The organism is Pseudonocardia terrae (assembly GCF_021343995.1).
In the GTDB taxonomy this organism is placed as follows: Bacteria; Actinomycetota; Actinomycetes; order Mycobacteriales; family Pseudonocardiaceae; genus Pseudonocardia; species Pseudonocardia terrae.
Genome location: NZ_JAJTTE010000007.1, coordinates 1 through 175544 on the forward strand (window position 1 = coordinate 1; position 175544 = coordinate 175544).

Annotated in this window: 169 protein-coding genes and 3 pseudogenes; 114 read left to right on the forward strand and 58 right to left on the reverse strand. The window is 71.5% G+C overall.

What is annotated here, in order from left to right; all coding sequences use genetic code 11:
• The coding region (locus LWC33_RS06340; protein WP_504937464.1) for a 4-hydroxy-2-oxovalerate aldolase family protein at positions 1-392 on the forward strand (392 nt) is incomplete at its 5' end.
• A gap of 36 nt (positions 393-428) precedes the next feature.
• On the opposite strand, the gene LWC33_RS06345 is transcribed toward LWC33_RS06340, so the two are convergent.
• Positions 429-2237, reverse strand: a complete 1809-nt coding sequence (locus tag LWC33_RS06345) for an AMP-binding protein (RefSeq protein WP_233303284.1) — start codon at positions 2235-2237, stop codon at positions 429-431.
• Between LWC33_RS06345 and LWC33_RS06350 the strand changes: the two genes are divergently transcribed.
• The 3 genes from LWC33_RS06350 to LWC33_RS06360 all read left to right on the forward strand — a co-directional run bounded on the left by LWC33_RS06350 (position 2212) and on the right by LWC33_RS06360 (position 6952).
• Positions 2212-3702, forward strand: coding sequence for an AMP-binding protein (locus tag LWC33_RS06350; RefSeq protein ID WP_233303285.1), 1491 nt, complete (start codon positions 2212-2214; stop codon positions 3700-3702). The genes LWC33_RS06345 and LWC33_RS06350 overlap by 26 nt on opposite strands.
• Before the next feature lie 68 nt (positions 3703-3770).
• On the forward strand, positions 3771-4952 hold the full coding sequence (locus LWC33_RS06355) for an acyl-CoA dehydrogenase family protein (protein ID WP_233303286.1): 1182 nt from the start codon (positions 3771-3773) through the stop codon (positions 4950-4952).
• A gap of 2 nt (positions 4953-4954) precedes the next feature.
• Positions 4955-6952: an AMP-binding protein gene (locus LWC33_RS06360; RefSeq protein ID WP_233303287.1), complete on the forward strand. Its 1998-nt coding sequence runs from the start codon at positions 4955-4957 to the stop codon at positions 6950-6952.
• A 25-nt stretch (positions 6953-6977) separates the two neighbouring features.
• Here LWC33_RS06360 and LWC33_RS06365 read toward each other — a convergent pair whose 3' ends face one another.
• A complete protein-coding gene (locus tag LWC33_RS06365; RefSeq protein ID WP_233303288.1) occupies positions 6978-7733 on the reverse strand; it encodes a FadR/GntR family transcriptional regulator in 756 nt (251 codons plus the stop codon).
• 96 nt (positions 7734-7829) lie between these two features.
• On the opposite strand from LWC33_RS06365, the gene LWC33_RS06370 reads away from it, so the two are divergent.
• From LWC33_RS06370 to LWC33_RS06435, 14 genes are all read left to right on the forward strand, one after another.
• A complete protein-coding gene (locus tag LWC33_RS06370) occupies positions 7830-8903 on the forward strand; it encodes an acyl-CoA dehydrogenase family protein (RefSeq protein WP_233303289.1) in 1074 nt (357 codons plus the stop codon).
• Positions 8904-8974: 71 nt separating this feature from the next.
• Complete coding sequence (locus LWC33_RS06375; protein ID WP_233303290.1) at positions 8975-10141, forward strand: acyl-CoA dehydrogenase family protein; 1167 nt, start codon at positions 8975-8977, stop codon at positions 10139-10141.
• 16 nt (positions 10142-10157) lie between these two features.
• Positions 10158-10922 (forward strand): SDR family NAD(P)-dependent oxidoreductase, encoded by a 765-nt coding sequence (locus tag LWC33_RS06380; protein ID WP_233303291.1) that lies wholly within the window; start codon positions 10158-10160, stop codon positions 10920-10922.
• Positions 10923-12095: a thiolase family protein gene (locus LWC33_RS06385; protein ID WP_233303292.1), complete on the forward strand. Its 1173-nt coding sequence runs from the start codon at positions 10923-10925 to the stop codon at positions 12093-12095.
• A gap of 2 nt (positions 12096-12097) precedes the next feature.
• Complete coding sequence (locus LWC33_RS06390) at positions 12098-13312, forward strand: acetyl-CoA hydrolase/transferase family protein (RefSeq protein WP_233303293.1); 1215 nt, start codon at positions 12098-12100, stop codon at positions 13310-13312.
• The gene (locus tag LWC33_RS06395; RefSeq protein WP_233303294.1) at positions 13309-14232 is read left to right on the forward strand and encodes a hydroxymethylglutaryl-CoA lyase; all 924 of its coding nucleotides are present in this window, start codon (positions 13309-13311) and stop codon (positions 14230-14232) included. Before LWC33_RS06390 ends, LWC33_RS06395 begins: the two co-directional genes overlap by 4 nt.
• A gap of 51 nt (positions 14233-14283) precedes the next feature.
• Positions 14284-15042: an SDR family NAD(P)-dependent oxidoreductase gene (locus LWC33_RS06400; protein WP_233303295.1), complete on the forward strand. Its 759-nt coding sequence runs from the start codon at positions 14284-14286 to the stop codon at positions 15040-15042.
• Positions 15039-15893, forward strand: a complete 855-nt coding sequence (gene menB, locus LWC33_RS06405) for a 1,4-dihydroxy-2-naphthoyl-CoA synthase (protein WP_233303296.1) — start codon at positions 15039-15041, stop codon at positions 15891-15893. The genes LWC33_RS06400 and menB (LWC33_RS06405) overlap by 4 nt, the downstream gene beginning before the upstream one ends.
• 15 nt (positions 15894-15908) lie before the next feature.
• Positions 15909-16685 carry an enoyl-CoA hydratase/isomerase family protein gene (locus tag LWC33_RS06410; protein WP_233303297.1) on the forward strand — a complete coding sequence of 259 codons (777 nt, stop codon included), beginning with the start codon at positions 15909-15911 and terminating at the stop codon, positions 16683-16685.
• A gap of 23 nt (positions 16686-16708) precedes the next feature.
• On the forward strand, positions 16709-17515 hold the full coding sequence (locus LWC33_RS06415; protein ID WP_233303298.1) for an enoyl-CoA hydratase/isomerase family protein: 807 nt from the start codon (positions 16709-16711) through the stop codon (positions 17513-17515).
• The gene (locus tag LWC33_RS06420) at positions 17515-18363 is read left to right on the forward strand and encodes an enoyl-CoA hydratase/isomerase family protein (protein ID WP_233303299.1); all 849 of its coding nucleotides are present in this window, start codon (positions 17515-17517) and stop codon (positions 18361-18363) included. Before LWC33_RS06415 ends, LWC33_RS06420 begins: the two co-directional genes overlap by 1 nt.
• 2 nt (positions 18364-18365) lie before the next feature.
• On the forward strand, positions 18366-19322 hold the full coding sequence (locus LWC33_RS06425; protein WP_233303300.1) for a DUF7064 domain-containing protein: 957 nt from the start codon (positions 18366-18368) through the stop codon (positions 19320-19322).
• Positions 19319-20344 carry a phosphotransferase family protein gene (locus LWC33_RS06430; RefSeq protein WP_233303301.1) on the forward strand — a complete coding sequence of 342 codons (1026 nt, stop codon included), beginning with the start codon at positions 19319-19321 and terminating at the stop codon, positions 20342-20344. Before LWC33_RS06425 ends, LWC33_RS06430 begins: the two co-directional genes overlap by 4 nt.
• 28 nt (positions 20345-20372) lie before the next feature.
• The gene (locus LWC33_RS06435) at positions 20373-21581 is read left to right on the forward strand and encodes a CaiB/BaiF CoA transferase family protein (RefSeq protein WP_233303302.1); all 1209 of its coding nucleotides are present in this window, start codon (positions 20373-20375) and stop codon (positions 21579-21581) included.
• On the opposite strand, the gene LWC33_RS06440 is transcribed toward LWC33_RS06435, so the two are convergent.
• Entirely contained in the window at positions 21578-22480 is a 903-nt protein-coding gene (locus tag LWC33_RS06440) for an SDR family oxidoreductase (protein ID WP_233303303.1), read from the reverse strand. The genes LWC33_RS06435 and LWC33_RS06440 overlap by 4 nt on opposite strands.
• Before the next feature lie 51 nt (positions 22481-22531).
• Positions 22532-23332 (reverse strand): enoyl-CoA hydratase-related protein, encoded by an 801-nt coding sequence (locus LWC33_RS06445; protein WP_233303304.1) that lies wholly within the window; start codon positions 23330-23332, stop codon positions 22532-22534.
• A 146-nt stretch (positions 23333-23478) separates the two neighbouring features.
• On the opposite strand from LWC33_RS06445, the gene LWC33_RS06450 reads away from it, so the two are divergent.
• A complete protein-coding gene (locus LWC33_RS06450) occupies positions 23479-24138 on the forward strand; it encodes a TetR/AcrR family transcriptional regulator (RefSeq protein ID WP_233303305.1) in 660 nt (219 codons plus the stop codon).
• Between the two features lie 16 nt (positions 24139-24154).
• On the opposite strand, the gene LWC33_RS06455 is transcribed toward LWC33_RS06450, so the two are convergent.
• The 6 genes from LWC33_RS06455 to LWC33_RS06480 form a co-directional block, all read right to left on the reverse strand.
• Entirely contained in the window at positions 24155-25309 is a 1155-nt protein-coding gene (locus LWC33_RS06455) for an acyl-CoA dehydrogenase family protein (RefSeq protein ID WP_233303306.1), read from the reverse strand.
• A complete protein-coding gene (locus LWC33_RS06460; protein WP_233303307.1) occupies positions 25309-26304 on the reverse strand; it encodes an NAD(P)H-dependent flavin oxidoreductase in 996 nt (331 codons plus the stop codon). Before LWC33_RS06460 ends, LWC33_RS06455 begins: the two co-directional genes overlap by 1 nt.
• A gap of 52 nt (positions 26305-26356) precedes the next feature.
• Complete coding sequence (locus tag LWC33_RS06465; RefSeq protein ID WP_233303308.1) at positions 26357-26950, reverse strand: PaaI family thioesterase; 594 nt, start codon at positions 26948-26950, stop codon at positions 26357-26359.
• A gap of 10 nt (positions 26951-26960) precedes the next feature.
• Complete coding sequence (locus LWC33_RS06470) at positions 26961-27416, reverse strand: MaoC family dehydratase (RefSeq protein ID WP_233303309.1); 456 nt, start codon at positions 27414-27416, stop codon at positions 26961-26963.
• 303 nt (positions 27417-27719) lie between these two features.
• On the reverse strand, positions 27720-28130 hold the full coding sequence (locus LWC33_RS06475) for a MaoC family dehydratase (protein WP_233303310.1): 411 nt from the start codon (positions 28128-28130) through the stop codon (positions 27720-27722).
• Between the two features lie 120 nt (positions 28131-28250).
• A complete protein-coding gene (locus tag LWC33_RS06480; RefSeq protein WP_233303311.1) occupies positions 28251-28925 on the reverse strand; it encodes a GntR family transcriptional regulator in 675 nt (224 codons plus the stop codon).
• A gap of 227 nt (positions 28926-29152) precedes the next feature.
• Here LWC33_RS06480 and LWC33_RS06485 point away from each other — a divergent pair, with 227 nt between their 5' ends.
• Together LWC33_RS06485 and LWC33_RS06490 are read left to right on the forward strand one after the other, a co-directional pair.
• A complete protein-coding gene (locus LWC33_RS06485) occupies positions 29153-30316 on the forward strand; it encodes an LLM class flavin-dependent oxidoreductase (protein WP_233303312.1) in 1164 nt (387 codons plus the stop codon).
• A complete protein-coding gene (locus LWC33_RS06490) occupies positions 30313-31578 on the forward strand; it encodes an MFS transporter (RefSeq protein ID WP_233303313.1) in 1266 nt (421 codons plus the stop codon). The genes LWC33_RS06485 and LWC33_RS06490 overlap by 4 nt, the downstream gene beginning before the upstream one ends.
• Before the next feature lie 58 nt (positions 31579-31636).
• On the opposite strand, the gene LWC33_RS06495 is transcribed toward LWC33_RS06490, so the two are convergent.
• Both LWC33_RS06495 and LWC33_RS06500 read right to left on the reverse strand, forming a co-directional pair.
• Positions 31637-32818 carry an acyl-CoA dehydrogenase family protein gene (locus LWC33_RS06495; protein WP_233303314.1) on the reverse strand — a complete coding sequence of 394 codons (1182 nt, stop codon included), beginning with the start codon at positions 32816-32818 and terminating at the stop codon, positions 31637-31639.
• A gap of 61 nt (positions 32819-32879) precedes the next feature.
• Entirely contained in the window at positions 32880-33680 is an 801-nt protein-coding gene (locus LWC33_RS06500) for an enoyl-CoA hydratase/isomerase family protein (RefSeq protein WP_233303315.1), read from the reverse strand.
• A gap of 175 nt (positions 33681-33855) precedes the next feature.
• Between LWC33_RS06500 and LWC33_RS06505 the strand changes: the two genes are divergently transcribed.
• Entirely contained in the window at positions 33856-34662 is an 807-nt protein-coding gene (locus tag LWC33_RS06505) for an SDR family NAD(P)-dependent oxidoreductase (RefSeq protein ID WP_233303316.1), read from the forward strand.
• A 278-nt stretch (positions 34663-34940) separates the two neighbouring features.
• Positions 34941-35039 (forward strand): annotated as a pseudogene (locus LWC33_RS34900) (NAD(P)(+) transhydrogenase (Re/Si-specific) subunit beta); the annotation flags it as partial.
• Positions 35040-35234: 195 nt separating this feature from the next.
• On the opposite strand, the gene LWC33_RS06515 reads toward LWC33_RS34900, so the two are convergent.
• Both LWC33_RS06515 and LWC33_RS06520 read right to left on the reverse strand, forming a co-directional pair.
• Positions 35235-36551, reverse strand: coding sequence for an MFS transporter (locus LWC33_RS06515; protein WP_233303317.1), 1317 nt, complete (start codon positions 36549-36551; stop codon positions 35235-35237).
• Positions 36552-36591: 40 nt separating this feature from the next.
• Positions 36592-37629 (reverse strand): NAD(P)H-dependent flavin oxidoreductase, encoded by a 1038-nt coding sequence (locus tag LWC33_RS06520; protein WP_233303318.1) that lies wholly within the window; start codon positions 37627-37629, stop codon positions 36592-36594.
• A gap of 131 nt (positions 37630-37760) precedes the next feature.
• Between LWC33_RS06520 and LWC33_RS06525 the strand changes: the two genes are divergently transcribed.
• The 12 genes from LWC33_RS06525 to LWC33_RS06580 all read left to right on the forward strand — a co-directional run bounded on the left by LWC33_RS06525 (position 37761) and on the right by LWC33_RS06580 (position 50837).
• Entirely contained in the window at positions 37761-39542 is a 1782-nt protein-coding gene (locus tag LWC33_RS06525) for an acyclic terpene utilization AtuA family protein (RefSeq protein WP_233303319.1), read from the forward strand.
• Positions 39539-40369 carry an SDR family NAD(P)-dependent oxidoreductase gene (locus LWC33_RS06530; RefSeq protein ID WP_233303320.1) on the forward strand — a complete coding sequence of 277 codons (831 nt, stop codon included), beginning with the start codon at positions 39539-39541 and terminating at the stop codon, positions 40367-40369. Before LWC33_RS06525 ends, LWC33_RS06530 begins: the two co-directional genes overlap by 4 nt.
• Before the next feature lie 11 nt (positions 40370-40380).
• Positions 40381-42672: a CaiB/BaiF CoA-transferase family protein gene (locus LWC33_RS06535; protein ID WP_233303321.1), complete on the forward strand. Its 2292-nt coding sequence runs from the start codon at positions 40381-40383 to the stop codon at positions 42670-42672.
• A 7-nt stretch (positions 42673-42679) separates the two neighbouring features.
• Positions 42680-43471: an alpha/beta fold hydrolase gene (locus tag LWC33_RS06540; RefSeq protein ID WP_233303322.1), complete on the forward strand. Its 792-nt coding sequence runs from the start codon at positions 42680-42682 to the stop codon at positions 43469-43471.
• Positions 43468-44448, forward strand: a complete 981-nt coding sequence (locus LWC33_RS06545; protein ID WP_233303323.1) for an LLM class flavin-dependent oxidoreductase — start codon at positions 43468-43470, stop codon at positions 44446-44448. The genes LWC33_RS06540 and LWC33_RS06545 overlap by 4 nt, the downstream gene beginning before the upstream one ends.
• 159 nt (positions 44449-44607) lie before the next feature.
• Positions 44608-45177 (forward strand): cupin domain-containing protein, encoded by a 570-nt coding sequence (locus tag LWC33_RS06550; RefSeq protein WP_233303324.1) that lies wholly within the window; start codon positions 44608-44610, stop codon positions 45175-45177.
• Between the two features lie 43 nt (positions 45178-45220).
• The gene (locus LWC33_RS06555) at positions 45221-46426 is read left to right on the forward strand and encodes an ABC transporter substrate-binding protein (RefSeq protein ID WP_233303325.1); all 1206 of its coding nucleotides are present in this window, start codon (positions 45221-45223) and stop codon (positions 46424-46426) included.
• 87 nt (positions 46427-46513) lie between these two features.
• Positions 46514-47386, forward strand: coding sequence for a branched-chain amino acid ABC transporter permease (locus tag LWC33_RS06560; RefSeq protein WP_233303326.1), 873 nt, complete (start codon positions 46514-46516; stop codon positions 47384-47386).
• Position 47387: 1 nt separating this feature from the next.
• Positions 47388-48461: a branched-chain amino acid ABC transporter permease gene (locus LWC33_RS06565; protein ID WP_233303327.1), complete on the forward strand. Its 1074-nt coding sequence runs from the start codon at positions 47388-47390 to the stop codon at positions 48459-48461.
• Positions 48458-49270 carry an ABC transporter ATP-binding protein gene (locus tag LWC33_RS06570; protein WP_233303328.1) on the forward strand — a complete coding sequence of 271 codons (813 nt, stop codon included), beginning with the start codon at positions 48458-48460 and terminating at the stop codon, positions 49268-49270. The genes LWC33_RS06565 and LWC33_RS06570 overlap by 4 nt, the downstream gene beginning before the upstream one ends.
• Positions 49270-49968 (forward strand): ABC transporter ATP-binding protein, encoded by a 699-nt coding sequence (locus LWC33_RS06575; RefSeq protein ID WP_233303329.1) that lies wholly within the window; start codon positions 49270-49272, stop codon positions 49966-49968. Before LWC33_RS06570 ends, LWC33_RS06575 begins: the two co-directional genes overlap by 1 nt.
• A gap of 53 nt (positions 49969-50021) precedes the next feature.
• Positions 50022-50837 (forward strand): mycofactocin-coupled SDR family oxidoreductase, encoded by an 816-nt coding sequence (locus tag LWC33_RS06580; protein WP_233303330.1) that lies wholly within the window; start codon positions 50022-50024, stop codon positions 50835-50837.
• Between the two features lie 45 nt (positions 50838-50882).
• Here LWC33_RS06580 and LWC33_RS06585 read toward each other — a convergent pair whose 3' ends face one another.
• Entirely contained in the window at positions 50883-51950 is a 1068-nt protein-coding gene (locus tag LWC33_RS06585) for a Vgb family protein (RefSeq protein WP_233303331.1), read from the reverse strand.
• A gap of 451 nt (positions 51951-52401) precedes the next feature.
• Here LWC33_RS06585 and LWC33_RS06590 point away from each other — a divergent pair, with 451 nt between their 5' ends.
• The 8 genes from LWC33_RS06590 to LWC33_RS06625 all read left to right on the forward strand — a co-directional run bounded on the left by LWC33_RS06590 (position 52402) and on the right by LWC33_RS06625 (position 60461).
• On the forward strand, positions 52402-53562 hold the full coding sequence (locus LWC33_RS06590) for an LLM class flavin-dependent oxidoreductase (protein ID WP_233303332.1): 1161 nt from the start codon (positions 52402-52404) through the stop codon (positions 53560-53562).
• A gap of 10 nt (positions 53563-53572) precedes the next feature.
• Positions 53573-54421, forward strand: coding sequence for a mycofactocin-coupled SDR family oxidoreductase (locus tag LWC33_RS06595; protein WP_233303333.1), 849 nt, complete (start codon positions 53573-53575; stop codon positions 54419-54421).
• Between the two features lie 111 nt (positions 54422-54532).
• Positions 54533-55708, forward strand: a complete 1176-nt coding sequence (locus LWC33_RS06600) for a thiolase family protein (RefSeq protein ID WP_233303334.1) — start codon at positions 54533-54535, stop codon at positions 55706-55708.
• Positions 55708-56451 (forward strand): SDR family oxidoreductase, encoded by a 744-nt coding sequence (locus LWC33_RS06605; RefSeq protein ID WP_233303335.1) that lies wholly within the window; start codon positions 55708-55710, stop codon positions 56449-56451. The genes LWC33_RS06600 and LWC33_RS06605 overlap by 1 nt, the downstream gene beginning before the upstream one ends.
• Entirely contained in the window at positions 56448-57572 is a 1125-nt protein-coding gene (locus LWC33_RS06610; protein ID WP_233303336.1) for a beta-ketoacyl-[acyl-carrier-protein] synthase family protein, read from the forward strand. The genes LWC33_RS06605 and LWC33_RS06610 overlap by 4 nt, the downstream gene beginning before the upstream one ends.
• The gene (locus LWC33_RS06615) at positions 57572-58741 is read left to right on the forward strand and encodes a thiolase family protein (RefSeq protein WP_233303337.1); all 1170 of its coding nucleotides are present in this window, start codon (positions 57572-57574) and stop codon (positions 58739-58741) included. The genes LWC33_RS06610 and LWC33_RS06615 overlap by 1 nt, the downstream gene beginning before the upstream one ends.
• Positions 58738-59196: a Zn-ribbon domain-containing OB-fold protein gene (locus LWC33_RS06620; RefSeq protein WP_233303338.1), complete on the forward strand. Its 459-nt coding sequence runs from the start codon at positions 58738-58740 to the stop codon at positions 59194-59196. Before LWC33_RS06615 ends, LWC33_RS06620 begins: the two co-directional genes overlap by 4 nt.
• Positions 59197-59330: 134 nt before the next feature.
• On the forward strand, positions 59331-60461 hold the full coding sequence (locus tag LWC33_RS06625) for a Vgb family protein (protein WP_233303339.1): 1131 nt from the start codon (positions 59331-59333) through the stop codon (positions 60459-60461).
• Positions 60462-60506: 45 nt separating this feature from the next.
• Here the strand turns inward: LWC33_RS06625 and LWC33_RS06630 are convergent, their stop codons facing one another.
• The 5 genes from LWC33_RS06630 to LWC33_RS06650 form a co-directional block, all read right to left on the reverse strand.
• Entirely contained in the window at positions 60507-61265 is a 759-nt protein-coding gene (locus tag LWC33_RS06630; RefSeq protein ID WP_233303340.1) for an SDR family NAD(P)-dependent oxidoreductase, read from the reverse strand.
• A 92-nt stretch (positions 61266-61357) separates the two neighbouring features.
• Positions 61358-62251 (reverse strand): alpha/beta hydrolase, encoded by an 894-nt coding sequence (locus LWC33_RS06635; protein WP_233303341.1) that lies wholly within the window; start codon positions 62249-62251, stop codon positions 61358-61360.
• 43 nt (positions 62252-62294) lie between these two features.
• Positions 62295-63362: an LLM class flavin-dependent oxidoreductase gene (locus LWC33_RS06640; RefSeq protein WP_233303342.1), complete on the reverse strand. Its 1068-nt coding sequence runs from the start codon at positions 63360-63362 to the stop codon at positions 62295-62297.
• 243 nt (positions 63363-63605) lie between these two features.
• Entirely contained in the window at positions 63606-64346 is a 741-nt protein-coding gene (locus LWC33_RS06645) for an SDR family NAD(P)-dependent oxidoreductase (RefSeq protein WP_233303343.1), read from the reverse strand.
• Positions 64347-64542: 196 nt separating this feature from the next.
• A complete protein-coding gene (locus LWC33_RS06650; protein WP_233303344.1) occupies positions 64543-65382 on the reverse strand; it encodes a mycofactocin-coupled SDR family oxidoreductase in 840 nt (279 codons plus the stop codon).
• A gap of 229 nt (positions 65383-65611) precedes the next feature.
• On the opposite strand from LWC33_RS06650, the gene LWC33_RS06655 reads away from it, so the two are divergent.
• Genes LWC33_RS06655 through LWC33_RS06685 form a run of 7 tightly spaced genes read left to right on the forward strand, consistent with a single transcriptional unit; the run spans position 65612 to position 70439 of the window.
• Positions 65612-66817, forward strand: coding sequence for an acyl-CoA dehydrogenase family protein (locus LWC33_RS06655; RefSeq protein ID WP_233303345.1), 1206 nt, complete (start codon positions 65612-65614; stop codon positions 66815-66817).
• A complete protein-coding gene (locus tag LWC33_RS06660) occupies positions 66814-67917 on the forward strand; it encodes an acyl-CoA dehydrogenase family protein (RefSeq protein WP_233303346.1) in 1104 nt (367 codons plus the stop codon). Before LWC33_RS06655 ends, LWC33_RS06660 begins: the two co-directional genes overlap by 4 nt.
• Positions 67914-68669, forward strand: a complete 756-nt coding sequence (locus LWC33_RS06665; RefSeq protein WP_233303347.1) for an SDR family NAD(P)-dependent oxidoreductase — start codon at positions 67914-67916, stop codon at positions 68667-68669. Before LWC33_RS06660 ends, LWC33_RS06665 begins: the two co-directional genes overlap by 4 nt.
• A gap of 30 nt (positions 68670-68699) precedes the next feature.
• Complete coding sequence (locus tag LWC33_RS06670; RefSeq protein ID WP_233303348.1) at positions 68700-69149, forward strand: limonene-1,2-epoxide hydrolase family protein; 450 nt, start codon at positions 68700-68702, stop codon at positions 69147-69149.
• Positions 69146-69583 carry a nuclear transport factor 2 family protein gene (locus LWC33_RS06675; protein ID WP_233303349.1) on the forward strand — a complete coding sequence of 146 codons (438 nt, stop codon included), beginning with the start codon at positions 69146-69148 and terminating at the stop codon, positions 69581-69583. Before LWC33_RS06670 ends, LWC33_RS06675 begins: the two co-directional genes overlap by 4 nt.
• Positions 69556-70017, forward strand: a complete 462-nt coding sequence (locus LWC33_RS06680; protein ID WP_233303350.1) for a hypothetical protein — start codon at positions 69556-69558, stop codon at positions 70015-70017. Before LWC33_RS06675 ends, LWC33_RS06680 begins: the two co-directional genes overlap by 28 nt.
• Positions 70017-70439, forward strand: coding sequence for a MaoC family dehydratase (locus tag LWC33_RS06685; protein ID WP_233303351.1), 423 nt, complete (start codon positions 70017-70019; stop codon positions 70437-70439). The genes LWC33_RS06680 and LWC33_RS06685 overlap by 1 nt, the downstream gene beginning before the upstream one ends.
• A gap of 70 nt (positions 70440-70509) precedes the next feature.
• Here LWC33_RS06685 and LWC33_RS06690 read toward each other — a convergent pair whose 3' ends face one another.
• Both LWC33_RS06690 and LWC33_RS06695 read right to left on the reverse strand, forming a co-directional pair.
• Positions 70510-72030, reverse strand: a complete 1521-nt coding sequence (locus LWC33_RS06690; protein ID WP_233303352.1) for a class I adenylate-forming enzyme family protein — start codon at positions 72028-72030, stop codon at positions 70510-70512.
• 34 nt (positions 72031-72064) lie between these two features.
• Positions 72065-73231: an acyl-CoA dehydrogenase family protein gene (locus LWC33_RS06695; RefSeq protein ID WP_233303353.1), complete on the reverse strand. Its 1167-nt coding sequence runs from the start codon at positions 73229-73231 to the stop codon at positions 72065-72067.
• A 92-nt stretch (positions 73232-73323) separates the two neighbouring features.
• Here LWC33_RS06695 and LWC33_RS06700 point away from each other — a divergent pair, with 92 nt between their 5' ends.
• The 3 genes from LWC33_RS06700 (at position 73324) to LWC33_RS06710 (ending at position 76360) form a co-directional block, all read left to right on the forward strand.
• Positions 73324-73929: a TetR/AcrR family transcriptional regulator gene (locus LWC33_RS06700; protein ID WP_233303354.1), complete on the forward strand. Its 606-nt coding sequence runs from the start codon at positions 73324-73326 to the stop codon at positions 73927-73929.
• A 183-nt stretch (positions 73930-74112) separates the two neighbouring features.
• Entirely contained in the window at positions 74113-75885 is a 1773-nt protein-coding gene (locus LWC33_RS06705) for a sigma-54-dependent Fis family transcriptional regulator (RefSeq protein WP_233303355.1), read from the forward strand.
• Positions 75886-75949: 64 nt separating this feature from the next.
• A complete protein-coding gene (locus LWC33_RS06710; protein WP_233303356.1) occupies positions 75950-76360 on the forward strand; it encodes a hypothetical protein in 411 nt (136 codons plus the stop codon).
• Between the two features lie 6 nt (positions 76361-76366).
• Here LWC33_RS06710 and LWC33_RS34905 read toward each other — a convergent pair whose 3' ends face one another.
• From LWC33_RS34905 to LWC33_RS06725, 3 genes are all read right to left on the reverse strand, one after another.
• Positions 76367-76780 (reverse strand): Zn-ribbon domain-containing OB-fold protein, encoded by a 414-nt coding sequence (locus LWC33_RS34905; RefSeq protein ID WP_255691105.1) that lies wholly within the window; start codon positions 76778-76780, stop codon positions 76367-76369.
• A gap of 297 nt (positions 76781-77077) precedes the next feature.
• Positions 77078-77341, reverse strand: a complete 264-nt coding sequence (locus LWC33_RS06720; protein WP_233303358.1) for a beta-ketoacyl-[acyl-carrier-protein] synthase family protein — start codon at positions 77339-77341, stop codon at positions 77078-77080.
• A gap of 582 nt (positions 77342-77923) precedes the next feature.
• Complete coding sequence (locus tag LWC33_RS06725) at positions 77924-79234, reverse strand: MFS transporter (protein ID WP_233303359.1); 1311 nt, start codon at positions 79232-79234, stop codon at positions 77924-77926.
• A 262-nt stretch (positions 79235-79496) separates the two neighbouring features.
• Between LWC33_RS06725 and LWC33_RS35845 the strand changes: the two genes are divergently transcribed.
• The 6 genes from LWC33_RS35845 to ribB (LWC33_RS06755) are packed head-to-tail and all read left to right on the forward strand — an operon-like array spanning position 79497 to position 84241.
• Entirely contained in the window at positions 79497-79823 is a 327-nt protein-coding gene (locus LWC33_RS35845; protein ID WP_233303360.1) for a putative quinol monooxygenase, read from the forward strand.
• Entirely contained in the window at positions 79820-80593 is a 774-nt protein-coding gene (locus LWC33_RS06735; protein ID WP_233303361.1) for an enoyl-CoA hydratase/isomerase family protein, read from the forward strand. The genes LWC33_RS35845 and LWC33_RS06735 overlap by 4 nt, the downstream gene beginning before the upstream one ends.
• Before the next feature lie 9 nt (positions 80594-80602).
• Positions 80603-81784 carry an acyl-CoA dehydrogenase family protein gene (locus LWC33_RS06740; protein WP_233303362.1) on the forward strand — a complete coding sequence of 394 codons (1182 nt, stop codon included), beginning with the start codon at positions 80603-80605 and terminating at the stop codon, positions 81782-81784.
• A gap of 1 nt (position 81785) precedes the next feature.
• Positions 81786-82625 carry an SDR family NAD(P)-dependent oxidoreductase gene (locus LWC33_RS06745; RefSeq protein WP_233303363.1) on the forward strand — a complete coding sequence of 280 codons (840 nt, stop codon included), beginning with the start codon at positions 81786-81788 and terminating at the stop codon, positions 82623-82625.
• Positions 82622-83119, forward strand: coding sequence for a flavin reductase family protein (locus tag LWC33_RS06750; RefSeq protein ID WP_233303364.1), 498 nt, complete (start codon positions 82622-82624; stop codon positions 83117-83119). Before LWC33_RS06745 ends, LWC33_RS06750 begins: the two co-directional genes overlap by 4 nt.
• Positions 83120-83146: 27 nt before the next feature.
• Positions 83147-84241 carry a 3,4-dihydroxy-2-butanone-4-phosphate synthase gene (gene ribB / locus LWC33_RS06755; RefSeq protein WP_308190913.1) on the forward strand — a complete coding sequence of 365 codons (1095 nt, stop codon included), beginning with the start codon at positions 83147-83149 and terminating at the stop codon, positions 84239-84241.
• A gap of 7 nt (positions 84242-84248) precedes the next feature.
• On the opposite strand, the gene LWC33_RS06760 is transcribed toward ribB (LWC33_RS06755), so the two are convergent.
• Complete coding sequence (locus LWC33_RS06760) at positions 84249-84983, reverse strand: SDR family NAD(P)-dependent oxidoreductase (RefSeq protein WP_233303365.1); 735 nt, start codon at positions 84981-84983, stop codon at positions 84249-84251.
• Positions 84980-85741 (reverse strand): SDR family NAD(P)-dependent oxidoreductase, encoded by a 762-nt coding sequence (locus LWC33_RS06765; protein WP_233303366.1) that lies wholly within the window; start codon positions 85739-85741, stop codon positions 84980-84982. Before LWC33_RS06765 ends, LWC33_RS06760 begins: the two co-directional genes overlap by 4 nt.
• Positions 85742-86182: 441 nt before the next feature.
• On the opposite strand from LWC33_RS06765, the gene LWC33_RS06770 reads away from it, so the two are divergent.
• Both LWC33_RS06770 and LWC33_RS06775 read left to right on the forward strand, forming a co-directional pair.
• Positions 86183-86845: a hypothetical protein gene (locus LWC33_RS06770; RefSeq protein WP_233303367.1), complete on the forward strand. Its 663-nt coding sequence runs from the start codon at positions 86183-86185 to the stop codon at positions 86843-86845.
• A 1577-nt stretch (positions 86846-88422) separates the two neighbouring features.
• Positions 88423-89733, forward strand: coding sequence for an MFS transporter (locus tag LWC33_RS06775; protein ID WP_233303368.1), 1311 nt, complete (start codon positions 88423-88425; stop codon positions 89731-89733).
• A 41-nt stretch (positions 89734-89774) separates the two neighbouring features.
• Here the strand turns inward: LWC33_RS06775 and LWC33_RS06780 are convergent, their stop codons facing one another.
• A complete protein-coding gene (locus tag LWC33_RS06780; protein ID WP_233303369.1) occupies positions 89775-91433 on the reverse strand; it encodes an AMP-binding protein in 1659 nt (552 codons plus the stop codon).
• 106 nt (positions 91434-91539) lie between these two features.
• Here LWC33_RS06780 and LWC33_RS06785 point away from each other — a divergent pair, with 106 nt between their 5' ends.
• On the forward strand, positions 91540-93087 hold the full coding sequence (locus tag LWC33_RS06785) for an AMP-binding protein (protein ID WP_233303370.1): 1548 nt from the start codon (positions 91540-91542) through the stop codon (positions 93085-93087).
• On the opposite strand, the gene LWC33_RS06790 is transcribed toward LWC33_RS06785, so the two are convergent.
• The 4 genes from LWC33_RS06790 to LWC33_RS06805 are packed head-to-tail and all read right to left on the reverse strand — an operon-like array spanning position 93013 to position 96201.
• Entirely contained in the window at positions 93013-93582 is a 570-nt protein-coding gene (locus LWC33_RS06790; protein ID WP_233303371.1) for a TetR/AcrR family transcriptional regulator, read from the reverse strand. The two genes, LWC33_RS06785 and LWC33_RS06790, sit on opposite strands and share 75 nt — an antisense overlap.
• 50 nt (positions 93583-93632) lie before the next feature.
• Positions 93633-94082, reverse strand: a complete 450-nt coding sequence (locus LWC33_RS06795) for a MaoC/PaaZ C-terminal domain-containing protein (RefSeq protein WP_233303372.1) — start codon at positions 94080-94082, stop codon at positions 93633-93635.
• Entirely contained in the window at positions 94079-94543 is a 465-nt protein-coding gene (locus LWC33_RS06800) for an FAS1-like dehydratase domain-containing protein (RefSeq protein ID WP_233303373.1), read from the reverse strand. The genes LWC33_RS06795 and LWC33_RS06800 overlap by 4 nt, the downstream gene beginning before the upstream one ends.
• Positions 94540-96201, reverse strand: a complete 1662-nt coding sequence (locus LWC33_RS06805; RefSeq protein WP_233303374.1) for an AMP-binding protein — start codon at positions 96199-96201, stop codon at positions 94540-94542. Before LWC33_RS06805 ends, LWC33_RS06800 begins: the two co-directional genes overlap by 4 nt.
• Positions 96202-96375: 174 nt before the next feature.
• On the opposite strand from LWC33_RS06805, the gene LWC33_RS06810 reads away from it, so the two are divergent.
• On the forward strand, positions 96376-97563 hold the full coding sequence (locus LWC33_RS06810; protein ID WP_233303375.1) for an acyl-CoA dehydrogenase family protein: 1188 nt from the start codon (positions 96376-96378) through the stop codon (positions 97561-97563).
• Positions 97560-99536 carry an AMP-binding protein gene (locus LWC33_RS06815; RefSeq protein ID WP_233303376.1) on the forward strand — a complete coding sequence of 659 codons (1977 nt, stop codon included), beginning with the start codon at positions 97560-97562 and terminating at the stop codon, positions 99534-99536. The genes LWC33_RS06810 and LWC33_RS06815 overlap by 4 nt, the downstream gene beginning before the upstream one ends.
• Before the next feature lie 31 nt (positions 99537-99567).
• Here the strand turns inward: LWC33_RS06815 and LWC33_RS06820 are convergent, their stop codons facing one another.
• Positions 99568-100326 (reverse strand): FadR/GntR family transcriptional regulator, encoded by a 759-nt coding sequence (locus LWC33_RS06820; protein WP_233303377.1) that lies wholly within the window; start codon positions 100324-100326, stop codon positions 99568-99570.
• Positions 100327-100425: 99 nt separating this feature from the next.
• Here LWC33_RS06820 and LWC33_RS06825 point away from each other — a divergent pair, with 99 nt between their 5' ends.
• The 14 genes from LWC33_RS06825 (at position 100426) to LWC33_RS06890 (ending at position 114023) form a co-directional block, all read left to right on the forward strand.
• Complete coding sequence (locus tag LWC33_RS06825) at positions 100426-101499, forward strand: acyl-CoA dehydrogenase family protein (RefSeq protein ID WP_233303378.1); 1074 nt, start codon at positions 100426-100428, stop codon at positions 101497-101499.
• A 117-nt stretch (positions 101500-101616) separates the two neighbouring features.
• Positions 101617-102783 (forward strand): acyl-CoA dehydrogenase family protein, encoded by a 1167-nt coding sequence (locus LWC33_RS35850; protein WP_233303379.1) that lies wholly within the window; start codon positions 101617-101619, stop codon positions 102781-102783.
• Positions 102783-103547: an SDR family NAD(P)-dependent oxidoreductase gene (locus LWC33_RS06835; RefSeq protein WP_233303380.1), complete on the forward strand. Its 765-nt coding sequence runs from the start codon at positions 102783-102785 to the stop codon at positions 103545-103547. Before LWC33_RS35850 ends, LWC33_RS06835 begins: the two co-directional genes overlap by 1 nt.
• A gap of 1 nt (position 103548) precedes the next feature.
• Positions 103549-104721 carry a thiolase family protein gene (locus LWC33_RS06840; RefSeq protein ID WP_233303381.1) on the forward strand — a complete coding sequence of 391 codons (1173 nt, stop codon included), beginning with the start codon at positions 103549-103551 and terminating at the stop codon, positions 104719-104721.
• Position 104722: 1 nt separating this feature from the next.
• The gene (locus LWC33_RS06845; RefSeq protein ID WP_233303382.1) at positions 104723-105949 is read left to right on the forward strand and encodes an acetyl-CoA hydrolase/transferase family protein; all 1227 of its coding nucleotides are present in this window, start codon (positions 104723-104725) and stop codon (positions 105947-105949) included.
• Positions 105946-106863 (forward strand): hydroxymethylglutaryl-CoA lyase, encoded by a 918-nt coding sequence (locus tag LWC33_RS06850; protein WP_233303383.1) that lies wholly within the window; start codon positions 105946-105948, stop codon positions 106861-106863. The genes LWC33_RS06845 and LWC33_RS06850 overlap by 4 nt, the downstream gene beginning before the upstream one ends.
• A 21-nt stretch (positions 106864-106884) precedes the next feature.
• Complete coding sequence (locus LWC33_RS06855) at positions 106885-107643, forward strand: SDR family NAD(P)-dependent oxidoreductase (protein ID WP_233303384.1); 759 nt, start codon at positions 106885-106887, stop codon at positions 107641-107643.
• A 31-nt stretch (positions 107644-107674) separates the two neighbouring features.
• Complete coding sequence (gene menB / locus LWC33_RS06860) at positions 107675-108529, forward strand: 1,4-dihydroxy-2-naphthoyl-CoA synthase (RefSeq protein ID WP_233303385.1); 855 nt, start codon at positions 107675-107677, stop codon at positions 108527-108529.
• A 16-nt stretch (positions 108530-108545) separates the two neighbouring features.
• Positions 108546-109316 carry an enoyl-CoA hydratase/isomerase family protein gene (locus tag LWC33_RS06865; RefSeq protein WP_233303386.1) on the forward strand — a complete coding sequence of 257 codons (771 nt, stop codon included), beginning with the start codon at positions 108546-108548 and terminating at the stop codon, positions 109314-109316.
• 35 nt (positions 109317-109351) lie between these two features.
• A complete protein-coding gene (locus LWC33_RS06870) occupies positions 109352-110395 on the forward strand; it encodes an LLM class flavin-dependent oxidoreductase (protein ID WP_233303387.1) in 1044 nt (347 codons plus the stop codon).
• A gap of 18 nt (positions 110396-110413) precedes the next feature.
• The gene (locus LWC33_RS06875; RefSeq protein WP_233303388.1) at positions 110414-111217 is read left to right on the forward strand and encodes an enoyl-CoA hydratase/isomerase family protein; all 804 of its coding nucleotides are present in this window, start codon (positions 110414-110416) and stop codon (positions 111215-111217) included.
• Positions 111217-112050: an enoyl-CoA hydratase/isomerase family protein gene (locus LWC33_RS06880; RefSeq protein ID WP_233303389.1), complete on the forward strand. Its 834-nt coding sequence runs from the start codon at positions 111217-111219 to the stop codon at positions 112048-112050. The genes LWC33_RS06875 and LWC33_RS06880 overlap by 1 nt, the downstream gene beginning before the upstream one ends.
• Positions 112051-112053: 3 nt before the next feature.
• Positions 112054-113001, forward strand: a complete 948-nt coding sequence (locus LWC33_RS06885; protein ID WP_233303390.1) for a DUF7064 domain-containing protein — start codon at positions 112054-112056, stop codon at positions 112999-113001.
• Positions 112998-114023 carry a phosphotransferase family protein gene (locus tag LWC33_RS06890; protein WP_233303391.1) on the forward strand — a complete coding sequence of 342 codons (1026 nt, stop codon included), beginning with the start codon at positions 112998-113000 and terminating at the stop codon, positions 114021-114023. The genes LWC33_RS06885 and LWC33_RS06890 overlap by 4 nt, the downstream gene beginning before the upstream one ends.
• Before the next feature lie 121 nt (positions 114024-114144).
• On the opposite strand, the gene LWC33_RS06895 is transcribed toward LWC33_RS06890, so the two are convergent.
• The 7 genes and pseudogenes from LWC33_RS06895 to LWC33_RS06925 all read right to left on the reverse strand — a co-directional run bounded on the left by LWC33_RS06895 (position 114145) and on the right by LWC33_RS06925 (position 120815).
• Positions 114145-115800, reverse strand: coding sequence for an AMP-binding protein (locus LWC33_RS06895; RefSeq protein ID WP_233303392.1), 1656 nt, complete (start codon positions 115798-115800; stop codon positions 114145-114147).
• Positions 115801-115828: 28 nt separating this feature from the next.
• Complete coding sequence (locus LWC33_RS06900; protein ID WP_233303393.1) at positions 115829-116095, reverse strand: hypothetical protein; 267 nt, start codon at positions 116093-116095, stop codon at positions 115829-115831.
• A gap of 39 nt (positions 116096-116134) precedes the next feature.
• A complete protein-coding gene (locus tag LWC33_RS06905) occupies positions 116135-117727 on the reverse strand; it encodes an AMP-binding protein (RefSeq protein WP_233303394.1) in 1593 nt (530 codons plus the stop codon).
• Entirely contained in the window at positions 117720-118502 is a 783-nt protein-coding gene (locus LWC33_RS06910) for an SDR family NAD(P)-dependent oxidoreductase (RefSeq protein WP_233303395.1), read from the reverse strand. The genes LWC33_RS06905 and LWC33_RS06910 overlap by 8 nt, the downstream gene beginning before the upstream one ends.
• 38 nt (positions 118503-118540) lie before the next feature.
• Positions 118541-118996, reverse strand: a pseudogene (locus tag LWC33_RS06915) (MFS transporter); the annotation flags it as partial.
• A 12-nt stretch (positions 118997-119008) separates the two neighbouring features.
• Positions 119009-119866 (reverse strand): MFS transporter, encoded by an 858-nt coding sequence (locus LWC33_RS06920; RefSeq protein WP_233303397.1) that lies wholly within the window; start codon positions 119864-119866, stop codon positions 119009-119011.
• A gap of 106 nt (positions 119867-119972) precedes the next feature.
• Positions 119973-120815 carry a PaaX family transcriptional regulator gene (locus LWC33_RS06925; RefSeq protein ID WP_233303398.1) on the reverse strand — a complete coding sequence of 281 codons (843 nt, stop codon included), beginning with the start codon at positions 120813-120815 and terminating at the stop codon, positions 119973-119975.
• A 119-nt stretch (positions 120816-120934) separates the two neighbouring features.
• On the opposite strand from LWC33_RS06925, the gene LWC33_RS06930 reads away from it, so the two are divergent.
• From LWC33_RS06930 to LWC33_RS06940, 3 genes are read left to right on the forward strand one after another with little or no spacing between them, the layout of a single operon-like run.
• Complete coding sequence (locus LWC33_RS06930; protein ID WP_233303399.1) at positions 120935-122098, forward strand: 2-hydroxyacyl-CoA dehydratase subunit D; 1164 nt, start codon at positions 120935-120937, stop codon at positions 122096-122098.
• A gap of 13 nt (positions 122099-122111) precedes the next feature.
• A complete protein-coding gene (locus LWC33_RS06935) occupies positions 122112-123503 on the forward strand; it encodes a 2-hydroxyacyl-CoA dehydratase subunit D (protein WP_233303400.1) in 1392 nt (463 codons plus the stop codon).
• A complete protein-coding gene (locus tag LWC33_RS06940; protein ID WP_233303401.1) occupies positions 123500-124426 on the forward strand; it encodes an acyl-CoA dehydratase activase in 927 nt (308 codons plus the stop codon). The genes LWC33_RS06935 and LWC33_RS06940 overlap by 4 nt, the downstream gene beginning before the upstream one ends.
• Positions 124427-124516: 90 nt before the next feature.
• Here the strand turns inward: LWC33_RS06940 and LWC33_RS06945 are convergent, their stop codons facing one another.
• Genes LWC33_RS06945 through LWC33_RS06955 form a run of 3 tightly spaced genes read right to left on the reverse strand, consistent with a single transcriptional unit; the run spans position 124517 to position 127375 of the window.
• Positions 124517-125419, reverse strand: coding sequence for an SDR family oxidoreductase (locus tag LWC33_RS06945; RefSeq protein ID WP_233303402.1), 903 nt, complete (start codon positions 125417-125419; stop codon positions 124517-124519).
• Complete coding sequence (locus tag LWC33_RS06950; protein WP_233303403.1) at positions 125416-126573, reverse strand: acyl-CoA dehydrogenase family protein; 1158 nt, start codon at positions 126571-126573, stop codon at positions 125416-125418. The genes LWC33_RS06945 and LWC33_RS06950 overlap by 4 nt, the downstream gene beginning before the upstream one ends.
• A gap of 1 nt (position 126574) precedes the next feature.
• Positions 126575-127375, reverse strand: a complete 801-nt coding sequence (locus LWC33_RS06955; RefSeq protein WP_233303404.1) for an enoyl-CoA hydratase-related protein — start codon at positions 127373-127375, stop codon at positions 126575-126577.
• Positions 127376-127576: 201 nt separating this feature from the next.
• Here LWC33_RS06955 and LWC33_RS06960 point away from each other — a divergent pair, with 201 nt between their 5' ends.
• The 18 genes and pseudogenes from LWC33_RS06960 (at position 127577) to LWC33_RS07040 (ending at position 146183) form a co-directional block, all read left to right on the forward strand.
• Positions 127577-128398 (forward strand): enoyl-CoA hydratase/isomerase family protein, encoded by an 822-nt coding sequence (locus LWC33_RS06960; protein WP_233303405.1) that lies wholly within the window; start codon positions 127577-127579, stop codon positions 128396-128398.
• A 103-nt stretch (positions 128399-128501) separates the two neighbouring features.
• Complete coding sequence (locus tag LWC33_RS34925) at positions 128502-129677, forward strand: helix-turn-helix transcriptional regulator (protein WP_233303406.1); 1176 nt, start codon at positions 128502-128504, stop codon at positions 129675-129677.
• A gap of 95 nt (positions 129678-129772) precedes the next feature.
• Entirely contained in the window at positions 129773-131047 is a 1275-nt protein-coding gene (locus LWC33_RS06970; protein ID WP_233303407.1) for an NAD(P)/FAD-dependent oxidoreductase, read from the forward strand.
• A 94-nt stretch (positions 131048-131141) separates the two neighbouring features.
• On the forward strand, positions 131142-132467 hold the full coding sequence (locus LWC33_RS06975) for a cytochrome P450 (protein ID WP_233303408.1): 1326 nt from the start codon (positions 131142-131144) through the stop codon (positions 132465-132467).
• A gap of 77 nt (positions 132468-132544) precedes the next feature.
• Positions 132545-132862, forward strand: coding sequence for a 2Fe-2S iron-sulfur cluster-binding protein (locus LWC33_RS06980; protein WP_233303409.1), 318 nt, complete (start codon positions 132545-132547; stop codon positions 132860-132862).
• A gap of 30 nt (positions 132863-132892) precedes the next feature.
• Positions 132893-133993 carry an NAD(P)-dependent alcohol dehydrogenase gene (locus LWC33_RS06985; protein ID WP_233303410.1) on the forward strand — a complete coding sequence of 367 codons (1101 nt, stop codon included), beginning with the start codon at positions 132893-132895 and terminating at the stop codon, positions 133991-133993.
• Positions 133994-134009: 16 nt separating this feature from the next.
• The gene (locus LWC33_RS34930; RefSeq protein ID WP_255691119.1) at positions 134010-134576 is read left to right on the forward strand and encodes an aldehyde dehydrogenase family protein; all 567 of its coding nucleotides are present in this window, start codon (positions 134010-134012) and stop codon (positions 134574-134576) included.
• A pseudogene (locus LWC33_RS06990) lies at positions 134462-135453 on the forward strand (aldehyde dehydrogenase family protein). Before LWC33_RS34930 ends, LWC33_RS06990 begins: the two are co-directional and overlap by 115 nt.
• A gap of 366 nt (positions 135454-135819) precedes the next feature.
• Positions 135820-136533 carry a GntR family transcriptional regulator gene (locus tag LWC33_RS06995; RefSeq protein WP_233303411.1) on the forward strand — a complete coding sequence of 238 codons (714 nt, stop codon included), beginning with the start codon at positions 135820-135822 and terminating at the stop codon, positions 136531-136533.
• 383 nt (positions 136534-136916) lie between these two features.
• A complete protein-coding gene (locus tag LWC33_RS07000) occupies positions 136917-138257 on the forward strand; it encodes an MFS transporter (protein ID WP_233303412.1) in 1341 nt (446 codons plus the stop codon).
• 27 nt (positions 138258-138284) lie between these two features.
• Positions 138285-139442, forward strand: coding sequence for an amidohydrolase family protein (locus LWC33_RS07005; protein ID WP_233303413.1), 1158 nt, complete (start codon positions 138285-138287; stop codon positions 139440-139442).
• 1 nt (position 139443) lies between these two features.
• Positions 139444-140667, forward strand: a complete 1224-nt coding sequence (locus tag LWC33_RS07010) for an alpha-hydroxy acid oxidase (RefSeq protein WP_233303414.1) — start codon at positions 139444-139446, stop codon at positions 140665-140667.
• A complete protein-coding gene (locus LWC33_RS07015) occupies positions 140664-141173 on the forward strand; it encodes a Rieske (2Fe-2S) protein (protein ID WP_233303415.1) in 510 nt (169 codons plus the stop codon). Before LWC33_RS07010 ends, LWC33_RS07015 begins: the two co-directional genes overlap by 4 nt.
• Positions 141170-142285 (forward strand): amidohydrolase family protein, encoded by a 1116-nt coding sequence (locus LWC33_RS07020; protein WP_233303416.1) that lies wholly within the window; start codon positions 141170-141172, stop codon positions 142283-142285. The genes LWC33_RS07015 and LWC33_RS07020 overlap by 4 nt, the downstream gene beginning before the upstream one ends.
• Positions 142282-143088 (forward strand): HpcH/HpaI aldolase family protein, encoded by an 807-nt coding sequence (locus tag LWC33_RS07025; RefSeq protein WP_233303417.1) that lies wholly within the window; start codon positions 142282-142284, stop codon positions 143086-143088. The genes LWC33_RS07020 and LWC33_RS07025 overlap by 4 nt, the downstream gene beginning before the upstream one ends.
• Complete coding sequence (locus LWC33_RS07030) at positions 143085-144113, forward strand: phosphotriesterase family protein (protein WP_233303418.1); 1029 nt, start codon at positions 143085-143087, stop codon at positions 144111-144113. The genes LWC33_RS07025 and LWC33_RS07030 overlap by 4 nt, the downstream gene beginning before the upstream one ends.
• Positions 144110-145054 (forward strand): PDR/VanB family oxidoreductase, encoded by a 945-nt coding sequence (locus tag LWC33_RS07035; protein ID WP_233303419.1) that lies wholly within the window; start codon positions 144110-144112, stop codon positions 145052-145054. Before LWC33_RS07030 ends, LWC33_RS07035 begins: the two co-directional genes overlap by 4 nt.
• Before the next feature lie 295 nt (positions 145055-145349).
• A complete protein-coding gene (locus LWC33_RS07040) occupies positions 145350-146183 on the forward strand; it encodes a mycofactocin-coupled SDR family oxidoreductase (protein ID WP_233303451.1) in 834 nt (277 codons plus the stop codon).
• On the opposite strand, the gene LWC33_RS07045 is transcribed toward LWC33_RS07040, so the two are convergent.
• Both LWC33_RS07045 and LWC33_RS07050 read right to left on the reverse strand, forming a co-directional pair.
• On the reverse strand, positions 146176-146904 hold the full coding sequence (locus LWC33_RS07045; protein WP_233303420.1) for a carboxymuconolactone decarboxylase family protein: 729 nt from the start codon (positions 146902-146904) through the stop codon (positions 146176-146178). The genes LWC33_RS07040 and LWC33_RS07045 overlap by 8 nt on opposite strands.
• Positions 146901-148583, reverse strand: coding sequence for a class I adenylate-forming enzyme family protein (locus LWC33_RS07050; protein WP_233303421.1), 1683 nt, complete (start codon positions 148581-148583; stop codon positions 146901-146903). The genes LWC33_RS07045 and LWC33_RS07050 overlap by 4 nt, the downstream gene beginning before the upstream one ends.
• Before the next feature lie 115 nt (positions 148584-148698).
• Here LWC33_RS07050 and LWC33_RS07055 point away from each other — a divergent pair, with 115 nt between their 5' ends.
• The gene (locus LWC33_RS07055) at positions 148699-149394 is read left to right on the forward strand and encodes a TetR/AcrR family transcriptional regulator (RefSeq protein WP_233303422.1); all 696 of its coding nucleotides are present in this window, start codon (positions 148699-148701) and stop codon (positions 149392-149394) included.
• Positions 149395-149425: 31 nt separating this feature from the next.
• Here LWC33_RS07055 and LWC33_RS07060 read toward each other — a convergent pair whose 3' ends face one another.
• From LWC33_RS07060 to LWC33_RS07070, 3 genes are read right to left on the reverse strand one after another with little or no spacing between them, the layout of a single operon-like run.
• The gene (locus tag LWC33_RS07060; RefSeq protein WP_233303423.1) at positions 149426-150193 is read right to left on the reverse strand and encodes an enoyl-CoA hydratase-related protein; all 768 of its coding nucleotides are present in this window, start codon (positions 150191-150193) and stop codon (positions 149426-149428) included.
• Positions 150190-151041: an enoyl-CoA hydratase-related protein gene (locus LWC33_RS07065; RefSeq protein WP_233303424.1), complete on the reverse strand. Its 852-nt coding sequence runs from the start codon at positions 151039-151041 to the stop codon at positions 150190-150192. Before LWC33_RS07065 ends, LWC33_RS07060 begins: the two co-directional genes overlap by 4 nt.
• Positions 151038-151514 carry a nuclear transport factor 2 family protein gene (locus LWC33_RS07070; protein ID WP_233303425.1) on the reverse strand — a complete coding sequence of 159 codons (477 nt, stop codon included), beginning with the start codon at positions 151512-151514 and terminating at the stop codon, positions 151038-151040. Before LWC33_RS07070 ends, LWC33_RS07065 begins: the two co-directional genes overlap by 4 nt.
• A 261-nt stretch (positions 151515-151775) precedes the next feature.
• On the opposite strand from LWC33_RS07070, the gene LWC33_RS07075 reads away from it, so the two are divergent.
• Genes LWC33_RS07075 through LWC33_RS07120 form a run of 10 tightly spaced genes read left to right on the forward strand, consistent with a single transcriptional unit; the run spans position 151776 to position 161379 of the window.
• Positions 151776-152273 carry a flavin reductase family protein gene (locus LWC33_RS07075; protein WP_233303426.1) on the forward strand — a complete coding sequence of 166 codons (498 nt, stop codon included), beginning with the start codon at positions 151776-151778 and terminating at the stop codon, positions 152271-152273.
• A 1-nt stretch (position 152274) separates the two neighbouring features.
• Complete coding sequence (ribB, locus tag LWC33_RS07080) at positions 152275-153387, forward strand: 3,4-dihydroxy-2-butanone-4-phosphate synthase (RefSeq protein ID WP_233303427.1); 1113 nt, start codon at positions 152275-152277, stop codon at positions 153385-153387.
• A gap of 38 nt (positions 153388-153425) precedes the next feature.
• A complete protein-coding gene (locus tag LWC33_RS07085; protein WP_233303428.1) occupies positions 153426-154580 on the forward strand; it encodes an LLM class flavin-dependent oxidoreductase in 1155 nt (384 codons plus the stop codon).
• Between the two features lie 28 nt (positions 154581-154608).
• Complete coding sequence (locus tag LWC33_RS07090; protein WP_233303429.1) at positions 154609-155013, forward strand: nuclear transport factor 2 family protein; 405 nt, start codon at positions 154609-154611, stop codon at positions 155011-155013.
• A gap of 57 nt (positions 155014-155070) precedes the next feature.
• On the forward strand, positions 155071-156177 hold the full coding sequence (locus LWC33_RS07095; RefSeq protein WP_233303430.1) for an LLM class flavin-dependent oxidoreductase: 1107 nt from the start codon (positions 155071-155073) through the stop codon (positions 156175-156177).
• A gap of 35 nt (positions 156178-156212) precedes the next feature.
• The gene (locus tag LWC33_RS07100) at positions 156213-157517 is read left to right on the forward strand and encodes a cytochrome P450 (protein WP_233303431.1); all 1305 of its coding nucleotides are present in this window, start codon (positions 156213-156215) and stop codon (positions 157515-157517) included.
• Between the two features lie 17 nt (positions 157518-157534).
• The gene (locus LWC33_RS07105; protein WP_233303432.1) at positions 157535-157726 is read left to right on the forward strand and encodes a ferredoxin; all 192 of its coding nucleotides are present in this window, start codon (positions 157535-157537) and stop codon (positions 157724-157726) included.
• 29 nt (positions 157727-157755) lie between these two features.
• Positions 157756-158496 carry an SDR family oxidoreductase gene (locus LWC33_RS07110; RefSeq protein ID WP_233303433.1) on the forward strand — a complete coding sequence of 247 codons (741 nt, stop codon included), beginning with the start codon at positions 157756-157758 and terminating at the stop codon, positions 158494-158496.
• Between the two features lie 10 nt (positions 158497-158506).
• Entirely contained in the window at positions 158507-159823 is a 1317-nt protein-coding gene (locus LWC33_RS07115; protein WP_233303434.1) for an MFS transporter, read from the forward strand.
• Positions 159824-159825: 2 nt separating this feature from the next.
• Positions 159826-161379, forward strand: coding sequence for a class I adenylate-forming enzyme family protein (locus LWC33_RS07120; RefSeq protein ID WP_233303435.1), 1554 nt, complete (start codon positions 159826-159828; stop codon positions 161377-161379).
• A 474-nt stretch (positions 161380-161853) separates the two neighbouring features.
• Here the strand turns inward: LWC33_RS07120 and LWC33_RS07125 are convergent, their stop codons facing one another.
• The 7 genes from LWC33_RS07125 to LWC33_RS07155 form a co-directional block, all read right to left on the reverse strand.
• Complete coding sequence (locus LWC33_RS07125; RefSeq protein ID WP_233303436.1) at positions 161854-163257, reverse strand: MFS transporter; 1404 nt, start codon at positions 163255-163257, stop codon at positions 161854-161856.
• 101 nt (positions 163258-163358) lie between these two features.
• On the reverse strand, positions 163359-164318 hold the full coding sequence (locus LWC33_RS07130) for a PDR/VanB family oxidoreductase (RefSeq protein WP_233303437.1): 960 nt from the start codon (positions 164316-164318) through the stop codon (positions 163359-163361).
• A gap of 51 nt (positions 164319-164369) precedes the next feature.
• A complete protein-coding gene (locus LWC33_RS07135; RefSeq protein ID WP_233303438.1) occupies positions 164370-165128 on the reverse strand; it encodes an SDR family NAD(P)-dependent oxidoreductase in 759 nt (252 codons plus the stop codon).
• Positions 165125-165658 carry an aromatic-ring-hydroxylating dioxygenase subunit beta gene (locus LWC33_RS07140; RefSeq protein ID WP_233303439.1) on the reverse strand — a complete coding sequence of 178 codons (534 nt, stop codon included), beginning with the start codon at positions 165656-165658 and terminating at the stop codon, positions 165125-165127. Before LWC33_RS07140 ends, LWC33_RS07135 begins: the two co-directional genes overlap by 4 nt.
• Positions 165651-166928 carry an aromatic ring-hydroxylating oxygenase subunit alpha gene (locus LWC33_RS07145; protein WP_233303440.1) on the reverse strand — a complete coding sequence of 426 codons (1278 nt, stop codon included), beginning with the start codon at positions 166926-166928 and terminating at the stop codon, positions 165651-165653. The genes LWC33_RS07140 and LWC33_RS07145 overlap by 8 nt, the downstream gene beginning before the upstream one ends.
• A 13-nt stretch (positions 166929-166941) precedes the next feature.
• Positions 166942-167322, reverse strand: coding sequence for a hypothetical protein (locus LWC33_RS07150; protein WP_233303441.1), 381 nt, complete (start codon positions 167320-167322; stop codon positions 166942-166944).
• 37 nt (positions 167323-167359) lie between these two features.
• Positions 167360-168535 carry an acyl-CoA dehydrogenase family protein gene (locus LWC33_RS07155; RefSeq protein WP_233303442.1) on the reverse strand — a complete coding sequence of 392 codons (1176 nt, stop codon included), beginning with the start codon at positions 168533-168535 and terminating at the stop codon, positions 167360-167362.
• A gap of 153 nt (positions 168536-168688) precedes the next feature.
• Here LWC33_RS07155 and LWC33_RS07160 point away from each other — a divergent pair, with 153 nt between their 5' ends.
• The 4 genes from LWC33_RS07160 to LWC33_RS07175 all read left to right on the forward strand — a co-directional run bounded on the left by LWC33_RS07160 (position 168689) and on the right by LWC33_RS07175 (position 172402).
• A complete protein-coding gene (locus LWC33_RS07160; RefSeq protein ID WP_233303443.1) occupies positions 168689-170200 on the forward strand; it encodes a PAS domain-containing sensor histidine kinase in 1512 nt (503 codons plus the stop codon).
• A gap of 115 nt (positions 170201-170315) precedes the next feature.
• On the forward strand, positions 170316-170828 hold the full coding sequence (locus tag LWC33_RS07165; RefSeq protein WP_233303444.1) for a flavin reductase: 513 nt from the start codon (positions 170316-170318) through the stop codon (positions 170826-170828).
• A 30-nt stretch (positions 170829-170858) separates the two neighbouring features.
• Positions 170859-171137 (forward strand): hypothetical protein, encoded by a 279-nt coding sequence (locus LWC33_RS07170; RefSeq protein ID WP_233303445.1) that lies wholly within the window; start codon positions 170859-170861, stop codon positions 171135-171137.
• Entirely contained in the window at positions 171134-172402 is a 1269-nt protein-coding gene (locus tag LWC33_RS07175; RefSeq protein ID WP_233303446.1) for an amidase, read from the forward strand. Before LWC33_RS07170 ends, LWC33_RS07175 begins: the two co-directional genes overlap by 4 nt.
• A 59-nt stretch (positions 172403-172461) precedes the next feature.
• Here LWC33_RS07175 and LWC33_RS07180 read toward each other — a convergent pair whose 3' ends face one another.
• Genes LWC33_RS07180 through LWC33_RS07190 form a run of 3 tightly spaced genes read right to left on the reverse strand, consistent with a single transcriptional unit; the run spans position 172462 to position 175117 of the window.
• Positions 172462-173094: a response regulator transcription factor gene (locus LWC33_RS07180; protein ID WP_233303447.1), complete on the reverse strand. Its 633-nt coding sequence runs from the start codon at positions 173092-173094 to the stop codon at positions 172462-172464.
• On the reverse strand, positions 173091-173651 hold the full coding sequence (locus LWC33_RS07185) for a nuclear transport factor 2 family protein (RefSeq protein ID WP_233303448.1): 561 nt from the start codon (positions 173649-173651) through the stop codon (positions 173091-173093). The genes LWC33_RS07180 and LWC33_RS07185 overlap by 4 nt, the downstream gene beginning before the upstream one ends.
• Before the next feature lie 17 nt (positions 173652-173668).
• A complete protein-coding gene (locus tag LWC33_RS07190) occupies positions 173669-175117 on the reverse strand; it encodes an aldehyde dehydrogenase family protein (RefSeq protein ID WP_233303449.1) in 1449 nt (482 codons plus the stop codon).
• Positions 175118-175544: the final 427 nt, after the last annotated feature.

The window sequence follows — 175544 nt, forward strand, 5'->3', positions numbered from 1 at the left end:
GCAAGGGAGGCGTCGACCCGCGTCACCCCCTCCTCGACGCCTCCCTTGCCGGGCACGGCGCCGGCGCCGGGAACTGTCCCATCGAGGCCTTCATCGCGGTCGCGGACCTCCACGACTGGGACCACGGCTGCAACCTGTTCGCCCTGCAGGACGCCGCGGACGACCTCGTCCGCCCGCTGCAGGACCGGGCCGTGCGCGTGGACCGGGAGACCCTCACCCTGGGTTACGCAGGGGTGTACTCCAGCTTCCTGCGCCACGCCGAGCGCGCCGCGACGCAGTACGGCCTCGACACGCGGGACGTTCTCGTCGAGGTCGGCCGCCGCGGCCTCGTCGGCGGCCAGGAGGACATGATCGTCGACATCGCCCTCGATCTCGCCGGGAACCGCTCCTGAGAGCGGTCCCCGGCGCAGCGGGCGGACCAGCGTCCGTCAGGTCCCGGTCCGCGCCAGGTCGCGGAGCAGGAACTTCTGGATCTTGCCGGTCGCGGTCATCGGCAGTTGGGCGACCAGGACCACCTTCTCCGGCAGCTTCTGCATCGAGATGTCTCGTTCCTTCAGGAACGACGCGATGTCCTCGAGCGTCGGCCGCTCGCCGGGCGTCGGCACCACCACGGCGCACGCCTTCTCGCCGAGCCGCTCGTCCGGGTAGGGCACGACTGCGACCTGGGCGACAGCGGGATGGGCCAGCACGTATCCCTCGATCTCGGCGGCACTGAGGTTCGTGCCCCCGCGGATGATGATGTCCTTGAGTCGGCCGGACACCCGCATGTAGCCGAGTTCGTCGAACTTCCCCAGGTCGCCCGTGTGGTGCCAGCCGTCGGAGTCGATGGTGGCAGCTGTGCGCTCCGGGTCGCGCCAGTACCCGAGGATGGCGCCGGGGCCGCGATAGCAGATCTCGCCCTCCTCCCCGACGGCCGCGGGATCACCGTCGGGTCCGAGTAACTGGAGCTCGACGCCCTCCAGCGCCGGCGTGCCGTCCGAGCCCGCCCGCCGCTCGAGGGGGTCCCCCGGATGACAGCAGGTGACAGCGAGCAACTCGGTGCAACCGTAGAGCGGCATGAGGACGCCACCGTCGAAGGCCTGGTCGAACTCGACGGCCAGGGCCTCGGGGATGGGCGCGCCGGCGCACAGCCAGAAGCGCATCGAGGAGAGGTCGAGTTTGGCCTCGCGCTGGGCGTCCAGTGCCATCCGCACGAAGGGCGTCGCCGTGGCCGAGGCCGTACAGCGGTACCGCTCGATGCGGCGCAGCGCCTCGGTCGGCTCCCAGACGTCGAGCAGGTGCGTCTCGGACCCTGCCGCGAGGGGCACGAGCACCCCGACCAGCAGGCCGGTGGCGTGCGCGACGGGGGACGGCATGAACATGACGTCGTCCTGTCGCGTCTGGAACACGTCCCGGGCCAGGCCGCGGGCGGAGAAGTCGATCGTGTTCCAGGTATGGACACAGCCCTTGGCGGTCGACTCGGTACCGGACGTGTACACGATGACGTGCGGGTCGTCGGGGTCCGGGTACTCGCCGAGGTCCACGGGTTCGGCGATGGCGCACGCCTCGTCGAACGCCAGCTCACCGGCGTTCGGAGTGGCGCGCGCGATGATCAGGGTCGCGAGCGCCGGGATCTCACGCTGCAGGGCGCGGAACATCCCGGCGTGGTCGAACCCGCGGAACTCGCCGGTCGTGACGGCGGCGACGGCGCCGGAGTTGCGCAGGACGTGCGCGACCTCGGTCTGTCGGTACACCGTCATGATCGGCACCGTCACCGCGCCGATGCGGTTGATCGCCAGGTACGCGACCACGAACTCCGTCCAGCTGGGCAGCTGGACGACGACCCGGTCCCCGCGCCGGACGCCGAGGCGCAGCAGGGTGGCGCCGAGGCCGTGTGCGTTTTCGCGGAGCGTGCCGTAATCCAGCTCCGTCGTCCCGTCTGACACGAATCGCCGGTCCGGGGTGGCCTCCGCCCAACGGTCGAGGAGGGCGGCAGCGGAACCGTCCTGCCACCATCGGTTCTCGCGGAAGCGTCGCTGCGTCTCCTCGTCGTACCGGTCGTGCACTGTCAGGGCGGGGGTCTCGGCAGTGACCATCGGTGTTCTCTCCGCTTCGTCGCGAACGCCCGGTTGTGATCGGGCGCACGATGCTAGCGAGAAGACGTCGGCCTTATCAATGGTCGGTCCAAAAGTTAGGCTGTCTCCCATGTATCCCGGTGTGCACTCGGCGACGATGCCGGACAGGCTCGCCCTGGTCATGGCAGGGAGCGGGGATCGAATCACCTGGGCCGAGCTCGATGCCCGTAGCGCGGCGCTGGCGACCGTCTGGCACCGCGCCGGCCTGGCGACCGGTGACGTCCTACTCCTCGTCCTGCCCAACGACGTCCGCTGGGCCGAGATCGCGTGGTCCTGCTGGCGCAGCGGCCTGGTGCTCGCCCCGGTCAACACTCATCTCGGTGCGGCCGAGCTCGCGCCCCTGGTCCAGATGGCGAGGCCGGCCGCCGTGGTGGCGGGGGCGGAGCTCGTGCCGAAGGTGCGGGCCGCTGTGGGTCTTGCGGGGATTCCGGACCCGGTGTGGTCGGTCGTCGATGAGGGCTACGACCGGATGGTCTCCGCGGCCCGCCCGGACGACGCTCCGGCGGAGACGATGGGCGGGCGGCTGCTGTTCAGCTCGGGCACGACCGGTCGACCCAAGGCGTTCCGCGAGAGCCCTTCGGGCGTACACCCTCGCGAGGTCTCGCTGCGGTACGCCCCGATGATGACCGACCTGGGCGTGGTCCCGCGCCCGGGCGAGGAGCCGCCGACGTTCCTCAGTCCCGGTCCCGCCTATCACACAGCGCCGATGGGCTTCTTCCATGCGGTGCACCAACTCGGCGGCACCGTCGTCATGGCCGAGCGCTTCGGCGCCGAGGAGTCCCTCTCCGCGATCGAGCGGCACGAGGTGACGCACAGCCTGTGGGTGCCGACGATGTTCGCCCGCATGCTGCGGCTCCCGGCGGAGGTCAGGGGACGCTACGACCTCGGCTCCCACCGTGTCGCGGTGCACGGCGCCGCTCCCTGCCCGCCGTCGGTGAAGCGCGCGATGCTCGAGTGGTGGGGCCCGATCCTCCACGAGTACTACGGCTCGTCGGAGGGCTACGGGAGGACCTCGATCGGGCCCGAGGAGTGGCTCGCGCACTCGGGCTCGGTCGGTCGGGCCAAGGGTGGTGCGATCCGCATCGCCGACGCCGACGGGCGCGACCTGCCGGTGGGGGAGACCGGGGACGTCTGGCTCGTCCGTCACGGCGCGCCGGAGCCGAGTCGTCGGGCGGACGGTGCGGCCGACCTGGCGTCGACGCCGGGTTGGGGATGTGCCGGCGATCTCGGCAGGCTCGACGACGAGGGGTACCTCTACCTGTCGGGCCGTGGCTCGGAGCTGATCATCACGGGCGGGGTCAACGTCTATCCGCCCGAGGTCGAGGACGTGCTGGCCCTGCATCCGGCGGTGGCCGACCTCGCCGTGTTCGGGGTGCCTGACGGTGACCTCGGTGAGCAGGTCTGCGCGGCGGTCCAGCCGCTGGGTCCCCCCGGCCCCGGACTCGCGGCAGAACTCGTGGAGTACTGCCGGCAACGGTTGGCGCACTTCAAGTGCCCGAGGGTCATCCATGTCGTCGAGCGGCTGCCCCGGACCGAGGCGGGCAAGGTGCGCCGGGGCGATCTGCGGACGCTGTTGCAGGACCGGTGAGTAGTCTCTCTTCCACAGGTTTGGTCTGACCGTTAGCATATTAAGCGCTACGGACCGAAGGAGCTTCGATGGATCTGGCGGACACCCCCGAAGAGGCGACGTTCCGGCGGCGGGTACGGGCCTGGCTTGCCGAGTCGCTCCCTGCGCTGCCCTGGCCCGAACCGGTCGAGCTCGTGGACAAGCTGCCGTTCTGGAGGCAGTGGCAGCGGATGCTGTTCGACGGCGGGTTCGCCGGGATGTCGTGGCCCCAGGAGTACGGCGGCCAAGGAGCCGACGCCCGGATCCGAGCGGTCTTCACGGACGAGGCGGACCGCGCCGGCGCCCCGGAGCGGCTGAACACTGTCGGCGAGGACTTCGCCGGGCCCACGATCATCGCGTTCGGAACCGACGCCCAGAAGGAACGCTTCCTGCGCCCGATCCTGGCCGGTGACGAGCTGTGGTGCCAGCTGTTCTCCGAGCCGGATTCCGGTTCCGACCTGGCCTCGCTGCGGACGAAGGCCACGAAGGTCGACGGCGGGTGGCGCATCTCCGGGCAGAAGATCTGGACCAGCCGGGCCCACCTCGCGACGAACGCGATCCTGCTGGCCCGGACGGGCGGCTCCGACCTGCCGCGGCACAAGGGGATCACCTACTTCCTCCTGCCACTGGCGAGCGAAGGCGTGACGGTCAGGCCGCTGGCCCACATGCTGGGCGAGGCGGAGTTCAACGAGGTCTTCCTCGACGACGTCTTCGTGCCGGACGACCTGGTCCTCGGCGAGGTGAACGGCGGCTGGAAGGTCGCCATGGCGACGCTCGGCTTCGAGCGGGTCGGGATCGCGACCGGCCGGGTGAACACCAAGCGCGCGGTGGACGACATCGTCTCCGAGATCCGCGGGATGACCGGCGCGGACGGCACCCCGCTCGGAGCGGACCGCGTCGTCCGGCAGAAGGTCGCCGACCTCTACGGGCGTGCCCTCGTGCACAACGCCATCGGGCAGCGGGTCCTCTCGCTCGCTGCCGACGGCGCGGCACCCGGACCGGTGACCTCGATCGGCAAGCTCTACTTCTGCCCACTGGTCGAGGACCTGGCCGACTTCCGGCAGTCGCTGTCCCCGCTCGGCGGACAACTGGCGACGACCGAGCAGGCCGACGCCGAGAGCCGCTGGCAGCGGTTGGCCTACCAGGCCCGCGGCACCGCCATCGCCGGTGGCTCGACGTTCATCCAGCGCAACATCGTCGCCGAGCGGATGCTCGGCCTGCCGAGGAGCTGATCGTGTCGACCGTCTCCGAGACGCACGAGGGACAGGACACCGCCTACGTCTGGACGCCCGGGCCGGACTACCTGGAGTCGGCCAGGGTCGCCCGCTTCGCCCGGCGACACGGGATCGAGGGGATCGCCACGCTGCGTGAGCGCTCGGTCGCCGACGTGGGGTGGTACTGGGGCGCTGTCGTCGAGGACCTCGGGCTGCCGTTCAGCTCTCCGTACACACAGGTGCTCGACGACTCGCAGGGCATCACCGACCCCGACTGGTTCGTCGGCGGTGAGCTGAACGTCGCGGACGCGTGCCTGGCTCGCTGGGCGGCCGATCCCGAGTTCCGTGACCGTCCCGCCGTCGTGCACGAGGACGAGCGCGGCGCGGTCGACGGGCTCACCTTCGCCGAGCTCGACGACCGGGTGCGACGGGTTGCGGCAGGGCTCCGCGAGCTCGGCGTCGGCCGCGGGGACGCGGTGGCGCTGTACCTGCCGATGGCCGCCGAGGCGGTGGTCGCCTTCTATGCGGCGGCCCGGCTCGGGGCGGTGCTGGTCCCGCTCTTCTCCGGGTTCGCCGCCGGTGCGGTCGCGTCGCGGCTGGACGACGCCGACGTCCGCGTGGTGATCGTCGCAGCCTCGACGGTCCGACGGAAGCGCACGGTGGCGATGCTGCCGACGGTGCGGGAGGCAGTGCGTCACTGTCCGGGCGTGCGGCATCTCGTCGTCGTCGGCGGCGAGGGGCACCCTGACGCCGCCGTGCCCGAGGTGCCGTGGCAGGACGTCCTCGCGCACGATCCGGACGCCGGTCCCGCGGTGCAACTCCCGGCGACCGAGACGCTCCTGCTGGCCTACACCTCCGGCACCACCGGCCGTCCGAAGGGTGCGGTGCACACTCACGCCGGCTTTCTCGTGAAGACGGCGTCGGAGGTCGCCTACTCGTTCGACGTCGGCCCCGGCGGCGTGTTCTGCTGGATCACCGACATGGGCTGGATCATGGGCCCGCTGTCGATCGTGGGAACTCATTCCAACGGCGGCACCCTCGTGCTGTACGAGGGTTCGCCGGACGTACCCGACCTGAACCGGCTCTGGAGCCTCGTCGAGCGACACCGGGTCACGATGCTGGGCGTCTCCCCGACGCTGATCCGCACCCTGCGGACCCGCGACACCGACCTCTCCGGCTTCGACCTGAGGTCGGTGCACACCCTCGGTTCGACCGGGGAGCCGTGGGACGCCGAGTCCTACGACTGGTTGGCGCGGACCGTGTTCGGTGGCCGGGTCCCGATCATCAACTTCTCCGGGGGCACCGAGGTCGGTGGCTCGTTCCTGGCGCCCTACCCGATCGAGCCGATCCGCAGCTGTTCCCTCGGCGGGCCCTCGCTGGGGATGGACGTCGACGTCGTCGACGCCTCGGGGAAGTCGGTACGCGGCGAGGTCGGCGAGCTGGTCTGCCGCCAGCCGTGGCCCGCGATGACCCGGGGGATCTGGCGTGACCGGGAGCGCTACCTCGAGGCCTACTGGTCCACGTTCCCCGGGATGTGGCGGCACGGGGACCACGCGGTGGTCGACGCCGACGGACAGTGGTACCTGCGCGGGCGGTCGGACGACGTCATGAACGTCGCGGGTAAGCGACTGGCGCCGGCGGAGGTCGAGGCCGTGCTGATCGCGCACCCCGACGTGGCGGAGGCCGCCGTCGTCGGAGTGCCGGACGCCAAGAAGGGCGAGGCGGTCTGGGCGTTCTGGGTGCCGCGACAGGGCGACCCGAGCGCTGCGCCGGAGGAGATCGCCGCGGAGCTGCGCGCACGGGTGGCGGACGAGCTGGGCAAGCCGTTCGCACCTTCGCTGCTCCGCCCCGTGGCACAGCTGCCCAAGACCCGCTCCGCGAAGATCATGCGGCGGGCCGTCCGGGCCGCCGCCCTCGACGAGGATCCCGGGGACCTGTCCGGGGCGGAGAATCCCGAGGCGCTCGAGGTCGTTCGTGCGGCGGCGCGGGACGCGAAGCGTGCCTCCGATGCCCGCTGACCGAGCGAGCGGTGGTCACGCCCGGTCAGTGGTCGGCGACGGAGATCTCGGTCCGGCTGTCCGCCTCCAGCGCCGCCGCGGCGTAGGAGTGGACGTGCCGGGCCATCCGCCGCACCGCGGCGTCGGGGTCGCGTTCCGCAACGGCGCGGGTCACCGACCGGTGGGCCCGCACGGCGATGGAGCGGACCTGCTCGTTGACGAAGCCCTCGTTGTTCGTCGTGGTGTAGATGGCCCGCGAGAGCGCCATCATGATTCCGGTGAGGATCTCGTTGTGGCCCGCCTCGGCCACGGCGATGTGCCAGGCGACGTTCGCCCGCAGGAAGTCATCCAGGTTCTCGGCCGCGGCGACCTCGTCGTTCGTGACGTCGAGCCGGCGCAGGTCGGTCGGCGTGTGATGCAGAGCCGCGAGCCGGGCGCAGGACGGCTCGACGGCCTCCCGGGTCTCGTGAACCGAGGCCAGCCGGAGATGTCGGCCCCGGATCAGCAGATCCAGCGAGCTGGCCACGGACTCCCCGCCGGGCTGCTGCACGAACGCGCCGCCCGAGCGACCCGCGCGAATCCGGATCAGCCCTTGCACCTCGAGGATGCGCAGCGCCTCACGCACCGTGGTGCGGCTCATCCGGGTCTGGACGACCAGTTCGCGTTCGGGGGGCAGGGGGGTGCCCTCGCTGTACTCGCCGGACAGGATGCGCTCGCGAAGCTCGTTCGCCAGGACGTCCGAGGCCTTGGGTACCTCCATCGCCGGGAGCCGGATCACCGATCGGGCGTCGTTCGAGGCCATCGCGCGCCTTCCTTGGTCTAAAGGTCTGACCCAATCTAGCATCGACAGAGGCGACGCACGGTGCGGTGCGCATCGCGGATCGACGAGGAGCAGGACATGCGTTGGGAACTCTCCGCCGAGCAGGCCGACTTCCGCTCGGTGCTCGCCGACTGGCTGACGGAGGTGTGCGCACCCGAGACGTTGCGCAGCTGGCTGGACGCCGGCGACCACGGCGCGTTCGAGGAGCGCTTCGCGGCCGACGGGTGGTTCGGTGTCGGGTCGCCGGAAGACCTCGGGGGCGAGGGCGGCGGGCTCGTGGAGCTCGCCCTCGCGGCCGAGGAGCTCGGGCGCCGTGGGGCGCCGTCGTCGGCCTGGCTGGGGTCGATGCTCGCCCTCCCGGCCCTCGCGCGGGACGCCGAAGCGGCCAAGACGCTACTGGCGGACGGGATGACGACGGTCCTTGCGGTGCCGTCAGGCGCGGCCCCGAACGGACGGCACGCCCTGGCGGGAGACGGCGGTCTGCGGGGAGCGATCTCGACGGTGCTGGCCGCGACCCGGGCTCGGCGCTTCGTCGTCCCGGTCGAGGACGGAACGCTGCAGCTGGTCGAAGCGGGCCAGGACGCCGTGCGGGTGCACGGACGGGAGCTGACCGATAGGACTCGCACCGTTGGCGACGTGGAGTTCGACGGTGTGCACGGCACGACGATCCCGGGCGACGCGGCCGAGGTGCTCGAGCAAGCGGCCCTGCGTGCCGCGGTGCTGGTGTCGGCCGACGCCCTCGGGGTGATGGAGCGAATGCTCGACGAGACGGTGGAGTACGCCGGTCAGCGCCGTCAGTTCGGCGTCCCGATCGGATCCTTCCAGGCGGTCAAGCACGCGGCGGCGGAGATGCTCGTGAAGGTGGAGTCGGCGCGGTCGATCGTCTATCTCGCAGCGGCTTCCGTGGAGGCGGGGCTGGACGACGCACCTCTGCACGCCGCGGCTGCGAAGGCGCAGGTCTGTGGCGCTGCCGCCGTGGCCGCCGACACGGCGCTCACTCTGCACGGGGCCATCGGATACACGTGGGAGCACGACCTCCAGATCTTCTACAAGCGGGCCAAGCTCGACGCCCAGTTGTTCGGCTCCGTCGCGGAGTGGAACGAACGGCTCGCGGCCAGGCTGGAGCTCCTGCCGGGAATGTCACAGGGCTGAGTGTGTACTTTGGTCAGTCCTTTGTTATGATTAGACCGGTACCAAGACGACGTGGTCCTTGGAGGGGCGCGATGGATTTCGAGCTCACGGACGATCAGGCGACGATCCGGGACGCGGTCCGGGACCTCGCAGGCAAGTTCGACGACCAGTACTGGATGGAGCACGACCGGGACAAGGAGTTCCCGACCGAGTTCTACGACGCACTGGCGTCGGGCGGCTGGCTCGGCATCACCACACCTGAGGAGTACGGCGGACACGGATTCGGGATCACCGAGGCCTCCATCCTCATCGAGGAGGTCGCCAAGTCCGGCGGTGGCATGAACGCGGCCAGCTCCATCCACCTGTCGATCTTCGGCATGCACCCGGTGATCAAGCACGGCTCGGAGGAGTTGAAGCAGCGCACGCTGCCGCGGATCGTCGACGGCTCGCTGCACGTCTGCTTCGGCGTGACCGAGCCGGGCGCGGGCCTGGACACCACCCGGATCACGACGTTCGCCAAGCGCGAGGGTGACCACTACCGCATCAACGGGCGCAAGGTGTGGATCTCCAAGGCGATGGAGTCCGAGAAGGTCCTGCTGCTCACCCGCACCCAGAAGGTCGACGAGGTCGCGAAGAAGACGGACGGCATGACGCTGTTCCTCACCGACCTGGACCGCTCCAAGATCGACATCCGGCCCATCCCGAAGATGGGGCGCAACGCGGTCACGTCCAACGAGCTGTTCATCGACGACCTGATTGTCCCAGTCGAGGACCGGGTCGGCGAGGAGGGCCAGGGCTTCAAGTACATCCTCGACGGGCTCAACCCGGAGCGGATGCTGGTCGCCGCCGAGGCTCTCGGTATCGGCAGGGTCGCGCTGGACCGCGCGGTCACCTACGGCAACCAGCGCGAGGTGTTCGGCCGTCAGATCGGCATGAACCAGGGCATCCAGTTCCCACTGGCGGACTCGCTGGCCCACCTCGACGCGGCCGAGCTCATCCTGCGCAAGGCGACCTGGCTCTACGACCAGGGCAAGCCGTGCGGCCGCGAGGCCAACACTGCGAAGTACCTGTGCGCCGAGGCGGGTTTCCAGGCCGCGGACCGCGCCCTGCAGACCCACGGCGGCATGGGGTACTCCGAGGAGTACAACGTCGCCCGGTACTTCCGCGAGGCCCGGCTGATGAGGATCGCGCCGCTGTCGCAGGAGATGGTGCTCAACTACCTGGGCTCGCACGTGCTGGGCCTGCCCCGCAGCTACTAGGAATGGGGAGCTACTGATGCCCGCACTCGACGTTTTCTCGCTCGACGGTCGCGCCGCGCTCGTCACCGGTGCCGGTGGTGGCATCGGTGCCTCGGTCGCGCACGCCTTCTCCCGTGCCGGTGCAGCCGTCCTGGTCACCGATGTGAACGAGGACGCGGCCCGTGTTGTCGCCAAACAGATCGTCGAGGCGGGGGGCGTCGCCGACAGTCAGGTGCTCGACGTCCGGGATCGCGCGGCAGCCGACGCGGCTGCGGCGAGGGCCGCCGATCTCGGCGGTGGTGTGCTGCACGTCCTCGTGAACAACGCGGGAGCGATCTCGCCGGCGATGTTCCCCAAACTCACCGAGGACGCCTTCCGGCGGATCGTGGAGATCCACCTGATGGGCTCGTTCACCGTGTCGCAGGCGGCGCTGCCGTTCCTCGCCGACGACGGGTCGGGCCGGATCCTCAACGTCACCTCGGCGGCCGGGCTGGTCGGCACGATCGGCCAGGCCAACTACGGCGCCGCCAAGGCCGGGATCGTCGGGCTCACCAAGTCCCTGGCCAAGGAGCTCGCCCGCAGGCAGATCACCGTGAACGCGCTGGCCCCGCTGGCGGCCACGGCGATGACCCAGAACATCCGGGACAACGAGAAGCTCGCGGCCAAGACCCTGGAGCGGATCCCGCTGCAGCGGTGGGCGGACCCGGACGAGATCGCGGCGAGCTTCGTCTTCCTCGCCTCGCCCGCAGCCGGATACATCACCGGCCAGGTGCTGCCGGTCGACGGCGGGACGGTGATCTGAGTGCCGCTGCAGGGCCGGGACGTCTTCGTCGTCGAAGGCGCGCGGACGCCGTTCGGCAGGTCCCACCCGGAGAAGGGGTGGTTCCGCGACACCCACCCCAACGAGCTCCTCGGCGCGGTCTACCGCGACCTGCTCGGCCGCGCCGGCATCGCGCCCACGGTGGTCGAGGACCTCGTGGTGGGCTGCACCGCCCCCTTCGGCGAGCAGTCGCGCAACATCGCCCGCAACGCCTGGCTGCAGGAGGGCTACCCGCCCGAGATCCCCGCCGTCGTGCTGGACCGGCGCTGCGGGTCCGCGCAGACGGCGAGCGAGATGGCCGCGTCGCTGGTCGCCTCCGGGGTGCACGACGTGGTGATCGCCGCCGGTGTCGAGCACATGGGCCACGTGCCCATGAACTCGCCCAGCAAGATCTCCGAGCTCTACGGCGAGCCGTGGACGGCGAAGATGTGGGAGCGGTACGACTTCGTCTCGCAGGGCGAGAGCGCCGAGCTGATCGCCGAGAGGTGGGAGCTGTCCCGCGAGGAGATGGACGAGTTCGCCGCGCGGTCGCACCGACTGGCCGCGGAGGCCATCGAGGCGGGCAAGCTCGAGGACGAGCTGATCGACTGGGAGCTCGACGGCGAGGTCCGCCGCGGTGACCAGACTGTGCGGCCGGGCACCACCACCCAGACCCTCGCGGGGCTCAAGACCGTGTTCCGCCCCGAGAACGGCCGGATCACCGCGGGGTCCTCCTCGCCGATCTGCGACGGGGCGGCGGGTGTCCTGCTCGCGTCCCGCCAGGCCGTGGACGAGCACGGGCTCACCCCGCGGGCCAAGATCCTCGACCAGACCACCGTGGGTGTCGACCCGATCATCATGCTGACCGGCCCCATCCCGGCCACGCACAAGCTGCTCGAGCGCAACGGGCTCAGCATCTCCGACATCGACCTGTTCGAGGTCAACGAGGCGTTCTCCTCGGTGGTGCTGGCCTGGCAGCGCGAGCTCAAGCCGGACATGGACCGGGTCAACGTCAACGGCGGCGCCATCGCGCTCGGCCACCCCGTCGGGGCCACCGGCGGGCGGCTGCTGGCCACGATCGTCGCCGAGATGGAGCGCAGGGACACCGAGCTGGGCCTGGTCACCATGTGCTGCGGCGGTGGGCTCGGCACGGCGACCCTGCTGCAGCGGGTCTGACCATGATCGACCTGCGGCCGCACATCCGGGAGGGCGACGGCGTCTGGTGGAGCCAGGCCGGGGCGGAGGCCACTCCACTGGTCGACGCACTGCTCGACCAGGTGGCCGACATCGGCCCGGTGCGGGCATTCTGCGGGCTGAGCTTCAACCGGCGACTGCGCGAGGTGCCCTCGCAGCTCACCCTGGCCTCGTACGGCGCGATGGGGGAGCTCAGAAGGGCCCGTGACCTGCAGGTGGTACCGGCCCACTACTCGGTGCTGCCGCGGCTCTTCGCCGAACGGGCTCTGCCCGGGGATGTCGGGCTGGTTCAGGTGTCCCCGCCGGGGCCGGACGGCGTGTGCTCGTTGGGCATCGGCGTGGACTACGCCGGGGACGCGGTGCGGCACAGCAGGCTCCTGATCGGCGAGGTCAACCACCGGATGCCCCCCAGCACCGGCACGCCCGGCATCCCGTTGGACCGCTTCGCCGCGACGATCGAGACGGACCGGCCGCTCCCGGAGGCCCCGGACCGCGCGCCGGACGCCGTGGACGAGGCCGTTGCCGCCCGCGTCGCCGAGCTGGTCGAGGACGGGGACACCGTGCAGATGGGCGTCGGCTCCCTGCCGACGGCGATCATGGACGGCCTCGTCGGGCACCGTGACCTCGGTTTCCATTCCGGCATGCTCACCGACGGGGTGCTGCGGCTGGTGGAGAAGGGCGTGCTCACCGGGCGGCGCAAGGAGATCGACGAGGGCCTGCTGGTCACCGGCACCGCGATCGGCAGCGCTGAGCTCTACGCCCGCATCGGAGAGCTGCCCGTGCTCTTCCGGCCCGCGAGCTACACCCACGACCCCGGCGTCCTCGCCCGGCTGCGCCACCTCGTCGCGATCAACTCCGCGATCGAGGTGGACCTGTCCGGGCAGGTCAACGGCGAGGCTGTTGGCGAACGCTACCTCGGCGGGATCGGCGGCCAGGCGGACTTCTCCGGCGCAGCCGCCCGCACCGGCGCCCGCTCGATCATCGCGCTGCGCTCCAGGGCCGGCGCGGCCTCGACGATCGTGCCGCGGCTGCGCGGGCCGGTGAGCACCGGCCGTGCCGACGTCGATGCCGTCGTGACCGAGCACGGGACCGCCTGGCTGCGGGGCTGTCCGCACGACGAGTACGGCGAGCGGCTCGTCGCCGTGGCCGCGCCCGAACACCGAGACGACCTGTACCGAACCCTCCGGGAGGAATCGTGACCAGACCGGACAAGGTCCACATCCGTGAGGTGGGACCGCGCGACGGCTTCCAGAACGAGCCCGAGCACATCCCCACGGACGACAAGGTCCGCCTGATCGACGCACTGGGGCGCTCCGGGTTCACCCGCATCGAGGTGGCGAGCTTCGTGCGGCCGGACGTCATCCCCCAGTTGTCCGACGGCGTCGAGGTGCTCAACCGCATCGACGTGCCGGACGACGTGCGGCTGATGGTGCTGGTCCCGAACAGCAAGGGGCTGGACAACGCCCTGAAGGTCCGGGAGAAGTTCCACGACGCGGCGATCTTCGTGAGCGCGTCGGAGACGCACAACAAGAAGAACGTCAACCGTGCGATCGCGGACACCATGGCGGACAACGACGTCATGGCCGAGCGAATCCGCAGCGAGGGCCTGGGCTGCGCGGCGGTCATCGCCACCTCGTTCGGCTGCCCCTACGAGGGAAAGGTCGAGATGGACCAGGTGCTGTCCATCGCCGAGCGCTTCGCCGAGGCGGGCGCCACCGAGGTCGGCTTCGGGGACACCACCGGCATGTGCAACCCGGCCTACGCCCGGGACTTCTTCGCCGCCGCCCTCCAGCGGCTGCCCGGCGTCGAGGTCACTGCGCACTTCCACAACACCCGCGGGCAGGGGCTGGCCAACGCCTACGCCGCGCTCGAGGCCGGCTGCACCAGCTTCGAGTCCAGCTTCGGCGAGCTGGGGGGCTGCCCGGTCCCCAAGGGCTCGACGGGCAACATCGCCACCGAGGACCTGGTGAGCATGTTCCACGAGATGAACGTCGACACCGGGATCGACCTGCCGAGTGTCATCGAGGCGGCCCGCGAGGCGCAGCACGTGCTCGGCCGCACCCTGACCAGCCACTCGCTCATCGCGGGGCCGATCGACTGGCACCTGCAGAGCGCCTGAACCCTCCCGGCCTGAACCCGACACTGCACTCCCCGACGAAGAGGACCACCCATGAGTAACCGCACCGCGTTCGTCACCGGCGGCGCCCAGGGCATCGGCAAGGGCATCACCACCACGCTGGGCGCGCACGGCTTCGCCGTCGCCGTCGTGGACCTGAACACCGAGGCCGCCCAGGCCACGGCGACCGAGATCGTCGAGGCCGGCGGTCGGGCGATCGCCGTGCAGGCCGACGTGACCGACACGGCGTCGGTGCAGGCCGCGGTCAAGACCGTCACCGAGGAGCTCGGCCCGGTCGAGGTCGCGGTGAACAACGCGGGTTGGGACGACTTCATGCCGTTCCTGAAGACCACCGAGGACTTCTGGGACCGCATCCTGGAGATCAACTTCAAGGGTATGCTCCGCGTCACCCACGCCGTCGTGCCGGGCATGGTCGAGCGCGGTTTCGGTCGCGTGATCAACATCGGCTCGGACGCCGGCCGCGTGGGCTCCTCGCTCGAAGCGGTCTACTCGGGGGCGAAGGGCGGCACCATCGCCTTCACCAAGACCCTGGCCCGTGAGGTCGCGACCAAGGGCGTCACCGCCAACACGGTCTGCCCCGGTCCGACGGACACCCCGGCGCTGCGCAAGTTCGCCGACGCGTCCGGCCAGGACGCGGACAAGGTGATCGGCGGGATGACGCGGGCGGTTCCGATGAAGCGGCTGGGGCTGCCGGAGGACGTCGCGGCCGCTGTCGCGTTCTTCGCCTCCGACACTGCCGGGTACATCACGGGCCAGACGCTGTCCGTCAGCGGTGGCCTCACGATGGCGTGAGGGTCTCCGGACCACGCGAGCCGGTGGAATGGGCGGATGTCGGCAAGGCCCATGGGTACACCGACATCCGCCTGGACCACTCCGGTGACGGCATCGCCAAGATCACGATCTGCCGGCCGGAGGTGCGCAACGCCTTCCGGCCGCAGACCCTGATCGAGGTCTCCGACGCACTGACCCGCTCGCGGGAGGACGGCACGATCGGCGTGATCGTGCTGACCGGGGAGGGGCCGGACGCGTTCTGCTCGGGCGGCGACCAACGCGTCCGCGGCGACACCGGTTACCTGGAGGAGCCCGGTGGCGTCGGCCGGTTCCACGTCACGGACCTGCACGTGCAGATACGCAGGCTGCCCAAGCCCGTCGTCGCGATGGTGGCGGGCTACGCCATCGGCGGCGGGCACGTGCTGCACCTGGTGTGCGACCTGACGATTGCGGCGGACAACGCCCGATTCGGCCAGGTCGGGCCTAAGGTCGGCTCCTTCGACGGCGGCTACGGCTCCGCGTTGCTCGCCCAGCAGGTGGGGCAGAAGCGCGCCAAGGAGTTCTGGCTCCTCTGCGAGCAGTACGACGCCGCCGAGGCGCTCGAGATGGGCCTCGTGAACACCGTCGTGCCGCTCGCCGAGCTCGAGACGGAGACCGTCGCCTGGTGTCGCCGGATGCTGCGGCTCTCCCCGATGGCGCTGCGGCTGAGCAAGGCGAGCTTCCACGCGGCGGAGGACGGTCTCGCGGGCATCCAGCAGCTGGCCCATGACACCAACCTGCTCTTCTACGCCTCGGAGGAGGCGCAGGAGGGCCGCGAGGCGTACAAGGCGAAGCGGGTCCCCGACTTCGACCGTTTCCCCCGCCGCGCCTGACCGAGAGGACCGACCATGACCGACGCATCCGTGGTGACCTGGGAGGACGCCGCCGACGGCGTCCTCGTCGCGACGATGGACCGCAAGCCCGCCAACGCCCTCGGCCCGCCGATCATCGACGGGCTCAACGCCCTGGTCGACGAGGCCGAGCAGCGCGGGACACGGGTACTCGTGCTCACCTCGGCCATCCCCGGCTTCTTCGCCGCGGGCGCCGACATCAAGCACATGGGCGGCATCGACGCGGACTCCTTCCGCGCCTACGGCGACCGGTTGCGCGGCGCGGTGGAACGGCTGGCCGGGGCCGACCTGGTGAGCATCGCGGCGGTCGAGGGCGTCGCGCTGGGCGGGGGCCTCGAGCTTGCGATGGCGTGCACGATGCGGGTCTCGGGCGCCGAGGCGAAGTACGGCCTTCCCGAGGTCCGGCTCGGTCTGATCCCGGGCGCCGCCGGTACCCAGCGTCTGCCCCGGCTGGTCGGGAGGGGCCGGGCGATCGACATCATGGCCACCGCCCGCCAGGTCCCCGCCGACGAGGCAAAGGCGATCGGCCTCGTTGACCGTCTGGTGACCGCCGGTGGTGCCCGCGAGGCCGCCTTGGAGCTCGCCGAGGAACTGGCCGCGCTGTCCCGCCCCGCGATCACCGCCGTGATCAACACCGTCGACGCGGCGTTCGATCTTCCGTTTGCCGAGGGGCAGAAGTACGAGATCGACGAGATCCAGGGCCTGTTCGAGCACGGCGAGGCGCGTGAAGGCCTCACCGCGTTCCTCGAGAAGCGGTCGCCGAAGTTCGCCTGAGCCCGATCGAGAGGACGACACCGATGTCGGACGAGGGACACACCACACTGAGGCTGGAACGGCCACGGGACGGCGTCGTCGTCCTCATCTTGGACCGTCCGGACCGGCTCAATGCCATGACCGCGACCATGTTCGGCGAGCTGGAGACGGTCGCCCGCGCTCTCGACCGTGAGGAGGGGCTCCGGGTCCTGGTATTGACCGGCGCCGGGAAGGCCTTCTGCGCCGGCTACGACCTCGCCGACGCGGAGCAGCTGCCCGGCCTCGGCGCGCTGGGCATGCTCGAGCTGCAGGAGAAGGCGGCGCGGGCACTGGCGGCACTCCGTGGTATCCGTGTCCCGGTCATCGCCGCGGTCAACGGGGCGGCGGCAGGCGGGGGGCTGTCCCTGGCGCTCGCTGCGGACATCCGGCTGGGTTCGCCACGGGCGAGGTTCAACGCGGCATTCGTGAAGATCGGGCTGTCGGCGGGTGATCTCGGCGCGTCCTGGCTGCTGCCGAGGTTGATAGGACCTGCGGCGGCCGCCGAGTTCGTCTACTCCGGCCGCATGATGGGTGCCGAGGAGGCCGAGCGCACCGGTCTGGTCAACCGCGTGGTGCCCGAGGAGGACCTGCTGGCCACCGCGCTGGAGATGGCCGAGCAGATCTGCGGCAACTCTCCGGGCGGGGTGCAGCTGTCCAAGCGGGCGTTGCAGGCGAACATGGAGGTCAACTCCTACGCCGCGGCGCTCGAACTGGAGAACCGCGGGCAGGCCCTGCTGACCCGGAGCGAGGACATGGCGGAGGCCCTGACGGCGTTCCGCGACGGCCGCGCCCCGACCTTCCGAGGCCGTTGATGACTGCCACGGACAGCCCGACCGTGCCGACCGCGCCCGCCCGCACGGTGATCGAGCTGGAGACCCTCCTCCTCGAGCTGCGGGCGGACGGAGTCGCCGGGCTGACGGTGAACCGACCGGGCCGGGCGAACTCGCAGACCGTCACGATGTTCCACGAGTTCACGGACGCAGCCCTCGCGGTGCGGGACACCGGCGCCCGGGCGCTGATCCTGCGCGGCGCGGGGGACCGGGCGTTCTGCTCCGGCTTCGACCTCGCCGAGGTCGGCGCCATCCAGCAGATGGGGGTCCGGGAGTTCCTCCGTTTCCAGGAGGCCGCGACCGGCGGCCTGGCCGCGATCAGGCAACTGCCGTTCCCCGTCATCGCCGCGATCCACGGCCCCGCGGTCGGCGGTGGGCTGGCGCTCGCGCTGGCCGCCGACATCCGTCTCGCCGCCCCCACAGCCAAGCTGTCGTGTGCGTTCGTTCGCGTGGGCTTGTCCTGCGGCGAGCTCGGCACGTCCTGGCAGCTGACCCGATTGCTCGGCTACGGGCGAGCGGCCGAGCTGGGCTTCACCGGCCGGATCGTCGGCGCCGCCGAGGCGGAGCGGATCGGCCTGGTGAACCGCGTCGTGCCGAGCGAGGACCTGTTCGCCGAGGCCGACGCCCTGGCTGCGGCGATCTCCGGCAACTCGCCGGGCGGTGTCCGGATGTCGAAGCGGGCCCTGCTGCGCAACGAGGAGATCTCCTCGTACGGGGCGGCCCTGGAGTTGGAGAACCGCGGGCAGGCGCTACTCACCTGTACCGAGGACATGCCCGAGGCCCTCGCCGCGTTCACCGAGGGCCGTGCGTCCCGTTTCACCGGGAGGTAGCGATGACCGCCACGACTCCGTCCGGGCTCCACGTCCCCGACCCCGGCTTCGGCCCTCACGACGACCTCCGCCACTGGCCGACCAGTCCCGGTGGCCGGATGCGCGACTCCCTGTTCTGGGAGATGATCATGCCTGACGAGCGGCTCGGGCTGCAGGTCTACCTGTACCTGACGGCGCACGGGAAGTGCGGGTTCAACGTGTCCGTGTGGGGCCCGGACGGCGAGCCGCTGGCCCTGGAACTCGACGGCGGCACGGTGCCGGAGGACATGGACCTCGACGACTTCCGGCTCAAGGGCCTGGCGATCCGGCAGCCGGAGCTGCGGCGCACGGCCGAGGTGACCTACGAGAGCGACAAGGTCCGTCTCGAGTACCGCTTCGAGGCGATCCAGGACGCCTTCAGCTACCGCTCCAACCCGGACGGCCTCCCCGAGTGGTTCGCCGCCAACCGCCTCGAGCAGACGGGTCGGGTGAGCGGCTTCCTCGAGGTCGCGGGGCGGCGCATCGAGTGGGACCGGCGCATGGGGCACCGCGACCACTCCTGGGGCAACCGGGACTGGGGTGTGCCGCACCACTGGAAGTGGTTCGTGGCCTACACCGACTCCGGGCGCGCGATCAACGGCTGGATCTGGATCGCGGGCGGCGAGTGGGGCTTCGCGGGCTCCGTGCTCAAGGACGGCGTCACGGTCCCGGTGTCGCACATCGAGCACCACGCCACCTACCACGACGACATGTCCCAGAAGCGGCTCGAGGCCACGCTCGTCGACACCGCGGGCGGCCGGACCGAGGTCACCTTCGACCGCTACGGCCTGGTCAAGCTGCCGACGAACGACAAGATGGCGACCGAGATCTGGGAGTCGGCCTGCGACGCCACGATTGACGGCGAGCCCGCTGCCGGGCAGTGGGAGACGCATTGGCCCCGCGAGTACCTGAACCACCTCGTCGCGAGCAGGAACCGGTGAGCCCTGCCGACGCGGAGGCCGGCTGGGGCTGGTCGGAGGCCGACCTGGCCGCGCTGGAGACGTTCCTGGTCAAGCACGGCGTGGCGGACGGCCCGCTCACCTCGCGGCGGATCGGGGACGGGCACTCCAACCTGACCTACCTGGTCTGCGGCAGCCGCGACGTCGTCGTCCGGCGGCCGCCGCCCCCGCCGCTGCCGCCGGGCGCGCACGACGTCCTGCGCGAGGCCCGCTTGCTGGCGGGGCTCGCCGGGACCGGCGTGCCCGTGCCCGAGGTGCTGGCCACGGCGGAGGTGGGGGAGGTGATGGACAGCCCGCTATATGTGATGAGCCACGTACCCGGCCCGGTCGTCACCATCCGCACGCCGCCCGAGCTGACCGAGCACCGCCGCGCGATCGGCGAGTCGATGGTCGACACCCTGGCCCGCCTGCACGCCGTCGACTGGCAGTCCGCCGGGCTGGCCGAGATGGGCAGGCCGGAGGGCTTCAACGGGCGGCACCTGCGCCGCATGCGCCGGCTCGTCGCGGACGCCGACGGGAACCCACCCCCGGCGTTCGCCGACATCGACGCCTGGCTCGAGGCCCACGTCCCGGCCGAGTCCGGCGCGACCCTGGTGCACAACGACTACCGGCTCGGCAACGTCATCCTCGGCCCGTCGGGCGCGGTGGCGGCGGTGCTGGACTGGGAGCTGGCGACGATCGGCGACCCGCTGTTCGACGTCGGCTACTTCCTCGCCTCCTGGCCGGTCGCGGGGGAGCCACTCACCCCGACCGCGGAGCTGGGCGCGGCCGTGCTCGAACCCGGATACGCGACGAGGGACGAGCTGGCCGAGCGCTACGCCGCCACGACCGGGCGGGACCTGTCCGGACTGCGCTGGTACACCGCGCTGGCCCTGTGGAAGCTCGCCGCGCTGTACGAGTACAGCCACCGCCGCACGCTCGCCGGCCACGGCGACCCCTACTACGCGGATCCGGCGCTGGTCCGCTCGTTCCTCGCTGCGGCCGAGACGGCCGCCGGGCTGTGATCCGCGAGACCGGGCAGGGGGTGCGTTGATGACGACGGACGAGCTGCGACCGGCCCACGCCCTGAGCGGTATCCTGGTCCTCGACCTCGGACAAGTCTACAGCGGACCCTACTGCACGATGCTCCTGCAGGAGCTCGGCGCAGACGTCGTCAAGATCGAGCCCTTCGAGGGCGAGCCCATACGCTGGCGAGCTGACGGCGCGGACGGGAATGCGGCCTTTCAGCTGCTGAACGCGGGCAAGCGAAGCCTGCGGCTCAACCTCAAGACCGAAACGGGCCGTGAGCTGTTCCTGCAGCTCGTGGCTCTCGCCGACGTCGTGGTGGAGAACTTCGCGCCCGGCGTACTCGACCGGCTGGGACTGTCCTATGCCGCGCTGCAGGCCGCCAACGAGCGGATCGTGCTCGCCTCGGGCAAGGGCTACGGGCTCTCCGGACCGCACCGCGATCTGCGGGGCATGGACGTCACCGTCCAGGCGATGACCGCGATCGTCGCGACGACCGGCTTCCCCGACCAGGCCCCGGTCAAGGCCGGCGCCGCGGTGGTCGACTTCTCCTCGGGCGTGCACCTCGCCGCCGCGGTACTCGCTGCGCTGTTCCAGCGCGAGCGCACCGGCCGCGGCCAGCAGGTCGAGGTGGCCATGCAGGACGCGATCCTGCCGACCCTGGCATCGAACATCGGTGGTTACCTGGAGCACGGTGAGGCGTTCCCCGACCGCACGGGCAACCGGCACGGCGGCCTGAACGTGGTGCCCTACAACGTCTACCCGGCCGCCGACGGCTGGATCGCGATTCTCTGCATCCGTCCGCGGCACTGGCAGGCGCTGTGCTCGCTGATGGAGCGCGCCGACCTCGCCGACGATCCGGAGTTGGCCACCCCCGTCGGCCGGGTACGTCGCATGGACGAGGTGGACGCGGCGGTGGCGGACTGGACCCGCACGCGGGAGAAGGACACGGTGTTCGCCCTGCTCCACAAGGCCGACGTGCCGGCCGCCCCGGTCCGCACGTTGTCGGAGGTGGTCGACGACGAGCACGTCCGACATCGCGGAATGCTGCGTGAGCTGACCGACGGCGAGCGGCGCTGCACGGTCTTCGGGAGCCCCTTACGGCTCGGCGACTCCGCGCCGACCCGTCCGTCCTACCCGCCCCGCCTGGGCGAGCACTCGGATGTGGTGCTCGAGGAGTTGCTCGAGCTCGGCCGGACCGAGCTCGAGCAGCTCCGGCGGGACGGGGTGATCTAGCTGCGCTGTGCCTTCGACGCCGCGCTGGCGGCCTTGCTCTTCTCCCGGGCCGCGGCCCAGTCGTCGGCGGTCATCGACGTGAGACCCGCGAAGGTGCCGGGGCCCGCGAGCATCTGCCCGCCGTCCATCGCGATGGTCTGGCCGGTCAGATAATCGCAGGCGTCGGACAGGAGGAAGATCGTGAGGTTGGCCAGCTCCTCGATGGTTCCGGTGCGGCCCATCGGGATCTGGTCGGCCTGGGTGGCTCCGACGGAGCTCTTGTCCGTGGGGTTGAGCATCTCCCAGGCGTAGTCCGTGGGGATGGGGCCGGGGGCCACGGCATTGAGCCGGATCCCGTATCGCGCCCACTCCACGGCCAGCGACATCGTCATCGAGTGCACGGCGGCCTTGGCCATCGCCGACGGGGTGACGAACGCGGAGCCGGTCCACACCCACGTCGTCAGGGTGGAAAGCACGCTGCCGGGCAGACCGGCGGCGATCCACCGTTTCCCGGCCGCGTGTGTCGTGTGGAACGACCCCTTCATGACGGTCCCGCTGACGGCCTCGAAAGCTCGCGGGCTCAGCGACTCGGTGGGGGCGATGAAGTTGGCTGCGGCATTGTTCACCACGCTCGTGAGCGGGCCGTGCTCCTGCCACAGTGCTTCCATCGCGGCATCGACACCGTCTCCATCACGGACGTCGACCGTCTGGATGTGGGCGGACCCCGGGCGGGACCCGGCCGCCTCGGTGGCGGCCTCCTCGAGGACGTTCGGGCGGCGACCCCAGAGATGGACCTCGGCACCGTGCTCGACCAGGTGCCGGGCGACACCTCGACCGAGGCCGGTCCCGCCACCGGTGATGAGAATGCGCTTGCCTGCCAGCAGGTTCGGCGCGAACGGGCTCTTCTTCGACTGCATCATGTCGCTCCTTCGCGAGTTCCCGTCCGGGCCGGACCGGTCGTGCCGTCGAGCTCAGTGCGAGCGGTACTTGCCGAACTCGGGCTGGCGCTTCTCGTTGAAGGCGGTGATGCCCTCGCGCGCCTCGTCCGTCTCGCCGAACAGCTTGAGCGTGGAGTAGGCCAGGTTGCCGATGCTGATCAGGTGCTCGGTGTCGGTGTTGAACGACTGCTTGAGCACCTTCAGCGCGGTGGGGGAGTAGGTCAGCATGGTGTCCGCCCACTCCCGGACCGCCGAGCGCAGCTCGGCGGCCGGGACGACCTTGTTGACCAAGCCCCACTCCTGCGCCTCCGTGGCGCTCAGCCGCCGGAGCATGAACCAGATCTCGCGGGCCCGCTTCTCGCCCACGACGCGGGCGAGGTACCCGGAGCCGAGGCCGGCGTCGAAGGAGCCGACGCGCGGGCCGTTCTGGCCGAACGTGGCAGTGTCGGCGGCGATGGTCAGGTCGGCGAGGACGTGCAGCACGTGGCCACCACCGATGGCGATGCCATTGACCGCTGCGACCACCGGCTTCGGAACGTCGCGGATCACGCGATGCAGGGCTTCGACCTCGAACAGGCCGGTCTCCGAGGGACCGTAGTCCCCGGTCTCCATCCGCTGCTTCTGGTCGCCACCGGAGCAGAACGCCTTCTCGCCGGCGCCGGTCAGGGCCAGTACACCGACCTCGTCGTCCGCCCAGGCGAGCTTGAACGCGTGGACGAGCTCGTCGACCGTGCGGGCTCGGAAGGCGTTGTAGCGGTCGGGGCGATTGATCGTGATCCAGGCGAGGCCGTTGTCGACCTCGTAGGTGATGTCGGTGAACTCCTCGGGCTTCATCGTGACCTCTCCTCAGCGGTGAGTGTGGGCGGGACCCAGCGGCCGGGCAGCCGCTATTTGGCCAGACCTTTATATCATCGGTCCGATAATGCGGGAACGGCCTGCCGTCGTGTCCTCGATCGCTCGTGTGCTCGTAGCATCACGGCGTGGCAGGCGGCACGGTGCACCACGACGGGGTCGACGAAAAGGTCGACGGCAGGGCGACGCGTGCGCGGCGCCGGGACGAGACGCGCACGAGAGTGCTCGACATCGTCGAGCGCCGCCTTCGCGACGGCGAGACGTTCGCGGACATCAAGGTCGGCGAGCTTGTGGCCGAGGCCGGGCTCTCGCGGACCACGTTCTACGTCTACTTCCCGGACAAGGCCGACCTGTTGCGGGCGTGGTACGACGAGGTCAGCGACTCGATCATGGCGGCGGCGGGGCGCTGGTGGTCCCTCGACGGGACGGCGACGGTGGACGACGTGCGTGCCGTCCTGCGGGGGATCGTCGACGCGTACCGGCCGCACCCGGAGCTGATGGCGGCCACGCACGAGGCGGTGGGCTACGACCGCGGGGTGCGCGCCGCCGTCGAGGACGCGATGAGCCGCTACATCACGGGCCTGACCGAGCACATCACGGCGGGTCAGCGCGCCGGCTTCGTCGACCCCGCGCTTCCGGCCGCCGAGACGGCCTACTGGCTGCAGTGGATGGCGGAGCGGGGACTGCACCGGATGGTGCGGGTCGAGGAGGAGCGCCGGACCGACGCCCTTCTCGACGCCTACAGCCGTATCGTGTGGAACACGCTCTACGCACCCGTGCAGCGGTGACACCTTCGCACCCCGGTCAGAACGCGACGGACTCCCGACCGAGGATCTCCCGCGAGATGATCCTCTTCTGGATCTCGGACGTGCCGTCCGCCACCAGGTAGGCCATCACGTCGCGGAACCGCTGCTGCAGGGGGAACTCCGCGGAGTAGCCGAGGTTGCCGTGGATCTTCATCGCGGCCTCGATGGCGTCCTTGGCGACGACCGGTGGCCACCACTTGCTCATCGACGCGAGCGAGGTGTGCGGCTTCCCCTCCGCGCGCAGCCAGAGCGCGCGGTAGCACAGCCACCGGGCCGCCTCGAGGTACGTCGCGTGCTCGGCGAGCGGGAAGGACACGCCCTGGTACTCACCGATCGGCCTGCCGAACGTCTCCCGCTGGTTCGCGTACGTGGCCGCCTCGTCGAGGCTGGCCCGGGCGGCACCGAGGCACATCAGGCCGAGTGCGGCCCGACTGAAGTCGAAGTGATCCATGACCGTGTGGAAGCCTCGGCCGAGCTCGCCGATGAGGTGCTCGGTGGGCACGTGCACCTCGTCCATGTGGATCGAGCCCCAGCCGAGCGGGAGGCAACCCATGCCCGGCATCGGGCTGACCGTGACCCCGGGCGCGTCGAGCGACACCAGGAAACAGCTGACCCCCTTCGACCGGCTGGAGCCGGGCTCGCGCGCGTAGACCAGGGCTGCGGAGGCGTTGCACGCCCAGGTGATCGCCGTCTTCTCGCCGCTCAGCAGCCAGCCGTCGTCGATCGGTCGGGCGACCGTCGCGAGCGCACTCGCGTCCGAGCCGGACCCGGGCTCCGTCAGGGCGATCGCGACCGTCTCCCGGCCCTCGATCATCGCCGGTAGGTAGCGCTCCCGGACCTCCTTGGTGCCGTGCACCAACTGTGACGCGATGAGGCCGATCTGCACCGGCGCCGAGGCGAGGTTGACGTCGCCGTAGGCCAGCGTCTCGGTGGCCAGACCGAGCAGGACCGGGTCCTCGTCGCCGGTGCCGCCGTACTCCTCGGGGAGCCCGATCCCGAGCACGCCCAGCTCGCCGAGCTTGCGGAAGACCTCGAACGGGAACTCCGTCGATGCCGCGCGCTCCCGGTAGTTCGGCAGGAGTTCCTTACGTGCGAAGTCGGCGAGCGTGGCTCGGAACTCCTCGTGCTCCTCGTCGAACGCGAACGAGACCATCAGGCCGTCACCTCCAGGACGCCGGCGGGCACGGGTCGGCCGCACGCCGCCTCGTACTCCGCCACGATGCGGTCCGCGACCTCGGCCACGGGTGCCGCGCTGTCGATCTCCCCGACGCCCTGACCGGCGCCGAAGATGTCCTTCCAGGGCTTGTGCTCGCCGTGGACGTCCGAGAAGTCGATGGTCCCGGCAGACGCCAGCTTCTCCTCGTCGAAGCCGACCGCCTTCAGGCTCTCGGTCAGCCAGCTGCAGAGGACGCCCGTCACCGCGGCGGTCGCGGTCACGTCGCCCACCCGCGCCCGGACCAGCATGTCCCGGTAGGCCTCGTTCACCAGCGTCTCGCGGCACGCGATGAACCGCGTGCCCATGTAGGCGTAGTCGGCGCCGAGGACTTCGACGGCGCGGACCGCCCGCCCGGTCGAGACGGCACCGCCGACCACGATCGTGCCGTCGTAGAAGCGGCGGACCTCGTCGACGAAGGCGAACGGGGACAGGCGGCCGGTGTGCCCACCCGCTCCATGGCAGACGAGGACGAGTCCGTCCGCGCCTGCGTCGGCGGCCTTGCGCGCGTGCTCGACCGACATCACGTCGGCGAAGACGGCGCCGCCGTAGCCGTGGATCTCATCGAGCACACGCTTCGGCGAGCCGAGTGCAGTGACCACGACGTCCGGGCGGTACTCCTGCATCAGCTCGAGCTCGGCTGCGAACCGGTCGTAGCTCTTGTGAACGATCATGCTCACGGCCCACGACGGGGCGGTCAGGTCCGCCACCCCGTCGCGGATCGCGTCGAGCCAGCGGACGAGATCCTCGAACGTCCGAGCGTTCTGGGTCGGGAAGGACCCGACCAGTCCGCCCCGGCACGACTCCACGACCAGGTCGGGGCCGGAGACGAGGAACATCGGGGCGACGATGACCGGCGCGCGCAGCGCCTCCTTCGTGGCCCCGTCGGTGAGTGGTCTGCGCGGGGTCGCGGCAGCGTCGACGGTCGAACCCATAGGCTGACTGTACAGCTGTCCGGACAGCTGTCCTAGTATTTTCCCGAGTGGGTTAACCCGCGGCGCGGAGTGCCACGCAGAGCGCCTTCGCCTCGACACAGAGCACCTCGCCGTCGTGCAGCGTCGCGCGCAGGAACCGCTTGCGTCCCTCCTCTCGCTCGAACCAGGCGTCGACTTGGAGATCGCGGTCGACGAGAGTGGCGCTGCGGTAGTCGAGCTGCAGGGAGGCGGTCAGCGAACGCGACCGCCCCGACACGGCGAGGTAACCCAGCACCTCCTCCAGGAAGAGGGCGATGGCGCCCCCGTGCGTGGTGCCGTCGCTTCCGTGGTGGTAGCGGCCGAACCGCACGGTGCCGCCGACCCGGTGATCGTCGGCACGGTCGACGCGGAACACCGGGACGAGCGCCTGGCCGCGGCCGGGGATCCCGACGAGCCTGCCGGTGACCTGGTCCGAGGTCGGGGCGGCCTGCTCGGCGAACCAGTCGGCGAGTGCGGACAGGTCGTCGGTGGCGGCGTCGACGAGTTCGGGATCGGGGGTCGCCGCGGCCATCGCGTCGAGGAGGCGTCGCAGCTGGACGGTCATCCGCTCGAAGCCGGCGGCGTCCTGGTCGGAGTTGACGGTGGGCGTCGCGGAGTGGTCGGTCATAGCCACGTGCTCAGACGTAGTAGCGGACGAGCCACTCGGCCACGACGGCAGGCCGTTCGGATCCCTCCAGTTCGACCACGAACGCGGTCGCGAGCTGCACGCCGCCGTCCTTGGTGTCCTCTGCGGCGACGAGTTCGGCCGACGCACGGACCCGACTGCCGACGGGGACCGGCGCGGTGAAACGCACCTTGTTCAGTCCGTAGTTGATGCCCATCCGTTTCTTCTCGATGTGGTACGTCGAAGCCGCCAGCACCGGCAGCAGGGACAGGGTGAGGAAGCCGTGCGCAATGGTGGTGCCGAAGGGGCCCTCCGCCGCGCGGTCGGCGTCCACGTGGATCCACTGGTGGTCCCCGGTGGCGTCCGCGAAGAGGTCGATGTGGCTTTGCTCGACGGTCAGCCACTCGGAGGTCCCGAGCTTCTCGCCCACCAGGGCACGGATCTCGTCGAGGTCGTTGAAGACGCGCATGGAGGCAGCCTTGTCGGTCGTCGTCGGAGGGGTTGTTGCAGTTCGCGCCATGCATGGCCACGCGCGAGAACCGGCCGCCCGCGAGGAGCGAGCGGCCGGCATTCTCGGCACGACGTGGGTGATCAGGGCTCGAGCTCGCCCACGCGGGAGCCGCCGACCTCGGTGAACCACATCGAGCCGCCGGGCTCACACGGGGCGAACTGTGGCTCGGTCGAGGGCTCCTTCTCGCTGGCGATGTCGTCCGGCGCGCTGACCAGCGACGGGATCGGGCGGGTGATCTCCTCTCCTTGTTGTCCGGGTCGATCAAGCCGTTCTCCTCGTCCCCGCGGCCGTAGAGCGTTGCGAGATCTGGATAGGACTTACCCCGGGCCATGCTGCCCCGTGTCGCTCGGTGCATGGCGGTGCCTCGGCGGCGACGAGCTCGGCCGTGGCCCGGACCCGGCTCCCGGCGGGGACGGGCGCGGTTAAGCGGATCTTGGTCGGGCCGTAGTTGATCCCCATCCGCTTCTTCCCGACCTCGTAGGTCGAGGCGGCGAGCACGGGCAGCAGCGACAGGGTCAGGAACCCGTGCACGATGGTCGTCCCAAACTGCCCCTCCGCCGCACGGGCGGGGTCGACGTTGATCCACTGGTGGTCACCGGTGGTCTCGGCGAACAGGTCGATGTGGCTCTGTTCGACGGTCAGCCACTCGGACGTGCCGAGCTTCTCGCCCACGAGGGCGCGGATCTCACCGAGGTCGGTGAGGGCGCGCTGGCCGTGAGGGATGCGCGACCCCGGGTGATCGCGGTTGTCGCACTTCGCACGAGTGCGCGGGCGCGACCGCCCGATGTCAGATCAGACGAGGCTGGACAGTCGCTTCAGCGACACCCAGCGGTGCTCGCGACAGAGCTCGACCAGGCGCTCGTTGTCGTGCTCGGCCCAGGCCTCGATCTGGTTGTCGTGCGCAGCTCCCATCATCTCCGCGCGCTCGGCCCAGATGCCGATACCCATGACCATGTAGGACATCGACATGTCCCACCACCGGTCGAGCTCGCGCACGAGGAGCTGCTGGTCGGAGGCGTTGAAGATCTGGAAGTGGAAGTCCCGGTTGAGGCGCATCGCCTCCGCCACGGACACGTCCGGGTTCTTGATCTTCTCGTTCACCGTGCGGAGGGCCCTCAGCTGCTTGGCCGTGGGCTCGGGCAGGGTCCGCAGGACCTGGCTCTCGATGAGGTCCCGCAGCGTGTACATCTGCGTCATCTCGGCGAGGTTGAAGCGGGTCACCGAGTAACCGCGGTTCGGGCTGTAGGAGATCAGCCCGTCCTGGCTGAGCGCGCGCAGCGCCTCGCGCATCGGGCCTCGGCTCAGCCCGATGCGCTCGGCCAGGTCGTCCTGGATCAGCTGCTGGCCCGGGAGCAGCACGCGGGTGAGGATCAGGTCGCGGATCGCGTCCGTCGCCCGCTCCACGGCGCCGCCGCGGCGCGCAGGGGTGCCTGCGGCGGCCTTGGTCGCGGCTCTCGCTGGTGACACGGGCGGCCAACCTCCTTGGAGACGATCCTGGCTCCGACAGTCTAGCCGCTCACGACGGTGCAGGGTCGGGTGAAGGCTATGGCGGCGGGATAATTGGAGCCAAAATAGTTGACTATCAACCGTGCGGCTGCTGAGGTGGGAGGGTCTCGACGACCGCGCCGCGGGCGTCGGGACGCGCGGGTCGCCGAGATGACCGACCCGCTCCACGACTCGCAGAGGAGACAGCAATGACCGCTGACCCCCGGCGCATGCGCTTCGGCGTGTTCCTCGGCCCCTACCACCGCATCGGGGTGAACCCCACGCTCGCGATGCAGCGGGACCTCGAGCTCGCCGCGCACCTGGACGGGCTCGGCTTCGACGAGATCTGGTTCGGCGAGCACCACTCCGGCGGGGTGGAGACCATCGCCTCCCCCGAGGTGATGATCGCCGCGGCGGCCCAGCGCACCACGTCGATCCGGCTTGGCACCGGGGTGTCGTCGCTTCCGTACCACCAGCCGTTCATCCTCGCCGACCGGATCGTGCAGCTGGACCACCTGACCCGCGGGCGGATGATGTTCGGGGTGGGGCCGGGTCAGCTGCTCGAGGACGCCACGATGATCGGCATCGAGCCCTCGACGCAGCGCGGCCGCATGGAGGAGGCGCTGGAGGTCATCCTCCGGCTCTTCCAGGGTGGGACGGTCACCGCCAAGACCGACTGGTTCACCCTGCAGGACGCGGTGCTGCAGCTCCCGCGCTACTCCGACTTCGAGATCGCTGTCACCGCCGCGGTGTCCGCGACGGGCCCGGCGCTGGCCGGGCGCTTCGGGACCAGCCTTCTGTCGCTGGCCGCGACGGACCCCGTCGGGATCGAGCGACTCGCGGGCCACTGGGAGATCGTGCAGGCCGAGGCCGCGCAACACGGGCACGTCCCCACCCGCGAGAACTGGCGGCTGCTCGGCCCGATGCACGTCGCGGAGACCCTGGAGCAGGCGAAGCGGGACGTCGCCTACGGCATGCCCTGGTTGCTGAACTATCTGGCCCACATCACGCCCACCTCCCTCGGGCGCTTCGACACCGTCGACGAGTTGGTCGACGTGCTCAACGAGTCCGGCCGCGGCGTCGTGGGCACGCCGGACATGGCCGTGGCGCAGCTCGAGCGGCTCCACGAGAAGTCCGGCGGCTTCGGCACGTACCTCTTCCAAGGCTCCGACTACGCCCGGTGGCCCGCGACGCTGCGCAGCTACGAGCTGTTCGCCGAGGAGGTCATGCCCCAGCTGAACGGTCAGCTCGAACCGCTCGAGGCCAGCGTCGGTCGGGTCCTGGCCAGCGGCACGGCCGGCGCCGACACCACGGCGCGGTCGCAGGCCGAGGCGACCGCCCGCTACCACGAGCGCCGCGGCGGGCAGCCGTGACGGGCCGACCGGGCGGGGCCGACGGGGCCGAACGCGCCGAGTGGCGGGACGGGTGGCCTGTGGTCCTCGCCGCCGCGCTCGCCTACGGCGGGGGACCGGTCCTCCTGCTCACCACGGCCAGCGTCTTCGTGCGGCCGACGGCCGAGGCCACGGGCTGGAGCACCAGCCAGGTCCTCATCTCGCCCCTGCTCACCACCCTCTTCGCCGCGCTCAGCCCGGTCGCGGGCCGGCTGGCGGACCGCTTCGGCGCCCGCCGGGTCGTGGCACCGGGCCTCGTCCTCTATGCGGCCGTCCTGGTGGTCTTCGCGGTCACCCCGGTCAACCTGGCCGCCTACTACGGCATGGCCGTGCTGATGGGCGTGTTCGGTGCCGTCGGGTACCTGGTCCCGATCAACCGCGCCGTCGCGACCTGGTTCGACAAGGGCGCGGGCAAGGCATTCGGCCTGGTCGGCGCGGGCGGCGCGGCCGCGCCGCTGCTCGGTGTGCCGCTCGTCGCCGTGGTCGTCTACACCTTCGGCTGGAAGGCGGGCTACCTGCTGCTCGCCGGGTTCGTCCTGGTCGTGGCGCTGCCCGCCGTGCTGATCGGGCTCCGGTCCCGTCCGGTGGCCGCCGACGTCGTGGCCTCCCCGGGGGCGGGTGCCCGCGGCGGCACCGGGGTGCGGGCGGTCCTGTGCTCCTACCGGTTCTGGATCTTCGCGCTCAGCTCATTGCTGGCCTACGGCACCACGCAGGGCTTCCTCGCCAACATGCAGCCGATCATGCTCGACGGCGGCTTCGACGTGGCCCTTGCGACGACGGCGACGACCTTGATCACGGTGGGCGTCATCGTCGGCAGGCTCGGCACGGGCGCCCTGCTCGACGCGGTCCTGCGCTATCCGGTCGCGATCGGCACCTTCACCCTGTCCGCTCTGGGGGCGGTGGGGCTCGCCAACGCTGCGCTCCTGCCGGCCGTGGTGGTCATCGTGGCCGCGATGCTGGTGGCCGTCAGCCAGGGTGCGGAGGGCGACATCATCGCCTACTTCATGCTCCGCGACCACGGGCGCGCGCATTTCGGCACCCTGTTCGCCGCCGTCTACGTGGTCAACGCGATCGGCGGGTTCGGCGGGCCGTACCTGTTCAGCCTCCTGCGGGACGCGAGCGGCAGCTACGTCTCCGCCGTCTCGCTCGGGGCGGTACTCTTCGCCGTCGCGGCCGGTCTCATGGGGCTGTACTGGGCGACCGCTACCCGGCGGCGAACCGCGACCCCGGCCGTGGTCGGCTGACTCCCACGACGAACGAGCCCGCACGCCCGAAGGCGTGCGGGCTCGTCGTCGTGCAGGGTCAGTAGCTCCGCGGCAGGCCGAGGTCGCGCTCGGCCACGAAGTTCAGCACCATCTGGTTGTTGATCGGGGCGATCCGCTGGAGCCGCGACTCGATCCAGTGCCGGCCGATGTTGTACTCGCGGGCGAAGGAGTAGCCGCCGAAGACCTGCATGGCGTCGTCGGACGCGGCGAAGGCGGCCTCCGTCGTCAGGTACTTCGCGGCGTTCGCCAGGCTGCCGATGGCCCCCGCGCCCTTGAGCTCGTACTCGGTGGCGGCCCGGTTGAGGACCTCGGCCGCGCCGAGCAGGTTCAGGTAGCCCCGGGCCAGCGGGTGCGCGACGGCCTGGTTCCGACCGATCTGGCGGCCGAACACCTGCCGCTCCGTGGCGTAGCGGGTCGCGTTCTCGATCGCCCACCGGCCCATCCCGAGGGCTACCGCGGACAGGATCAGCCGCTCGCCGTTGAGGCTGTGCAGGAGGTGGTAGAAGCCCTGGCCGACTTCGCCGACGACCTCGTCGTGCCGCACGTGGTGGTCGGAGATGAACAGCTCGGCCGACGGCACCGCGTTGCGACCGATCTTGGGGATCGGCTTGATGTCGATCGTCGGGACCTGCAGGTCGGTAAGGAACAGGGTCAGGCCGTCGCCCTTGCGCCCGCCGGGCTCGGGACGCGAGGTCCGGACCAGCATCATGATCTTGTGGCCCTCGAGGGCGCCGGAGTTCCAGACCTTGGTGCCGGTCACGCTCCACCCGCCGTCGACCGGGGTGGCTGTCGTCGTGATCTTCGTAGTGTCGGTGCCCGCATCGGGCTCGGTGACCCCGAAGGTCACGAACAGCTCGCCGGAGGCGATGCGCGGCAGGAACGCGCGCTTCTGCTCCTCGGTGCCGAAGGCCAGCAGGGTCGGGACGCACAGCAGCGGGATCTGCACGCTGCTGGAGGCGTTGTTGCCCCCGCCGCTCGAGGTGACCTCCTCCATGACGGCGAGCAGGTCGCCCATCGTGCCGCCCCCGCCGCCGTACTCCTCGGGGATGATGATCCCCTTGAAGCCCGCGTCCGCGAAGGCCTGCGTGAACTCGCGGGGGAACGTCGAGGTCCGGTCGTGCTCGTCCCAGTAGTCGGGGCCGAACTGGGCACACATCTTGCGGACCGCCTGCCGGAGGTCGGCGCGGTCCTGCTGGTGGGGGTAGGGGCGAATCGTCATCGTGCTTCCTTCCGAGGGGTGGCGTGGAGGGGGCGGTGTCGACCGAGGGGGACGCAGGGGCTCACTTGCCGGTCCAGACCGGTGCGCGCTTCTCGGCGAAGGCCCGCGGGCCCTCCTGCGCGTCGTTGCTCGTGTAGACCCGCTCGTAGGCGATGTCCGCGCACCGCTCGGCCTGCGTGGTGCCCATCTCCGTGCAGAGCCCGACGAGGGTCTTCGCCGCCCGGACGCTCAGCGGGGCGGCGGCCGCGATGCGTTGCGCGAGGTCGACGGCGGCCTCGAGGAGGGACTCGGCGGGCACGACGGCGTTGACCAGACCGACCTCGTACGCCCGCCGCGCACCGATCGGCTCCCCGGTCAGCAGCAGCTCCGCCATGATCCGCTTGGGCACGATGTCGATCAAGGGCGCCGCCCACGGGGCACCCCGGCCGCGCAGCACCTCGGTGATGGCGAAGCGGGCCTGCTCGGACGCCACCGCCAGGTCGCAGTCCTGCACCAGGCGGAAGCCGCCCGCCAGGGCGGGGCCGTTGACGGCGGCCACGACCGGCTTGGAGACCGAGCCCCTGCTGCTGATCATGATGTCGGAGTCCGGCGGGGGGACCCGCATAGCGGACTCGGCCATCTCCTTGAGGTCGCCCCCGGCGGAGAAGACGGGGCCGTCGCCGGTGAGAACCGCGCAGCGCAGCTCGGGGTCGGCCTCGAACTCGTCGAAGGCCTCGCGCAGGCCCTGCCGCATGACCCGGCCCAGGGCGTTGCGCCGCTCGGGGCGGTTCATCGTGACGACGAGGACGTGGCCGCGCCGCTCGGAGAGCACGATCCGCTTCTTGAGCCGTTGTTCCTCGTCGGTGAGGTCGATGTGGACCACCGGTGGATCCCTTCTCCTGGGATGCGATGTGCGTGGTGCGGGGCTCGCGGCCCCATTCCGCACAGTAACAGCTTGGCGCCAAGATTGGAGACACTTGCACCAACGACTTGACAGGTGCCACAGCGCAGCCAGAATTGGCTGCAATACTGCCGGAGCACCTCGACGAGGAGGAGATGTGGGCGCAGAGCAGGGACTCGTCGCCGTCGTCACGGGAGCGGGCGGGGGGATCGGATCCCGGACCGCCGAGCTGTTCGCGGGTCGCGGGGCGCGCGTCATCGTCGCGGACATCGCCCCGGAGGCGGGCGAGCGGACCGTCGAGGCGATCATCGCCGCCGGCGGGCAGGCCTTCTACCAGCCGCTCGACGTGCGCCGGCCGGAGTCCTTCGCAGCCCTCGCCGAGGCGGCGGTCGAGCGCTACGGACGGATCGACGTCCTGCACAACAACGCCGCGGCCACCCACCTCTACGAGGGGGACAGCCACGCGGTCGAGATCGACCCGGAGCTCTGGGACCGCATCTTCGAGATCAACCTGCGCGGGGTCATGCTCGGCTGCAAGTACGTGCTGCCGCAGATGGTGCGCCAGGGCGGCGGCTCGATCGTCAACATGTCCTCGACGCGAGCGGCGGGAGGCGCGCTGGGTCTCGCGGCCTACGGCGCGTCCAAGGCGGGGGTCGAGGCGCTGACCCGCTACGTGGCCACCGCCTACGGTCGACACGGCGTGCGGTGCAACGCGGTCCGGCCCGGCCTGATCCGTACCGCCCAATCCGCGGCCTTGCACGACGACGGCGGCGAGGGCCTGGGCCGGGTGCTCAAGCACGTCCTGCTGCCCTACGCTGGGACCCCGGACGACATCGCCGAGCTGGTGTACTTCCTCGGCACCCCGGCCTCGCGCTACATCACCGCGCAGACGATCCCGGTCGACGGCGGGATGCTCGCCCACCAGCCCTTCCACGCCGACGAGCTGGCCGCCTCACTCGGCTGACCAGGTCCGCGGCCCGGCGCCCGGTGGTGTCGTGCGTGCGCCCCGGTCCTTCGGCGGACGGGCCGGGGCGGCGGCTGGTCAGGGAGACGCCTGTGGGGTCATCGCCGCGCTCGTGGCCGGCGCCTTCCTCGGCATCCCCCGGTCGCGCAGGACCGGGTCGTGCTCGCCTCCGCCCGGGCGCACTTCAGGCACCCGCTGGCAGGGGGTCTGCGCGGGATGGAGGTGACCGTGCGGGCGATGACGACCCTCGTGCGCCGTCGGCCAGCACGTCGAGGTCGATGGACGAGATCAACGATGATCTCGCTGTCACGGACGTCGTGTTGGTCATCGGGGCGAACGACACGGTCAACCCGGCCGCCTCGGAGGACCCGGGCTCGCCGATTGCGGGGATGCAGGTGTTGCGGGTGTGGGAGGCCAAGGACGTGATCGTGTTCAGCGGTCCATGGCCACCGGGTACGCGGGGTGCAGAACCCGCTATTCTTCCGGGACAACACCCAGATGCTCTTCGGCGACGCCAAGGAACGCATCCCAGGACATCCTCGCCGCGCTCCCGGTCCGGGCCTGAGCCGGCGTCAGGCCGCGGGGGCGCCGACCCGCGGCTGGGCGCCGAGCCGGGTCAGCGCCACGGTGCACACCCCGGCCAGGAGCAGGAGCAGGCTCATCAGCACCCCGAGCCACGTGGTGCCGATGGCCTCGTAGACCAGCGCGGCGAGGAACGGGGCGAACCCCCCGACGGTGTTGCCGAGCTGGAAGCCGAGTGAGATCCCCGAGTAGCCCACCCGGCTGTCGAAGGACTCGGCGAACATCGACGGGATCGGCCCCTGCGCGATCGAGTAGCCGATGCCGTAGGGCAGGACGTATGCGAGCACGACCAGGACGGGCTCGCCGGTCGTGAGCGCGGGGAAGAACGCCAGGCTCAGGGCCGCCCAGACCACCACGCCCGTCACGACGAGCCGCCGCCGGCCGTACCGGTCGGACAACGCCCCGGACAGCGGCACCACCACGAGCTGGATGCCGTTGCTGACCAGGATCCCGGTGAGCACCAGCCAGTGGGCGACCCCGATCCGCGCGGTGAAGCTGACGCTGTAGGTCAGGTTGAGGTAGGTCGCCACCGAGATCCCCGCCATCAGGACCGTCGCGAGCAGGACCTGCCACGGGTAGCGGCGCAGGACGTCGAGGAGGGGCAGCCGGGGCAGCTCGTCGGCCTCCCGGTTCTCGACGAACTCGGGGCTCTCGGCGATCTTCCAGCGGATGACGAGGCCGACGACCACCAGCACGGCGCCGACCCAGAACGGGATCCGCCAGCCCCACGAGAGCAGTTGCTCCTCCGGCAGCAGGGCCACGAGCAGGAACGCGAGGTTGCCCAGCAGCGACCCGACGGACAGACCCGTCTGCGGCAGGCTGGAGTAGAAGCCGCGTCGCCCGGGCGGGACGTGCTCGAAGGACATGAGCACGGCCCCGCCCCACTCGCCGCCGTAGGCGAGCCCCTGCAACAGCCGGAGCACAACCAGCAGCATCGGCGCCCAGAAGCCGATGGTCGCGAACCCGGGGAGGCAGCCGATCAGGACGGTCGCCCCACCCATCAGCAGCAGGGTCGCGACGAGTACTCGCTTGCGGCCGATGCGGTCGCCCAGGTGCCCGAAGACAATGCCGCCGAGCGGGCGCGCGACGAAACCGACGCCGAAGGTCGCGAAGGACGACAGCAGGCCGATCGTCGGGCTCACGATGGGGAAGAAGACGTGGCCGAACACCAGTGCCGAGGCCAGGCCGTAGATGGTGAAGTCGTAGAACTCCATGGTCGTGCCGGCCACGCTCGCGAACGCGACGCGGCGGGCCGAGACCGTGGTGGGCGCGGCGTGTCCGCCGTGCACCGTGGGTTCACCGGTCATCGGTGCGACTCCCTCGTCGGAGGATCCGGGTTCTGGTGGGTCACCGCTGGTGGAGTCCGGCGAGGGTGTGCCTCGCCTCCCGCACCACGCGCTCGACGACGTCGGCGGCCCGCTCGCGGCGGTCGAGGAGCCCGGCGATCTGGCCCGCCGGGATGGGACCCCGGTCGACGTCGCCGTCGACCCGGACGGCCACCGCGAGGGGTTCGTTGCGCTCCCACTGCTCGGGGAACGCGCCGATCTCCTCGGGGTGCGTCCGGTAGTGCTCGGTGAAGGCGTTGCGGACCATGCGCGCGGGCTTGCCGCTGTGCGCCCGGGTCACCACGGTCGAGGTGTCGGCGGCGGCCAGGACCGCGTCCTTGTAGCGCTCGTGCGCTCGCGCCTCCGCGGAGGCGGCGAAGACCGTGCCGAGGTAGGCACCGGACGCGCCGAGCGCGAGCGCGGCGACCAGCCCGGCGCCGCCGCCGATCCCGCCCGCCGCGACGACGGGCACCCGGGCGATCCGACAGACCTGGGGGAGCAGCGCCATGCTCGCCACCCGGGAGTTGTGCCCGCCCGCCTCCCACCCCTGCGCGACGAGGACGTCGGCGCCCGCCTGCTGCGCCTTCTCCGCGTGGCGGGTCGCGCCGACCGTGCACATCGTGCGCACGCCCGCCGCCCGGCACGCGGCGAACACCTCGGGGTCGGGCACCCCGAGGCCGGCGCCGAGCACAGCCACGCCCTCGTCGATCACCACCGCGACCTTGTCCCGCAGCTCGTCGCCCAGCCGCGCCCCGGCCGCGCTGTCCGGGTCGTGCCGCGGGAAGAGCAGGTTCACCGCGAAGGGGCGCCGGGTGAGGGCCTTGACCTGCCGGATCTCCTCGCGCAGCCCCTCCGGGGACAGGTTCCCGGTGCTGCCGATCACGCCGAGCCCGCCGGCCTCGCTCACGGCCGCGGCGAGCTCCTGGCGGGCGAGGTAGCCCATGCCGGCCTGCACGACCGGGTGCCGGATCCCGAGCAGCGTGGTGAGCCGGGTGGCGAGGACGGAGTCGATCCAGTCCTCGGTGCCGACCAGGGTCGTGACGGAGACGTCGTCCGACATCGGTCACCTGCATCCATCATTGGAGCCCTTCCTGTCACCAAAACGGTTGCACGGCGTCATCGTTACTGTCAACGGCCCCGGTCCGCCGCGAGGGCTTGACGCGTCGGACCCCGCGGTGCGACCGTCTCGGCATGGGCTCCAAGATTGCAGCCAATTCACTTCGCGTCGGACAGTTCTCCGCCTACCACGGCGACCGGGCCGACGGGATGGCCGAGCTGCTCGACACCGGCGTCGACGTCCTCACCGGCGACTACCTCGCCGAGCTGACCATGCTCGTACTCCGCAAGAACCAGCTGCGCGGGGGAGTCGGCTACGCCGCCTCCTTCGTCGACCAGCTCGAGCGGTACCTGCCCCGCATCGCCGAGGGCGGGGTGAAGGTCGTGACCAACGCGGGCGGCCTGGACCCCGTTGGGTGCGCCGAGGCCGTCCGGGCCGCGTGCGCCCGGGCGGGGGTCACCCTGCGGGTCGCGGCCATCACCGGGGACGACCTCCGGGAGGACCTGGGGACGCTCCTCGGGCCGGACGCCGCGCTGCGCAACGTGGACACCGGCGAGGACCTCGTCCTCGCCGACCACGAGATCCTCACCGCCAACGCCTACCTCGGCGCCTGGCCGATCGTCGCCGCGCTGGAGGCCGGGGCCGACATCGTGGTGTGCCCGCGGATGACCGACGCCTCCCTGGTCGTGGGCCCCGCGGCCTGGCGGTTCGGCTGGGCGCGGGACGACTGGGACCGGCTCGCGGGCGCGGTCGTCGCCGGTCACCTCATCGAGTGCTGCGGGCAGGTCACGGGCGGGCAGTTCGCCCTGTTCGACGAGTACCCCGACCTCGGGCTGCCCGGCATGCCGATCGCGGAGATCGCGGCCGACGGGTCGTCGGTGATCACGAAGGCGGCGGACACCGGCGGGGTCGTCGACACCCACACCGTCACCGCCCAGCTCATCTACGAGGTCCGCGGCCGCGAGTACCTCAACCCCGACGTGACGGTCGACCTGGCGTCGGTCGCCCTCGAGCAGGCCGGCCCGGACCGGGTCCTGGTGTCCGGGACGCGGGGACGCGAGCCCGGCGGGCTCACCAAGCTCTCGCTGACCTACGAGGGCGGCTACCGCAACACCCTCACCGTCGGGGTCACGGGCCGCCACGTCGCGCAGAAGGTCGCCTGGCTCCGGCGGGCCGTCGAGCGCGCCGTCGGCGCCCCGGAGGAGTTCGACGCCTTCCGCTGGACGGTGGTCGGCCCGGTCACCGAGACCGACGGCGACCAGGCCCAGTCGACCGCGTGGGTCGTGATCACCGCGCGGGACGCCGACCGGGCCAGGGTCGGGCGAGCGGGCTTCGCGGACCGGATCGTGCAGCTCGGCACCAACAACATCCCCGGCTTCTACCTGACCACGCCGCCGCAGAAGGAGCGGCTCTTCGGGGTCCAGTGGCCCTGTCTGGTGGAGAAGAAGCACGTCCAGCCCCGGGTCCTGGTCGACGGGGCCGACGCGCTGGACGTCGCCTGGGAGTTCTGGGAGCCGGGCGCGGCGCCGGAGCCGATCGTGCCACGGCTGCCCGAGGTGCCGAGCGGCCCGACGACGCGGGTCGCGCTGGGCGACCTTGTCGGGACCCGCTCCGGGGACAAGGGCGGCATCGCGAACCTCGGCGTGTGGGCCCGCACGCCCGAGATCCACGCGTGGATCCGGCGCGAGCTGACCGCCGAGCGGCTCGTCGAGCTCGTGCCCGAGGCGACGGGACTGCGCATCGAGCGGCACGAGTTCCCGAACCTCGGCGCCCTGAACTTCATCCTGGTCGGGTACCTGGAGCAGGGGGTCTCTTCCTGCACCCGGATCGACCCGCAGGCCAAGGGCCTGGGGGAGTACCTCTCCGCCCGCACCGTCGAGGTCCCGCGGGCGCTGGTCCTGGAGCGGCGGCGGTGATCGACTTCGGGCTGGCGGGCACGGTCGTCGCGGTGACCGGCGGGGGCTCCGGCATCGGCCGCTCGATCGCCGAGTTCGCGGGCGCCCACGGCGTCCGGGTCGCGGTGATCGACCGGGACGAGAGCGCCGCGAAGTCGGTCGCTGCGGACCTCCCGGACGCCCGGGCCTACACGCTCGACGTCCGGGACCCGGAGGAGACCGACGCGGTGTTCACCGCGGTCGAGCGGGAGCTCGGTCCGCTGCACGGCGCGGTCACCTGCGCGGGCGTCTCGCTGCCGGGCGTCGCCGACCGGCTGTCGCACGAGCGGTGGAGCACCGTGCTCGACGTCAACCTCACCGGCACGTTCCTCAGCCTTCAGGCCGCGGGCCGCCGGATGCTGCCGCGCGGGGCCGGCGCGCTGGTGGCGGTCGGGTCGGTCGACTCCTTCGGCGGCCACGGCGAACGCGCGAACTACGCCGCCTCCAAGGCGGGCATCGCCGGCGTCGTGCGGAGCATGGCCATCGACTGGGGCCCGCGCGGCGTGCGGGTGAACGCCATCGCCCCCGGCGCCGTCGACACCCCGCTGCTGCGGCGCAACATCCCGGCGGACGTCATCCGCGACACCATGGTCGCCAGGACCCCGCTGGGTCGGCTCTCGACCGGCGCGGACCAGGCCGCCGCCGCGCTGTTCCTGCTCTCGGACGCCGCCGCCTACGTGACCGGCGTGCTGCTGCCCGTCGACGGCGGGACGACCGCGGGCTACTTCACCCACATCGCGCCGGCCGGGGACGGTCCGGCGCCCGACGACGGCGCGGCGCGGAGCCCCGGGCTCCCCGCCGGCCGGTGAGCGGATCCGCCATGACACCGAACGACCGGCCCGCGGGCCCCCTCGCCGGGATCGAGGTCCTCGAGATCGCGGGCCGACCGGCGGGCGCCTACTGCGGGCGGCTGCTGCACCTGTTGGGGGCCACCGTCGTCCGGCCCGCCGTGCCCCTCGTGGCCGACGTCCCGAGCCGGCTCGCCGCCGACCTCGAGGCCGTGCTGCACGAGGGGAAGCGCACCGAGGCGGACCGCGCGGAGCTCGCGGCGGTCGCACGCCGGTGTGCGCTGGTCGTCGTGGACTCCCGCGAGGAGGACGCGGTCGACGGCGCCCTGACGCGGCTGACCGCCGACCTGCTCGGGGACGTGCCCGACGCGACCCCGCTGGTCGACGTGACCGGCCTGCGCACCGGGGTGGCGGACGGGACGGTCCTGCCCTCGGCGCCGATCGTCGCCGCCGCTGCGTCGGGCATGGCCTGGGGCATCGGCGCGCCCGGCGAGCCGCCGCTGACCCTCCCCTTCGACCTGCCGGACTTCCTCACCGGGACCGAGGCCGCCGCCGCGGCGGCGCTGGCCCTGCTGCTCGCGGAGGGGAGCTCGGCGGCGGGGTCGCGCTGGGACGTCAGCACCACCGACGTCCTGTCCTACTTCGTGGGGCAGATCGGGTCCAACTTCCTGCCCTACGAGCGGCCGTGGAAGCGGGACGGCGCGCGGGCCACCATGTCCGGCGGCTCGTACCCGGGCCAGATGTTCCCCTGCCGGGACGGCTGGGTGTCGATCATGTGCCGGACCCAGCGCGAGTACCGGGCCCTGCGGGACGCGCTCGGCGACCCCGACTGGGCGAAGCGCCCGGGGTACGACGACTCACGGGTGGTCGCGCGCCTGCACGCGGACGAGGTCGACGGCTACGTCAACGCCTGGACCCGCGCCCGCACCCGGGACGAGGTGTTCGCCGCCGGTCGGGAACACGGGTTCCCGGTCGCCCCGGTGAACACCGTGGCCGAGGCGCTCGACGAGGAGCAGTTCGCCCACCGCGGCTTCTTCACGACCGACGCGCGGGGGCGTCGCCGAGCCCGCGCCCCGTTCCGCCTGTACGCGGCACCGGAGGCGGGCGGCAGGCGATCGGGCCGGCCCGCGGCCGACGCCGACACCAAGCGGCCGCTGGCCGGTCTGCGGGTGCTCGACCTGTCCTGGGTCTGGTCCGGCCCGATGGTCACCGCCGCGCTGCGCGACCTCGGCGCGGAGGTGCTCAAGATCGAGCACCGGGAGCGCGCGGACCCGGCCCGCCTGCGGGGCAGGGCGCTGCGCGACGGGCGGCCGGTCGAGGGGCCCGAGCTCGAGGTCACGCCGTACTTCAACCAGATGAACCACGGCAAGCGCAGCGTCGCCGTCGACATGGGCGCACCCGACGGCGCGGCGCTGATCGGGCGGCTCGCCGAGCACGTCGACGTCGTCGTGGAGAACATGCGGCCGGGCGCGCTGACCCGCAAGGGCCTGGACTACGCGTCCCTGCGGGCGCGCAACCCCGGGCTGGTGATGGTGTCGATGTCCCTGCTCGGGCAGACCGGTCCGCTGAGCGGGATCCGCGGCTATGCCCCGGTGATGTCCGGCCTGGCCGGGCTCGACTCGCTGGTGGGGTACGACGCCGGGCACCTGATCGGCACCTACAATCCCGCGCTGGGGGACCCCAACGGTGCGGGCCACGCGCTGGCCGCGCTGCTAGCGGCGCTGGTGGGGCGGCGGCGGACGGGCCGCGGCTGCTACGTCGACCTCTCGCAGGTCGAGGCGTTGCTGAGCATCATGGCGGAGCCGATCCTGCGTTGGGAGACCGACCACGAACTGCCCGTCCCCGCCAACGGCCACGCCCGCTTCCACCCCTATGGGACCTTCGCCTGCCGGGCGGAGGACACCTGGGTCTCGCTGGCGGTCCGGACGGACCGCGAACGCGCCGCCCTGGCCGAGCTGCTCGGGGTGCCCCCGGGCACGGCGGGCCTCGACGCGGCGGTCGCCGCCTGGGCCGCGGCACGGACGGACCACGAGGCGGCCGCGGCGCTGACCGCGGTGGGCCTCCCGGCGAGCGCGGTGGCCGGCTACGACACGGCGCTGTTCGGCCCGCGGGCCGCGGATCGCGGGGTGGCCACGCCCACCGAGCATCCGTGGCTGGGCGAGCAGGCCGTGGTGACGGTGCCGTGGAAGGTCGACGAGCACGGGTTCCCCGCGTCGGCGGCCGGGCCGCTGCTCGGGGCCGACACCGACGACGTCCTGATGGAGGTCCTGGGGCTGACCCAGGAGGAGATCGCCGACCTCCGCCGCCGCCGGGTGATCGAGTGAGGTGCACATGAGCACGGTGGCGCTGCCCGCGGGCCCGACGATCGCGTTCGACGACGTGGGGGAGGGCCACCCGGCCATCGTCTTCAGCCACGGCCTGTTCATGGACCGGGAGATGTTCGCGCCCCAGGTCGCCGCGCTGTCGGCGCGCCACCGGTGCGTCACGTGGGACGCCCGCGGACACGGGGACTCGGTGTCCTCCGGGCCGTTCACCTACTGGGAGTCCGCCCGGGACCTGCTGCGGCTCCTCGACGCGCTGGGCCTGGACCGGGTCGTGCACGTCGGGATGAGCCAGGGCGGGCTGCTCGCGCAGCGGGCGGCCCTGCTGGCCCCGGACCGGTTCGCGGGCCTGGTCCTCCTCGACACCCAGGCGGGACGTCTGGTGGGTGACGGCGCCCGGACCTTCGAGGCGCTGACCGAGCGGTGGGCGAGGTCCGGGCCGGACGAGCCGACCCTGGACTGGCTAGGGACGCTGATCCTGGGGACGGGCGTGGACGCCGAGCCGTGGAAGGCGAAGTGGCGCGCGCTGGACCGCTCCCGGCCGCGGGACGCCGTCCGCGCCCTCGTCGACCGCGAGGACCTGCACGACCGGCTCGGCGAGATCACCCCGCCGGTGCTGGTGGTGCACGGGACCGAGGACGCCTCCGCGCCGGTCGCGCGGGCCGAGGCGCTGGCCGCTGGGGTGGCCGACTGCCGCGGCCTCGTGCTCGTCGACGGCGCACCGCACGCGGCCAACCTGAGCCACCCCGCGCAGGTGACCGCCGCGATCGCGGCGTTCGTCGAGCAGGTGACGGCGCCGTGAGCGACCCCGCTGTGCGGCTCGGCGTGCTCCTGCCCACGCGGGAGCACGCCGAGGACGGCCGGGCCCGGGACGTGGTCGCCGTCGCGGCGGCCGCCGAGCGGGCCGGCGCGGACTCGGTCTGGGTCGGGGACTCGCTGTTCGCCCGGCCGCGCCTGGACCCGCTGACCCTGCTGGCGGCGGTGGCCACCGCGACCTCGACCGCGACCCTCGGCACCGCCGTGCTCGTCGCGCCCCAGTGGAACCCGCTCCTGCTCGCCCGCGCGGCCGCGACGGTGGACGTGCTCTCGGGCGGGCGGCTGGTGCTGGGCCTCGGCCCGGGGCCGGACTACGGGCCCGCACGCAAGGAGTTCGCCGCCCTCGGCGTGCCCCACCGCGACCGGATGGGCCGGCTGGCCGAGGTCGTCGAGGTCTGCCGGGCGCTGTGGGGTCGGGGCCCGGTCGGCGTCGACGGCCGCCGCTGGAGCTTCCGTAACGTCGACCTGCACCCGAAGCCTGCCGCGCCGGGCGGACCGCCGGTCTGGTGGGGGGTGCGGGGCCCGCGGGGGCTGGCGCTGGCGGGCGGGCGCGGCGACGGGTGGCTCCCCACCGGTCGCGGCCCCGACCACTACGCGGAGGGGCTCGCCGCCGTGCACGCCGCCGCCACGGGCCCGGTGGCCGCGGCGGTCTACCTGACCGTGGCGGTCGACGACGACGCCGACGCCGCAGTGGACCGGATGCGGGAGTCGCAGACGGCGTACTACCGCGCGCCGTGGCCCGCCGTGCGGGAGCTGGAGGACCACTGCGCGGGGACGGCCGAGACCGTCGCCGCGCACGTCGCGGCGTACGTACGGGCGGGCGCCGAGCACGTGGTGCTGCGCTTCGCGGGCGGCGACCCCGTGGCCCAGTTCGCCCGGTTGCGCGCCGCCGTGCGGCGGGACGCCGCACGGCGCTCGTTCCGGAGCGGACGCTTCGTCGGCGGGGTCCCGCTGGAGTCTTGACAGGGCGGGAGCGGGCTGGAATCTTTGGCTCCAATTTCGGCGCCACATACCGCTGCACCCACCCGGCCCGGCCCCCCGACGTCGAGGGGTCGAGGAGGAACGAACGGTGCGCCCTCCGTCACCAGGGCGCGACTCCCACGACAGACATCGAGGTTTGCCATGATCAAGGAGATCCGGCGCGCGATCGCGGGCCACACCGCCGAGGGCAAGTCGACCTTCGTCGACGCCGGGGTGGTGCCGCCGGTCACCGCGGACCTGTACCCGGGAGCCATGTACTGGCTGGTCTGGGGCACCGAGGACGGCGAGCTGACCGTCGGTCGCAACGACGAGCCCGTCCAGAAGCCCTTCTTCCCCGGGCCCGGCGGGACCCGGCTGATCGCGGTGCGCTTCGCCGCGCACGAGGCCGCGGGCCAGGGCGCGGGCGGCGACACGGACCCGGAGACGCTCGAGGCCATGCGCAAGGACGCCGAGGAGAAGTTCCCGGGCCTGTTCGACAAGCACGCCGCTGACCCGGAGAACGCCGCCTTCCACACGACCGACACCGTCGACTACGGCTTCGTGGTCGAGGGGGAGATCTGCCTGCAGCTCGACGACGGCGACGAGCAGGTGCTGCCCGCGGGCAGCTTCGTCATGCAGCGCGGCACGCGGCACGCCTGGATCAACCGGTCCGACGAGCCCGCGCTCGTGGTGTACGTCCTGCTCGGCGCGACCCGCGTCCCGCAGTCCTGACCGCCGCCTCCGTTCGCGACCCACGACCTCCGGGAGAACTCAGATGACTCGCTCAGGCTCACGACGACGTGGGCGCCTGTGGGGCGCGGCGGTCGGCGCCGCCGCGTCCCTCGTGCTCGCCGCCTGCGGCGGCGGCTCGGGCTCCGGCTCGGGAGACGCCACCGGTGACCTGGTCATCGGCGCGTCGCTCGCCATGACCGGGCCGAACGCCGCGGCGGGCAACGCCCGCTTCGGGATCCAGGGCCGGTTCGACCAGGTCAACGAGCAGGGTGGCATCCAGGGCCACAAGATCGTGCTGAAGATCGGCGACGACCAGCTGGACCCGGCCGTCGCGCCCGGGGTGGCGCGCACGCTCGTCGAGAACGACGAGGTGCTCGGTACCGGGTTCGCGGGCTCGGCGGTCTCGGCCTCGGTCGTCCCGTACCTCACCGCGCAGAAGGTCCTGGCCATCCCGTCCAACGGGTCCACCGACCTCATCAAGGACCCGGGTTCGACCTACCGGCTGTTCATCCCGTCTTACGGGGACCTGGCGGCCCACATCGTGGACTACGCGGTCAAGGACCTGGGCAAGACGAAGATCGCCGTCGCCTACACCCCGGACGCGGTCGGCAACCCCATGCTCGAGGGGACCCGCTCGGAGCTGGCCCGGCTGGGCATGGCGCCGGTGGCGGAGGTGTCTTTCAGCGCGAAGGCGACGAGCGCCGCGGCGCAGGCAGCTCAGCTCAAGGCGTCCGGCGCCGACTTCGTCGTGCTGAACCACGTGCCCGCCGTCGCCTCCGTGCTGATGCAGGCGAACGAGCAGATCGGGTACCAGCCGGCCTACGGCTCGACCTTCGCGCTCGCCCAGCCCGCGCTGACCAAGATCATGGGCGCTCAGCTGGACGACCGGATCTACTTCGCGACCGGCTACATCGACCCCGACTCCGACGCGGCCGCCGACTTCCGCAAGTACGTCGGGGCGGCCGGCGGCGACATCCACAACACCGACGTCATGACCGGCTGGGCAGCCGCGGACACCTACGTCGAGGTGCTGAAGAAGGCGGTGGCCGACGCCGGGGGGAACACCCCGACGCGGGCCCAGGTCCTGGCGGCCACGGACGACCTCGTGATCGACACCCCGTACGTCCGGGGGGTGCACTGGACCGCCGACAACCACGCGGGCATGAAGCAGGCGCGGATCACCAAGCTCGTCGGCGGGCAGTTCCAACAGGTCGAGGACTTCACCCCGGTCCCCGGTCCGACCTCCTGACCCGTCCCACCCGGGGGCCGGCCCCGTCGGCCCCCGGGACCCCGTCCGCCGCGGCACCGCCGCACGAGACCCGAGCGGGAGGAGAGCGTGGAGCTCTTCGAGACCAGCGTCATCCTCGGCGTGACCATCGGCCTGGTGTACGCGCTGGCCGGTGCCGGCCTGGTCGTCATCTACCGGACCTCCGGCTACGCGAGCTTCACCCAGGGCGACATCGCCGCGGTGTCGCTCTACGTCGGCCTCTTCGCCTACCAGAGCGGCCTGCCCTACCCCGTCATGGCGCTGCTCGTCGTCGCCGTCGGCGCGCTGCTCGGCGGCCTGATCGGGGGGCTGATCGTCGTCCCCCTCGAGCGGTACGGGCCGCTGACCGCGGCGCTGGCGACGATCGGCGTCGGCCTGGCCATCCAGGGCACCGAGAACATCGTGCTCAACCCCGACCCGGTGGCGTTCCCCTCGGCGGGCGACGGCCCGGCGCTCACGCTCGGCCCGGTCACGCTGTCCGTGGCCGACCTCGTCCAGGCCGCGGTGTGCATCGCGCTGTTCGTGGTGCTGGGTCTGGTCTTCCGATTCAGCCGCACCGGCATCGCGATGCGGGCGGCGAACGACAACCCGGTCGCCGCGGGCCACGTCGGGCTCTCCGGGCGGCGGCTGAAGGTCGTGAGCTGGGTGATCGCCGGCGGGCTCGCCGGGATCACCGGCCTGTTCGTGGCGCCGCTCTACTCGCTGAGCCCCAGCAGCGTGAACGCGATCCTTGTGTTCGGGTTCGCGACCGTGGTGCTGGGCGGCTTCGAGAGCATCACCGGGGCCCTCGTCGCCGGCGTCCTGATCGGCGTGGCGAGCAACCTCGTCGCCGCGTACCTCGACCCCCAGCTGGTCACCTTCGGCGTCTACGCGCTGGTGCTGTGCGTGCTGCTCTTCCGTCCCTTCGGCCTGCTCGGCCGCCGTCCGCTCGTGAGGGTGTGAGATGAGCTCGACCACCGACACCGGTCGTGTCGCCCAGGCGCCTCCGGAACCGCCCGCGACCTCGCGGTACGGCCCGCACGCGCTGCGCACCGCCGTCGCCACGGGCCGCGGCGTGCTCGCCCGCCACCGCTACGTCACGATGCTGCTCCTGGCGGTCGTCGTGCTGGTGCTGGGTCTGACCGGCAACGCGGGCTTCCGCTACAGCCTGACCCTGGCGACGGCCTACGGGATCGTCGTCCTCGGCAACAGCGCCACCGCCGCCGTGCTGGGGGAGATCAACCTCGGCGGGCTCGCCTTCATGGCGGTGGGCGCCTACACCATGGCGAACCTGCTGGAACACGACGTCGCCGCGCTGCCCGCGCTGCTCGTCTCCGGGCTCGCCGCCGCGGTCGTCGGCCTCGTCCTGGCCATCCCGACGACCCAGCTCCGCGGCATTTCGACCGCGCTCGTGACCTTCGCGCTGGCGTACTCGATCAGCGACCTCGCGACGTACCTGACGCCGGTGACCAACGGCGACGAGGGCAAGTTCCTCCCCGCCGACCTGGAGCTCGCGGGCCTGCTGGTCAGCGGGTCGAACGAGGGCCTGCTCGTCCTGGCCGTCGTCGTCATGGTGCTGGCCTGCGCCGGACACATCGCCCTGCTCAACAGCAGGCCCGGCCGGGTGGCGATCTCGGTCGGCGAGGTCGAGCGGGCGTCGGCGATCTTCGGGACGCCGATCCGCCCCGTCCAGCTCGCCGTGTGGGTCTGGGCCTCGTTCCTGGGCGGGCTCGGCGGCGCCCTCTACGGGCTCGCCGTCGGGTTCGTCAGCGCCTCGCAGTGGCAGATCATGCTGTCGATCTTCGTCTTCGTCGGCGGGCTGGTGGGCGGGACCCGCAGCGCGTCCGGTGCCTGGATCGGCGGCATGATCGTGGGCGGGCTCCCGATCTGGCTGCAGGGCGTCGTGCCGCCCACGGCCACCACCCTGGTGTACGGGGTGATCCTGGTGCTCGCCCTCCTCGCGGGCGGACGCGGCCTGGCCGAGCTGGGCGAACGCCTGGGGGTCACCGCCTGGCTGCGGCTGCGGGTGCGGTCGTGAGCGCGGCCACCGAGACCCGCCCCGGGCCGACCGAGGCGGCCGCCGGGCTGCGGGCGCGCGGGGTCGTGATGCGCTTCGGCGGCGTGACCGCGCTGGATGACGTCGCGATCGAGCTCGCCGTCGGCACGTGGACCGGGCTGATCGGCCCCAACGGCTCGGGCAAGACCACGCTGCTCAACGTGCTGTCGGGGGTCTACCGGCCGCAGGCGGGCTCCATCGAGCTCGACGGGGTCGACGTCGGCGGGGCGCGGGCCGGGCGCCTCGCCCGCGCGGGCATCGTCCGCACCTTCCAGCACCCGCAGCTGGCCGAGTCCCTGACGGTGTGGGAGAACCTGCTCCTCGGCGTGGACTTGCGGCGGAGGCGGCAGGGCCGGCGCGGGGCGGAGGCGCCCGCCGGGCCCGGGGCCGAGGAGCTGCTCGAGGTCTTCGGCTGCACCCGCTACGCCGGGCACCTGCCCGCCGAGGCGCCGTACGGCATCCGCAAGTCGGTCGAGCTGGCCCGTGCTGTGGTGGCCGAGCCGGGCGTGCTGCTGCTCGACGAACCGGCCGCGGGCCTGAGCAAGGAGGAGCGCAGCGAGCTCGTCGGGTCGCTGAGGTGGGTGCGGGAACGTCGCCCGGACCTCGCCGTCTGCCTGATCGAGCACGACGTGCGCCTGGTGGCCGCGGTGTGCCCGACGATCCAGGTGCTCAACTTCGGCCGCGTCCTCGCGGTCGGCACGGCCGCGGAGGTGCTGCGGGCTCCGGCGGTGCAGGAGGCCTACCTGGGGCGATCGGCCCGCCACCTGGACCGCGACGGAGGGGGATCCTGATGCTCGAGGTGACGGGCCTGCGCGGCGGGTACCGCGAGAACGTCCTGGTGTTCGAGGACATCTCCTTCGCGCTCGACGGCGGCGCGGTCGGGTTCATCGGGCGCAACGGCGCCGGCAAGACCTGCCTCGCGCAGACGCTGTCCGGCGCGCTCCGGGCCGGCGGCGGCGCGATCACGCTCGACGGCGTGGACGTGACCGCGGGGTCGTCGCGCGGCCGAGTCCGGTCGGGGATCTCGCTGGTCCCCGAGGGGCGGCTCGTGTTCGGGCAGCTGACCGTCCGCGAGAACCTGGTCGTGGCCGCGCACGCCGCCGGGCGGTCGTCGAGCGGGATCGGGGCGCTCGAGGAGCAGTTCCCGATCCTGGGGCAGAAGCGCGGCAGGCCCGCGGCGTCGCTGAGCGGCGGCGAGCAGCAGTTGCTGGCGATCGCGCGGGCGCTGGTCCAGGAGCCGAAGGTCGTCGTCCTCGACGAGCCCTCCCTGGGGCTCTCGCCGGTCGCCGTCGACGCCCTCACCGCGACCCTGAGGTCGGTCGTGGTCGACAGCGGCCTGTCGATGGTGCTGATGGAACAGAACGGCGAGCTGCTGAGCGGCCTTTGCGACCAGGTACTCCTGGTCGAGCAGGGCCGCGTGGTCCGCAGCCTCGACATGCACGACGAGGCGGACGAGAACACCCTCTACGAGTCCTATCTCGGCGTGTAACGCCGACGGTCTCGACGGGGTCGACCTGCACACGACGGTGGGAGAGGACAGGGATGGGACGACTCGACGGGAAGGTCGCCGTGGTCTCCGGGGCGGCCCGGGGCCAGGGGCGCGCCCACGCGGTGCGACTCGCCGCGGAGGGCGCGGACATCGTGGCGTTCGACGTGTGCGGCGGGTTCACCTACACCCGGGCGCCGGCGGCGACGGTGGCCGAGCTCGAGGACACGGCGGCCCAGGTCGAGGCCCTCGACCGGCGCTGCCTGGCGGAGAAGGTCGACGCGCGGGACCTGCCTGCCCTCACCGCCCTGGCCGACACGGCGATGGCTGAGTTCGGCCGGGTCGACGTCGTCGTGGTGAACCACGGGATCTGGACGGTGGACCGCAACAGCTGGGAGCTGCCCGAAGAGTCCTGGCAGGAGAGCATCGACGTGCTGCTGACCGGGGCCTGGAAGGTGCAGAAGGCGTTCATCCCGAAGATCATCGAGGGCGGCCGCGGGGGCTCCCTCGTGTTCACCTCGTCGGTCAACGCCGTGGTGCCCCAGCCCGGTGCCGTCGCCTACTGCGCGGCGAAGAGCGGGATGCAGATGCTGATGAAGGTCCTGGCCCACGAGCTGGGCCCGCATGAGATCCGGGTCAACACCGTCAACCCGGGCTCGGTGGACACGGACATCCGACTGGGCGGCAACATCGAGAAGTCCATCGAGTACTACCCGTACGTGTTCGGGCAGGGGAACCGGCAGCTGCTCGGCGGGACGAACGCACGCCCTCCGTCGATCATCGCCGACGCCGTGGCCTGGCTCGTGTCCGACGAGGCCCGCTTCGTGACCGGCGCCCTCATCCCCGTCGACGCGGGACGGATGGTGTGGTGAAGGCGGCGTCCCCGGAGCCGGTGGGCCCCGGGGACGCCGCTGCGGTCAGAGCTCCAGCTCGCCCACGCGGGAGCCGCCGACCTCGGTGAACCACATCGAGCCGCCGGGCTCACACGGGGCGAACTGTGGCTCGGTCGAGGGCTCCTTCTCGCAGGCGATGTCGCCTGGCGCGCTGACCAGGGACGGGATCGGGACCTCGGTGATGTCCTTGGTGTCCGGGTCGACGCGGGCGACGCGGCCGCCGGTGATCTGGGTGTAGTACATGGCGCCGTCCGCGCCCTCGGCGATCGTGAACGGCCCGGCCAGGGGGCTGGGTGTCGGGATCTCCGTCATCTGCTCGGTCTTCGGGTCGAACCAGCCGACGTTGTTGCCCGCGATCTGGGCGAACCAGACCGTGCCGTCGCCGTTCGGGCCCGGGTCGATGTCAAGGACCTGTGACGCCGGCGTCGGGTAGGGGAACGTGTCGATCTCGTGGGTGTTCACGTCGATCCGGCCGAGCTTGTTGGCGCCCTGCTCGGAGAAGTAGACGTAGGTGTCGTCGACGATGGCCAGGTCCATGGGGACGGCGGCCAGGTCGGGCAGGGGGTACTGCTCGAACTCGTGGGTCTCGGGGTCGAAGCGGCTGATCTTGTTGCCGACGGTCTCGGTGAACCAGATCCCGCCGTCGGGGCCGATCTTCAGGTCGGCCGGGTAGGCGCGCAGGCCTGGGATCCGCCAGAGCTCGATCTGCTTGGTCTGCATGTCGAGCCTGCCGATGCTGTCGCAGCCCACGGCGGAGAACCACACGGCGTCACCCGGGCCGCCGTTCACGGCGTAGGGCACGCACGCCGGCGTGGGCACCGGGTAGCGGGTGATCTCCTTGGTGTCCGGGTCGATCCGGCCGATGTGGTTGCCGGTCAGCTCCGTCCAGTACATCGCGCCGTCCGGGCCCGGCTTCATGTCGGCGGGGGAGGAGGCGGGCGGGAGGGCGTACTCGTGCACCGTCCCCTCCCCGGGCGCCGGGGTCGGGAGTGCGCTCGCCGCGCCGGCGAAGATCGCCGGCACGGCGACCACGACGGCCGCCGCAGCGACGACCGCGCGAATCGAGCGCGGTCGGAGGTTCCAACGGGTCATGTCCGTCCTTCGGTCTCGGGGGACCAGGGGCTGACCACGTTGCGACCTTCGACGGGGAGCCTGCACGGCACAGCTGCCGGCGAAGGGGCACGTCGTCGGATCGGGGCGGCGGCCACCCCGGGGAGTGGCTGTCCGAGCGGCGAGCGGGGAGCGAGCCGTCGGGGGGTGTGGATCGTTCTTCTCCGGTCCGGTGCGGGATGCACCGGACTACGCCGAACGGGTTACCGCCAGCGTGCTCGGAAGGATGGCGGTGATGCGTCGCCCCTGGTTGTCGCAAAACGCAACAGTGTGCCCCTGTTCCGCACGCGCTGTAGGCGCTCACTCGGTCCCTGTAGCGGATTGCGACACCGTGCGCGGTGATCACGTCTCTAGCTTCGGCACCGGACACGCGGAGGTGGCGCCATCGGGCCGGACGGCCTCCTCCCGAGAAGACGACCCCGGAGGCCAGCACATGGACCAGACCCCCCTTGAGTTCGGCGCCTTCCTCGCGCCGTGGCACCGGGTGGACACCGACGCCACCATCGCCATCCACCAGGACCTCGAGACCGCGGTCGCGATGGACCGGCTCGGGTACTCCGAGTTCTGGATCGGCGAGCACCACTCCGGCGGCGTCGAGATCGTGGCGGACCCCCTGCTGTTCCTCGCGAACGCGGCTGCGCGGACCGAGCGGATCAAGCTCGGCTCGGGCGTGCTGTCGCTGCCTTATCACAACCCGTTCCTGCTCGCGGACCGCATCGTGCTCCTCGACCACCTCACCCGCGGGCGGTTCCTGTTCGGTGCCGGCCCGGGCCAGCTCGTGGACGACTCGCGGTCCATCGGCATCGACCCCATCGAGAACCGACGCAAGATGGAGCAGTCCTTCGACGTCATCCACCGCCTGCTGGCGGGCGAGACGGTGACCGAGAAGACCGACTGGTACGACCTCGACGCCGCGTACCTCCAGCTCCCGCCCTACTCGGAGGAGATCCACACGGCCGTCACGGCCACGGTGTCCCCGACCGGGCCCAAGCTCGCCGGCCGCTACGGCGCCGGTCTGCTCTCACTCGCCGCCACCAGCCCCGAGGGGTCGGCCGCGCTGAAGGCGCACTGGGGCATCGTCGAGGAGCTCGCCGCGGAGCACGGCAAGACGGTGGACCGCCGCAACTGGCGCCTGACCTGCCCGATGCACATCGCCGAGACCGAGGCCAAGGCACGTGAGAACGCCCGGCACGGGCTGCTCTACCTGATGAACTACCTCGCGCACGTCAGCCCGGGAATGGCCCAGGTGGACGACGTCGATGTTCTGATCGACGGGATCAACGGCACCGGCTTCGGCGTGATCGGCACCCCGGAGATGGCCGTCGAGCAGGTCAAGCGCATGCAGGAGGCCTCCGGGGGCTTCGGCAAGTTGCTTGTCCTGCACGGCGAGTGGGCCGACCATCCGAACAGCATCCGGAGCCTGGAGTTGATCGCCGAGCAGGTCATGCCGGAGTTCAACGGCTCCAAGGCGCGCCGCCAGCGCGGTTACGACCAGACGGTGAACAGCGACGGCGCCGGGGCCAAGGCGACCAGCGCGGGTCAGGCCGAGGCCCAGGCCCGGTTCGAGGCCGAGCGCGCCGCCGCGCGGGGTTGAGGGGGAGATCATGGGACGTCTCAGCGGTAAGGTGGCGTTGGTTACAGGCGCGGCTCGCGGACAGGGGCGCTCGCACGCCTTGGCGATGGCCCGCGAGGGTGCGGACATCGTTGCGGTCGACATCTGCGAGCAGATCGAGACCGTGCCCTACGGTCTCGCCACGCCCGCCGACCTCAAAGAGACCGTCGAGCAGGTCGAGGCCCTCGACCGGCGCGTCCTCGCCCGCCAGGTGGACGCCCGCGACCAGGCGCAGTTGGACTCCGTCGTCGCGGACGCGGTCACCGAGTTCGGCGGCATCGACATCGTTGCCGTCAACCACGGGATCTGGACGCGCGGCGCCCTCTGGGACCTCTCCGAGGACACCTGGCAGGACATGGTGGACACGAACCTCACCGCGGTCTGGAAGACCGTGAAGGCCGTGTCCTGGCACCTGCGCGAACGCAGGCGCGGCTCCATCATCCTCACCTCGTCGGTCAACGGGGTGGAGGGCCAGGCCGGGTCGGCGCACTACACGGCGGCCAAGCACGGTGTGATCGGGCTGATGAAGGCCGCGGCCATGGAGTTCGCGCCCTACCGGGTGCGAGTCAACGCCATCATGCCGGGTTTCGTCGACACGAACATGACGAATTGGCAGGGCGCCTGGGACATGACCAGTGGTCACGAAGGCGGCACGCGCGCCGAGCACGAGCAGGCCGCGCGACACTGGCACGCCTTCGGCGGGCTGATGGCGCCCTCGGACATCAGCGGCGCGGTCGTGTTCCTCGCCTCGGACGACTCGGCGCGGATCACCGGCATCGAGATGCCTGTGGATAGCGGCCACCTGGTGCTCTCGACGTTCAACCCGGCCCCGCCGGAATGAGCGTGTAGCGCCTTGCGACAACCCACCGCGGCCCGGATTCCCTAGCGTCTGAAGACGATCGGGGAGCCGGGCCGCGTGTCGTCTCCCCCTTGTGAACCGATTGGGAGCCCCATGACTTCAGCAGTGATCGTCGACCTGGTGCGGACGGCGTCCGGCAAGGGCAAGCCGGGCGGTGCGCTGTCGAGCGTGCACCCCGTGACCCTCCTCGCGGACACGCTGTCGGCGGTGCTCGAGCGCACCGGCATCGACCCCGCGAGCGTCGACGACGTGATCGCCGGCTGCGTGTCGCAGGCCGGTGACCAGACCCTGAACATCGCCCGCAACGCCGTGCTCGCGGCCGGTATCCCCGAGTCCGTGCCGGGCACCACGGTGGACCGCCAGTGCGGCTCGAGCCAGCAGGCGGTGCACTTCGCCGCACAGGGCGTGCTCGCCGGCGCCTACGACATCGTGATCGCCTGTGGCGTCGAGTCGATGAGCCGGGTCCCGATGGGCTACAGCAGCGTCGACCAGCACCCGACCGCGCCGCTCAAGGCCCGCTACCCCGAGGGCCTGGTCGGCCAGGGCGTGTCGGCCGAGCTGATCGCGGCGAAGTGGAAGCTGGACCGCGACACGCTCGACGAGTACTCGGCCCGCTCGCACGCGCGCGCCGCCGCGTTCGCCGCCGAGGGTGCCTTCGCGGGCGAGATCGTGCCGATCACCGTCGACGGGCAGGTGCACGACGTCGACCAGACGATCCGCGCCTCGACGACCGCCGAGGGGCTCGCCAACCTCAAGCCCTCGTTCGCCGACGAGGAGCTGGGCAAGCGCTTCCCGGAGATCAACTGGAGCATCACGCCGGGCAACTCCTCGCCGCTGACGGACGCCGCGAGCGCCACGCTGATCATGAGCGAGGAGAAGGCGAACGCGCTGGGCCTGCGTCCGCGCGCCCGCTTCCACGAGTTCGCCGTCACCGGCAGCGATCCGCTGTTCATGCTGACCGGCGTCATTCCGGCCACCCAGAAGGTCCTCGCCCGCGCCGGCATGAGCATCGACGACATCGACGCCTACGAGGTCAACGAGGCGTTCGCGCCCGTCCCGTTGGCGTGGCAGCACGACCTGGCGGCGGACCCGGAGAAGCTCAACCCGCGCGGCGGCGCGATCGCTCTGGGCCACGCGCTCGGTGCCTCCGGTGTCCGGCTGCTGACGACAATGGTGAACCACCTCGAGGCCACCGGCGGCCGGTACGGCCTGCAGACCATGTGCGAGGGCGGCGGCATGGCCAACGCGACGATCATCGAGCGCCTCTGATGGCGGGCACCCTGACCCCCGACTTCACCGGCACGTCGGTGCTGGTCACCGGCGGGGCGCAAGGCATCGGGTTCGAGATCGTCAAGTACTTCCTGGACGCGGGGGCGAAGGTCTCCGCGGTCGACCGGGACGCCGAGGCGCTCAAGACCGCGTGGGACGGGCAGGAGAACGTCCGCCAGGTCGCGGTCGACGTGTCCGACTCGGCGGCGGTCGCCGAGGCCGTCGACGGCATCGTCGAGTGGGCCGGGAGCATCGACGTGGCGGTGAACAACGCCGGGATCACCCGCGACACGGTCGTCTGGAAGATGACGGACGAGCAGTGGAAGATCGTGCTCGACGTCCACCTGGGCGGCACGTTCGCCGTCACCCGCGCCGTCGTGCCGCACATGCGCAAGGCGGGCTCGGGCCGGATCGTCAACGTCACCAGCTTCACCGGCATGCACGGCAACGTCGGCCAGGCGAACTACGCGGCGGCCAAGGGCGGGATCATCGCCTTCACCAAGACCGTCGCGAAGGAGGTGGCGCGTTTCGGCATCACCGTGAACGCCATCTCGCCCAACGCCTCCACAGCGATGGTCGCGGCCATCCCGGCGGACCGGCTCGCGGAGATGACGGCCACGGTGCCGCTGGGCCGCTTCGCCGACCCGGCTGAGATGGCGCCCGCGGTGGGCTTCCTGGCCTCCGAGCAGGCCGCCTATGTCACCGGGGTCGTGCTCCCCGTCGACGGGGGTGTGTCGATGTGAGTGGGCTCAACCCGTCGGCCGCGGCCCAGGACCCGATCCCGGTCCTCGGCCTGGCCGCGACCCCGCTCGTGCCCGAGTCCGACGCGGTCCTCGACGAGCTGGTGTTCGACGCCGTGTCCCGCGCGCTGCGCGAGGCGGGCATCCGCAAGCAGGAGATCGGCCTGTCGGTCACGGCGTCGCTGGACATCTACGACGGCCGCAGCATCTCCTCCGGGCTGACCAACGCCGCCTCCGGTGGCTACCTCGCGCAGTCCTACCGCATCGAGGGCGACGCCGGGCAGGCCATCGTGCACGCGGCCCAGACGATCGCCGCGGGGGACGCGGACCTGACGCTGGCCGTCGGTGTCTACAACCCCGAGGTGTCGGCGCCCGACCGGCGCGCGTTCCTGCAGCAGATCTCCAACCACGGCTTCGAGCCGCACTTCGACCGCCCGGTGGGGCTGTCGGCGGAGACCGCGTTCGGGCTGCACACCGGGTACGCGGTCGACTCCGGCGCGCTGACCGAGGAGCAGCTTGCCGAGCTCGCCGCGGCCGAGATCTCCCGCGGTGCGGGCAGGCCGCGCGCCGCCCGTACCGCGGTGACCAGCGCCGACGTGGCCGCCTCCGCGCCGGTCAACGGCGTCCTGCGCGAGCTCATGCTGCCCGCCGAGGCCACCGGCGCGATCGCCGTCGTGCTGGGCTCGCTCGGCCGGTCGCGGCGGGCGCTGCACCCGCGCGCGGTGATCACCGGCTGGGGGCAGGCGACCAGCGACACCACCGCGGGCGGCCAGTGGCTGACCGACCCGGCCGCGGCCGCGCGCCGCGCGGGCCAGGAGGCGTACCGCCGGGCCGGGCTCACCGAGCCGGGCGAGCAGATCGACGCCGCCGAGCTCACGACTTCGACGCCGGCGCTGCTCGCGCCGACCGTCGACGCGCTCGGCCTCGCCAAGGGCGACACCGCGATCAACCCGTCGGGCGGGGTGGCGAGCTGTTTCCCCGGCGTCGCGAACGGGGCCCTGCGGCTGTTCGAGGCCGTGGAGTGGCTCGAGGAGAACGGCGGGCAGGCGGTCTCGCACTCGACGGACCTGCTCACCGGCCCGGTCGCGGAGACCGCGACCGTGCTCGTGGTGGAGGGAGTCTGATGGCCACCAGGGCTGTGATCGCGGGCGTCGGGATCACCCCGGCGAGCTCGCCGCGCAAGCAGACGTCGTCGTCGCTGGAGCTGGTCCAGGAGGCCGTCTGGGGTGCCCTGCAGCACTCCGGCGCCACCCCGGACTCGCTCGACGGCATCGTGATCGGCAACATCGACGGCTTCGAGGGCACCGTCCTCGGGGCCAAGCACCTGGTCCGGCGGCTGGGCCTGGGCCCGGACCTGCCGGTGTCCATCCTCAACACCGGCGGGACGACGGGCGGCAACCTCGTGCAGGTCGCCGCCCGCCAGGTGCGGGCGGGGGACCGGCGCCGCGTGCTGGTCATCGGCGGCCCCACCTTCTTCGGCGCCGAGGACCTCCAGTCGGCGATCAACACCAACTCGCCGATGATCGTCGAGCAGCCGCTCGGCATGGGCGCCTACCACATGGGCGCGTTCTACCCGAGCGCCTACACCGAGCGCTTCGGCGCGACGGTAGAGGACTTCGCCGTCTCCGCGGTGCAGGACCACGAGCACGCGTCGCGCAACCCGTACGCGCACCTGCGGAACACGATGACCGTCGAGGACGTCGTGTCGGCGAAGCCGCTGTCCTACCCACTGACCATGGCGATGGTGTGCCCGGTGTCGACCTCGGCCAACGCGCTGCTGGTGTGCGCCGAGGGCACCACCGAGGACCTGCGGCCCACCCCGGTGCTGATCAAGGCCTTCGCCACGAGCAGCGACCCCTACCTGGGCGGCGGGAAGAACGACTTCGCGGCGATGGAGAACCTGGCCATCCTCGCGCAGAAGGTCTACCAGCTCGCGGACGTGCGCAGCCCGCGCGAGGAGATCGACGTCGTCGAGGTGTTCTCGCCGTACGCCCCGATGCAGCCGATGCAGCTCGAGGCGCTCGGGTTCGCGCCGCCCGGGGGCGGCATCGACCTGATCCGTTCCGGGGCGACCCGGATCGACGGGGACGTGCCGGTCAACCTCTCCGGCGGCCCCTTGTGCACGAACGCCGGCGTGGCGGGCGAGCTCGCCCCCATCGTCTACGTGGCGCTGCAGCTGATGGGCGACGCCCCGGAGGCCATGCAGGTCCCCGGCGCCCGGCGCGGGCTCGCGCACGGTACCGGCGGCACCTTCTTCCAGTTCGAGAACCTGGCCATCCTGGAGCGCTTGTGAGCACCCCGATCACCACCCAGCGGGTCCACTGGGACCTGAACTACGACGTCCACCTGGGCGCGACCTGGGGCCGCTTCATGCAGGGCCTCACCGAGCAGAAGATCCTGGCCAACAAGTGCCCGGAGTGCTCGCGGGTGTTCGTGCCCCCGCAGGCCTACTGCGAGTCCTGCTTCGTCAAGACCGACGAGTGGCTCGAGCTGCCCCCCGAGGGTGTCGTCGAGGCGTTCACGGTGGCGTGGCTGGGCTTCCGGGGCGGGCCGAAGCCGCCCTACGCCATCGCGGGCATCCGCCTCGACGGCGCGTCCACCCTGCTCATGCACTACGTCGGCGGGCTGGACCTGGGCAACCCGAACACCATCCGCGAGCAGATCGGCCCGGGCACCCGGGTCCGCGCGGTGTGGGCCGAGGAGCGCACCGGCCAGATCCTGGACATCGCGCACTTCGAGAAGATCTGAGCGTCGCGTAACGCGACAATCTCGCCACTCCGCGTGCTCGTTGAGCGAGTGCAAGGACGCCGGCCCACCGGATCCTCCGGTGGGCCGGCGTCGTGTAGGCGCCCGTGAAGGGCTCTCGACGAGGAGTGGACCGAATGGCGTTGACGAGGCGGGCCCTGATCGGGCGCGCGGGTGTGTTCGGTGTGGGGCTGGCCGTCCTGGGCGGGACCGGGGTGGCGACCTCGGGCTTCTCCCGCGCGGCCGCCGAGGTCCTCCCGGCGGACCTGCTGACGGTGCCCAGCAAGTTCCCGTTGCCGGTCACGGCCCCGAAGGCCCTCGCGCAGCTCGGCCCGGCGGTGGCGGGACCGGGCCCGTCGGCCCGGATCGAGCTCTTCGCCGTCCCCACCCCGTCGTCCTTTCCGGCGGACATCGCCGTGGGGTCGGACGGAGGCCTCTGGTTCACCGAGATGGTGGGCGGGAAGCTCGGCCGCATCGACCCGGACACCAAGGAGATCATCGAGGTCCCCGTCCGGGACCCGCTCTCCACACCCGCGGGGATCAAGTCCGGCCCCGGCGGGCTGCTGTACATCACGATGACCGTCGGCAACCGGATCGGCGTCCTCGACCCCGCGACGCGGGTGATCGAGGAGTACGCGCTCCCGCACCCGGCGTCGGGCCCGCTGGACATCGTCCCCGGCCCGGACGGCGCCATGTGGAACACCCAGACCCTGGGCAACCGGATCGCCCGCTTCGACGTGACGGACCGGACGTTCACCGAGTACCCGATCCCCACCCCGGCCTCCGCGCCCGCCGACATCATCGCCGGGCCCGACGGCGGGCTCTGGTTCTGCGAACTTGTCGGCAACAAGATCGCTCGCTTCGACCCGGAGACCGAGCGCTTCGACGAGTACCCGGTGCCCACCCTCGCGGCGGCGCCGTTCTCCCCGAACGTCGGGCCGGACGGGAACATCTGGGTCACCTACACGGCGGGGAACAAGGTGGCGCGCATCGACGTCGTCACCCGCGAGATCACCGAGTTCGCGGTGCCCACCGTCCCGGCCGGGATGATCTGCGGCAACCCGGGCCCCGACGGCGCCTGCTACTTCGCCGAGACGGTCGGCAACAAGGTGGCGCGCCTCGACCCGGAGACGTTCGAGTTCACCGAGTACACCGTCCCGGTGCCGGGGATCGGGCCGGCGGACTTCCCGCCCACGCCCGCACCGGACGGCGCCCTGTGGTTCGTCGGCTACACGGGCAACGCCATCGGCAGGCTGACCCTCGGCTGACAGCCGGGCCGCCGGGGCGATCTCGCGGTCCCCCGGCGGGCCCGGTCACCCGACGGTGTAGCCGCCGTCGGCGAGGTAGTGGGCGCCGGTGACGAAGGAGGCGGCGGGGGAGAGCAGGAAGGCGACCACGGCGGCGATCTCGTCCGCGGTGCCCAGCCGGCCCACGGGATGGAGCGCCTGGGTGCGGGCCCGCACCTCGGGGCTCTGGTGGCTGAGCAGCGGGGTGTCGATGAAGCCGGGGCCGACCGCGTTGACCCGGATGCCGTCCGGGGCGTAGTCCAGCGCGGCGACCTTCGTGAGCCCCACGACCGCGTGCTTCGACGCCACGTAAGCCGCGGACTGGCCGGTCCCGACCGCGCCCATCACCGAGGCGATGTTCACGACGGCCCCGCCCCCGGCGCGTCGCAGCGCCGGGAGCTCGGCCTGCAGGCTGTGGAACACGCCGTCGAGGTTGATGTCCAGGACACGGCGCCACTGCGCCCGGTCCATATCGGCGATGCGCCGCTTGTCGGGCACCCCGACGCCCGCGTTGTTCACCGCCAGGTCGAGGTGCCCGAAGTGCCGCTCGGCGGTGTCGACCATCGCGGCCACCGAGGCCGGGTCGGTCACATCGACCGGCACCGCGAGCGCCCCGTCCAGCTCCGTCGCCACCCGCTCCGCGGCCGCCGGGTCGATGTCGGCCACGCAGACCGACGCCCCCCGCCGGGTGAGCAGCCGGGCGCACGCGGCCCCGATCCCCGACGCGGCCCCGGTGACCACCGCCACCCGTCCCGCCAGGTCGCGGCCCTCTGCGACCTCGTCCATGTCCGTCTCCTCTCGCCCACACCGAAGGCCCCCCAGGCTGCACGACCGGCCGGTGGCCGGTGCGCGCAGACCTGGGGGGCGGACGTCCGGTCCTACGCCTCCGCGAACCGCTTGCGGAGGAACTCGCCGAACCGCTCGGTCGATGCCTGGGCCTCCGGGAGGAAGGAGAAGATCGGCCAGATGTGCACCAGGTCCTCTCCGATCTCCAGCTCGACCTCGCCGCCCGCGGCCTTCACCTTCTCGACCAGGCGGATCGAGTCGTCGTGCAGGCCCTCGTCGGTGCCGACCAGGACTCGCAGCGGCGGCAGGCCGGACAGGTCGGCGTAGAGCGGCGAGGCCAGCGGCGTCGACTTGGGTTCGGCGCCGCCCAGGTAGGCCCCGCCCATCGCCCCGACCAGTGCCGCGGCGGGCAGCGGGTCGAGGTGGGCACGGGTCTGCAGCGACTCGCCCTCGCCCGCCAGGTCCACCAGCGGCGACAGCGTGACCGCCGCAGTGGGCGGCACCTCGCCGTCCTCGCGCAGCTTCACCAGCGCCGAGATCACCAGGCCGCCGCCCGCGGAGTCGCCGAGGAGGGCGACCCGCTTGACGCCGTCCTGCGCGCGGGCGAAGCGGTACGCGGCCACGACGTCGTCGAGCGGCGCGGGGAAGGGGTTCTCGGGGGCCAGCCGGTAGTCGACGACCAGCGCGCGGGCGTCCGCGGCCTTCGAGACGCGGTAGCCGAACTCGCTGTAGCCCTTCGCGTTCCCCATGCACCAACCGCCGCCGTGGACCACCACGACGACCTGCTCGGTGGAGGTCCCCGGGGCGCTCACCCAGATCGCGGGCACCCCTCCGGCATCGACGTGCTCGACCTCGGCGTCGGCCGGGAGCTCGAAGTTGGCCAGCACCTCGTCGTAGAGGCGCCGGTAGTCGTCCATAGTGGCCTCGGGCTCGGACACCAGGTGCGTGAGCAGGTCGCGTGCGCGCTGCACCTCGGGACTCGCCATCACACACACTCCTCGGGAATCGGTGGAATCGTCATTGATCCGGTCACATCTTCTGGAGGGTCGGCATGACCTCGCTGGTGAACAGCTCGTAGCTCGCGGCCGCCTTCTCGCCCTTCAGCCCGCCGAACTGGAACACCATGATGGGCTCGTAGTCGCCCACGATCGCCCGGCGCTCCTCGTGCTTCGCGAGCTGCTCGTCGGGGGTGCCCCAGATCTGCGCGTTGACGTAGATGTCGACGACGGTGTCCAGCCCGTACTCGTCGATGGCCGCCTTGGCCGCCGCGTACGAGGCGTACCCGCTGGTGCTCTCGAAGTGCCGACCGCCGAACTCGTAGTGCTCCACGCAGCACATGTAGTAGTTCGCGATGTGCTCGGCGGCGACCCGGCGGGCCTCGTCGCTGTCCTGGTGGCAGTAGGTCAGGTCGATCATCAGGGGCGGCGGGGCCTCCTCGCCGTGGGTCTCCTGGAACGCCTCGCGGTACTGCGTGATCATCGGCATGTGCATGGTGTCCATCGGTCCCTGGATGAACGCCATCATCTGCACACCGAGCTTGCCCGCGGCCACCGCCGAGTCGGGGCTCATCGCCACGCAGGTGGTCCGACCCTTGAACGTCCGCAGCGGCGCGGGGTGGATCGGGACCCGGGACTGCTTGTAGAACTTGCCGTCGTTCTCGACGTACCCGGCCTCGAGCCCCCGGATGATCATCTCCGCGGCCTCGTCGAACCGCTCGCGGGAGGTGCCCATGTCGAGCCCGAAGCCCTCGAACTCGCGGCGGGCGAGCCCGCGGCCCATGCCGAACAGGGCGCGGCCGTCGGACAGGTTGTCCAGTAGGGCGATCTTCTCGACCACGCGCAGCGGGTCGTTCCACGGCAGGATGACCGCGGTCGTGTGCATCTTGGCGTTGGTGGTCCGACCGGCGAGGTAGGACAGGAACTGGGTGTTGTCGGGACACATCGAGTAGCCCGGGTCGAAGTGGTGCTCGACGCACCCGATGCTCTCGTAACCGTCCTGGTCCGCCCGCAGCGACAGCGCGATCTGGTCCTTGTAGATGTCGTAGTCGCTGTCGGCGTTGTTGTAGTTCTGGATCAGGTTGGTCATGTGGACCTTCACGTGGCCTCCTCGGCACATGGGGTCGACCCGCTCTGCTGGAGTCGGAGGGGAGTGGTGGGAACGAGCCGCGAGCCCGGTTCGGATGCAGTGTCCGAGGCTCTCGCGCGGCTCCTGCGCCGACGCTGTGTGTCCTGCGTCTCGCCAAGGCTGACAGTGCGCCGAGAAGAGACGTTGTCGCATTGCGCTACAGTCCGGCGCTCCGCCCGACCGGGTGACGGGACGGCGGACCGCCGCCGGCGTCGCTCACGCGAGGCGTCCGCCGTCCACGACGAAGGTGGAGCCGGCGACGAACCCGGCCTCCGGCCCGAGCAGGAACAGCACCGCGCCTGCGATCTCGTCGACGGTGGCGTAGCGGCCGCCGTCGAGCGCGGTGGGGACGGTGCGCGAGCCGGTGCGGCCGCCGTCGATGCTGCTCATCATCCGTCCGGCCACCGGGCCGGGGCAGATCGCGACGACCCGCACGCCGCGGGCGGCGACCTCGCGGGACGCGACCCTGGTAAGCCCGACCAGCGCGTGCTTGGAGGCCACGTAGGGGCCCACGGACGGGGCGCCGGACAGGCCGGCCGTCGACCCGGACTGGACGACCACGCCGCCCGCCCCGAGCAGGGGGAGGGCGTGCTTGAGCACCGCGGCGGCGCCGACCACGTTGACCTGCAGGACGTGGGTCAGTGCGGCGAGGTCGAGCTCGTGCAGCGGGCCGATCGGCCCCTCGATGCCGGCGTTGTTGAACACCAGGTGCAGGCCCTCGCCGAACCGGGCGGCCGCGGCGACCGCGCGCTCGACGTCCGCCTCCACGGTTACGTCCGCGGGCTCCGCGTGGGCGGCCTCGCCCAGCTCGGCGGCCAACGCCGTGACGGCGGCCGCGTCCCGGTCCACCAGGGTCACCCGGGCACCCTCGGCAACGAGACCACGGGCGACCGCTGACCCGATGTCGCCCGACGCCCCGGTCACCAGTGCGCTGCGGTCGCGGAAACGCTCGACCATCGTTCGAACCCCCTTGCTCGTGGCCTCCCGTGCGGCCGGACTCCGTCGAGCCGCCGACGGTAGCCACCGGGGCGCCGGTCGGGGTGTCGCACGACGGAACGGCCGCGGGCAGGGGGAGCGGGGAGCTCTCGCTCGGGGTTCGCCGCGGCCGGGGGGCGACGGGCTCCGGACCGGACCGGTCCGGAGCCCGTCCGCGCTACTTGACCAGCAGGCCCGCGTCGATCGGGAGCGGGACGCCCGTGATCAGCCGGGCGTCGTCGGAGGCCAGGAAGACCAGGGCCTTGCTGATGTCGATCGGCTCGGCCCACGGCTCGGGCAGGGCGTGCATCGCGGTCGAGACGGCCTTGAAGTCCTCGGCAGTGGGGTGCTCGAGGTCGGGGCGGAAGATCTTGTAGGTCGCGTCGTTCTGGACCATCGGCGTGTTCACCTGCGTGGGGTGGACGCTGTTGACCCGGATGGAATGAGGCGCGAGCTCGGCCGCGAGGACCCGCATCAGCCCGACCACGCCGTGCTTGGCCGACGTGTAGGCCGCGATGCCCTGGTAGCCGCGCAGTCCGGCCATCGAGCTCGTCAGGATGATCGACCCTCCCCGGCGGCCCTCGATCAGGTGCGGCACGGCGACCTTCGCCGTCTTCCAGACGCCGGTCAGGTTGATCCCGAGCATCTGCTCCCAGGCGTCCTCGGTGATCTCATGGGCCGGGACCGCGTTGGCGGCGATGCCCGCGTTGGCCGCGACGATGTCGAGCCTGCCGAACTCGGCGACCCCGGAATCGAGGGCGGCCTTGAGGGCGGCGCCGTCCCGGACGTCGACCTCGGCGGTCACCACTCGGCGGTCCAGCTTCTCCACCAGCGCCGCCGTCTCGGCGAGCTCCTCCGCCGAACCGAGCGGGTAGCCGAGCCCCAGCTCGGGCAGATCGTGCGCCACATCCACCGCGATGATGTCGGCGCCCTCGCGGGCGAGCTCGATCGCGTGGCTCCGGCCCTGACCGCGGGCGGCGCCGGTGACGAAGGCGACCTTGCCGTCGAGACGACCCATAGTCCGTGCTCCGATCTCAAGGGGCGTCGGGGCCAGCGGCCCCGGCGAGTGCGGGCGCGACGCTAGTCAGATCTCGCGTGCGCGGGTGTCGCAATCCGCTCCACTGCCCGGCCCTGCCCGGTTGTCGCGGTTTGCGACAACCCCTGACCGCCTCCTGTTCCTAGGGTCGGGCCACGGAGTCCAGGACGGGTCTGCTCATTGGCCCGTGCGCACCAGCAGAAGGGTGATCGTGACCAGTACCGCGACCGGCGGCCCGCTCACCGCGGAAGGGCTCGGCGCCAGGGTTCAGGCGTTCCTGGCCGACCACGACCCGGCGAGCACCGACCGCCTCAAGTTCCTCCGCGCCCGCTTCGACGCAGGCCTGGCCTGGGTGCACTACCCCGAGGGCCTCGGCGGACTCGGGGCGGACCCGAGCCTGCAGCCGGGCGTGGACGCCGCCTTCGCCGCGGCCGGTGCCCCGGACAACCGCCCGCACACCAACATCATCGGCCTCGGCATGGCCGCGCCGACCATCCTGCGGTTCGGCACCCCCGAGCAGCAGCGCCGCTGGCTGCGTCCGTTGTGGACCGGCGAGGAGATCTGGTGTCAGCTCTTCAGTGAGCCGGGCGCCGGGTCGGACCTCGCGAACGTCGCCACCAGCGCCAAGCCCGCCGGCGACGAGTGGGTCGTGAACGGGCAGAAGGTGTGGACGTCGCTGGCCCACGACGCGACCTGGGCCATCCTCGTCACCCGCACCGACCCCGCGCAGCCGAAGCACCGCGGACTCACGTTCTTCGTGTGCGCCATGGACTCGCCCGGGGTCGACGTCCGGCCACTGCGCCAGATCACCGGCGAGAGCGAGTTCAACGAGGTCTACCTCGACGACGTCCGGGTCCCCGACGCCCAGCGGCTCGGCGAGGTCGGGCAGGGCTGGGCGGTCACCCAGAACACCCTCATGAACGAGCGTGTCGCGATCGGCGGAGGCACGATCCCGCGCGAGAGCGGCGCGATCGGCGAGCTCGTCAAGGTGTGGCGGGAGCGCCCCGAGCTGCGCACCCCAGGGCAGCACGACCAGGTGCTGCGGTTCTGGGTCGAGGCCGAGGCGGGCCGGCTGACCGCCGAGCGCCTCGGGCAGCAGCAGGCGGCGGGGATGCCGGGGCCGGAGGGGTCGGGCGTCAAGCTCACCCACGCCCGGCTGAACCAGCAGATCTCGAGCTTCGAGCTCGACCTGCTCGGGGACGAGGCCCTGCGCTACACCGACTACTCGGCGCGCCGCCCGGTGCTGGTGACCCACTCCGAGAGCCCCGCCAACTGGCGGTTCCTGCGCGCCAAGGGCAACTCGATCGAGGGCGGGACCTCCGAGATCATGCGCAACATCATCGCCGAGCGGGTGCTCGGCCTTCCGGCCGAGGCCCGGGCGGACAAGGACACACCGTGGAAGGACCTGCCCCGATGACCGCGACCCCGGTGACGGGTGACCTGCTCTACTCGGAGATCGAGGACGACCTGCGGGCCAGTGTCCGGTCGCTGCTGGAGAAGCAAGGCGCCTGGGACGCCGTCCTGGCCCGCACCGAGACCGATGAAACCGTGGACCGCGAGCTGTGGGCGCGGCTGGCCGAGATCGGGTGTGCGGCGCTGGCCGTGTCCGAGGAGCAGGGCGGTGCCGGAGCGAGCTGGCGGGAGGCCGCCGTCGTCGCCGAGGAGCTCGGGCGTGCCGTCGCGCCGGTGCCGTTCCTCGGCTCGGCAGGGCTCGCCGCGGCACTGTTGGTCGCGGTGGGGGAGCAGGAGATCCTTCCGCAGCTCGCGGAGGGTGGACTCGTGGCCGCGCTCGCGGTCCCGTTCGGCACCGCGCCCGGCGCCCCGACCCCGGCCGTGGAGCTGCGCGGCGAGCTCCTGCACGGCACGGTGCGCGGGGTCGCGGACGCGGTCGCCGCCGACGTCCTGCTGGTCCCGGTCGGGAACGACCTCTACGCCGTCGGCGCCGAGGCCGACGGGCTGACCCGCACCCCGATCGTCTCGCTCGACATGACGCGGCAGCTGGTGGACCTCACCCTCGACAGCGTGCGAGGCCGACTCGTCGCCTCCGACGCGGAGGGCGCCGTGACCGACGCCTTGCGGATCGGCGCCGTCCTGCTGGCGTCCGAGCAGCTGGGGCTGGCCGAGCGCTGCCTCGAGACGACCGTCGAGTACCTCGCGATCCGGCGGCAGTTCGGCCGGATCCTCGGCTCCTACCAGGCGCTCAAGCACCGGCTGGCCGACCTGTGGGTGCTGATCACCCAGGCCCGCGCCGTCGCCCGCTACGCCGCGGAGTGCGCCGCCACCGGCTCGGCGGACCTGCCGGTCGCCGCGGCGCTGGCCCAGGCCCACTGTTCCGTCGTGGCCCAGCAGGCCGCCGAGGAGTGCATCCAGCTGCACGGCGGGATCGGCTTCACCTGGGAGCACCCCGCCCACCTCTACCTCAAGCGCGCGAAGAGCAACGCGATCGCCCTCGGCACGCCCGAGCGGCACCGCGCGGCCCTGGCTGAGCTGGTCGACCTTCCCGGGGTGCCGGCATGACCAACCTGACCGGGCTCACCGCCGTCGTGACCGGCGGCAACAACGGGATCGGCCGCGCGATGGCGGTCGGCATGGCCAAGGCCGGCGCGAACATCGCCGTCTGGGCCCGCAACGCCGAACGCAGCGCCGACGCCGTCGAGGAGATCTCGACGCACGGGGTCAAGGCCATCGCGGTGAGCTGCGACGTCGCGGACGAGGACGCGGTGTCCGCGGCCATGACCCAGACCGTCGACGCCCTCGGCCCGCTCGGCTGCTTCGTGGCCAACGCCGGGATCGCCGACGCTGCACCGATCACCGAGATGAGCCTCAGCAGCTGGCACCGGGTGCTCCGGACCAACCTCGACGGGGGCTTCCTATGCACCCGCGAGGCGGCTCGCCGCTTCGTGGCGCAGGGCACGGGCGGATCCATCGTGGTGCTGTCCTCGACGATCAGCCGCTACGGCGGAGCCGGGATGGCGTCCTATGCGGCCAGCAAGACCGGGCTGCTGGGACTCGGTCGCACGCTCGCGGTCGAGCTGGCGCGATATCAGGTGCGCTGCAACATCCTCATCCCCGGCTGGACGCGCACCGGGATGAACACCGACCTCCAGGAGGACGAGCGGTTCATGAGGGCAACGATCGGGCGCACCCCGGCCCGTCGCTGGGCAGACCCGGAGGAGTTCCACGAGGTGGCCGCCTTCCTCGCCGACCCGTCGCTGACCTTCCACACCGGCAACGAGGTCGTCGTCGACGGCGGCTACACCATCTTCTGATCGACCGGCCCTGCACCGAAGGAGAGCCCGATGAGCAGCTACCGCGACGCCCACCCGTGGGCGAACGAGAAGACCGAGGCCGCCGCGGCGGTCAGCGACGACGAGCGACTGGTGCTCGCGTTCTTCGCCGACCTCTCCAGCGGCGACCCCGAGAAGCTCGCGCCGTACTTCGCCCCCGACGCGATGTACCAGAACATGCCGCTCCCGCCCGCCCACGGGGCGGAGGCCGTGCTCGCGACGCTGGGCGCGCTGTTCTCCGTGATGTCGATGGACAGCATCGAGACCCTCTACCTCGCGTCGCGCGACGGGTTCGTGTTCACCGAGCGGGTCGACTACCTGACGGCCCTGCCGACCGGCAAGTCGTTCGCCCTGCCCGTCACCGGGGTGACCCGGGTGGTCGACGGGAAGATCACGGCCTGGCGGGACTACTTCGACCTGCGGGAGTTCGAGGAAGCCGTCGATCTCCCGCTGCGGCAATGATGACACCGGCGGACCGGTCGGCCGGCGACACGGTGCGGGCCTTCCTCGCCGCCCTCGGCGAGGGCGAGCGGTCCGACCTGGCCGAGTACCTGGCAGAGGACGCTGAGTACCGCGGCACCGGCATCCAGCGCCCGACGGTCGGCGCCGAACCGATTGCTCGCCTGCTGGGCATGCTGTACGCCGGGACCGGCACCACCGCCGAGGTGGTCACCGTCGAGGCGCGGGACGGCGTCGTCTTCAGCGAGCGCCGCGACCACCTGCGCTCCGGAGAGGCCCTGAGGATCCAGGCGGTCGCGACCGTCGCCGAGCGACGGATCACGTCGTGGGCGGACGTGGACCCCGACGACCCGGTCCGGCCGGGACGCCTGCTCGGCCGCCCGGCCACGAACGACACGAGAGGACGAGGATGGCGACCGACCTCGACACTGAACTGATCGGCCTGGACGACCTGCGCAAGGCCCTGGACGGCAAGACCCTGCCTGGGGACGAGCTCACCATCGAGGGATACCAGAGCGCCCTTGCCGACCACGCCCTGCTGGCACCGGCCGAGGACTCCGACCACGCGCACCCCTTCTGGCTGATCGTGCTGGCGTTGCGCGGCATGGGCATCACGGTGGACGAGCTGTGCGCACTCGCCGGTCAGCGCGAGCAGGACACCCTCCTGTTCGGCACCTGCGGGATCGAGCAGCACAGCCCGCCGCGCGTCGGCCACACCTTCCGGACCAGCGCGACCGTCGGTCCCGTGGCGCGCAAGGAGTCCCGTGGCGGCGGCTTCCTGGACTTCGTCACCGTGCGGGTCGAGATCCGGGACGCCGGCGAGCTCGTCGGTGTTGTGAACCAAGGTTTCATCTTCAAGCGAGGTGCCTGATGACGACAACCACCCTGCCCGCTGTCGGGGACGCCGTGCCGCCGCTGCGGGTCGACTCCGTCGAGGCGGACAAGATCCGCATCATGGCCCTCGTTCTGCAGGACCCGAACCCCATCCACTTCGACCTCGCCGCTGTGCGGGCCGCCGGGCTGGGCGACCGCGAGGTCAATCAGGGGGGCGTCACGATGGCCTTCGTGATGAACATGCTGGCGGCGTGGGCGGGCTCGCGCGCGGCCGTACGGGTGGTCGACTGCCGGTTCTCGGCCAATGTCTTCGCCGGGGACGCGGTGGACCTCGGCGGGACCGTGACCGCCGTCCGCGAGGTGGACGGCGAGCACCTGGTCGATTGCGAGGTGTGGGCCGACAGTGGCGACGGCGTTCGGGCCATCGCCGGCACCGCGACGGTCGCGTTCCCAGTCTGAGCAGCCGGTTCGCGAGGAACGACGAGAGGGGCCCCGCCGGTCGGCGGGGCCCCTCTCGCGTGTGTGACCGTCAGACCGCGAAGCGCGCCTTCAGCGCGGGCTTGTCGACCTTGTTGGTCCCGGTGCGCGGGATGGCCCCGACGATCTCGATTCGGCGGGGCCGCTGGAGGCCGCGCAGGTCCGGCACCGACTCGCAGTACGCGGCGATGTCCGCCGCGGTGACGCCGGGCTGCGACGGCACGACGATGGCCGTGACCTGCTCGGAGAAGCGCTCGTGCGGCGTGCCGATGACGGTCACCTCGGCGATGAGCGGGCAGGCCTGCAGGTGCCCCTCGACCATCTGTGGATAGATGTTCTCACCGCCACTGATGATCATGTCGTCTGCGCGCTCGACGTAGTAGAGGTAGCCGTCCGGGGCCTCGCGGACGAGGTCGGTGGTGCGGAACCAACCGTCGTGGAACTTCTGCGCGTTGACCTCGGGAAGCCGCCAGTAGCCAGGTGTCACAGCGTCCCCGCGGACCCAGAGCTCGCCCACCTCGTCAGCGCCGAACGCGAGGGGGGTCTTGGAACCCGCGGGCACGATCTGCCAGCGCACGACCTGCTCGAGCGGCTTCCCGAGCGAGCCGTACCGGCGCTCCTCGTGGATCGGCTCGGTGATGGCGAGGCCGCTTTGCTCGGTCTGCCCGTAGATGTTGACCGGCACGACCCCGGTCAGCGCGGTGAACTGCTTCAGGCGGGCCTCGGGCATCGCCGAGCCGCCGACCATGCAGACCCGGACGGAGTCGAGGTCCTGGCCCTGGTCCCCGAGCAGGTTGACGATGTCGATCATCATGGCCGGGACGATCGCGAGGACCGTCGGGCGCAGGGTCAGGATGTCGTGGAGGTACTCGGCGGCCTTCCACCGGCGCAGCGTGACAGTGCCCCCGGCGAGCAGGAGCGGCAGCGTGATGAGCTGGAGGCCGCCGACGTGGAAGAGGGGGGTGCAGACCAGCGCGTGGTCCTCCGGCCCGATGTCCCAGGCGTCGAGCACGCCCTCGCACTCCGCGGCCGTGTTCCGGTGGGTCTGCCGGACGCCCTTGGGGGTGCCCGTCGAGCCGCTGGTGTACATCAGCAGCGCGTCGTCCCCGTCGAGGCGCGGGGCGGTCCGCTGCGCCGGGTCGGAGGTGATCGCCTCGGTGAAGCTGTGCTCCGCCCCCTCGGTGGGGGTCAGCGCGATCACGTGGTCGGCCAGCTCGGTGCCGGCCAGCGACTCGCGCAGCCGGGCGACGTCGGTGTCCAGCGCGAGCACCCAGCGCGCGCCCGAGTCGACCGCGGCGTGGCGCAGCGCGGCCGGGGCGAACATGTAGTTGAAGGGGACGGCGACCCCGCCCGCCTTCCAGATGCCGAGCAGGGCGGGGAGCCACTCGGGCTCGTTGTGCAGGAAGAGCCCGACGCGTTCGCCGGGCGCCAAGCCCTGGGCCTGCAGGAAGCCCGCGAATCGTGCAGCGGTGTCGAGCAGGTCGCCGTAGGTCCGGGTCACGTCGCCGCAGCGCAGCGCGACCTGGTCGGCGCGACGACGTGCCACGCGTTCGATCGAGGTGAGGACGTTCATCGTCGAGGCCTCCGGTCGGGTGGGCTGAGTCGGCTCAGTAAGAGCGCGGGAGGCCGAAGGACTCGGCGAGGTTCTGCCGGGCCATCTCGTTGCTGATGGGGGCGATGCGGAACTGCCGCAGGTCGCGCCAGAAGCGCTGGGCGTGGGTCTCGCTGGAGATGCCCATGCCACCGAGGATCTGGATGCCGCGGTCCGCGGCGGACACGGCGAGCTCGGAGAGGACCACCTTCACCATGTTCGCCTCCTGGTGGCAGTGCATGCCGGCCGCCTCGCGCCAGGCGGCGTCGAACACCATGAGCTCACCCTGCTTCTGGCCCAGCCTGGTGTCGGCGATGTAGTGCTGGATGATCTGGTGGCCGCCGATGACCTTGCCGAACGTGGTGCGGTTCTTGGCGTACTCCACCGACTCTTCGAGGATGCCGTCGAGCATTCCCAGCGCCAGGGCACCCGCCATGATCCGCTCGTTGTTGAGTGAGGCGAGCAGGACCTTGAACCCGTTGTGCTCCTCGCCGATGAGCTGCGAGTCCGGGACGAACACGTCGTCGAGGAAGATCTCGCACGAGCCCATCGCCCGCATCCCCAGCTTCGGGATGTAGCGCATGTCGATGCCGGGGGAGTCGGTCGGGACCAGCAGCAGGGTGGTCCGCGGGCGCTTGCCGGGTGCCTCGGCGTCTGCGCTGCGGGCCAGCAGCAGCAGGTACGTGGCCTCCTTGGCTCCGGTCGACCACATCTTCTGGCCGGAGACCCGCCACCCGCCGTCGACCTTCTTCGCGCGAGTGCTCATGGCGCCCAGAACGTCCGTGCCGCCGCTGGGCTCGGTCACGGCGATGGAGAAGCGGATCTCACCCTCGGCGAGCTTGGGCAGGTACTCCCGCTTCTGCTCCTCGCTGCCGCCGTGCACCAGTGCCTTGGCGCCCGCGAAGGAGGGGATTCCCCAGACCCAGGACAGGCCGCCGAGGCTGCGGGCGAGCTCGCGGGCCAGCACGGCGGTGTCGACGGCGTTGCCGCCCTGCCCGCCGTACTCCTCGGGGATGCCCATCGCGTGGAAGCCCGCCTCGGCCATGCCCTCCCACAGCTCGTAGGGGTACTGGTACTCGCGCTTCTCCAGCTCCAGCGCACGTTCGGGCGGGAAGTTCTTGTCCACCCACGACCGTACGGAGTCGCGGAAGGCGCGGCGGTCGTCGTCCAGGTCGAGCAGCATGACCACGACGGTAGGAGGGGACCCCCCGATCCGGTTGTCGCGTAACGCGACAGCCACCCGCGCGAGGGGTCTTCCCGATTATCGTGCTCGGTGTGGTGAGCCCGAGCAGCAGCGCGACTACGGCCCGTGGGGGCAAGCGGATCCGGCTGGACGCCGACGACCGGCGGGACCAGATCCTCGAGGGTGCCCGCCGGCTCTTCGCCGCGCGCCCGTACTCCAGCGTGTCCACGACCGAGCTCGCGACCGCCGCCGGCACCACGCGAACGAACCTGCACTACTACTTCGGCACCAAGCGGGAGCTCTACCTGGAGGTGTTGCGGGAGTTCGGACAGCTCCCCGCCCTCCCCGCCGAGGGCGCGGGCCGATCGACCGGGCCCGCCGAGCTGGACCGCCTGTTCGCCCGGTGGCTCGACGTCCTGGAGGAGAACCCGCAGACCATCATGTCGATGATCGGGACGGTGGCCCCTGGGGCCGACCCCGAGGTGGAGGCCGTCTTCCGAGACGGACGGCGGGCCTGGGAGGACCGCCTGATCGCGGTCCTCGAACTGCCGGACGAGACCTCGATGCGCGCCATGATCCGCAGCTTCCAAGGCATGGTTTCGACCGCCGTCGCCGAATGGCTCAACACCGGGTCACTGACGAAGGAGCAGGTCCACACGCTCCTGACCCGCACCCTGCTCGCCCTGACCCCGCGGTAGACCGGCGCGAAACGCCCCTTATTGACAGCTTGTCAGTAGTCCGCCATCATCTCGTCAACGCGATGCCGCGGCCCGTCGTGGGGTTCGGCAGTGAGTCGTCGGGAGTGAACGTGGACAACGCCGTCGTCCCAGTCGTTCGCGAACGGGTCGTGTCCCCGGAGGCCGACCACGCGGAGGCCCCCCGTGGATGAGTGGGTCCGCGCCGTCCACGGCGCGCGAGACGTCCTCGGCGAGGCCCCCGGCCGGATGCCGGAGAAGGTCGGCCCCGTGCGGTCGGTGGTCTACGAGTCCTGGAAGCGCAGCAAGCTGCAGGGCCTCGAGCCGGACGCCGTGGCACCCAGCTACTACCCCGAGGTCGAGCTCGACTCGTACCTCACCCGGATCGCCGCGCCGCTGGTGGAGAAGCGCCGTGCGGCGCTCGACGCGGCGATGTGCGCGCTGTCCCTCACTGACCAGGACGGCCGGCTGCTGCGCCGCTGGGTGCCGGACACCGCGTTCGCGGGCCGCCTGGACTCGCTCGACGTGGCCCCGCGGTTCTCGGTCGCGGAGTCGCACGTGGGCACCACGAGCGCGATCTCGCTGCTCAGCGGCAAGCCCGTGATCGTGCGGGGGCCGGAGCACTTCTCGGAGGTCTTCCACTCCCTGACCTGCGCCGGTTCCCCCATCGTGCACCCGGTGACGCGGCGGATCGTCGGAAGCATCGACCTGACCTGCAAGCTCGCCGACACGAGCCCCTTCGTGCTGTCCTGGGTGATGGAGCTGGCGGCGGACATCCAGGAGGCGCTGCGGAACGCGTCGTCCCGCCAGGAGCGCCTGCTGCTGGACTCCTACCTCGCCCACAACCGCGACGCGCGCCACCCGCTGGTCACCCTCGACCAGAACACGATCATCACCAACGCCGCGGCGGCCCGCCTGATCAGCGGGATCGACCAGGCCATGCTCTGGGAGCACGCGTCCAAGGCGATGGGGGAGAAGGCCACGGCCCCGCAGCCGATGGTGCTCACCGACGGCACGCGCGTGTCGATCGAGACCCGGCCGGTCAACGACGGGCCGGACATCGTCGGCGCCGTCCTGTCGATCAAGCAGGACGTGGTGCGCCAGCAGGTCCGCCCCGGCCACCGCGAGGTCCCGGCGCTGCCCGGCCTCGTCGGGCGGAGCCCGCGGTGGACCGCGCTCTGCGCCCAGGCGGCCCGGATCGCCCCCGTCGACCGGCTGCTCGTGGTCGGCGAGCAGGGCAGCGGCCGGGCGGCCGTGGCGGCCGCGCTGTCCCGGCCGGGGCCCGTCCGGATCATCGACGCCGCCCAGATCGGGGTGGTCGGGCTGGAGGCCTGGCTGCGCGACGTCGAGACCGAGCTCGACGGGCCGGACGAGAACCTCGTCCTCCGCCACGTCGACCTGCTGGAGCCGGGAGCAGCCCAGGCAGTCGACGCGGCCCTCGATCGCCGGACGACCAGGCGTCGGGTCATCGCGACGTCGGAGACCGGGCCGATCGGGCCCGGGCCCCGCAACCCCCTGCTTGACACCTTCGACGAGGTCCTGGAGGTCCCGCCGCTGCGCGACCGGATCGAGGACCTGCCCGCTCTGCTCGCTGCCCTCACCGCGCGCGCGGTCGGCGACGGGCCCGCTGTGCGCTGGATGCCCGACGCGGTGCAGGCGTTGACCCGGCTGGACTGGCCCGGCAACGTCGCGACCCTGGAATCGCTGGTCAGGGCCATGGTCTCGCGCTGTCGCGCCGGCTACATCGGTGCGCGCGATCTGCCAGCGGACGTCGTGGCGCGGGCGTCCCGGCGCCCGCTCGCCATGCTGGAGCAGGCCGAGGCCCAGGCGATCATGCGTGCGCTCAAGGACGCGGGCGGCAACAAGCATCGCGCCGCGGAGTCGCTGGGCATCGCCCGCTCGACGCTGTACCGGAAAGTGCGGGCGCTGGGCCTGGACCTGTCCACCGCGGCGTTCTGAGCGGGCGGCCGTGCCCGCTGTAGGCTCGGTGCGGCAGGCTGCGGGGGACGGGACGGACGACGGGATGAGCTGGGTGCAGTTGCGGCCCGCTCCTCCACAGCGCACGTTCGAGGAGATCATCGGGCAGATCCGCGCGATGATCCAGAGCGGCGAGCTGGGCAGCGGTGACCGGCTGCCGTCCGAGCGGCCCTCGCCGAGCAGTTCGAGTCAGCCGCAACACCATGCGCGAAGCGGTCACCAGGCCGGAGATTTCCAGCATCATGATGAGGTCGGTGCTGGACCTGTTGCGCGAGGTGGTCGCGGCGGTCGGCCCGTCGTCGGACCGCAGCTTCCGGAGGCGCGGGCGCGGGCTGATGCAGCGGTTTCGCGCGCGGACGCCGACGGCGCGGTGCACGAGATCGAGGTGCACCTGCCCCGCCTGCACGAGCGGTGGCTGGCGGGGTACGAGGACGGCCGGACCACGCCGCTGTCCTGAGCGCCCTCAGCCGACGGGACGCACCGCGAACAGCGTGAGGTTGCCGTAGGCGAGCGCGATGAGCTCGACCGGGCGGTCCGCGGCCGGCGCGTCGGCGAGGATCTGGGTGGCGATGCGGACACCGTCGGCGAGGTCGACGACGCCCACGGTGTAGGGCACGTCCGCGGCGAAGGCCGACGGCGCGGCGTGGACGCGGGTCCAGGAGTACAGCCTCCGTCCCGCGCCCGATGAGCTCGGCCCAGTCGACCGTCCGGTACCAGCGGTGCGGGCAGAAGGGCTTGGGCGGGAAGGAGAACTGCAGGCACACCGCGCGGGTGCTCCGCAGGACCCCCGCGCGCAGTCCGTCCCAGAAGGGCGCGACGAACGCGCTGCGCCGGGCGAGTAGGGGCAGCCGCCGGTCTCGCTCAGGACGGGGATCATCGGGCGACACCGTCCAGCACGCGGACGAGCGCGGCGTTGCAGTTGCCGAGCTCGGCGCTGGTCAGGGTTAGCCCGCCCGGGCACCTGCCGCTCGCCCGCCTGTCCGCGCAGCTGCTCCAGCACCTCGACGAACGTGTAGAGACCGTTCTCACACGGGGTGCCCGCGCGACTGCAGCCCGCCAGAGGTGCAGACGGGGATCGACCGTGCGCCCCTCGGCGGCGGCCGACGCATCCGCACCCCGCTCCACCAGGCCCAGGGCCTCGCTTGACCAGAACCTCGACGATCGCGCACGGGGCTTACACCTCGGCCAGGTCGACGTCGCCCGCGGTGATCCCCGCGGACCCCATCGCACCAGCCCCCGCGACCCCGGTGGCGACGAGCCGGGTCTTGTCGCCCGGCATCTCGCTGATCTGGTGGGCGCCCTCGTGGAAGAAGCCCCGCCCGGAGAGCCGGACGTAGGGACGCCCCGTCGCGCGGACCACCTCCCCCGCGGGCACCAGGCAGACCGCGCCGTCGCCGCGCGAGGGCACCTCGAACAGGCTCAGCGGCGCGACGATCATGGGCTGAGCGAGGACCTCCTCCAGCGTGATCGGGGTGCGGTACGACGTCGCCTCGATCGAGGAGTAGGTACCCGCACGGTGATCCCGCGAGCGCGCTTATATCCGGACGAAAAGAGAACCCTTGGTGCTGATCGGCCTCACCAGCAGCGCCGCCGCCGCCGCTCGCGATGCGCGGGCGGCGGTCGACGCCGACCGGTTGGGCGGATCGCTCGCTCGGGTCCGGGCGGCGCCGCCGAGCACGGACGGAGCCGGCCGACGTGACCGGCGGTCTCCTTGTCTGGACGCGCGCCGATTCCAACGGGGCGTGGCGAAGGAGACGGGCATCGCGACGGTCAGCCGCACCTACCGGCAGTACTCCGCGCGGATTGCCGACCATTTCCTCGCCTTGGGGACGCCCGAGGAGGTGGTCGCGACCCTTCGGAGGTACGAGGCCGCCGGCGCGGACCGGATCATCCACGCCCCGGCCTGCCCGGCGACCGACAGGGCCCGGGTCGTGAGGGTTCTGGCCGACGAGGTTCTCCCGGCGTACGTGTGTGACGGGACGACGTCGTCGGACCGGGTGAGGACCCGGCCCGACGACCGTCAGGCGCTCTCGCGGGCGGGGTTCGGCTTTGCCGCCCGGACCGGCCGGTAGCTCTCCTTGGTGGTGACGATCGAGACCAGCGTCAGCACGGCGGCGAGCGCCACGAATCCCGCGACGGCGTTGATGGTGCCGGACCAGGCCAGCAACGACGCGGCGATGAGCGGAGCGAAGCCACCCCCGATGACCGCGCCCAGCTGGTAGCCGACCGAGGCTCCCGAGTAGCGGACACCGGTGCTGAACATCTCCGTGAAGAAGGCGGCCATCGGCCCGTACAGGCCGCCGAGAACGACACCGGCGATTAAGGCCCCGACCAGCATGCCTGGCACAGTGGCGGTCTGCATGAGCCAGAAGAACGGGAAGGCCGACAACAGGGTTGCGATCGCGGCGGGCACCAGGACCTTCTTGCGGCCGATCCGGTCCGACAGGGCCGCAAATAGCGGGATCGTCAGCACGGTGGCCGCACTGGAGATGAGAATGATGGTCAGGATCGTCGAGCGGGCGACGCCGAGGGTGCCGACGTAGGACACCATGAACACGATCAGGATGTAGTAGTACACCTGGATCACGAGGATCATCCCGCCGGATTGCAGGATCTGCAGGGGGTGGGTCCGCAGGGCCTCGATGAGCGGCGAGCGCTTCCGGGTGGGCGCGGCCGCGCCGGCGGTCGGTGCGCTCTCCTGCAGCGCGCGGAAGTCCGGGGTGTCCTCGAGCTTGAGCTGGACGTAGAGGCCGAGCCCGATCACGATGACGCTGAGCAGGAACGGAACCCGCCAGCCCCACGCGGCGAAGGCCTCCGCGGGCAGCACCGCGATGAGGACGAGGAAGACGACGTTGGAGAGGATGACCGCCAGCGAGGGGCCCATCTGGGCGAAGCTTCCGTAGAAGCCACGCTTGTGGGCCGGGGCGTTCTCGGTGACCAGCAGCATGGCCCCGCCGTACTGGCCGCCGATGGCCAGGCCCTGCACACACCGCAGCAGCACCAGCAGGATCGGAGCCGCGGCCCCGATCGTCCCGTAGGTGGGCAACAACCCGATCAGCGTCGTGGCGACGCCCATCATCACCATCGCGACGACCAGCAGCTTCTTCCGACCCATCCGGTCGCCGAAGTGGCCGAAGACGATGCCGCCGACCGGCCGGAAGAGGAACCCGACCCCGAACGTGGCGAAGGCGGCGAGGGTGCCGAGCACCGGTGACACGGAGGGGAAGAAGACGGTGTTGAAGACCAGCGCCGCGGCTGTCCCGTAGATGTAGAAGTCGTACCACTCGAGCGTGCTCGCGGAGAGCGCCGCGCCCGCCACCCGGCGCAGCACTCTCTCGGGCGGTGCCTTTCGGCCTTCCGCGCCCCCACCGTGCTCATCGACCACTGTCGTCACGCCCCTCCAGACAATGTCCGGCGCCGTCGCCGGATCGGGTGACGCGAAGGGTAGGGAGCGGACGGACGGTACAGATGTCGCAGAACGGGACGGCCGGACCGGGCTGGAGCGGAATGCAACACCGTCCGGTCCGCGGTGTCACTTAGCGTCCCTCCCGGAGTGCGGCACCGCCGCTCACTCGCGAGCCGAAGGAGTCCTCGTGGCCGAATCCGTCGTCGTCGTCGCCACCGTCGTGCCGAAGCCCGGCCGCGAGGCGGAGACCGAAGCGGCCTTCCTGGCCGCGGTCGCCGCCACCCATGCCCAGGACGAGGGCTGCGAGCTGTACGCGCTGCACCGGTCGGTCCGCGGGCCGGATGGCTTCGTTGTCATCGAGAAGTGGGCCTCGACCGAGGCGCTCGCTGCGCACGGCGCCGGAGCGGCGTTCACTGCGCTCTCGGCCCGCTTCGAGGACCTGCTGGCCGAGCCGCTCGGCGTCACCGTGATGGCGCCGATCCCCGCGGGCGACGAGAAGCTCGGCCTGCTGTGACCGCGGGTGACGTCGGGTACGACGTCGTCGACGGGATAGCCACCTTGACCCTGGACCGGCCCGAGGCGCACAACGCCCTGACCGTCCATATGGTCCGGCGCTTCGCCGAGGCCAGCGCGGCAGCCCAGGCCGACGACGACGTGCGCGTCGTGGTCGTGACCGGGGCGGGGGACAAGGCGTTCTGTGCGGGCGGTGACCTCGGCGAGCTGATCCCCCGACTGACCACAGGCGAGCTGGAGATCCTCACCCCGGACCCGACCAAGCGGTTCCTGTCCGACGTGGACAAGCCGGTGGTGGCGGCGGTCAACGGGCTGTGCGTTGCGGGCGGCCTGGAGCTCCTGCTGGGGACCGACATCAGGGTCGCCGCGAACGGTGCGGTGTTCGGGCTGCCGGAGGTGCGCTGGGGTCTGGTGCCCGGCGGCGGCTCGCACGTGCGGCTGCCGCAGCAGGTGCCCTGGGCGTTCGCCATGCAGCTGCTGCTCAGTGGTGACCACGTCGGCGCGGAGCGGGCCCGCGAGGCCGGGCTGGTCAACGAGGTCCTCCCGCGCGCCGACGTCCTGCCGCGCGCCCAGGCGATCGCGGCCGGGATCGCCCGCAACGCTCCGCTGGCGGTTCGCGCGGCGAAGGAGATCGCCGTGCGTGCCCTGGCGAACGAGCCGCGGTTCGCGCTCGAGTACGCGCTCAACGCCCGCGTGGTTGCCTCCGAGGACGCGCGGGAGGGCCCGCGCGCCTTCACGGAGAAGCGCACACCGAAGTTCGTCGGACGGTAGGAGTCCTCGATGACGGTCGATCTCGTCCCCACCATCCATCCCGACCACCGTGAGCTCGTCGCGTCGGTCTTCGACGCGGTCGACGGTGTGTTGGCCGCCTGCCCGCGCACGCTCTACCTGCAGCGGTCCCGGGACCGCGAGCACGCTCCCGAGCTGTGGGAAGCGATCGTCGCGGCCGACCTGCTGGCGATCGGCGTACCCGAGGAGCTCGGCGGCGCAGGCGGCGGGCTGACCGGGTGCACCGCGGTGATGGAGGCACTCGCCCGGGCGGGTGTGCCGCCGCTGCAGTACTCGCTCACCACGTTCTCCCGCGAGGCGATCCTCCGACACGGCTCGGAGCGTCAGATCAAGGACCACGTGGTGTCCACCATCAGCGGTCAGCGGCGGTTCTGCCTCGGCGTCACCGAGCCCGAGGCGGGGACGAACTCATTTGCCGCGCGGACGATCGCCCGCCCCGTCGAGGGCGGCGGCTACCGCATCACCGGTCAGAAGGTGTTCATTTCCGCGGCGGACGAGTCCGACCACATTCTGCTGCTCGCCCGCACCGCACCTTACGGCGAGCCGGTCGGCCGCCGCTCGGGATTCGGGCTGTTCGCCGTCGATCTCGGCTCCCCGGGGATCGAATTGCGACGCCTGGACATCGAGTGGCACGCACCGGAGTACCAGTTCGAGGTCTTCCTCGACGACGTCGAGGTCCCGGCGGAGGCGTTGATCGGCGAGGAGGGCCTGGGCTTCGACCATCTCCTCGCGTGCCTCAACCAGGAGCGAGTGACGATCGCCGCCTGGGCGCTCGGGCTCGGCGAGTACGCCCTGGCCAAGGCGGTCGAGTACGCCAAGGTCCGGGCGCCGTTCGGAACCCCGATCGGCGCGCACCAGGGCGTCCAGCACCCGTTGGCGCTGGCCAAGGCGGAGATGGAGGCGGCCCGGCAGGTCATGTACTCAGCGGCCGCGGAGTACGACTCGGGGCGGGACGCCGGGGCGAAGGCGAACATGGCGAAGCTGCTGGCCAGCCGGGCCGCCCTCGCCGCGGTCGAGGCCGCGATCCAAACCCACGGCGGGTCGGCGTTCGTCTACGAGACCGACGTTGTGACGCTGTGGCCAATGATCCGCATCCTGCAGATCGCCCCGCTGAACAACGAGAGCATCCTGAACTACATCGGCGAGCGCGTGCTCGGCCTGCCAAGGAGCTGAGATGGCGGAGGAGTACTGGCGGCCGGAGGACGTGCCGGAGACCTTCTACCGGCCGGGAAGGACCGCGTTGCCCGCGCTGTTCGACCTGACCGGACGGGTCGCGGTGGTGACCGGTGCCGGCGGCGGGCTCGGCCGGGAGTTCGCTCACGCGCTGGCGGCCGCCGGCGCCCGCGTGGCCTGTACGGACCTCGACGGCACGGCCGCGAAGCAGACCGCCGACGCGCTGCGCGACCGCGGCGCAACCGCCCTGGACCTCGAGCTCGACGTGACCGAGGAGGCCGCCGTCGACGAGGCGTTCGGCCGAGTGGACCGGGAGCTCGGCGGGTTCGACGTCCTGGTGAACAACGCCGGCATCGGCGACCCGCGGTCGGTGCCCCTGCACCGGGTGCGGACCGCGGACTGGCAGCGGGTCCTGGACGTCGACCTCGGCGGGGTCTTCCTCTGCAGCCGCGCCGCTCTGCGGATCATGGCGGAGCGGCGGTCCGGGAAGATCGTCAACGTCGCGTCCATGTTCGGCCTGACAGGCGCGCGGATCTCGCCGATACCGGCCTACTCCGCCGCCAAGGGGGCGGTGGTGAACCTGACGCGCGAGCTCGGGCTGCAGTACGCGAGCTCGGGGATCCAGGTCAACGCTCTCTGCCCGGGGTTCGTCCGGACGGGGCTGTCGGGCGGCGTCTACTCCGACCCCGACTTCCTCGCGCGGCTCACCGCCCAGGTGCCGATGGGACGGATCGCCGAGCCGGCCGAGCTGGCAGGGGCGCTGCTCCTGCTCAGCGCGGCGGCCTCGGACTACATGACAGGACAGACGTTGGTGATTGACGGAGGGTGCAACGCAGGATGATCGGGATCGAGCCGGTGCCGGCTGACGGTGCGCAGCTGCGGCAGGCCTTCGGATGCTTCCCGTCCGGAGTGACCGCGGTGTGCGCGCTGATCGACGGTGTCCCGGTGGGGATGGCCGCGAGCTCGTTCACCTCGGTGTCGGTGACGCCGCCGCTCGTGTCGGTGTGCGTACAGGACACCTCGACGACCTGGCCGAAGCTGCGTGACCGCACGCGGCTCGGGGTGAGCGTCCTGGCGGAGGGGCACGACGCCGTGTGCCTGAGCCTGTCCCGCAAGACCGGCGACCGGTTCGCGGGCGTGGACTGGGTCGCTGCGCCGGACGGTGGGGTTTTCGTCCACGGGTCGAGCGTCTGGCTGGATTGCTCCCTCCACGCGGAGCTCCCGGCGGGCGACCACGCCATCGCGCTGCTCGAGATCCACGGGCTCCGGGCCGAACCGGACACCCCGCCGCTCGTGTTCCACGGCAGCCGCTTCCGGCGGCTCGCCGCAGTCTGAATCACCCCTCGCGGAAGGACGCACATCGTGGTGAGCACCGTCTCCGACCGGGTCAGCAGGGCCGTCGCGGCGATCGCGGCGGGTCGCGCGGTCGTCGTGGTGGACGACGAGGACCGTGAGGACGAGGGCGACCTGATCTTCGCGGCCGAGTGCGCGACCCCTGAGCTGATGGCCTTCACGGTCCGGCACACCTCCGGATACGTCTGCGTTGCGCTGCCGGAGGAGGAGTGCGAACGGCTGGCGCTCCCGCCCATGCACCATCGGGACGGCGATCGGTTCGGCACGGCGTACCGCGTCACGGTGGACCTCGTGGGCACGGGGACGGGCATCTCGGCGGCGGCGCGTGCCCGCACGGTCGCCGCGCTCGGTTCGGCGGACGTGACCGCACAGGACTTCGTCCGGCCCGGCCACGTCGTCCCCTTGCGGGCCCGCGACGGCGGGGTGCTCCGGCGGCCCGGGCACACCGAGGCAGCCGTCGACCTCGCGCGGCTGGCGGGGCTGCAGCCCGCGGGGGCGCTCTGCGAGATCGTCTCTCGTGAGCGCCCGGGGGAGATGGCGCGCGGCGGCGAGCTGGTCCGGTTCGCGGCCGAGCACGGGCTGGAGACCGTCTCCATCGCCGAGCTGATCGCTCACCGCCGGCGGACCGAGCCGCAGGTCGAGCGGGTCGCCGTGACCTCGCTCCCCACCAGCCGGGGCGGGCTCCGGGCAATCGGGTACCGCACGCTGCTCGACGGGGCCGAGCACGTGGCCCTCGTCGCCGGTCACGTCGGGGGGCCGGACCTCCCGGTCCACGCGCACACCGAGTGCCTGCTCGGCGACGTCTTCAGTGGGTTGGGGTGCTCCTGTCGCGCCGACCTCGACACCGCGATCGCGGACATCACCCTGGCGGGACGTGGCGTCGTCGTCTACACCCGGTCGGCGGGGGCCGCCCGTGGCTGCGGGCTGTTCGCGCCGCTCGACGAGGGCGCCCGTCGGGTGTCCGCGGAGGTGGCCGCCGCCGTCGTCCTGGACCTCGGTGTCGCCTCCGCGCGCACGATGGACGACGTCCTGCGGGACACCCTGCACAGCTACGGCCTGCGGATCGACGGCGGAACCGTCGCCCCGCAGGCCGCGGCGGGCTGACCCGCGGTCAGGCCCGCCAGAGGTGCGGGCCCGGCCGGGTCATCGGGATGCTCGGCACCACGACCGAGCGGCCGAGCCGGGTGAGGGCCACGACCAGCTCCGCGACGTCCGCCGGGTCGATCATGGCTCCCGGGTCCACCTGGTCCGCGAGCGGAGCGGTCATGTCGGTCGCGACGTAGCCGGGGCAGACCGCCGTGGCGGTCACGCCGGCCTCCGACTCCTCGGTGTTCAGCGTCTCGCACAGGGACGTCAGCGCGGCCTTGCTCGCGCCGTAGGCGGAGTTGAGCGGTTCGGCGGCGACCCCGGTCAACGAGGACACCGCGATCACCTTGGCCGTGCCGCGCTCACCGGCTGCCGTCTTGCGCAGCACCGGCAGCAGCCGCTGCGTCAGCACGTAGCCCGAGCGGACGTTGATCGCATAGAGCTTGTCGAAGCGGCGGGCCGGGAAGTCGGCGAACGGGCCGATCGAGCCCATGCCGGCGTTGAGGACCAGGGCGTCGAGCCGCCCGTACGCCTCGACGTGGACGTCGGCGAGGCGCACCACGTCCTCCTCCACACCCATGTCGGCGGGGACAGCGCGGACCGCGTGCCCGTGCGCGGACAGCAGGCCCGCACGCTCCTGCAGCGGGCCCTCCGAGCGCGCGGAGACGGTGAGGTCCCAGCCCGCAGCAGCCAGCTTGTCCGCGATCAGGGCGCCGATCCCGCGGGAGGCCCCGGTGACGAGCGCGACGGGCGCGCTCATCGGGGGGCCATCCGGATCGCTCCGTCGAGCCGGATCGTCTCGCCGTTGAGCATGGGATTGGCGACGATGTGTGCCACCAGGTCCGCGTACTCGGACGGCTCGCCGAGCCGTGACGGGTGGGGGACCTGGGACTCGAGCGAGGCGCGGGCCTCGTCGCTCAGACCCCGCAGGATGGGCGTAGCGAACATCCCCGGCGCGATGGTCATGACCCGGATCAGGTCGCGGGCCAGGTCCCGAGCGATCGGCAGCGTCATGCCGACGACGCCGCCCTTCGACGCCGAGTACGACGCCTGCCCGATCTGCCCGTCGAAGGCCGCGACCGAGGCGGTGTTCACCACGACGCCTCGCTCGCCGTCGACCGGGTCGGTCGCCCGGATCGCCTCGGCGGCCAACCTGATGACGTTGAACGTCCCGATGAGGTTGATCTCCACGACGCGAGCGAACCGCTCCAGCTCCAGCGGACCACTCCTGCCGAGCGTGCGGCCCGGATCACCGATCCCCGCACAGTTCACCGCCACCCGCAGCGGGCCGCGCTCGCCCGCCGCCGCGATCGCTGCGGCGACCTGCTCGGGGTCCCGGACGTCCGCCGCGACGAACTGTGCCGCCGGGCCCAGCTTCTCGGCCACCGCAGGCCCCGGGGACGAGGGCAGGTCGACCACCACGACGTCGGCACCCTCGTTGAGCAGCTTCTCGGTCGTCGCGAGCCCGAGCCCCGACGCCCCTCCGGTCACCAGCGCAACCACTCCGCGTATCTGCACACATCCTCCATCCGTCCGGGTTCGACCCACTGTGCGCATGCGGCGGGGTGCCGGGTTGTCGCAGTTCGCACCACCTCGCCGAGCAACGGAACGATCGGGATCAATGGCTACGTCAACGACTGCACCGCGCCCTTTGGCGGGGTCAAGGCCAGCGGCATCGGCCGCGAGCTCGGGCGGAGGGTTTGCGGGGTCATCAGAACCTGAAGACGATCTATCTCGACCCCGCGACCTGACCCGGTCTTTCGGGCGGCAATGTCGACGCCAGGTAGTCGAAGCATCGCTACTCACTCGAAGTGGGTACGACTCTCCTCCCTGAAGGGGGAGTCACGGCCGGGTCCCCTTCCTACTCTGAGTGAATGCAGCCGGGGTGCTCCGAGGAGGAGCGCTCCGGCTCGCCGCTCCGACACCGATGTACGGGCGGGTCATGAAAGGTGAGGCCGCATGCTGACAGCGACGCCAGAGCGTTACCGGACGCGTGTTCTCCGCGCGCTGTGCGTGGCCGGGTCGTTGACCGTCGAGGGCGTGGCGCGGCGGTCCGGCATCGGGGTCGGCATCGCGCACGGCGAACTGCTCGCAGCGGAGTCGGTAGGCCTCGTTGTAGACTGCGCGGCCACCGGGCGATGGTCCTCCACCGCGATCGGCAGGATCCTGCTGAGGCGGTTGGCGTCGGCCGAAACCGTCGAGGGGCACCGGACGCGACTGGCCAGCTTGAGGCCGCGACTGGCGGAACTGGACGTCGAAGTCGCGAACCTGACGTCTCGCTGGTTCTTGCGCGAGGGCGAGGCGGGCGACCGAGGAGCAGCCATGGTGATCAACGATCACCACGACCCGATCTATGATGCCGCCGTGCTGGAGGACGTCGCGCGGACACATCCCGAGCGCATCACCGCGATCTACGCCGCGGTGGTCATCGTTCCGAGGATGGAGCGCTACGCGGGTCGGCTGGCCGACGCGTGGCGCCGGGTGAGGCTCGGCGAACACGCTGCGCTCGGCGACCCCGAACAGGATGCCTACTTCGACGTCTGGGCCGAGTTCCTGCGCGACCTCGACGCTCTCGCCGGCTGGTCCGGCGTCCGACCTCACGAAGTGCGTCGTGCCGGGTGAAGGCGATACGAAGGAGCGGGCCGGGGCGCCCCGGCCCCCGCGATCGGCTAGTTCGCCTGGTAGGCGAGGTCGGCGGCGGTGAGACCCTCGAGCGCCATGCCGCGGGGGACGGCCTCGATCACTCAGCGTAGGTTCAGCGTCTGCTTGCAGGCTGCGGTAGAGCGCGGGCTTGGCCGCCAGCTTCCGCGCGATCTCCAGGCCGCGCTGGTGGGCCTGCTCGTGCAGGACGACCTCGTTGATTGGGAGGTTAACGGGAAGATCTTCAGGGATTTCTCTCATGACACCACTCATGACACGAAATGCCGGTCAAGGGGGGTGCCAGAGCGGCTGGGAGAGGTCTCGCGCGCTCGCGTCGTCGCTGGTAGGAGGCTTGAGAGGGGAGTGCTGCGCGCTTTACACCCGAGCGGTCGCAGGTTCGATCCCTGCCGCGCCCACCCAGTTCAGCACGGCAGAGCTGCTCAGTTCTGTCACGACACGCCAGTCTCATGACACCAGTTGTGACACCAACTCCTTCGGTCGCGCTCCGGTGTGTGGCGGACCCGGAGCTGAGTTGAGTCACGACACGCCGAGCACGGCGTGCCGCAGCGGGAGACTGCCGCGCATCGAACCCGCGTGGGCGTCGACGCTCCTACCTCTGCACCTGATCGGGATGGTCATCCTCGCCGAGGTCGTCCTCCTGTAGGTGCCCACAACGGCTCGCTCGGCGGCTACGGGCCGATCCTTGCGACCAATCTGACTGCTCCTCTGTCCCGCGGGCGGCGGACAGGCCAACAGCGCGACGCCATGAACGACCAGCGGATGACGATTCGACGAGCCGACTCAGTTCGACCTTTCCGCTCCACCCGAAGCGCAGCCCGACTCTGCATCGCGCACTTTCGGCGCTTTCGAAGTGGGCCCACTTCAGCTGCTCGGCGGCGTCGTCCTCGCACGCAGCCACTTGGTGGTTCCTGCGGGCAGGCCGCGCGACTTCGGCGTGTGCGGCACGACGCTGACGAGGAGCGCGGCTTCTTGCGGTAGGGACCATTTGACGGCGTGGTAGACCGCAGAGAGGGAGGCAGCGCTGTCGATCAGCAGCAGGCCCGGGCCTGCCGTCCGCGCCTCTTCCCAGGGTCCGACGAGGTCAGTGGGCTGTTGTGAGGTCCACGCGAGGTAAACGGGCACGCTCGCATGTACCCGAACCTGGGCGAGGTGATAGATCGCTCAACGGCCCCGCACACGCCTGCGTCGGCCGGATGGCCATCGAAGTGCCGGTGTTCATCGCGGTCGTCGCACTGACTCCGGTCGAGTCGATCGTCTGGCGCGGACCGGAGCGCACGCCGGTGGGCCTGTGGTCGTCGTCGACCGGACGTCACTGCACGTGCTCGGCACGGGCCGACGGGCGCCCGGTCGGCATAGTTAGCATCGACCATTTTAATGGTCTAGCCAAAGTGCTACGGTGCTGATGCCGTCGAGACGCGGCGCCACAGGAGGCGTCGTGCTCCGAACGACCGGGAGCGACGGCCGATTCCCTTCCACGCACCGACCGTCGGGGCCGCCTTCGGCGCGGAGGTGCGCGCCGACAGAGGAGTACATCGACGATGAGTGCAGGCAGTGTCGCCTCGACGCCGCCGCGGACCGGCCACCTGAATCGCTGGTGGTACGTCGCGACGGGCTTCGTGACGTTGTTGTTCGGAACCAGCACGGTCAACGTCCTGTTCAACGTACTCGGCGGGCCCATGGCCAAGGAGTTCGGCTGGGAACGCAGCGTGATCAGCAACGGTCTCTCGCTGGAGACCGTGCTGGTCGGGGTCAGCATCGTGGCGCTGGGCCTGCTGATCGACCGGTTCGGTCCGCGGGGCCCCTCCGTCCCGATGGCCCTGCTGTTCGGCGCCGGCCTGATGCTCATGGCCACCCTGCAGGGTGGGCAGACGCCATTCTACCTGCTGTGCATCGTCATGGGTGTCGGTGCCGGTGCGGTCAACCCCATCGCCCACGCAACCGTGGTCAGCGCGTGGTTCTCCGACCGCCGGGGGCTCGCGCTCGGCATTCTCATGGCCGGCCTCGGGGCCTGCGGTGTGCTGATGCCGTTCCTGGCGAACTGGCTCCTGGGCCTTGCCGGTTGGCGAATGAGCTTCGTGATCATCGGTGCGTTGTGCACGGTGATCCCGACCGCGGTCTACGCCTTCGTCACCCGGATGCCCGCGCAGGACGAGCGGGAGCGTCGGGCCGCCCGTGAGCAGGGACGGGTCGCGGGGGAGTCGCTGTGGACGCTCGCCCGCAAGTGCCGCCAGTTCTGGCTGCTCTCGTTGGCGATCTTCCTGGTGTCCTCGGCGACGTTCGGTCTCATGTCGCAGGTCGTGCCGATGAGCACCGACAAGGGGATCGGCCAGGGGACCGCCGTCTCGATCCTCTCGGTGCTCAGCCTCGCGTCCCTGGCCGCACGCCTGCTGGTCGGGTACCTGCTGGACCGCTTCTACGCACCGGCCGTCGGCGTCGTCATCTTCGCGGCGTGCGCGGTCGGGGCGGCACTCATGATCCTCTCGAGCCAGGTGGCCCTGCTGTTCCTCGCGGCGATCCTGATCGGCCTCGGTCTCGGTGCGGAGGGCGACGTCGCGGCGTACATGGCCAGCCGCTACTTCCCGAAACACTCCTACGGGCGGGCGCTCGGTTTCATCTACTTCCTCTACGCCCAGGGGTCGGCGTTCGGGATCTTCCTGCTCGGCCAGGTCTTCTCCGCCACCGGTTCCTACACGGCGGGCGCGATCCCGATCATCGTCCTCGTCGGGGTGAGCATCGTGTGCCTGCTGTTCATGGGGCCGTACCGCTTCACCCTCGACCACCGAGAGACCGGCGCCGAGACCCAGGACCGTGACGAGGACCCGAACGTCCCGTCCGGTTCCTCGGCCTGACAGCCCCCGCTCCGGCGCCCGGCCAGGCGCCGGAGCGGGCATCAGCCTCGTCGGGCGAGGTCCCGGAGCTCGAACTTCTTCACCTTCCCCGTGGCGGTCATCGGCAGCGCGTCCACGAGCAGGAGCTTCTCGGGCAACTTCTGCGTGGCGATGTGGCGGCTCCGGAGGAAGTCGGTGATCTCGCCGAGTGTCGGCTGCTCGCCCGGCCTCGGGACCACCACGGCGCACGCCTTCTCGCCCAGCCGCTCGTCCGGGTACGGCACCACCGCCACCTGGGCGACAGTCGGATGTGCGGCGACGTACCCCTCGACCTCGGCGGCACTGATGTTGGTCCCACCGCGGATGATGATGTCCTTGAGCCGGCCCGAGACCCGCAGGTAGCCCTGGTCGTCGAGACGGCCGAGGTCTCCGGTGTGGTGGCGGCCCCGATCGTCGATCGTGGCGGCCGTGCGCTCGGGGTCGCGCCAGTACCCCAGCACTGCACCGGGCCCCCAGTAGCAGATCTCGCCCTCCTCGCCGTCGGCCACGTCCTCGCCGTCGGCGCCGACGAGGTCGATCCGGATCCCCTCGAGGGCCGGGGAGCCGTCCGATCCCGCCCGGCGCTCGAGCGGGTCGCCGAGGTGGCAGCACGTGGCGGCGAGGATCTCGGTGGCGCCGTAGAGCGGCATGAGGACGCCGTCGTCGAAGGCCCGCTCGAACTCGGTCGCGAGCGCCGCCGGGATCGGCGCACCCGCGCAGAGCCAGAACCGCATCGACGAGAGGTCCCGCTGTGCCTCGCGCTGGGAGTCGAGGGCCATGCGCACGAACGGGGTCGCGGTGGCCGTGGCCGTGCACCGGTAGTCCTCGATCCGCCGCAGGCCCTCGTTCGGCTCCCACACGTCCAGCAGGTGCGTCTCCGCGCCGACGGCGAGTGGCACGAGGATCCCGACGACCAGGCCCGTCGCGTGCGCCACCGGCGAGGGCATGAACACGACGTCCTCGGGACGGGTCCGGAACACGTCGTGCGCGAGTCCGCGGGCGGAGTAGTCCGCGGTGTTCCACGTGTGCACGCAGCCCTTCGCCGTGGACTCCGTGCCCGAGGTGTAGACGATCATGTGCGGCAGGTCCGGGTCGGGATACGGACCGAGTTCGGGCTGGGCGGCCGCAGTGGTGCAGGCCTCGTCGAAGGCCAGCTCGCCCTCGTTCGCGACACCTCGGGCGACGACGAGGGTGTGGAGCGCGGGCAGCTCCTTCTGCAGCGCCCGGAACATGGCGGCATGGTCGAACCCGCGGAACTCGCCGGTGGTGATCGCCGCGACCGCTCCGGAGTTGCGCAGGACGTGCCCGACCTCGGTCTGCCGGTACACCGTCATGATCGGGACGAGGACCGCGCCGATCCGGGCGACGGCGAGGTACCCCACCACGAACTCGGCCCAGTTCGGCAGTTGCATCGCGACGCGGTCGCCTCGGCGCACGCCGGCGTGCAGCAGTGCGGCCCCGAGGCCGTTCGCGCGCTCGCGCACCGTTGCGTAGTCCAGCTCGACCGTTCCGTCGGACACGAACCGCCGGGTCGGCGTCTCCGTGGCCCATCTGTCGAGGAGTGCCGCAGCGGAGCCGTCCTGCCACCAACCGCGCTCGCGGAAGAGGCGCACGGACACCTCGTCGTACCGGCCGTGCACCGTCAGGGTGGGGCCGTCGACCGCGATATCCGGGCTGACCATCCGAGCCTCCGCTTCGTCACGAACGTCTAGCTGTGAGCGAGGCCACGAGGGTAGCCGTGTCCGATCGCCCTTATCAATGGTCAGTCCAATCTCGTACGGTGGTGGCGTGTACCCCCCGACGCATGCGGCGACGGCGCCGCAACGGCCGGCCTTCGTCGTGGCGGACACCGGTGAACAGGTGTCCTGGCAACAGGTCGACCGACGCAGCGCCGCTCTCGCGCGGTGGTTCCACGGGCACGGGTTGCGCCCCGGCGACGTCGTGCTGCTGGTCGCGGGCAACGACATGCGTTGGGCCGAGATCGTGTGGGCGTGCTGGCGCAGCGGGCTCGTCGTCGCGCCGCTGAACCCACGCCTGGGCGCAGGGGAGCTGTACCCGATGGTGGAGGGCGCCGCGCCCGCGGCCGTCGTCGCGGACAGTTCTGCGGTCGAGTCGGTCCGCGCGGCCGGGGCGACCGGGCCGCTCCTGGTGCTGGGGGAAGGGTACGACGCCGCGATCGCCGACGTCGGAGGAGTCGACCCGCCCGAGACGATGGGTGGCCGGCTGCTGTTCAGCTCCGGCACCACCGGCCGACCCAAGCCGTTCCGAGAGGACCCACCTGGCACCCACCCCGCGGACGTGCCACTGCGCTACGCCGCGATGATGACCGACCTGCAGGTGGTCCCGGCGCCGGGGGAACCGCCGCCGGTGCTGTTCAGCCCCGGGCCCGCCTACCACTCCGCGCCGATGGCGTTCCTGCACGCGGTCCACCAGCTCGGCGGCACGGTCGTCACCAGCACCCGGTTCGACGCCGAGGGCTCGCTGGCCGCGATCGCGCGGCACGGCGTGACCCACAGCCTCTGGGTCCCGACGATGTTCGTCCGGATGCTACGGCTGCCCGAGGAGGTCCGGCGCCGCCACGACCTGAGCACCCACCGGGTCGCCGTGCACGGGGCGGCGCCGTGCCCGCCCGAGGTCAAGCGCGCGATGCTGGACTGGTGGGGGCCGATCGTCCACGAGTACTACGGCTCGTCGGAGGGCTACGGCCGCACATCCATCGGGCCCGAGGAGTGGCTGGCCCATCCCGGTTCGGTCGGCCTGCCCAAGGGGGGCACGGTCCGCATCTGCGACGAGGAGGGCCGCGAGCTTCCCACGGGTGAGGTGGGGCAGGTGTGGCTGGTCCGGTCCGGCGCCGGGAAGCCCGACCGGAGCGCCGACGGTGCCGCCGACCTGGCCGCGACCGCGGGCTGGGGGTCGGCCGGCGACCTCGGGTTCGTCGAGCCCGCGGGCTACCTGCACCTCACAGGTCGCCGCGGGCAGACCGTCATCACGGGCGGCGTGAACGTCTACCCCCGGGAGATCGAGGACGTGCTCGCCCTGCACCCGGCGGTGGCCGACGTGGCGGTCTTCGGCGTGCCGGACGAGGAGTTCGGCGAGCAGGTCCGCGCTGCCGTCGCCCCGTTGGGCGACCCGGACCCGGGGCTCCCCGACGAGCTCGTCGGGTACTGCCGGGAGCGTTTGGCGCACTACAAATGCCCACGACGGATCCACCTCGTCGACCGGGTGCCGCGCAGCGACGCCGGGAAGATCCTGCTCGCCGCGCTACGCGCCCGGGCCCTCGGGGAGGCCCAGCCCGCGCAGGACGTAGGCCTCCGCCGCGTCGACGGCGCCCGGTGAGCGCAAGGTCCGTCGCGGCCAGACCGCCAACGAGAAGATCGTGCCCAGGCAGCCCTGCGTCGCCGCCTCGACCTCCACAGGGGAGGCCGCCGGGACGGCGCGGGCGACGGCGGCCTCCCACCGCTCGACGTAGCGCCGTCGGCGCCGGTCGAAGTCGCGCCGCCACGGCTCGACGAGCGCCCGGTCCTCGCGTTGGTAGACGGCGACGAGCGCCCGCCGCCCCACGGTGAACGTCACGTGATGGTGGACCAGCCGGCGCAGGTCAGCGACGGGGTCGGGGAGTAGCTCTGTCGTCGCCCCGACGAGCTCGTCGAGGGCCTCAGTGAACAGCGCCGCGAGGATCTCGTTCTTGCCCCCGAATGTCCGGTAGAGGGCCGGCCCGCTCAGCCCGGCGCGGGTGCCGATCTCGTCCATCCCGGCGCCGTGGAAGCCCTTCTCCCGGAACAGCTCGGCGGCGGTCTCGAGGATCAGCCTCTCGCGGTCGCCGCTGTCCACCCGGCGGACGCTAGCAGAGCGCATGAACCGTCGTTCCGTGGTCGACGCCGCTAGGACCGGCCCACGGGCCCGGCCCGCGAACCGTCGTTCACTGCGATCACCGCGCTCGCCCGTACCACCTCGTCCTCGCCGACAGCAGCGCGCAGCGCCAGCGCGGCGACCGGCTCGCCGTCGAGGTCCCCGAGCCCGGTGGCCTCGCCGGTGAACCTCAGCACCGCGCCCGGCCGCACCGGGGCCCGGAACCGGACGTCGAGCTCACGGAGGTACTCGACCCCGCACCAGTCGGTCAGCCAGGAGGCGAGCATGCCGGCCTGCATCTGGCCCATCGCGATGACGCCGTCGAACCCGGCGCGCCGGGCGAACGCGGGATCGTGGTGCAGCGGGTTGAAGTCCCCGCCGGCCCCGGCGAACCGCACGATGTCGGTCGGCGTGATCGGCCCGACCTCCCGCTCGGGCACCGCCGTCCCGGTGGCCACCGCCACCGGCTCACGCACGCTCACGACGGCACCCCGCGCTCCAGGACGACCTCGCGCCACTCCACCGCGGCCTCTCCCGCAGCGTCGACGAAGGTCGTCTCGAGGGTGATCCGCCGCATCGGCGGCCTGCCCGACCCGCCGCCGACCCGTTCGTCGCCGACGAGCCTGCGGACGCCGCGGAGCTCGTCGCCGACCACGAGCGGGCGCCGGTAGCGCCACCGCACGGAGCCGACGATCACACGTTCCAGGGCCAGTCCGAGGCGCTCGACCATCGCTCGCTGGTCGCGGTGGTGCCCGCTGACCACGACATGAGTGGGCGTGGCCGCGAGCGCGCCGAAACCGGCTGCCGCGGCGGCGACCGGGTCGCTGTGCACCGGGTCGGTGGCGTGGGTGGCGCGGGCGAACTCGCCCACCTTTCCGGCCTCCACGGTGAAGGCCACCTCGTCGAGCACGTCCCCGACCGTCCTCGTCCGCTCCGCGCTCACGTGGTGGACGGGACCTTCTCGCGGGCGTCGAGCTTGCGCGCGATGTCCTGCCGCAGCAGGTGCTTCTGGATCTTGCCGGTCGCGGTCATCGGCAGCTCGTCGACCAGCTCCAGGCGCTCGGGGGTCTTCTGGATCGCGACGCCGCGCTCCAGCAGGTAGGCCTTGAGCGAGTCCAGAGTCGGCGGCGAGTCCCGGTCGGTGGGGACGGCGTAGCAGCAGACCCGCTCGCCGAGCCGCAGGTCCGGCATGCCGACGACGGCAGAGGCCCGGACACCCGGGTGTTCGGCCAGCAGGTCCTCGAGCTCGCGGACACTGATGTTCATGCCGCCGCGGATCACGATGTCCTTCGTGCGGCCGGTGACCCGGACGTAGCCGTCGGCGTCCATGCGGCCGAGGTCGCCGGACCGGGAGAGGCCGTCGGCGGTGTAGAGCTCGGCCGTCTCGTCGGGCCGTCCGAGATAGCCGAGCATGTGGCTGGGTCCGCGGTAGGCGATGTCGCCCTCCTGCCCGGCGGGCACGGGCACGCCGGCCTCGTCGACCACCCGGACCTCGGCGTACGGCAGTGCCGAGCCGTCCGAGATCAATGCCTTCTCCGGATCGTCGGCGACCGTGCAGGTCGTCGTCGTGAGGTTCTCGCTGCGCCCGTACAGGCTGAGGATCCTGGTCGACGGCAGCAGCGTACGGGCCCGCTCCACCACCGAGCGCGGGATGGGCGCACCGGCGGAGACCCACACCCGCAGGCTCGAGGCGTCGTGCAGGGCGGGGTCGAGGACGTCCAGCGCCATCTGCAGGAACGTCGTGGCGGTGACGGTGATCGAGCAGCGGTACCGCGCGATCTCCTCGAGGCCGCGGCGCGGCTCCCACTCGGCCATCACGTGGGTGGAGCCCCCCGCCAGCAGCGGCATCAGGATCCCGGTGACCAGGCCGGTGGTGTGGGTGATGGGGGAGGGGCTGAACCCCACGTCCGCCGAGGTGACCGCGAACGCCTGGTTCAGGCAGCGGGCGCCCCCGGCGTAGGTGTTGAACGTGTGCACGCAGCCCTTCGGGCGCGCCGTCGTGCCCGAGGTGTAGACGATGACGTAGGGATCGTCCGGCCCGACCGGCCTGCCCAGGGACGCTACGGCCTCAGCGGGATCGAAATCGGAGAGCAACGCGGTGAGCGGCGTGACGGGGCCGCCGGCCGCGGCGTCGTCCCGCACGACGACGACCGTGTGCACCCCGGGCCGGGAGGCGGCGAGGTCGCGGTACATGCCGAGGTAGTCGAAGCCCTTGAACGTCGACGGCGTCACCACCGCGGAGACCTCGGCGTCGTCGAGCACGTGGCCGACCTCGTCGCGGCGGTAGATCGGCATGATCGGGACGGTGATCGCGCCGAGCCGCGCGACGGCGGCGGTGACCACGGCGAACTCCGCCCAGTTCGGCAGCTGCACGGCGACCCGGTCGCCCGCGCGCACCCCGCGCTCGCGCAGGCCCACGGCGAGGCGAGCGGACAGGTCGCGCAGCTCGGCGTAGGTGTATCCGGCCGTGCCGTCGGTGACGAACGTCTTGTCCGGCGTGACGCCCGCCTGGCGGGTGAGCACCTCGGCGAAGGTTTCCGTGCTCCAGCAGCCGGAGTCGTAGTACTCCTGCACCTCGACCGCCGGGTAGCGATCGCTCACGGTGGGAATCTCCATCGATTTCCGTCCTGGGATGAGGGTCGGGTCCGAGCCCGTCGTTCGGTCCGAAGTTACAATGGTCTGGCCGAAACAGCAATGATGCACGGGCGGAGGCCGAGGCTAGACTTTGGTCTGACCGATAGCATAATATCGGCGGCGATCGACGAAGGAGCTTCCATGGATCTCGCTGACTCCCCCGCGGAGGCGGAGTTCCGGGCGCGGGTGCGGGCATGGCTCGCCGACACGCTCCCGACGCTGCCGTGGCCCGAACCTGTCGAGCTGGCCGACAAGCTGCCGTTCTGGCGGCGGTGGCAGCGCCTGCTGTTCGAGGGCGGGTACGCGGGCATGTCCTGGCCGCGGGAGTACGGCGGCCAGGGCGCCGACGCCAAGATCCGCGCGGTGTTCACCGACGAGGCCGACCGCGCGGGTGCGCCCGAGCGGCTCAACACGGTGGGCGAGGACTTCGCGGGCCCCACGATCATCGCCTTCGGCACGGACGCGCAGAAGGAGCGGTTCCTGCGCCCGATCCTCACCGGCGACGAGCTGTGGTGCCAGCTGTTCTCGGAGCCGGAGTCCGGCTCGGACCTCGCATCGTTGCGGACGAAGGCCACCAAGGTCGACGGCGGCTGGCGGATCTCCGGGCAGAAGATCTGGACCAGCCGCGCCCATCTGGCCACGAACGCCATCCTGCTCGCCCGCACCGGCGGTACCGAACTGCCACGGCACAAGGGCATCACCTACTTCCTGCTCCCCCTGGCCGGCGAGGGAGTGACGATCCGCCCGCTCGCCCACATGCTCGGCGAGGCGGAGTTCAACGAGGTCTTCCTCGACGACGTCTTCGTGCCGGACGAGCTCGTGCTGGGCGAGGTGAACGGCGGCTGGAAGGTCGCGATGGCCACGCTCGGCTTCGAGCGGGTCGGCATCGCGACGGGCCGGGTCAACACCCGACGCGCCGTCGACGACATCGTCGCGCAGATCCGTGAGATGACCGGACCGGACGGCGCCCCCCTCGGAGCGGACCCGACGGTGCGGCAGAAGGTGGCCGATCTCTACGGCCGCGCGCTCGTGCACCATGCCATCGGCCAGCGCGTGCTGACCATCGCCGCGGACGGCGGCCCGCCGGGGCCGGTGACCTCGATCGGCAAGCTCTACTTCTGCCCGCTGGTGGAGGACCTCGCGGACTTCCGGCAGTCGCTGTCCCCGCTCGGCGGTCAGCTGGCCCCCGAGGAGCAGTCCGAGGCGGAGAGTCGTTGGCAACGGCTCGCCTACCAGGCCCGGGGCACCGCGATCGCCGGCGGCTCCACCTTCATCCAACGCAACATCGTGGCCGAGCGGATGCTCGGCATGCCGAGGAGCGGAGCATGACGACCCCTGCCGCGCCCTCGACCGCGTCCGGCACCTACGTCTGGACCCCCGGCGCGGAGTACCTCGAGAACGCGCGGATCGCCCGGTTCGCGCGCCGCCACGGCATCGAGGACATCGACGCGTTGCGCGCCCGCTCGGTCTCCGACGTCGGCTGGTACTGGGACGCGGTCGTCACCGACCTGGGCCTGCCGTTCTCGCGCCCGTACACGCAGGTTCTCGACCTGTCCCGCGGCGTGACCGATCCGGACTGGTTCGTCGGCGGCGAGCTGAACGTGGCCGACGCCTGCCTGGCACGCTGGGCTGCGGACCCGGCGGCGCGCGACCGGACGGCGGTGGTGCACGAGGCCGAGGACGGCACGGTCGACCGGCTGACCTTCGCGGAGCTCGACGAGCGGTCGCGGCGGGTCGCGGCCGGCCTGCGGGAGCTCGGCGTCGGTCGGGGCGACGCCGTGGCGCTCTACCTCCCCATGGTCGCCGAGGCGGTCGTCGCGTTCTACGCCGCGGCCCGGCTCGGCGCGGTCCTAGTCCCGCTCTTCTCCGGGTTCGCCGCGGGCGCGATCGCCTCCCGCCTGCAGGACGGAGAGGTGCGGGCGGTCGTCGTCGCGGAGTCGACCGTCCGGCGGGGACGGACGGTGTCGATGCTGCCGCCGGTCCGCGAGGCCGTGGCGCAGAGTCCGTCGGTCCGGCACGTCGTGGTCGTCGGCACACCTGGCGACGGCGAGACCGCCTGGTCGGACCTGCTCACCCACGATCCCGACCCGGGCCCGCCCGAGCCGATGGCGTCGTCGGACACGCTGCTGCTCGCCTACACCTCGGGGACGACGGGCCGCCCGAAGGGCGCGGTGCACACGCATGCCGGCTTCCTGGTCAAGACGGCGAGCGAGGTCGCCTACTCGTTCGACCTCGGACCCGGCGGAGTGTTCTGCTGGATCACCGACATGGGCTGGATCATGGGCCCGCTGTCGATCGTCGGCACACACGCCAACGGCGGCGCGTTGGTGCTCTACGAGGGCTCGCCGGACGTGCCGGACCTCGGTCGGCTGTGGCGGCTCGCGGAGCGGCACCGGGTCACCATGCTCGGGGTGTCGCCCACCCTGATCCGCACCGTCCGCACGCTCGACACCGACTCGGTGGCGGCCGTGGACCTGTCCTCGGTGCACACGCTCGGTTCCACGGGCGAGCCGTGGGACGCCGAGTCGTACGAGTGGCTCGCGCGCGCCGTCTTCGGCGGCCGCGTGCCGATCATCAACTTCTCCGGTGGCACCGAGGTGGGCGGGTCGTTCCTCGCCCCCTACCCGGTCGAGCCGATCCGCAGCTGCTCACTGGGCGGGCCGTCGCTCGGGATGGACGTCGACGTCGTCGACGCCGCAGGCGAGCCCGTGCGCGGCGAGGTGGGCGAGCTGGTGTGCCGCCAGCCCTGGCCAGCGATGACCCGGGGGATCTGGCGGGACCGCGAGCGCTACCTCGAGGCCTACTGGTCGACCTTCCCCGGGCTGTGGCGGCACGGCGACCACGCCGTCGTCGACGCGGACGGGCAGTGGTTCCTGCGCGGCCGCTCGGACGACGTGATGAACGTGGCGGGCAAGCGGTTGGCGCCGGCCGAGGTCGAGGCCGTGCTGATCGCGCACCCGGCCGTCGCGGAGGCCGCGGTCGTCGGGGTGCCCGACGCGAAGAAGGGCGAGGCCGTATGGGCCTTCTGGGTGCCGCGGACCGACGCGACCGCGAGCGACGAGGAGCTCGCCGAGACATTGCGCCGCCGGGTGGGCGAGGAGCTGGGCAGACCCTTCGCGCCGAGCCTGATCCGCCGCGTGGACCAGCTGCCGAAGACCCGCTCGGCGAAGATCATGCGCCGGGCCGTGCGGGCCGCCGCGCTGGGGCAGGATCCCGGTGACCTGTCCGGCGCGGAGAACCCCGAGGCGCTGGACGTGGTCCGGGCGGCGGTGGGTGAACAGGCGGGCGCCCGCGATGGTTGAGCTTCGCGGGCGGGCACCGTCCGCCCCGGTGTCAGTCCTCCTCGGGCACCGAGACGGTCGTGCGCTCGTCGACCTCGAGCGCGGCGGCGGCGTAGGAGTGCACGTGCCGGGTCATCCGGCGGACGGCCGCGTCGGCATCGCGCTCCTTGATCGCCCGGGTGACGGACCGATGGGCGCGGACGGTGATGTCGCGGACCTCGTCGTTGACGAAGCCCTCGTTGTGGGTCGTGGTGTAGATCGCCCGCGACAGCGCCATCATGATGCCGGTCAGGATCTCGTTGTGGCTGGCGGTGGCCACGGCTACGTGCCAGTCCACGTTGGCGCGCAGGAACCCGTCGAGGTCCGCGCTGGCGGCGATCTCCTCGTTGGCGGCCTCCAGGCGCCGCAGGTCCCCGGCGGTCCGGTGCTGCGCCGCGAGCCGGGCGCAGGAGGGCTCGATCGCCTCGCGGGTCTCGTGCACCGAGGCGAGGCGGATCTGCCGGCCCCGGATCAGGAGCTCGAGCGAGCTGGCCACGGACTCCTCGCCCGGGCGCTGCACGAACGCTCCGCCCGCGCGGCCGGCCTTGATGCGGATGAGGCCCTGCACCTCGAGGATGCGCAGGGCCTCGCGCACCGTGGTGCGGCTCATCCGGGTCTGGGTGACGAGCTCGCGCTCCGGGGGGAGCGGGGTGCCCTCGGGGTACTCGCCCGAGAGGATGCGTTCGCGCAGCTCGTTGGCGAGGACGTCGGAGGCCTTGGGGACCTCCATCGGGGAGAGCCGGATCGCCGACCGGGCGTCGCCTGCGGCCATGGGGTCCTCCTTTCCTGGTCTAAAGGTCTGACCCAATTTACCATCGTCGCGGGCCACGACGTCGTCGTCACACGCCCGCGAGCCGAGTAGGAGCAACTCATGCGTTGGGAACTCTCTGCCGAGCAGGCCGACTTCCGGGCGGTGCTCGCGGACTGGCTGAGCGGGACCTGCCCGCCGGAGACGCTGCGCGGCTGGCTCGACGCCGGCGACCACGCCTCGTTCGAGGAGCGTTTCGTGGGCGAGGGCTGGTTCGGGGTCGGGTCCCCCGAGGACCTCGGCGGCGAGGGCGGCGGGCTGGTCGAGCTCGCCCTGGCCGCGGAGGAGCTCGGCAGGCGAGCGGCGCCGTCCGCGGCCTGGCTCGGCTCGATGCTCGCACTTCCCGCGCTGGCGGGGATGCCCGAGGCGGCCAAGGCGCTCCTGGCCGACGGCGTGACCACGGTGCTGGCCTCGCCGGCCGGCGTCGTCCCGACTGCGGGGACCGGGGTGACCGGCGACGGGTCGCGGCTCGGCGGAACCGTCGGCACGGTGCTCGCCGCGGACCGCGCGCACCGCCTGGTCGTCCCGGTCGGCGGAGCGCGGCCCTCGCTGCAGCTCGTGGAGGTCGACCAGCCGGGGGTGCGGATTCGCGCGCGGGCCCTCACCGACCGCAGCCGCTCAGTGGCCGACGTCGAGCTCGACGGCGCCCACGGCACCGCGATCCCGCTCGTGGGGCCCGAGGTCCTGGAGGTCGCGGCGCTGCGGGCTGCGGTGCTGGTCGCGGCCGACGCGCTCGGGGTCATGGAGCAGATGCTCGACACGACGGTCGAGTACACGCTGCAGCGCAAGCAGTTCGGCGTCCCGATCGGGTCGTTCCAGGCGGTCAAGCACGCGGCCGCGGAGATGCTGGTGAAGGTCGAGTCCGCCCGGTCGATCGTGTACCTCGCCGCTGCCTCGGTCGGGGCCGGCCATCCCGACGCGCCGCTGCATGCCGCGGCCGCGAAGGCGCAGGTGTGCGGTGCGGCGTCCGCCGCTGCGGACGCGGCCCTGACCCTGCACGGGGCGATCGGCTACACCTGGGAGCACGACCTGCAGATCTTCTACAAGCGGGCCAAGCTCGACGCCGAGCTGTTCGGCTCACCCGCGGCATGGAACGACCGCTTGGCGGACCGGTTGGCCCTGATTCCGGGCGCGTAGGCATAGCTCCACGCCCGTTCGGTATGACCTTTCCCACGGCGACGAGTGTCGCCAGTTTTGGTCAGTCCTTTGTTACGATCGACCGCGCAGTGACGACGTGGTCGGAGGAGGTGTGCGGTGGACTTCGGGCTCACCGATGACCAGTCGACGATCCGGGACGCGGTCCGGGACCTCGCCGGCAAGTTCGACGACCAGTACTGGATGGAGCACGACCGGGACAAGCGGTTCCCGACCGAGTTCTACGACGCGCTGGCGACGGGCGGCTGGCTCGGCATCACCACGCCGGAGGAGTACGGCGGCCACGGCTTCGGCATCACCGAGGCGTCGATCCTGATCGAGGAGGTCGCCAAGTCCGGCGGCGGCATGAACGCCGCCTCGGCGATCCACCTGTCGATCTTCGGCATGCACCCGGTGATCAAGCACGGCTCCGACGAGCTGAAGAAGCGCACCCTGCCGCGGATCGTCGACGGCTCGCTGCACGTCTGCTTCGGGGTGACGGAGCCCGGCGCGGGCCTGGACACCCCGCGGATCACGACCTTCGCCAAGCGCGAGGGCGACCACTACCGGGTCAACGGCCGCAAGGTGTGGATCTCGAAGGCCGTCGAGTCGGAGAAGGTCCTGCTGCTGACCCGCACGCAGAAGGTCGACGAGGTCGCCAAGAAGACGGACGGCATGACGCTGTTCCTCACCGACCTCGACCGTTCGAAGATCGACATCCGGCCCATCCCGAAGATGGGGCGCAATGCCGTCACCTCGAACGAGCTCTTCATCGACGACCTGATGATCCCGGTGGAGGACCGCGTCGGCGAGGAGGGCAAGGGCTTCACCTACATCCTCGACGGGCTCAACCCGGAGCGGATGCTGGTCGCGGCCGAGGCGCTCGGCCTGGGCCGGGTCGCGCTGGACCGCGCGGTGACCTACGGCAACCAGCGCGAGGTGTTCGGCCGGCCGATCGGCATGAACCAGGGCCTGCAGTTCCCGCTGGCGGACTCGCTGGCCCGCCTCGACGCGGCGGAGCTGGTGCTGCGCAAGGCGACCTGGCTCTACGACCGGGGCGAGCCGTGCGGTCGCGAGGCCAACACCGCCAAGTACCTGTGCGCCGACGCCGGCTTCCAGGCCGCGGACCGGGCGCTGCAGACCCACGGCGGGATGGGCTACTCCGAGGAGTACAACGTCGCCCGGTACTTCCGGGAGGCCCGCCTGCTCAAGATCGCGCCGCTCAGCCAGGAGATGGTGCTCAACTACCTGGGCTCGCACGTACTGGGCCTCCCGAGGAGCTACTGATGCCCGCGCTCGAGGCGTTTTCCCTGGACGGCCGCGCGGCCCTGGTCACCGGTGCCGGGGGAGGGATCGGCGCCGCGGTCGCCACCACGTTCGCCCGTGCAGGCGCCGCGGTGCTCGTCACGGACGTGGACGAGGACGCCGCCCGCGTGGTCGCCAAGCAGATCGTCGAGGCCGGGGGCAGGGCGGACAGCCAGGTGCTCGACGTCCGCGACCGGGCCGCCGCCGATGCGGCCGCCGCCAAGGCGGCCGACCTCGGCGGCGGGGCGCTGCACATCCTGGTCAACAACGCCGGTGCCATCGCGCCGGCGATGTTCCCCAAGCTGACCGAGGACGCCTTCCGGCGGATCGTCGAGATCCACCTGATGGGTTCGTTCACCTGCTCGCAGGCCGCCCTGCCGTTCCTGCCGGACGACGGCTCGGGCCGGATCCTGAACGTCACCTCGGCCGCCGGGCTGGTCGGCACGATCGGCCAGGCGAACTACGGCGCCGCGAAGGCCGGGATCATCGGGCTGACCAAGTCGCTGGCCAAGGAGCTGGCGCGCCGCCAGGTCACGGTGAACGCGCTGGCGCCGCTGGCGGCCACGGCGATGACCGAGAACATCCGCAGCAACGAGAAGCTCGCTGCCAAGACCCTGGAGCGGATCCCGCTGCAGCGCTGGGCCTACCCGGACGAGATCGCGGCGTCGTTCGTGTTCCTGGCCTCGCCCGCGGCGGGCTACATCACCGGCCAGGTGCTGCCGGTCGACGGCGGGACGGTGATCTGACGTGCCGCTGCAGGGTCGGGACGTCTTCCTCGTCGAGGGCGCGCGCACGCCCTTCGGGAAGTCGCACCCGGAGAAGGGCTGGTTTCGCGACAGTCATCCCAACGACCTGCTCGGCGCGGTCTACCGCGACCTGCTGCGCCGCGCCGGAATCGCCCCCGCCGTCGTCGAGGACCTCGTCGTGGGCTGCACGGCCCCGTTCGGCGAGCAGTCCCGCAACATCGCGCGCAACGCCTGGCTGCAGGAGGGCTACCCGCCCGAGGTCCCGGCCGTCGTCCTCGACCGGCGCTGCGGCTCGGCGCAGACCGCGAGCGAGATGGCGGCCTCCCTGGTGGCCTCCGGTGTGCACGACGTCGTGATCGCCGCGGGCGTCGAGCACATGGGGCACGTCCCGATGAACTCGCCGGCGAAGATCTCCGAACTCTACGGCGAGCCGTGGACGGCGCGGATGTGGGAGCAGTACGACTTCGTGCCGCAGGGCGAGAGCGCCGAGCTGATCGCCGAGCGCTGGGACCTGTCGCGCGAGGAGATGGACGAGTTCGCCGCGCGCTCGCACGCCCTCGCCGCCGACGCCGTCGAGGCGGGCCGGTTCGACGCGGAGCTGATCGACTGGGAGCTCGACGGCGAGGTGCGCCGCAGCGACCAGACCGTCCGCCCGGGTACGACCGTGGAGACCCTGGCCGGGCTGAAGACGGTCTTCCGCACGGAGAACGGCCGGATCACCGCGGGAACGTCGTCGCCGATCTGCGATGGCGCGGCCGGGGTGCTGCTGGCCTCGCAGAGCGCCGTCGACGAGTACGGCCTCACCCCGCGCGCGAAGATCCTCGACCATACGACCGTCGGCGTGGACCCGGTGATCATGCTGACCGGTCCCATCCCGGCCACGCACAAGCTGTTGGAGCGCAACGGGCTCAGCATGTCCGACGTCGACCTGTTCGAGGTCAACGAGGCGTTCTCCTCGGTCGTCCTGGCCTGGCAGCGCGAGCTCAAGCCGGACATGGACCGGGTCAACGTCAACGGCGGGGCGATCGCCCTGGGCCACCCCGTCGGCGCGACCGGCGGACGGCTGCTGGCCACGATCGTCGCCGAGATGGAGCGCCGGGACGTCGAGCTCGGCCTGGTCACGATGTGCTGCGGCGGCGGCCTCGGCACCGGGACCCTGGTGCAGCGGGTCTGACATGGTCGATTCCGCGCTCGATCTCAGGTCGCACATCCGTCCGGGGGACGGCGTCTGGTGGAGCCAGGCCGGTGCCGAGGCCACCCCGCTCGTCGACGCCCTGCTGGACCAGGTCGCCAACATCGGGCCGGTGCGGACGTTCTGCGGGCTGAGCTTCAATCGGCGGCTCCGTGACGTCCCCGCCGAGCTCACCCTGACCTCGTACGGCGCGATGGGGGAGCTGCGCAGGGCGCGCGGCCTGCAGATCGTGCCCGCGCACTACTCGGTGCTGCCGCGGCTGTTCGCGGAGCGCCTCCTCCCGGGTGACGTCGGCCTGGTGCAGGTCTCCCCGCCCGGGCCGGACGGCCTCTGCTCGCTCGGGATCGGCGCCGACTACGCGGCCGACGCCGTGCGGCACAGCAGGGTGCTGATCGGCGAGATCAACCACCGGATGCCGGCCACCGTCGGCACGCCCGGGATCCCGCTGGAGCGGTTCGACGCCACCGTCGAGACCGACCGGCCCGTCCCGGAGGCCCCGGACCGGGCGCCGGACGCCGTCGACGGGGCGATCGCCGCCCGCGTCGCCGAGCTCGTCGAGGACGGGGACACCGTGCAGATGGGCGTTGGTGCATTGCCGACGGCGATCATGGACGGGCTCGCCGGACACCGGGACCTCGGCTTCCACTCCGGAATGCTGACCGACGGCGTGCTGCGGCTGGTGGAGAAGGGCGTGCTGACCGGCCGCCGCAAGGAGATCGACGAGGGGCTGCTGGTCACCGGGACGGCGATCGGGTCCGCCGAGCTCTACGCGCGACTCGCCGATCTGCCCGTCGTGTTCCGCCCGGCGAGCTACACCCACGATCCCGGTGTGCTGGCCCGGCTGCGGCGTCTCGTGGCGATCAACTCCGCGATCGAGGTCGACCTGAGCGGCCAGGTGGGCAGCGAGGTCGCCGCCGGCCGATACCTCGGCGGCATCGGGGGGCAGGCGGACTTCTCCGGCGCCGCCGCCCGCACCGGGGCTCGGTCGATCATCGCCCTGCGCTCCACCGCCGGCGGCGCGTCCACGATCGTGCCTGCGCTGAGGGGACCGGTCAGCACCGCCCGGGCGGACGTCGACGTCGTGGTCACCGAACACGGCGTCGCCCGGCTGCGCGGCTGCCCGCTCGCCGACCGCGGCGCCCGCCTCGTGGCGGTCGCCGCCCCCGAACACCGAGAAGACCTCGAGCGAGCTCTCCGGGAGGGTTCATGAGCAGGCGTGTCCAGATCCGTGAGGTCGGGCCGCGTGACGGGTTCCAGAACGAGCCCGAGCGCATCGCCACGGACGACAAGATCCGGCTGATCGAGGCTCTGGCCCGGGCGGGCTTCCGGCGCATCGAGGTCGCGAGCTTCGTGCGCCCGGACGTGATCCCCCAGCTGGCCGACGGCGTGGAGGTGCTGAACCGCATCGACGTGCCCGAGCACGTCGAGCTGATGGTGCTGATCCCGAACAGCCGCGGCCTGGACAACGCGCTGAAGGTCCGGGAGCGCTTCCACGAGGCGGCGATCTTCGTGTCCGCCTCCGAGACGCACAACAGGAAGAACGTCAACCGCAGCGTCGCCGAGACCATGGCGGACAACGACGTCATGGCGAAGCGCATCCGGGCCGAGGGCCTGAAGTGCGCCGCAGTCGTTGCCACCTCCTTCGGCTGCCCCTACGAGGGCAAGGTCGAGCTGGACCGGGTGCTGGACCTGACCGAGCGGTTCGCCGAGGCCGGCGCCACCGAGATCGGCTTCGGCGACACCACCGGCATGTGCAACCCGGCCTACGCCCGGGAGTTCTTCGCCGCGGCGCTCGAGCGGCTCCCCGGCGTCGAGGTCACGGCCCACTTCCACAACACCCGCGGACAGGGCCTGGCCAACGCCTACGCCGCGCTCGAGGCGGGCTGTACGAGCTTCGAGTCCAGCTTCGGCGAGCTGGGCGGCTGCCCGGTGCCGCAGGGCTCCACCGGCAACATCGCCACCGAGGACCTGGTGAGCATGTTCCACGAGATGGGTGTGGAGACCGGGCTCGACCTGCCCGCCGTGATCGAGGCCGCCCGCGAGGCCCAACGGGTGCTCGGCCGCACCCTGACCAGCCACTCGCTCATCGCAGGACCCGTCGACTGGCACCTGCAGAGCGCCTGACCCCGAGAAGAGGACTCACTGATGAGCAACCGCACCGCGTTCGTCACCGGCGGCGCCCAGGGCATCGGCCAGGGCATCGCCACCACGCTGGGTGGGCACGGCTTCAAGGTGGCCGTGGTCGACCTGAACCTGGAGGCCGCGCAGGCCACCGCGAAGTCCATCACCGACGCCGGCGGCACCGCGATCGCCGTGCAGGCCGACGTCACCGACACCGCGTCCGTCCAGGCCGCCGTCAAGACCGTGACCGAGGAGCTCGGCCCGGTCGAGGTCGCGGTGAACAACGCCGGATGGGACGACTTCATGCCGTTCCTCAAGACCGGCGAGGACTTCTGGGACCGCATCCTGGAGATCAACTTCAAGGGCCAGCTGCGCGTCGTGCAGGCGGTCGTGCCGGGCATGATCGAGCGCGGCTTCGGTCGCGTCGTCAACATCGGCTCCGACGCCGGCCGCGTCGGCTCCTCGCTCGAGGCCGTCTACTCCGGCGCGAAGGGCGGGATCATCGCCTTCACCAAGACCCTCGCTCGTGAGGTCGCGACGAAGGGCGTCACCGCCAACACCGTCTGCCCCGGCCCGACCGACACCCCGGCGCTGCGCAAGTTCGCCGACAACTCCGGGCAGGACGCGGACAAGGTGCTGGGCGGGATGACCAAGGCGGTACCGATGAAGCGGCTGGCGCAGCCCGAGGACGTGGCCGCCGCCGTCGCCTTCTTCGCCTCCGACGCCGCCGGTTACATCACGGGCCAGACGCTGTCCGTCAGCGGCGGCCTGACGATGGCCTGATGCGGAGACGGAGCTGGCGGAGTCGACCATCATGAGGGTCTCGGGGCCGCGTGAGCCCGTGGAGTGGACGAGCGTCGGCAAGTACGACGACATCCGCCTCGACCACTCGGGCGACGGCATCGCCAAGATCACCATCTGTCGGCCGGAGGTGCGCAACGCGTTCCGGCCGCAGACGCTCATGGAGATCTCCGACGCGTTGACCCGCGCCCGTGAGGACGGCTCGATCGGCGTGATCGTGCTGACGGGGGAGGGGCCGGACGCCTTCTGCTCCGGCGGGGACCAGCGGGTCCGCGGCGACACCGGCTACCTGACCGAGCCGGGCCGCGAGGATGCCGTCGGCCGCTTCCACGTCACGGACCTGCAGGTGCAGATCCGTCGGCTGCCCAAGCCCGTCGTCGCCATGGTGGCGGGCTATGCGATCGGCGGCGGGCACGTCCTTCATCTGGTCTGCGACCTGACGATCGCTGCGGACAACGCCCGCTTCGGCCAGGTCGGACCCAAGGTCGGCTCGTTCGACGGCGGTTTCGGCGCCGGCCTGCTCGCCCAGCAGGTCGGGCAGAAGCGCGCCAAGGAGTTCTGGCTGCTCTGCGAGCAGTACGATGCCGCCGAGGCCCTGGAGATGGGCCTGGTCAACACCGTCGTGCCGTTGGCCGAGCTGGAGTCCGAGACCGTCGCGTGGTGCCGGCGGATGCTGCAGCTGTCGCCGATGGCGATGCGGCTGTGCAAGGCGAGCTTCCACGCCGCCGAGGACGGGCTGTCCGGCATCCAGCAGCTGGCCCACGACACCAACCTGCTCTTCTACGCCACCGAGGAGGCGCAGGAGGGCCGCGAGGCGTACAAGGCGAAGCGCGTGCCGGACTTCGACCGCTTCCCGCGCCGCGCCTGAGCGAGAGGATGAGCCTGTGACCGATGTGGTGACCTGGGAGGACGCCGCGGACGGCGTGCTCGTCGCGACCATGGACCGGCGCCCCGCGAACGCGCTCGGGCCGCCGATCATCGACGGGCTGAACGCGGTGCTCGACGAGGCGGAGCGCCGGGGCACCCGGGTGCTCGTGCTGACCTCGGCCATCCCCGCGTTCTTCGCCGCGGGCGCGGACATCAAGCACATGGGAACCGTCGACGCCGAGTCGTTCACCGCCTACGGCGACCGGCTGCGCGGGGCCGTCGAGCGGCTGGCCGCGGCCGAGCTGGTCAGCATCGCCGCCGTGGAGGGTGTCGCCCTCGGTGGCGGTCTGGAGCTGGCCATGGCATGCACGATGCGGGTCTCCGGGGCGGACGCGAAGTACGGCCTGCCGGAGGTGAAGCTGGGCCTGATCCCCGGCGCCGCGGGCACCCAGCGGCTGCCGCGCCTCGTCGGCCGCGGGCGGGCGATCGACATCATGGCCACGGCCCGCCAGGTCCCGGCCGACGAGGCGAAGGCGATCGGGCTCGTCGACCGGCTCGTCGAGGCCGGCGAGGCGCGCGACGCCGGGCTGGAGCTGGCGGGGCAGCTGAGCTCCCTGTCCCGGCCCGCGCTCGCCGCCGTGCTGCGGACCGTCGACGCGGCCTTCGACCTGCCGTTCGCGGAGGGCAAGCGGTACGAGGTGGAGCAGATCCAGGAGCTGTTCGAACACGGCGAGGCCCGCGAGGGCATCACGGCGTTCCTGGAGAAGCGGGCACCGAAGTTCGCCTAGACGTCCTACGACCCCCAGCACGGAGGAGCGCGACGATGCGCGAGCAGTACGGGCTCACGATCTTCACCGGCGGCCGCGGCCCCCGACGGTTCCGCGCGGCCGCAGATCTCGCGTGCCGGGCCGAGGCGGCCGGTTTCGGCGCGGTGTGGACGGGCGAGCTCTACAGCCGCTCCGCGACGGTGCCGATGGCGGTGCTGGGCGCGGCGACCGAGCGGATCGCGATCGGCTCGAACATCGCCTACGGCGTCGGACGCTCGCCGCTGATCTGGGCGGCTGAGGCGCGGGACCTCGACGAGCTGACCGGCGGGCGGATCGTCCTCGGACTCGGCAACGGCACCCCGGGGATGATGGAGAACTGGCTGTCCACCAGCGGGGACGCTCCCGCGGTGCGGATGGAGGAGCTGGTCACGGTCCTCCGCAAGCTCTGGCGGCTGCACCAGGGCCCGGTGCACCACGAGGGCCGCTTCTACAGGCTGCACCTGGTCCCGACGGCCGGGACACCCGCACCCCTGCGGGAGCACCTGCCGATCTGGACCGCCGGTGTCGGACCGCGCATGGTTCGCGCCGCGGGCCGGGTCGCCGACGGACTCGTCTGCCACCCGATGACCACGGCCGGCTACCTCGACGAGGTGGTCCGGCCCGCGCTCACGGCCGGCGCTGCCGACACCGGACGCGATCTCGACGGCTTCGTGGTCAAGGGGCTGCGGATGGTCGCGCTCGACCACGACGAGGAGGCGGCCCGGCGGCGGGTCGCCTTCGCCGTCGCCCAGTACGCCGCGTCCCGTGTGTACGACCGGCTGTTCGCGCTGCACGGCTGGGACGCTGCGCAGCAGCGGATCCGGTCCGTGGCCAAGGCGGGCGACCCGGCCGCGGCGGCGGCCGCCGTGCCGGACGAGGCGATCGACGCGATCGGCATCGCCTGCAGGCCGGCGGAGCTGCCGGACCGCGTCGCCGCTCACGCCGCGGCGTTCGACCACCTGGATCTCTGCGCCCCGCCCTGGGGCCTGGACCCCGAGGGGCTCGAGGAGGCCACCGAGGGGATCCTCGCGGCCCTGACCCCTGCCCCGGCCCACGCCTGACCGAGAGGACGACCACCGATGCCCGACACCCCGACCACCTTCCGGCTGGAGCGGCCGCGCGAGGGCGTGGTCGTGCTGACCCTGGACCGGCCGGAGCGCTACAACGCGATGACCGCGGACATGTTCCGCGAGTTGGAGACCACCGCGCGCGAGCTGGACCGCGAGCCGGGCCTGCGTGTGCTGATCCTGACCGGCGCGGGCAAGGCCTTCTGCGCCGGCTACGACCTCGCCGACGCCGAGAAGCTCCCGGAGCTGGGCGCACTGGGCATGCTGGACCTGCAGGAGCGCGCCGCGCGGGCGCTCGCGGCGATCCGCGGCATTCGCGTGCCGGTGATCGCCGCGGTCAACGGGGCGGCGGCAGGGGGCGGGCTCGCGCTGGCCCTCGCCGCGGACATCCGGCTGGCCTCGCCGCGCGCCAAGTTCAACGCGGCCTTCGTCAAGATCGGCCTGTCCGCCGGCGATCTCGGCACGTCGTGGCTGCTCCCGCGGCTGATCGGCCCCGCCGCCGCCGCCGAGTTCGCCTACACCGCCGGCATGATGGACGCCGAGAAGGCGGAGCGGACCGGGCTGGTCAACCGGGTGGTGCCCGAGGAGGAGTTGCTCGGCGCCGCCCTGGCGATGGCCGAGCAGATCTGTGCCAACTCGCCGGGGGGCGTCCAGCTGTCGAAGCGGGCGCTGCAGGCCAACATGGAGGCGTCCTCGTACGCCGCGGCGCTGGAGCTGGAGAACCGGGGCCAGGCCCTGCTCACCCGCAGCGACGACATGGCCGAGGCCCTGGATGCGTTCCGCGCCAAGCGTGCGCCGATCTTCTCGGGGCGCTGATGACCACCACCGAGGACTGCTCGACGACGACCCTGGTCGAGCTGGAGACGCTGCTCGTCGAGCTGCGCGCGGACGGCGTGGCCGTGCTGACGATGAACCGGCCCAAGCGGGCCAACTCCCAGACCGTGCAGACGTTCTACGACCACAACGACGCCGCGCTGGCGCTGCGCGACAGTGGCGCCCGCGCGCTGATCGTGCGCGGGGCGGGGGAGAAGGCCTTCTGCGCCGGGTTCGACCTCGCCGAGATCGGCTCCATCCAGGAGCTCGGTGTGCGCGAGTTCCTGTTCTTCCAGGAGGCCGCCGCCGGCGGCATCGCCGCGATCCGGGCGCTGCCGTTCCCGGTGATCGCCGCGATCCACGGCCCCGCGGTGGGTGGCGGGCTCGCGCTGGCCCTGGCCGCGGACATCCGGCTGGCCGCGCCGACCGCCAAGCTGTCCTGCGCGTTCGTCCGCGTCGGGCTGTCCTGCGGGGAGCTCGGCACGAGCTACCTGCTCACCCGGCTGCTCGGCTACGGCCGCGCGGCGGAGCTCGGCTTCACCGGCCGGATCGTCGACGCGGCCGAGGCCGAACGGATCGGGCTGGTCAACCGGGTGGTAGCGAGCGAAGAGCTCTACGCCGAGGCGGACGCGCTGGCCGCGGAGATCGCCACGAACTCGCCGGGCGGCATCCGGATGTCCAAGCGCGCCCTGCTGCGCAACCAGGAGATCACCTCCTACGGCGCGGCCATGGAACTGGAGAACCGCGGGCAGGCCCTGCTGACCCGCGCCGACGACATGCCCGAGGCCCTGTCCGCCTTCCTCGAAGGCCGTTCGCCGAACTTCACCGGGAGCTAGCCGATGACCCTGCCCGACGTGCACATCCCCGACCCCGGCTTCGGTCCGCAGGACGACCTGCGGCACTGGCCCGCCGAGCCGGGCGGCCGGATGCGCGACTCGCTGTTCTGGGAGATGATCATGCCCGACGAGCGGCTCGGGCTGCAGGTCTACCTGTACCTGACCGCGCACGGGAAGTCCGGCTTCAACGTGTCGGTGTGGGGCCCCGACGCCCAGCCGCTGGCTTTGGACCTCGACGGCGGCGCGGTGCCGGAGGACATGGACTTCGACGACTTCCGGCTGAAGGGCCTGACCGTGCGCCAGCCGGAGCTGCGGCGCACCGCCGAGGTCACCTACGAAAGCGGGAAGGTGCGGTTGGAGTACCGCTTCGAGGCGATTCAGGACGCCTTCTCCTACCGTTCCAACCCCGACGGCCTGCCCGAGTGGTTCGCCGCGAACCGGCTCGAACAGACCGGCCGCGTCTCCGGGTTCCTGGAGGTCGCAGGACGGCGCATCGAGTGGGACCGCCGCATGGGTCACCGCGACCACTCCTGGGGCAACCGGGACTGGGGCGTGCCGCACCACTGGAAGTGGTTCGTGGCCTACACCGACTCCGGGCGCGCGATCAACGGCTGGATCTGGATCGCGGGCGGCGAGTGGGGCTTCGCCGGCTCCGTCCTCAAGGACGGCGTCACGATCCCGGTGGCGCACATCGAGCACCGCGCCACCTACCACGACGACATGTCCCAGAAGCGGCTCGAGGCCACGCTCGTCGACACCGCGGGCGGCCGGACCGAGGTCACCTTCGACCGCTACGGCCTGGTCAAGCTGCCCACGAACGACAAGATGGCCACCGAGATCTGGGAGTCGGCCTGCGACGCCACGATCGACGGCGAGTCCGCTGCCGGGCAGTGGGAGACGCACTGGCCCCGCGAGTACCTGAACCACCTCGTCGCGAGCAGGAACCGGTGAGCTCGGCCGACGCGGAGGCCGGCTGGGACTGGTCGGAGGCCGACCTGGCCGCGTTGGAGACGTTCCTGGCCAAGCACGGTGTGACGGACGGCCCGCTCACCACCCGGCGGATCGGGGACGGGCACTCCAACCTGACCTACCTGGTCCGCGGCAGCCGCGACGTCGTCGTCCGGCGGCCGCCGCCCCCGCCGCTGCCGCCGGGCGCGCACGACGTCCTGCGCGAGGCCCGGCTGCTGATGGGGCTCGCCGGGACGGGCGTGCCCGTGCCCGAGGTGCTGGCCACCGCGGAGGCGGGGGAGGTGATCGACAGCCCGCTGTACGTGATGAGCCACGTGCCCGGCCCGGTCGTGACCACCCGGACGCCGCCGGCGCTGGCCGAGCACCGCCGCGTGATCGGCGAGTCGATGGTCGACACCCTGGGCCGCCTGCACGCCGTCGACTGGCAGGCCGCAGGACTGGCCGAGATGGGCAGGCCGGAGGGCTTCAACGGCCGGCACCTGCGCCGCATGCGCCGACTCGTCTCGGACGCCGACGGGAACCCGCCCCTGGCGTTCGCCGACATCGACGCCTGGCTCGAGGCCCACGTCCCGGCCGAGTCCGGGGCGACACTGGTGCACAACGACTATCGGCTGGGCAACGTCATCCTCGGCCCGTCGGGCTCGGTGGCGGCGGTGCTGGACTGGGAGCTGGCGACGATCGGCGACCCCCTGTTCGACGTCGGTTACTTCCTGGCCTCGTGGCCGCTCGCAGGGGAATCGCTCACCCCGACCGCGGAGCTGGGCGCGGCCGTCCTGGAGCCCGGGTACGCGACGAGGGACGAGCTGGCCGAGCGCTACGCCGCCGCGACCGGGCGGGATCTGTCCGGTCTGCGCTGGTACACCGCGCTGGCCCTGTGGAAGCTCGCGGTGCTGTACGAGTACAGCCACCGCCGCGCGGCCGCCGGTCACGGCGATCCGTACTACGCCGACCCCGGGCTGGTGCGGTCGTTCCTGGCCGCGGCCCACCGGACCGCCGGGATCTGAGCCGAACGCGGAACGCCCGCCCCGATCGACTCGGGGCGGGCGGGCGGTGGTCGAAGGTCACCACCTGGCCCGCCTGCACGGCCGCGCACCGGGCGGCCAGGGAGGTCCGCCGGTGTCGTGCTCAACTGCGCAGCTGTCGGTCGTCCCGCGTCCGCGAGACGGTCACGACACCGGTGAGGTCCCCGCTGTCGATGCGGTCCCGCAGGACGAACTTCTGGACCTTCCCCGTCGGGGTCGTGGGCAGGGAGTCGACGATGAACCAGTGGCTGGGTGCCTTGAAGCCGGCGAGCCGCGCGCGGCAGTGGGCTCGCAGGTCGGCGGGGTCCGGCGGCGTCGTGTGGTCGACCGGGACGATGACGGCGCCGACCTGCTCGCCCCACTCGGCATCGGGAACACCCACCACGGCCGCCTCGGCGACTCCCGGGTGTGCGGTGAGCGTGTCCTCGACCTCGCGCGGGTAGATGTTCTCGCCGCCCCGGATGATCATGTCCTTGAGGCGGCCGGTGATCGTCAGGTACCCGCGCCCGTCCATCGTCCCCAGGTCGCCGGTGCGCAGCCAGCCGTCGGAGAACACCAGCGCCGTGTCGTCCGGCTGCTCGAAGTACCCCAGCATCGTCTGGTAACCGCGGGCGCAGATCTCTCCCCGCGTCCCGATCGGGACCACCTCGTCGGTCCCGGGGGCGACGATCCGCACGTCGACCAGCGGCAGCGGGCGGCCGATCGTGCGTGACTGGTCCTCGGGGGAGTCGTCCAGGGCGGTCTGGGTGATCACCCCGTGGAGCTCGGTCTGGCCGAAGACGATGGTGAACCGGCAGCCCAGCGTCTCCTTCGTACGGATCACGAGCTCGGCCGGGACGAAGGACGCGCCGGACATCACCGTCTGCAGGCTGGAGACGTCGCGTGTCGGCAGGTCCGGGTGGGCGAGGACGGCCGTGAGCATCGTGGGTACGAGCAGGGTGATCGTGCCGCGGTAGGTCTCGATCAACTCGAGCAGCGATCCTGCGTCGAATGCGGGCATCAGCACGTAGGTGCCGCCGAACGAGAAAGTGCCGATCTCGGTCAGGGCGCCGCCGCCGATGTGGAACATCGGCATCGCGTTCACCCACACGGCGCCGTCGGTGGCCCCGGCGCCGCGGGCGACGAGCCGCGAGGCATTCAGGACCCCGCGGTGGTGCAGGAGAGCGCCCTTGGGGAACCCGGTGGTGCCCGAGGTGTACTGGATCTGCGCGGGATCGCCGGGCGCCACATCGGGGAGCTCGTGCGTTCCGGTGGCGGACGCCAGGAACTCGTCCCAGTCCGCCAGGTCGATCGCCTCGCGCAGGTCCGGCGTCGCGGCACGGACCTCGCGCACCGTGGCCGCCATGTCCACGCCGCGGTATCCGGGGGCGTGCACGATGCCGGCGGCGCGGGACTTCTGCAGGACGTACTCCAGCTCCATTCTGCGGTTCGCCGGGTTGACGGTCACGAGGACCAGCCCGGCCAGGCTCGCCCCCTGCTGCAGCAGCACCCACTCGGCACAGTTGGGGGCCCAGATCGCGAGCCGTTCCCCGGGCCGGAACCGGGACAGCAGGGCTTGCGCGACCCGCTCGGCGGTCGCGAGCAGTTCCACGTAGGTCCAGGACCGCCTTCGCGCCGGGTCGGGGTCGGCGTCCACCAGGGCGCACCGATCGGGGTGGTCGGCCGCGCATTCGCGCAGGAGGTCGCCGAGGGACATCTCCCAGAGCTCGGCGAGGCTCCCGGTGGCGGCCCAGGAGGACCGACCGGTCGACAGGGACATCAGTGGCTCCAGTCGTCGGGCTGGCGGTTCAGTGGGGAACGGGTGTCGGAGGGGCGGGTCGCGACGGTGGGACGACGAGCGAGATCTCGAACGGGTAGCCGGACAACGCAGCACGCAGCACCCCGGCCGCGCCGGGGTCGGGGACGGTGATGACCACCCGCTGCCGCGGACCGGTCTCGTCCAGCCTGACCGCGCCGCCCGGAGCGTGCTCCCACACGACGCGATGCACCTCGCGGACCAACGCATCCGCTCGCAGGGCGGGCTTGGAGATCTTGCCGACCGGAGTGGTGGGCATCCGGTCCAGCACGACGACCTCGACCGGGTCCGCGGCGCGCTACCCGACGTGAGCGCGGCAGTGGGCGAGGAGGTCGGCGGGCTCTGCCTTCGCGTCGTCCCGGAGTTGCACGTAGGCCATGGGCAGCTCGCCCTTCACCGGGTCCGGCCTGCCGATCGCTGCGGCGAGGTGCACGGCGGGGTGGCGGACCAGGACGTCCTCGATCTCGCCGGGGTCGATGTTGTGCCCGCCGCGGATGATCAGGTCCTTCGCCCGCCCGAATAGCCACACGTAGCCGTCCTCGTCGACTGTCCCGAGGTCACCGGTGTTGCCCCAACGCCAGCCCGGCGGCAGATCGTCGGGCAGCCCGCCGGGAAAGTAGTCGGCGTCGAGCGCGGGATCGAGGTAGCCCGCCGTGACGGTGGGGGTCCCGGTCAGCAACAGACCACGTTCGCCGGGTGCGCAGTCCCGCAGCCAGCGGCCGGCCGGGTCGAGTTCCACCGCCTTGACCCGCACGAACGGTAGCGCCCGCCCCGCCGAACCCACCCGTGGCCGTCGGCCGTCGTCGAAGTGCCCGGTGGTGGTGCCGTGGAGCTCGGTCATGCCCCAGTTCTCGCGCAGCCAGATCCCGAACCGCTGGTGGAACCGTTCGAGGACGTCCGTGGACAGTGGCGCGCCGCCGACGTGGAAGTCGCGGATAGAGCACCCGTGCGCGTCGCCCTGGCCGTGGAGCAGGGCGGTGGCGGTCGTGGGGGTCGCGAGCAGGCTCGTCACCCGGTACCGGCGCGCGATGTCCCAGAAGGCCGTGACGGCGCGCCGGGAGCGGAAGCCCTCGGTGGTCAGGGTGAGCAGGGTGCCGCCGAACAGCAGGGTCCGCAGTCCGAGCGAGATCGTGCCGCCGCAGTGGAAGTTCGGCATACCGTGCAGGGTGACGGTGTCCGGCTCGTTGCCCATCAGGGCTCCGACGTTCCAGGCCACGGTGAGTTGGCCGCCCTGGGACATCCGGACCAGCTTCGGCGTGCCGGTGGTGCCGCCCGTCGGCATGATCAGCGCGTCACGCGTCGGGTCCTCGTCCGGGACGAAGGTGAGCCCGCGACCCGCGAAGGGGCGTGCCGCTGCGGCGAGGTCCCGTTCGGAGCCCGGCTCGTCGACGGTGAACACCCGACGCAGCGACGGGACCGCTGTGCGCAGCCCTTCCGGTCCGCCCTTCTCCTCGAGCAGCTCCCGGGTGGTGACCAGCGCCGTCGCAAGTGTGCGGTCGAGGATGGCGATGATCGCGGCCGGCTCGAGGAACGGGTTGATCGGCACGGCCGTGCCCGCGGTCTGTGCGCCCCACAGTGCGACCAGCCCCTCCGGGACCATCGGCAGCAGCAATCCGACGACGCTGTCCGCACCACCCGCCTCGTGGAACAGGTCGGCGGTGCTCTCGATCGCGGACACGACGTCGGCGTAGGTGAGAGTCCGTGCCGGGGTGAGCAGGTCCGGCGGCTCGACGAGGACGATCGCCTGTTTCCCGGGCTGGTGTTCGGTGACGCTGCGCAGACAGCCGACGATCGTGTCGGCGGGCCGCAGGTCGGCCGGGTCGTGCCGTTCGATGTCGGCCACGTCCGCCGGGCCCCGCACACGGCGGCGGACCAGTGTGCGCTCAGGCAACCGAGATCCCCCCGTTGACGCTGATGACCTGTCCGGTGATGCGCTGCGCGAGGGGAGAGGCGAGGAACAGGATGGTCCCCGCGAGGTCGTCCGGTTCGGTAAGCCTGAGCCCGGCCCGCCTAACGATCCGATCGAAGATCTTCTTGCTGAACTCCTGGCTCATCGCCCGGTCGTACGAGGCGGTGTCGACGATCAGCGACGGGGTGAGCACGTTGACCCGGATCCCGTCGTTCTTGGCCTCCAGGGCCAGGGTCCGGCAGAACGTCACGATGGCGGCCATCGCCGCGCCGATGCCGGTCTCGCCGGGGGTCGGGACCTTCACCGCGTCGCTGGCGATGCTGATGATCGATCCGTGGCCCGCCGCCCGCATCACGGGGAGCACCGCGCGGGTCATCAGCAGCGAGCCGACGGCCTGCTCCACCAGCACCGCGCGCAGCTGCTCCAGCGGGATGTCGTGCAGCAGCATGGGCTGGTACGGCGCGACGGTCGAGTTCACCAGGACGTCGATCCCCCCGAGCAGTCGGGCCGCCTCGTCGGCGGCCTGCTGGGCCGCCTCGGGCTCGTTGAGGTCCGCGGAGAGGAACTCCACCTGCGCGTCCGGGGTCCGGATCGAGTCGACGGCGGCTTTGCCACGCTCCTGGTTGCGGCCGATGAGGACCAGCCGCCGGCAGCCGGCGCCGACGAAGGCCGCCGCGGTCGCGAGACCGACCCCTGAGGTGCCACCGGCGATCACGACCGACCGGTCGGTGAAGTCGAGGCGGGTGTCCAGGGCCATGGGTGTCCTTTCCGACGACGTGGTGGGGAGGGTGTCGCTCAGGCTGCAGCGGGCTCGACGGCGGGCTCAGGACGGCGCGCCCGGACGAGGAACTGCGCGGCCACGGCGCCTGCCAGACACAGCAGCAGAGCCAGCCCGCAGATGGTCCAGACGCCGAACGTCGAGCCCTCCAGGGCGACCGCGACCAGTGGGGCGAACCCGGCGATCAGTGCCGCGAGCTGCATGCCGAGCGAGCCGGCGGTGTAGCGCACCTCTGGCGGCAGGGCCTCGGTGACGAAGGCCGGGAAGATGCCGTTGACGCAGGCGTGGCCGATCCCGGCCACGGCGAGCAGCGATGCGAAGATCAACGCGACGCTGCCGCTGCGCAGGGCGAGGAAGTACCCGACCAGCAGCACGCCCTCGACCACCAGGCCGGCGGACAGCAGGGTGCTGCGGCCGATCCGGTCGGAGAGGGCACCCCAGACCGGGTTCATGACGACGACGAGAAAGGTCGCCGCGGTGACGACCTACAGGATCGTCGGCTTGGCGATACCGACCTCGGTGGTCGCGTAGCTGAGGCTGTACACGGTCAGCAGGTACCAGATGGACATCATCCCGGCCATCACGGCGGTGATGCCGAGGATGGCGCCGGGGTGGGCGGTGATCGCCGTGCGGATGGGCGTGCGGGTGCGCTCCTGTGTGCGGGCGCGCTCGAAGTCCGGGGTCTCGTCCAGGCCGTAGCGGATCAGGACGCCGACCAGGACGATGACGGCGCTCGCGAGGAACGGGACCCGCCAGCCCCAGGATGCGAAGGACTCGTCGGACAGCGTGGCGGTCAGGAGCGCGAAGACGACCGTGGCCAGGACGGTGCCGGCCTGGGCGCCCGCGGTGGAGAAGCTGCCGTAGAAGCCGCGGCGCCGCTCCGGGGCGTGCTCGACGGCGATGAGGACCGCCCCGCCGAGCTCGCCCCCGACGGCGAGGCCCTGCAGCACGCGCAGCACCACGAGCAGGACCGGCGCGACCCAACCGATCGCCGCGTACGTCGGAAGCAGGCCGATCAGCACCGTGGCCGCGCCCATCACGACGATGGTGAGCATGACGGCGGTGCGTCTGCCGTGCCGGTCGCCGATCCACCCGAAGAGCAGTCCGCCGAGAGGGCGGACGACGTAACCGCTGGCGAAGGTGGCGAAGGAGAGGAGGAGGGCGACCGAGGGGGAGACGTCGCGGAAGAACAAAGTGTTGAACACCAGGGCAGCGGCGGTCCCAAAGGCGACGAGGTCGTAGTACTCGACGACGGAGCCGAGGAAGGCCGCGGCGGCCGCGCGTCGCGGGGTGGCGTGTCGTGCCCCCCGGGCGACGACGACCGGGGTGTCTCGAGTGGTCACGGAGGGCTCCAGAGGTCAGCCGGGATGAGAGGTGGGTCACCGCGAAATTTGGTCTGACCGTAGTGGGGAGCTTGTACAGATCGCAACCCTCAGTGTGAATATCTGTCTAAACTCGGTCGGGTGTCCGGGGGCTCGACTCGGCGACGATCTCCCGGAAGCGGCGGTGAGCGGCCTCCGCCCACCGCCCGCGTCGTGCGCGGAACCGGGCCGCCGCCTCGCGGCCGACCCACTCGGGCTGCAGTGCCACGGGGAGCTGCGGGTCACGGCGCATGAAGCGCTGCTGCAGGTTGAGCAGCTCCAGGTACGCGGTGAGTACCTCGTCGGGTGTCCGTGGGTCGGGCCGCTCTGTATCCATCTGGAGGAAGCGCTGGTAGGCCACCTCGAGCTCGGTGAGGTCCCAGGCCCGGGCCACGAGTTCGGACTCGGTCAGGCCGAGGTCGACCCTCCTGCCCGAGACGGCGAACGACGTCTGCTCGAGCTCGAGGGCCGCGATCAGTCGGGTCAGCGCGGGAGCTCGTTCGGAGTGCGGCGTGACCCAGACGCCGGCCACCGGGTTGCCGAAGCCGAGCCAGTCGAGACCACCGTAGAGGCGTTTGCGCGTGGTCCGCCGGTTCTGGGGGACGTTGACGTAGAGCACCAGCCAGTGCTCGTCCCAGGTGCGATCGTCGGAGAGGTAGGCGTCGGAGCGACGCATGCCCTCCTCGACCAGCTCTCGCCCCCGCGCGTCGAGCGTCCAGCGAACGGCGCGGCCCTCGCGGACCCTGGTGAGCCATCCCGCGTTCGTCGACCGGGCGAGCAGCTGGCGACACGCGTGATCCTCGACGCCGAGGCTGGCGAACACCCGGAGCAGCGCGGTCGTCCAGGCGCCGGCGGGCTCGTCGTAGAGCATCTCGCCGGCCACGGTCAGCAGGAGTGACCGTGCGCTCGGCGCAGGAAGTGGCGACGTCACCGGCTCATCGTGGCCGAGGGGTAGGTGCGGATCGATCTCAGGTGCTCGCGCTTCGCCCGATGATGTTTTACAGTCCAAGACACTCGTTACTCACATTCGTCAAAGCTCAAGGAGCTCCGATGCCCGAATCGGCTGCCCTGCAGCGGCTACGCGACGCCGCCCGTGATCCGCGGGCGTATGTCGCGCAGTGGCGGGCCCACCACCCCGGCTGTTTCGTCGTCGGTGTGATGCCGATGAACTTTCCGCGCGAGATCGCCCTGGCCGCGGGTGTCCTCCCGGTCTATGTCCAGGACGACCAGCGGCCGGTCGCCGAGGGCCGCGCCTATCTGCCGGAGTTCTACTGCGGCTACACGCGGAACCTGGCCGACCAGGCGGCGACCGGCCGGTTGGACCACTTCGACGCGCTCCTGCTCGCCGACCACTGCATCCAGCTGCTCGGGGCCTCGGACGTGGCGCGGGCGATCGGCGACCGGCCGGTGTTCTTCGGGATGCTCATCAGCTCCCTGAGCGACTCCTGGGCCGAGAAGAAGATCGCCGAGATGATGGGGCACTTCCGTGCCGAGTTCGAGAAGCTCTCCGGCGCCCCCGTCGAGGACGAGGCCCTGGCCCTGGCCATCGAGGCCTACAACGCCGACCGCCAGCTGCTGCGCCGGGTCTTCGACGAGCGCGCCGCGGGCGACACCACGTGGTCGCCGGTCGAGCTGCAGGACATGGTCGTGTCGGCGCAGGTCATGGATCCCGTCGAGCATCACGACCTGCTCGTCGAGGCCCTGGCCGCAGCGCCGCGCGGCGAACGGGACGACCGTGTCCGGGTCCACCTGTCCGGGCATCTCTGTCACGCGCCCCGTCGCGAGCTGCTCGAGGTGATCGAGGAGACCGGGGCCGTCGTGGTCGACGACGACCTGTGGTCGGGGCGGCGCTACGTGCAGTCCCTGGTCCCGTTCACCCCGGGCGAGGATCCGATGAGCGCGATCGGCCGCTGGTACGCCGAGCGCAACGTGGACCTGCCGTGTCCCACCCGGGTGCAGCACGACGTGGACTGGGACGCCTGGCTGATCGACGCGACGCGGCGCAGCGGGGCCGAGGTCGTCGTGCACCTCATGCCCAAGTTCTGCGAGCCCCACATGCTGTTCTATCCCGAGCTCCGCAAGGCCCTCGACGCCGCCGGCATCCCGCAGCTGCTGGTCGAGACCGAGCACGAGGGCATCCCCCTGGAAGCGCTGCGCACCCGGTTGGAGGCCCTCGTCGAGCGGGCCGTCCGGCACCGGCCCGCCTACGCCTGATCGGAGAACCGACATGACCACCACCGCTCCGACCGCCCCGACGGCCGAACCCCGCACCGAGCGGCTTGCCATCACCCGCGAGGGCGGGCGCATGATCGCCGACTACTGGGAGGATCTCTTCGTCGCCCGCGAGTCCGGACGCAAGATCGTCTGGTACAACGGCGGCGCGCTCAACCCGATGTTCCAGGCGGCCGGCCTGGCGTGGTGTCACGGCGAGGCCTTCGCGGCCCGGCTGGCCGCGCAGCGCCTGGAGGGCCCGGCCCAGCTGGCGGGCGCCGAGTACGGCTACAACGCCGAGCTCTGCTCCTACTCCCGCACGCACCTCGGCTGCGCGGTGCTGACCCTCAAGGGCAGCGAGGAGCCGGACAGCGGCGTCGTCGGTCTGCACGACCGCGCCGACCTGGCGGCCAAGCTGCCCGCGCCGGATCTCTTCGTCAACAACTACGCGGGCTGCAGCACCGGGCAGCAGTGGGACGAGGTCTCGTACCGCGTGTTCGGCAAGAACGTGCCGATCTTCAACGTCTCGCACCCGTTCCTCTGGGGCAACCGGCCCGACGCCGGCTACCTGGTCGGCTCGGAATGGGACGAGGCCTCCCGCTACGTCCGAGACCAGCTCGTCGAGCTGATCGACTTTCTCGAGGTGCAGACCGGCCGCCCCTTCGACTACGACGCGCTGAGCGAATCGATGACCTACATCAAGCGCGCGGGCGAGCTGCGCCGCGAAGGTCTCGACCTCTGCAAGGCGACCCCGGCCCCGGCCACGTTCTGGGACTGGATCTCCTGCATCGCGCCGATCAACTTCCTCCCCGGCAACCAGGCGCTGGTCGACTACTTCCAGAACGTGAAGGACGAGATCCAGCAGCGCATCGACGCCGGCATCTCGGGTGTGCGGGACGAGAAGTACCGGCTGTACTTCGACGGGATCATGAACTGGAACAAGCTGGGGTTCCTGTCCCGCAAGTTCGCCGAGCACGGCGCGGCCGTGCTGGCCGGGCGCTACATCCAGAACGCGTTCTGGCAGGAACCGCACCTGATCGACACCTCGGACCCGCTGCTCGGTATGGCCCAGCACTACCTGCTCTGTCCGACCAACCACGGATCGAAGACGCTGGATCACCTCACCCTGCGGGACTGCGAGTCCTACGGCATCGACGGCATCGTCTTCCACTCCACCCGCACCTGCCGGGCGTTCACCGGGCCGCAGCGCCTCCTCGCCAGGTCCGCGCGGGACAATCTCGGCATTCCGTCGATCTTCTTCGAGGGTGACGTCGCCGACGCCTCCTTCTACAAGGAGGAGATCCTCGACAGTCGGCTGGTCGCGATGCTGGAGGCGATCGACGTCGCGCGGGAGCGCGGTGATCACCGTCGGGCGGGCCGCGGCGCCGAGGTGGCGTGGCCGGCATGACAGGCCGCTACCTCGGCGTCGACCTGGGCTCGACGACGGCGAAGGCCGTCGTCGTCGACGGCGCGGGGGAGATCCTGTCCTCGTCCGTCGTCACGATGGGAGCCGTCTCGCGTGCGGGCATGCAGCGCGCGGTCGATCAGGCGCTGCGGGAGGCGGGGCTCACCGAGTCGGACCTTCACGGCACGGTGTCGACCGGCTACGGGCGCCGGCTGGTGCCGGGCGCGGGCCGCACGTACACCGAGATCACCTGCCACGCGCGGGGGACCGCCGAGATGGTCCCCGGCGTGCGGCTGGTGATCGACGTCGGCGGTCAGGACTCCAAGGCGATCACCGTGGGGCCGGACGGCCTCGTGCAGGACTTCGCCATGAACGACCGCTGCGCCAGCGGCACGGGCCGGTTCTACGAGGTGCTCGCCCGGGCCGTGGACGTGCCGATCGAGGGGCTCGGGGAGCTGGCCCTGCGCGGGTCCGACGACCTCGAGGTGAGCAGCATGTGCGCCACGTTCGCCGAGACCGAGATCGTGTCGATGCTGGCCGAGGACCAGGACGTCGCGGACATCGCGTCGTCGGTCCACCGGGCGATCGCGGCGCGGACGCTCGCGCTGGTAGCGCAGGTCGGCCGGCACACTCCGGTCGTGCTGACCGGAGGCGTGGCCCGCAACCCGGCGGCCGTGCACTTCCTGAGCCGGGCTCTGGACGCCGTGGTCACGGTGCCGGCACACCCCCAGATCACCGGGGCCTTCGGAGCGGCGCTCCTGGCGCGCGACGCGGACCGGAAGCGGCAGGTCGCCCTGGACGTCCCCGGCGCGGACGAGATGTTTCCCCGGGCCCGAGGGCACGCGCCCGCCGGCCGGGACTGTGCTGGGTGCGACGGGACGAACGAGTCGGGCACTCTCGACCTGGGTATTCCGGCGCGGCGCTGACTTCTACGCCGCCCGACCGCAGGAAGCCGGCAGAGACACGGAGCGCCCGCCCCGATCGACTCGGGGCGGGCGTTCGCGTGCGCGGAGGACTCAGCCGCGTTGGGCCTTGGAGGCCGCGCTGGCCGCCTTGCTCTTCTCCTTCGCCGCCGCCCAGTCCTCGGCCGTCATCGAGGTCAGACCGGCGAACGTGCCCGGGCCGGCGAGCATCTGCCCGCCGTCCATGGCGATGGTCTGCCCGGTCAGGTAGTCGCAGGCGTCGGAGAGCAGGAAGATCGTCAGGTTCGCCAACTCCTCCACGGTCCCGGTGCGGCCCATGGGGATCTGGTCCGCCTGGGTCGCACCGACGGAGCTCTTGTCCGTGGGGTTGAGCATCTCCCAGGCATAGTCCGTGGGGATCGGGCCGGGCGCCACGGCGTTGAGCCGGATCCCGTACCGCGCCCACTCCACGGCCAGCGACATCGTCATCGAGTGCACGGCGGCCTTCGCCATCGCGGACGGCGTGACGAACGCCGACCCCGTCCACACCCAGGTGGTGAGCGTGGAGAGCACACTGCCCGGCAGCCCGGCGGCGATCCAGCGCTTCCCCGCGGCGTGGGTCGTGTGGAACGACCCCTTCATCACCGTGGAGCTGACCGCGTCGAACGCCCGCGGGCTGAGCGACTCGGTGGGCGCGATGAAGTTGGCGGCCGCGTTGTTGACCACGCTCGTCACCGGGCCGTGCTCCTGCCAGAGCGCCTCCATCGCCGCGTCCACCCCGTCGCCGTCCCGGACGTCCACGGTCTGCACGTGGACGGACCCGGGCCGGGACTGCGAGGCCTCGGCCGCGGCCTCCTCGAGCACCGCGGGACGGCGGCCCCAGAGATGGACGGAGGCGCCGTGGTCGACGAGGTGGCGGGCGACGCCGCGACCGAGCCCGGTTCCGCCGCCGGTGATCAGGATCCGCTTGCCCACCAGCAGGTCCGGGGCGAACGGGCTCTTCTTCGGGCTGGTCATGATCGCTCCTTCGCGACGGGAGACCGCAGGCCGCGACTGATGATCTCGCGCTGGATCTCGTTGGTCCCGCCGTAGATCGGTGGCGCGAGTGCCCGGCGGACCTGGCCCTCCATGCCGTACTCGCGGGCGTAGCCGTACCCGCCCATGAGTTGCATGGCCTCCAGGGTGGCCTGCTTGGCGACCTCGGTGCTCTTGAGCTTGGCCATGGACGAGCGGGTGCCGAGGTCGGCCTCCTCGCCGGCGTCGATGCGGTCGGCGACGTCGTAGAGGAAGGCCCGGCAGTGCTCGATCTCGGTGGCCAGGTCAGCGAGCCGGTGTCGGACGGCCTGGAACGAGCCGATGGCCCGGCCGAACTGCTCGCGTTCCGAGGTGTAGGCCACGACGTCGTCGAGCGCGCGCTGAGCGGCCCCGACCGACATCGCAGCGATGATCACGCGCTCGACCCCGAGGCCGCGGTTGAGGTGTTCCCAGGCCGCACCCTCGGTGCCGACGACGGCGGAGGCCGGCACCCGGACGTCGGTGAAGAAGACGTCGTTGACGACGTGCCCCTCCATCGTGTCGATCGCGCGGATCTCCAGGCCCGGGGCCGATCCCTCCACCATGAACAGGGTGAGGCCCTTGTGCTTCGGCCCGGTCGCGTCCGTGCGCGCCAGGACGAGCAGGTGGTCGGCCAGGTGGGCCACGGAGGTCCAGGTCTTCTGGCCGTTGAGCACGTAGTCCGCGCCGTCGGGCCGGGCCTGCAGCCGGGCCGAGGCCAGGTCCGTCCCGGCCCCCGGCTCGGAGAGGGAGATGGCCTCGATACCGCCGGCACACAGGTTCTCGACGATCGTCCGCCGCTGGTCCGCGGTGCCGTACTTGAGGTACGTCTGGGCCGCCGTCAGGCCGGTCGAGTAGCCGGAGATCGGGGCGAGGCCGCGGGTGCTCTCCTCGAGGAACAGGCACTCGTCGACGAACGACCCGCCGATCCCGCCGTCCTCCTCCGGCAGCGAGATGCCCAGCCAGCCCAGCTCCGCGATCCGGCGCAGCAGCGCGGGGCTGTTGGTCTCCGCGCCGGCGTCGGTCAGGGCGTCTCGCTGGGCCAACGTGCCGCACTCGCGTGCGCAGAACGCGCGTACCGCCTCCGCGAACCGCAACTGGTCGTCGCTGAACCGCATGTCAGTGCGAGCGGTACTTGCCGAAGACGGGCTGCCGCTTCTCGTTGAACGCGGTGATGCCCTCCCGGGCCTCCTCGGTCTCGCCGAACAGCTTCAGCGTCGTGTAAGCCATGTTGCCGATGCTGATCAGGTGCTCGGTGTCGGTGTTGAAGGACTGCTTGAGCACCTTCAGGGCGGTCGGGGAGTAGGCGAGCATGGTGTCGGCCCACTCGCGGACCGCGGAGCGCAGCTCGGCGGCCGGGACCACCTTGTTGACCAGACCCCAGTCCAGGGCCTCCTCGGCGGAGAGCCGGCGGAGCATGAACCAGATCTCTCGGGCGCGCTTCTCGCCGACCACGCGGGCGAGGTAGCCGGAGCCGAGGCCGGCGTCGAAGGAGCCGACGCGCGGCCCGTTCTGGCCGAACGTCGCGGTGTCGGCGGCGATGGTCAGGTCGGCCAGCACGTGCAGCACGTGCCCGCCGCCGATGGCGATGCCGTTGACCGCGGCGACGACGGGCTTGGGCACGTCGCGCATCACCCGGTGCAGGGCCTCGACCTCGAACAGGCCGGACTCGGAGGGGCCGTAGTCCCCGGTCTCCATCCGCTGCTTCTGGTCGCCACCGGAGCAGAAGGCCTTCTCGCCCGCGCCGGTCAGGGCGATGACGCCCACCTCGTCGTCCGCCCAGGCGAGCTTGAACGCGAGGACGAGCTCGTCGACCGTCCGGGCTCGGAAGGCGTTGTAGCGGTCGGGACGGTTGATGGTGATCCACGCCAGGCCGTTGTCGACCTCGTAGACGACGTCGGTGAACTCCTCGGGCTTCATGTCGTGCCCCTTCCTCGACGGTGAGTACAGCCTGAGCCGACGCTCACGCGTGTGAACGATCGTTATCGACGTCGCAGACTTGCTAACGTGAACAAGTCACGGCAGCCGGAACGCCGGTTCATGGCCTGAGTTGAGTTTTGGCCAGACCTTTATATCATCGGTCCGTACCGGCGACGAGGGTCGGCGACGAAGGAGGCAAGGGTGACATCAGCGACCGCGGCGTCCGTCGGAGCCGCACGGCCCGCCGTCCGCTACGAGCACGATGCGCGGGAGCCGGGTGTCGCGTGGCTGGTGCTCGACCGGCCCGAGAACCGCAACGCGTTGAGCGACGAGATGCTCGACGCCCTGCTCGCCGCGCTCGAGCGGGCCCGCTGCGACGACACCGTGCGGGTCGTGGTGCTGGCCTCGGCTCATGACCGGGTCTTCTCGGCCGGCGGCGACCTGAAGGCCTTCGCCTCCGACGCCCCGACCGTCGAGAAGTACGCGGGCCTGGACCGCTTTCCGAGGCTGTTCACCCTGCTCGGCGAGCTGGGAAAGCCGGTGATCTGCGCAGCCGGCGGCGACGTGCTGGCCGGGGCCTTCGGGCTCGCACTGGCCTGCGACCTGGTCATCGCCCGGCGCGGCGTCCGGTTCGGCTGCCCGGAGATCAACGTCGGCGTCTTCCCCTTCATGATCTCGGCGTTGATCTACCGGTCGATCGACCGCATGAAGGCCAACGAGCTGATGATGCTCGGCGACCCGGTCGACGCCGACGAGGCGGCGCGACTCGGCTTCGTCAACGTCGTCGTGGACGCGGAGGACTTCGACGCGACGGTGCGCGACTGGGCGCGCCGGATCGCGGCGAAGTCGCCGCTGCTCATGAGCCTGGGCAAGGACGCGATCGCGGCGACCCGGGACATGTCCCTGCCCGAGGCGCTGGACGCCCTGCGTTCCCGGCTCGCCCTGGCCTTCACGACCGAGGACATCAGGGAAGGGGTGGCGGCGTTCCGCGAGAAGCGCGACCCGACGTGGCGCATGCGATGAGACGCCTCCCCGAACGGGGTGTGCGATGACGCCTACCTGAACGATACGATCCTTCGAACGGTCGGACCAACCAACTCACGAGGACGTGGGTCAGGAGGCTCTCGTGGACACCGTTGCCGGCGATCGGAACGACCCGCTCCGTGGAACGGCCGCCGCCGACTCCCTCGTCACGCGCGCAGGCGAGGCACTCACCGCCGTCGTCGACGCCCTCGGCGGCCCGGACACTGCGCTCCCTGCGCCCCACGTCGAGGATCTCGAGACCGCCTCGGACTCCCTGCACGCCGCCGAGCGGGCGCTGCGGCGCCACCTCGCCGCGGGCGAACGATGCGGAGAGCCGCCCACGACGACCGCCCTCACGTTGCTCGTCCAGGTGCAAGCGCTGCGACTGGCGGTCGGAGAGGCCCGCATGGCCCGGCGGGCGAAGGTGACCGAGCAGCTCCACCGTGCCGTCACCCGGCTGCGGGCGGGCCTCGGCGTCGCGGATCTCCTCCGGCAGGTCCCCCTGGAGCTGGGCGAGATCGGGTACAGCCGGTCGCTCTTCTCCGCCCTGCGCGGCACGGCGTGGACCCCGGAGGGCGCCTTCGCCCACGGGGACGACTCCCTGGCCGACGCCCTCCTACGGGTGGGTGGCGCGATGCCGGGCCGGATCGGCCGCGAGGAACCGGAGACCGAGGCGGTGCGCCGTCGCACACCGATCCTGGTCCGGAATGCGCAGAGCCGGCTCCACATCCACCGCGAGCTGATCTCCCTCGCGGACACGCGGGACTACGCGGCTGCGCCCGTCGTCGCCCACGGCTCGGTCATCGCACTGCTGCACGTGGACCGGCACTCACAGGCGGACGTCGTCGACGCCGGGGACCGCGACCTGCTCGGGCTCTTCGCCGACGCCGTGGGACTCGCGTTCGAGCGGGCCCGCTACCAGGAACGCTTCACTGCGCTCAAGTCCCAGTTCGAGCGCCAGCTCACCGGCATCGACGACCTCCTCTACGGCACCGCGCACTGGCCGTCGACCGCCGAGCCGTCCTCGGTGCTCGACGCCGATCCGGGAGTGCACCCCTTCCTCGCGGACGGGCCGCTCGGCGAGCTCACCCGCCGGGAGTTCGAGGTCCTGCGCCACCTCGCCCGGGGCGCGAGCAACCAGGACATCGCCGAGCGGCTCGGGGTGTCGACCGGCACGGTCAAGACCCACATGAAGCACGTCCTGCGCAAGCTCGGCGCCGCCAATCGGGCGGAGGCCGCGGCGCGGTTCCACGGGCTCGGCCGCTCCGCCACGGGGTGACCGGGGGAGAGAAAACTCCCCCTCGGGAGCGATGTCCGCGCGGACCCGGAGGGCGACGATCGGTCCACCGGTACCGGACATCCACCGGAGGATCGATGGCGAGGAACCCGGGCCCCCGGCCCGCGCACACCGACGGACCACAGCAGGCGGCAGGACCCGAGGCGCGAGTTGTCGTGGTCGGAGCCGGGCACGGCGGCGCAGCGCTCGTGGCGCTGCTCCGCCAGGGCGGCCACCGCGGGGAGATCGTGCTGATCGGTGACGAGCCCGAGCACCCGTACCAGCGCCCACCGCTGTCGAAGAAGTTCACCTCGGGCGAGCTGGAGCAGGTCATCCGGCCTCGGGAGTTCTACGCCGAGCAACAGGTCGTCCTGCAGCTCGGCGAGCGGGTCACCGGCCTCGACGCCGCGGCGCAGAAGCTGACCACTACCTCCGGTGGCACCTTCGGCTACGACTTCCTCGTCCTGGCCACCGGCGCGCGGCCGCGGCCGCTGCCCGCTCCCGGGGCAAACCTGGACGGCGTCGCCGCGCTCCGCACCCTCGCGGACGCCCGCGTCCTGCGGGACTGGCTCGCCGAGCGACGCAGGCTGGTGATCGTCGGCGCCGGGTACATCGGGCTGGAGGTCGCCGCCGTGGCAACCGCCGCGGGTGTTCCGGTCACGGTGCTCGAGCGCGAGGAACGCGTGCTGAACCGGGTCGCGAGCAGCGAGCTCTCGGCGATCCTCACGGCGGCGCACGGCGCGCGTGGAGTGGACATCAGGGTCGACGCCCAGGTCTGCGCGCTGGCCGGGAACGGCGCCGTGCGCGAGGTGGTCCTCGGCTCAGGCGGGACGCTGCCCGCGGACGGAGTGCTGGTGGGCATCGGCGCGATCCCCAACACCGAACTGGCCGAGGCGGCCGGCCTGGCGTGCGCGGGCGGCATCGTCGTCGACGAGACGGCGCGGACCAGCGATCCCGCGGTCCTCGCAATCGGTGACGCGACCGTGCGTCCGGTGGCCGGCGTCGGCCGGATGCGGCTCGAGAGCATCCCGAGCGCGACGGAACAGGCGAAACAGGCCGCCGCCACGATCCTGGGCACTCCACCGCCCGCCCCCGAGCTCCCGTGGTTCTGGTCCGATCAGCTCGACCTGAAGCTGAAGATCGCCGGCGTGGTGCTCCCGGGCCGCGAGGTCGTGCTGCGCGGCGACCCGGGCATCGGCAGGTTCGCCCTGTTCCACCTGGAGCGCGGCCAGGTGCGGGCCGTCGAGACGGCGAACTCCCCGGCGGAGTTCATGGCCGGGAAGAAGCTCATCGCCTCGGGTGTCCTCGTCGACCCGGTCCGGCTGGCCGATCCCGCGGTCCCGCTTCGGGACGTGTCCACCGGGGCCTGCTGAGGGGGAGAAATCTCCCTCCCGCGGGAGAGGTGGGTCACAGACTTTGGTCCGATCATTACGCCAGCAGCAACGACGCGCCCCACGGAGGTAGTGGATGACCACCACGGAGAAGGACACCCGGGCCACCGTCCCGGAGCACATCGCGCGTCAGGTGGTGCTCCCCGAGGGCCACCGCGACGAGGTCGCGCTGTTCGAGGCCTACCGCTGGCTGCGCGAGAACGCCCCGCTCGCGATCGCCGACGTCGACGGCTACGACCCCGTCTACCTGGTCAGCAAGCACGCCGACATCATGGAGATCGAGCGGCAGCCGCACGTCTTCACCAGCGGCGGCGGCGAGGACAAGGGCTCGCACAACCCGATCCTGCAGAACCAGGCGGGCGACGCGTTCACCAAGAGCCTCACCGGCGGCAGCCTGCGGATCCTGGAGACGCTGACCTACCTGGACCCGCCGGAGCACACGGCGATCAAGGACATCGCCAACGACTGGTTCCGGGTCGCGAACCTGAAGAAGTGGGAGGACCAGATCCGGGCCCTGGCGCGCGAGGCCATCGAGAAGTACCTGCACGGCGGGGCCAACGCGATCGACTTCGTGAAGGAGTTCGCGGTCTACTACCCCCTGCACGTGATCATGACGCTGTTCGGGGTCCCCGAGGAGGACGAGCCGCGGATGATGGGGCTCACCCAGGAGTTCTTCGGCACCGCGGACCCCGATGCGGCACGCGAGGACGTCGAGCCGCTCACGCCCGAGGCCGCCGCGCAGCAGTGGGCCGCCGCGATCAAGGACTTCTACGCGTACTTCGACGCGCTGGTCGAGGACCGGCGGGCGAACCCGCGTGACGACCTGGCGACCCTCATCGCCAGCGCCAAGGACGAGACCGGCGAGTTCCACGCCAAGGAGTTCGCCTACGGCTGGTTCATCGCCATCGCCACCGCGGGCCACGACACGACGTCGAGCACCATGGCGAGCCTGATCGAGGCGCTGGCCCTGTTCCCGGACCAGCTCGCGCGGGTCCAGGCCGAGCCCTCGCTCATCCCGGACCTCGTGAACGAGGGCCTGCGCTGGGCGTCGCCGGTCAAGCAGTTCACCCGCCAGGCGCTGGAGGACTACGAGCTGCGGGGCCAGCAGATCCGTAAGGGCGACCGGTTCATGCTGCTCTATCAGTCGGCGAACCGGGACACGGACGTGTTCGAGGCCCCGGAGGAGTTCCGGTTGGACCGCAAGCCCAACCGGCACATCGCCTTCGGGTACGGGCCGCACATGTGCATCGGCCAGCACCTGGCCAAGATGGAGCTGCGGATCCTGCTCGAGGAACTGCTCCCGCGAATCAAGGGCATCCGGGTCACCGGTGAGCGCAAGGTCGTGCAGACCAACTTCGTCGGCGGCCTGAAGAACCTGCCGGTGGAGCTCGAGCTGAGCTGACCCCGCCGCCTGCACGCCGGCGCCCCCACCGGCGTGCGGGTGCCCCCTCCTCTCCTGCGTCACGGAACGGAAGGCCCATGCCCGCGATCACCTACGTCGTCCCGGACGGCTCGGTCCACGTCGTCGACGTCCCGGTGGGACAGAGCGTGATGGACGGCTCGGTCCGCAACAACCTGCCCGGGATCGTCGCCGAGTGCGGCGGCAGCTGCTCCTGCGCCACGTGCCACGTCTACCTCGACGGCGAGTTCGCCGACCGGTTCGACGACGCCACGGACGAGGAGCAGGAACTGCTCGAGTACGCCGAGGGCGCTCGGCCGACCTCCCGGCTGTCCTGCCAGCTCATCGTGACCGGCTCCTGCGACGGCGTCCGGGTGACCGTCGCGCCGGAAGCCTGAACCCTCCACCCGCTGCCTCCGAGGATTCCCATGGACATCACTGCTGCTGTCGCGACCGCCGTCGGCGCCGACTTCTCCGTCGAGCAGGTCGCGCTCGACGGCCCTGCCGAGGGCGAGGTGCTGGTCGAGATCAAGGGCGTCGGTCTGTGCCACACCGACCTCGCCGCGAAGGACGGCCACCTGCCCTTCCCGCTCCCCGGCGTGTTCGGGCACGAGGGCAGCGGGATCGTGCGCGCCGTCGGCACCGGCGTCACCAAGGTCGCCGAGGGCGACTCGGTGCTGTTGAGCTTCGCCAGCTGCGGAGACTGCACGCAGTGCCGCCGCGACGAGCCGTCGTACTGCCAGAACTTCATGCCGCTCAACTTCGGCGGCGCGCGGCCGGGCGGCCCGAGCGCGCTGACCCGCGGCGGCGAGGCGCTCGGCTCGGACTTCTTCGGCCAGTCCTCCTTCGCCACCCACGCGCTGGCCCACGAGCGCAACGTGGTCAAGGTCGACGCCGACCTGCCGCTGGAGATCCTGGGTCCGCTCGGCTGCGGAGTCCAGACCGGTGCCGGTGCCGTGCTGCGCAGCTTCGACTGCCCCGCCGGCTCCTCGCTGCTGGTGCTGGGCGGCGGGTCGGTCGGCCAGTCCGCGGTGCTCGCCGCCGCGGCCCGTGAGCTGGACACGATCGTCGTCGTCGAACCGATGGCGTCCCGGCGTGAGCTGGCCCTGTCGCTGGGCGCCACGCACGCGCTCGACCCGGCCGACGGGCCGATCGACGAGCAGGTCCGCGCGATCCTCGCCGACGGCGTCGAGTACGCCATCGACACCACCGGCGTCGCGCCGGTCGTTCAGCAGGCGGTGGCCGCGCTCGCGCAGCGCGGGTCCCTCGGCATCATCGGCGTGCCGTCCGATCCCGAGGCGGCGCTGTCGCTGGGCCTGATCCAGGCGCAGGTCATCGGGATCACGGTGAAGGGCATCGTCGAGGGCGACAGCGACCCGGACGTGTTCCTGCCCGAGCTCATCGAGCTCTACCGCGCCGGTCGCTTCCCCTTCGACAAGCTGGTCACCACCATGCCGCTGTCGGAGATCAACGAGGCCGTCGCCGCCCAGCACCGGGGCGAGGCCGTGAAGATCGTCCTGATCCCCTGATCCCGAGGACTCTTCAATGATCGACTACGACTCGCTGTACATCGCGGGGGACTGGCGTGCCCCGGCCACCGGCACGCGCATCGAGGTGCACTCGGCTGCGACCGAGGAGCTCGTCGGCTCGGTCCCGGAGGCGGCCGAGCCGGACGTCGACGACGCCGTCGCGGCTGCCCGCCGCGCCTTCGACGATCCGCAAGGGTGGTACCGCTGGGAGCCCGCCCGGCGCGCCGAGGTCCTCGAGCGGTTCGCGCAGGCCCTCGAGGCCCGGGCGGCGGAGACCGCACGACGGGTCGCCGTGCAGAACGGCATGCCGATCGCGCTGGCGAACAACTTCGAGGGCGGCTTCCCGCCCGTCCTGCTGCGGTACTTCTCCGGCCTGGTCACCGAGAACCCGCAGGAGGAGACCCGGCCGGGCATGCTCGTGGCACATCGCGGGTCATCCGCGCGCCGATCGGCGTCGTCGGTGCGATCGTGCCGTGGAACGTCCCGCAGGCCATCACCTTCCTCAAGTTGGCCCAGGCGCTGGCCGCGGGCTGCACCGTGGTGCTCAAGCCGGCGCCGGAGACCGTGCTCGACGCGTTCCTGATGGCCGAGGCCGCGGTCGAGGCCGGGCTGCCCGAGGGCGTGCTCAACGTCGTGCCCGGCGGGCGGGACCTAGGCGCCTACCTGGTCGCGCACCCCGGCGTGGACAAGGTGTCGTTCACCGGGTCCACGGCGGCCGGGCGGAGCATCGCGGAGACCTGTGGCCGGCTGCTGCGGCCGGTGACCCTCGAGCTGGGTGGGAAGTCCGCGGCGATCGTGCTCGACGACGCCGACCTCGCCTCGACGATCTAGAGCTTCTTCGCCGCGACGCTCCTCAACAACGGGCAGATCTGCTGGCTGGGCACCCGCGTCCTCGCGCCGCAAAGCCGGTACCGGGAGGTCGTCGACACCGTCAGCGACCTGGTCCGCTCGCTCGCCGTCGGCGACCCGCTGCACGAGACCACCCAGGTGGGCCCGCTCGTGTCGTCCCGGCAGCGGGACCGGGTCGAGGGCTACATCGCCAAGGCAAGGCCGAGGGCGCGCGGCTGACCGTCGGTGGCGGTCGCCCGGACGGCCTCGACCACGGCTGGTTCGTGGAGCCCACCGTCTTCGCCGACGTGGACAACAAGTACACGATCGCCCAGGAGGAGATCTTCGGCCCGGTGCTCTCGGTGATCCCGTACGCCGACGAGGACCAGGCGGTCGCGCTCGCCAACGACAGCGACTCGGCCTCGGCGGCTCGGTGTGGACCGCCGACGGGGAGCGGGGCGAGGCCGTGGCCCGGCGCGTCGTGTCCGGCACGATCGGGATCAACGGCTACGTCAACGACCCGACCCCCCTTCGGCGGGGTCAAGGCCAGCGGGATCGGCCGCGAGCTCGGTCTGGAAGGGCTGCACGGCTACCAGGTGCTCAAGACGATCTACCTCGACCCCTCGTACTGACCTGGCTGAGTTGGATATGGTCCCCGCCGTCGGCGTGGCTGGGGATCGCGCACGCGCAGACCCCGGTTCAGCGCGAGGGAGCCAGTGTCCTGTTCACATCCGACGCCGCTCGCAAGATGATCGGCACCTGCTCCGCTTGCCCGAATCATTCCCGGACCGGGCCTGTCGGATAGCGCTGGGACGCGGTGAAACCCGCGGCGGTACGTCCGGTTGACGGTCTCGGTCTGTGATGCCCCTTGTGCCCGTCCGAGGGCGTCGTCACCTCCCTCTCGTACAAGAGCTCGGCGGCGACGGGCTCGAGGAGTGTCGACCTTGCGTCATCACACCATCACTGTCGGCGATCGGGTGGCTCGGTAGGATCGGCCCGTGGGTCGGACGGGTAAGGAGCAGCTGCGCGGCAACGTCGCGAGCGCGATCCGGGACCAGATCATGGCCCGCACCGTGCAGCCGGGCGAACCCCTGCGACTCGGCCAGCTGGCGGAGCAGCTCGGAGTGAGTGTGACGCCCGTTCGAGAGGCGTTACTGCTGCTGACCCAGGACGGCTGGGTGACCCACGAGCCGAACCGGGGTTTCCGGGTGTCGGCGGTCCGCCGTAAGGACGTCGAGGACACCTACCTGATGTGGGGCACCGCCGAAGGGGAGCTCGCGGCACGTGCCGCCACCCGGGCCACGGCCCGGGACGTGGACGAGCTGCGGAAGATGGACGCGCAGATCCGCGACGCAGACCCGTCCGACGGGCACCTGGCCACCTCGCTGAACTCGGCGCTGCACCATTATGTGTCGGTCATCGCGGACGCGCCCAAGTTGGAGTGGTTCGCCAGAGCGGCGAGCAGGCTCGTCCCCTTGCAGTTCCCGGAGAACTTCCACGTCGTGCCGGGTTGGTCGGACGTGAATCGCACCCAGCACACCCCTTTGATCGACGCCATCGCGGCTGGGGACGTCGACCAGGCGCGCATGCTGGCCAAGGACCACTTCATGGGCACCGGCGATCTGCTCATGCGGTGGCTGGACTCTCTGGACTTCTGGGGCGAGCCGGACGCACCGCAGACCCCTCGGGGGCCGGGCCGCCTCGCCGGCTGACCCGCCGGGAGCAGGCCGGAAGCAAGCGCCTGAGCGCCCGCCGAGGGTCCGATTCAGGGCCGTGGCGTGCATCTCCTCGGGGTCGCGGGGCGCGCCGTTCACCGCCGCCACGGTGTGGCGATGAGACGGCCTGATGCGCGGCTGAGTCGACGAGCTCGACCCGATGACTGTCGGGATCACGAGGCTGCGCTTCCAGCAGTCAGCACATGTGCCGGCGAAGGCCGCGTGCGCACGGGCGCCGGCGGACATCGAGCTTCGCCGCTTCGTCGCCAGGCACCCGGGGCGCAGGCTCTGGACAGCGCGGCGAAAGAACGTATATTCTTCGGTACAAGAATATACGATCGGGATAGCGCCTGATCGTGCTCCCACCATGGAGGTCGACGGTGACCGACTCGCAGATCGCTGCCCGCAGTGCCGACGGCACTCCGGCAGTCGATCCCGCCCAGCAATCCAGCCGACGCATGCGGAACCGGGTGCTCCTGTCGAGCTTCTTCGGTTCCGTGATCGAGTGGTACGACTTCTACCTCTTCGGCATCGCGTCCGCGGCTGTGTTCAACAAGCTGTTCTTCCCCGAGTTCAGCTCAACGGCGGGCACCCTCGCCTCATTCGCCACCCTCGCCGCGGGCTTCATCGCCCGGCCCATCGGCGGCATCATCTGGGGGCACTTCGGCGACAAGGTCGGCCGCAAGGGCATGCTCGTGCTCTCCATCGTCCTGATGGGCGTCTCGACGACCCTCGTGGGCCTCCTCCCCACCTACGCGGCGATCGGTATCTGGGCACCGCTGCTGCTGGTGCTGATGCGGCTGATCCAGGGGGTCTCCGCGGGTGGTGAGTGGGGCGGCGCGGTGCTCATGAGCATGGAGCACGCCCCCAGGCGTCGGGGGTTGTCCAGCTCGGTCGCGCAGATGGGTCTCTACGGCGGCATCCTGCTGGCCAACGGCGTGTTCGCGCTGGCCTCCGCCGCGACCGGGGACGCCTTCATGACGTGGGGCTGGCGTATCCCCTTCCTGATCTCTGCGGTCCTCGTGGTCATCGGCTTGTGGATCAGGCTCGGGGTCCAGGAGAGCCCGATCTTCAAGCAGGCCCGCGAGCGGGCGGAGCAGGCGGCGGGGGAGAAGCCCCGCGTGCCGCTGCTCGACGTCCTCCGCCGCCCGAAGAATCTGCTGCTGTCGATCGCGCTGGTGCTCGGTGCCTTCGCGGCGAGCGCCGTGTACGGCACCTGGATCGTCAGCTACGGCATCGAGGTCGGCTTCCCCCGGGCGGACGTCCTGAACGCCGTGCTCGTCTCCGCGGCGATCGGCCTGGTGTTCCAGCCGGTGTTCGCCTACCTGTCCGACCGTTGGGGTCGTCGCGTCGTCGTCGGGGTCGGCGCGGTCCTGCAGGCGCTCAGCTTCCCGGTCATGTTCGCGCTGATGGACGGCGGCAGCGTCGGCGCGATGTACCTGGGCATCTCGCTCGCCGCGTTCACGCACGCCATCGTCTACAGCCCACTGGGGGCGTGGCTGGGCGAGCTGTTCCCCACGACCCAGCGCTACACCGGCGCCTCGCTCGGCTACCAGATCGCCGGCACGATCGGCGGTGGCTTCGCTCCGCTGATCTGCGCCTCGCTGCTCGCCGCCTCGGGTGGTGGCACCGCCGGGATCTCCCTGTTCATCGGGGCCACCTGCCTGATCACGGTGATTGCGGTGTTCTTCGCCGCCGAGACCAGCCGCAGCACCCTGTAAGCCGCAACTCCGCAGAGGAAGCTCATCATGACCCTCACCGACGTCCGTCCGGTCGACGCGCCCGTCGAGGAGAAGCTCGGCATCATCGACACGGACTTCCACCCGATGCCGCTGCCGACCGACCCGCAGGTCGCCGAGCACCTGCCCAAGCGCTGGCGCGACTACATCGCGCGCTACGGCCTGGGCAGCTTCGGTGGCGGTGTGGCGCCCTCGCAGCGCGAGTTCACCCACCGGCTGGACGCGGTGGATTCCCGCGGCCGCGTGGGGGTGGACCCCCACCTGGCCGTGGAGCAGGTGGTCGACAAGTACGACATGTCCGCCGTGGTTCTGACCTGCCCGCAGACCTACATCATCACCCACGGCGGGGCGAACATGCCCTACGAGTGCGCGTTCGCGATCTACCGCGCCTACAACGACGCCCTGGCCCACACCTGGTCGGGTGCAGACGACCGCTTCAAGGCGAGCATCACCCTGCCCCGCGACCTCGCGGGCGCCGCCGACGAGATCGTCCGCTGTAAGGAGGGCCCGAACGGCGACTCCTATGTGCAGGTGCTGATGTCCCCGGCCGGGCAGGACCCGCTGGGCAAACAGCGCTACTGGCCGATCTTCGAGGCGTGCGAGCACTACGACATCCCGCTGGGCTTCCACGTGCCGGGCATGGGCCGGCAGCCCACCGGTGCGGGGCGACAGAACTTCTACGCCGAGATGCATGCGGCGTTCGCGGTCCTGCCGATCTCGATGGTGCCCAGTCTGATCTTCGAGGGCGTGTTCGAGCGCTTCCCGAGGTTGAAGATCGCGCTGCTGGAGCTGGGCTGGGACTGGGCCGTGCCGTTCTCCTGGCGGCTCGACGCGACCTTCGAGAAGCTGCGCGACGAGCTCCCGCACCTGACCCGGAAGCCGTCGGAGTACCTGCGGGAACACTTCTGGTTCTCCACGCAGCCGATCGAGGAGCCCGAGAACCCGCAGTGGACCCCGGACGTCTACGCGATGTTCGAGGAGTCCGGGTTCGCGGACCGGCTGATGTTCTCCTCCGACTACCCGCACTGGGACTTCGACTCGCCCTACGAGTCGGTGCCGCGGTCGTTCCCGCTGGAGCGACGCCGTCGGATCCTCGGGGCGAACGCCAGTGCGCTGTACAAGATCCCGCTGCGGGCGGGACACGGCATCCCGGCAGTGGGGGCCTGACATGGCCCTGGTGGAAAACGTTCGCCGCAGGCGGGCGGCCCGGCTGCTCGACCACGGGGACGCCCAGCGTGCCGCGGCCCGGGTGCTGCCGCGCGGGATCCGGGAGTACGTCGACGGCGGCTCCGAGGGGGAGGTGACCCTCGAACGCAACGCCCGCGCGTTCCGGGACGTGGCCTTCGCGCCGCGGATGGCCACCTGGGTCGACCAGCCCGACCTGTCCACGAAGGTGCTCGGCACCCCGATCGACCTGCCCGTGCTCACCGCCCCGTGCGGCGGGATGCGCCTGGTGCACCCGGACGGCGACCTCGGGCTGGCGACCGGGGCCGCGCGGGCGGGCACGATTCACGTCGCCAGCTCGGCGGCCGGCTACACGCTCGAGGACATCGCCGCGGTCGAGGGGCCGCAGTGGTTCCAGCTCTACCGCTTCTCCTCGCAGGCCACGATGGAGAACCTGGTCGGTCGGGCGCAGACGGCCGGCTACTCCGCGCTGGTCGCCACGGTCGACACGGCCGTGGCGGGCTTTCGGCCGCGGGACTACAAGAACGGCTTCAGCTACTCGATGCGGGTCAACGCCCGCAACGCCGTGAAGCTCGCACCGCAGCTGCTGCCCAAGCCGGCTTGGCTGGCCCGATACCTGCTGGACGGGCTGCCCTTCGAGATCCCGAACACCGCCGAGGTCACCGTCGACGGCAAGCCGATGGTGCTCACCGAGATGACCAAGGGCGGCGCCGGCTCGCACTCGCCGACCTGGACCGACCTCGACTGGCTGCGCGCGAACTGGCCCGGACCACTCGTGGTCAAGGGGATCATCACCCCGGCCGACGCCCAGCGCGCCGTCGACGCCGGGGCGGACGCGGTGATCGTGTCCAACCACGGGGGCCGCCAGCTCGACGGCTCCCCAGCCACGCTGACCGCGCTCCCACGGATCGTCGACGCCGTGAGCGAGCAGGCCGAGGTGTTGCTGGACAGCGGGATCCGGCGTGGCAGTGACGTGCTCAAGGCGTTGTCGCTGGGCGCCCGCGCCGTACTCGTCGGCAGGCTGCCGGCCTGGGGGCTCGCCGCGGCCGGCACCGCGGGCGTCGAGCGGGTCCTGGAGATCCTGCGCACCGAGATGGTCCGCACGATGCGGCTCATGGGCTGCCGCAGCGTCGCCGACCTGGACCCGACTTGGCTGGACCCGGAGACCGTGCCCGGCCACCGCACGAAGGAGGTGGAGGTCCTGTGACGGCCTCACCCACCCGCCCGGCCCGCACCACCCGCTTCGTGGTCGGCCGAGTCGACGAGATCCCGCCGGGGGAGCGCCGGATCGTCGAGGCGAACGGCCGCGAGATCGGCGTGTTCAACATCGGCGGCACGTTCTACGCGATGCTCAACCGCTGTCCGCACCTGGGCGCGCCGCTGTGCGAGGGCGGTGTCGTCAACCAGATCGAGTCCCCGGTCCCCGGCGAAGTCCGCCTCGACGAGGGCCAGACCTTTGTGACCTGCCCATACCACAACTGGGAGTTCGACGTCGAGGACGGCCGGTCCTACTGGAACCCGCGACTGCGCGCCCGCCCGTTCTCCGTCGCCCTCGAGGGCGCCGATGAGGTCAAGGCCGCGCTCGACCGCGGCGAGCTCGGCCGAATCCCCGGCCCCTACACCGCCGAGACCGTCGACGTGGCGGTCGAGTCCGACTACGTCGTGCTGTCCCTGCGGCCGGCCCGCCAAGAACAGCCCGGAGGAAAGCCATGACCACCGCACTGCTGCAGGGCACCACCCGGGACACGCTGTGGACCGGACCGGTGATCGACTGCGACGTGCACGCCACCCCGCCGTCGTTGGAGGCGCTGTTCCCCTACACCGACCCGGTGTGGGTGCAGGGCGCCCGGGAGCGCGGCTGGAAAGGCCCGAACGGCCAGGCGCTGGCGTACCCGCCGAACGCGCCGACGACAGCGCGGGACGAGTGGCGCCCCGAGGGCCGGCCCCCGGCGTCCCGCCTGGAGGACCTGCAGCGGCACGTCCTGGACCCGTGGCGGACGGAGGTCGCGCTCGTCAACACCGCCTACGGCGTGGACTCGCTGCGCCACCCGGACTGGGCCCCGGCGCTGGCCCGCGCGGTCAACGACTGGCTGATCGCCGAGTGGCTGGACCGCGACCCGCGGCTCGTCGGCTCGATGGTGGTCCCGGCCCGCGACCCCGCCGCGGCCGCCGCCGAGATCGAGCGCGTCGGCTCGCACCCGCGGATCGTGCAGGTCACCATGCCTGTGCGCTCGGAGCGGCTCTACGGGCAGCGGGTGTTCTGGCCGATCTACGAGGCGATGACCCGCCATGACCTGGTCATGGGCCTGAGCTGGGGCGGCACTTCGGAGGATGCGCCGTCCCCCACGGGCTACGCGTCCTGGTATGCCGAGGAGTACGCGGCGGAGATCCAGGTCTACGGTGCGCAGCTGACCAGCCTGATCTACGAGGGCATCTTCCAGAAGTTCCCCGGCATGCGGGTCACGATGCTGGAGAGCGGCTTCGCCTGGCTGCCCACCTGGACCTGGAGCATCAACAAGAAGTGGAAGGGCCTGCGCCGCGAGATCCCGTGGGTCGACCGCCTGCCCACCGAGATCATCCGGGACCACTTCCGGTTCTCGATCGCCCCGGCCGACCTCGGCCCGGACGCGCACGCCCGCCGGATCATCGAGTGGCTGGGCTCCGAGGACATCCTGATGTTCGCCACGGACTACCCGCACCTCCACACCGACGACCTCGCCCGGGTGCTGAACCTGATGCCGGAGTCCATGCGGCCCAAGGTGATGCACGAGTCCGCCCGACAGTGGTACCGGCTGGACAAGGCCGCGGGGACGGCGCCGTCGTGAGCTACGCCGTCACGACCGAGGCCAACGCCAACCGGCTCCGCGGGATCCTGGAGTCGGGTGGGCGGGCCGTCGGCCTGGCCTGCCACACGGGGGACCCGCACGTCGCGGAGACTCTGGCGATGGCCGGGTTCGACTACCTCTACCTCGACCAGCAGCACAGCGTGGGCGGACTCGCCAGTCCCGTGGAGATGCTGCGGGCCACCGCCCGGACCGGCACCACCGCGCTCGTCCGGGTCGCGACCAACGACCCCGTGCTGATCGGTCGGGCGCTCGACGCCGGCGCCGAGGGAATCATCGTGCCCAATGTCGAGTCGGCCGAGGACGCTCACCGGGCAGCGGCGGCCGCGCACTACCCGCCGATGGGGGTGCGCAGCTGGGGGCCGACCCGGTCGGCCTACGGCCTCGGCCCGGACCCGGCGACCGTCAACGGCCAGGTGCTGTGCCTCGTCATGATCGAGACCGCCGAGGGCGTGGCCAACGCGAAGGAGATCACTGCGGTCCCCGGCGTGCACGGCGTGTACGTCGGCCCGGGCGACCTCGCCGTCAGCCTCGGCCTCGACCCGGTCACCGGCCCCCGCGACGAGCGGCACCGCGCCGCCGTCGCCGAGATCGTCGCGGCCTGCGCCACGGCAGGCATCGCGGCCGGGATCACCGGTGACCCCGCCACGGAGGCCGCGCGCGGCTTCCGCATGGTCACCGCCGGCTCGGACGTCGGCTTCCTCAAGGCGGGCCTGGCCGCTGCCCGCGCCCGTCGCGACGCCCTGATCAGCAAGAACGACACCGAAGGAGATGCCACCGCATGAGCACCGTCAACACCCTGCGCGGCCCGATCGACAGCTCGCAGATCGGCACCACGCTGATGCATGAGCACATCATGGCTCGCAACCCGGAGCTCGAGCAGAACATCGTGCACCCGGAGTACGACGAGGCCGCGATCTTCGAACGCGCTCGGAAGAGCCTGACCTCGCTGCACGAGGACAAGGGCATCGACACCTTCGTCGACCTGACGGTGCTCGGCCTGGGTCGGGACATCCCCACCGTGCAGCGCCTCGCCGAGGGCGTGCCGCTGAACATCGTCGTGGCCACCGGCTACTACACCGCCAAGGACCTCCCGACGTACTTCCACACCCACGGTCCGGACGGGCTGGTCGGGAAGACCCTCGGCGGCCCGGACGTGCTGGAGACGATGTTCGTCGAGGACATCACCGAGGGCATCCCGCGCACGGACGGCGTCAAGGCCGGGATCATCAAGATCGTCACGGACGAGCACGGCATCACCCCGGACCTCGACCGGGTCTACCGCGCCGCCGCCCGCGCGCAGGCGGAGACCGGCGTGCCGATCTCCACGCACACCAACGTTCACCACGCCAACGGCCGGGACCAGCAGAAGTGGTTCAAGGCCAACGGCGTCGACCTCGAGCGGACGGTCATCGGGCACAGCGGCGACTCGACCGACCTGGACTACCTCCGGGAGCTGATGGACAACGGCTCCTTCATCGGCATGGACCGCTTCGGCATGGAGTTCGTGCTCGACGACGAGTCCCGCGTCGACACCCTCGCGAAGCTCCTCGAGCAGGGCTACGCCGAGAAGATCACGATCTCCCACGACGCCGGATTCTTCTCGATCAACACCCCGCCGTCGTGGCGCGCGAAGCACACCCCGAACTGGCACCACCACCGCATCTCGGACTACGTGCTGCCCGAGCTGCGCAAGCGTGGGGTCACCGAGGACCAGATCACGCAGATGATGGTCGTCAACGCCGTGCAGGTGCTCACCGGCGACGCCGAGGCGACCAAGGCCGTGGCCGCGAAGGTGCTCGGGCCGTGACGGAGGACCTGACCGCGGTCGTTGCGGCGATCGAGGCCGAGGCGGACGGGATCGTCTCGCTGCGCCTGGAGCCCGCGGTGGGAGAGAAGATGCCGGCCTGGGAGCCCGGCGCGCACGTCGACCTCGTCCTCGGCCCGGACCTGGAGCGGCAGTACTCGCTGTGCGGGGACCCGACGGACCTGTCCCACTGGCGGCTGGGCGTCTTGCGCGAGCCCGAGAGCCGCGGTGGCTCGGCGTACGTGCACGAGACCCTCGCCGTCGGCGACCAGGTGGTGTGCCGGAGCCCCCGGAACAACTTCGCCCTGGTCGACGAGAGCGAGTACCTCTTCATCGCGGGCGGCATCGGGATCACCCCGATCCTGCCCATGATCGCGGCCTGTGAGGCGGCGGGGAAGCCGTGGCGGCTGTTCTACGGCGGGCGCCACGAGTCCACGATGGCGTTCCGCGGCGAGCTCGCACCCTACGGCGAGCGGGTCACGTCGTGGCCGCAGGACACCCACGGCCTCCTCGACCTGGCCACGATCCTCGGCACCCCCACTGGGGGCACCGCGATCTACTGCTGCGGCCCCTGCGTGCTGCTCGACGCCGTGGAGCAGCAGTGTGCGGCGTGGCCGGCGGGGGCGCTGCACCTGGAGCGGTTCCGCCCCAAGGAGGGGGCGCTCGACGGGGTGAACACCGCGTTCGAGGTCGAGCTGGACGCCTCGGGCATCACACTGACCGTCACGGCCGACCAGACCCTGGCCGAGGCGATCGAGGCGGCAGGGGTGGACATCCCGACCTCCTGCCGCGAAGGCACCTGCGGGACCTGCGAGACCTTGGTCCTGGAGGGGGAGCCGGACCACCGCGACTCCTACCTCAGCACAGAAGAGCAGGCCTCCGGCGAAGTCATCATGCCGTGCTGTTCCCGCTCCCGGTCGCCCCGCCTCGTTCTCGACCGCTGACATACCTGCTCAGCCCGCCAGGCGCCCCGGATCCCGGGGCGCCTTCGGCATGTCCGGCCCCCCAGAAGTACAGCGAGCCCAGCCAGGGCATGAGCAGTTCTCCGGTGCCGCGGAAGTGCGCGGTGATCCCATCCCGGGACGCGTCGACGTCACCGGCCGCGAGTGCGTCGATCAAGGGAGCCGGCCTGGGTGCGGTCGACCTCGGACCAGCCCGGTTCGCGAGTTTACATAAGCGTTGATGGTTTACGTCAACGTTGATAGCGTCCCAGGGGCATCACCTCGTCGAGGAGGAGGAATCGTGGGAGTGCTCGAAGGCAAGGTCGCGCTGGTCACCGGGGCGGCGCGGGGCCAGGGGCGGAGTCACGCCGTCCGGCTGGCCGAGGAGGGCGCGGACGTCATCGCGGTCGACATCTGCGCGCAGATCCCGTCGGTGGAGATCCCGATGGCGACCAAGGAGGACCTCGAGGAGACCGTTCGGTTGGTCGAGGCGTTGGACCGGCGGATCGTTGCGAGCGTGGCAGACGTGCGGGACGGAGTGGCGCTGCGTGAGGCCGTGAACGCGGGTGTGGCCGAGCTGGGTCGGCTCGACATCGTGTGTGCCAACGCCGGCGTGTACGCACTGACGCTCGATGAGCCGACCGATCCGGTCGAGCGGCGGCAGTTCTGGCAGGACACCATCGACGTGAACCTGACCGGGGTGTGGAACACCGTCGATGCCGCGGCGCCGATCATGATCGAGGCGGGCAACGGCGGGGCGATCGTGTTGACCGCCTCCACGGCGGCGTCGAAGTCGGCGGCGAACCGCAGCCTGGCGATGGACGCCTACACCGCGGCCAAGCACGGTGTGGTCGGTCTGATGCGCAACTTCGCGGTGGATCTTGCGCCGCACAGCATCCGGGTGAACACGGTGCACCCGACCGGCGTGCACACGCCGATGGTGGAGAACGCGGTGGTCGAACGGTACATGGCGGAGAACTCCGGCTTCGCGAAGCTGGTGCTGAACTCGCTGCCGGTCGACGCCGTCGACCCGGTCGACATCAGCAACGCGATCGTCTACCTGGCCTCGGACGCCGGGCGCTACGTGACCGGTGTCCAGCTGCCGGTCGACGCGGGCTTCCTGGTCAAATGAGCGGGACCGGGTGCGGGCAGCCTGCCCGCACCCGGCCGTCGCACTCCGCTGCGGGCACTCCTGGGTGGGAGGGGGCCGCGGCGGCGATGTCGAGCGCCCGGCGGACCGCAATGCGTCCCGCACCGAGGCGGACGGCGTTGGCCAGGTGCAGTCGGACGCCGGGCAGGTACCGGTGGGTGGGCGTGGCATCGCAGGCCATCGCGATCAGCTCCTTGAGCCGTCCCCGGACGGTCCCGCTCCGCCAGGGCAGGGCGCAGTAGGCGAAGAACGCCTGGTAGGCGTCGGGGGAGTGCTCGAGCAGGGCGTCCAGGAACCCCGGGATCTCGCGGTCGAAGTCCGCCCAGTAGGGGTCGTCGCCGTGCAGACGGGACCGCAGCCCGGCCCGCTCCTCGTCGATCGGCGCGGCCGGCGTCCCGCGCTCGCGCAGGATCGCCGAGAGGCGCCGGGTGCCTTCCATCAGGGTGTGGACGCCGAGGGCGGACACCAGGACGAGGGTCTCCTGGACCTGCTCGGGCGTCGCGCCCGCGTCGAGCGCCCGGCAGACGGCGTCGTCGATGCCGGCGGGATCGAGGGTGCAGACCGAGGCGTGGACGGCGAGTCGGATCAGCGCGGCCGAGAGGCCGTCGAGGTCGGGTCCGTCGGGAACCGGTTCCAGGAGCGTCTCGGCGGCCTCCCGCACCTCGGCGACGGTGACCAGGGTGCGTCGCAGTCGGGTGGTCACGAGGTGCTTCCCACCTCGGCGAGCGGTGCCGCCGGCGCGGCGACGCGCGCCCGCAGCTCGTTCTTGTTGATCTTCGTGGCGGATCGGGGCCACTCGTCCGCGGTCAGGAAATGGAAGGCCCGGGGCACCTTGTAGCGGGCGATGCGGCCCGTGCAGAAGTCCAGGAGCTCGGCCTCGGTGACGGTGTGCCCGACCTTGACCTCGACAAAGGCCACCGGGACCTCGTCGAGCCGGGCATCTGGGCGGCCCACCACCTCCACCCACTCCACGGCGGGGTGCCGAGCGACGAAGGACTCGATCTCGACGGCGGCGACGTTCTCCCCGCCGACCTTGAGCATGTCCTTGAGCCTGCCGTGGAAGGCGACCTGGGCCTCGGGGGTGAAGCTGTAGAGGTCGCCGGTGTGCAGCCAGCCGTCGGCGTCGAGCGCATCGGCGGTCTTCTCCGGGGCGCGGTAGTACCCCTCCATCACCGAGTAGCCGCGCAGCAGGATCTCGCCGATCACCCCCGGTCCGACGTCGGCTCCGGATTCCACGTCGATGATCCGGATCTCCATGCCGGGGCAGGCCTTGCCCTGCGCGCGGGACCTCAGGTCGACGTCGTCCTCCCGGTCGCTGACCGCGTAGATTCCGGCGGCTTCGGTCATCCCGCAGGCGGCGACGAGCTCGCACCCGGGTAGCAGCGTCTGTACGCGCTCGAGCAGCACGCTGGGGCCGATGAGGAGCAGCGAGCGCAGTGCCGACAGGGCTGCCGGGTCGAACTCCGGGTGGTCGAGCAGCGGCTGGACGAGGGCGGGGAACCAGGGGAACGCGACCGTCACGCGCTCACGGACGAGCAGTTCGAGCGCGCGCGTGGGGTCGAAGTGGACGTCGGTCACGAAGGTGCCGGCGGACCCGATGACCCCGAGGAACGGGGAGAGGGTGCCGATGTGGAACAGCGGGCCGGGGGACCAGGTCACGTCGTGGTCGCCGGTGCCGAAGCGGTGGCGCGCCCGGTCGACGGGGCCGCGGGTCATGGCCTCGTGGGTGAGCACGCAGCCCTTGGGGTTGGCGGTGGTGCCGGAGGTGTACATGATGGCGCCGACATCGCGGAGCCGGACCCGGGCGCGCAGCACGTCGACCTGCGCGGGATCCACGCCGTCGGCGAGGGCGTCGAACCGCGACCGGGGGAGGAAACCGGGGCTGGACTCGCCGGCGAGCAGGGCGGCGGCGCGCAGCCGTCGTGCCTCGGGAAGGTCGAGGGCGGTGGGGTCCGCGGCGGCGGCCAGCGACGGCAGCCCCTCGCGCAGGGCCCCCGCGAGGTCGCTGTGTTGGCCCTCGGCCGCCGTGGTCAGCAGCACGACGACGTCCCCGTCGTCGATCACGTGGCCGAGCTCCGCGGCGCGGTGGCGGGCGTTGAGCGGCACGACCACCGCGCCGATCAGGCTCACCCCGAAGAACGCCTCGACGTACTCGACCCCGTTGGGGGCCAGCAGCGCGACGTGCTCGCCGGGCCGGACCCCGAGACCGAGCAGGCCACGGGCGACGCGGTGCGCCCCGGCCAGCAGGTCGGCGTAGCTGACCCGCGCGGTCGGGAGGACGAGGGCGGCCCGGTCGGGGTGTTCGGTGGCGGCGCGGACGAGCAGGTCGGCGATGGGGGATGCCTCCGTCCACCGCGCGGTGCGGTCGGGCGACGCTCTCATGGGTCCTCCTGAACTTCTCACACGCCGTCGTACGGGTGCACGAATTGTGGTCATTCTTCCATTACTGCGGCAGCCGGGGAACATTTCCGGCAAACGCGGTGGTATCGTCCGCCACATGGCTTCTCCCACCCGGCGTCCACCGGAGTCCGCGGCGGGCAGCGGGTTGTCGAAGCGCAGGCGCAGCGCACAGATCGAGGGCAGCGCCACCTACCAGGCCAAGCGCAACGAGCTGCTGCAGATCGCCGGGGACGTCTTCAAGGAGAAGGGCTTCGAGGCGGCCACCCTGAACGACATCGCCGCCCGCTTCGGCACCGACCGCGCCGCGATCTACTACTACTTCGCGGGCAAGGAGGAGATCTTCCAGGAGGTCTTCCAGGCCACGGCGAAGAAGGTCCTCGACGAGAACCTCGCCGAGGCCGTCCGGATCTCCGGGCTGGAGATCAGCGCGCACGAGAAGCTCCGCATGTTGATCAGGCTGCAGATCACGTCGTACGAGGCGAACTACCCGTACGTCTACGTCTACATCCAGGAGGACATGGGCAAGGTCGCCTTCCAGTCCACGCCGTGGGCGAAGGAGATGGTCCGTAAGACCCGTCGTTTCGAGGGAATCGTCACGGACATCATCGCGGAGGGCATCAAGAATGGCGAGTTCCGGTCGGACCTGTCCGTTCCTCTGGTGGTTCGCACCCTTTTCGGAATGGTGAACTGGACGCATCGCTGGTTCAAGCCGGGGGACCGGAAATACACCGCCGAGCAGACTGTCGAGACGTTCTCGGCGATCTTCTTCGACGGGCTGCGCCACCAGGACTGAGCGGCGCAGCCCGGCCGGGGTCATCGCGGACTCACCGTCCGGTCCACACCGGCTTGCGCTTCTCGGCGAACGCGGCGAGGCCTTCGAGCTGGTCCTTCGTGCCCGCGTAGGCCTCGATGGGCTCGTAGCGGGTGCCGAGCGCCTGCTCCAACGACATGTCGAGGCCCCGCAGCGCGGCGTCCTTCGCGGCCTGGACGGCCAGCGGCGCGCAGGCCATGATCTTCGCGGCCCAGCGGTCCGCCGTGGCGGCGAGCTCGTCGACCGGGACGACCTCGTTGACCAGGCCGTACTGCTCGGCCTTGGTGACGGGGAGCCGGTCGCCGGTGAGGATCATGCCCATGGCGACGTGGTGGGGCAGTCTGCGCACGGCGCGGTGCAGGATCCCGGACTCGCCGATGATTCCGGCCTTGACCTCCGGGATGAAGAACTGGGCGTCGTCGGCCGCGACGATCACGTCCGCGCACATCGCCAGCTCGAAGCCGCCGCCGATGACGTAGCCGTGCACGGCGGCGATCAGCGGCTTGCGCAGGACGTAGCGGGGCCCGCCGACACCGGTGAGGCCGCCGCCCAGGGCCATCCGCCCGTCGCGGTCGGTGCCGCCGGAGACGTCCGCGCCCGCGCAGAACGCCTTCCCGGGGGTGGCGTCGAGGACGGCCACCCAGATGTCGGGGTCCGCGTCGATCTCGGTCCAGGCGGCGAGCAACTCGTCGTCCATGGCGGGGGAGATGGCGTTGAGCGCCTTGGGGTTGTCGAGCGTGACCCGGGCGACGTGGCCGTCCTTGGTGAACCCGATGCTCATGTGCGTTCCTCCGGTGGTGTGCGGAACTCGGCGATGGCCGTCTTGAGGCCGACCTCGCCGATCCATTCGCGCAGCTGCAGCACCGACGGGGACAGGTGCAGCAGCGCGTCCATCTCGGGCACCTGGGCGGCGGCGGTGCGCACGCCCATGGCGTCCATCGTGCGGTTGATCGAGAGCTTCTTGATGCGCAGGACGTCGGACGGGATCTTCGCCATCCGCGCGGCCAGTCCCTCGACGGTGGCCTGCACGCGGTCCGCGGGCACCGCCTGGTTGGCCCAGCCCCACTCGACGGCGGTGCGGCCGTCGATCGCGTTGCCCGGCAGGAAGGCGAGCTCCTTGGCGCGCTTCGGCCCGACCAGCGGGGCCCACAGCGGCGCGATGTAGCCGCCGCCGAGGGGAAGTGCGGGTTCGCCGATGCGGGCGTCCTCGGCGACGATCGTGAGGTCGCAGAACACGCACAGTTGTGTCGCGCCGGCGATGCAGTACCCGTGCACGGCCGCGATCACCGGCTTCGGGTGGTCCCAGATCGCCAGGTAGCGGTCGATGTTGCGGGCCAGGCGCTCCCGGTCGGCGACCGGGTCAGCGGCCTTCGGCTTGCCGACCTGGTCGACGTCGTAGCCGGCGCAGAACCCCCTGCCCTCGCCGCGGATCCCGACGACGGGCCCGCCGGCGTCGGTCAGCCGGGCCAGCGCGTCGGAGAACTCGTCGAGCATGGCGTTGGACAGGGCGTTGGCCTTGTCAGGCCGGGCGAGCACGATCCAGGAGATCGGGCCTGCGTGCTCGACGCGGATGTCGCGGTACGTGGGTAGGTCGCGCTGAGCCGAGGGTTCGCTCGCGAGCTGGCTCACGCGCGGCCGATCGGGATCTGCTGCTTGACGTGGAAGTCCACGACACCGGAGGCGCGCAGCTCGCGACGGGCGAACCGCCACTCGCCGTCGACCTTGACCAGCTCGTCGTGGTACTGGCCAAAGAAGTGTCCGTCCGGGCGGTCCTTCGTGTACTTGTGCCAGGCGTAGAGCACCGAACGCACCGTGGCCGTGCTCAAGTCGTCGCCGAAGTCCACGACGATGTTCGAGACGTGGTGGCTGGTGGCGGCGAAGAAGCTGCCGATCCCCGAGAGCGTCTCCCGGTAGGCGGCGCGGCCCTCGGCGCCGAAGTTCGGCCCGTACGCCACGTAGCAGTCCTCGGTGAACAGCGCCGCGATCTCGTCGGGGTGGTTCATGTCGAGGTGGAATGCGTAGTCGAACAGCAGGCGGTGGACCTTCTCGGTCTCGACCAGCTCGGCGACGAGCGCTTCGCTGGACTTCTGCGTGGTCGTCACAGGGGACCCTCCGGATCTCGTGCGGGAGGGGCATGCGTGGGCGTCCCCGGACGCCTCCTGGCCGCCACCTCCCTGTGCGCGGTCGGCAGCCACCGTATCTACATCGATGTAAACGCGCAATGAGTGTCGGGCGGCTGATCTCGGGCTGACGACCCGGCCGGACGATCGAGAGTTACGAGAGCGTTGACAGTTTACGTCGGTGTAGATAGCTTCGGTCCCGTCGTCGAGCGACGAGGCATCACCTCGAAGGGGAGGAGCCGCATGATCGAGCTCGAGAAGGTGACCGGGGACCCCGCCCGGCTGCGGCAGGTCTACGGGTGTTTCCCCAGCGGTGTCACCGCCGTCTGTGCGTTGGACGACGGCCTGCCCGTGGGCATGGCCGCCAGTTCCTTCACGTGCGTGTCGTTGGACCCGGCCCTGGTGTCGGTGTGCGTGCAGAACACCTCGACCACCTGGCCACAGCTGCGTGACCTCCCGCGGTTGGGGATCAGCGTGCTGGGCCAGGACCAGCGCGGCGCCGCCGGGCAGCTCGCGGCCAAGGACGGGGACCGCTTCGCGGGCCTCGAGTGGACCGAGACCCCGGAGGGGGGCCTGCTCATGCACGGCGCCGTCGCGTGGCTGGACTGTTCCGTGTACGCGGAGGTCCCGGCGGGCGACCACGCCGTGGTGCTGCTTGCCGTGCACGGGATGCGCGCCGAGCCGGGCGCTGCACCGCTGGTGTTCCACGGCAGCCGGTTCCGGCAGCTCGTGGCGGTGTGAGATGGACACCATCGAGCAGGCCCTGGCCGAGATCGCCGCGGGTCGCCCGGTCGTCGTCGTGGACGGCGAGGACCGGGAGAACGAGGGCGACCTGATCGTCGCCGCGGACCTGGTCGACACCGCGACCATGGCGTTCGTGGTGCGCCACACTTCGGGATTCGTGTGCGTCGCGCTGCCCGAGCAGGACTGCGAGCGGCTGGACCTGCCGCCCCTGCACCACACCAACGCCGACGGTTTCGGCACCGCGTACCGGGTCACGGTCGACGCGGCGGACGGGGTCTCGACCGGGATCTCGGCGCGCGACCGGGCCCGCACCGCTCGGGTTCTCGCCTCGCGGGCTTCGACGTCCCGCGACCTCGTCCGGCCGGGGCATGTCGTGCCCCTTGCGGCCCGGCCGGGTGGAGTGCTCGAGCGGACCGGGCACACCGAGGCCGCGGTGGACCTCGCCCGCCTCGCGGGGCTGCGTCCCGCGGGCGTGCTCTGCGAGATCGTCAGCACCCGGGAGCCGGGTCGCATGGCGCGGCGTCCGGAGCTGCTGGACTTCGCCGCCGAGCACGGCCTCGTCATGATCACGATCGAGGACCTCGCGACGTACCGCAGGCGCCGGGAGACCCGGGTCGAGCGGGTCACCGCGGCTCGCCTGCCGACCGTGAGCGGGACGGTCCGCGCCGTGGGGTACCGCGGTGTCCCGGACGGTGGCGAGCACCTCGCACTGGTCGCAGGGGAGGTCGCCGCGGCGGCGGACGTCCCCGTGCACGTTCACGTCGAATGCCTGCCGGGCGACGTGTTCGGGTCCGTGCGCTGCGGCTGCGCGCGCAGGCTCGACGCCGCGATGCGCGAGGTGGCGGTGACGCGCTGCGGAGTGATCGTCTACCTGCGCTCCGGTGCGGACCCGCACCGCACGCTACGCGAACAGGGCGCCTGTATCGGCAGGTTGGAGGCGCTCTGCGGCCCCCTGGACCCCGCGCTGGTGGCGGCGGTCCTCGACGACCTGGGTGTCCGGTCGATCCGGCACCTGCACAATCCCGCACCGGTCCGAGCGGCCCTGGGAGGCCTGCTCGGCGAGACGGTCCGGATCGGCCGTCCGGGCACGCCGTCCGGCGAGGTCGCCTGACACCTGCACCGGAGAAGACCACCGAGGAGACGGCTCTTGTGAGATTCAGTTTGATGCAGACCGGCGTGATCGGACGCCGGCACGAGCTCGAGGCCGGCATGGCCGGCCAGCGCGGTGACCTCTACCAGCGGTTCCTCGAGGAGATGGTCGGCTACATCAAGCTCGCCGACGAACTGGGCTACGACGCCTACTGCTCGCCGGAGCACCACCTCCAGGTCGAGGGCTTCGAGATCACGAACCACCCGGGCATCCTGGCCGCCTATGTCGGCCTGCACGCCCAGCGGCTCAAGGCGGGGATCCTCGGCTATGTCCTCCCGACCCACAATCCGGTCCGGGTCGCCGAGGAGATCGCGACGCTGGACCACATGTTGCGGGGCCGGCTGATCGTCGGGTTCACCCGCGGCTACCACGCCCGCTGGGTCGACGCCTACGCCGCGGTCCGGGGCATCGGGGCCACCAACGTCACCCACGCCAAGGCCAAGAACGAGCAGGACGCGATCAACCGCGAGATCTTCGAGGAGTCCGTCCAGATCGTGAAGAAGGCCTGGGAGAACTCGATGTTCTCGCACAAGGGCAAGTACTGGGAGTACCCGCCCGAGGGCGGCTCGGCCGGTCACCCCGGCTACGCGGAGTTCGGCGCCGGGCAGGACGAGAACGGCGTCGTCCGGGAGATCGGCATCGCGCCGCGTCCCTACACCGACCCGCACCCCAAGCTCTACGGCGCGTTCGCATACTCCATGCGCACGGTGGACATGTGGGCCCGCGAGGGCGGCAAGCAGATCGTGTTCGCCAACGACCTCGACTTCTGCGACGCCCTGTGGAACCGCTACACCGAGACCGCCAAGAAGGCGGGGCGGGACGTGAAGCGGGAGGACGTCGGTGCCTGGGGCGGGTTCCTGATCCTGACCGACTCGAAGGAGGAGGCGCAGGAGCTCGAGGCGGAGCACCGCTGGTTCTGGGACAAGTGGTTCATCCCGCACGGCCAGCAGTTCCCCAACGTCCTGATCGGGACCCCGGACGACATCTCGAGGCAGATCGAGCAGGCCCACGAGCGGCTCGGGTTCGACGAGTGCTTCCTCATGTTCGGCCAGGGGCACCTCGAGCCGGAGCGACAGAACGCCGAGCTGGTCCGGTTCGCCGAGGAGGTCGCCCCCCGCTTCTCCAGCAAGGCCCCAGACGGAACCCTCGTCTGATCCGTCCCGCTCATCCGAGGAGGCAACGATGCCGAGCACCGAGGACAACAAGGCCGCCGTCACCCGGTTCCTGGAGCTCTTCTCCGAGGGGAACCCCGAGAAGACCCTCGCCGCCCTCACCGACGACGTCACCTGGTGGGTCTCGGGGAAGCTCGAGGGCATGTCCGGCTCCTACGACAAGGCCGGGTTCGGACAGCTGATCGGTGGCGTGGCGGACGTCTACAAGGCGCCCCTGCGCATCACTCCGCGCTCGATGGTCGCCGAGGGCGACTCCGTGGCCGTCGAGGCCGACTCGTACGCGGAGCTGAAGGACGGGCGGGTCTACGACCCGCGCTGCCACTTCCTGTTCCGCGTCGCGCCCGACGGGCGCATCGCCGAGGTGCACGAGTACCTCGACACCCAGCACGCCAAGGACATCTTCTTCGGCGGCTGACCCTCCGGAAACCCCGCACCTGAACGACGACGTCCAGCAACGAGGAGCACAGAACAGATGGATTCCGGTCTCATCCACATCCCGTACATGCGCCCGGAGCGCACCAGCCGGCAGACCTTCGAGTGGGCGCTGGAGAACGCTCGTCAGGCGGACCAGGCCGGGCTGACCGAGTTCATGGTGGCCGAACACGCGACCCAGAAGTGGGAGTGCATCCCCACCCCGGAGCTGGTCATCGCAGCGGCGGCCACGCAGACGGAGCGGATCAAGTTCGCTCCGATGGCCCATCTGCTTCCGCACCACCACCCGGCCGACCTGGCGATCCAGGTGGGCTGGCTGTCCCAGATCCTCGAGGGACGCTACTTCCTCGGTGTGGGCGCGGGGGCGTACCCGCAGGCGTCGTACCTGCACGGCATCACCGACCTGCAGAACAACCCGAAGCGGGTCCGCGAGTCGCTCGAGATCATGGAGAAGATCTGGAAGCGCGAGCCGTTCTTCCACGAGGGCGAGTTCTGGAACGCCGGCTACCCGGAGGAGGTCGACGACGGCCTCGGCCACGACGACCACAAGCTCGCCGACTTCAGCCCCTGGGGCGGCAAGCTCGACATCGCCGTGACCGGGCTGTCGGTGAACTCGCCGTCGATCCGGTTCGCCGGTGAGCGCGGATTCATGCCGGTCTCGATCTACTCCGGGTCCTCGATCCTCAAGACCCACTGGGAGACCTACGAGAAGGCCGCCCTGGAGAACGGTCACACCCCGGATCGGTCGAAGTACCACGTCTCCCAGACGGTGTTCGTCGCAGACACCGACAAGGAGGCCAAGAAGCTCGCCATGGAGGGCGGCATCGGGTACGCCTTCGAGCGGTACCTGTGGCCCATCTGGGAGCGCTTCGGCATGCTCGAGGGCTACATCAAGGACGCCGGCGCCGAGCCGGGCGACGTCGACCTCGAGTGGATCTGCGACAACGTGTGGGTCGTCGGCTCCCCGGAGACGGTGATCGACAAGCTCAACACGCTCTACGAGTTCACCGGTGGGTGGGGCACCCTGCAGGTCGAGTCCCACGACTACATGGACGACCCGTCCCCGTGGTTCCAGTCCCTGCAGCTCATCGCGCAGGAGGTCGCTCCCAAGATCCAGCTGCCCTTCAGCTCGTCCGGCCAGAGCTGAGCGCTCACCCCAGAGGAGCGAGAGGGTGCCGTGCGATGGCACCCTCTCGCCCCTCATGCCTAGCGACCCTGGAAGTGCCATCCCTTCGGAACACCGGAGAAGAGAGCAGCCCTGCAATGACGCAGTCCTTGCCCGAGCACATCCCCGGCATCCTGACGCCGGCGTTCGAGTCCGACCCCTACCGCTCCTACGCGCTGATGCGCGAGGAAGCCCCTCTCTACTACGACGACCAGCTCCAGGCATACGTCATCAGTCGCTACTCCGACGTCGCCCGCGCCTTCAAAGATCCCGCGTTCACCAACCGCAACTACGAGTGGCAGCTGGAACCCGTGCACGGCCGGACCATCGTGCAGATGGACGGCCGCGAGCACGCGACGAAGCGGGCAATCGTGGCGCCCTGCTTCCGACCTAAGGCGATCCTCGGCAAGCTCACTGCGATCATCGAGGGGAACGCCGTCCGACTGGTCGATGAGTTTGTCGGCCGGGGAAGCTGCGAGTTCTCCGCGGAGTTCTCCCGGTTGTACCCGATCAACGTCACCGCTGACATGATGGGCCTGCCGGTTGAGGACCTCGAGACCTTCCGCGGGTGGTACAGCGCGATCATCGACTTCCTCGGCAACCTGACTCAGGACGAGGCCGTCACGCAGGCCGGCCTGCGCGCACGCGACGAGATGGCCAAGTACATGTTGCCCGTCATCGCCGAGCGGCGGCGCAACCCCGGCGACGACCTGCTCTCGACGCTGTGCGCCGCCGAGGTCGACGGGGTGCAGATGTCCGACGAGGAGATCAAGTCATTCGCGAGCCTCCTGCTGACCGCCGGCGGTGAGACCACCGACAAGGTGCTGACGAGCCTGCTCGCCAAGCTGGTGGAGCATCCCGACCAGCTCGCCGACGTGCGCCGGGGCCGGTCGTTGATACCGGCGGCCCTGGCCGAGACCCTGCGTGTCGCCCCGCCACTACACATGGTGATGCGGCAGACCGCCGTGGACGTCGAGATAGCCGACGGAGCGATCCCGGCAGGGAGCACCGTCGTGTGCCTGATCGCGTCGGCCAACCGTGACCCGGCTGTCTTCTCCAACCCGGACCACTTCGACATCCACCGCACGGACGTCGACGCCTCCCGCGAGTTCTCCGGCGCGTCCAAGCAGCTCGCCTTCGTCCACGGACGGCACTTCTGCGTCGGCTCACTCTTGGCCAAGCAGGAGGTGGAAGTCGGCCTGAACGTCCTGCTCGACCGCACCTCCGACATCCGCCTGCAAGCCGGGTTCGTCCCCGTCGAGGAAGGCGTCTTCACCCGTGCCCCACGCAAACTGCTGCTCGACCTGACCCCGGCGCCCTGATGGCCGGGCACACGCGCGTGAGCGTCGACATGGACAGATGCGTCTACACGCTGCAGTGCACCTACCACGCCCCGACCGTCTTCGACGTGAACGACGACGGCGAGATGACCTACACAACGGAGGTTGCCGGCGACGCGGCGGAAGCCGTCAGGACTGCTGCCGAGCTATGCCCCTCCCAGGCCATCCGGCTTGCCCCGGACACGCGCTGATCACACCTCAAGTACCGAAAGGCGGAGAAATGGGACGTCTTCAGGACAAAGTTGCCCTGATCAGCGGGGGAGCGCGCGGAATGGGGGCGGCGCACGCTCGCGCCATCGTCCACGAAGGCGGTCGCGTCGTGCTCGGTGATGTCCTCGAAGCCGAGGGAAAAGCCTTGGCCGACGAGCTTGGGGACTCCGCGCGGTTCGTGCCGCTGGACGTGACCCGCGAGGAGGACTGGGGCGCCGCGGTCAGGGCTGCCACCGATGCGTTCGGGAAGCTCAACGTGCTGGTGAACAACGCCGGCATCTGCACAGTGGGCAGTCTCTTCGACTACACGCTCGAAGACTGGAACCACATCATCGGGGTCAACCTGACCGGCCAGTTCCTCGGGATTCGGGCGGCGGTGAGCGCTCTGTTGGAGAGCGCACCGTCCTCGATCATCAACATCTCGTCGACTCAGGGTGTCGAAGGCATCGCCGAACTGCACGGCTACACCGCCTCCAAGTTCGGCGTACGTGGCCTGACGAAGTCGGCGGCCCTGGAGCTCGCGTCGCGAAACGTCCGGGCAAACACGATCTGTCCGGGCACGATCGCGACGCCCATGAACGAGGGACTCGACGTCAGCGGATTCAACCCGATGAACCGGAAGGCCGACCCGGCGGAGGTCTCCTCCTTGGTCGTGTACCTCGCCAGCGATGAATCCAGCTTCATCAGCGGCACCGAGATCCTTGTCGACGGCGGCGAGCTCGCCGGCCATGGGCCGTTGATCGCGAAATAGGGGACAGGAGATGACGAAGACCGTCAGCGGGGAGAGCAGCCCGGTGATCGACGTGCGTGCCTCGCGGCGCGCGCTCGTCGCGGGCTCCATCGGCAATCTCGTCGAGTGGTACGAGTACGCGCTCTACGGCTACATGGCGCCCGTCATCGCCGGGCTCTTCTTCCCGACCGGCGACGGTGTGGCCGGCTTGCTGGCCACCTTCTCGCTGTTCGCCCTGGCGTTCTTCCTCAGGCCCGTCGGAGCGGCGGTGTTCGGCCGCTTCGCCGACCGGGCGGGCCGTCGTCCGGTGCTCGTCCTCATCATCACCCTGATGTCCGGGGCCACGGCGTTGATCGGTGTCCTGCCCACCTACGCGACGATCGGCGTCTGGGCGCCGCTGCTGCTCACCGTGCTGCGGGTGGTGCAGGGACTCGCGGCGGGCGGGGAGTTCGGTGGTGCGGTGTCGCTGATGGCCGAGTACGCGCCGCCAGGCCGGCGTGGGCTCTACGGCTCGTGGTCGTTCTTCACCACGGTGATCGGGTTCGTGTTCGGGGCCGGGATGGCCACCGTGCTGATCGCCGTCCTCCCCGACGACGCCCTGGCCTCCTGGGGCTGGCGCATCGGCTTCCTCGTCGCCGCCCCGATGGGCCTCATCGCGCTCTACCTGCGGATGCGGGTCGACGAGACACCGTCGTTCCGCGCCGCGACTGGCGCGTCACCCGTCACGTCGACGCCCGCGTCAGTAAGCGCGCGGGAACCGGGGCTGCTGCGGCAGGTGTTGACCACGGTCGGGATCGTCGTCGTCTACTCCTGCACCGGTTACACGTTCATGGTGTTGATGCCGACCTACCTGTCGAAGACCCTGGGGATGTCACTGAAGCAGTCCTACGTGCTCACCCTGATCAACGGCACGGTCGCGGGTCTGGTCGTCCCGTTCGCGGGTGCGTGGTCGGACCGCGTCGGCCGTCGCGCCGTGATGCTCGTCGGCACCGTCGGCACCCTCGTGCTGTCCTACCCGCTGTTCCTCATGCTCCGCGGCGGCTTCGGTGCCGCTCTGGTCGCCCTCGTCGTGGCCGGCGTGCTGATCGGCCTGGTCGGCGGACCGCTACCGGCGCTGCTGTCCGAGCGGTTCCCGACGCGCACCCGGGTCACCGGAGTCTCCTTGGCCTACGCGGTGTCGGTGGCGCTGTTCGGCGGGACGGCCCCGTTCATCATCACCGCGGTCGTCTCGGCGACGGGCAACTCGCTGGCCGCGGCCTGGTACACGATCGCCTGCAGCCTCATCACGCTCACGACCCTGCTGGCACTACGGGGAACAGCGGCCCACCGACAGGCCCTGCGGGACTGAGAATGGCCGGACACGACGTCAGCTCGGACCGCACCCTGCACGGGTTGCTCGACCAGTGGGCGGCCCTGCGGCCCGGAGAGCCCGCCCTGGTCCACCTCCGCGACCCTGCTGGACCCGCGAAGCCGGGCACGGTGACCTGGGAGCGCCTCGCCACCGATGTCCACGGCCTTCGCCACCGAATTGCGGGGATCGGCGTGCAGGACGGGCGAAGCGTGGTGTTGGCCCTGCCCAACAGCCCACTCACCGTGGCGTTGTGGCTGGCGATCCCGGCCAACGGCGCGATCGTGCAGGTGATCGACCCGGACTCCGGGCTGCTCGCCGTCGAGAGGGCCCTCCGGGCGACCGGGCCGGTCGCCGTCGTCGCGGCTGTGTCCAACGCCGGCCTCGTCGCCGACGCCATCGCCCGCGCAGAGGTGTCGACGCGGCTACTGGTCCTGACCGACGAGGAGCTGTGGACCACCGCCTGTCCCGCCGACCTCGGCACAGCGGGCAGCGAGCCCCCGTCCGCCACGCCCGACCTCGTCGCGGGGCTGCTGCCGACCTCCGGCACCAGCGGCGCCCCGAAGCTGGTGCAGCTCACGCACCGCAACTACGTCATGTCCGCCGAACGACTTGCGCGCAACGGCGGCTATCTGAGCACCGACCGGCACTACCTCTGCTCGCCGTTCTTCCACACCAACGCGCAGCTCTACCTGTGCGCCCCGCCCTTCGTCACGGGCGGCTCGATCGCGATCGTGCCCCGTTTCAGCGCGAGCACCTGGTTCGACGCCGCCCGCCGCACCGGCGCCACGATCGCCTCGATGGTCGCCCCGCCCATGCGGATGGCGCTGCACCGCGCCGTCGGCTCGGGACGACCGGTCGACCCGGGCCCGCTCCGTGCCGTCCACTACGGAATGACGCTCAGCAACGCGGACTGGCAGGAGTGGGACGGGCTGGTTCCCGGAATCCACATGCGCCAGATCTACGGACAGACCGAGTCCGTGACCGGCGTCCTCGGCGGGTCGCCGTGGGAACTGGATGACCGCGCAACGATCGGGCGCCCGTTCCTCGGCGTCGACGGCGTCCGCCTGGTCCGCGACGACGGTTCCGACGCTCCGGACGGCGAGCCGGGGGAGCTGTGGGTCCGCGGGAGCCCGGGCAACACGCTCATGCTCGGCTACCTCGACGCTTCCGATGCCACCGCTGCGACCCTCGTCGACGGCGAATGGCTGCGGACGGGCGACATCATGGTCCGGCGCCCGAACGGCCGCTTCGAGTTCCGCGGCCGCGGCATGCACATCATCCGACGTGGCGGGGAGAACATCTCGACCTACGCGCTGGAGGTCGATCTGCAGGCCTGCCCGCTCGTTCGCGACGTCGCCGTCACGGCCCGTCCCGACGAGACCCTCGACGCCGTCGTCGTCGCGCACGTGATCCCGGCTGCCGGCTACGAGGAGAGAAGCTTCCGCGCCTGGTGTCACGAGCACCTCGGCCGCCGTGGTGTCCCGGACGAGATCCGGGAGCACAGCTCATTCCCGAGGACGGGGAGTGGGCGTGTGATCGTGCGGGAGCTTTGACCGCTCGTCTGTGCGAAGCTCGTACGAGCTTCAGGCGACGCCTGATCTCCGGCGGGTGTTACGAGCTGTCGGCATGACGCCACTCATGACACGAAATCTCGTTGAATGGTGCTGCGGGAGGGGCTGGAGAGGCCTTACGTGCCAGCGTTGTTGCTGGTAGACGGCCTGAGAGGGAGGTAGTGCGCGCTCTACACCCGAGCGGTCCCAGGTTCGATCCCTGCCGCGCCCACCCAGTTCAGCACGGCAGAGCTGTTCAGTTCTGTCACGACACGCCGGGTGTCATGAACACCAGCTGTGACATCACTCCTTCGATCGGGCCCCAGTGTGTGGCGGACGCGGAGCTGAGTTGAGTCACGACACGCCGACGACGGCGTGTCGCGGCGGGGGCCTGTCGTACCCCGTCGAGGGCCCTCGGTGAACAGGCGGCGGGTAGGGCGGCCCGCGGAGGGCGTTCCGCGGGCCGGCCGGGTGGTCTCAGCCGGTGTGCCGTTCCTGCAGCCGCCGGCCGGTGCGGTCGGGGCGCAGGAAGAGTAGGGTCGCGATCGCGGCCAGGAGCAGCACGACACCGGTGAGCAGGAATCCGTGGTCCAGCCCGGTGGCCATGTTCGCGACCATCTCGGCGGTGCGCTGCTGTCCCGCGGCGGGGGCGCGGTAGCCAGCTGTGTCCATCAGGACGCCGATGACGAACGGCGAGCAAATTGCCCCGATCGAGGCGACGCCGCCCAGGACCGCCATGACCAGGCCGCGTTGCTGTGGCGCGACCGCATAGGCCAGCGCGCTCGGCAGCATCGGGTAGATGATGCTGCAGCCCGCGGCCACGGTGAGCAGGACGACGGCGAGCGCTCCGTCGGTAGCGGGCAGCAGGAGGAACGACACGCCGGCGACCGCGGCGGCCACGCCGAACGGCACCGCGATGCCGGACCGCACGCTCGCCCCCCGGCGCATGAGGGTCCGCCCGAGCATGCCCAGACCCAGCAGCAGGCCTGCGCCGAACAGCCACGGCAAGGTCGACACCACGCCCACCTGGCCGAGCGATAGGCCCACGACACCGGACAGGTACTGCGGTGACCACGTCGTGAGGAAGCCCTGGGTCCAGAAGTTGCCGAAGCCGCCGAGCACCGCGGCGACGAACGAGCCGCTGAGCAGCAGGGCACGGATCGGGACGACCCGCTGGGCGTCGACCCCGGTCGCGTCCGCGGCCGGGGCATCAGCTCGGTCCTCCGAAGCCGTCGCCGCCGCGGTTCGGCGGCCGGCGAACGGGCCGTCCGATCCGAGCAGGAGCCACGCCACCGCCCACGCGAGCCCGACGATGCCCAGCACGCCGAAGGCCCAGCGCCAGCCGAACGCGACGATGACCCAGGCCAGCGCCGGGGCCGCGACCACCGGCCCGAGTGCGGAGCCGACGGCGACCAGGTTGCTGGGGAGGGCCCGGTTCGCGGGTGCGTGCCAGCCGTGCACGGACGCGAGCGACATCGCGGTCGCGGGTCCCTCTGCGCCGCCGAGCAGGATCCGTGTGACCAGCAGCAGCGCCGCGCCCCCGCCGACCAGCATCGGGAACTGCATCACGGCCCAGAACACGCCCATCGCGAGCAGGATCCAGGTGACCGACACCCGACGGGACAGCATTCCTACGCCGAAGGACGCCACGGAGTAGAGGAAGAAGAAGGCGCTGCCGATGAAGCCGAACTCGACCGCGGAGATGCCGAGCTCGGGCATCGCCTCCCCGGCCACCAGCCCCAGTACGGCCTTGTCGGCGAAGGCGATGACCTGGAAGAGGACGAGCAGCGCTGTGACGAGCCAGGCTCGGCGGTTCATCCGTCCCGTGCGGACGGCGGTGGTCAGCGTCCCGGCGTCGGGCGCGTCGGTGGAGGAGGACATGGTTCTCCGATCGGACGGGTCCGTGGCGTCGTCGCCGGGCGGACCGGTGGTGGGACGTCGATGTCGGGCAGCGACCGGGGAGAGCTCGCAGGGGGATCGGGTCAGTAGAGTTCGATCGTCAATCGGGCGGTGTGTGCGCGGGAGACGCAGAGCGCCATCTGGTCGTTCGCCGCGTGGTCGGCCGCGGACAGGCAGCTGTCGCGGTGGTCCGGCACGCCTTCGAGGACACCGGACACGCAGGACCCGCAGACGCCTTCCTCACAGGACTTGAAGACCTCGATGCCGTTCTCGTCGAGCACAGACAGGATCGAGCGGTCGGCGGGGATCTCGAACTCCTCGCCGGTGTCCAGCTCCACGACGAAGGCCTGGTCGTCGGAGGTGTCGACTTCCGCGGCGACGAAGTGCTCCACGTACACGTGATCGGCTCCGACGATCGGGCCGAGCGTGGCGGCGACCTGGTCCATGAAGCCGTCCGGACCGCAGGTGTAGACGCGACTCGCGCCGGTGAGGCTGTCGACGTGCGTGCTGAGCACACCGGGCTGGTCTGCTCGGGGCACGCCGAAGTGGAGGTGCACGCGCTCGCGGAACTCGGCCCGGTGCTCGAGAAGGTCCGCGAACGCCGCCTCCTCCCGGGAGCGGGCGAAGTAGTGCAGCGTGAAGTCCGCGCCGCGCCGGTGCAGCTCGTAGGCCATGCTCAGCAGCGGCGTGACCCCGATCCCGCCCGCGACCAGGAGGTGGTGGTCGGCGTCGTCGGCCAGGGCGAGCAGGTTGCGCGGAGCGCCGATCTCGAGGGTGTCGCCCACCCGGACCTCGTGCAGGGCCGCGGAGCCACCCCGGGACGCCTGCTCGCGCTTGACCGCGATCAGGAGGGAGGCCGGGTCGTCCGGCGGGCTGCACAGTGAGTACTGGCGCCGCACGCCCGTCGGGCCGACGACGTCGACGTGCGCGCCGGCCGGGTAGGGCCCCAGGGGGGACCCGTCGGTGGTGACCAGCCGAAGGCTGCGGACATCGGTCGCCTCGTCGGTGACCTCGCTGACGCGGACCGCGACGGTAGTCGTCATCGGACCTTCCTCCTTTCCGTGCAACTCAGACGTGAGCGATCAGGTGCGGTGTCACCGCAGGTAGAGGCCACCGTTGACGTCCCAACAGGCGCCGGTGACCGAGGCGGCGTCGGGGGAGGCGAGCAGGGCGACCATCCGGGCGACGAACGCCGGGTCACCGAGCCGGCCGACCGGGATCCCGGCCCGCAGCGTCTCCACCCGGTCCTCTCCGAGGAGGGTCCGGACGGTGTCGCCGTCCTGCGGGCCCGGCGAGACCGCGTTGACGGTGACGCCGCGCGCGGCGAGATCGCGGGCGAAGACCTTGGTCGCCGTGAGGATCGCGCCCTTGGACGCGGCGTAGTGGGCCCCGGTGGCGGTGCCGCCGTTCTGCCCGGCCAGCGAGGCCATGTTCACGATCCGGCCGTAGCCCTGCTCGGCGAGGTGGGCGCCGAACACCTGGCACGTCCGGAAGGTCCCGCCGAAGTTGACGTTCATGACGGCGTCGAGCTCGTCCGCGCCGATCTCCATGAGCGGCGTGGCCTGGGTGCGGGCCGCGTTGTTGACCAGCACGTGCACCGCGTCGAAGACCACGAGCACGTCCCGCAGCAGCGCGGCGGGCGCGCCGGGGTCGGCGACGTCGACCGGGAAGGCCCGGGCGGTCGCCGCCGTGCCGTCGAGCTCCTTGGCGAGGGCCTCGGCCGCGGCGCCGTCGAGGTCGGCGACCGCGACCCGGTAGCCGTCGGCGTGCAGCCGGCGGACGATCGCCTCGCCGAGCCCGCGTGCGCCGCCGGTGACCACGGCGACCTGGGCCGTGGCGCCTCGCCCGGTCACAGCAGGAATCCCGCGGCGGGCACCGCCGACTCGCTGTCGACGAGGCGGACGATCTTGTGCACGATCCGGTCGCCGATCGGCCCGTCCGGCGAGAGCCGGACCCGGTGCACCAGGTCGGCGGCCCAGAGGTGGTGGTTCTCCCGCTTGTAAGCGACGAGGATCTGCGCGGACCGCACGATGACCTCGTCGTCGGACACGGACTCCGGCACGAACCGGGAGACCGTGCGGACGGTCCGTGCGGCGTCGACGGCGGCGATCGCGTACCCCTCGGTCATGCGCGTCACGCGCATCCGGCGCATCCGGGCGTCGTCGTAGACCATGTTGAGGATGTCGTCGAAGCGCTCGGCCTCGGGGTCGATCGGGATCACGTAGAACCCGTCGTCGGTGTAGAGCGAGTCCCAGGCCTCGTAGGCCTTGCGGTCGAGCAGCTCCGCCTCGCGCCAGATCAGCTCGATCGTCCGCACCACCCGCGGGTCGGTGGTCGGGATCGGCACGGCGGGGGCCGCGGCCTCGGTGACGGTCTCAGTCATCGCTCATCATCGCCTTCCACTGGGCATACGCGGCGCGCATGCCCGTCTCGTCGGTGACGTGGGAGGTCGGCCAGCCCTCGGGGCTCGGCTTCTCCCGGGCCAGGCCGCGGTTGACCATGATCGGCATCGCGGGTGCCGCGGCGGCGCCGCGCTGGACGCGGTCCCAGCCCTCGGCGTCGTCCGGGGTGCCGAAGCCGAAGGGGCCCTGGAAGTGCTCGTGGATCCGCAGCCGCTCACGGTTGACGACGGCGAGCTCGGGCGGGCCGTCCGGCCCGATCGCCACGTGTTCGATGCGGGTCTCGTTCACGGAGACGGGGCGCAGCACCCGGAAGAACGCGGCGGACATCGACACGTTCGGGAAGAGGTTCAGGTTGAACCCGGTGCCGTGCATGGCCCGCACGACCTTGCGGACCTGTGCAGCGTCCAGGGTCCTCGACAGCTCGGCGACGACGTCGTCGAACCTGCCCTGCAGGGGCTCGGAGCGGTCGTCGAGGTCGAGGTCGGAGTGCTCGGGCACCATCTGCATGACGCTGTGGCCGTGCCCCAGGGCGTGCGTGGTGCACGTCGGGTCGGTCATGAACGACATCATGTCCGCGGTCTCGGAGTCCACCGACGCCATCCACGAGCGGTGCACGATCGGGAAGTGGTACCCGTCGGTGGTGTTCTCGAGCTGGATCTTCCAGTTCCCCCGGAAGCTGAACTGGTGCCGGCCCAGCACCTTGATCGGGTAGCCACCGCCCTGCTTCATGAAGCGGTCGATCCACAGGCGCGCGTCGCCCAGGAACTCCTCGAGGGGTTCGGCGTCGTCGTCGAGGGTCGCGAAGATCATCCCGCGGTAGGACTCGGTGCGCAGCCTGCCCAGCGACAGGTCGCGCTTCTCCATCACGCCCTCATAGCCGTCGGGGTACGGGATGCCGCGCAGCGAGCCGTCCAGGCCGTAGGACCACGCGTGGTAGGGGCAGGTGAAGCCGTTGACCTGCCCGCTGGGCTTCTCGCAGATACTGGCGCCACGGTGCCGGCACCGGTTCAGCAGGGTCCGGACGACGCCCTTGCGGTCCTTGGTGACGATCACCGGCTGACGGCCGACGACGGTGGACTTGAACGAGCCGGCCTTCGGCAGCTCGCTCTCGTGCGCGACCCAGATCCAGGTCCGCTCGAAGATGCGGGTCATCTCCAGCTCGAAGAGCTCGGGGTCGGTGTACAGGCGGCCCGCCACGCGGTCCTCGCGGACCAGCTCATCGGGCGCACTGCCCATGACGTTCTCGATCATCGGTCGTCTCCGGTCACTCGGGGAGCGCGACGTCGTCGCGCACGGTGAGGGCCCGGCCGATCCGGGCCTCGATCTTCGCGAACCTCCAGAGCTTCACGTCCCCGTCGCCGACGGGAGTGGTGCGCAGCAGGTTGCACGCGGCCTTCACGGTCTCCTGGGTGTCGACGTCGGCGAGGATGTAGCAGGTCCACGGCCAGCCGTCGGACGGGCCGACCATGTGTGCGTCGTCGTCGATGTCGCCGATGAAGTCGACCCCGGGCAGGGCCTTCAGGCCGTCCATCATCGACACGAAGGCCTGCCAGACGTGGCCGGTCGTGATGCCGTCCGTCGGGAGGTCGAAGAAGTTCTGGTTGATGCCGATGCAGAACAGCACCCGAAGCGGCTGGGTGGCCATGGAGGAGTCTCCTCGTGGGGGTCGGTGGGCGGTGCCGTCAGCGGAAGCCGGGGGTGGTCGCGGGCAGGCCCATGAGGACCGCGCCGGCTGCGTCGTAGATGGCCGGGCCGAGGAACGCGTGCTGCTTGGGGACCAGGGCATCGCCGAGGAGCCGCTGCAACGGGTGAGTGGTGGTGATCGGGGCGGTTCCGGAGACCTCGACGAGCTGCGCCACGACGTCCGACGCGGTCTTCGCCAGGTGGGCCGAGGCGAGCCGGAGCTCGGCGTTCTGCTCGTCGGTGACCGGGTCCCCGATGAGAACGGTGTCCCACGCCTGCCCGGTCGACTCGTAGAAGTAGGCCCGGGCCGAGCGCAGCGCGGCCTCGGCCTGCGCGACCTCGGTCCGGTAGTAGGCGCGGTCGGCCAGCTTGGGGGCGCCGGTGACGCCCTTGTACCCGCCACCGACCTCACGGGCATGGTCCAGTGCGGCGCGGGCGACCCCGGCACCGACCACGGCCAGCACCTGCGCGGCATAGGCGATGGTGGGGTAGCGGTAAAGCGGCTCGTCGACGGTGGGCTCGCCGCCGCGGACGAAGGTCCACTCGCGGGGGACCTCGACGCCGTCGACGACCAGGTCGAACGATCCGGTGCCCTGCATGCCGACGACGTCCCAGTCCTGGACGATCTCGACCTGCTCGGGCCGGAGGACCGCGGTCCGCGGCTTGCCGCCGGAGGCCTCGTCGCCCGGCATCCCGACGCCGAGGAGGTCGGCGCCCATGCACCCGCTGGCGAACTTCCAGCGGCCGGACAGCCGGTAGCCCCGCTCGGTCTCCGCACCGCGCTGCGGGGGGAAGAGCGCACCGGCGAAGGCCACGTCCGGGCCGTCGGCGTAGATCTTCTCCTGGGTCTCGATCGGCAGCGCCGCCAGGTAGATCAGCGCGGAGCCGAAGCTGGCGACCCAGCCCGTCGACCCGTCGACCTCGGAGATCCGCTCGATGCGGGTCAGGAACTCGGCGGGCGGCTGCGGCTCGCCGCCGAAGCGCGCCGGGGCGGCCGCGCGGTAGAGGCCGGCCTGCTTGAGCCGCGCCACGAAGTCCTTGGGGACGTACCGCAGCGCGCGGAACTCGCTGCGGCGGTCGACCAACTCGCGGAGGACCTCCTCGAGCGGAACGGCGCCGCTCACGCTCTCCTGCGTCGCCGGGAGGGTGAGCGCTCCCGATTCATTCCGCAGCATCGTGCCTCCTCGTCGATGCGGTTGCCGAATCGACGGTAGGAAAAGGCCGCGTCCGCCGGAATCAGAACCATCCCTGCCCGGCTAGGGATATCCCGCCCTTTCCGTAGGGGATTCCTTCAGCTCGCCCCGCCGACCGCGCCCTACGCTGGACCGATGTCGGTCGACCCGAGTGCGCCGGAGATCGTCACCCAGGACCTGGTGACCCTGATGAACGCGGCCAGGACGTGCGTGCTGGTGCACGACGCCGAGACGAAGAACATCCTCTGGGCGAACCCGGCCGCGTGCGAGCTGCTCGGCTGGCCCCTCGACGAGCTGCGTCCGCTCAAGGCCAACGACATGAGCAGCACCGCCCCGCAGTACCACCGCGTGCTCGGCCGCGCCTGGCTGCAGGAGGCCGTGGAGCGGGGGAGCAGCCGCATCGAGTGGCACTACCGCACGCGCAGCGGCCGGGTGGTGCCCACGGATGCCCTGGCGAGGCGCGTCGAGCTGGCGCAGGGGCCCGCGGTCATGGTCGAGTTCCGCGACATCGAGCGGGAGCAGGCCACCGAGCAGGCGCTGCGCCGAACGACCTCGTCGATCGACGCCCTGGCCCGCCACACCTCGACCATCGCTCTCACCCTGGACGCCGCCGGGACCGTCCGGTTCGCCACCGACACCGCCCTCGCGCTGCTCGGGATGGTGCCGGAGGACATGGGCCGTCCTCTCGACGAGCTCGGCACCCTGCGGGTGGGTGGTCGTCCGGTGACCTGGGCCGACCTCGTCGCCCGCGCGGCGCCCACGGCCGAGGTGCAGCTGCAGGTGCCACGCCCCGACGACGAGGTGATCTGGCTGGAGGGCACCCTGGAACGGCTCGCCGAGACGGACGGCGACGGGCTGTTGATGATCCTCCACGACGTCTCCGGACGGGTGCACCGCGAGGTGCTGCGCGAGCGAGAGCTGCAGCGGGAGAACTACCAGGCCCGGTACACGGCCATGGGCGACATGGCGATGGCGATCGCCCACGAGCTCGGGCAGCCGTTGGCCGCGGCAGGGAACTTCCTGGCCGGGACCACCCGGCATGCGGGCGTCCTGGAGGACGAGGGGACGCTGTCGCACGAGTCCGCCGACCGTCTCCGGTTCGGCATCGGCAGCGCCGTCCGCCAGATCGACCGGGCCAGTGCGATCGTGGGCGCCGTCCGGGCGTTCGTGGGGCACCTCGAACACACGAGTCAGGTGGTCGACCTCCACGACGTGGTCGACGAGTGTCTGTACTTCGTGCGGCTGCGGGCCGCCGAACCGGGCGTGCGGGTCGTCCTGCACCGCCACCCCGAGCCACTGCCGGCCGTCTGCGAGCGCGTGCTCACCGGTCAGGTGCTGCTCAACCTGTGCTTCAACGCCATCGACGAGATGACGGCCTGCCCGCAGGGCGAGCGGGAGCTCGTGATCACGACCGGCGGCGCCGACGGCGAGGCCGTCCTGACCGTCGAGGACAGCGGCCGTGGCCTGGTACGGGATCCCTTCGCCGAGTCCTTCACGTCCAAGGAGGAGGGGAGCGGGATCGGTCTGGCCCTGAGTTACCGCATCGTCACCCGGCAGCACGGGCGGATCTGGGCGGAAGCACGCGAGGGCGGCGGCTCCCGCTTCGGTTTCGCCCTGCCACTGTCCGCGGATCGGCGGCCCGAGTAGGGAAAAGCCTCAGTGAGCCCGGAGGAACTCTCGATATCGAGGTCGCCGTGCCGGGTCGTACTTTTCCGGTACCCACCGACGGATCTCCGATCGGCCGAGAAGTCCAGGAGGAGCAATGCCCGAACCGACCCGGACCCAGTCAGATTTCCGCTCCGCCATGGCCAACCTGTCGGCCGCGGTCAACGTCGTGACGACCGACGGCCCCCACGGCCGCGCCGGTATGACCGTGAGCGCGGCCTGCTCGGTCACCGACTCCCCGCCGACGGTACTGGTGTGCGTCAACCGTTCCAGCCGCTCCCATTCCGTGCTGGTCGGCAACGGCCGTCTCTGCGTGAACGTCCTGGCCGGCGAGCACGAGGAGTTGGCGATGCACTTCGCCGGCGCCACGAAGGTCCCGACCGCGGAGCGCTTCACCGACGACCGCTGGGACCTCACCGGTCACGGCGTCCCGGTGCTCCGCGACGCCGCCGCCACCGTGATCGGCCGCATCTGGGCCCGTCGTGAGCTGGGGTCGCACACCGTGCTGTTCATCGACGTCGAGCAGGTCGGCACCCAGGACGACGGCGGCGCGCTGGTGTACTTCCAGCGCCGGTTCCACAGCCTGGGAACCGCTCGGCTCAGCGCCTGACCCACCCCGGCCCGACAACGAGGAGCGCCCGTGACCTCAGCCCCGGACAGCGACCACCGCATGACGCTGACCTGCTACAACGACACCCATGGCTTCGGCTGGCGGCACGTCGACCTGTTCGTGCACGACGCCGAGGGACGAGAGCTGAACTGGGTGCACTGGCAGGTCCCGGGGGACGGCCCGGAGGAGGCCGACCTCGTCACCGCCCGCGTCGAGCCGACGTTGCGCCGGACCTCGGAGTGGCGCCACGACATCGGCCCGAGCGGCGTGCACTACTGGGTCGCCGACGCCGAGTGGGCCGACGAATGAGCGCGCCGTCCGCGCTGTACCGACCCTGGTCGTTGCGGGCCCTGGTCGACGATCTCGCCGCCGGGCGCACCACCCCGGGCGCGGCCTTCGAAGGCGCGCGGGCGCGCGTCGCGGCGACCGAGACCGGCCTTCGTGCCTGGGTCGTGCCGCCCGCGGCGACCAGCACGCCGGACCCGTCGCCCGCAGGGCTGCTCCGGGGCGTTCCGTTGGGCGTCAAGGACATCGTCGACGTCGCCGGCTTCCCCACGCGGTGCGGATCGTCGCTCCGGGCGGACGCCGCGCCCGCGGACACCGACGCCGCGATCGTGACCGCGTGGCGCCGGGCCGGTGCCGTTCCGGTCGGTAAGACCGTGACCACGGAGTTCGCCTATTTCGCGCCGGGCCCGACGGGCAATCCGGCCGCGCCGGGGCACACGCCCGGGGGCTCGTCCAGCGGCTCCGCGGCCGCCGTCGCCTCCGGACAGGTGCCGCTGGCCCTCGGCTCGCAGACGGCGGGCTCGGTCACCCGACCCGCGTCGTTCTGCGGGGTCGCCGCGCTGGTGCTCACCCACGACCGGATCCCGGTCGACGGCGTGACGGGCCTGAGTCCGAGCCTGGACAGCCACGGCCTGTTCGCCGCCCGCGTCGACGACCTCGCCCTGGCCTTCGCGGCGCTGACCGGGGAACCCGACGCCGGGCGAGCCGAGGCGCGTCCGCCCCGGCTGTTGCTCTGGTCCGCGGAGCCGAACCCCGTCGATCCCGAGATGCGCACAGCCCTGCTCGCGGCCCGCGAGCTCTGGACCGCCGCCGGTGCACTCGTCGACGAGCTGCCCGACCCCGGGGTGGTCGCCGCACTGACCGCGGCTCATCCCGTGGTGATGGCCGCCGAGGCGGCGGTCGAACGCGCCGCCGAGGCGGCTCGGGCCGAGGAGCTGAGCGCGCAACTCGCCGAGCTGCTCCGCCGCGGCGCGGCCATCGGCTCCGAGGAGCTGCATGACGGCCGCACGGTGGTGGCCCGGGGCCGTGAACGGATCGCCGCCCTGTTCGGCTCGTACGACGCCGTTGTCGGGCCGGCGGCGCTCGGACCTGCGCCGAAGGGGTTGGCGGCCACCGGTGACCCGGCGCTGAGCCGACCGTGGCAGACGCTCGGGTTCCCGGCCCTCACCGTGCCCGGTCTCTCCACCTCGGCCGGTCTGCCCCTGGGAATTCAGCTGGTCGGCGCCCCCGGAGCCGAGACCGCACTGCTCCGCGCCGGATGCTGGGCGGAGTCCGTACTGCGCGGATGAGGAACGGGCCGCGGACGGGAGAGCTCCCGTCTGCGGCCCGTCCTGGTGACCTCGCGGCGTCAGACCTCGATGCGGTGCAGCAGGATGTCGCGGACCAACGCCCCCAGGCTGTCGGCGCCGGTCTTGGCCTTGATCCGGGCCCGGTGCACGTCGATCGTCTTGACGCTCGTGCCCAGCCGCCGCGCGACGGCCTGGCTGGCCATGCCCTCGATCACCAGCCGCAGCACCTCGCGTTCGCGCTGGGTCAGCTCGGCGATCCGGCGTTCCACCTCCCGGCGTTCGATGTCGGCGACGAATCGCTGGCGGGCCAGTGCCTGCTGCTGCTGGACGACCTCGAGGATGCGCTGCGGATCGTAGGGCTTCTCCAGGAAGTCGACCGCGCCGCGGGCCATCGCGCGCACCGACATGGGGATGTCGCCGTGCGCCGAACAGAAGATCATCGGCGCCGGGTACCCGCGGCCGTCCAGCTCCTCCTGGAGCTGGAAGCCGCTCATCCCGGGCATCCGGACGTCGACGATGATCACGGCCGGCTCCGCCGGGTCGAACTCGGCGAGGAAGGTGGGGGCGTCCGGATAGTCGAGCGCCTGGATGCCCACGCTGGCGAGCAGGAACCTCAACGACTCCCGGAGGTCCTCGTCGTCGTCGACGATGTGGACCACCACGTCGGTGGGGTCCGCCCGCGGAGTGGTCACGGCCGCATGAGGACCGAACGTGACGGGTAGTCGCCGGCCCAACGGTCGGGCAACGGTGCGACGAACACGTTCTCGGTCCGGGTCCGCGAGATCTTCCAGCTCCCGCCGACCTTGCGGAAGGCGTTGTTGAGCCGGCTGGAGCGCAGCACCGACGAGCCGTCGGCGAACAGCCAGGGCTGCATGTGGATCCACTGGCCGGTCGCGGTCTCACCGTCGACCTGGATCTGCTCGGACGTGAGGTAATGCGCGTTGAGCACCAGCGCCGGGTCCCGCTCCTGCGACCAGAAGCCTTCGAAGTGCCTGCGCACCGCGTCCGCTCCCTCCGCGCGCCCGAACTGGCCGTCGTAGTACTCTCCCACACCCTCCCAGACGGCGTCGTCGGTGTAGAGCTCCATGATCAGGTCGATGCGCTGCTCGTCGTCGGCGACGTCGAACTCGGGGATCGGGGTGTCGCACAGGAACATGTAGCGGGCCTGGAGGCGCCGGATGTCCGCCTCGGCCTCGAGGACCTCGACCCGGCGGGTGAGGGCGGCGATCGCCTCGTTCGTGTCGGTCATTCTGGCTCCTCGGGCTGTCAGAGGACGACGGTGACGGTCTTGGACTCGGTGTTGGCCAGGATTCCCTCGTGGCCGAGCTCGCGGCCGATCCCGCTGGCCTTCAGCCCGCCCCAGGGCAGCTGGGGCGCCAGCGGCGACCAGCCGTTGACACCGACGGCGCCGGCCTCCAACGCGGCCGCCACGGCGTGCGCACGGCGGACGTCGGAGGTCCACACCGTCGCGGCGAGGCCGTAGCGGTTGTCGTTGGCGAGCGCGATCGCCTCGGCGTCGTCGTCGAAGGTGATGACGGTGCCGACCGGGCCGAAGATCTCCTCCCGGCTGATCGTGATGTCGTTCCCGCCCGCGAACACGGTCGGTGCCACGAAATGGCCCGGCCCATCGGGGGCGGCTCCGCCGGCGACCAGGGTGGCGCCCTCGTCGAGGCCACGGTGCAGGTAGCCGAGCACCCGGTCCCGCTGCGCCGCGTTGACCAGCGGCCCCATGGTGGTCTCCGGGGCCAGGGGGTCACCCAGGACCTGGGCCTCGGCGGCCTGCGTGAGCCCGTCGAGCATCGCGTCCGCCACCGAACGGTGGACCAGGATGCGGGTGCCCGCCGCACACACCCGGCCCTGGTTCGTGAACAGCCCCATCGCCGCACCGCGGACCGCGGACTCGAGGTCGGCGTCGTCGAAGATGATCTGTGGGGACTTCCCGCCCAGCTCGAGGGTGGTGCGGGTGAAGTGCGTGGCGGAGTTGCGCAGGATCCGCCGACCGACTTCGGTGGAGCCGGTGAAGCTGACCTTGTGCACACCCGGGTGCAGGGTGAGGGCCTCGCCGGCCACCTCGCCCAGGCCGGGCAGGACCTGGACCGTGCCGGCCGGGAAGCCGGCCTCGTCGACGAGCCGGGCCAGGTGGAGGATAGACAGGGACGCGTCCTCGGGGGGCTTGACGATCACCGTGTTGCCGGTCGCCAGCGCCGGCGCCAGCTTCCAGCCCAGGATCATCAGCGGCGCGTTCCACGGCACGATCGCGGCGATCACGCCGATCGGCTCGCGCCGGGTGTAGGAGTGCGTCGGGGCCCCGAAGTAGCCGTCGGTGGCGAGGAGATCGCCGTTGATCTTGTCGGCCCAGCCGGCGTAGTAGCGCAGCGACGCGATCAGGTTCGGCACGAACAGTCCCTGGGCAATGCCCAGCGGCACGCCCATGTCCTGCGCCTCGAGCCGGGCGAGCGTCTCGACGTCCCGCTCGACGAGGCCGGCGAGGGTGTGGAGGAGCGCGCCCTTGGCGGACGGCGGGGTCGCGGCCCATTCCCCGCGCAGTGCTCGGGCGGCTGCCTCCACCGCCCGGTCGACGTCGGCGGCGTCGGCCGCGGCCACCTCGGCGAGCGTCTCGCCCGTGGTCGGGTTGGCGGTGGTGAACGTGCCACCGCCGGCGGTCCACCCTCCGTCGAGGTACAGCTCGGCGGCCGAGGCCAGCGTGCTCGTCATGGCGTGCTCCTCATCGCGGTGGTGAACGTGCTCGGGACCGACGGCGCAGCGCCCGGGGCGCGCACACGAGTGGCGCAGTCGTCCGGCGCGGCCGGGTCGGGATGCCTCACCGTCGAACGCGTGCGCCGGGCGGGGCAATTGGAGGAACTACCTATGGCGCTGCAGCGGAACGAGGACCGACCCTGGAGGGTCGACGACGTTTCGCGGACTCTGCGTGCCGAAACGACGACGGGACACGGGGTGCGCGAAACGGTCATGAATTCCCGTCCCTAGGGGAATCCTTTCCTCGCTCCCGAGGGATTCCCCATTCCCGGTGGTTCGGTCCCCATTGAGCATTCGGGGCCGGAGCGCACCGACGCGTCAGGAGACACCACCATGACATCCACCGAGATCAACCCCACGGCCGCCGGGTCGGGGCGCAACGCCA

Bases quoted from the DNA above. Each gene is read 5' to 3' on its own strand.
- LWC33_RS06350 (WP_233303285.1), top strand. From the start codon at position 2,212: ATGCCGGACAGGCTCGCCCTGGTCATGGCAGGGAGCGGGGATCGAATC.
- LWC33_RS06345 (WP_233303284.1), bottom strand. From the start codon at position 2,237: ATGACCAGGGCGAGCCTGTCCGGCATCGTCGCCGAGTGCACACCGGGA.
- LWC33_RS06355 (WP_233303286.1), top strand. From the start codon at position 3,771: ATGGATCTGGCGGACACCCCCGAAGAGGCGACGTTCCGGCGGCGGGTA.
- LWC33_RS06365 (WP_233303288.1), bottom strand. From the start codon at position 7,733: ATGGCCTCGAACGACGCCCGATCGGTGATCCGGCTCCCGGCGATGGAG.
- LWC33_RS06370 (WP_233303289.1), top strand. From the start codon at position 7,830: ATGCGTTGGGAACTCTCCGCCGAGCAGGCCGACTTCCGCTCGGTGCTC.
- LWC33_RS06375 (WP_233303290.1), top strand. From the start codon at position 8,975: ATGGATTTCGAGCTCACGGACGATCAGGCGACGATCCGGGACGCGGTC.
- LWC33_RS06380 (WP_233303291.1), top strand. From the start codon at position 10,158: ATGCCCGCACTCGACGTTTTCTCGCTCGACGGTCGCGCCGCGCTCGTC.
- LWC33_RS06390 (WP_233303293.1), top strand. From the start codon at position 12,098: ATGATCGACCTGCGGCCGCACATCCGGGAGGGCGACGGCGTCTGGTGG.
- LWC33_RS06400 (WP_233303295.1), top strand. From the start codon at position 14,284: ATGAGTAACCGCACCGCGTTCGTCACCGGCGGCGCCCAGGGCATCGGC.
- LWC33_RS06410 (WP_233303297.1), top strand. From the start codon at position 15,909: ATGACCGACGCATCCGTGGTGACCTGGGAGGACGCCGCCGACGGCGTC.
- LWC33_RS06415 (WP_233303298.1), top strand. From the start codon at position 16,709: ATGTCGGACGAGGGACACACCACACTGAGGCTGGAACGGCCACGGGAC.
- LWC33_RS06420 (WP_233303299.1), top strand. From the start codon at position 17,515: ATGACTGCCACGGACAGCCCGACCGTGCCGACCGCGCCCGCCCGCACG.
- LWC33_RS06425 (WP_233303300.1), top strand. From the start codon at position 18,366: ATGACCGCCACGACTCCGTCCGGGCTCCACGTCCCCGACCCCGGCTTC.
- LWC33_RS06435 (WP_233303302.1), top strand. From the start codon at position 20,373: ATGACGACGGACGAGCTGCGACCGGCCCACGCCCTGAGCGGTATCCTG.
- LWC33_RS06440 (WP_233303303.1), bottom strand. From the start codon at position 22,480: ATGATGCAGTCGAAGAAGAGCCCGTTCGCGCCGAACCTGCTGGCAGGC.
- LWC33_RS06445 (WP_233303304.1), bottom strand. From the start codon at position 23,332: ATGAAGCCCGAGGAGTTCACCGACATCACCTACGAGGTCGACAACGGC.
- LWC33_RS06455 (WP_233303306.1), bottom strand. From the start codon at position 25,309: ATGGTCTCGTTCGCGTTCGACGAGGAGCACGAGGAGTTCCGAGCCACG.
- LWC33_RS06460 (WP_233303307.1), bottom strand. From the start codon at position 26,304: ATGGGTTCGACCGTCGACGCTGCCGCGACCCCGCGCAGACCACTCACC.
- LWC33_RS06465 (WP_233303308.1), bottom strand. From the start codon at position 26,950: ATGACCGACCACTCCGCGACGCCCACCGTCAACTCCGACCAGGACGCC.
- LWC33_RS06470 (WP_233303309.1), bottom strand. From the start codon at position 27,416: ATGCGCGTCTTCAACGACCTCGACGAGATCCGTGCCCTGGTGGGCGAG.
- LWC33_RS06485 (WP_233303312.1), top strand. From the start codon at position 29,153: ATGACCGCTGACCCCCGGCGCATGCGCTTCGGCGTGTTCCTCGGCCCC.
- LWC33_RS06495 (WP_233303314.1), bottom strand. From the start codon at position 32,818: ATGACGATTCGCCCCTACCCCCACCAGCAGGACCGCGCCGACCTCCGG.
- LWC33_RS06515 (WP_233303317.1), bottom strand. From the start codon at position 36,551: ATGACCGGTGAACCCACGGTGCACGGCGGACACGCCGCGCCCACCACG.
- LWC33_RS06520 (WP_233303318.1), bottom strand. From the start codon at position 37,629: ATGTCGGACGACGTCTCCGTCACGACCCTGGTCGGCACCGAGGACTGG.
- LWC33_RS06525 (WP_233303319.1), top strand. From the start codon at position 37,761: ATGGGCTCCAAGATTGCAGCCAATTCACTTCGCGTCGGACAGTTCTCC.
- LWC33_RS06535 (WP_233303321.1), top strand. From the start codon at position 40,381: ATGACACCGAACGACCGGCCCGCGGGCCCCCTCGCCGGGATCGAGGTC.
- LWC33_RS06540 (WP_233303322.1), top strand. From the start codon at position 42,680: ATGAGCACGGTGGCGCTGCCCGCGGGCCCGACGATCGCGTTCGACGAC.
- LWC33_RS06550 (WP_233303324.1), top strand. From the start codon at position 44,608: ATGATCAAGGAGATCCGGCGCGCGATCGCGGGCCACACCGCCGAGGGC.
- LWC33_RS06555 (WP_233303325.1), top strand. From the start codon at position 45,221: ATGACTCGCTCAGGCTCACGACGACGTGGGCGCCTGTGGGGCGCGGCG.
- LWC33_RS06565 (WP_233303327.1), top strand. From the start codon at position 47,388: ATGAGCTCGACCACCGACACCGGTCGTGTCGCCCAGGCGCCTCCGGAA.
- LWC33_RS06575 (WP_233303329.1), top strand. From the start codon at position 49,270: ATGCTCGAGGTGACGGGCCTGCGCGGCGGGTACCGCGAGAACGTCCTG.
- LWC33_RS06580 (WP_233303330.1), top strand. From the start codon at position 50,022: ATGGGACGACTCGACGGGAAGGTCGCCGTGGTCTCCGGGGCGGCCCGG.
- LWC33_RS06585 (WP_233303331.1), bottom strand. From the start codon at position 51,950: ATGACCCGTTGGAACCTCCGACCGCGCTCGATTCGCGCGGTCGTCGCT.
- LWC33_RS06590 (WP_233303332.1), top strand. From the start codon at position 52,402: ATGGACCAGACCCCCCTTGAGTTCGGCGCCTTCCTCGCGCCGTGGCAC.
- LWC33_RS06595 (WP_233303333.1), top strand. From the start codon at position 53,573: ATGGGACGTCTCAGCGGTAAGGTGGCGTTGGTTACAGGCGCGGCTCGC.
- LWC33_RS06600 (WP_233303334.1), top strand. From the start codon at position 54,533: ATGACTTCAGCAGTGATCGTCGACCTGGTGCGGACGGCGTCCGGCAAG.
- LWC33_RS06605 (WP_233303335.1), top strand. From the start codon at position 55,708: ATGGCGGGCACCCTGACCCCCGACTTCACCGGCACGTCGGTGCTGGTC.
- LWC33_RS06615 (WP_233303337.1), top strand. From the start codon at position 57,572: ATGGCCACCAGGGCTGTGATCGCGGGCGTCGGGATCACCCCGGCGAGC.
- LWC33_RS06625 (WP_233303339.1), top strand. From the start codon at position 59,331: ATGGCGTTGACGAGGCGGGCCCTGATCGGGCGCGCGGGTGTGTTCGGT.
- LWC33_RS06630 (WP_233303340.1), bottom strand. From the start codon at position 61,265: ATGGACGAGGTCGCAGAGGGCCGCGACCTGGCGGGACGGGTGGCGGTG.
- LWC33_RS06635 (WP_233303341.1), bottom strand. From the start codon at position 62,251: ATGGCGAGTCCCGAGGTGCAGCGCGCACGCGACCTGCTCACGCACCTG.
- LWC33_RS06645 (WP_233303343.1), bottom strand. From the start codon at position 64,346: ATGGTCGAGCGTTTCCGCGACCGCAGCGCACTGGTGACCGGGGCGTCG.
- LWC33_RS06650 (WP_233303344.1), bottom strand. From the start codon at position 65,382: ATGGGTCGTCTCGACGGCAAGGTCGCCTTCGTCACCGGCGCCGCCCGC.
- LWC33_RS06660 (WP_233303346.1), top strand. From the start codon at position 66,814: ATGACCGCGACCCCGGTGACGGGTGACCTGCTCTACTCGGAGATCGAG.
- LWC33_RS06665 (WP_233303347.1), top strand. From the start codon at position 67,914: ATGACCAACCTGACCGGGCTCACCGCCGTCGTGACCGGCGGCAACAAC.
- LWC33_RS06670 (WP_233303348.1), top strand. From the start codon at position 68,700: ATGAGCAGCTACCGCGACGCCCACCCGTGGGCGAACGAGAAGACCGAG.
- LWC33_RS06675 (WP_233303349.1), top strand. From the start codon at position 69,146: ATGATGACACCGGCGGACCGGTCGGCCGGCGACACGGTGCGGGCCTTC.
- LWC33_RS06680 (WP_233303350.1), top strand. From the start codon at position 69,556: ATGGCGACCGACCTCGACACTGAACTGATCGGCCTGGACGACCTGCGC.
- LWC33_RS06685 (WP_233303351.1), top strand. From the start codon at position 70,017: ATGACGACAACCACCCTGCCCGCTGTCGGGGACGCCGTGCCGCCGCTG.
- LWC33_RS06690 (WP_233303352.1), bottom strand. From the start codon at position 72,030: ATGAACGTCCTCACCTCGATCGAACGCGTGGCACGTCGTCGCGCCGAC.
- LWC33_RS06695 (WP_233303353.1), bottom strand. From the start codon at position 73,231: ATGCTGCTCGACCTGGACGACGACCGCCGCGCCTTCCGCGACTCCGTA.
- LWC33_RS06710 (WP_233303356.1), top strand. From the start codon at position 75,950: ATGAGCTGGGTGCAGTTGCGGCCCGCTCCTCCACAGCGCACGTTCGAG.
- LWC33_RS34905 (WP_255691105.1), bottom strand. From the start codon at position 76,780: ATGATCCCCGTCCTGAGCGAGACCGGCGGCTGCCCCTACTCGCCCGGC.
- LWC33_RS06720 (WP_233303358.1), bottom strand. From the start codon at position 77,341: ATGATCGTCGCGCCGCTGAGCCTGTTCGAGGTGCCCTCGCGCGGCGAC.
- LWC33_RS06740 (WP_233303362.1), top strand. From the start codon at position 80,603: ATGACGGTCGATCTCGTCCCCACCATCCATCCCGACCACCGTGAGCTC.
- LWC33_RS06745 (WP_233303363.1), top strand. From the start codon at position 81,786: ATGGCGGAGGAGTACTGGCGGCCGGAGGACGTGCCGGAGACCTTCTAC.
- LWC33_RS06750 (WP_233303364.1), top strand. From the start codon at position 82,622: ATGATCGGGATCGAGCCGGTGCCGGCTGACGGTGCGCAGCTGCGGCAG.
- LWC33_RS06760 (WP_233303365.1), bottom strand. From the start codon at position 84,983: ATGAGCGCGCCCGTCGCGCTCGTCACCGGGGCCTCCCGCGGGATCGGC.
- LWC33_RS06770 (WP_233303367.1), top strand. From the start codon at position 86,183: ATGCTGACAGCGACGCCAGAGCGTTACCGGACGCGTGTTCTCCGCGCG.
- LWC33_RS06775 (WP_233303368.1), top strand. From the start codon at position 88,423: ATGAGTGCAGGCAGTGTCGCCTCGACGCCGCCGCGGACCGGCCACCTG.
- LWC33_RS06780 (WP_233303369.1), bottom strand. From the start codon at position 91,433: ATGGTCAGCCCGGATATCGCGGTCGACGGCCCCACCCTGACGGTGCAC.
- LWC33_RS06810 (WP_233303375.1), top strand. From the start codon at position 96,376: ATGGATCTCGCTGACTCCCCCGCGGAGGCGGAGTTCCGGGCGCGGGTG.
- LWC33_RS06815 (WP_233303376.1), top strand. From the start codon at position 97,560: ATGACGACCCCTGCCGCGCCCTCGACCGCGTCCGGCACCTACGTCTGG.
- LWC33_RS06820 (WP_233303377.1), bottom strand. From the start codon at position 100,326: ATGGCCGCAGGCGACGCCCGGTCGGCGATCCGGCTCTCCCCGATGGAG.
- LWC33_RS06825 (WP_233303378.1), top strand. From the start codon at position 100,426: ATGCGTTGGGAACTCTCTGCCGAGCAGGCCGACTTCCGGGCGGTGCTC.
- LWC33_RS06835 (WP_233303380.1), top strand. From the start codon at position 102,783: ATGCCCGCGCTCGAGGCGTTTTCCCTGGACGGCCGCGCGGCCCTGGTC.
- LWC33_RS06845 (WP_233303382.1), top strand. From the start codon at position 104,723: ATGGTCGATTCCGCGCTCGATCTCAGGTCGCACATCCGTCCGGGGGAC.
- LWC33_RS06850 (WP_233303383.1), top strand. From the start codon at position 105,946: ATGAGCAGGCGTGTCCAGATCCGTGAGGTCGGGCCGCGTGACGGGTTC.
- LWC33_RS06855 (WP_233303384.1), top strand. From the start codon at position 106,885: ATGAGCAACCGCACCGCGTTCGTCACCGGCGGCGCCCAGGGCATCGGC.
- menB (WP_233303385.1), top strand. From the start codon at position 107,675: ATGAGGGTCTCGGGGCCGCGTGAGCCCGTGGAGTGGACGAGCGTCGGC.
- LWC33_RS06870 (WP_233303387.1), top strand. From the start codon at position 109,352: ATGCGCGAGCAGTACGGGCTCACGATCTTCACCGGCGGCCGCGGCCCC.
- LWC33_RS06875 (WP_233303388.1), top strand. From the start codon at position 110,414: ATGCCCGACACCCCGACCACCTTCCGGCTGGAGCGGCCGCGCGAGGGC.
- LWC33_RS06880 (WP_233303389.1), top strand. From the start codon at position 111,217: ATGACCACCACCGAGGACTGCTCGACGACGACCCTGGTCGAGCTGGAG.
- LWC33_RS06885 (WP_233303390.1), top strand. From the start codon at position 112,054: ATGACCCTGCCCGACGTGCACATCCCCGACCCCGGCTTCGGTCCGCAG.
- LWC33_RS06895 (WP_233303392.1), bottom strand. From the start codon at position 115,800: ATGTCCCTGTCGACCGGTCGGTCCTCCTGGGCCGCCACCGGGAGCCTC.
- LWC33_RS06900 (WP_233303393.1), bottom strand. From the start codon at position 116,095: ATGCCCACCACTCCGGTCGGCAAGATCTCCAAGCCCGCCCTGCGAGCG.
- LWC33_RS06910 (WP_233303395.1), bottom strand. From the start codon at position 118,502: ATGGCCCTGGACACCCGCCTCGACTTCACCGACCGGTCGGTCGTGATC.
- LWC33_RS06930 (WP_233303399.1), top strand. From the start codon at position 120,935: ATGCCCGAATCGGCTGCCCTGCAGCGGCTACGCGACGCCGCCCGTGAT.
- LWC33_RS06935 (WP_233303400.1), top strand. From the start codon at position 122,112: ATGACCACCACCGCTCCGACCGCCCCGACGGCCGAACCCCGCACCGAG.
- LWC33_RS06940 (WP_233303401.1), top strand. From the start codon at position 123,500: ATGACAGGCCGCTACCTCGGCGTCGACCTGGGCTCGACGACGGCGAAG.
- LWC33_RS06945 (WP_233303402.1), bottom strand. From the start codon at position 125,419: ATGACCAGCCCGAAGAAGAGCCCGTTCGCCCCGGACCTGCTGGTGGGC.
- LWC33_RS06950 (WP_233303403.1), bottom strand. From the start codon at position 126,573: ATGCGGTTCAGCGACGACCAGTTGCGGTTCGCGGAGGCGGTACGCGCG.
- LWC33_RS06955 (WP_233303404.1), bottom strand. From the start codon at position 127,375: ATGAAGCCCGAGGAGTTCACCGACGTCGTCTACGAGGTCGACAACGGC.
- LWC33_RS06970 (WP_233303407.1), top strand. From the start codon at position 129,773: ATGGCGAGGAACCCGGGCCCCCGGCCCGCGCACACCGACGGACCACAG.
- LWC33_RS06975 (WP_233303408.1), top strand. From the start codon at position 131,142: ATGACCACCACGGAGAAGGACACCCGGGCCACCGTCCCGGAGCACATC.
- LWC33_RS06980 (WP_233303409.1), top strand. From the start codon at position 132,545: ATGCCCGCGATCACCTACGTCGTCCCGGACGGCTCGGTCCACGTCGTC.
- LWC33_RS06985 (WP_233303410.1), top strand. From the start codon at position 132,893: ATGGACATCACTGCTGCTGTCGCGACCGCCGTCGGCGCCGACTTCTCC.
- LWC33_RS34930 (WP_255691119.1), top strand. From the start codon at position 134,010: ATGATCGACTACGACTCGCTGTACATCGCGGGGGACTGGCGTGCCCCG.
- LWC33_RS07005 (WP_233303413.1), top strand. From the start codon at position 138,285: ATGACCCTCACCGACGTCCGTCCGGTCGACGCGCCCGTCGAGGAGAAG.
- LWC33_RS07010 (WP_233303414.1), top strand. From the start codon at position 139,444: ATGGCCCTGGTGGAAAACGTTCGCCGCAGGCGGGCGGCCCGGCTGCTC.
- LWC33_RS07020 (WP_233303416.1), top strand. From the start codon at position 141,170: ATGACCACCGCACTGCTGCAGGGCACCACCCGGGACACGCTGTGGACC.
- LWC33_RS07030 (WP_233303418.1), top strand. From the start codon at position 143,085: ATGAGCACCGTCAACACCCTGCGCGGCCCGATCGACAGCTCGCAGATC.
- LWC33_RS07050 (WP_233303421.1), bottom strand. From the start codon at position 148,583: ATGAGAGCGTCGCCCGACCGCACCGCGCGGTGGACGGAGGCATCCCCC.
- LWC33_RS07055 (WP_233303422.1), top strand. From the start codon at position 148,699: ATGGCTTCTCCCACCCGGCGTCCACCGGAGTCCGCGGCGGGCAGCGGG.
- LWC33_RS07060 (WP_233303423.1), bottom strand. From the start codon at position 150,193: ATGAGCATCGGGTTCACCAAGGACGGCCACGTCGCCCGGGTCACGCTC.
- LWC33_RS07075 (WP_233303426.1), top strand. From the start codon at position 151,776: ATGATCGAGCTCGAGAAGGTGACCGGGGACCCCGCCCGGCTGCGGCAG.
- ribB (WP_233303427.1), top strand. From the start codon at position 152,275: ATGGACACCATCGAGCAGGCCCTGGCCGAGATCGCCGCGGGTCGCCCG.
- LWC33_RS07090 (WP_233303429.1), top strand. From the start codon at position 154,609: ATGCCGAGCACCGAGGACAACAAGGCCGCCGTCACCCGGTTCCTGGAG.
- LWC33_RS07095 (WP_233303430.1), top strand. From the start codon at position 155,071: ATGGATTCCGGTCTCATCCACATCCCGTACATGCGCCCGGAGCGCACC.
- LWC33_RS07100 (WP_233303431.1), top strand. From the start codon at position 156,213: ATGGCACCCTCTCGCCCCTCATGCCTAGCGACCCTGGAAGTGCCATCC.
- LWC33_RS07110 (WP_233303433.1), top strand. From the start codon at position 157,756: ATGGGACGTCTTCAGGACAAAGTTGCCCTGATCAGCGGGGGAGCGCGC.
- LWC33_RS07115 (WP_233303434.1), top strand. From the start codon at position 158,507: ATGACGAAGACCGTCAGCGGGGAGAGCAGCCCGGTGATCGACGTGCGT.
- LWC33_RS07120 (WP_233303435.1), top strand. From the start codon at position 159,826: ATGGCCGGACACGACGTCAGCTCGGACCGCACCCTGCACGGGTTGCTC.
- LWC33_RS07125 (WP_233303436.1), bottom strand. From the start codon at position 163,257: ATGTCCTCCTCCACCGACGCGCCCGACGCCGGGACGCTGACCACCGCC.
- LWC33_RS07130 (WP_233303437.1), bottom strand. From the start codon at position 164,318: ATGACGACTACCGTCGCGGTCCGCGTCAGCGAGGTCACCGACGAGGCG.
- LWC33_RS07140 (WP_233303439.1), bottom strand. From the start codon at position 165,658: ATGACTGAGACCGTCACCGAGGCCGCGGCCCCCGCCGTGCCGATCCCG.
- LWC33_RS07145 (WP_233303440.1), bottom strand. From the start codon at position 166,928: ATGATCGAGAACGTCATGGGCAGTGCGCCCGATGAGCTGGTCCGCGAG.
- LWC33_RS07150 (WP_233303441.1), bottom strand. From the start codon at position 167,322: ATGGCCACCCAGCCGCTTCGGGTGCTGTTCTGCATCGGCATCAACCAG.
- LWC33_RS07155 (WP_233303442.1), bottom strand. From the start codon at position 168,535: ATGCTGCGGAATGAATCGGGAGCGCTCACCCTCCCGGCGACGCAGGAG.
- LWC33_RS07160 (WP_233303443.1), top strand. From the start codon at position 168,689: ATGTCGGTCGACCCGAGTGCGCCGGAGATCGTCACCCAGGACCTGGTG.
- LWC33_RS07165 (WP_233303444.1), top strand. From the start codon at position 170,316: ATGCCCGAACCGACCCGGACCCAGTCAGATTTCCGCTCCGCCATGGCC.
- LWC33_RS07175 (WP_233303446.1), top strand. From the start codon at position 171,134: ATGAGCGCGCCGTCCGCGCTGTACCGACCCTGGTCGTTGCGGGCCCTG.
- LWC33_RS07185 (WP_233303448.1), bottom strand. From the start codon at position 173,651: ATGACCGACACGAACGAGGCGATCGCCGCCCTCACCCGCCGGGTCGAG.
- LWC33_RS07190 (WP_233303449.1), bottom strand. From the start codon at position 175,117: ATGACGAGCACGCTGGCCTCGGCCGCCGAGCTGTACCTCGACGGAGGG.